Origin of the sequence: Psychrobacter sp. DAB_AL62B (assembly GCF_028895345.1) — a bacterium.
Classification (GTDB): domain Bacteria; phylum Pseudomonadota; class Gammaproteobacteria; order Pseudomonadales; family Moraxellaceae; genus Psychrobacter.
This window is the reverse complement of the sequence record NZ_SAXC01000001.1, coordinates 461373-692058: the sequence shown is the minus strand read 5'-3', so window position 1 is coordinate 692058 and position 230686 is coordinate 461373. Positions and strand designations below refer to the sequence as shown.

The 230686-nt window shown below is 42.0% G+C and carries 188 protein-coding genes and 1 other RNA gene (2 of these 189 only partly in view); 111 read left to right on the top strand and 78 right to left on the bottom strand.

Features of this window, described 5'->3' with window-relative positions:
• On the top strand, nt 1-534 hold the end of the coding sequence (locus EPB74_RS02765; protein WP_274902618.1) for an aldehyde dehydrogenase family protein. 951 nt of this gene lie to the left of the window's left edge; the window shows 534 of its 1485 coding nt (coding positions 952-1485); its start codon lies off the left edge, out of view; its stop codon occupies nt 532-534.
• 628 nt (nt 535-1162) lie between these two features.
• Here EPB74_RS02765 and EPB74_RS02760 read toward each other — a convergent pair.
• The gene (locus tag EPB74_RS02760) at nt 1163-1393 is read right to left on the bottom strand and encodes a hypothetical protein (protein WP_274902617.1); all 231 of its coding nucleotides are present in this window, start codon (nt 1391-1393) and stop codon (nt 1163-1165) included.
• Between the two features lie 290 nt (nt 1394-1683).
• On the opposite strand from EPB74_RS02760, the gene EPB74_RS02755 reads away from it, so the two are divergent.
• The 3 genes from EPB74_RS02755 (at nt 1684) to EPB74_RS02745 (ending at nt 4751) form a co-directional block, all read left to right on the top strand.
• Nucleotides 1684-2937: an NnrS family protein gene (locus EPB74_RS02755; RefSeq protein WP_274902616.1), complete on the top strand. Its 1254-nt coding sequence runs from the start codon at nt 1684-1686 to the stop codon at nt 2935-2937.
• Between the two features lie 122 nt (nt 2938-3059).
• Entirely contained in the window at nt 3060-3644 is a 585-nt protein-coding gene (locus EPB74_RS02750; RefSeq protein WP_274902615.1) for an Rrf2 family transcriptional regulator, read from the top strand.
• Nucleotides 3645-3959: 315 nt separating this feature from the next.
• Complete coding sequence (locus EPB74_RS02745; protein ID WP_274902614.1) at nt 3960-4751, top strand: ankyrin repeat domain-containing protein; 792 nt, start codon at nt 3960-3962, stop codon at nt 4749-4751.
• 99 nt (nt 4752-4850) lie between these two features.
• Here the strand turns inward: EPB74_RS02745 and EPB74_RS02740 are convergent, their stop codons facing one another.
• From EPB74_RS02740 to EPB74_RS02730, 3 genes are all read right to left on the bottom strand, one after another.
• Nucleotides 4851-5597, bottom strand: coding sequence for a hypothetical protein (locus EPB74_RS02740; protein WP_274902613.1), 747 nt, complete (start codon nt 5595-5597; stop codon nt 4851-4853).
• 92 nt (nt 5598-5689) lie between these two features.
• A complete protein-coding gene (locus EPB74_RS02735) occupies nt 5690-6436 on the bottom strand; it encodes a hypothetical protein (RefSeq protein ID WP_274902612.1) in 747 nt (248 codons plus the stop codon).
• Nucleotides 6437-6704: 268 nt separating this feature from the next.
• On the bottom strand, nt 6705-7634 hold the full coding sequence (locus EPB74_RS02730; protein ID WP_274902611.1) for a dienelactone hydrolase family protein: 930 nt from the start codon (nt 7632-7634) through the stop codon (nt 6705-6707).
• Between the two features lie 262 nt (nt 7635-7896).
• Here EPB74_RS02730 and EPB74_RS02725 point away from each other — a divergent pair, with 262 nt between their 5' ends.
• From EPB74_RS02725 to mmsB, 8 genes are all read left to right on the top strand, one after another.
• Nucleotides 7897-9306 carry an MFS transporter gene (locus tag EPB74_RS02725; protein ID WP_274902610.1) on the top strand — a complete coding sequence of 470 codons (1410 nt, stop codon included), beginning with the start codon at nt 7897-7899 and terminating at the stop codon, nt 9304-9306.
• Nucleotides 9307-9553: 247 nt separating this feature from the next.
• Nucleotides 9554-11224 (top strand): fatty acid--CoA ligase, encoded by a 1671-nt coding sequence (locus EPB74_RS02720; protein ID WP_274902609.1) that lies wholly within the window; start codon nt 9554-9556, stop codon nt 11222-11224.
• Nucleotides 11225-11470: 246 nt separating this feature from the next.
• The gene (locus EPB74_RS02715; protein WP_274902608.1) at nt 11471-13543 is read left to right on the top strand and encodes a propionate--CoA ligase; all 2073 of its coding nucleotides are present in this window, start codon (nt 11471-11473) and stop codon (nt 13541-13543) included.
• Nucleotides 13544-13840: 297 nt separating this feature from the next.
• A complete protein-coding gene (locus tag EPB74_RS02710; protein WP_274902606.1) occupies nt 13841-15325 on the top strand; it encodes a CoA-acylating methylmalonate-semialdehyde dehydrogenase in 1485 nt (494 codons plus the stop codon).
• A 202-nt stretch (nt 15326-15527) separates the two neighbouring features.
• Nucleotides 15528-16688: an acyl-CoA dehydrogenase family protein gene (locus tag EPB74_RS02705; protein ID WP_274902605.1), complete on the top strand. Its 1161-nt coding sequence runs from the start codon at nt 15528-15530 to the stop codon at nt 16686-16688.
• Between the two features lie 82 nt (nt 16689-16770).
• Nucleotides 16771-17553 carry an enoyl-CoA hydratase gene (locus EPB74_RS02700; RefSeq protein WP_274902603.1) on the top strand — a complete coding sequence of 261 codons (783 nt, stop codon included), beginning with the start codon at nt 16771-16773 and terminating at the stop codon, nt 17551-17553.
• A gap of 59 nt (nt 17554-17612) precedes the next feature.
• Complete coding sequence (locus EPB74_RS02695) at nt 17613-18851, top strand: enoyl-CoA hydratase/isomerase family protein (RefSeq protein ID WP_274902602.1); 1239 nt, start codon at nt 17613-17615, stop codon at nt 18849-18851.
• Between the two features lie 122 nt (nt 18852-18973).
• Nucleotides 18974-19951 carry a 3-hydroxyisobutyrate dehydrogenase gene (mmsB, locus tag EPB74_RS02690; RefSeq protein WP_274902601.1) on the top strand — a complete coding sequence of 326 codons (978 nt, stop codon included), beginning with the start codon at nt 18974-18976 and terminating at the stop codon, nt 19949-19951.
• Nucleotides 19952-20044: 93 nt separating this feature from the next.
• Here mmsB and EPB74_RS02685 read toward each other — a convergent pair whose 3' ends face one another.
• The gene (locus EPB74_RS02685) at nt 20045-20803 is read right to left on the bottom strand and encodes an IclR family transcriptional regulator (protein ID WP_089555413.1); all 759 of its coding nucleotides are present in this window, start codon (nt 20801-20803) and stop codon (nt 20045-20047) included.
• Between the two features lie 645 nt (nt 20804-21448).
• On the opposite strand from EPB74_RS02685, the gene EPB74_RS02680 reads away from it, so the two are divergent.
• Complete coding sequence (locus EPB74_RS02680) at nt 21449-22321, top strand: hypothetical protein (protein WP_274902600.1); 873 nt, start codon at nt 21449-21451, stop codon at nt 22319-22321.
• Nucleotides 22322-22452: 131 nt separating this feature from the next.
• On the opposite strand, the gene EPB74_RS02675 is transcribed toward EPB74_RS02680, so the two are convergent.
• Entirely contained in the window at nt 22453-23244 is a 792-nt protein-coding gene (locus tag EPB74_RS02675) for a 4'-phosphopantetheinyl transferase family protein (protein ID WP_274902599.1), read from the bottom strand.
• A 120-nt stretch (nt 23245-23364) separates the two neighbouring features.
• Nucleotides 23365-23883, bottom strand: coding sequence for a peptidoglycan-associated lipoprotein Pal (pal, locus tag EPB74_RS02670; RefSeq protein WP_089555415.1), 519 nt, complete (start codon nt 23881-23883; stop codon nt 23365-23367).
• A 575-nt stretch (nt 23884-24458) separates the two neighbouring features.
• On the opposite strand from pal, the gene pepN reads away from it, so the two are divergent.
• Nucleotides 24459-27047: an aminopeptidase N gene (gene pepN, locus EPB74_RS02665; protein WP_274902677.1), complete on the top strand. Its 2589-nt coding sequence runs from the start codon at nt 24459-24461 to the stop codon at nt 27045-27047.
• 134 nt (nt 27048-27181) lie between these two features.
• Here pepN and EPB74_RS02660 read toward each other — a convergent pair whose 3' ends face one another.
• Complete coding sequence (locus EPB74_RS02660; RefSeq protein ID WP_089555416.1) at nt 27182-28264, bottom strand: 3-deoxy-7-phosphoheptulonate synthase; 1083 nt, start codon at nt 28262-28264, stop codon at nt 27182-27184.
• Between the two features lie 420 nt (nt 28265-28684).
• On the opposite strand from EPB74_RS02660, the gene lpxB reads away from it, so the two are divergent.
• Together lpxB and EPB74_RS02650 are read left to right on the top strand one after the other, a co-directional pair.
• On the top strand, nt 28685-30007 hold the full coding sequence (gene lpxB, locus EPB74_RS02655; protein ID WP_274902598.1) for a lipid-A-disaccharide synthase: 1323 nt from the start codon (nt 28685-28687) through the stop codon (nt 30005-30007).
• A 57-nt stretch (nt 30008-30064) separates the two neighbouring features.
• Complete coding sequence (locus tag EPB74_RS02650; RefSeq protein WP_274902596.1) at nt 30065-30928, top strand: ribonuclease HII; 864 nt, start codon at nt 30065-30067, stop codon at nt 30926-30928.
• A gap of 159 nt (nt 30929-31087) precedes the next feature.
• Here EPB74_RS02650 and EPB74_RS02645 read toward each other — a convergent pair whose 3' ends face one another.
• The gene (locus EPB74_RS02645) at nt 31088-31753 is read right to left on the bottom strand and encodes a DUF924 family protein (protein ID WP_274902595.1); all 666 of its coding nucleotides are present in this window, start codon (nt 31751-31753) and stop codon (nt 31088-31090) included.
• 89 nt (nt 31754-31842) lie between these two features.
• Between EPB74_RS02645 and EPB74_RS02640 the strand changes: the two genes are divergently transcribed.
• From EPB74_RS02640 to EPB74_RS02610, 7 genes are all read left to right on the top strand, one after another.
• A complete protein-coding gene (locus EPB74_RS02640; protein ID WP_274902594.1) occupies nt 31843-33093 on the top strand; it encodes a carboxynorspermidine decarboxylase in 1251 nt (416 codons plus the stop codon).
• Between the two features lie 278 nt (nt 33094-33371).
• Entirely contained in the window at nt 33372-34643 is a 1272-nt protein-coding gene (locus tag EPB74_RS02635) for a saccharopine dehydrogenase family protein (RefSeq protein WP_274902676.1), read from the top strand.
• Between the two features lie 147 nt (nt 34644-34790).
• Entirely contained in the window at nt 34791-35414 is a 624-nt protein-coding gene (locus EPB74_RS02630; RefSeq protein WP_274902593.1) for a hypothetical protein, read from the top strand.
• 36 nt (nt 35415-35450) lie between these two features.
• On the top strand, nt 35451-36230 hold the full coding sequence (locus tag EPB74_RS02625; RefSeq protein ID WP_274902592.1) for a hypothetical protein: 780 nt from the start codon (nt 35451-35453) through the stop codon (nt 36228-36230).
• A gap of 132 nt (nt 36231-36362) precedes the next feature.
• A complete protein-coding gene (locus EPB74_RS02620) occupies nt 36363-37835 on the top strand; it encodes a hypothetical protein (RefSeq protein WP_274902591.1) in 1473 nt (490 codons plus the stop codon).
• A 259-nt stretch (nt 37836-38094) separates the two neighbouring features.
• Complete coding sequence (betT, locus tag EPB74_RS02615; protein ID WP_274902589.1) at nt 38095-40338, top strand: choline BCCT transporter BetT; 2244 nt, start codon at nt 38095-38097, stop codon at nt 40336-40338.
• A gap of 326 nt (nt 40339-40664) precedes the next feature.
• Entirely contained in the window at nt 40665-41096 is a 432-nt protein-coding gene (locus EPB74_RS02610) for a hypothetical protein (RefSeq protein ID WP_274902587.1), read from the top strand.
• A gap of 136 nt (nt 41097-41232) precedes the next feature.
• Here the strand turns inward: EPB74_RS02610 and EPB74_RS02605 are convergent, their stop codons facing one another.
• Both EPB74_RS02605 and EPB74_RS02600 read right to left on the bottom strand, forming a co-directional pair.
• Nucleotides 41233-41691: a DMT family transporter gene (locus EPB74_RS02605; protein WP_274902586.1), complete on the bottom strand. Its 459-nt coding sequence runs from the start codon at nt 41689-41691 to the stop codon at nt 41233-41235.
• 27 nt (nt 41692-41718) lie between these two features.
• On the bottom strand, nt 41719-42171 hold the full coding sequence (locus EPB74_RS02600) for a DMT family transporter (protein ID WP_274902585.1): 453 nt from the start codon (nt 42169-42171) through the stop codon (nt 41719-41721).
• Nucleotides 42172-42295: 124 nt separating this feature from the next.
• Here EPB74_RS02600 and EPB74_RS02595 point away from each other — a divergent pair, with 124 nt between their 5' ends.
• The 4 genes from EPB74_RS02595 to EPB74_RS02580 all read left to right on the top strand — a co-directional run bounded on the left by EPB74_RS02595 (nt 42296) and on the right by EPB74_RS02580 (nt 45057).
• Nucleotides 42296-42757: a methyltransferase family protein gene (locus tag EPB74_RS02595; RefSeq protein ID WP_274902584.1), complete on the top strand. Its 462-nt coding sequence runs from the start codon at nt 42296-42298 to the stop codon at nt 42755-42757.
• A 369-nt stretch (nt 42758-43126) separates the two neighbouring features.
• Nucleotides 43127-43825, top strand: a complete 699-nt coding sequence (locus EPB74_RS02590; RefSeq protein ID WP_274902583.1) for a hypothetical protein — start codon at nt 43127-43129, stop codon at nt 43823-43825.
• An 89-nt stretch (nt 43826-43914) separates the two neighbouring features.
• Nucleotides 43915-44718 (top strand): PhzF family phenazine biosynthesis protein, encoded by an 804-nt coding sequence (locus tag EPB74_RS02585; RefSeq protein ID WP_274902582.1) that lies wholly within the window; start codon nt 43915-43917, stop codon nt 44716-44718.
• Nucleotides 44719-44724: 6 nt separating this feature from the next.
• Nucleotides 44725-45057, top strand: a complete 333-nt coding sequence (locus EPB74_RS02580; RefSeq protein WP_079693050.1) for a YnfA family protein — start codon at nt 44725-44727, stop codon at nt 45055-45057.
• A gap of 90 nt (nt 45058-45147) precedes the next feature.
• Here EPB74_RS02580 and EPB74_RS02575 read toward each other — a convergent pair whose 3' ends face one another.
• Nucleotides 45148-45270, bottom strand: a complete 123-nt coding sequence (locus EPB74_RS02575) for a hypothetical protein (protein ID WP_264753840.1) — start codon at nt 45268-45270, stop codon at nt 45148-45150.
• 395 nt (nt 45271-45665) lie between these two features.
• Here EPB74_RS02575 and EPB74_RS02570 point away from each other — a divergent pair, with 395 nt between their 5' ends.
• From EPB74_RS02570 to radA, 11 genes are all read left to right on the top strand, one after another.
• Nucleotides 45666-46265 carry a 6-pyruvoyl trahydropterin synthase family protein gene (locus tag EPB74_RS02570; protein WP_274902581.1) on the top strand — a complete coding sequence of 200 codons (600 nt, stop codon included), beginning with the start codon at nt 45666-45668 and terminating at the stop codon, nt 46263-46265.
• 5 nt (nt 46266-46270) lie between these two features.
• On the top strand, nt 46271-46822 hold the full coding sequence (gene tsaE / locus EPB74_RS02565; protein ID WP_274902674.1) for a tRNA (adenosine(37)-N6)-threonylcarbamoyltransferase complex ATPase subunit type 1 TsaE: 552 nt from the start codon (nt 46271-46273) through the stop codon (nt 46820-46822).
• 74 nt (nt 46823-46896) lie between these two features.
• Nucleotides 46897-48687 (top strand): DNA mismatch repair endonuclease MutL, encoded by a 1791-nt coding sequence (mutL, locus tag EPB74_RS02560; RefSeq protein ID WP_274902579.1) that lies wholly within the window; start codon nt 46897-46899, stop codon nt 48685-48687.
• 91 nt (nt 48688-48778) lie between these two features.
• A complete protein-coding gene (miaA, locus tag EPB74_RS02555; protein WP_274902578.1) occupies nt 48779-49990 on the top strand; it encodes a tRNA (adenosine(37)-N6)-dimethylallyltransferase MiaA in 1212 nt (403 codons plus the stop codon).
• 468 nt (nt 49991-50458) lie between these two features.
• Nucleotides 50459-51010: an RNA chaperone Hfq gene (hfq, locus tag EPB74_RS02550; RefSeq protein WP_274902577.1), complete on the top strand. Its 552-nt coding sequence runs from the start codon at nt 50459-50461 to the stop codon at nt 51008-51010.
• Between the two features lie 270 nt (nt 51011-51280).
• Nucleotides 51281-52273 (top strand): KpsF/GutQ family sugar-phosphate isomerase, encoded by a 993-nt coding sequence (locus EPB74_RS02545; protein WP_089555432.1) that lies wholly within the window; start codon nt 51281-51283, stop codon nt 52271-52273.
• A 38-nt stretch (nt 52274-52311) separates the two neighbouring features.
• Nucleotides 52312-52878: a KdsC family phosphatase gene (locus EPB74_RS02540; protein WP_089555433.1), complete on the top strand. Its 567-nt coding sequence runs from the start codon at nt 52312-52314 to the stop codon at nt 52876-52878.
• A complete protein-coding gene (gene lptC / locus EPB74_RS02535) occupies nt 52875-53459 on the top strand; it encodes an LPS export ABC transporter periplasmic protein LptC (protein WP_079691637.1) in 585 nt (194 codons plus the stop codon). Before EPB74_RS02540 ends, lptC begins: the two co-directional genes overlap by 4 nt.
• A gap of 174 nt (nt 53460-53633) precedes the next feature.
• Nucleotides 53634-54203 carry a lipopolysaccharide transport periplasmic protein LptA gene (lptA, locus tag EPB74_RS02530; RefSeq protein WP_079691638.1) on the top strand — a complete coding sequence of 190 codons (570 nt, stop codon included), beginning with the start codon at nt 53634-53636 and terminating at the stop codon, nt 54201-54203.
• A gap of 115 nt (nt 54204-54318) precedes the next feature.
• Nucleotides 54319-55098, top strand: a complete 780-nt coding sequence (gene lptB, locus EPB74_RS02525; RefSeq protein ID WP_079691639.1) for an LPS export ABC transporter ATP-binding protein — start codon at nt 54319-54321, stop codon at nt 55096-55098.
• 248 nt (nt 55099-55346) lie between these two features.
• On the top strand, nt 55347-56792 hold the full coding sequence (gene radA, locus EPB74_RS02520) for a DNA repair protein RadA (RefSeq protein WP_274902575.1): 1446 nt from the start codon (nt 55347-55349) through the stop codon (nt 56790-56792).
• A 296-nt stretch (nt 56793-57088) separates the two neighbouring features.
• Here radA and EPB74_RS02515 read toward each other — a convergent pair whose 3' ends face one another.
• Both EPB74_RS02515 and rodA read right to left on the bottom strand, forming a co-directional pair.
• On the bottom strand, nt 57089-57709 hold the full coding sequence (locus EPB74_RS02515; protein ID WP_274902574.1) for a septal ring lytic transglycosylase RlpA family protein: 621 nt from the start codon (nt 57707-57709) through the stop codon (nt 57089-57091).
• A gap of 1019 nt (nt 57710-58728) precedes the next feature.
• Nucleotides 58729-59871 (bottom strand): rod shape-determining protein RodA, encoded by a 1143-nt coding sequence (gene rodA / locus EPB74_RS02510; RefSeq protein WP_274902573.1) that lies wholly within the window; start codon nt 59869-59871, stop codon nt 58729-58731.
• 260 nt (nt 59872-60131) lie between these two features.
• Between rodA and EPB74_RS02505 the strand changes: the two genes are divergently transcribed.
• Entirely contained in the window at nt 60132-61094 is a 963-nt protein-coding gene (locus EPB74_RS02505; RefSeq protein ID WP_079691643.1) for a D-Ala-D-Ala carboxypeptidase family metallohydrolase, read from the top strand.
• A gap of 94 nt (nt 61095-61188) precedes the next feature.
• Here the strand turns inward: EPB74_RS02505 and EPB74_RS02500 are convergent, their stop codons facing one another.
• The 3 genes from EPB74_RS02500 to EPB74_RS02490 form a co-directional block, all read right to left on the bottom strand.
• Nucleotides 61189-62763, bottom strand: coding sequence for a M16 family metallopeptidase (locus EPB74_RS02500; RefSeq protein ID WP_089555437.1), 1575 nt, complete (start codon nt 62761-62763; stop codon nt 61189-61191).
• A gap of 68 nt (nt 62764-62831) precedes the next feature.
• Entirely contained in the window at nt 62832-64382 is a 1551-nt protein-coding gene (locus tag EPB74_RS02495) for a M16 family metallopeptidase (protein ID WP_274902569.1), read from the bottom strand.
• Nucleotides 64383-64476: 94 nt separating this feature from the next.
• Complete coding sequence (locus tag EPB74_RS02490; protein WP_165767635.1) at nt 64477-64629, bottom strand: hypothetical protein; 153 nt, start codon at nt 64627-64629, stop codon at nt 64477-64479.
• Between the two features lie 634 nt (nt 64630-65263).
• Between EPB74_RS02490 and ftsY the strand changes: the two genes are divergently transcribed.
• Complete coding sequence (gene ftsY, locus EPB74_RS02485; protein ID WP_446740010.1) at nt 65264-66466, top strand: signal recognition particle-docking protein FtsY; 1203 nt, start codon at nt 65264-65266, stop codon at nt 66464-66466.
• Between the two features lie 65 nt (nt 66467-66531).
• Nucleotides 66532-67104: a methylated-DNA--[protein]-cysteine S-methyltransferase gene (locus EPB74_RS02480; RefSeq protein ID WP_079691646.1), complete on the top strand. Its 573-nt coding sequence runs from the start codon at nt 66532-66534 to the stop codon at nt 67102-67104.
• Between the two features lie 89 nt (nt 67105-67193).
• Here EPB74_RS02480 and EPB74_RS02475 read toward each other — a convergent pair whose 3' ends face one another.
• Nucleotides 67194-67943, bottom strand: coding sequence for a YebC/PmpR family DNA-binding transcriptional regulator (locus tag EPB74_RS02475; RefSeq protein ID WP_089555439.1), 750 nt, complete (start codon nt 67941-67943; stop codon nt 67194-67196).
• A 342-nt stretch (nt 67944-68285) separates the two neighbouring features.
• Here EPB74_RS02475 and EPB74_RS02470 point away from each other — a divergent pair, with 342 nt between their 5' ends.
• Complete coding sequence (locus tag EPB74_RS02470) at nt 68286-69116, top strand: ion transporter (RefSeq protein WP_079691648.1); 831 nt, start codon at nt 68286-68288, stop codon at nt 69114-69116.
• Between the two features lie 37 nt (nt 69117-69153).
• Here EPB74_RS02470 and EPB74_RS02465 read toward each other — a convergent pair whose 3' ends face one another.
• Complete coding sequence (locus EPB74_RS02465) at nt 69154-70455, bottom strand: ABC1 kinase family protein (protein ID WP_274902567.1); 1302 nt, start codon at nt 70453-70455, stop codon at nt 69154-69156.
• Nucleotides 70456-70607: 152 nt separating this feature from the next.
• Nucleotides 70608-71144 (bottom strand): type II 3-dehydroquinate dehydratase, encoded by a 537-nt coding sequence (gene aroQ / locus EPB74_RS02460; protein ID WP_274902565.1) that lies wholly within the window; start codon nt 71142-71144, stop codon nt 70608-70610.
• Nucleotides 71145-71683: 539 nt separating this feature from the next.
• Between aroQ and EPB74_RS02455 the strand changes: the two genes are divergently transcribed.
• The gene (locus EPB74_RS02455; protein WP_011513806.1) at nt 71684-71899 is read left to right on the top strand and encodes a cold-shock protein; all 216 of its coding nucleotides are present in this window, start codon (nt 71684-71686) and stop codon (nt 71897-71899) included.
• A 278-nt stretch (nt 71900-72177) separates the two neighbouring features.
• The gene (locus tag EPB74_RS02450) at nt 72178-73332 is read left to right on the top strand and encodes a DEAD/DEAH box helicase (protein ID WP_274902563.1); all 1155 of its coding nucleotides are present in this window, start codon (nt 72178-72180) and stop codon (nt 73330-73332) included.
• 98 nt (nt 73333-73430) lie between these two features.
• On the opposite strand, the gene EPB74_RS02445 is transcribed toward EPB74_RS02450, so the two are convergent.
• The 9 genes from EPB74_RS02445 to ilvA all read right to left on the bottom strand — a co-directional run bounded on the left by EPB74_RS02445 (nt 73431) and on the right by ilvA (nt 81090).
• Nucleotides 73431-74294, bottom strand: a complete 864-nt coding sequence (locus tag EPB74_RS02445) for a sulfite exporter TauE/SafE family protein (protein ID WP_274902562.1) — start codon at nt 74292-74294, stop codon at nt 73431-73433.
• Between the two features lie 99 nt (nt 74295-74393).
• The gene (ccoS, locus tag EPB74_RS02440) at nt 74394-74687 is read right to left on the bottom strand and encodes a cbb3-type cytochrome oxidase assembly protein CcoS (RefSeq protein ID WP_274902561.1); all 294 of its coding nucleotides are present in this window, start codon (nt 74685-74687) and stop codon (nt 74394-74396) included.
• 130 nt (nt 74688-74817) lie between these two features.
• The gene (locus tag EPB74_RS02435) at nt 74818-75591 is read right to left on the bottom strand and encodes a YdcF family protein (protein ID WP_274902560.1); all 774 of its coding nucleotides are present in this window, start codon (nt 75589-75591) and stop codon (nt 74818-74820) included.
• The gene (gene murB / locus EPB74_RS02430; RefSeq protein WP_254423153.1) at nt 75581-76621 is read right to left on the bottom strand and encodes a UDP-N-acetylmuramate dehydrogenase; all 1041 of its coding nucleotides are present in this window, start codon (nt 76619-76621) and stop codon (nt 75581-75583) included. The genes EPB74_RS02435 and murB overlap by 11 nt, the downstream gene beginning before the upstream one ends.
• A 228-nt stretch (nt 76622-76849) precedes the next feature.
• A complete protein-coding gene (locus tag EPB74_RS02425; protein ID WP_089555448.1) occupies nt 76850-77347 on the bottom strand; it encodes a low molecular weight protein-tyrosine-phosphatase in 498 nt (165 codons plus the stop codon).
• A gap of 313 nt (nt 77348-77660) precedes the next feature.
• Entirely contained in the window at nt 77661-78083 is a 423-nt protein-coding gene (locus EPB74_RS02420; protein WP_413771830.1) for an RNA-binding S4 domain-containing protein, read from the bottom strand.
• Nucleotides 78084-78352: 269 nt separating this feature from the next.
• Nucleotides 78353-78991 (bottom strand): FMN-binding negative transcriptional regulator, encoded by a 639-nt coding sequence (locus tag EPB74_RS02415; RefSeq protein WP_274902559.1) that lies wholly within the window; start codon nt 78989-78991, stop codon nt 78353-78355.
• A gap of 29 nt (nt 78992-79020) precedes the next feature.
• Nucleotides 79021-79395, bottom strand: a complete 375-nt coding sequence (locus EPB74_RS13430; protein ID WP_446740004.1) for an excalibur calcium-binding domain-containing protein — start codon at nt 79393-79395, stop codon at nt 79021-79023.
• Between the two features lie 141 nt (nt 79396-79536).
• Nucleotides 79537-81090: a threonine ammonia-lyase, biosynthetic gene (gene ilvA, locus EPB74_RS02405; RefSeq protein ID WP_274902558.1), complete on the bottom strand. Its 1554-nt coding sequence runs from the start codon at nt 81088-81090 to the stop codon at nt 79537-79539.
• A gap of 315 nt (nt 81091-81405) precedes the next feature.
• On the opposite strand from ilvA, the gene rpiA reads away from it, so the two are divergent.
• Nucleotides 81406-82065, top strand: coding sequence for a ribose-5-phosphate isomerase RpiA (gene rpiA, locus EPB74_RS02400; protein ID WP_274902557.1), 660 nt, complete (start codon nt 81406-81408; stop codon nt 82063-82065).
• A gap of 111 nt (nt 82066-82176) precedes the next feature.
• Here rpiA and argF read toward each other — a convergent pair whose 3' ends face one another.
• From argF to dnaB, 3 genes are all read right to left on the bottom strand, one after another.
• Nucleotides 82177-83100, bottom strand: coding sequence for an ornithine carbamoyltransferase (gene argF / locus EPB74_RS02395; protein WP_079691660.1), 924 nt, complete (start codon nt 83098-83100; stop codon nt 82177-82179).
• 210 nt (nt 83101-83310) lie between these two features.
• A complete protein-coding gene (alr, locus tag EPB74_RS02390; protein WP_274902556.1) occupies nt 83311-84411 on the bottom strand; it encodes an alanine racemase in 1101 nt (366 codons plus the stop codon).
• 113 nt (nt 84412-84524) lie between these two features.
• Complete coding sequence (gene dnaB, locus EPB74_RS02385; protein WP_079691662.1) at nt 84525-85928, bottom strand: replicative DNA helicase; 1404 nt, start codon at nt 85926-85928, stop codon at nt 84525-84527.
• Between the two features lie 336 nt (nt 85929-86264).
• Here dnaB and pdxA point away from each other — a divergent pair, with 336 nt between their 5' ends.
• Complete coding sequence (pdxA, locus tag EPB74_RS02380) at nt 86265-87374, top strand: 4-hydroxythreonine-4-phosphate dehydrogenase PdxA (RefSeq protein ID WP_446740009.1); 1110 nt, start codon at nt 86265-86267, stop codon at nt 87372-87374.
• Nucleotides 87375-87556: 182 nt separating this feature from the next.
• On the opposite strand, the gene EPB74_RS02375 is transcribed toward pdxA, so the two are convergent.
• A complete protein-coding gene (locus EPB74_RS02375; RefSeq protein ID WP_274902553.1) occupies nt 87557-87967 on the bottom strand; it encodes a hypothetical protein in 411 nt (136 codons plus the stop codon).
• Nucleotides 87968-88531: 564 nt separating this feature from the next.
• On the opposite strand from EPB74_RS02375, the gene EPB74_RS02370 reads away from it, so the two are divergent.
• Nucleotides 88532-88744, top strand: a complete 213-nt coding sequence (locus tag EPB74_RS02370) for a hypothetical protein (RefSeq protein ID WP_274902552.1) — start codon at nt 88532-88534, stop codon at nt 88742-88744.
• Between the two features lie 416 nt (nt 88745-89160).
• Here the strand turns inward: EPB74_RS02370 and EPB74_RS02365 are convergent.
• Nucleotides 89161-89912 (bottom strand): IS5 family transposase gene (locus tag EPB74_RS02365; protein ID WP_274902551.1). Its coding sequence is split into 2 segments (ribosomal slippage): nt 89161-89684 and nt 89684-89912, totalling 753 coding nucleotides; the frame shifts between segments, so codons are not numbered across the junction.
• A gap of 721 nt (nt 89913-90633) precedes the next feature.
• Between EPB74_RS02365 and rsmA the strand changes: the two genes are divergently transcribed.
• The gene (rsmA, locus tag EPB74_RS02360; RefSeq protein ID WP_274902550.1) at nt 90634-91497 is read left to right on the top strand and encodes a 16S rRNA (adenine(1518)-N(6)/adenine(1519)-N(6))-dimethyltransferase RsmA; all 864 of its coding nucleotides are present in this window, start codon (nt 90634-90636) and stop codon (nt 91495-91497) included.
• 121 nt (nt 91498-91618) lie between these two features.
• Nucleotides 91619-92461: a symmetrical bis(5'-nucleosyl)-tetraphosphatase gene (locus EPB74_RS02355; RefSeq protein ID WP_274902549.1), complete on the top strand. Its 843-nt coding sequence runs from the start codon at nt 91619-91621 to the stop codon at nt 92459-92461.
• Nucleotides 92462-92542: 81 nt separating this feature from the next.
• Here EPB74_RS02355 and EPB74_RS02350 read toward each other — a convergent pair whose 3' ends face one another.
• The 8 genes from EPB74_RS02350 to EPB74_RS02315 form a co-directional block, all read right to left on the bottom strand.
• Nucleotides 92543-95023 carry a site-specific recombinase gene (locus EPB74_RS02350; RefSeq protein ID WP_274902548.1) on the bottom strand — a complete coding sequence of 827 codons (2481 nt, stop codon included), beginning with the start codon at nt 95021-95023 and terminating at the stop codon, nt 92543-92545.
• 413 nt (nt 95024-95436) lie between these two features.
• Nucleotides 95437-97221, bottom strand: a complete 1785-nt coding sequence (locus EPB74_RS02345) for an acyl-CoA dehydrogenase C-terminal domain-containing protein (protein ID WP_274902547.1) — start codon at nt 97219-97221, stop codon at nt 95437-95439.
• A gap of 454 nt (nt 97222-97675) precedes the next feature.
• Nucleotides 97676-99469 carry an acyl-CoA dehydrogenase C-terminal domain-containing protein gene (locus tag EPB74_RS02340; RefSeq protein ID WP_089555461.1) on the bottom strand — a complete coding sequence of 598 codons (1794 nt, stop codon included), beginning with the start codon at nt 99467-99469 and terminating at the stop codon, nt 97676-97678.
• Between the two features lie 352 nt (nt 99470-99821).
• Nucleotides 99822-101546 carry a putative bifunctional diguanylate cyclase/phosphodiesterase gene (locus EPB74_RS02335; protein WP_274902546.1) on the bottom strand — a complete coding sequence of 575 codons (1725 nt, stop codon included), beginning with the start codon at nt 101544-101546 and terminating at the stop codon, nt 99822-99824.
• Between the two features lie 93 nt (nt 101547-101639).
• Nucleotides 101640-102536, bottom strand: a complete 897-nt coding sequence (locus tag EPB74_RS02330; protein WP_274902544.1) for a 16S rRNA (uracil(1498)-N(3))-methyltransferase — start codon at nt 102534-102536, stop codon at nt 101640-101642.
• Nucleotides 102537-102938: 402 nt separating this feature from the next.
• Nucleotides 102939-103787: a methylenetetrahydrofolate reductase [NAD(P)H] gene (gene metF / locus EPB74_RS02325; RefSeq protein WP_274902543.1), complete on the bottom strand. Its 849-nt coding sequence runs from the start codon at nt 103785-103787 to the stop codon at nt 102939-102941.
• Nucleotides 103788-103800: 13 nt separating this feature from the next.
• Nucleotides 103801-105225 carry an adenosylhomocysteinase gene (gene ahcY / locus EPB74_RS02320; RefSeq protein ID WP_274902542.1) on the bottom strand — a complete coding sequence of 475 codons (1425 nt, stop codon included), beginning with the start codon at nt 105223-105225 and terminating at the stop codon, nt 103801-103803.
• 363 nt (nt 105226-105588) lie between these two features.
• Nucleotides 105589-107499: a TonB-dependent receptor plug domain-containing protein gene (locus tag EPB74_RS02315; RefSeq protein WP_274902541.1), complete on the bottom strand. Its 1911-nt coding sequence runs from the start codon at nt 107497-107499 to the stop codon at nt 105589-105591.
• A 411-nt stretch (nt 107500-107910) separates the two neighbouring features.
• Between EPB74_RS02315 and EPB74_RS02310 the strand changes: the two genes are divergently transcribed.
• Nucleotides 107911-109878 (top strand): mechanosensitive ion channel family protein, encoded by a 1968-nt coding sequence (locus EPB74_RS02310; RefSeq protein ID WP_274902540.1) that lies wholly within the window; start codon nt 107911-107913, stop codon nt 109876-109878.
• Between the two features lie 4 nt (nt 109879-109882).
• Here the strand turns inward: EPB74_RS02310 and EPB74_RS02305 are convergent, their stop codons facing one another.
• The 5 genes from EPB74_RS02305 to EPB74_RS02285 all read right to left on the bottom strand — a co-directional run bounded on the left by EPB74_RS02305 (nt 109883) and on the right by EPB74_RS02285 (nt 114500).
• Nucleotides 109883-110500 (bottom strand): DNA-3-methyladenine glycosylase family protein, encoded by a 618-nt coding sequence (locus EPB74_RS02305; RefSeq protein ID WP_274902670.1) that lies wholly within the window; start codon nt 110498-110500, stop codon nt 109883-109885.
• A gap of 258 nt (nt 110501-110758) precedes the next feature.
• Nucleotides 110759-111490: a Smr/MutS family protein gene (locus EPB74_RS02300; protein ID WP_274902539.1), complete on the bottom strand. Its 732-nt coding sequence runs from the start codon at nt 111488-111490 to the stop codon at nt 110759-110761.
• A 141-nt stretch (nt 111491-111631) separates the two neighbouring features.
• Nucleotides 111632-112519, bottom strand: coding sequence for an indole-3-glycerol phosphate synthase TrpC (gene trpC / locus EPB74_RS02295; protein WP_274902538.1), 888 nt, complete (start codon nt 112517-112519; stop codon nt 111632-111634).
• A 94-nt stretch (nt 112520-112613) separates the two neighbouring features.
• Entirely contained in the window at nt 112614-113750 is a 1137-nt protein-coding gene (trpD, locus tag EPB74_RS02290) for an anthranilate phosphoribosyltransferase (protein WP_274902537.1), read from the bottom strand.
• Nucleotides 113751-113876: 126 nt separating this feature from the next.
• On the bottom strand, nt 113877-114500 hold the full coding sequence (locus EPB74_RS02285; RefSeq protein WP_274902536.1) for an anthranilate synthase component II: 624 nt from the start codon (nt 114498-114500) through the stop codon (nt 113877-113879).
• An 827-nt stretch (nt 114501-115327) separates the two neighbouring features.
• On the opposite strand from EPB74_RS02285, the gene glnA reads away from it, so the two are divergent.
• The 3 genes from glnA to EPB74_RS02270 all read left to right on the top strand — a co-directional run bounded on the left by glnA (nt 115328) and on the right by EPB74_RS02270 (nt 118461).
• Entirely contained in the window at nt 115328-116737 is a 1410-nt protein-coding gene (gene glnA / locus EPB74_RS02280; RefSeq protein WP_274902535.1) for a type I glutamate--ammonia ligase, read from the top strand.
• A gap of 185 nt (nt 116738-116922) precedes the next feature.
• A complete protein-coding gene (locus EPB74_RS02275) occupies nt 116923-117549 on the top strand; it encodes a LysE family translocator (RefSeq protein ID WP_274902533.1) in 627 nt (208 codons plus the stop codon).
• A 153-nt stretch (nt 117550-117702) separates the two neighbouring features.
• Complete coding sequence (locus tag EPB74_RS02270; RefSeq protein WP_274902532.1) at nt 117703-118461, top strand: DUF4124 domain-containing protein; 759 nt, start codon at nt 117703-117705, stop codon at nt 118459-118461.
• A gap of 155 nt (nt 118462-118616) precedes the next feature.
• Here EPB74_RS02270 and EPB74_RS02265 read toward each other — a convergent pair whose 3' ends face one another.
• The gene (locus tag EPB74_RS02265) at nt 118617-119333 is read right to left on the bottom strand and encodes an SIMPL domain-containing protein (RefSeq protein WP_089554656.1); all 717 of its coding nucleotides are present in this window, start codon (nt 119331-119333) and stop codon (nt 118617-118619) included.
• Between the two features lie 332 nt (nt 119334-119665).
• Here EPB74_RS02265 and ffs point away from each other — a divergent pair.
• The 12 genes from ffs to msrA all read left to right on the top strand — a co-directional run bounded on the left by ffs (nt 119666) and on the right by msrA (nt 135804).
• Nucleotides 119666-119762, top strand: an RNA gene (gene ffs / locus EPB74_RS02260) — signal recognition particle sRNA small type.
• Nucleotides 119763-119976: 214 nt separating this feature from the next.
• Nucleotides 119977-120573: a LemA family protein gene (locus EPB74_RS02255; protein ID WP_274902531.1), complete on the top strand. Its 597-nt coding sequence runs from the start codon at nt 119977-119979 to the stop codon at nt 120571-120573.
• A 58-nt stretch (nt 120574-120631) separates the two neighbouring features.
• On the top strand, nt 120632-123607 hold the full coding sequence (locus EPB74_RS02250) for a M48 family metalloprotease (RefSeq protein WP_274902530.1): 2976 nt from the start codon (nt 120632-120634) through the stop codon (nt 123605-123607).
• A gap of 157 nt (nt 123608-123764) precedes the next feature.
• Entirely contained in the window at nt 123765-124655 is an 891-nt protein-coding gene (locus EPB74_RS02245) for a hypothetical protein (protein WP_274902529.1), read from the top strand.
• A gap of 167 nt (nt 124656-124822) precedes the next feature.
• Complete coding sequence (gene serC / locus EPB74_RS02240) at nt 124823-125932, top strand: 3-phosphoserine/phosphohydroxythreonine transaminase (protein WP_274902528.1); 1110 nt, start codon at nt 124823-124825, stop codon at nt 125930-125932.
• A gap of 286 nt (nt 125933-126218) precedes the next feature.
• Nucleotides 126219-128051: an extracellular solute-binding protein gene (locus EPB74_RS02235; RefSeq protein ID WP_274902527.1), complete on the top strand. Its 1833-nt coding sequence runs from the start codon at nt 126219-126221 to the stop codon at nt 128049-128051.
• Nucleotides 128052-128123: 72 nt separating this feature from the next.
• On the top strand, nt 128124-128903 hold the full coding sequence (gloB, locus tag EPB74_RS02230; RefSeq protein ID WP_274902526.1) for a hydroxyacylglutathione hydrolase: 780 nt from the start codon (nt 128124-128126) through the stop codon (nt 128901-128903).
• Between the two features lie 100 nt (nt 128904-129003).
• Nucleotides 129004-130074: a microcin C ABC transporter permease YejB gene (gene yejB, locus EPB74_RS02225; protein ID WP_274902525.1), complete on the top strand. Its 1071-nt coding sequence runs from the start codon at nt 129004-129006 to the stop codon at nt 130072-130074.
• Nucleotides 130074-131147 (top strand): ABC transporter permease, encoded by a 1074-nt coding sequence (locus tag EPB74_RS02220; RefSeq protein ID WP_274902524.1) that lies wholly within the window; start codon nt 130074-130076, stop codon nt 131145-131147. Before yejB ends, EPB74_RS02220 begins: the two co-directional genes overlap by 1 nt.
• Before the next feature lie 16 nt (nt 131148-131163).
• Nucleotides 131164-132849 carry an ABC transporter ATP-binding protein gene (locus EPB74_RS02215; protein WP_446740008.1) on the top strand — a complete coding sequence of 562 codons (1686 nt, stop codon included), beginning with the start codon at nt 131164-131166 and terminating at the stop codon, nt 132847-132849.
• A 217-nt stretch (nt 132850-133066) separates the two neighbouring features.
• Nucleotides 133067-134377: an iron-containing alcohol dehydrogenase gene (locus EPB74_RS02210; RefSeq protein WP_274902522.1), complete on the top strand. Its 1311-nt coding sequence runs from the start codon at nt 133067-133069 to the stop codon at nt 134375-134377.
• 179 nt (nt 134378-134556) lie between these two features.
• Nucleotides 134557-135804: a peptide-methionine (S)-S-oxide reductase MsrA gene (msrA, locus tag EPB74_RS02205; RefSeq protein WP_274902521.1), complete on the top strand. Its 1248-nt coding sequence runs from the start codon at nt 134557-134559 to the stop codon at nt 135802-135804.
• Nucleotides 135805-135933: 129 nt separating this feature from the next.
• Here msrA and folE read toward each other — a convergent pair whose 3' ends face one another.
• Complete coding sequence (gene folE, locus EPB74_RS02200; RefSeq protein WP_254423092.1) at nt 135934-136530, bottom strand: GTP cyclohydrolase I FolE; 597 nt, start codon at nt 136528-136530, stop codon at nt 135934-135936.
• Nucleotides 136531-136905: 375 nt separating this feature from the next.
• On the opposite strand from folE, the gene EPB74_RS02195 reads away from it, so the two are divergent.
• Together EPB74_RS02195 and EPB74_RS02190 are read left to right on the top strand one after the other, a co-directional pair.
• Nucleotides 136906-137712, top strand: a complete 807-nt coding sequence (locus tag EPB74_RS02195) for an enoyl-ACP reductase FabI (RefSeq protein WP_079691696.1) — start codon at nt 136906-136908, stop codon at nt 137710-137712.
• A 111-nt stretch (nt 137713-137823) separates the two neighbouring features.
• Nucleotides 137824-138522, top strand: coding sequence for a YoaK family protein (locus EPB74_RS02190; RefSeq protein ID WP_274902520.1), 699 nt, complete (start codon nt 137824-137826; stop codon nt 138520-138522).
• Between the two features lie 53 nt (nt 138523-138575).
• On the opposite strand, the gene EPB74_RS02185 is transcribed toward EPB74_RS02190, so the two are convergent.
• The gene (locus EPB74_RS02185) at nt 138576-138737 is read right to left on the bottom strand and encodes a hypothetical protein (protein ID WP_165767613.1); all 162 of its coding nucleotides are present in this window, start codon (nt 138735-138737) and stop codon (nt 138576-138578) included.
• A gap of 382 nt (nt 138738-139119) precedes the next feature.
• Here EPB74_RS02185 and EPB74_RS02180 point away from each other — a divergent pair, with 382 nt between their 5' ends.
• The 5 genes from EPB74_RS02180 (at nt 139120) to EPB74_RS02160 (ending at nt 147672) form a co-directional block, all read left to right on the top strand.
• The gene (locus EPB74_RS02180; RefSeq protein WP_274902519.1) at nt 139120-140541 is read left to right on the top strand and encodes an SLC13 family permease; all 1422 of its coding nucleotides are present in this window, start codon (nt 139120-139122) and stop codon (nt 140539-140541) included.
• A gap of 196 nt (nt 140542-140737) precedes the next feature.
• On the top strand, nt 140738-141775 hold the full coding sequence (locus EPB74_RS02175) for an alpha/beta fold hydrolase (RefSeq protein ID WP_274902518.1): 1038 nt from the start codon (nt 140738-140740) through the stop codon (nt 141773-141775).
• A 47-nt stretch (nt 141776-141822) separates the two neighbouring features.
• Nucleotides 141823-142419, top strand: a complete 597-nt coding sequence (locus EPB74_RS02170; RefSeq protein ID WP_274902517.1) for a DUF1543 domain-containing protein — start codon at nt 141823-141825, stop codon at nt 142417-142419.
• A 207-nt stretch (nt 142420-142626) separates the two neighbouring features.
• Nucleotides 142627-146922, top strand: a complete 4296-nt coding sequence (gene hrpA / locus EPB74_RS02165) for an ATP-dependent RNA helicase HrpA (RefSeq protein ID WP_274902516.1) — start codon at nt 142627-142629, stop codon at nt 146920-146922.
• Nucleotides 146923-147183: 261 nt separating this feature from the next.
• A complete protein-coding gene (locus EPB74_RS02160) occupies nt 147184-147672 on the top strand; it encodes a GlcG/HbpS family heme-binding protein (protein WP_274902515.1) in 489 nt (162 codons plus the stop codon).
• Between the two features lie 236 nt (nt 147673-147908).
• Here the strand turns inward: EPB74_RS02160 and EPB74_RS02155 are convergent, their stop codons facing one another.
• Together EPB74_RS02155 and EPB74_RS02150 are read right to left on the bottom strand one after the other, a co-directional pair.
• Nucleotides 147909-149321 carry an aspartate ammonia-lyase gene (locus tag EPB74_RS02155; RefSeq protein WP_274902514.1) on the bottom strand — a complete coding sequence of 471 codons (1413 nt, stop codon included), beginning with the start codon at nt 149319-149321 and terminating at the stop codon, nt 147909-147911.
• 352 nt (nt 149322-149673) lie between these two features.
• Nucleotides 149674-150009: a hypothetical protein gene (locus tag EPB74_RS02150; protein ID WP_274902513.1), complete on the bottom strand. Its 336-nt coding sequence runs from the start codon at nt 150007-150009 to the stop codon at nt 149674-149676.
• A gap of 282 nt (nt 150010-150291) precedes the next feature.
• Here EPB74_RS02150 and EPB74_RS02145 point away from each other — a divergent pair, with 282 nt between their 5' ends.
• Complete coding sequence (locus EPB74_RS02145) at nt 150292-150894, top strand: class I SAM-dependent methyltransferase (RefSeq protein ID WP_274902512.1); 603 nt, start codon at nt 150292-150294, stop codon at nt 150892-150894.
• A gap of 5 nt (nt 150895-150899) precedes the next feature.
• On the opposite strand, the gene EPB74_RS02140 is transcribed toward EPB74_RS02145, so the two are convergent.
• A complete protein-coding gene (locus tag EPB74_RS02140; protein WP_274902511.1) occupies nt 150900-151688 on the bottom strand; it encodes a DUF2071 domain-containing protein in 789 nt (262 codons plus the stop codon).
• Nucleotides 151689-152084: 396 nt separating this feature from the next.
• Here EPB74_RS02140 and EPB74_RS02135 point away from each other — a divergent pair, with 396 nt between their 5' ends.
• The 3 genes from EPB74_RS02135 (at nt 152085) to EPB74_RS02125 (ending at nt 155661) form a co-directional block, all read left to right on the top strand.
• Complete coding sequence (locus EPB74_RS02135) at nt 152085-152702, top strand: hypothetical protein (protein ID WP_227516756.1); 618 nt, start codon at nt 152085-152087, stop codon at nt 152700-152702.
• Nucleotides 152703-152846: 144 nt separating this feature from the next.
• Complete coding sequence (locus EPB74_RS02130; protein WP_274902509.1) at nt 152847-154460, top strand: Dyp-type peroxidase; 1614 nt, start codon at nt 152847-152849, stop codon at nt 154458-154460.
• Nucleotides 154461-154512: 52 nt separating this feature from the next.
• On the top strand, nt 154513-155661 hold the full coding sequence (locus EPB74_RS02125; RefSeq protein ID WP_274902508.1) for a catalase family protein: 1149 nt from the start codon (nt 154513-154515) through the stop codon (nt 155659-155661).
• Nucleotides 155662-155736: 75 nt separating this feature from the next.
• Here EPB74_RS02125 and EPB74_RS02120 read toward each other — a convergent pair whose 3' ends face one another.
• Nucleotides 155737-156642 carry a DMT family transporter gene (locus EPB74_RS02120; RefSeq protein WP_274902506.1) on the bottom strand — a complete coding sequence of 302 codons (906 nt, stop codon included), beginning with the start codon at nt 156640-156642 and terminating at the stop codon, nt 155737-155739.
• A 188-nt stretch (nt 156643-156830) separates the two neighbouring features.
• Between EPB74_RS02120 and EPB74_RS02115 the strand changes: the two genes are divergently transcribed.
• Nucleotides 156831-157514 carry a DUF421 domain-containing protein gene (locus tag EPB74_RS02115; protein WP_274902504.1) on the top strand — a complete coding sequence of 228 codons (684 nt, stop codon included), beginning with the start codon at nt 156831-156833 and terminating at the stop codon, nt 157512-157514.
• Nucleotides 157515-157561: 47 nt separating this feature from the next.
• On the opposite strand, the gene EPB74_RS02110 is transcribed toward EPB74_RS02115, so the two are convergent.
• Together EPB74_RS02110 and pnuC are read right to left on the bottom strand one after the other, a co-directional pair.
• Nucleotides 157562-158158: an ATP-binding protein gene (locus EPB74_RS02110; protein ID WP_274902503.1), complete on the bottom strand. Its 597-nt coding sequence runs from the start codon at nt 158156-158158 to the stop codon at nt 157562-157564.
• On the bottom strand, nt 158109-158861 hold the full coding sequence (pnuC, locus tag EPB74_RS02105; RefSeq protein WP_274902502.1) for a nicotinamide riboside transporter PnuC: 753 nt from the start codon (nt 158859-158861) through the stop codon (nt 158109-158111). The genes EPB74_RS02110 and pnuC overlap by 50 nt, the downstream gene beginning before the upstream one ends.
• A 285-nt stretch (nt 158862-159146) precedes the next feature.
• Between pnuC and EPB74_RS02100 the strand changes: the two genes are divergently transcribed.
• The 7 genes from EPB74_RS02100 (at nt 159147) to EPB74_RS02070 (ending at nt 168664) form a co-directional block, all read left to right on the top strand.
• Nucleotides 159147-160292 carry a beta-ketoacyl-ACP synthase III gene (locus tag EPB74_RS02100; RefSeq protein ID WP_079691711.1) on the top strand — a complete coding sequence of 382 codons (1146 nt, stop codon included), beginning with the start codon at nt 159147-159149 and terminating at the stop codon, nt 160290-160292.
• A 252-nt stretch (nt 160293-160544) separates the two neighbouring features.
• Nucleotides 160545-161633, top strand: coding sequence for a peptide chain release factor 1 (gene prfA, locus EPB74_RS02095; RefSeq protein ID WP_079691713.1), 1089 nt, complete (start codon nt 160545-160547; stop codon nt 161631-161633).
• 45 nt (nt 161634-161678) lie between these two features.
• On the top strand, nt 161679-162146 hold the full coding sequence (locus EPB74_RS02090) for a hypothetical protein (RefSeq protein WP_274902500.1): 468 nt from the start codon (nt 161679-161681) through the stop codon (nt 162144-162146).
• 133 nt (nt 162147-162279) lie between these two features.
• Nucleotides 162280-163824 (top strand): lysine--tRNA ligase, encoded by a 1545-nt coding sequence (gene lysS, locus EPB74_RS02085; RefSeq protein ID WP_274902499.1) that lies wholly within the window; start codon nt 162280-162282, stop codon nt 163822-163824.
• A 116-nt stretch (nt 163825-163940) separates the two neighbouring features.
• A complete protein-coding gene (locus tag EPB74_RS02080; RefSeq protein ID WP_274902497.1) occupies nt 163941-165236 on the top strand; it encodes a hypothetical protein in 1296 nt (431 codons plus the stop codon).
• A gap of 137 nt (nt 165237-165373) precedes the next feature.
• Nucleotides 165374-167530, top strand: a complete 2157-nt coding sequence (dnaX, locus tag EPB74_RS02075; protein WP_274902495.1) for a DNA polymerase III subunit gamma/tau — start codon at nt 165374-165376, stop codon at nt 167528-167530.
• Nucleotides 167531-167764: 234 nt separating this feature from the next.
• Nucleotides 167765-168664 carry a LysR family transcriptional regulator gene (locus tag EPB74_RS02070; protein WP_079691717.1) on the top strand — a complete coding sequence of 300 codons (900 nt, stop codon included), beginning with the start codon at nt 167765-167767 and terminating at the stop codon, nt 168662-168664.
• A gap of 137 nt (nt 168665-168801) precedes the next feature.
• Here EPB74_RS02070 and EPB74_RS02065 read toward each other — a convergent pair whose 3' ends face one another.
• Together EPB74_RS02065 and EPB74_RS02060 are read right to left on the bottom strand one after the other, a co-directional pair.
• On the bottom strand, nt 168802-169983 hold the full coding sequence (locus EPB74_RS02065; protein WP_274902494.1) for an aspartate aminotransferase family protein: 1182 nt from the start codon (nt 169981-169983) through the stop codon (nt 168802-168804).
• Nucleotides 169984-170024: 41 nt separating this feature from the next.
• Nucleotides 170025-170222 (bottom strand): DNA gyrase inhibitor YacG, encoded by a 198-nt coding sequence (locus EPB74_RS02060; RefSeq protein WP_274902492.1) that lies wholly within the window; start codon nt 170220-170222, stop codon nt 170025-170027.
• A 249-nt stretch (nt 170223-170471) separates the two neighbouring features.
• On the opposite strand from EPB74_RS02060, the gene EPB74_RS02055 reads away from it, so the two are divergent.
• Nucleotides 170472-171146: a DUF938 domain-containing protein gene (locus EPB74_RS02055; protein ID WP_274902491.1), complete on the top strand. Its 675-nt coding sequence runs from the start codon at nt 170472-170474 to the stop codon at nt 171144-171146.
• 157 nt (nt 171147-171303) lie between these two features.
• Here EPB74_RS02055 and EPB74_RS02050 read toward each other — a convergent pair whose 3' ends face one another.
• Entirely contained in the window at nt 171304-172713 is a 1410-nt protein-coding gene (locus tag EPB74_RS02050) for an ABC1 kinase family protein (RefSeq protein ID WP_274902490.1), read from the bottom strand.
• A 589-nt stretch (nt 172714-173302) separates the two neighbouring features.
• Entirely contained in the window at nt 173303-174652 is a 1350-nt protein-coding gene (gene purD / locus EPB74_RS02045; protein ID WP_274902669.1) for a phosphoribosylamine--glycine ligase, read from the bottom strand.
• A 434-nt stretch (nt 174653-175086) separates the two neighbouring features.
• Between purD and EPB74_RS02040 the strand changes: the two genes are divergently transcribed.
• Nucleotides 175087-179931 carry an NAD-glutamate dehydrogenase gene (locus tag EPB74_RS02040; RefSeq protein ID WP_274902488.1) on the top strand — a complete coding sequence of 1615 codons (4845 nt, stop codon included), beginning with the start codon at nt 175087-175089 and terminating at the stop codon, nt 179929-179931.
• Between the two features lie 94 nt (nt 179932-180025).
• Here the strand turns inward: EPB74_RS02040 and EPB74_RS02035 are convergent, their stop codons facing one another.
• The 3 genes from EPB74_RS02035 to EPB74_RS02025 all read right to left on the bottom strand — a co-directional run bounded on the left by EPB74_RS02035 (nt 180026) and on the right by EPB74_RS02025 (nt 186889).
• Nucleotides 180026-181288 (bottom strand): WG repeat-containing protein, encoded by a 1263-nt coding sequence (locus EPB74_RS02035; RefSeq protein WP_274902487.1) that lies wholly within the window; start codon nt 181286-181288, stop codon nt 180026-180028.
• A 23-nt stretch (nt 181289-181311) separates the two neighbouring features.
• Nucleotides 181312-185223, bottom strand: coding sequence for an AAA family ATPase (locus tag EPB74_RS02030; RefSeq protein WP_274902486.1), 3912 nt, complete (start codon nt 185221-185223; stop codon nt 181312-181314).
• A gap of 88 nt (nt 185224-185311) precedes the next feature.
• A complete protein-coding gene (locus EPB74_RS02025) occupies nt 185312-186889 on the bottom strand; it encodes an exonuclease SbcCD subunit D C-terminal domain-containing protein (protein WP_274902485.1) in 1578 nt (525 codons plus the stop codon).
• Between the two features lie 274 nt (nt 186890-187163).
• Between EPB74_RS02025 and EPB74_RS02020 the strand changes: the two genes are divergently transcribed.
• Nucleotides 187164-187826, top strand: a complete 663-nt coding sequence (locus tag EPB74_RS02020; protein WP_079691725.1) for a DUF4377 domain-containing protein — start codon at nt 187164-187166, stop codon at nt 187824-187826.
• 69 nt (nt 187827-187895) lie between these two features.
• Here the strand turns inward: EPB74_RS02020 and cobA are convergent, their stop codons facing one another.
• From cobA to EPB74_RS02000, 4 genes are all read right to left on the bottom strand, one after another.
• The gene (gene cobA, locus EPB74_RS02015; RefSeq protein WP_274902483.1) at nt 187896-189602 is read right to left on the bottom strand and encodes a uroporphyrinogen-III C-methyltransferase; all 1707 of its coding nucleotides are present in this window, start codon (nt 189600-189602) and stop codon (nt 187896-187898) included.
• A 385-nt stretch (nt 189603-189987) separates the two neighbouring features.
• A complete protein-coding gene (locus EPB74_RS02010) occupies nt 189988-190626 on the bottom strand; it encodes a phosphoadenosine phosphosulfate reductase domain-containing protein (protein WP_274902482.1) in 639 nt (212 codons plus the stop codon).
• An 82-nt stretch (nt 190627-190708) separates the two neighbouring features.
• The gene (locus EPB74_RS02005; protein ID WP_274902480.1) at nt 190709-191305 is read right to left on the bottom strand and encodes a DUF934 domain-containing protein; all 597 of its coding nucleotides are present in this window, start codon (nt 191303-191305) and stop codon (nt 190709-190711) included.
• Nucleotides 191298-192983, bottom strand: a complete 1686-nt coding sequence (locus tag EPB74_RS02000; RefSeq protein WP_274902478.1) for a nitrite/sulfite reductase — start codon at nt 192981-192983, stop codon at nt 191298-191300. Before EPB74_RS02000 ends, EPB74_RS02005 begins: the two co-directional genes overlap by 8 nt.
• Before the next feature lie 323 nt (nt 192984-193306).
• Here EPB74_RS02000 and sat point away from each other — a divergent pair, with 323 nt between their 5' ends.
• Nucleotides 193307-194560, top strand: coding sequence for a sulfate adenylyltransferase (gene sat / locus EPB74_RS01995; RefSeq protein ID WP_274902477.1), 1254 nt, complete (start codon nt 193307-193309; stop codon nt 194558-194560).
• A gap of 89 nt (nt 194561-194649) precedes the next feature.
• Here sat and EPB74_RS01990 read toward each other — a convergent pair whose 3' ends face one another.
• Complete coding sequence (locus EPB74_RS01990; RefSeq protein ID WP_274902476.1) at nt 194650-195189, bottom strand: hypothetical protein; 540 nt, start codon at nt 195187-195189, stop codon at nt 194650-194652.
• Between the two features lie 507 nt (nt 195190-195696).
• Between EPB74_RS01990 and EPB74_RS01985 the strand changes: the two genes are divergently transcribed.
• The 5 genes from EPB74_RS01985 to EPB74_RS01965 all read left to right on the top strand — a co-directional run bounded on the left by EPB74_RS01985 (nt 195697) and on the right by EPB74_RS01965 (nt 200998).
• The gene (locus tag EPB74_RS01985) at nt 195697-196770 is read left to right on the top strand and encodes a sulfate ABC transporter substrate-binding protein (protein WP_274902474.1); all 1074 of its coding nucleotides are present in this window, start codon (nt 195697-195699) and stop codon (nt 196768-196770) included.
• A 245-nt stretch (nt 196771-197015) separates the two neighbouring features.
• Entirely contained in the window at nt 197016-198110 is a 1095-nt protein-coding gene (locus tag EPB74_RS01980; protein WP_274902472.1) for a sulfate ABC transporter substrate-binding protein, read from the top strand.
• 241 nt (nt 198111-198351) lie between these two features.
• On the top strand, nt 198352-199236 hold the full coding sequence (gene cysT / locus EPB74_RS01975; RefSeq protein WP_079691734.1) for a sulfate ABC transporter permease subunit CysT: 885 nt from the start codon (nt 198352-198354) through the stop codon (nt 199234-199236).
• Nucleotide 199237: 1 nt separating this feature from the next.
• The gene (cysW, locus tag EPB74_RS01970) at nt 199238-200185 is read left to right on the top strand and encodes a sulfate ABC transporter permease subunit CysW (RefSeq protein WP_274902471.1); all 948 of its coding nucleotides are present in this window, start codon (nt 199238-199240) and stop codon (nt 200183-200185) included.
• A gap of 90 nt (nt 200186-200275) precedes the next feature.
• Nucleotides 200276-200998, top strand: coding sequence for a sulfate/molybdate ABC transporter ATP-binding protein (locus EPB74_RS01965; protein ID WP_274902470.1), 723 nt, complete (start codon nt 200276-200278; stop codon nt 200996-200998).
• Nucleotides 200999-201119: 121 nt separating this feature from the next.
• On the opposite strand, the gene EPB74_RS01960 is transcribed toward EPB74_RS01965, so the two are convergent.
• Nucleotides 201120-201452 carry an ArsR/SmtB family transcription factor gene (locus EPB74_RS01960; RefSeq protein WP_079691737.1) on the bottom strand — a complete coding sequence of 111 codons (333 nt, stop codon included), beginning with the start codon at nt 201450-201452 and terminating at the stop codon, nt 201120-201122.
• Between the two features lie 287 nt (nt 201453-201739).
• Between EPB74_RS01960 and EPB74_RS01955 the strand changes: the two genes are divergently transcribed.
• The 3 genes from EPB74_RS01955 (at nt 201740) to bfr (EPB74_RS01945) (ending at nt 203399) form a co-directional block, all read left to right on the top strand.
• The gene (locus EPB74_RS01955; protein ID WP_079691738.1) at nt 201740-201931 is read left to right on the top strand and encodes a (2Fe-2S)-binding protein; all 192 of its coding nucleotides are present in this window, start codon (nt 201740-201742) and stop codon (nt 201929-201931) included.
• Nucleotides 201932-202364: 433 nt separating this feature from the next.
• Nucleotides 202365-202853, top strand: coding sequence for a bacterioferritin (bfr, locus tag EPB74_RS01950; RefSeq protein WP_274902467.1), 489 nt, complete (start codon nt 202365-202367; stop codon nt 202851-202853).
• 63 nt (nt 202854-202916) lie between these two features.
• The gene (bfr, locus tag EPB74_RS01945) at nt 202917-203399 is read left to right on the top strand and encodes a bacterioferritin (RefSeq protein ID WP_274902465.1); all 483 of its coding nucleotides are present in this window, start codon (nt 202917-202919) and stop codon (nt 203397-203399) included.
• Between the two features lie 169 nt (nt 203400-203568).
• Here the strand turns inward: bfr (EPB74_RS01945) and EPB74_RS01940 are convergent, their stop codons facing one another.
• The 4 genes from EPB74_RS01940 to EPB74_RS01925 form a co-directional block, all read right to left on the bottom strand.
• On the bottom strand, nt 203569-204972 hold the full coding sequence (locus tag EPB74_RS01940) for a DHA2 family efflux MFS transporter permease subunit (protein ID WP_274902463.1): 1404 nt from the start codon (nt 204970-204972) through the stop codon (nt 203569-203571).
• The gene (locus EPB74_RS01935; RefSeq protein ID WP_079691742.1) at nt 204965-205780 is read right to left on the bottom strand and encodes an alpha/beta fold hydrolase; all 816 of its coding nucleotides are present in this window, start codon (nt 205778-205780) and stop codon (nt 204965-204967) included. Before EPB74_RS01935 ends, EPB74_RS01940 begins: the two co-directional genes overlap by 8 nt.
• Before the next feature lie 100 nt (nt 205781-205880).
• Nucleotides 205881-206324, bottom strand: coding sequence for an MAPEG family protein (locus EPB74_RS01930; protein ID WP_079691743.1), 444 nt, complete (start codon nt 206322-206324; stop codon nt 205881-205883).
• Between the two features lie 67 nt (nt 206325-206391).
• Nucleotides 206392-207021, bottom strand: coding sequence for a Crp/Fnr family transcriptional regulator (locus tag EPB74_RS01925; RefSeq protein ID WP_079691744.1), 630 nt, complete (start codon nt 207019-207021; stop codon nt 206392-206394).
• A 183-nt stretch (nt 207022-207204) separates the two neighbouring features.
• Here EPB74_RS01925 and yghU point away from each other — a divergent pair, with 183 nt between their 5' ends.
• The 7 genes from yghU (at nt 207205) to EPB74_RS01890 (ending at nt 217960) form a co-directional block, all read left to right on the top strand.
• Entirely contained in the window at nt 207205-208038 is an 834-nt protein-coding gene (gene yghU / locus EPB74_RS01920) for a glutathione-dependent disulfide-bond oxidoreductase (protein ID WP_079691745.1), read from the top strand.
• 453 nt (nt 208039-208491) lie between these two features.
• The gene (locus EPB74_RS01915) at nt 208492-209568 is read left to right on the top strand and encodes a DUF1176 domain-containing protein (RefSeq protein WP_274902459.1); all 1077 of its coding nucleotides are present in this window, start codon (nt 208492-208494) and stop codon (nt 209566-209568) included.
• 560 nt (nt 209569-210128) lie between these two features.
• The gene (locus EPB74_RS01910; protein WP_079691747.1) at nt 210129-211802 is read left to right on the top strand and encodes a DEAD/DEAH box helicase; all 1674 of its coding nucleotides are present in this window, start codon (nt 210129-210131) and stop codon (nt 211800-211802) included.
• Between the two features lie 296 nt (nt 211803-212098).
• Entirely contained in the window at nt 212099-213343 is a 1245-nt protein-coding gene (locus tag EPB74_RS01905; RefSeq protein ID WP_274902457.1) for a DUF819 family protein, read from the top strand.
• A gap of 297 nt (nt 213344-213640) precedes the next feature.
• A complete protein-coding gene (gene uvrA, locus EPB74_RS01900; protein WP_274902456.1) occupies nt 213641-216202 on the top strand; it encodes an excinuclease ABC subunit UvrA in 2562 nt (853 codons plus the stop codon).
• An 85-nt stretch (nt 216203-216287) separates the two neighbouring features.
• The gene (gene rhuM, locus EPB74_RS01895) at nt 216288-217289 is read left to right on the top strand and encodes a virulence protein RhuM/Fic/DOC family protein (protein ID WP_274902455.1); all 1002 of its coding nucleotides are present in this window, start codon (nt 216288-216290) and stop codon (nt 217287-217289) included.
• Nucleotides 217290-217393: 104 nt separating this feature from the next.
• The gene (locus EPB74_RS01890; RefSeq protein ID WP_274902453.1) at nt 217394-217960 is read left to right on the top strand and encodes a GDSL-type esterase/lipase family protein; all 567 of its coding nucleotides are present in this window, start codon (nt 217394-217396) and stop codon (nt 217958-217960) included.
• Between the two features lie 150 nt (nt 217961-218110).
• On the opposite strand, the gene EPB74_RS01885 is transcribed toward EPB74_RS01890, so the two are convergent.
• Nucleotides 218111-219193 carry a DUF2855 family protein gene (locus tag EPB74_RS01885; RefSeq protein ID WP_274902451.1) on the bottom strand — a complete coding sequence of 361 codons (1083 nt, stop codon included), beginning with the start codon at nt 219191-219193 and terminating at the stop codon, nt 218111-218113.
• Nucleotides 219194-219297: 104 nt separating this feature from the next.
• Here EPB74_RS01885 and EPB74_RS01880 point away from each other — a divergent pair, with 104 nt between their 5' ends.
• Together EPB74_RS01880 and EPB74_RS01875 are read left to right on the top strand one after the other, a co-directional pair.
• Complete coding sequence (locus EPB74_RS01880; protein ID WP_274902450.1) at nt 219298-220041, top strand: M90 family metallopeptidase; 744 nt, start codon at nt 219298-219300, stop codon at nt 220039-220041.
• 57 nt (nt 220042-220098) lie between these two features.
• The gene (locus EPB74_RS01875) at nt 220099-220551 is read left to right on the top strand and encodes a hypothetical protein (RefSeq protein ID WP_274902449.1); all 453 of its coding nucleotides are present in this window, start codon (nt 220099-220101) and stop codon (nt 220549-220551) included.
• A gap of 155 nt (nt 220552-220706) precedes the next feature.
• Here EPB74_RS01875 and EPB74_RS01870 read toward each other — a convergent pair whose 3' ends face one another.
• Nucleotides 220707-221372 carry a hypothetical protein gene (locus EPB74_RS01870; RefSeq protein WP_274902447.1) on the bottom strand — a complete coding sequence of 222 codons (666 nt, stop codon included), beginning with the start codon at nt 221370-221372 and terminating at the stop codon, nt 220707-220709.
• Between the two features lie 146 nt (nt 221373-221518).
• On the opposite strand from EPB74_RS01870, the gene EPB74_RS01865 reads away from it, so the two are divergent.
• Complete coding sequence (locus EPB74_RS01865) at nt 221519-222004, top strand: hypothetical protein (protein ID WP_274902445.1); 486 nt, start codon at nt 221519-221521, stop codon at nt 222002-222004.
• A 433-nt stretch (nt 222005-222437) separates the two neighbouring features.
• On the opposite strand, the gene EPB74_RS01860 is transcribed toward EPB74_RS01865, so the two are convergent.
• From EPB74_RS01860 to EPB74_RS01850, 3 genes are all read right to left on the bottom strand, one after another.
• A complete protein-coding gene (locus EPB74_RS01860) occupies nt 222438-222863 on the bottom strand; it encodes a hypothetical protein (RefSeq protein ID WP_274902444.1) in 426 nt (141 codons plus the stop codon).
• Between the two features lie 582 nt (nt 222864-223445).
• On the bottom strand, nt 223446-223754 hold the full coding sequence (locus EPB74_RS01855) for a hypothetical protein (protein WP_274902443.1): 309 nt from the start codon (nt 223752-223754) through the stop codon (nt 223446-223448).
• 368 nt (nt 223755-224122) lie between these two features.
• The gene (locus EPB74_RS01850) at nt 224123-225082 is read right to left on the bottom strand and encodes a hypothetical protein (RefSeq protein WP_274902441.1); all 960 of its coding nucleotides are present in this window, start codon (nt 225080-225082) and stop codon (nt 224123-224125) included.
• A 228-nt stretch (nt 225083-225310) separates the two neighbouring features.
• Between EPB74_RS01850 and EPB74_RS01845 the strand changes: the two genes are divergently transcribed.
• From EPB74_RS01845 to EPB74_RS01825, 5 genes are all read left to right on the top strand, one after another.
• Nucleotides 225311-226336, top strand: coding sequence for a LysR family transcriptional regulator (locus EPB74_RS01845; protein ID WP_274902439.1), 1026 nt, complete (start codon nt 225311-225313; stop codon nt 226334-226336).
• A 307-nt stretch (nt 226337-226643) separates the two neighbouring features.
• Nucleotides 226644-227930 (top strand): NRAMP family divalent metal transporter, encoded by a 1287-nt coding sequence (locus tag EPB74_RS01840; RefSeq protein ID WP_079691761.1) that lies wholly within the window; start codon nt 226644-226646, stop codon nt 227928-227930.
• A 389-nt stretch (nt 227931-228319) separates the two neighbouring features.
• Nucleotides 228320-229210, top strand: a complete 891-nt coding sequence (gene prpB / locus EPB74_RS01835; protein ID WP_079691762.1) for a methylisocitrate lyase — start codon at nt 228320-228322, stop codon at nt 229208-229210.
• Nucleotides 229211-229287: 77 nt separating this feature from the next.
• Nucleotides 229288-230415 carry a bifunctional 2-methylcitrate synthase/citrate synthase gene (prpC, locus tag EPB74_RS01830; protein WP_274902438.1) on the top strand — a complete coding sequence of 376 codons (1128 nt, stop codon included), beginning with the start codon at nt 229288-229290 and terminating at the stop codon, nt 230413-230415.
• Nucleotides 230416-230564: 149 nt separating this feature from the next.
• Nucleotides 230565-230686 carry the 5' portion of a hypothetical protein gene (locus tag EPB74_RS01825; RefSeq protein WP_274902437.1) on the top strand. Its footprint extends 457 nt past the window's final position, so 122 of the gene's 579 nt are visible here — the first part of the coding sequence; it begins with the start codon at nt 230565-230567; the stop codon falls past the right edge of the window.

The window sequence follows — 230686 nt, the reverse complement described above, 5'->3', positions numbered from 1 at the left end:
GCTCATGTTAAGACCTTAAACGTTGGCGATCCTAGCAAAGAAGATACTGCTGTTGGTCCTATTATCAATGATAAGCAAGTGCAGTCATTGAAAGAAAAAATCGCTAAAGCGCAGAAAGAAGGCGCGAAGATGATATTAAGCGGTGAGATAAAAGGTCAACTCGTGCCACCGCATATCTTTACTGAAGTGACGCGTGAGATGGAATTATCATGTGATGAAGTGTTCGGACCCTTGGTTGGTATTATTCGTGCTAAAGATGAATACGATGCGTTATCGATTGCCAATGATTCAATGTATGGCTTATCGAGTGCGGTATTTACCAAAGATATGGCCAAAGGCTTACGCTTTGCTCGCGGTATCAAAGCTGGCATGACTCATATCAATGATATTTCAGCCAATGATGATAGTAATGCGCCATTTGGTGGTGAGAAAAACTCTGGGATCGGACGTTTTAATGGCGAGTGGATACTGGAAGAGTTCACCACTTTGCATTGGATTTCGGTTCAGCATACGCCACGTGATTATCCGTTTTAAAAGCAGCCGTTTTAAAAGCAGACATTTTAAATAATTCGCTTTAAATAATTCGCTTTAAATATTGTGGCTTGAGTTTTTAATATAAAAAAGGCCGCCTAGATGGCGGTCTTTTGGTTCTATACGCTCATTAGCCAAGCTCGCTATGCAACAAGCCCACTAGCACAATAGTGGTAATAATCAATAACGTGACAATAACCAACGCAATTTTCATAATACTGTCTTTATTCATAAACGGCTTGCCTAGCTCTACTAATACCTAGATATATTAATCTAGTATCTTGAGGTAGTCATTAAATGACCTTACTTACCCTCAAAAGCGTTGCTACTATTATTAATATTGCACATACGGTCATTAAGCTCCATGTTGTTTTACCCCAATCTGGCATCATCTTATCACTCTATTGTCTATTATATTCGGTATAAAGAATATAATAGACAATAATATAAATATGTCAAACTCTTTAGAACATAATGGAGATTTCAATATACTGCAGCCAGTGTTAGGAATGATAAATCATAACTCTCAATATAAGCCAAGTTAGGATGATATAAACACTGGTATGTCAAAAAATATATAAATTAAAAAACCGCCATAATAGCGGTCTTTTTTGGATATTTTAGAGCATAATTATTTAAGATGAAAGCCTAACAAACCCTGTATCTCTTCAATAGTCATATGCCTAACGAGCGTCTGTTCTTCTACAGATAGGCGGTTGGTATGCTCTTTTATCATAGTGTGGATACTACGCGCGATCTCAGACGTCGTGGCATAGTACATTTGTGGCTGTTCTTGGGTAAGTTTTATCAAAAATTTATCAATGATTTTATGTTTTTGAGTGGCAGCGTGTTCTACAGTCATGACATTCTCCTAGGTATAAACCATTTAAGCAGTCAGCTTCACGATAGTCAATGCTGATAGTGATGATTATGATGGTAATAATAATGGCAAATATCAAGGTATATGATACTTTAGAGTTTCACATAATATTCGCTTAAGCAGTTTATAGCTTTAGATAAACGATGACTTTAGTATGAATAAGTACTTTAATGAATGATAGCAGTCAAATAGTTTAGGTTGTATTATGTATAACATTCATCTAAAATGAATCTTTATGATAAATCTTCTAACTTTATAATAAGAAGTCTGCTATGCAATCTATCAATTTACCCAGCAAGCCACCGAGTGCTCCACATCCTATACTAAATTTGAGCTTTCGGATATTTTTTAGTGCAGCAGCAATTTTTGCCATTATAACGATGGTATTGTGGGCGTTTGTATTCACAGGACATACGGATATAGAGGCACAAACGTTAAATCCGCTATATTGGCACGGTCACGAAATGATTTATGGCTATGCATTGGCAGTGGTGGCGGGATTTTTATTAACGGCGGTGAAGACGTGGACAGGCGTCATGATGCCGCATGGCTATAAGCTGTTAGGTATTTTTGTTTATTGGTTGCTGGCACGTTTGGGCTGGATAGCCTTTGGTTTGGGCGTAACGGTAGCTGGCAGTAGCGCATGGCTACTATATGCCGCTGCGGTGTTTGATTTGTTGTTTGTAGGCACAATGGCTTTTGTGATTTTTCGAGCAGTGTTACAAGTTAAGCAATATAAGCAAATGGGTATATTAGCGAAGCTTGCGCTACTGACACTGGGTAACGGCTTGTGCTATTGGGGTATTATCAGCGCCAATATGAATATGACTAAAATAGGCGTCTATTTAGGTTTTTATCTTATCATTGGCTTGGTATTGACTATTGGTCGCCGCGTCGTGCCTTTCTTTATTGAGCGTGGTCTCAGTATACCTAACGCTAAAGGCGTGGCAGAAACGGTGACGGTACGCAATAGTAAAGTGCAAGATATCGCAAGTTTACTATTTTTCTTTGCTTTTTTTATTACTGATTTATTTTATCCCGATAAGTATTTGCTGACCATCAGTGCCCTTGGCGTCGCAGTGGTCAATATCGTCCGCTTGATGGGTTGGTATCATCGCGGTATATGGCAAAAACCGCTATTATGGTCGTTATATGTCGCGTTTTTGGGTATGTGTGTGAGCTTTATATTGTACGCACTCCAGCCGTGGCTCGGTTATAACCACAGTATTGCGGTACATGGCTTGTCGATTGCAGGGGTAGGTATGATGACGGTAGCTATGATGGCGCGCGTATCGCTCGGTCATACTGGGCGTAGTATTCATACCCCTCCTAAAACCGTTAATATCATGTTTGGTCTGATGGTATTAGTCTTTGTAAGTCGTGTGTTTTTACCCTTGTTTGACATGGGTCATTATCTGTTATGGATAATGATAGCGCAAGGTGCTTGGATAGCCTGCTTTGTTATATTCTGCATCAGTTATTTGCCGATGCTAGCACGTCAGAGACCAGATGGTTTATTTGGTTAATGAGATTTAGTTAGATAGAAATAGTAACTCAAGCAACCTTAATTATTTATGTAATAGCTAAGGTTGCTTTGATGATAAATAAGGGTATTTAAAATCCACCTCAAAAATTGGAGCGCTTAACCATGCGACTGACCAACTATAGTGATTATGCGCTACGTTCGTTGATTTATTTAGCGATTAAGCCTGAGCCGCATTTATTGGCTAATATTAGTGATATTGCGATCAGCTACAATATCTCTAGAAGTCATCTAACCAAGATTATTCATCAGCTGGGACAACTTGGCTACATCGATAGTGTCCGCGGTAAAAATGGCGGGATTCGGTTAGCACTTGCCCCAAAGGATATTAACTTGGGTGTCTTGATTAAAAAAATTGAACCAGACTTTAACTTGGTTGAGTGCTTTTCTACGGATTTATTGATTACTCCAAAGCCTGTCAATAGTAAAAACGCCGTGAACACTAACAGTAGTTATGAGGAAGCCAGCGCTAAAGATTTGTCGTTGACGCTGATTGATGAGACAGCAAACAATGTGAAATCAGGCTGTGTCATTAGTCCTGTCTGTCAGCTAAAACAGGTATTTTTTGAAGCATTGACCGCTTTTATCAGCGTACTTGAGCGTTATACGTTGGCGGATATTATTAGCAATGAGTCGGAGTTAGCTGAGTTGTTGTTTTATAGGAATACTGTCGCTCAGATTTTAAAGTAATAGATTGCGTTTAAAGTAGGATAGTAAATAGTAATAAGAAAGGCTCGCTATATTAGCAGGCTTTTTTTATAACTTTTTTATGCTTCTTATTACCGCTGTTAAAGAGCATTGAGGATTATTAGGCTTAAGGAGTGCATAGCTAGGCTTAAGTGATTAGGCTTAAAAAGCTCATATGTAAAACCAGCTAGAAAATAATAGGATAATCACTAAATTCATTGTTTAATATTTTTAATTTGTCTGCTTGTTATTGTTAAGTTATGATTAACTTTCTACTGTGCCAGTGAATATTATTTAAATTATTTCTAGGATTATGTTATGAAATTCGTTTGCAAAATGAGCGCGTCAGCTGTCATGGCTACTATGTTATTAACAGGTTGCTCAAGTTTAAATATGGATAGTAATACAACCAAAGATAGTGTCGTACAAACAACTCAAGTTGCTCCTATGCCGCAGACAGGCTTTCGCTTCAGTGATGCTGAGAACTTCGATATTGCTAATAAAGACAAGCTTTCTTATCGTAATTTTTATGAAAAACCCTCCACAGGCGCAGATGCTAAATGGTTTGATGTAGTAAAGCATGGCGACTTAGCAACTGTTAAATATATGGTTAATAATGGCCAAAATTTAGAAGTGAAAGATACGGGTAATCTTGATCAAACGGCTCTAGGTTGGGCGGCATTTATTGGTTACGAAGATATCGTCGATTATTTGATTGCTCAAGGTGCAAGCTTACAAGCGACTGACAAAGGGGATGTATATAACGTCCTAAAATCTGCCGCACTGGGTAAAAACACCAATGTTGTAAAAAAGGTTTATAACTTATTAAATGCTCAAAAGCCAGTAAATCTAAACGATCAAACTCGCGAGAGTGATGGAGAGACCTTGATTATGGTTGCGGCGAGTAATAACCGCATCGAAACGGTAAAATACTTACTGTCGAAAGGTGCCAATCCAAATCTTGTGGCGACTACCAAAGATAAGAAGATGGGCTCTTACAATCAAGGCGCATACTCATATGCTTGTACGCGTGGTCATGTAGAAATGCAAAAATTGCTTAAGGAAAATGGTGCTATTAATCATCGCACTGGCAAAGCAAGTTGTGAATAACGATAGTAATGAAGCGACATTAATGAGGCATAGAAAAAGGCTACCATTTAGGTAGCCTTTTTTTGTCTATAAAATATGCCTTTCAAAATGCATCATAAGTTAAGCGTTTTCAAGCTTTGGGCGCGCTTTGTTAATAGCCTTTAATAACGCTTTTTCAAATTCACCGTCTTTAAATTTGACCAAATATGAATGCGCTGCGCAAAAATTACGCACATCGCGCCATTCATGTGCCAGATTTGTTGCCCAGTCGCAATATTGCTTACCAGCATTTGGCTCATTTTTTAAGGCTTTCTTGGTTGTGGGGTGCAGCATGAGCTCAGGCAATACTGCCTCAAGCAATTTCATTGGCGGGCTCATAAAAGTATCATCGACGTGTAAGCTTTTACTGGCAGGATGGAATACCAGCAATGAGCCTGCATGAATCATCTCATTGGGCGAGATATAATGAATGCCTTGTGACAGGGAAAATTTAAGATCAGGATAGCGCTCGGCGACCGCGTCACTTTCGACCAAGTCATCCGCCCATTGTACTTCAGGTATTTTTTTATGATGACGACTACTGCCATAAAATATCGCTTGCGGAAAATCCTTCGCCATCTGTGCACAGTGTACTGTGTGGAATGGATGCACGTTCAGCACGGCTTCGACATCTTGACCGTTATTGGTTAATGCCATGACTTCGTCACGCACTTCACCCGTTAAAGCGTAACTGTCCAAAAATACAAAACGTCCTGAGGCTAGTTTTACAAGTGAGCATTGAGTGCCAATGTTTATGACACCGCCAATGCGAAATGTCCCGCGAATATTCCAAAATCCTGCGCCTAAATCATGTATTTTATCGGTCATTATTATTATCCTTATGTTTTTTTAAAAGTGGGTTGAGAGTGCGAATGCTATTTATTAATATAATAAATGCTTTTAAATAAGTGTTTAAATAGTTATGAATTTTCAAGCTCAGCACGAGCGCCATCAATGATAGACACTAGCGCGGACTCAAATTCACCTTCGCTAAACTCAACCAAACCAGAGTGTGCACCACAAAAATATCGTACATCACGCCACTTATGTGCCAAATTACTCGCCCAATCGCAATATTGCTGACCTGCATTTGGCTCATCTTTCAGTGCCTGCTTAGTCGTCGGATGCAAACCCAAAGTAGGCTGTACCGCATTTAATAGTTTAGAAGGGGGAATCTCAAAAGTATCATCAACATAAATGCTTTGACTGGCAGGATGATAAACCAATAACGAGCCTGCATGGACAGCGTCATCGGGCGCGATGTAATAGATTCCTTTGGGAAGAGAGAATTCAAGTTCAGTATAGCGTGCAGCAACGGCATCGCTCTCGACCAAATCCTCTGCCCAATTAATTTCTGGTACTTGCTCAAGGTGGCGGCGGCTGCCATAAAATGTAGCTTGCGGGAAGTCTTTTGCCATTTGCGCACAGTGTACTGTATGAAATGGATGGACATTTAGCACCGCTTCGACATCCTGACCATTATTAGTCAAGCTCATTACTTGCTGACGAACTTCACCTGTTAACGTATAGCTGTCTAAAAATACAAATCGTCCAGATGTCAGCTTTATTAGAGCAGATTGCCCACCGATATCGATTATGCTGTTTTTAATAAATGAGCCCCGTATACTCCAAAAACCCGCTCCTAAATCATAAATTTTATCAGTCATTGGAATTATTCCTTAATATTTTTTTATTTATAGGTTTTAACACTTTTAACGTCTTAGATTGTTGAATGATGAATACTGTTTATCAATGAATGATATCTCTCATCAATAAATAACACTTTAAGATTATGGTTTTTTGAGCACACAAAGTCTGTACTAAAACAGATAGAAACCATGTAGATGTGTAAAAATGAAGAAATGACTAGGGAGATGTTTTAGATTGCAATGCTGTATTACAGCAGCTAAATAACGCGACTATTAAACAACGCGACTATACGCAATCCTTATAATCATAGCCCGATATACGAGGGCTATTACCATAGTTTTCCTTGTTACATAAGAACTTATCAAAACGGGTGTCATCATTGATATAACGATGCATAAAGGCAATACCGGGCTTACTAAGTAATATCTCATTGAAGCGATAGCTTGGACAAAAGTGGCTACCGTTTTTTATCTCAATCTTCATTTTAGGTCCGGACGCATTGTTATAAAAGACATTGCCATGTTTCTTGTTAAATGCGATGCGGTCGTTCTGACAACTAATAAACAAAGCTGGCGTGTCCATGTTGCCATAGTTTTTATCGTGATAGGCCGTTTGCGGAATAATTGCACGAACGGTATGACGTTCTGTCGCTAACCGAAGCGTACCGCCGCCGCCCATTGACCAACCAATAGCGCCCAAACGATTGCTATCTATCTGAGCGCCAACTGTAGTGTCATTGATAATATGATCAAGGGCTGCGCTCAATTGCGACGCACGGCTATCTGGATCATCATAAATAGAGTTGGTATTGATCGTAATAACGACAAATCCCCAAGAGGCCAGACGTGGTCCCCACCACTTAATGGACGATTCATAAGACACATAACCGGGTATAACCGCGATACCGCCTAACAGGCCACAACCGCCAGCATTGGTTGGATAATGAATCGTTCCGCCACCAAAGCCGTTTGATAGCTGGCGAGGTACGTGCTTGCTAGCCACAGAAAAAGGACCGTTATCACGAGTGTCTGAAAGCTCAGCAGCAGTGATTTGACTATCAGCGATACAGTTTGGTTTTTTTGATGCTGATGCTAGCGATGTTGGCAATACTTGCGTTGATAGTAATTTTTCTGATGTAACTGCTGCCACATTTATAGAAAAAATTAATGCGCCCGTAGCGGTAAGTAGCTGTGGAAAAAAATTGTTATTTAACATGATAAACAGTCTGTTATATGAGAGTTGTTTTTTCTGTAGGTTATACTATGTAATAGCTAATTTATCTATTACAAATAATGTATCGTAGAGCGCAATAATAGTAGACAGTAATCCATTAGCTGTCAAAAATAACAGTCACCTCTACAGTGTTAAAAATAATTAGCATTGCTTATTTGTGAATGTTTAACACACCTTGATTCTATATAAATAAGACAATAGTAATAACACACCGAAACCTGGGTTTGTTATTTGATGTGATAACATGATGTGTCACTCGTTTTATTATGAGCCACTATTTTTTCGTGGTCATCGGCTCATATATCATCGCCTCATTTCTATCAACTACGCCTACCTAGCTTCAGCTAAAAAGGCCTCCAATATAGTCAGTACTACTTTGAATAATACGATTAATAACGACACCAATAATGATGCTAATAACAATGTCAAAGATAACACACAAACAAACCGGGATATTCAAGCGCTTAAAACACAGCCGCCATTTTATTCACCTTCATGGGTATTAAAGCTCACCATTGGCTTGATTGGGATGTTTGCTTTTTTGCAGGTATATTCTATTCAAGCAATTTTGCCCGTATTGATGATGGACTTTTCAGCCACTGAGGTGCAGGCAGGAATGATTGTTGGCGCAACGGTGATGGCGATTGCCATCATGTCGCCGTTTTTAGGGATGCTGTCTGATGCCGTCGGGCGCAAGTCATTTATCGTTGGGGCATTGTTATTTTTAGCGATACCCACTGCTTTAATTGCCCAAAGTCCGGATATTGGCTGGATGGGCATGTGGCGGTTTATGCAAGGGTTGTCCGTACCAGGCATTACGGTAGTGACAATCGCTTATATTGGTGAGGAGTTTGAGGGACGGGCTGTGACTGAGCTGATGTCGTTCTATGTCTCAGGTTCGGTACTTGGCGGCTTTATGGGTCGGTTTTTACTTGGGCATTTACATGAGCTCATCGGCTGGCGTGCAGGTTATTATGTGATGGCAGTTATGACACTTATCGGTGCATTATGGGTTGGCAAGATGCTGCCATCGTCACGGCACTTTGTGGCCAATCCAAATTTTCGCTCAGCGATGCAAACGCTCGGTGAGCATTTGACCAATCGCTATGTGGTGACAGCCTGCCTGCTTGGTGCCTGTGTGCTGTTTTCGCTAGTAGGCTGTTTTACCTTTATTAACCTCCATCTTGCTGGCACGCCATATGAATTAGGCACGGGCGCGCTTGCTAATATTTTTGCAGTGTATTTAATCGGGGTAATTATCACGCCATTATCGACCACATTACTACGTCGATTTGGTGCTGCGAGAACGGTTCGAGTCGCAGTTGTGGTGTCGATGATAGGTGTGCTGTTAACGCTCGTGACGCCGTTATGGGGCATTATTGTTGGGCTTGCCATTATGTCATCAGGCGTATTTATTACCCAAGCCGCGACCATCAGTTATATCGCGGTGAATGTTAAAAAAGGGCGCTCCTTGGCCTCTGGTTTATATTATATGGGTTACTACGCTGGCGGCACCATGGGGGCATGGTTATGCGGTATCGTTTATGCGCGCGGACAATGGTCGCTTACCGTTTGGTTATTATTGTTTGTACAAATATTGGCATTGTTAGTGGCAAGCGTTGGGATGGTCAAAACACGTGTACGTGCGAATTAATATACACTTGTCATAACATAATGAAACGAATATTCAAATGATAGTTATCGAATCTTTAGTCGTATGATACTTACGCAAGAAGGCTTTACATAGTCTGGGTTTTTTCCTACTATCAAAAGAGGCTTTATTCCAAGTAATGATAACAATGCTAAGTAACAATACTAAATAATAACGCTAAATGATAATAAAGTGATGCGCTATAAAAGCCATTGAAATGAACTAAAAAAACTACAAGGACGTCATGTTTATGTCAAATATCTACCACAGCGCACCCTCTGCCTACGATTATCCATTATTGGTCAAACAGCTGCTAAACCGTGCCAAAACGGTATCGCTTGACCAAGAAATTGTTTATGCGGATAAAAAACGCTTCACTTATAAAGAGCTATTTAACCGTATCAATCGCTTAGCCAATGTTTTAGACAGCTTGAACCTTGATGCTGGTGACGTGGTCGCAGTCATGGATTGGGATAGCCATCGCTACTTAGAGTCGTATTTTGCGATACCGATGTCGCAGTACATTTTGCAAACCGTTAACATCCGCCTGTCACCAGAAAAAGTTCTCTATACCATTAATCATGCGAAACCAAAAGTACTGATGCTCAACTCTGAATTTGCGCCATTGGTCAAAGATTATCAGTTTGAAAACTCAAGCATTGAGCACATTATTTGGCTTGATGATAATGGGGTGACGTCCGAAGGTGTTTTTGGCGGTAATCAAAACCGTGTTATTGGTGAATATGAAGGACTGCTAGAAGCTGCCAATAGTGAGTTTGATTTTCCAGATTTTGATGAAAACACCATCGCAACGACCTTTTATACCTCGGGTACGACAGGTGATCCGAAAGGCGTATTCTTTAGCCATCGTCAATTAGTTCTACATACTCTCACAGAAGCGGCGACGTTCGGCATGCTACCGAACAAGCAAGGCGTTAGCTATGGCGATGTCTATATGCCGATGACGCCGATGTTCCACGTACATGCGTGGGGTTTCCCGTTTACGGCGACGATGGTTGGTCTCAAGCAAGTCTATCCGGGACGCTATGCACCGGATCTGTTAATGGATTTGATTATTAATGAAAAGGTTAGTATCACTCATTGCGTACCAACGATTCTGCAGATGGTACTCAAAGAAGCGCAAGATCGTGATGCTAGCTTTAATGGTCTAAAAATGATTATCGGTGGTTCGAGATTGACCGAAGGTTTAGCTAAAGCCGCAATGGCACAGGATATTGAAGTGTATACCGGCTATGGTATGTCAGAGACAGCGCCGCTCATTAGCTTGACAGAATTTAGTATAGATGAGCCTGAAATGACTGAAGATGAAGACATTGCTCGTCGCTGTATGACAGGTAAGCCTGTGCTCATGGTTGATGCTCAAGTGTGGAATACAAGCAATGAGTCGGTTGGTAAAGGTAAAGATAATACTGGCGAGCTGGTGCTACGAGCACCTTGGTTGACCCAAAGCTATCTGAAAAATGACGATGCCGGTAAAGAGCTGTGGGAAAATGGCTATATGCATACCCAAGACATCGCTTATATACGCCCTGATGGTTATATTCAAATTACAGATCGTTTAAAAGATGTTATTAAATCAGGTGGTGAGTGGATATCTTCATTAGAGATTGAAACGATTTTATCATTGCATCCATCGGTGGCTGATGTGTCAGTGATTGGTGTCCGTGATAAACAGTGGGGCGAGCGTCCTTTAGCATTAGTCGTACTCAAGCCTGCCTGCCAAGACACCAAAGCGGAAGACATAAAAGCGATTGCTGAGCAGGCAGTGGAGCGCGGTATTATCCCTAAATATGGGGTGCCTAGTCAGTTTAAGTTTGTCGATGAGCTCCCAAAAACCTCGGTCGGTAAACATGACAAAAAAGTGATGCGTGAGATGTATGACAATCAGACCGAAGTATAATAGGATTGGATTATTAGCTTATAAGTCGCTTGAACCTGTCAAAATATCGAGCAGATGACACGCTTAATAGTTGACCTTTATGGTTAGCTCTGCTACATTTTAAATCGATATCCATTAAACCGATACATAATGTATCGGTTTTTTCGATCTAGTAAGGACAGCTGGCAAGGAAAGCTAGTCTTGTATTATGATATTATTTAATAAAATCGTATCGCATCATCCATCATTACGCTAAGGACAGCTATTATGAGCGAGCAAGCTATTAATCAAAGCAGCAATCAAGCTGTTAATAAAAATACTAATCAAGTTTCTGCCGAAACCTCCCAAGCATCATCTGATACTACTCAAACCTTTGCTGATATCTATCAGTCCTCTATTGATAATCGTGAGCAGTTTTGGGCGGAACAAGCAAAACGTATCTACTGGCATAAAGAACCTGAGCAAATCCTTGATGACAGTAATCTGCCTTTTGCTCAGTGGTTCGTCGGCGGTGAGACCAATCTTTGTTATAACTGTGTCGATCGACATCTTGAAGAACGCGCAGAGCAGGATGCTTTTATCTGGTTATCCTCAGAGATCAATCAAGAGTTAATAGAAACCTATCCAGCCGTGGTAGATGCCTTCAAAGATTTGGGCAATAACGTTGAGTTTTATACCGACTATACCAAACGCCGCCTGACTTATAACGATCTGTATAAAGAAGTGAATTATTTTGCTGATGTGCTGCAGAGGCAGGGCGTCGAGCAAGGCGATCGTGTGATTATTTACATGCCGATGATTTTAGAGGCCGCTTATGCGATGTTGGCCTGCGCGCGTATCGGCGCTATCCATTCAGTCGTGTTTGGTGGTTTTGCGGCGCATAACTTAGCCATTCGTATGGATGATGCCGAAGCAAAAATGGTCATTACGGTAGATGCTGGCTTACGTGGTGGTAAGGTAGTTAATTATAAAAGCCTCGTCAACCAAGGTGTTGAGCAAGCAACCATTAAGCCTGAGCATGTACTGGTCGTTGATCGCGGTATCTTACCTTTTAAAGCGCAGAGTATCGACGTCGATTATGCGACTGAGCGCCGTATCAGTTGCGAGGCCAATGCTATCGTCGAGCCGGTGTGGTTAGAATCTAACACCCCGTCATACTTGCTTTATACCTCAGGTACTACCGGTACGCCAAAAGGCGTGCAGCGTGATACCGGTGGTCATGCTGTGGCACTGACGACTTCGATGGATTATATCTACGATGGTCAGGCGGGCGAGACTTTTTGGGCGATATCGGATATCGGCTGGGCAGTCGGACACTCTTATACTATCTATGCGCCATTGCTGGCAGGCATGACCAGTGTCATGTATGAAGGGCTACCGCATCGACCAAACCCGGGTATCTGGTGGCGAATTGTGGAAGCTAACAAGGTCAATATCCTATTCACCGCGCCGACCGGCGTGCGTATGCTCAAAAAGCAAGACGAGACTTGGATGACGCGCTATGATGTGTCAAGCGTTAAGTCATTCTTTTTAGCAGGTGAGCCGCTAGATGAGTCAACTGCCAATTGGCTAACTAAGCATTTAGGCGTACCCATTTTAGACCACTATTGGCAAACTGAGTCAGGCTGGCCGATTTTGAGTAATACGCCCAAATTCAATCATAAACCGCATAAACAAGGCTCGCCCGGCTATCCCATGTATGGCTATGATGCACATGTTATCAATGAAGAAACTGGCGAGCCATGTAAAGCTGGCGAAAAAGGTTTGCTTGCGATTCGCGCACCCTTACCACCGGGCTGTTTAACAACGGTTTGGCGTAATGATAAGCGCTTTATTGACAGTTACTTTAGCTTAGCGGATAGCAATCAATATTCGACTTCAGACTATGCGGTTGTTGATGAAGATGGCTATTTCCATATTCTCGGTCGTACTGATGATGTTATTAACGTCGCTGGTCACCGATTGGGAACCCAAGAAATCGAAGAAGCTATTAGTACCCATCCAGAAGTAGCAGAATGTGCTGTCGTGGGTATCCATGACGAACTTAAAGGTGAATTACCCATTGCTTTTTGCGTGCTAAGAGACCAAGAACAAGTAGCTACTACTGAAAACCGTTTCCGTCTTGAGCAGCAGATTATTGGCGCAGTGGTCAAGTCACTTGGCGGTATAGCGCGCCCAGCGGCGGTTTATTTTCCACTAGCACTACCAAAGACCCGCTCTGGAAAAATCTTACGCCGTGCTATTCGTGCATTGGCAGAAGGTAAACCAACGGGTGATATGTCGACCCTTGATAACCCAACGGCGATTGATGCGGTCAAACAGTCTATGAAGGATTATTAGTAAGGTTATTAGAAAGAGCAATTCGTATTGTCTAAATGCCTATTTTCACTACCATGTATCGCCACTGTTTTTGACTTAAGCCCATGAATCATCATGGGCTTTTTTGTAGGCTTGAAACTTAAGCAAGGTTGAAGTCTAATAAAACTTCAATAAAGGGCTTGACCGCAAAATCACATTATTGCTATAGTCAATAACGATACGAATTAAATCATTTTAAATAAGGCCGCTGCTACGCTTAATTCGGTTATGACCATTAAGTAAATAGCGATAGTCTTGCAAACAAGATAAGGATATCTTATGCATCACGTCCAACAGCTCATCAATGGTCAATTTACCAAATCAACTACTAACGAATGGATTGATATCACCGATCCAGCCACTCAAGAAGTCATTGCTAAAGTCCCGCAAACGACAGACGATGAAATCAATCAAGCAGTTGCCGCTGCCAAAGCTGCATTTCAAACCTGGCGCAAAACGCCTATTACCACACGTGCCCGTATATTTTTAAAGTATCAGGCACTGATTCGTGAGCACATGGACGAGCTGGCAGAGATCTTGACTGCTGAGCAAGGTAAAACGATTGCTGATGCACGTGGTGATGTGTTTCGTGGTTTAGAAGTGGTCGAGCACGCGGCCGGTATTGCCAACTTACAAATCGGCGACTATGTCGAAAATGTCGCATCTGGTGTCGATACTTATAGTATCTGGCAGCCGCTAGGTGTTTGCGCTGGTATCACACCGTTTAACTTTCCAGCGATGATTCCGCTATGGATGTTTCCAATGGCGATTGCCACGGGCAATACTTTTATCCTAAAACCATCTGAACAAGATCCAATGGTCACGATGCGTTTGGTTGAGCTAGCAATAGAAGCTGGCGTCCCTGAAGGGGTTCTAAACGTTGTCCATGGTGGCAAAGCAACGGTTGATGCTATTTGCGATCATCCAGATATTAAAGCGGTATCTTTTGTTGGTTCTACCGCCGTTGGTAAGCATGTCTATGAGCGTGCCAGTCAGACAGGTAAACGTGCCCAGTGTATGATGGGCGCTAAAAACCATGGCGTTATCTTACCTGATGCCAATAAAGAGCAAACCCTTAATCAGCTAGCCGGTGCAGCGTTTGGTGCTGCTGGTCAACGATGTATGGCGCTGTCAGTGGTGGTGTTAGTCGGTGCCGCAGGTGAGTGGATTGATGATATCAAAGCCAAAGCAGAAGGCTTAATCGTCTCAGCTGGTAAACATGATAAAGACTTAGGTCCACTGATTTCTCCTGCGGCAAAAGCCCGCGTCGAGCATTTGATTGGCACAGGGGTAGAAGAAGGGGCGAGCTTGATTCTTGATGGTCGTGGTATTACCGTTGAAGGCTTTGAGAAGGGTAACTTCGTTGGACCGACTATCTTTGATAACGTCACTGCTGATATGCAAATCTATCAGCAAGAAATATTTGGTCCTGTACTTTGTATCATGCGCGCCGATAGTTTGGATGAGGCGATTGAGCTGCTAAATGCCAATCCACATGGTAATGGTACGGCAATCTTTACTCAGTCAGGGGCCGCCGCCCATAAATTTCAGCAAGATATCGAGGTTGGTCAAATCGGTATTAACTTGCCGATTCCTGTGCCACTACCGATGTTCTCTTTCTCAGGTTCACGTGCCAGTAAGCTTGGTGATCTCGGTCCTTATGGTAAGCAAGCGGTACAGTTTTATACCCAGACTAAAACTGTTACTGCGCGCTGGTTTGATGATGAAGCGAGCCGAGGGGTCAATACGACTATTTCAATTTAATAGTTAATCACCTATATTTGCGGTATAGCGTTCATATTACTTAAGGTATTTATAGTATTATTAAAACGCAATCTTATGATCGCTATATCGCTATATCGCTATATCGCTAGATTATTTGAAATAATGATTGTAATAACGTTATTAAGCTAACTGTTTATCAATTTTAACACCATATTTGCTCTGCAAGCCCAAGGATGATCTTATGGATTTCTCATTAACCGATGACCAAACTGCCTTTCGCCAAACTGCCAGACAGTTTGCGCAAAAAGAGCTAAGGCCGAATGCTGCTGAATGGGATCGTACCTCACATTTCCCAATTGATGTGATCAAAAAATCAGGCGAACTTGGATTTTTGGGGTTGTATACCAACCCAGAGTATGATGGTTTAGGGTTACCGCGTTTAGATTCTGCCATGGTTTTTGAGGAGCTGGCATGGGGTGATACGGCTGTTGCTGCTTATATGAGTATTCATAATATGGCTGGCTGGATGATTGGTGAATATGGCAGCGATGCTTTGTGCAAAAAATATTTGCCCAATATGGTCAGCGGCGAATGGCTTGGCAGTTATTGCTTAACCGAACCCAATGCTGGATCTGATGCCGCTTCACTGCGCACCAAAGCCGATAAGCAAGGCGACCATTATCTGCTTACTGGTGAAAAAACCTTTATCTCAGGGGCAGGCTCAACCGATGTATTAGTGGTTATGGCGCGTACAGGCGGTGCAGGACCCAAAGGCATTTCAGCCTTTGTCGTGGATGCCGATAGCGCTGGTATTGAATATGGCAAAAACGAGCATAAAATGGGTTGGAAAGCGCAGCCAACGCGCACCATTAGCTTTAAAGATGTCAAAGTACCAGCAGAAAACCTCATCGGCGAGGAAGGTAAAGGCTTTCGTATCGCAATGAAAGGTCTTGATGGTGGTCGAATTAATATTGGGATTTGCGCCGTTGGTACCGCACAGTCAGCGCTCGAGACCGCAACCAATTATGTGCAAGAGCGCAGCCAATTCGGTAGCCCGATTGCCAGCTTACAGTCAGTACAGTTTAAGCTCGCCGATATGCTGACCCAAACGATTACTGCTCGGCAAATGCTTTATCTAGCAGCCAACAAAGTCGATAATAATGATGCGCAAGCCTCTACTTACTGTGCGATGGCAAAACGATTATCTACTGACCTTTGTTTTGATGTGGCTAATGAAGCCCTGCAATTACATGGTGGTTACGGCTATTTAAACGAGTATCCACTCGAGCGCCATGTGCGTGATTTGCGCGTACATCAGATTTTGGAAGGTACCAATGAGATTATGCGGGTGATTGTCTCGCGTCAGCTGCTACAAGACGATACGTTAAGCCAGTTACGCTAATCAGTTGCTATGAATAAATAATTCACCTATTCAGCTTTTTGAATTAAGTGACTTTATAAAAAGTTTATAACAAGGATGTTCTATGACGGATTACACCAACTTAAACCTATCGATTGATGGTCATACCGCCACACTCACACTCAATAATCCACCTGCACATACGTGGACGATGGACAGTCTAAAGGCGCTTAAGCAGCTGGTTACTGACCTTAATGCCAATGATGATATCTACGCTTTAATTATCCATGGTGATGGCGAAAAATTCTTTTCAGCAGGCGCAGATCTCAATAATTTTGCCGATGGTGATAAAGGTCATGCGATCAGTATGGCGATAGCGTTTGGCGAAGCTTTTGAAGCGTTGTCAGCCTATCGTGGCGTCAGTATCGCTGTTATCAACGGCTATGCGATGGGCGGCGGGCTTGAGTGTGCGCTGGCTTGTGATATCCGTATCGCTGAAGCGCATGCCCAAATGGCATTACCTGAGACGGGCGTTGGATTATTGCCGTGCGCTGGTGGCACGCAAAATCTAACGGCTCTAGTCGGTGAAGGCTGGGCAAAGCGCATGATATTGTGCGGTGAGCGCGTCGATGCAGAGACAGCATTGCGTATTGGTTTGGTCGAAGAAGTCACTGCAAAAGGTGGGGGTTTATTAGCAGCACAAGCACTAGCACAAAAAGTCGCTAAGCAATCCCCCGTTGCCGCCAGTTATTCTAAAGCACTGATTCAAGCGGCAAGAAATACACCGCCTGCGCAAAACCTCATTTATGAGCGCGAAGCATTTGTGAAGTTGTTCGACACCATGGATCAGCGTGAAGGTGTACAAGCCTTCTTAGAGAAGCGTAAACCCAATTGGCAAAATAAATAAACGCTATTGAATCAAACTTAATGATAGTATTTTTCTTTTAATTTTCGTAGGTCACTTTTATGACAGCAGCTATAGAAGACACAGCACTAGAAGCGCCGGTATTATTCAGCACCGAGCCGACAGATTGTGGTCACCTTATTGGGATAATGACGTTAAATACCCCTAAATCTCTTAATGCCTTGAGCGTTGAGATGTGTCAATTACTATCACAACAGTTAGAACAATGGCAACGTGATGATCGGGTAGTGGCCTTGGTGCTAAGAGGCGCAGGCGATAAGGCATTTTGTGCCGGCGGAGATATCCGTAAGCTGTATGACAGTATGTCGGAAACCGCGCCGCTACCGAATCCTTATGCGACGGAGTTTTTTAGTCATGAATACCGTCTCTATCGGCAAATGCATTTTTACTCCAAGCCGTTAATACTCTGGGGTGATGGCATTATCATGGGTGGCGGTATGGGACTGATGGCTGGTTGCAGTCACCGTTTGGTCACCGAGCGCACACGCTTTGCTATGCCTGAGATTACTATTGGACTATTCCCTGATGCGTCTGGCAGTTGGTTTTTGCAGCGTATGCCCGCCAAAACTGGCTTGTTTTTAGGGCTGACTGGTGCGCAGTGTAACGGCAACGATGCCTTATTGGTCAATCTTGCCGAATATGCGGTGGCTAGCAGTGACTATGACGCCATCATCCAGCGCTTAAAGCAGAGTGATTGGCAAGCGGTTGCTGACTCTGATAGTACCGATAAGTTTCATAACAATAGCGCTTATAGTATCGTCAGCCGTGCACTAGCTGCGCAGCCAATAGCCGAGTTGCCTACTAGCAAATTAGCAAGTTATTGGCATCCTATCCAACAGCTGATGAATAGCGGTAGTTTGGGTGATATTGATGCAGTATTACAAAGTGATGAGGCGCTAGCACAACTAGATAAAGGTTTTGCTGAGGATAGCTGGACGCAGCGGGCAGTGGCAACGTATCGGCATGGTTGCCCAGTGACTGCTGCTTTGACCTATGGTCTTTATCATAAAGCCACTGATTTATCGCTAGAGCAGGTTTTATATTTAGAAACCAATGTGGCGGTACATTGTGCGGCCAATCCTGACTTTAAAGAAGGTGTGCGTGCGCTGCTGATTGATAAAGATCGCAATCCACAATGGTCGCGCTCATTAGCAGATTGTCTTAGCGCAGAAGGACAGCAGTACATTCATCAGCACTTTGTAAATCCTTATCCTAAAGGTGAGCATCCTTTGGGTGATTGGCTGAGCGATGACGCATTAGGCAGTCAGTTTGTACGTTAATTTTGTGCGTTAATCACGTAACTTGCTGACCACTATAACGATTAGATATAAATCAAACTTAAAAAACAATGCAAGACCATATTTAATACTGTCTATATAATTAATCATCAAGGAGCGATGAGATGGGTCAAAAGGATATAAGTACGACTGCTAATAACAGTGACAGTGATAACAATACTGTTAAAGCAAATATCGCCTTCATTGGGCTTGGTAATATGGGCGCACCAATGGCGGAAAATTTGTTAAAGGCAGGTTATGCGCTATCTGTATATGACTTATCTGCAGACGCAACCCAGCGCTTACAGCAAGCAGGTGCGCGCGTTGCAGATAGCCCAAAAGACGCGGCAAGCGATGCTCAAGTCGTTATAAGCATGTTGCCTGCTGGCAAGCATGTCCATGCGGTTTATTTAGGTGATACAGAAGATGGTAAAGTAGCCAATGGTTTACTGGCAGAGTTACCGAAAGGCACCTTGGTGATTGACAGTAGTACTATCGCTGCAGCTGATGCAAGATTAGTGGCAGAGGCAGCAAACAAGCTGGGTATCGACTTCTTAGATGCGCCAGTCTCTGGTGGTACGGGCGGCGCTATTGCTGGTAGTCTTACCTTTATCGTTGGTGGTAGCGCTGATGCATTTGCTAAAGCCGAACCGATACTGGCAGTCATGGGCAAAAACATCTTTCATGCTGGCGAGCAGGGTGCCGGACAAGTCGCAAAAATCTGTAATAATATGCTGTTAGGTATTCTAATGGCGGGAACGGCAGAAGCGATTAACTTAGGCGTCAAAAATGGCTTAGACCCGAAAGTGCTGTCAGATATTATGCTACAAAGCTCCGGTCGTAACTGGACACTTGAGGTCTATAACCCTTATCCGCAGGTAATGGAAAACGTACCGTCAAGTAATCAATACCAAGGCGGCTTTATGAGTAAATTGATGCAAAAAGATCTTAACCTAGCGATGCAAACGGCGCAGGATGCCAATGTCGATACGCCAATGGGTGCCAAAGCCACAGAGCTTTATGGAGCGCATACCGTAGAAAATGGAGATAAGGATTTTTCTAGTATTATGGCTCGCTACGATAGCACCGTGCTGTCTTCGTAGTATCTATTTATTTATCATATAGTCGATTCATTTTAAAAAAGGTCTGCACTATTATAATAGTGCAGACCTTTTTTTATATTTTTAATAGGCAGTTTAGCTTTGCAGATCATAGACGAGCGTTTGAATATCTTGTGCCGCTATTTGCAGTCGTGGTACATGAGTCAATAGCTCATCCAGCGAGACTCGTATGGTTGGGGCATGAATATATAATGAGGCCAGATAGCGAGATTTTTTATCCAATACGGGAACCGATACGGCGACCATCTCAGAGATAAACTCTTCATTATCAATACCGATGCCAGTTTCAGCGATACGATCAAGCTCGGCGTTTAGCGCATCAATATCCGTGATTGTATTCTTAGTAAATTTATCTAATGAAAGACCTTGCAGTATCTTATCGCGACTGGCGATGGATAGCTGACTCAAATATAGCTTGCCGGTTGCGGTACACCACATCGGTGATTTTGCGCCCACTGGTAGATAAATCTGTAATGGTAAGCTCGTTTGTGCACGGTTGGTATAGATCATATTCATATGATAAGGAACGCCAATACCGCACGTTTCCTTAAGTTCATTGACCAGATTTTGCAAAATTATTTGTCGCTCATTGAAGAACAGTCGCTGTTGCCAAAGCTCGACGCTTAAATTACGTACCCGCTTGCCAGGAACAATACCACCGCCAATATCGACAGTCACAAACCCTTCGTCAACCAGATTTTGAATCAATCGATGGATGGTCGGCTTTGGAATATCAAGCTTCTGCGACAGCTCAAGTGGCGAGAGTGGCTTAGAGGCGTAGGATACCGCCTCGATAATCTCTAGCACACGGGTAATCGACGATACTTTAGGCATATGAATGGCTCAGTAATAATGAAAAGAATACAGCAGAGAACATCACGACGTTTTAAGCAATGAGACTGAAGAAATAACACGAAACAAGAATAAATATAAAGACACACGGCAACGGTATTACTCATCTAATCTAGCATAATATCGCGCTTAGACAAGCCTATATAGTATTATATATAAATGCATTTAGGTTGCGTGCCATTATCTATAAAATATTGCTAAATTATTTAAAAACTATCTATAAGTTATCTATGCGCTTAAGTAATATTAGATACGTTAACTCACAAACCACAACAAACTGTAGTAATAAACTCTATAACTGTCATTGAGTTAATTTATAAGGTAGTTCATCATACAGACATATTTTGTAATACCTTTACATGAGCGTTAAGCGTATCAATATTCATGTTTAGGCTACGCAGTGGCTTTAAGAGTATTGTGTAACAAGAAAGCGAAGTTTTGCGCGTTGGTGTAGCAATTATTACAATATCTATGCAATCTTTACATAATGGTAAATAAAAAGTGCGTCTTTAGGGGTGACTTTTTGAGTTAAAATTGTTTTAATCTGCACATCAAAATGATTGTTCAAAAAGAGCTGGGATATCATTTTTTTACGGGCGAATTATTTTATACTTTAGGAGAGTAATTATGAAACTTATTAAATTAACGGCAATCTCTGCTGCAATCTTAGCGTCAACTGCTGCACTAGCTGCTGATCCAATTATCGTTGTTGACGGTAATGACGCAGTGGTATATGAAGCTGAGCCAGTGGCTGTTGCTTACCAAGCTGAACCTAGCTATGCATATGATGCTGACGCTGGTGTAGTACGTAACACTACAGGCGCTATTGTTGGTGGTACTACAGGTTTCTTCAAACAAGCAGTCAACCCAGCTGCTATAAGTGCTGAAATTGGTACACTAGGTTATGGTGCTAACATTGCTTGGGGTGTTAACGACAAAACTGAGCTACAAGCTGGTTGGTCTGGCATGAACTTTGACGGCGATAGAGACCTAAATGCTAATGATTCTTGGATCAACTGGGACAAAGCATTAGGTGATGGTTATGGTAACTATCAAGGTACAATGGATTATGATGTAGACTTCAGCAATCCATACATTGGCGTTCAAATGCGTCCGTTTGCTAATAACTTCACAGTTGCTGCCGGTACGATGGTCCCGCGTAACAAGATTGAAGCTTCAATTGCTGCTGACGCTGCTTCATTAGGCGATGCAACTGTTTCTATCGATGATGTTGAATATCAAGTTGATAGTGCAACTATTAGAGCTGAAAACAAAAACAAATTAGCACCTTATGCTACTATTGGTTACCGTCCAAACATTAACCAAAATTGGGGCGTGTTCGGTGAGTTAGGCGCAGCATATATGGGTAAGATGGATGCTGAAGTAACTAATGTTTCTGGATCGGATACAGTCGGATTTAAAGAAGCAGCAGAAAAAGAAATCAAAGATAAAAACGTTTGGTACCCAATCGTTAAAGCCGGTGTAACTTACCGCTTCTAATTTAATAACAGTTTAATGACTGTTATTAAAAGAAGAATAAGCGCATAAAAAAACGATCCTGAAAAGGGTCGTTTTTTTATGCCTAAAATAAAGAATAAGGGTTATTTAGCGTCACTATATTTAGGCGTTATTTAATAGACAATGACGATCTGCTGAGAGGGAATAAGAGCAATATGATAATTTGCTTCAGAATCAGTAATGACTACCAAAGGTATATCGTCTTTAATACCATTGATTAACTCTGAAATAAGAAAGGAGTAATCCATTCCTAAACCCTGCGCAAGTTTATATTGATAGATCTTGATAAAGCTTTCTTTTATCTGCCACAGTAATTTGACGATATTGTCACGCTGGATCACTGGCAATGTTCGCAAGATCGTAATTTCATTACGATGGTAAAAACGCTGTGCTATATACCATGCAACATCATTGACTTCTATATCGATACCCACCGCACGATAGCGACTAATAATCACCGCCACTTTATCGTCAAAATATTTTTCATTGTTGGGTTTAATGTTTGTACTTTTACTATTAGCAGCAGTATGGCTGAAACATACAAAATATTGGCTAGTATTGAGTCGATAAGGAAAGCTAGAGTCATCTAAATTATCACTAACATTTAGCTTGTTGAGTAATGATTGTAGTAATAGCCGCACTCCTGCACGTTGCTGCTGGCGCTGTTTATAAGCCATTTCGCGTACGGATAGAAGCGTTGTTTGAGAAGTTTGATGGTACCATTTAAAGTTATGGAGCTTGATTTCGTGAGTGTTTACTCGATTTGATATAAATGACGGCGACAATTTGCCTGATTGGTTTAGATTATTTATAGGGAGAGGTGCACTCACTTGTGCAGTCGCGCACCATGTCATTGGGTCGAGCTGAGTATATTGGATATGGTCTAGGCTGGAGTCTTGCATCATATATTTATTGTAGAAGCTGATCACTTATATTTATATCCATCTTAGCGCAACAGAACGCAAAAAGCCCAACAATATAATTGCTGGGCTTTTTTTATACGAATGACGTCTTGTTAAACGATATTAATAAGACAATTCAGCACGGCGGTTTTGTGCATAAGCATCTTCGCTCTGACCGGCAGCAGCAGGACGCTCTTCACCATAACTGATCACACGGATGTTATTTACTGCAACGCCTTGTGCAGCAAGATAATCACGTGCTGCTTGGGCACGGCGCTCACCTAGTGCGATGTTATATTCACGGCTACCGCGCTCATCGGTATGACCTGCGATAACAACGCCAGCTGCTGGGTTTGATTTTAATAAACCGGCGTGTTGGTTTAATACGCCAGCCGATTGTGAGGTAATCTCACTGCTATCAAATGCAAAGTACACAACGGCTTGTAGGTTCTCAGCACCGGTAATAACGGCATTTGAGTTATCTACAATAACAGCGCCATTATAACCAGCTTGACCACCTGGGATACCTAGTGGGGCAACGACAACTTCAGAAGTAGCACGTTTGTTAGCACAACCTGATGCGAAGACAACGGCGCTTGATAATACAGCGAGTGCAGCGATTTTTGAAAAACTGGTTGACATAAAGAGCTCCTAAAATTTTAATTAAATTTGTTTTTTTAAACTGCTTAGGATAAAACTTAGGCAATTACTATCTATAATATACTAAATGTTACTTTATGTAAGTACTATTACTGTAAATAATTCTAGAATTTACAAATAGATATGACGCCCATTGCCAAAAGTGTTTGACTAAATTTATTGATTGTCATCAATTTCCTTATGCCATTATTTTAACCATAATTATCTCACGATTAAGCTGTGTTAGTGATGAGAGGCGTATTTAGTAATCAATGAATCAAAATTTTAGTTATTAGTCATATGCTAACACTAGATGATAAGCTCGATTTTATTCATAATCGCCCTTGAAATTTGGTCGTTTAGGTCAATGTAGCTAAACACCGTTATAAATCTAATCATTATAAAGCTTGTGCTAACTATTGAAGAGCCTTAACGTGACTAATCATACGTTTTAATCATCATATTTTAACGTCGCATTTTAATATCATGTCGCTTTTAATATCATATTGTCATCATAAAAAATAATAGGAATCCATATGTCTACCGCTGAAACCGATGCGCAAATTATCAATCCTGAAATGCCTGATGTACCGTTACATGAGCCTAGTAAAATCAACTTAACAGATTATAAACAACCAAGCTTCGATGTCGAAACCGTCAATTTAGATATTAAATTGTTTGAGGATCATGCGCAGGTAGATAGCGTTCTAAAGATGGTACGTCAAACCGCAGGAGATATCGTTCTATTTGGTGAAGATTTAGAGTTGCTGGCCATTACGATGAATGGGGAGCAGTTGACAGCTGAGCGTTATCAGCAAGCAGCCAGTAAGTTGATGATTACTGATGCGCCTGATGAGGTAACGTTAGAGATTCAGGTTCGCATCTGCCCGCAGACCAATACGGCGCTTGAAGGCTTTTATATGGCGGGTAGTGGCGACGATACCATGTTTGTCACACAGTGTGAGCCAGAGGGCTTTCGTAAGATTACTTTTTATCCAGATCGCCCTGATGTACTAGCGATATTTACCACCCGTCTTGAGGCTGATAAGCGTTATCCAACGCTATTGGCCAATGGTAATTTGATCGAAGCGGGCGAGGTTGAGGGTGCACCAGACCGTCATTATGCGATTTGGCATGATCCGACCAATAAGCCAAGCTATCTGTTTGCTTGTGTGGTTGCTGATTTAGATGTGTTGACAGATTCTTATACTACCAGTGAAGGTCGAAACGTCTTGCTTGAAGTATACGCAAAGTCTGCCGATATTGATAAATGCGATGTTGCTATGCAAGCGCTAAAAGATTCGATGAAATGGGATGAGGACAATTATGGCCGTGCCTATGACTTAGATCGCTATATGATCGTTGCGGTCAGTCAATTCAATATGGGTGCGATGGAAAATAAAGGCCTAAATATTTTTAATACCGCTTGTGTGTTATCAAGCCCTGAGACCACAACGGATAGCCGTAGTTTTAGTGTGAAAGCCATCATCGCCCATGAGTATTTCCATAACTGGACGGGCAATCGTATCACTTGCCGCGATTGGTTCCAGCTGTGCTTGAAAGAAGGCTTTACAGTCTATCGTGATCAATCGTTTTCAGCTGATCAACAGTCGAGTGCAGTACAGCGTATTGATGATGTCGCCACCTTACGCGCCCATCAGTTTGCAGAGGATGCAGGACCACTGGCGCATCCTGTGCGTCCTGAGAGTTTCGTTGAGATTAATAACTTTTACACCACCACTGTCTATGAGAAAGGTGCTGAAATTGTCCGTATGATTGCTAATATTCTCGGACCAGATGACTTTCGTAAAGGGACGGATGAGTATTTCCGTCGTTATGATGGGCAAGCGGTCACGGTTGAGGACTTTTTATCTGCACTTAGTATTACTAATGACAAAATCGAAGACTTTATAGATTGGTATCGCCAGCCGGGTACGCCAGTTGTCTCTGGTCATCAATACTACGACAGCGCGGCACAAACATTAACCATTACGTTGAGTCAGCAAACCCGTCACGTGAGTGGTTTTGATGCGCCAAAACCATTGCCTATTCCGGTCGCGACGGCGTTATTTGATAAAAATTCTGGTGATATCATCGCTGAGCGTATGTTGCTATTAGACCAAGCAACCCAAATCTTTGAGTTTGAAGGAGTGACTAGTGAGCCTGTAGTATCTTTACTACGTGATTTTAGTGCGCCAGTGCAGCTTAATTATGATTACCAAGATGAAGATTTGGCATTTTTACTCAAACATGAAACCAACGGTTTTAACCGCTGGCAAGTGACGCAAATGCTGGTCAACCGTATTTTGCTGCAGAGTAATGATACAGAGGTATATCTGCAAGCATTGGCTCAGACATTGCCTGACCTAGCTGCCGACGATGCGATGTTGGCTGCGCGCTTGCTTGATATCCCATCGGCACAAGAGCTGGCTGCTGCCGTTCATAAAGATTATGATCCAGAGTTGATTAAAGCGCAGCGTGAAGGCTTGTATCAGCAGCTGGCAGTTGCTCTAAAAGATCAGTGGGCAGCGCTTTATGAGCAGTTACCAATGCAATCTTATAAAGATAGCCCTGAAGCGCTTGGAGCACGTGCGCTGCGTAATGTGGTGTTAGACATGGCATTGACGGCCAACGTCACAGGTGCAGCCGAGTGGGCGCAGCAGCAGTATGACAATGCCAGCTGTATGACGGAGCGCTTTGGTGCGTTAAAAGTTATGGTCAATCATCAAGTGGCAAATGCTGATGCTTATTTAGCAGATTTTTATCAGCGTTTTCAAGCAGACGATTTGGTCATTGATTTGTGGTTTAGCGTGCAAGCCTCTGCCGATAATGTCAGTACCGATACTATTGCATCATTATTAGCGCATACAGATTTTGATTGGAATACGCCCAATCGTGTGCGCTCAGTGATTAGCGCCTTTACCTCGCAGCCAACGGTGTTATGGACACCAGAAGGTTTAGATATCTATACGGCTGTCATTAAAAAGCTGGATGATTCTAATCCAATGATAGCGTCGCGCTTATTACAAGTACTGGCACGCTGGTATACTTTAGCTGAGCCACGTCGTCAAATGGCACATGAGCATTTGCTTGATTTACAGCAACATGTGTCATCTAAACACGTGCATGAGAGCTTAACCAGTGTATTAGGTGCAGCAAGTGAGTAGTATCAAGTAAACTATTTTATAAGTTACAGAGTATAAAAAAGCCCGTCTGACATTCTACTGTCAAACGGGATTTTTTATGAATTGCTTAATGCTTTCTAAATTGCTTAATAACCATTAATTATAGCTCATTGCTATTAGCGGTTAGGCAATACATCTTTTACCATATCGCGTAAATCGTGTAGCGCTTTGACCGTACTATCCCAATCTAGGCAACCGTCAGTAATAGACATACCGTATTCGAGTGCATCTAAATCAGCGGTCAACTCTTGACGACCACCCTTTAAGTGACTCTCAATCATCATACCAATAATAGATTTATTACCGTTTTTAATTTGCTCTGCGACGTTTTGGATAACCATTGGTTGTAAGTAAGGGTCTTTACCTGAGTTGGCATGACTTGAGTCAATCATAATCTTGCTACTGGTTTTGCCTTTAGCTAGCGCATCTTCTACTTGCGCAACGGCAGTTTCATCATAGTTAGGCTTGCCGTTACCACCGCGTAATACCACGTGGGCGTAAGGGTTGCCTTTAGATTTAATGATAGAAACTTTACCATCTGATGAAAGACCTAAGAAGCTATGTCCGGCTTTTACGGCTTGCATGGCGTTGACAGCAACGGTCATGCCACCATCCGTACCATTCTTAAAGCCAACTGGGCATGATAATCCTGAGCTCATCTCACGATGCGTTTGGCTCTCAGTAGTACGCGCACCAATCGCTGACCAGCTGATCAAGTCCTGCATGTACTGCGGCGTGTTCGGATCAAGTGCTTCTGTTGCACAAGGTAGACCTTTCTCATTTAAATCAAGCAGTAGCTTACGAGCAGTACGCAGACCTTTTTCGATATCGAAGCTGTCATTCATATCAGGGTCGTTGATCATGCCTTTCCAGCCGACGGTCGTTCGTGGCTTTTCAAAATAGACACGCATCACAACGAATACGCTATCTTCGATCTCTTTTGCCAATATGGCTAAACGATCGGCATATTCGTGGGCGGCTTTGATATCGTGAATAGAGCAAGGACCAATCACAACGAATAAGCGCTTGTCTTTACCATCTAAGATATCTTGGATAGTATGGCGACCTTTTAGCACTGTGTGATAGGCTTGTTCTGATAAAGGCAGCTCAGTTTTGAGCTCATTAGGTGTGATTAAAGGAATAAATTTTTCAATATTCACGTCGTCAATATCTGCATTATGGGTAGCTGGTGTTGTCATGGTTATATATCGTCTAGCTAATGTATGGGGATATTCATTATGCGGACAAAAACGCCAGTTGACAAGGGTAGTCGAGCAGTTAATTGACTGCTAACTGGAATGCTGAGGCTAAAACTTCGTTATACCTAGTTAACAGTCAAGTATTAAATTAAACGCTTAAGTGCTTTTATAAACGCTGGTTTTTACCTCATGAAATGGTTTGAATGGATTTATTTATAGGCAATCAGCACTGGATTTTATGGGGTAATTTCGCTATTTTTAGTATCGTCACGTATGATGACTTGATAAACAACTTAATTCGAGCATAAAAAATGATGTTAATGTGCATTTCGATTGGCATCTTATAACTCATTTCATGGGCTATCTTTTATAATATCCCTATTTTTGTCTATTGTATTACTTTACTATTGAGAACTTGTCATGACAGATTCTGCTACGCCTCACCAATACCCTGATTTAACGGCCCAGCTTGACACTTATCATGAGGGGGCTGACGTAACGGCCACGCCACTAGTGATAGGGATTGTCGCCGGTGAAGTATCAGGTGATAGTCTGGGCGCAGATTTTATGCAGCAGATGAATAACTTACGTGATGATATCATTTGGGTCGGCGTTGGCGGTACAAAAATGCAAGCGCAAGGGCTACAAAGTATTTTTCCATTGTCCCGTTTGGCGGTGATGGGTTTGGTGGAAGTGATCGCCCAATTGCCTGACTTACTTAAGGCGCGCCGCGAACTTTTGGCTGCTTTTAAAACAGCGGATATCGATTGGTTTATCGGTATTGATGCGCCTGATTTTAATCTGAGAGTTGCCAAAAAGTTAAAGCCTCAAGGCGTGTTCTGCGTGCAGTATGTCAGTCCTTCCATTTGGGCATGGCGCGAATCGCGTATCCATAATATTAAGGCGGCGACCAATTTAGTGCTGTGTCTGTTTCCGTTTGAGCTGCCAGTATATGAGCGTTATAACCATCCGGCGATATGCGTCGGTCATCCGCTAATGCGCACCATTGATCAAACCTTATTAGAGAAGCCCATCAATCAGCGGCGTAGTGAGCTGGTCTGGCACAACGACGGTTTGCAGCAGTTCTTTATTGATCGCTTTGATGAGGTCAGCCAGCTTATTTGTGTGATGCCAGGCTCTCGACGTGGTGAGATAACAGCTATTTTGCCACTGATGCTTGATGGCATTCAAAAGCTGATTTTATTAGACCCAAAGTTGTGCTTTATCATTCCAACTGTTGATCAAAACCATCAATATATCGTCCAAGATGTCATTGATCGGCGCTCAGAACAGCTGCGAGCGGCTATTGTGGTGGTCTATGATGATAGCCAACCCGCTTTTAGTCAGCAAGCGATGGCAGCCTCGGATATTGTGATGCTGGCATCGGGTACAGCAACCCTTGAAGCGATGCTCCTTGAGCGCCCGATGGTTATTATTTACCAATTAAACCAGCTGACTTATCAGATTGCTAAACGTCTGGTCAAAGTGCCTTATGTGGGTTTGCCGAATATTTTAGCGGATACTGAGATTGTACCTGAGCTGATACAAGAGCAGGCGAGTGGCGATAATATCTGTCGTACCGTGATGCGTCTATTGCAACCACGCGCTTATGCTGAGCAATTAAAAGCGCTCGTTGATGCCAAGCATTTGTTACAGCAGCAGAGCAATCATGACCCCGCTAATAGCGTGATTGAGCAATGGTTTATTCAGAACAACCCTCAAAAAATCCACTCGTCTCAATGACTAAACGCATATTATCCAGCGCAATCAATCAATAAAAAATTATAAGTGACCAATAGCATGTACCGCACAGAAAACCATATTGTTCAGATTGAAAGTACTATTGAAAAAATTGATATTAAAGGTCAATACATCCAACTGGCTGAACCGATCCGTTTGTCTGGTCAACTTAATATCGCTGAGTTACTCACTCAATATCCGATAAATACAACGCAGGACTTGCAACAATCAGCGTTACAGATTGGCGTTGATGAAGCAGGGCGTGGACCACTATTGGGTAGCGTTAATGTCGCTGCTGCGATATTACCACGCGCTTGGTCAGGACTGATTGAGATGCAACCGTTAAAAGGTACACCCTTATCGATACTGACGGACTCCAAGCAACTGAGCGAAAAGAAGCGTGATATGCTTTATCCGTTGGTTCAGCAGCATGCAATTGGTTATGTCATCGCTGATATCCCAGCAGCAGTCATCGATCAGGTGAATATCTTACAAGCCACCATGCTTGGTATGCATGTATGTACTGAGATGCTCTTAGAAACGCTTGCTCGTCACCTAAGTGATATGGCAAAAGGCACGCCTTATCAGCTGCACGCCGAGGTCTTATTCGATGGTAATCGCTGTCCTGATTTAAACTATGCAAGCCTTAATCAGTTAGGCATAGCAGAATCAGCGGTTGACTGCCAAGCTTGGGTAAAAGGGGATGCCCGTCATACTAGTATCGCGGCGGCAAGTATCTTGGCAAAAGTCAGCCGTGATAAAGTCATGTATGCGCTTGATGCTGAACATCCTGAATATGGCATTGCTAAACATAAAGGCTATCCAACGCGCGCCCACATGGAAGCGATTGAAAATTACGGGGTGTTATCAGCGCATAGACGTAGTTTTGCACCAGTCAGAAAAGCACTTGAGAACCAGCGTTAATAAACTAACGTAAAATTAATAACGGCTCTTATGATAAATAGCCTAAGTAATAAAAATATTGTCATTCAAAGATGATAAAACCGCCTACTCGTTATAAAAGTACACGGTTTTTATTTAAAATTTCAATAATTAGAAAATTTTTAGAATTTTAAATAATGCTTAAAATGATGAGTTCGGCTGCTGCAAGAAAGCTTCTTCTTCGTCAGTTGACTCGCGGTCTAGTGCGTCATTGCGATGCGGATAACGACCAAACTGATCGATAATGTTTTTATGGCTATGTTCGATGTCTAAGGTGATGGCATCGTTCAACTGTTCAAATAGTGGCAGATAGCGCTCATGTATCATTGCCGATTCAGAATGCATAAACGGCATGATGGTAAATGTGCGCCACTCCATAGGTAAGGTATTAAAATGCGGTTGCTGAATGGCTTCTTGTGCCAATACCATTGCCATTCCGTCTTGTGCAAAAGCACATACCCGCCCGCGGCACAGATTGCGTGAAAATTGATCTAAGACAATAATTTCTGCCACTCGTCCAGCTAAAGCCGTGATTGAGCTGTTGCAATCCGTTGAGGATTCTGCCATTCGCCAAGTCACACATTCACCTTGTTTTGCTATCTGCCAAATCTTGCCAAATTTCTCATTTATTTGCTGATCAAATTTCTCATTTTCTGCAAACCAATATTGCTCATTGTCTTTGTCAAACCAAAACTCTAAAACATCACGGGCATCAGGATTAAGATGAGTCAAGTCAATCTTATTTGGCGTAAGAGAGGTTAAGTTGGTTTGGCTCTTTGAGGTAGAATAATCGGTTGAGAGTGACATAAGATATTCTAATTATGATGGATTTAGTCTACTATAGCGCAAATATTGATGTCTGTCATGATGCCAACAGAAGCTATTAGGTAACCCTTATGAACGCAAAAAATCCGGTGCCAACCACCAACTTATCTTTACCGCCAACGCCATATTACTTACTTGATGAAGCGGCGATTGTCGCCAATATGCAGATTATAGCCCGTTTATGTGAGCTATCTGGCGCAAAGGCGTTACTAGCGCTGAAATGTTTTGCCACCTGGGGCGTATTCGATATTATGCAGCCGTATTTGCATGGTACGACTTCATCGTCACTTAATGAAGTACGGCTAGGATATGAGACTTTTGGCAAGGGTAGGGATAGTGAGAATAAAAAAGAAACCCATGCTTATAGCGTGGCGTATAGCGCGGATGAAATCCCTGAAGTGCTAGAGTATGCCGATAAAATTATCTTTAATTCTATCTCACAATTAAATGCTTTTAAGGGTCAAGCTGCTGCGCAAAACATTCCAGTAGGGCTGCGATTAAACCCTAAAACCAGCAATTCATCGTTTATTATTGCTGATCCTGCGCGTCCGTTTAGCCGACTTGGCGAACACGATAAAGACAGCATTGCTGCGGTTCTAAAAGACATTACTGGCGTCATGATTCATAACAACTGTGAAAACGACAGCTTTGACGCTTTTAGCGATAGCTTGGCGGATATCGAAGTTAAGTTTGGCGATATTTTACAACAGCTAGAATGGGTAAGCTTGGGCGGTGGTATTCATTTTATTGCGCCTGATTATCCGCTTGAACAGCTTGCCCAGCGTCTAAAAACCTTTAGCAAAAAATATGGTGTACAAGTCTATCTTGAGCCGGGTGAAGCAAGTATTCACGGTGCTGGCAGCTTAGTAACTACCGTTTTAGATGTTTTACACAATGAAAAAAATCTAGCCGTCGTAGACTCGTCTATTGAAGCGCACATGCTTGATTTGCTGATTTACCGTGAGTCAGCACCGATAGTGGCTGTTAATAGTGATGCAATTAATATTGCGCCTCTTGATATTGACCCTACTAATATTGCACCAATAAGCGAAAACGCTAAATCAGCAGACCATACGATTATCTACGGTCGTTCTTGCTTAGCAGGTGATATCTTTGGTGAATATGCGTTGCCAAATAACGCACAAACCAAATTACAGATAGGTGATACCGTTACCTTTGGTAATGCAGCTGGTTATACCATGGTCAAAAAGAACTGGTTTAACGGCGTCAACATGCCAGCGATTGTCATTCGTCGCCTTGATGGCAGTATCGATGTGCAGCGCGAGTTTGACTATCAAGATTATAAGGCAAGTTTGTCTTAATACTTGCTGTTAATACTTTGGTGTTTCTTTAATAAGTAAATAAAGTAATGGATGAATAAAGTAGTGGATAACTCAAGGTGCTACTTATCTACTAATACTTCCCGAAAGTGTGGTAAAAATTGTTATAATCGCCTTGGGCGAGAATAGTTGTTTTTACCCGTCGGGTGCGTGGGTTTTCCTCGGTCTTCCTTTTTAATTCACGCATATCATTCACTTGTTTCTGTTTTGAATAGTCATTACTAATGGCACTGACAGGGACACAAAGGAGGATTGTGGCATTGACTACACAACAAAATACATCAGCTAAAAAAGACGTACTCATCATCGGTGCCGGCGGCGTTGCTCAAGTCGTTGCGCATAAATGCGCGATGCATAACGACGTACTTGGCGAAATTCATATTGCTTCACGCACAAAAGATAAATGTGATGCTATTGCTCAAAGTGTCGTTGAAAAAGGTAGCTTTAAGCAGCCTGCTACTTTGCATACGCACCAAATCGACGCGCTAGATATTCAAGCACTTATCGCGCTCATCAAAGAAACGGGCATCCAAATCGTCATTAATGTCGGTTCACCTTTTCTTAATATGAGCGTACTAGAAGCGTGTATTGAGACAGGCGTTGCTTATATCGATACCGCGATTCATGAAGATCCGCGTAAAATTTGTGAGACCCCACCATGGTATGAAAACTATGAGTGGAAGCGTAAACAGCGCTGTGCCGACAATAATATCACTGCTATCTTAGGTGCAGGCTTTGATCCCGGTATGGTTAATGCGTATGCCAGACTCGGCTATGACATGATGGATAAGGGCTCGGTCACGGACATTGATATCATCGATATTAATGCGGGTAGCCATGGTAAATACTTCGCGACCAACTTCGATCCTGAGATTAACTTCCGTGAATTTACCGGTACGGTCTATTCATGGCAAGACAGCAAGTGGCAGTCGAATAAGATGTTTGAAGTAAAGCGTACCGATGACTTACCGGTTGTCGGCATGCAAAACAGCTATCTAAGTGGTCATGACGAGATTCATTCGTTGTCAGCCAATTTAGACGTACCAAATATCCGTTTTTGGATGGGTTTTGGCGAGCATTATATTAACGTCTTTACCGTATTACAGAGCTTAGGCTTATTGTCAGAGCAACCAGTGATGACCGCCGAAGGGCAAGAAGTTATCCCGCTAAAAGTGGTCAAAGCAGTGCTACCAGATCCAAGCTCGCTTGCGCCAAACTATACCGGCAAAACTTGTATTGGTGATAAGGTTAAAGGTAAAAAAGACGGTGTTGATACAGAGGTGTTTATCTATAATATCTCTGACCATAAAGAGGCTTATGAAGCCATGGGCAGTCAAGGCATTTCTTATACCGCAGGCGTACCGCCAGTTGCTGCTGCGATGCTAGTCGCTACTGGCGAGTGGGATGCAGGCAAGATGGTCAACGTTGAAGAGCTCGATGCCAAGCCGTTTATTAATCTATTGAATAAGATTGGTCTACCGACACGTATTCAAGATAGCGAAGGTGATAGGCTATTGTCGTTTGATATTTAGATCATTTTGCCAATCGCTCGTTATTAGGTAAATAAAAAAGCACTCTATTGAATCAGATTCGATAGGGTGCTTTTTTACATAGCTGCTTCTATAATAAAAACGATTATCATAAAACTAATAATTACAAATGATATAAGGAAAATCGCTGTGTCTTTAGAACAGTATAAAGTATTCAACTTGATCGAAGATGTGACAGAATTAAAGGTATTACTAATTTTAGAATCGCCGCATATTAATGAATACATTCATCAGCATCCAGCAGCAGGTGAATCGGCGCTTGAGCTGACTCAGGTTCTTATGTCGCAAGGTTATCTAAGGAGCTTTGACGCGCAATTGGCATTAGGTTGTAATATTAAATCGCTGCACTATAAACCACTTGGTATTCTAAACTGTTCTACTTTACCAATGAATAAAGCATTTTATCCTTGTGTTTTATCTAGCGATGATTTATCGCAAGTGCATCATTTAACGAGTATTAAGCAAAGTTTAGACCAGCGTAATCACCGAGAAGTATATGTGGATTTTTCAGAAAGTGAAACCTTCAAAGACTTTGTGAGTCGCTTAACTCAAGTACTTGAGCAAGCAGCATCTGATATTATTATTGTGCCTTGTGGCGATACGGCAATTGGGTTTATGGAGGCTTTTAAAGCAGTCTCTCAGAAGCCGTTGATGGTCTTAGGTGGTTTGCCGCATCCAACTGAGCCTGAGTGGGCTGAGAAAATAGCCAACATTAATTTGGCTGACCGAATTACGCCCAAGCTATTGCCTTAGTTGTGATGACAGTTTATATAAAGGACGACCGTATCGATGAGCATTGATGATAAGAAACCTGCAGATACGTCAAAGGTTACTGTAGATGCTGTTAGAGAATGGCTGATTCAAACCACGCGGCTTTTTGCCAAGTTCGCTATTATACTTCTCATTCTAGGTGGCGCCTTACTATTAAGTTTTGCGCTGCATTTACCGATTTATGTGTCTTATAGTCTTGTTCTGTTAATCGCGGCTGTTTTATTTATCATGCTCATTATGGTGTCGATTAAAAATATCGTTTATCTCTACCTAAAGACCAGCATCTGGGGGCAAATCGTTCTGTATTTACTGGTCGCCTTAATCAGTGCGCACGCCTATCTTTATGCAATTGGTGAGGTTAATCGCATATTCTTGGTTGACCCCAGTAATTTAGCGCTTACTACTAGCGTGTTGACGGGTATTGTTTTCTTTAAATACGCCATCATGGCATTACTCGGCAGCTACCTGATTGCTATCGGCTTATATTTTTATATCAAGCAGACAGATAAATCAGCAGTAAATAACCGTCAGCCTTTGGGTAAAAAAATGCTTACAGGCATCGCTTTTGTATTTATTACGAGCATAAGCTTAGTCACTGCTGGTCATATCTCAAAATATAGCGATGCGCTGATTAAAGCATTTGCGTTAAAAATAGATTTCTATAGTCATTATACTTGTACAGGCGATGATTTTAGAGATGTTGAAGGTGTGCTGTTTTTATCAGCCAGTGATATTTTAGTCGCAAAAAAGGTCGACTCAATGGAGTGGAAGTTTAAAAACGTGAAGTGTGAGCCGTGATAGTTTGCTCTTACGCTTTTAACTATACTTTGATATGGTCAATTTACCTATTTGACTGTCAGTAGCTTATATCAATTGAGTACCTTACTGGCATTGTCTGCAACTGCTCTAGGCTTGCTAAAGGATATTATTATGATAAATCGAGCCTTATTCTTGATACCTATAATGATGTTGGCAGCTTGCAGCTCTGATACTGTAAACTCTGCTGACAATACTGCTAATCCATTAAGCAGTCCACAAGATAATACCAATGCTCATCAGAGTTTAGAGCCAGAGGGCAAATATAGTAAAGTCTCTAATAGCGATAGGGAAGCGACTACTAATGATAATGACACTTACTATAAAAGTAAGGCGAACGTTGTTCATATCCCAGGCTCTAAGCAAGTTAAAATCAATATTGATGACTCATTAATTATTATCAAACTTATAAATGATGATAGGTCGTATTTAGACTTTAAAAAAGGCAATAATTATCTTAATAAATTTGCTGAAATTAGTTTTAATTACACCTATGGTATAGAACTTGAAAATGCTGTACAGCAAATAAAGGTGTTTAAAAGCACTGATTCAAAGCAAGGACTATTAGTACTTCCTGCTACTACTGAAGAGTACCCAGCCTATTCAATATTACCTTTTGACGCTACAGGTATTAAGCAATCCTATTCTATCGGAATAAATTCTTTTGATTGCGCCAACTTCGATACGGTTAGTTTAGACGCTAACGCTACAGTTTTAAACCAGAGCGCTGCAACTCTAAACGCTAACGCTGCTCAATCAATTTCAGTAAGCCAAAAAGGCAAACCTTGCAAAGCAGAAATCTATGAGAGCAAATCAATAGAAAATATTACAGCAGCTACTAAGCCAGAAACTAATGCTAGTAAGGATAAACAACATCAACAATTTACCTCTAATGAGCTTGCAAAGACTTATAACAGAGCTTTATATCAATTTTATGATTTTGATGTGAATGCCGATGGTATTAAAGACAAAATTATTACTCATAAGAATGATAAAAATAATGTTCACCAAGGTGACGTTTTATTTATTTACTTAGGAACTTCAGATAGCAAGTATAAGCTAAGTTTAGAGACTAATAACTTCACTGACGAAGCTGGATGGTTTCTAAGTGACATTACTCCTCGCTCTGATTATTCAGGGTTTATATTGACGACCTATTTTGCTAGCCGTGGACACTCTGAGCAGTCATTTTATTTTGGACTACAAAACGATAAGTGGTTAATGACAAAGTATGTATCAGCAGGCACGCTTATTACAGGAGTGCCCTATTACTGTATAGAAAATCATAGCTCTGATATATCAGATTTCAGCTATGGCGAATCAAGTGGGTATTCTGAAGCAGAATTTGAAAAAAAGTGCCCGCCACTAGCGAGTAGTTATAAAGCAACTGCAAATAAAGCTGAGATACTCGACCAAGATTTCAATCCGCAAATACCCTCTAATTATTATGTAAAAGGCGATGTCATTGAGGCAGTTGCTCAAAATGAGGATTGGATAAAAGTAAGCTATAAACAAGACAGTAAATATGGCTGGGTGGATAAACGCGACCTTAAAGCATTAAAGCATTACGCTAGCCAGTCAAACTAGCCGTATACAAACGCTGTCTAAAAGCTTCAATTTACTAGCCGAATTTTTTAATTTAGCGCATCGCAAACCTTTAACTGCCAAAATTTATTACTCATTTATCAATAGCTTCTGAAGCTTTCAGCCCAAGCACATCTAACGGCTGCCTAAAATTCTGCAAAGCAAATTATGTTACTATTCGGCTAACCTATTTCTCAAAATGTAAAACCATCTAAAAACAGATGTACTCATTCGTTACCAGTAGCACGCAAGGAATACAACCATGACCATCGACCCATCAGACGACAAACTCTCTGAAGTGTCTAAGCCAAGTAATCCAAACCAGCCAAACGAGCAGAGTCAAAAAGCGCAAACGCCATTCGAGCGCAGTCAATTTGGTGGCTCGCAGCGTCAGCCGAAGCATCATCTCGATGATGATGCGCCTATATCGCGCAGTGACCTGAAAAAAGGGGCACAAGAGCTATCGAAAAATGCGGTCGCTCATATTAACTGGAGCGTGTTAATTATCTCATCATTGGTGATTGCGGCCTTTTCAATATGGGCAATCGTGATGCCAGTGGGTGCCAGCACAACCATGAAAATGGTCGTTGATTGGATTGCGACAAACCTTGGTTGGTATTACGTCATTACCATGGTAATGGTTATTGGCTTTGTACTATGGGTGGCACTCTCTAAAGCTGGTAGCATACGCCTTGGACCTGATGATTCACGCCCGCAATATAAGCTTGGAACGTGGGTTGCGATGTTATTTGCCGCAGGGGTCGGTATTGATTTACTATTCTTCTCAGTGACTGGCCCTGTCGTACAGTATTTGACTCCGCCATCAGGTGATGGTGCGACTGCCGATGCGATGCAAAATGCCGTTGTTTGGACGATGTTTCATTACGGTATTGCTGGCTGGGCGGTATATGCGTTACTGGGTATGGCGATGGGTTACTTTGCCTATCGCTGGGATATGCCGTTGTCGATTAGGGCAGCGCTCTATCCATTGTTCGGCAAACGCGTCAATGGTCCTATCGGTCATGGTATCAGTATTTTAGCCTTGGTTGGTACGGTGTTTGGTGTTGCTACCACCATGGGCATCGGTGTGGTATTGCTAAACGTTGGTTTTTCCAAGATATTTGGGTTAGAAGAAGGTCTTACGCTACAAATTGCATTGGTCATCGGTGCTGTTGTCTTAACGATAGCAGCCACCACCTCAGGCGTTGACCGTGGTATTCGTTGGATATCCGAGCTTAATCTATGGAGCGCGGTCGCGATGATGGCGTTTATTCTCATCGCGGGCGAGACTGCATTTTTATTAAATGCATTAGTCGAAAATTTAGGTCAATTCTTTGTCACATTACCTTCCCGTATGTTTAAGACTTTTGCTTATGTACCGGGCAGTAGCGAATGGATGGGCGGTTGGACGCTGTTTTTCTGGGCATTTTGGCTGGCGTGGGGACCGTTCGTTGGCGTATTCCTTGCGCGTATTTCGCGTGGACGCACGTTACGTGAATTCGTTATCGCAGCGATTACTGTACCGGTATTATGTGACTTTATTATCGTCTCATTCTTTGGTAACTCAGCCCTGTATGAAGTCTTACAAGGCAACACCGCCTTTGCCGAATTGGCAGTTCAAAGTCCAGAGCGCGGTTGGTACGCACTTTTAGAAATGTTCCCCGGCGCATCTTACTTAATTATATTAGCGACGTTCTCAGGCTTGCTCTTTTATATTACCAGTGCCAACTCAGGTGCTATGGTGATGTCGAATTTCTCTGCTTCTATTCCAGATCCTTCAAAAGATGGTCCTAAATGGCTACGTATATTTTGGGCGGTATTGACGGCAGTATTGACTATATCGATGCTGATAGCTGGCGGTGTGATAACGATGGAGTATGCGACGCTTATCTTTGCGTTGCCAGTGACCATTATCGTTTATCTGGTGATGTTCTCGTTTTATAAAGCCTTAAAGATAGAGCAGGCCGAGCGCGAAGGCAAGGTACTGCGTCGTCCATCTATCGCACCAAGTGGTGGTCATATACCAGAGCGTTCATGGACTCAGCGGCTTGGGCAAATGCTGACCTATCCATCCAAACGTGAGTCTGTCAGATTCCTTGAGCGTGTAGTACGTCCAGCGCTTGATGATGTCGCCAATGAGTTTCGCCGCCAAGGTTATGACGTTGAGCGTATCAATGCTGATCATGAAAGCAATGCGGCTGATGCGACTAATTTTGTTGGCAATACCAACATTATCGCTGCATCGGGGCCGTTACTACGAGTATCGACGGCTGCTATGGATGATTTTTACTATCAGGTATCTATGGTCGAAACGCCAGCGCCTACCTTTAGCGGTAAAATGGCGGCTGATACCGACGTCTATTATCGACTTGAGGTAGCAACACAAACAGGTTCAGGTGGTTATGATTTGATGGGGCTGACTAAGCAGCAAGTGATTGATGATGTGCTTGAGCAATATCAAGCCTATCTGACTTTTTTGACGGCTCCTGCAGAAACCGATGAATGATTAACTCTAGCGACTCCGATAGCGGGTAAGGATTAATAAAATCACATGGATAATGAGAAGCCAATCCAGCCAACCGCTATTATCTGCCATACTTGCTATGGCTGCGGCTATAAGCGGGACAGGTTGCTGCTGCCGTGTACCGTGACATCTTGAATTGTCTGGCCTTTACAACATAATAATGAAGGGATAATGGCTACTGTTGGAAATGAATATTCGTACTGTGATGAAAATTTTTTATATCTTAAATTTTTTTACCATATATTATTTACTCTTTTTGCACACCCAAGTTACGCTTTCTAGCTTAGATTTTATAAGGTCACAATATTATGGATATAGATAGAGTCATGGATGAAATACAAGCTGATTCATTAGGTTTAAATTTAGAAGTCTATCGTGCTAATAAAGCATTACGCTTAAAAATTTTAGAAAAATCAGATCAGTACATTGAAACTCCTTTTTCAGAATGGCCTGTTATCTATTTCAATTGGGATTTATCTAAACAAGGTCAACGTTTTTCTCTAGATGGTGAAAAAGAAGCAGGTTTCAAAATAAGGTATCCAGAAGGTTTTTTATTAGGCACTGTCGCGCTTACAAGTTTCGATGAAAAACTATGTTATTTTAGTCGTAGAAATGAGGGAGAACTTTGGAGTGTGGGAAGTAAAAATGATTTAGCATATCTAATTGTATATTTGTCTGAAAAAAGACCTATATCGCCACCATTGGTAAAACCTCATATGATGGGTGAAGTCATGCTGTAAGGTGGGCATCATCGATATGCGATAGCAAAAGAAATAGGGGAAATATCTATTCCTATTTATATAGAGCCGCATAATAAAAAGGAAATAGATAACCTTATTGAAGTTAATTGGTGTAGCTTGGGTGGTGAAAGTTAGCTTACTTAATGATCCGCCGCACATTACTCAAATAAATCAAATACAACGCGCCAGCGAGTAGGGCGATAGCTGCCATGCGCTTATAATCGAGCACTATCTGCGTATTGCCAAACCAGCCCAAATGGTCTACCAACAGCCCCATGATGATTTGTCCGGCGATGATAGCAACGATGGTTGCCGCCGTCCCAATACGCGGTACAGCAATCACGATAGCCACCATCGAGAAGTTACCGAACAGCGCGCCTGCTAATTGCCATGTTGGCACGTTAAACATAGTCGCTACCTGTGGCGGCTCAAAAAACACTACCAAAAGCAATAAAATAACGGAAGCGACGACGTTGGTCAGCCATGCCGTCGTCACGACGTCGGTACGTACGCTGAGTGTGCCATTAATGGAAGACTGCGCGGCAATGGCCATGCCGCCTAGCAATAATAAAGGAAATGCGAGAGTTAATAGCATGGCTCTATCCTTAACATAACAATATCCTTAATAAATCAGCCAAAGGGCAATCAGAATTAGCACCAATGCTCCAATTCGATAACTATCAATGGCGCGGCGCTCGCTACCCAAAATACCAAAATGATCAATGGCAAGACTGGCAGTAATTTGCCCACATAATATCCCTACCATCGTCGTACCAACGCCCACTAACGGCGTGGTAATCGTTAATACAATGGTATAGATAAAACCCACGAGACCGCCAGTCAATAGCCAGCGTGGTTGCTTAGGTAATGTGGCCAGCGTGGATAAATAGTTGCGTCTACCTGCGACCATCAGCACAATCATCGCTAAGCTAAAGACGATAACCCCAATCAAAAATATGGATAAGGATGCTGACAAGCGACCAATACTTTCTCCCAATGGTCCTAAAAATGCCGCCTCCAATGCTAATGCCATGCCGCCCAATACAACGAATAACAACATGCCGAGTTGCTTCATAGCCTACCTTTTTACATTTTTGTCTGATTTGATGAGATAAAAGCCCATATTGTATGGCTATAGGTTAGCGGATACAATGAAGGAAGCTAAAAGCATACCTTCAATGAAACTTTACGGTGATCTTATGAGTTTTCTAGAGCTAAAAATACCACCTGTCGCGCAAGTCATCATTACCGCTGCCGCGATGGTTGGCGTGTCTAAAACCATGCCAAGTTTGAAGTTTTCACTTAATGGCTCAACTGGGTTAGCCGTTGGTTTGGGAGTCATAGGATTGAGTAGTGGCATTATGGGCGTGACTCAATTTAGAAAAGCTCAGACCACCCCTAATCCACAAGCACTTGAAAAAGTCTCTAGTTTAGTGACCAGCGGTATCTATCAATATAGTCGCAATCCTATGTATTTAGGCTTGGTGCTTATCTTATTAGGCTGGGCGCTATATCTGTCTCATTTTTTGGCATTTATTTTAATACCAATATTTATGATATATATGACACGCTTTCAAATTCAGCCAGAAGAAAGAGTGATGACGCAGAAATTTGGTGATAAGTATCGAGCTTATCTAAATAAGGTACGTCGTTGGATTTGAAATCAAACAGCTGGCTTACCTTGAAACAATAATGTCTGCAAAAAGGAACGTTCATATGAGCTAAGAAAGATTCAATATTTTACTTAAGCCATTAATCAAGCCTGCTTTAATGCTGGTGCCTTAAGCTGATCGTTCTACAGTAGGCGCGAGTTGCGAGAGCAGGTTTGGAGGTTTTCCTTATGCGGCGACTGGAGACACTGGGCACTCTTGCCCTAGCTGCAAAAATTTTATACCAGTAGCACTGTATCGGTTTTAAGGTGAATCAACTATACATGAAAGACGTTACCCGAACCAATTATACGGTCTTAAGCGTCAGGAAATTAGAAAGCTTTTGTGAGTTTTATAAGGAAGAAACACAAGGAAAGAGCAATGACCAATCAAGCGAAGCGACCGAAAGAAGGCGTGCTAAAAGAAGAAGCTGGGACAACGGATCGCGAAGGTTTCATATCTCCAACCATTGGAGAACTTGAACATGTGTTATATTTCACTACCGTACCTTCGCTGACTAAGAAAGTTAAAGAGGTTTTGGCTGCGGGGCGATTATTAACGCCTGGAGCAGTCATTGTTTGGGATGAAACGATTGGGCGTCGTAAAGGTTCTAAAGCGGTTGCTAAATCATGGTGGGCTGGAGATGGGTCATTAACGGCCGCATTTGTGTTAGATCACTTGCAAGGTGTAAAGACAGAAGGCTATATTGATCAGGGTTATACTGAACAAGATTACCTTAACCATTTAGCTGCCGCAGCAATTCGTACTATCGACTCTCTATCACCAAAAATACCCGCTGTATTTATACCGCCAAATAATTTATATATGAATAACCTTAGGGTAGGCGCACTATCTTACGAACGGCATGATCTGGCCGATATACTTATCATTCGACTAAACTGTACAACCAATTTTGACAAAGCCCCTAAAGAAATTATAAACACAGCAATCAATATCGTTGAATATATTGATATTAAGCAGTTACCATTAAAGACTTCGGGTACACTGACAAACACGTTATTAACTCGTCTAATGGATGAAATACCAATAGCATTTAGTAATATCTCAGCACCATTATAAAATCATAGACTTGCTAACCATTCATTCGTTGTGATCTAAAAAAATCGCATATTTCAAATATTGAATCTTGAAAATTATTGGATACAAACATGCAACTCGAAATAAATGTAATCGATGCTTTTACTGATACGGTTTTTAGAGGCAATTCTGCAGCCGTTATTATCACCGATAGCTGGCTTGACGCAACATTAATGCAGTCTATTGCTTTTGAGAATAATTTATCTGAGACTGCCTTTATCGTTTCTGATGATAAGGGTGTTTATCATATTCGCTGGTTTTCACCGCTTACTGAGATTGATTTTTGCGGTCATGCGACCTTAGCCTCTGCCTTTGTATTGTTTAAGAAAAACCCTACTTTAAAAACCATTAAATTTTCAGCCAAAGCCGTTGGGATTTTGACCATTGTGCAAATGGATAATGGCAAAATACAAATGGACTTCCCAAATAGGATGCCTGAAAAGGTCAGTAATATTCCTGACAGCTTATTAGCTGGTCTTTCCATCACACCTGTTGAGGTTTATCAAAATGCGCAAGCATATTTTGTGATTTATGACTCTGAGTCTGACGTATTAAATGTGCTTCGAGACAATGAGGCGCTAAAGCAACTTGCTCCTTTGGACGTCGTTGTTACTTGTCAGTCTGAATCAGATAAGTACGATTTTATTTCAAGATACTTTTGGCCTGCTAATGGCGGTGACGAGGACCCCGTAACGGGCTCAGCTCACACTGGATTAGCGCCGTTATGGGCAGAGCGTTTAGGCAACAGTGAATTGCTCGCGTATCAAGCATCAAAACGTGGCGGGGTTTTGGATTGTATGGTTAAATCAGATAGAGTGCTTATTTCTGGTAATGCGGTACAGTATTTAACTGGATTTATCACGGTAAAGGAGTAAGTGATTTTGTCTGAATTAAAAACAGTAGGGCTTTTTGCTATTACGGCGTTGGCTGAAATCGCGGGTTGTTATCTGCCTTATCTGTGGTTGCGAGAAGGCAAGTCAATTTGGCTGCTTATCCCTGGGGTGTTAAGCTTAGTCGCTTTTGTCTGGTTACTGTCCTTACATCCAACTGCTGCCGGTCGAGTCTATGCAGCCTATGGTGGTGTCTATATCACCATGGCTATTTTATGGCTATGGACGGTAAATGGCATACGCCCAACCACTTGGGATATATTGGGTTCTGCTGTGGCATTGCTAGGAATGGCGATTATTATGTTTGCACCGCGCAGTACCTAGTATAAAGACAGCGCCTAGCATAAAAAATGCCAATCAAACCATAAGGTTCGATTGGCATAGCTTTAGTCAGACCAGTGATGGGCTTAATAATTAATGCTTACCTAAGATACTGCCATTGTCTTCTTTCTTGGCTTGTTTAGCCGCTTTCTTCTCTTTTGCCGTTAACAGCGGCTTCTTTTTTACATTCTTCTTACTATCTTGACCTTTACTCATGTCTTTTTCCTTTTTAGGTAACATATACAACATGTTAAGCCAGATTATACTGACCTAATGACTGTATTGATACATTTGACGCAAGACGCTGCGTACTGAAATGAGTATAGCTCTAAGCCTAAGTAATAGATAGCGCAAGCACAATTCACCTACGATTAGACTCAGTCATACTTTTCTTAATATTAATTTTTAAAATTTTATTTAATAACTGGGGCTTATAAGTAGGTGTTGTATACCGTAGATTTATTTAGTCAATATTGCTATTAATAAGTGCTTACTTACGGATGGATGGCTATTTGCTATAATGGGCAATAAGCTGATAAATAACAGCAGCAAACTTTTATAATATTAATATTTAGCACAATGATGCTTACTATTTTGGTTGATTAATTATTATGCGTATCCGTAAACTTTTTAAATTTGAAAACGCTCATATTGTGCGTAACTGTAGCTCTGAGCGCTGCAAACATTCGATTCATGGTCACAGCTATCAGATTGAATTGATTCTTGAGGCTAAGCGTTTAGACCACGGGCAGATGGTTTACGATTTTGGTTTATTAAAATCCTCTATTAAGGACATTATCGACAGCTTCGATCACGCTATTTGTTTTTGGAGTAAAGACGATCCTGAATATATCGCTGCCTGTAAGAAGTTCAGTGCACGTTGGATAAGCTTGCCAGTATCTCCATCGGCAGAGCAGTTCTCACGCGTCATATTCTTTTGGGCGCAAGAGATTCTACAACAAACTCAGATGCAAAATGGTGAAGCTGATGTCAGCGTTTATTCAGTGATTGCTCACGAAACCGCAACGGGCTACGCGCAGTGCTTTGTTGATGATGTAGCCAATGAGCAAATGGGTAAGCTGGTTTTAGAGGATTTTGAATTTAGCGAACAAGTTCGAGCTGAATGGGATGACTCTGAGCTGTATGCAAAGTTAATACGCGGTGAGAGTTTTATTAATCCAGCAGTAACCATGCAAGTACAGGCAGATTGAGAGTGATGCATAATGAGAACTCTATAACAGGTGATAAATCTGTGCAAACGATAACACTGCGCTCTGAAAAAGATACCCAGCGTTTGGCTGAGCAATTGGCAGCTTTGCCACTGACAGGTAGCGTGTGGCTGGCGGGTGATTTGGGTGCAGGTAAAACCACCCTGACTCGCTATTGGTTACAGGCGCTAGGGCACAAGGGAGCGGTAAAGAGTCCGACTTATACCTTGGTTGAACCTTATAGTATTCAGCAAGATGACGGCACCACTAAACCTGTCTATCATGCTGATTTATATCGTCTACAAGATCCAGAAGAGCTGTCTTTTATAGGCTTTGATGAGTATTTAGATGAGCCTAACGCGCTGGTTATCATTGAATGGGCAAGTCGGGCGGACAGCTATCTTCCGCCACCGACATTGTTTATTGATATAAAACAAGGGTTTATTGATATCACTCAAAGCAATAATGATAATAATGCTAAAGAATGCCGTCAAGTTGAGCTGCGATTATCGAAAGCACGACAAGCGCAAGGACTGGATTTGTCAGCAATAAAAATCTAGGTTAAGCCAAATGTAAGCCTCTCATACTCTGAAAGCATGCTATTCATCAACGTAAGATAACCATAACTATAATCATGCCCGATAACCATTCTAATACCCGCATCAAAAAACTATCGCCGCTGCTTATCAATCAATTGGCAGCGGGTGAGGTTGTGACACGTCCAGCCGCTGTGGTCAAAGAGCTGCTTGAAAATGCGATTGATGCTAGTGCCAGCGATATTGAGATACATATTACTCAAGGTGGTATGGGGCTGATAGAGGTTATTGATAATGGTATCGGCATTCACCCCGATGATATGGTGATGGCGATTACTCGTCACGCAACCAGTAAAGTCGCCGATGTGGCTAACTTGCATGGTATTACGACGTTAGGGTTTCGTGGTGAAGCATTGGCAGCAACGGCTGCAGTATCGCGTTTAGCCTTAACCAGTAGTCATGATAACAGCGGGATTGGGCGCCAGTTGCAGGTCGCTGGTGTATTAGACGATACGCCAAAGCTGATACCGGTCGTACATCATCGTGGTACGACAATTACGGTAAAAGATTTATATTTTAATGTGCCAGCGCGCCGCGGTAACTTGAAGTCTATCGCGACCGAGTTTACGCATATTGAAACAATTGTCCGTGAGGTGGCATTGGCGCGAGCCGATGTGGCATTGACGCTCTTTCATGATAATAAAAAGCGGCTGTCATTATCCATAAATGCTATAAGTGGTAATGATAATGCGAGTCGTCTGCCACTGTCACGTCTTGAGCAAGCGACTGGTATTTCGCTGACAGAGCAGTCCATTGAGGTGGCGGTTGATCTATCGAGCCTGATGCAGCAGTCCAAAGGTTCTCTTTATAACAACAATGTTCATAATGGATACGCCAATAATGAAAGTGCCGATACACAGCCTAGTATTAGTGGTTGGTTATGGCCTAGCAGTGATTCGCAGCATAACTTACCAAAATTAATCTACGTGAATGGTAGATTGGTAAAAGAGGCTTTGATTAGCAATCAACTCCGCCAACTCACTCAAAGTGCACAGTTGGCAGGTATTGGTTATGCGCTTTATTTTGAGTTGCCCACCCAATGGCTTAATATCAATGTCCATCCATCCAAACAGCGCATTAAAATTAGCCCACTTAATAACATCATGGCGCATTTAAACCATGCTATTCACTCAAAGTTAAAAGCAGTTAGTGCAAAAAAAATTGCTAGTCAGCAATGTGAAAAAGTGGCTAACAATAAAGTGCCGAACAGTAATATTTCTACAAGCAAATCATTCGATACGTTATTTGATACATCATTGCACCAGACATCGTCTACCAGTCACTTAACGCAAAATAGACAAGTACAAGCTCCTAAACAGTCATATCAATTGCCTGATAAGCCAGCAGAATCTTATATTGATGAGTCTGTAGGTCATCGTATTAATACTTTAAATAGCCCGTTTAAAGAGACTAAACCTTTACCAATTTGCTTAGATATTATTACCAGTTTGAATGGTCTAGCAGCAGAATCTTCTGTCATCAAAGATATTGAAGGTGTTAAGGGTAAGACACTACCTTGGCTATTATTTTATAATCAAGGTAAGTTCTTATTGATTAATGCAGAGGATTGGCAGTCAAAGATGAGCTTGTTGTTTGAGTCATATTTATTTAGTGGCACTGTCTTTAGTAACCCTGTATTTAAGAAGAATAACATAGCAAATAGCGCTACCCATATTAATCAGCAACTGGCGACTGTCAGTGCGCAAATGTCAGCACAAGATTTGCTAGCATTTATAGCAGATATTGAAGAATTGCTGACTAAATATGCCGTCAAGGCCATAGACAATAATCAATTAGTGGGATTGATGCTATCATCTTCAGCCGAATAAACTGATGCTGAACACATAGCTAATGGCTGCTCTAATCACTCAAAGCGTAACTATTAACATTATTAACACTATAATAATTAAAGGCAACTATATGCGACTTTCGTCTGATAGCCTATCTTCTAGCTTAAGTCCCGATTTAGCGGATAATAGCGTGGTGTGCTTGATGGCACCAACCGCGAGTGGTAAGACAGCCTTGGCTTATGAGCTTTATGATACCGGGCGTTATGAGCTAATTTCAGTAGATTCAGCGCTGATTTATCGTGACATGAATATCGGTACGGCGAAACCAACGGCCACTGAGCTGGCGCGTTATCCGCATTATTTAGTCGATATCATTAATCCTATGCAAAGTTATAGTGTCGCTGAATTTGTTAGCGATGTGGCACGTCTGATTGATCGTTGTCATCAAAATGGCAAGATACCACTGCTCGTAGGCGGTACCATGATGTATTACATGGCGCTACTTGATGGGTTGTCTCCTGTACCTGATAGCGATAATAGCGTTCGCGCGCGCGTAGAGCAGTGGCGACAAGATGAAGGCATCGAGGCTTTATATGATTATCTAGGTAAAGTTGATTCTGTTAGCCACCAACGCCTAAATGCCACTGATACTCAGCGTATTACTCGCGCTGTCGAAGTCTATCTACAAACAGCCATCCCACTCAGTGATTGGCAGCGTCAGCCCAAGCAAGCATTGGCACATAATCCAAAACAGCAATGGCATGCATTGGCAGTTATGCCTGAGCGTCCATGGCTGCATGAACGTATCGAGCAGCGTTTAGATATTATGTGGGCTGAAGGGTTGGTTAATGAGGTGATTGGTTTACTGGAGCGTTATCCTTTGACACCCAACTTACCATCGATGCGCTGCGTTGGCTATCGGCAAGTATTGGAATATTTGGTACATATTAAGCACCCAATACTCGAGCAACCACATTTGGATAAAGCCCAGTTCTATGAGGCTTTTGGTGAATGTGAAGCACTAATTACTGATAAATCAAAACAACACATAACGACTCAACGGAACATGACTCAGCCACAATGCCAGTCGCATTTACTAATAGCTAATAGTCAAACTGAGGCGCTTGCTTGTCAGCAAATGCAAAATAAGGCATTATATGCGACAAGACAGCTAGCAAAGCGCCAGTACACTTGGCTGCGCAAGTTGGTGCAACTGTCTGATAATTCAACAGCGTCACTAACGAACACCGCTTTATCTAGTGATATGAATGACTTTAAAAATAATAAGATAATGCTCCATTCGTTCACCACAATGGAACAGGCGAGAGAGTATTTATTTTAGTTAGTTACTTCAAGGGCTTATATGAATAATTTAAGTCAATTGCGCTGTGAATCATCGAAATAAGCATCATACTATTAATTATCGTACAGATAATGTTGTACAAATATATGCAAGTAGGATCATGCGCAAATTCTAAGCTAATGACAATTAGTTTCAAAGTATAATGTATATAACTGTTATAATTCTACTTAATCAGAGTAGTAGGTTTTATAAATGACAGCTGCTTTTTGAATCATTATCAACTAACATTTGATTATCAAGACAGATCCTGCAACAACTGGTTACTTAATTTATTACAATAACAACGTATTCACGATAAAGTAGAATTACTTAACAAGAATTAGTACTTATTTAGATACGTTTTATAAATAAAACTTACTACTGTATCTGTCTTTAGCCATTATAATTAAAGCAACACTTAAAATAATTGGCATTAACAATAATTATATAATATTTAGGAGAGATTTCATGTCAAAAGGACAAACTTTACAAGATCCGTTCTTGAATTCGCTGCGCAAAGATCGTATACCAGTTTCTATTTTTTTAGTTAATGGCATCAAATTACAGGGTCAAATAGAATCATTCGACCAATATGTGGTACTGCTTAAAAATACAGTGAGTCAAATGGTATATAAACACGCCATTTCGACAGTCGTACCAGCTCGTAACCCTCGAAGTAGCACAACGCCAGCTACTGGTACTCAAAGCCAAAGTGCTGCACCTGTGGGTTATCAAGGTAGTGGTATGAGCAGTGGCAGTGGTTTTGAGCGCGGTGGCAATCCTACCCCTGCTAGTGGCGGTGGTTTTGAAGAGCGCGGCTTTGCCAATCGTAGCGGCTTTAACCGTGGTGGCTTTAGCCAAGGTCAAGATCGTGGTTTTGAGCGTGGTAGCTTTGGTCAAAGTCAGGAGCGTGGTTTTGAGCGTGGTGGTTTTGGTCAAGATCGTGGTTTCGAAGCACCTGCAGAGAATGCGGATTTCGACAATAAACCAAATGATGAATCTGATGATAGTAGCCAATAAATAGCGATGCTTAACAGCTGATCTATTAGTGAACATGTTATTAAAATATGAGATGTTGGATGAAGACCTACTACTATAGTGGGTTTTTTTTGTATAGATAAACGTCTCATAATTTATTGATGATACAGTTATAGGCATAGTTTGAGATAGTGTTATAAATATTGAGTACGGTTACTAATATTGAGTATGGTTATTAATATTGACCATAGTATAGTAAAATACTTATTTGATTTATTGTAAATATACAGCCACTAAATGTAGAGCCACTGTATGAATAATCCCGAACGCAATCTAACCCATGAGCAATTCATTAGTACCGCTATTGACGCTATTAAGACCGAACAGGCGGCACTAGCATTACTGATAGAGCAGATCGATGATAGATTTGCACAGGCTTGTGATATTATTTTAGCCTGTCAGGGTCGAGTGGTCGTCACAGGTATGGGTAAGTCGGGGCTGATTGGGCGTAAGATAGCCGCAACGTTTGCTTCTACTGGTACGCCATCGTTTTTTATGCATCCCGGTGAAGCGGGGCATGGCGACCTAGGTATGTTGGTAAAAGGCGATGTTCTACTTGCCATCTCCAACTCTGGGGAGTCGGATGAGATTAAAATGCTACTGCCAGTGGTCAAACACTTAAACATCCCGCTGATTAGTATCAGTCGAGATAAGCGCGGTATGCTGCCTCATGCAGCGGATATCATACTGACGCTTGGCAAATCGCAGGAGGCTTGTCCACTTAACCTTGCACCGACCTCAAGTACCACGGCTACCTTAGCATTAGGCGATGCCTTGGCAGTTGCCTTGGTACATGCGCGTAATTTCACCTCAGAAGATTTTGCTTTATCGCATCCTGCTGGTGCATTAGGGCGTCAGCTACTGACGCGAGTAGAAGATTTGATGCATACCAAGTCAGAAAACTTACCGCTTATCAATCAGCAAGCGCCATTACAAGAAGCCCTTTTTATTATGTCTGCTGGGCGTTTAGGCATGACGGTTGTCACTGATGATGATAAAAAGGTTGTCGGTATCTTTACAGATGGTGACTTAAGGCGAGGTCTAGAAAAAGGCATTGATTTACAGACACCGATGCGCGAGCTCATGGTGAGTAATCCACGCCGCATCAGTAGAACGATGCGTGCCTCAGATGCGCTGAGTGTGATGAATGAAAATGCTATTAGTCAGCTGCTGATTATTGACGATGAGCAGCATCTAGAAGCCGTTATTACGGTACATGATTTATTACAAGCCGGTGTAAAGTAAGTGTTATATTAAAAAAAGCCTTTAATAAGAGATAACTGATGCAAGACTTAATAAAAAAAGCCGGACAAGTAAAGTTATTAGTCATGGATGTTGATGGTATTTTGTCAAACGGTCAAATTATTTATGATGCCAATGGTATTGAGACAAAAGCTTTTTCAGTACATGATGGCGTGGGTGTTAAATCGTTAGCACGTTATGGTATTTTGACGGCAATTATTACGGGTCGTAGCAGTCCGATGGTAGACAAGCGCGCCGCTGAGATGGGTGTGAACTATATTGTACAAGGTCGTGATGATAAGCTAGTCGCATTCAATGAGCTGTTAGCAAGCATTGATCCTACGCTCAATATCACTGCTGCCGATTGCGCTTATATGGGTGATGACTTGCCTGATATTAAAGCGATGCAAACGGTAGGATTTGCTGCCACAGTGCCTAATGCCCATGCGGAGGTCATCAATCGTAGTGATATGGTCACGACTCGCGCCGGTGGTACGGGCGCAGTACGTGAAGTATGTGATCTCATTCTAAAGGGTCATGGACATTATCAAAACTTTATCGCCCACTATACGCTTGATGAAGCAAAAACTCAGGATAACTTGTCGTGAATACTCGTGTTTTAATAGTCATTGCGTTGATTATCGCTGGTATTGCGGGCTGGTTTTTTCAGCAGCAAGGAGAAATAACGCCACCGGTAAATCTTGAAACGTCTGATGTCGATTATGAAGCGACAGATATTAAGGCGGTACAGACGAACGAGAAAGGTGAAACGGAGTACGAGCTCAGTGCTGAATCGTTGACGCATAATCCGGTAACCAACAAGGATGAGATGAAAGGCATCACTATGAATTGGGAGCCTTCAGATGAGCAGCGCTATCGTATCGAAGCAGGTAGTGCTGCTATCAGTCAGCAGACAGGAGAGCTTAGCTTATCGGGTGGTTTTTCTTTAGTCAGCGAAGATAAGGCAGGCAAATCTGATATTGAACCGATTAAAGTAACCGGAGCCACATTGAAGGGTAATACTAAGTCGGGTCAAGTCTATAGTGATGAAGCGGTCAAAGTTGAACAAGGTATGAACCGGTTTGAGGCATCAAGTATGAAAGCCAATCTTGAGACAGGGGAATATGAGTTTGGTCAAGTGGCAGTCTCTTTTACGCCCGCTGAACGTCAAGACAAAGCCTTGTTTTAACCAGCGCATTATTTGAATTATTGCACTATATTAATAACTACTATATTAATAACTACCGTGTTAATAATTACATTGCTTTAAGCATCATTATACTGAGGTATAAACATATATTTAGCACAGCATCTAGCAGGAAGTTTGCAAACTCTACTACCCATTATAAAACGAGTAATTTTCATGAAATCTAATTTTTTGCCTACTTTACGCTTGCTATCGACTCGCTCTATTCACCTATCGCCTAGCCTGCGTACGCTGCCGATGGTGATGCTTTTAGCGCTGCCATTATATAGCCATGCATTACCATCAGATGCCAACCAGCCAATCAAACTATTAGCGGATAAAGCGACTTATAGTGAGCGTAGTGGTATTACCAGTTACTCCGGCAGCGTGGTTATTACTCAAGGTACGTTTAAGATGACGGCCGACAATATTACCGTCAATCTATCACAGGGTCGTAGTATCAACTCGGCAGTAGCGACTGGACGTCCAGCAACTATGCAGCAAGTTGTCACGCAAGAAAAAGGTGTGGCAAAAGGTCAGGCAAATAAAATTGACTATAACGCGGTTACAGGTATCGTCACGCTAACTGGTAATGCAAAATTGGTGCAAAATGGCGCAAGTTTTGCAGGTAATGTCATTCGTTATAGCCTAAAAGCCGGTGATGTGGAAGCAACTGCCGGTGGCAATCAACGAGTAGAGCTGGTCTTTCCACCCAATAACAGCAACAGCCAAAGCGGCATACGCTAAGCCATATAACGAGTTAAGCAACTAAATAAAAAACGACTAAACATCTAAGTGGTTAGTATCAGTGCTTATATGCTTCCATATGATAAGTAAGTTATGAATAAGTTATGAGTAAGTTATGAATGATAATAAAAATAATGACCCGATAGCGTCAACCAGTACTTCTGAACCTGTCGCCCGTTTATCGATGCAAAACCTAGGTAAACGCTATGGCAAACGCTGGGTTGTTAAAGATGTCTCATTCTCTGTTGAGCAAGGGCAGGTCGTAGGATTATTGGGTCCAAACGGTGCCGGTAAAACAACCAGCTTTTATATGGTAGTAGGGCTGGTCAATATGGATAAGGGCCGTGTGACCTTGGGGAAAATGGACTTATCTAAATATGCGATGCATGAGCGTGCTCGTGCGGGTATTGGCTATTTGCCGCAAGAGGCGTCTATTTTCCGTAAATTGTCTATTGAAGACAATATTTTAGCCATCTTGCAAACTCGTAAAGAGTTGAGTGCTAGCGAGCAACGGCAAGAGCTTGAAAAATTAATCGGCGATTTCCATTTAGAACATGTGCGGAAATCTTTGGGCATGAGTGTATCAGGTGGTGAGCGTCGCCGCTGTGAAATTGCCCGTGCTTTGGCTGCTGACCCCAAATTTATCTTATTAGATGAGCCTTTTGCCGGTGTAGATCCCATCTCTGTTGGCGATATCAAAGAGGTTATTTTAGCGTTAAAAAAGCGCGGTATTGGGGTGTTAATCACTGACCATAATGTGCGTGATACTTTGGCCATTTGTGAAAAAGCATATATTGTCTCAGAGGGTGCTATCATTGCTGAGGGCACAGCACGTGAAGTCTTAGACAATGAATTGGTTAAGTCTGTCTATCTAGGCAAAGATTTTCAAGTATAAATCAATCTGTTAAATATTTTTTCACTGACGCTGGCATAAGATTTTTAAGTTCGCGCTCTTAGCCAGCTACTGCTATTTATCTTATATTTAGAATACTTTTACTTTTAGCATTATCCCTTCTATAAAACACCGTCTGCCATAGCAGCGGCTTGTTTATCTTAAAATTCTTCTAAAATTAACGCTCATAAAAGCGTCATTATATTCTATTTATCATTCTTGCTTGAATATCTGAACAAGGCTCATACGTTATGGCAAAAAATAAATCCAGTTATGTCTGTCAAGCTTGCGGCGCTCATTTTGGTAAGTGGGCAGGGCAATGTAGCGATTGCAGCGAATGGAACACTTTAATTGAAGCGCCAAATGTCAGTATGCCGCACCATAATAAAAATACAGCAAAGCCTAATGTCGGTCGTGCAACGCCTCGCAATACAGGTGGCGCTGGTGCACCTGCTGGAAACTATTCAGGGACGCATAGTGGGGTCATGCCGCTCAATGCAGTGAGTGTGGGTTTAGATACACGTTTGCCAACAGGCATCAGTGAGTTTGATCGCGTATTGGGTGGTGGACTGGTTGCCGGTTCAGTCGTATTAATAGGGGGTGATCCTGGTATTGGTAAGTCTACCATTCTGTTGCAAACAGCTACTAATATGGCAAAAGTTGATTCACTGGCAGGAAGTGCGCTGTATGTGACCGGTGAAGAATCATTGGCACAGGTAGCCATGCGTGCGAAGCGCTTAGATTTGCCTGCTGATAGATTGCGTGTGCTCGCTGAAACCAATGTTGAGACTATCTGTGCAGCATTAACGCAAGAGCAGCCGGCGATTGCTATTATTGACTCTATTCAGACCATTTATACTGATGCCATCAATTCTGCACCAGGCGGGGTCAGTCAGATTAGAGAGTCTGCTGCGATTTTGACTCGCTATGCTAAACAAACAGGTACCGCGCTATTTTTAGTAGGGCATGTGACCAAAGAAGGCACGCTAGCAGGCCCGCGCGTGCTTGAGCATATGGTAGATACGGTTTTATATTTTGAAGGTCAGTCTGATTCACGCTTTCGAATGATACGTGCGGTAAAAAATCGATTTGGCGCAGTTAATGAGTTAGGGATTTTTGGCATGACGGATATGGGGCTGAAAGAAGTTGCCAATCCATCAGCGATATTTTTGAGCCGTTATGACAAACCTGTTGCTGGTTCTGTAGTTATGGTTAGCCGTGAAGGCACTAGACCGTTACTAGTGGAAGTGCAAGCATTAGTGGATGACTCTCAAGGCTCACCAAGACGTATGGCATTGGGCTTAGACTTTCAACGTTTATCCATGCTGCTGGCAGTGATGCACCGCCATGGTGGCATCCATACCAGTGGGCAAGATGTCTATGTCAACGTAGTGGGCGGTGTCAAAGTGATAGAGACAGGTTCAGATTTGGCGGTGCTACTCGCTTGTGCATCAAGTATTAGAGAAAAAGCATTACCATCGTCATTGGCAGTGTTTGGTGAAGTAGGTCTGTCTGGTGAAATTCGCCCTGTGCCCAATGGGCAAGAACGTTTAAAAGAAGCCATGAAGCATGGCTTTAAGCACGCCATTATTCCTAAAGGCAATGCACCTGCCAAAGACTCTGCTCAGTTTAAAGGTATTAATATCATTGCGGTAGAACGTCTCGATGATGCTATTGAAAGCGCATTTGAGCTGTAGTTTATTGAGCTATAGTCTATAGTCAGTTCAAAATAAAAGCGATACGATTGTAATAACGTGCTATTGCTTGCTGTGCGCAGGCGTGACAGAGGCTGCAAAAAATTTATAGTCAATAGCACTGTATCGTTTCTAAAATCAATCTACTATATAAAAACAAGCTTTGTAAAATTAAGCCATAAAAAAGCGCCTAACTCATTATTCGTTAGGCGCTTTTTTTAAATCTAATTTTAAATCTAAAAACCTTGATACAAAACCGTTAAAGGTTTAAACCGCGAATGGTCTAAAACGTTAATGGTTTAAGAAGATGGTCCTGCAACACGCTCAATAGCGACGTTACCCACACCTTTAGCAGTAATACCAAGCTTTTTGGCAGCACCGTAGGATAAATCCATCACACGGTTGCCATGAAATGGACCACGATCGTTCACTTTTACGACGACGCTTTTACCGTTTGTCTTATTGGTTACTTTAACATAGCAGTTTAATGGCAGTGAGCGATGAGCAGCAGTTAAGCCGTTCATATCAAAAGTCTCGCCACTGGCTGTTTTGCGACCATGAAACTGGCGACCGTACCAAGAAGCTAAACCCGTTTGTTTAAACTTGCTCACAGAATTGGATGCTACTGCCGTTAGACGCTCTAAAACGTCTTCGTCATTACTGACTTGTGCAGTATCACTGGCTAACAGTGAGCTGCTGAGCGCTAATGAAGTAGGCTGGCGTGCCGATTTAACTAAGCTTGATGCGCCGTCATGTTGACGACTAAGTTCACCGAGTACACGGTCGATATGGGAGGCGTTATCTTGCGAAACCATGGAAAGGGAGGTTTTTGATTCTACAGCATTTGCATTAGAAGCGATTGCAGAGCCAGCAAATAGTACGGCTGACATGGTAAGTAAACCAGATAAACGCTTATTCATAAATACCTCTATAACTTATACCTTAGAACCTAACTCTAAAAAATCTTAGAGGGAGCGAGATAGTGTTAGACCAACCTAACAGTACCGCAAACTCTAAAACCGATATCAATCATCTTTCTCATAATAATTGATGTTATAGCTCGGTTTTTATAAGTTCTAACGTATGGTAATTTTTAATTCATCATCATAAATGGGTATAGGGTTTTGATAACCCAGTTATGACACGCTCAAATGATGGTTAACAATCTTACTTAAAACATGCATCAACAACTAAAATCAGATACTAATATTCAATAAACAGCCTTTTTAACATTGCTAAGTTAATAAAGGGTTTCGAGAGTCTTACGTATAAGTTTGTTATTAAACCGTTAATTAAGTAGTGACTTTGAAAGTCTAAAATCTACAAGTTGCTAACTATACGGATGAGCTACAACGACAATATAATTAAATGCTAACTTTCTTAGTAGCTCTGTACGGGTTATGTATAAATGACACTAAGACGAGATTAACGCAATTAATTGTAAAAAACAAGGAATAAAACCTATTGGTATTGAGTGCTAAATGCTAAATATTTAACATGGTTCATAAGAGTAGTTTGTGTGTATATTATCAATAAAATCATGTATTTATATATTAATGCAGAGAGAGTAAACAGTGCTTTTTATCACAGTTTATGTAGAACTGATTACAAATAAGATTGGTGCGAACGGACTTATTTACTAGGATTTTTGCTCATTCTATCTTTACGTATAGTTACTTAATAAATAGATTTTAAGCCGAGTACGTACGGTTATTTGTTAATCTACTCATTTTTGAAACTTGCTAGGTTGTGTTTTACTTAGGTATTTAGCGATGGCGTTACTATAGCTATTTTCACTATTTTAGATGCTAAAGTAAGTTGTCAAATACTGAATTTCTTAAAAGCTAAAACTATCTTGGTATGGCTTTTAAAGGGTATAAAAAAAGAGACCATGCAATGTAAACATAGGGTCTCTTAAGTTATAAAAAATTGGAAAATGTTAGCCAGATTTATGAGTATGAATGGACATGAGTAAGCCAAAACCCGCCATTAAAGTGACGACGGCGGTACCACCATAGCTAATGAAGGGTAAAGGGACACCAACCACAGGGAGAATACCGCCAACCATACCAACATTGACGAATACATAGACAAAGAAGGACATGGCGATAGCGCCTGCCAATAATCGGCTGTAAGTATCAGGATGGGCGAAAGCGATATATAAAGCTCGTGTCAGTATGCAAGCATAAATGAACATTAACAATATGACGCCTAGCAAACCAAACTCTTCAGAAAAAGCGGCGATAATAAAGTCGGTATGACCTTCTGGTAAAAAGTGTAAATGAGATTGCGTACCTTCCAAATAGCCTTTACCGGTCAGACCACCGGCACCGATGGCCGTTTTGGACTGAATAATATTCCAACCTGCGCCTTGTACATCAGCCTCAGGATTGAATAGAGTGAGTACGCGCGTACGTTGATAGTCGTGTAATAAAAAGTTCCAAGCGACAGCAATAACTGGAATCGATAAAGCCACAGCGCTTGCAATGAGTCGCCACGATAGTCCTGCCAAAAACAACACAAAGATACCGCTGGCGGCGACCAGTAATGAAGTACCAAGGTCAGGCTCTTTCGCAATTAATAATACCGGCACTACGATTAACGCTAAAGTAATGGCGATACTTGATAATGAGGGCGGTAAATCGCGCTTGGATAGGAACCACGCACACATCATGGGCATACCAAGCTTCATAAATTCTGACGGCTGTACACTGCCAAACCCTGGTAAATTAATCCAGCGCTGTGCGCCCATGCGCACCTCGCCAATGATGTCAACCAACACCAGTAGTATCAGGCCCAATACATAAAAGATAGGCGTAAAGGTACGATAAATACTAGGCGGTATTTGTGCCATGACAGCCATGACCGTAAATCCAACACCGTAGCTGACCATTTGTCGTATAACCATATCAGTATCTTGACCTGCCGCACTGTATAAAATCGTCAAACCAATGCAGCAAACGGTCAGTAACAGTAGGGTCAACCACGGATCGATATGAATACGCTGCCAGATTGTCGGTGTATGACCTTGACCTAAATGGTGGCTTTGACGAGAAAAACGGTATTGCGGGTTAGAAGACATAGGCAAAGTGTGACTGGCAATTGGCGTGGAAGAGAAGTGATTTTCGATAAATAAACGAGTAATCAGCGATTATAAAGCGTTTATTCGACCAGATAATAACGAATAAAGTAACTTACGGGTAATAAAGTAACGTTAATATAAAAATGTTGAGGATAAGTGTTAATAACGAATAGGTCACTGCTGATTAGTGACGATAGTTTAGCTTGCTTGCTTAAAATTTGATAGTATCGATAAAACGTTTTTAGCGGTAGTTTCTTGTAATGATCAATATCAAAAAACAAGCTTATGGAAAAATTCATCAGCCTATTATTGCACTATTTATTTGTGCCAGCAGTATCAGTGCTCATGCCGCCATTATCAGTGACAATAGCGAGCGCCGTATTCAAATACGTCATGGCAATAGCGCTACTAACAGCAGCACGAATGCCTACATCACGCCGTCTTCTCGAGAGGCAGGCCATAGTGGTGGCGTTACTATACTAAGCGGCGGGGAAAGTGGATCAAATAGGCTAAGTGGCGATAGTATGCAAGGGCTGATCCAACAAAAACAGCGTGAGTTTGAATTTGATGCCAGCTTATCGATAGAAGAGAACAAACGTGTCAATACCAATAAACGTACGCCGAGCTATAACACCACCTATAGCACCGGTAGTAATAACTATAATGATTTTACCAGTATGGATTTTAATACTTGGTTAAATAGTAACAGCTATCGCGCTGGGCAAGTGGCAAATTATCAACGCTACCTGAACTCACGAGTAGGCGCTCGAAATGTACCACCTTTATCGCAATTGCTTACGACTGCTCGTAGTTGGGATAAATGTGGTTATGAGCCTTATCAGCTACCACCGCAAGAGCTATGGTCAAACATTGTACCGACATTACAGTTATATGGTCAGCTAAAAAACCAAGGTATTTTGCCTGCCAGCACTGAGATACGCTCGGTATATCGCAGCCCTGGATTAAATGACTGTGCTGGCGGAGCTAGTAGTAGTAAGCATATGACTGCGGGCGCGATCGATATCTGGGTACCTCAATACGAGGGTAACTCATGGCAGCTGAGCAGTATGCAAGATAGCTTATGCGAGTTTTGGCAATATCAGGGTCAGTCTCATAACTTTGGGCTAGGATTGTATTCCACCGGTGCTATTCATTTGGATACCGATGGCTATCGTAAATGGGGCTTTAATCATGCCAGTAGCGGCTCTCCTTGCCGTTATTAATTGTTATAAGCTAGATGTAAAATAAAAAATAAGCTCAGCCAGTAATATTTACTGACTGAGCTTATTTTTTGTACCGTATTAAAGGTAAAAGATACTATTTAGTAGCTTTCTTACTAGCCGCCTTCTTATCCCAAGGGTTAACCTCGCCAACGGTGACGATTAAGAAATCATCAGGCTTTAAGGTATCACGCATGGTTTTATTGACTTCTGATAATGTTACTTGTTCAATACGATTGACATAATTACTGAGGTAGCTTGTGGGTAGCTGATAAAAATTCATCATGCCGAGTAAACCATTAATCCCTGCATTACTGGCAAAACCCATCGGGAAACTGTTTTTTAGATTATCCGTTGTTAATTTCATCTCATCACTGGTGATGCCGTTTTTTAATGTATCGTCAATGACTGCTAAACTGGCATCAATGGCTGCACGCGCCTTGTCATTGCGAGTCGAAAAACCAATTTGATAAGGTCCACGTGCCAGCATTGGGTTCATAGAGCCTGAAATACCATAAGTATAGCCAAGGTTTTGTCTGATTTCCGTCATCAGTCTTGCATTAAAATCGCCCCCTGCCAACACTTCGTTCCCTACGGCAAAGTTGGTTTGCTTTTGCTGTGCTTGGGTATCAGTCGCACGCTTCTCGCCCAATTGTCCCATTAGCACAGTGGTTTGAGTGCTGGGAAACGGAATATGAATATGCTGAGCTTTTGTCAGTGGTTTTGGCTCGGGGAGGGTGGGTGCCGCTTGTCCCACGGGTAAATTGACGGTGATATCTTCAGCCAGCTTTTTGGCTTGCGCTAAAGTTAGGTTGCCTGTCATAGCAAGGGAGGCATTAGCAGCGACTAAATAACGATTTTTAAAATCTATAAGATGCTTTTTTTCTATATTAGGAACCGTGTCAAGTGTCCCAACCGATGGGTGAGCGTAAGGATGGCTGCCATATAATGCTTTGCTAAAAGCAATGCTAGCAAGACTATTAGGGTCTTGTTTTTGCTGCTGCAAACCAACCAATAGCCGTGCTTTGTTACGCGCTAAAATTTGCTCATCAAAGCTCGGTTCGGTGAGCATTTGGGTCATTAAATCGATGGCAGGTAGTAAGTGCTTATCGTCAGATAAACTGCGTAAAGAGACAGTAAACATATCTTTGTAGGCGCTGCTGCCTAGATTAATGCCCAAGGTTTCAACCGCGCGGGTGAACTCGTTTTCATCTAAACGCTTAGAGCCTTGCTCAAGCATCGTTGCCGTCATATTGGCGATACCAAAGCCTGTGCTGTTTATGCTGCCATCACGAGCGCTACCCGCATTAAAACGCAAATCGATATCGACAATGGGTAATGCGGTCGTAGGTACAAAAAGTACTGGCACACCGGCTTTGGTCTTAAACTGCTGAATCTTTGGTACCGTGACTTTCAAAGGTTTGGCATCATCAAGACTGGTCAACTTAGACAAAGCAGCAATTGGCGCACTGGTATCGACGGTAGATGGCTGAGTGCGGTAGTCTTCGCCAGCAGTCGTCTCTGCCTGAGCTGTCATGGTTAATGTCGTCAGCCCTAAAAATAAACCCATACTAAAACAGGGCAGTTGCTTAAATGTTGGTTTTATTAACGACAGCAAAGCGGTCTTCTTTTTGGTATTCTTGTTAGTGCTGAGAATAGTATTCTGAGTCATGTCTTTCTTCTTATTAATAGCGTTTTTAACAGTAATTTTCGTTGAGGTAATCTAATAATACCTCGCCTTTATTTGCCTTTGGCTTCTTTTTTAGCTGGCGCTTTAACTTGCTTTTTAGTTTGGTCTTTAGGCGGAACGATATGCATCACCGTTAAATTATCTTTTACTAAATACTTTTTGCTAGCCGCTTGAATATCTGCAATCGTCACGCTATCGAGCTTGGTTGGCAGTTTGGCAAGCAACCTATCATCAAGACCGATAGATTGTAATGAGCCAATCATGCGCGCCTGACCTTCCATACTGTCTTGCGCGTACACAAGACCCGTGACCGTATTGGTTTTGGCACGATCGATTTCATCTGCGGCAATTGGATCAGTTTTAAGCTTTTCTATTTCAGAGATTATAGCTTGCTGTGCTTGCTCTAAGCTTACGCCTTCACGCGGAGTCGCTTGTATCAAAAACAGTCCATCGCCGCGATCCAGTAGATCATAAGATGTACCCACTGTGGTGAGCAGACCTTGCTCGCGTATTAGTCTGCTCTCAAGGCGTGCAGATAGGCCACCATCTAAGACGTCTTGCGCAAGCGAGAGCGCATAAGCCTGCTTTTCATTGCTTGTGCCTGCTGTTACAAGGCTCGGTACGTTATAACCCATTAATAAGACAGGCACTTGTACGGCTTGCTCGGATGCTACTTGCTGATAACCACGAAAGCCTTTTTGGCTGACAGCAGGACGCTTAGGTAGCTTACTTGGTGTCAGCTCGCCAAAGTAACGCTTCACTTGAGTTAAAACTTCGCTCGGCTCAACATCGCCGACGATGACTAAGGTTGCATTATTTGGCGCATACCATATTTTATACCAGTCTTTTAAGTCGGAAAGCGTAATCGATTCAAGCTCATTCATGGGTCCGATGACCGACTCCCCTTTAGGGCTATTCGGCAAGGCAAGCAAGCGAAATGATTCATAAGCCTTGGCAAGTGGATTGTCATCGGTACGCTGACGGCGCTCTTCCATGACGACTTGATGCTCTTTGACAAATTCTTTCTCATCAAATACCAAGTTTTTCATACGATCCGCTTCAAGCTCTAACGCTAAAGGAAAGCGGTTGGCAGGGAACAGCTCGTAATAACCGGTATAATCGTAGCTCGTAAAGGCATTATTGACGCCACCGAATTTGGCAATCAAACGCTCATAATCAGCACTTGAAACGTCGGCAGTTCCTTTAAACATCATATGCTCGAGCACATGAGAGATACCCCCTTTATCAAGCGGTTCATCGGCTGACCCTACGCGATACCAAATCTGAGTCATGACCACGGGCGCACGGTGGTCTTCTTTAACTACTATTTTTAGACCGTTTTCTAACTGATACTCATGGCGACCGGACATATCCATTGTCAGCGCTGATGATTGCTCAGTCTCTTTAGGGGCTTTATCCTGATCTGCTTTATTTTGACTCAAAGTATTTTGAGACACTGAACTTTGAGACACTGGACTTTTAACAGCAGACACTGGATTAGAATCAATGACATTGGTTTGGCAAGCCGCAAGCGTGGTTGCCATGGCTAAGGTAACGGCGAGGCGTAGAGAGAGAGCAGTTAGCGATAAAGGTGAGGACATGGTATGTTCTACTTATATAAAAGGGAAACTTTTAAACGGGCAGCTTGTAAGTTGATGCGTGAGTATATCAATTTTCTTCATAGTGCTTAAGCCATTATAAAGACTTATGCGCCCCAACCATTACACTCGCGGTTGGTTTGAACTCTTGTGTCGTACTGCAACCTGTCGCTGATAGCGCCATCGTCGTTAGTAATACAGCAGCGCTAATATGGGTGATTTTTTTATAATAAATGGATAGAGATAGCATTAGATATTCCTAATATAAAGTGGTCGGATAAGGCTGATAGAATGTTAAAAACTAAGTCCCGCTAAGGGTAGGCGAAGTTTGGCATCTCAAAGGTCAGATTTTTGTGTCTAAACCTTAAGCGAAACTTACTCAAAAATCGTGTTATATATGGGGTTTTCTATCGAATAGTTTTTATATTGTCTGTTATATCGCCTTCTACATTACTTAAAGGTTTTTGCCATTTGCCTGCGATCTACGATGCTAAAGGCTGAGCTCAACTTGAATTATGCTAAACTAGGCTAAAAACAATTTTCCAGTTAAGTCATAGAAAACTGACAATAGACAGATCAAATTTTAGAATAAACAAATTACTGATAATGATAACTTTTAGGGCAAGCTTATGAATAACCCCAATAATAGCAATCGTGTGGTCATCAATCTTGACGGTGGTCTTGATGACTTAGATGACGATGATATTACCTTACCCAGTCTGCCGGTGCAATCTGTGCCCATCATCGATGAGCCTGAAGATATTGCTCCAACTAAGGCTGATATTGGTGAAAATGCTATAGATAGCCAAATAACGCCTGCCATAAATCAAAAAGTCTCAAGCACCGATACGGCAGAAAGCATTGCTTTAGGCGCACCCATTATCATGACAGAAAAGCACAGCGCCGCTGAGAGTACCTCAGAAAGCTTTTCAAATACCAATAAAACAGAATCGACGCCGCAGGCGGTTTCTGCACCAAAAATCCCCACCATGCCCTTACAAGACCAGTTAGGGGATCGTCCAAGCGTTACTGCTGCTAATACCAACACCAGTACCAACACAAACATAGGCAACGAGCCATCTGCCATTCAGCAAACAACGGCAGTAGAATCGCAAGAAACTAAAGAGTCGCAAGAGGATCAGGAAAACACGAAAAAAGGCAGCTGGTTTAACCGGATGAAAACGGGTCTGAGTAAGTCACGTAAAAACTTAGCCGAAGGTATGGTGAGCATCCTTATTGGTGGCAAAGAAATTGATGACGAGCTGCTAGAAGAAGTTGAAGACCAGCTGCTAGTAGCGGATATCGGTGTTAATGCTACCAATCGCATTATCAAGAGCTTAACTGAACAAACAGCCCGTGGTGATTTAATCTATGCGCATTCACTGTATAAGGCATTGCAAACCGAACTGGTTGATATCTTAACGCCAAAGGTTGCGCCGCTCGTCATTGATACCAGCAAAAAGCCATTCGTTATCCTAGTAGTAGGTGTTAATGGCGTGGGTAAGACCACGACTATCGGTAAACTTGCTAAACGTCTACAAGGTGAGGGTAAATCAGTGATGCTGGCTGCCGGTGATACTTTCCGCGCCGCTGCCACTGAACAGCTGCAAATATGGGGTGATCGCAATAACATTCCAGTCGTGGCGCAAGGTCATGGCTCTGATAGTGCCTCCGTCATCTTTGATGCTATGCAATCTGCTAAAGCAAAAAATATCGATGTATTGATTGCCGATACGGCTGGGCGTTTGCAAAATAAAACTCATCTAATGGCAGAGCTTGAAAAGGTAGTGCGGGTGATGCGTAAAGCCGATCCAAGTGCACCGCATGAAGGGATGATTGTACTTGATGCTGGCACAGGTCAAAATGCGATTAACCAAGTTGAGTTATTCAATAAAGTAGTGCCATTAACCGGTATTACGATTACCAAACTAGATGGTACTGCTAAAGGCGGTGTGGTCTTTAATATTGCTGAAACCACGGATGTGCCTATCCGTTATATTGGCGTTGGCGAGTCGATTGATGATTTACGTGCCTTTAGTCCAAAACAATTTGTCGCCGCACTTTTCGAGACTGATGATAAAGAATAGCGCTCAACAGTTCGTTTTAGCCAATAAACGAGTTTTGAGAATATAACGATTTGAGAGGAAAAGTCATGATAGTCACCACAGCAGCTTTTGGATCGCACCAGTTAACATTAATTGCTAGTGTCAATGAGCATAGCAGTCCTAAGCTGGTTGAAGTCAATTGGCTGCTGGCAGGTAACTCTTGGCACAGCTCAAAATCTATTCCCAAACTTAAAAAACACTATGGCCTTGTCGATCAGAGCTTCACATTCATAGATAAAGACAGCCTAAGCAAAAGCGAACCAGCTCAAGCTTTACTAATAGATGCTATAGCACAATTAGAGGGGTATTTTAAGGGTGAACGTCAGGGGTTCGATTTACCAATAGATGCAAGCTTGGGAACCAAGTTCCAGCAACGAGTTTGGCAGGCACTACAAGATATTGGTTATGGCGAGACCATCAGCTATGCAACGCTAGCAAAAAATGTAGATAATCCCAAAGGGTTTCGTGCGGTGGCCAATGCCAATGGTAAAAACCCCTTTAGCATTATCGTCCCTTGTCATCGAGTAATAGCTAGCGATGGTAAGCTTGGTGGTTATACAGGCGGCTTAGATAAGAAAGAGTATTTATTGGCCTTGGAAGGGGTGAGATGTAAATCATAATAAAGCCATATAAAACTGTGTTCTCATCAATTGAAAAAAGCCAAACGTTTTTAGCGTTTGGCTTTTTTGTGCTTAGTAATCAATGAAAATTATTGCTCAAGCTGCGCCATAACGTCGTCTGAGAAGTTCACATTGCTATAAACCTCTTGTACGTCATCGATATCTTCTAACATATCAATCATTTTCATTACTTTTAAGGCGTCATCAATATTGTCAATCTCGGCACTGGTGGCTGGTGCCATGGTGACTTCAGCATTGTCAGATTCTAAGCCTGCCGCATTTAAGGCATCTTTAACTTGACCAAAATTTTCCCATTCAGTGATGACAAGAAGGCTTTCACCATCATTTTCAATATCAAGCGCGCCAGCATCTAACGCCGCCAGCATGACTTCTTCCTCTAAGCTGATATCGTTAAAAGTGATTTCACCGCGCTTGGTAAATAGATATGCCACTGAGCCTGAGGTACCAAGATTGCCCTCATTTTTAGTAAAAGCATGGCGCACTTCGCTGACCGTTCGGTTGAGGTTGTCAGTCAAGGTTTCGACTAATACTGCAACGCCACCGATACCATAGCCTTCATAGCTCACTTCATCCATATTGTCATTGTCATCGCCGCCTGTGCCGCGAGCCACTGCCCGATTGATGGTATCTCGAGTCATATTGACTGATAGGGCTTTTTCAATAACGGCACGCAAGCGTGGATTTTTATCAGGGTCAGGGTCACCTTGCTTGGCAGCAGAAACAATTTCACGAATAATTTTGGTAAATACTTTGCCTTTTACCGCATCCTGACGGGCTTTACGGTGTTTAATATTTGCCCATTTTGAATGGCCTGCCATATGACATCCTTAAGTGTTACGAGTTATGTATTATACGGATAAAAAAGTTATTGGTAAAATTTTTTGTACTTGTTGAGATGTTTTTATTTATGATTGCGCTGTTAATCTAAGGTAATCAATCTGTCAGTAAGTTGACGATTTGTATGTCGTTAATAGCGCTTTTTTGCTACACTGCTACTTTCTATCTACTGACCAACTATCGATTATCACTGTAGCGGTCAATAGCAATAATACTTCCAATATTATAAACCACTTTAGCGCATTTTGACCAACCTTGGCTTATTCATGCCATCCTAAATCGTTCGGTTTTATGCCCATTAATCTTGTGACTTTATTGACCCTATGAAGCAACCAAATACCGAAGCCATTACTCATTTACGTAACCGCATTCATATCATTATCGAAGGCACAGATACTCGTTTGGGTAAGCTGTTTGATATCATATTGCTGATTGCTATTTTAGCCAGTGTAGCCGTAGTGATGCTCGATAGTGTACTCTACATGCGCTTGCAATACGGCACATTGTTTTTTTATGCGGAATGGTTTTTTACTATTTTGTTTACAATCGAGTATAGCCTTAGGTTGTTTTCAGCGCCCAATCGATTCCGTTATGCGTTTAGCTTTTTTGGGGTAGTGGATTTATTGTCGGTACTACCAAGCTACTTAAGCCTACTATTTGGCGGTGTGCAGTATCTATTGGTTATTCGTATACTACGCATCTTACGTGTATTTCGCGTGCTCAAACTCGAAGTATACATGCAACAAGCAGGTTTTTTGGCTTCTGCGCTTAGAACCAGCCAGCAAAAAATTACGGTTTTTTTCTTATCATTGGTCTTATTGGTGACCATTTTTGGCTCGATTATCTACGTCGTAGAAGGGCCGGAGAACGGATTTACCAGTATTCCAGTGTCTATTTATTGGGCAGTTGTAACGGTAACCACAACCGGCTATGGCGATATGTCACCTAAGACGCCAATCGGGCAAGCGATTGCATCTATGGTGATGATAGCGGGTTACTCTATTATTGCTGTACCGACGGGTATTTTTACGGCTGAGCTAGCCCGTAATATGCGTCCGCAGCTGAACCCTATAGCTTGTCCAAACTGTGGCAAATTCGGTCATGCAGTCGGCGCAGATTTTTGTGATCGTTGTGGGCATGCGCTACACGTATAGCAAGCATTAAAATTTATTCTTCAGAGCCTATAATCACCTAGAATTCTATATATTCTTTAACCAGCGGCGATAAATCTATCACAACGCCTAGGTTGACTAAATTCCAATATTGACCCGAAATCGTACGATCTAGCATCATCGTGGTCGCTGATGGCTGGAACTGACCAAAATATTTCAGCGATGTGCGCATTTGTGCGATGGCTTCATGATGGGTTTGACTACTAGCAAAATCAAAAGCACCGTCTTGATACGGTTTGATAGACATGGGTTTAAGTCCAATCTCTAGCCACTTCTCATAAAACTCGCCAGGCACGATTTTATCATCATCACGGCGAATATCTAAAGCAATTAAGTCCTGCTCAAGTGCGGTCACATCACCTTTTAGGGCATGCTTGGCAAACCGGCGGAATAACTTCACTTCACTGTCACTATAGCTGCGAATACCACCGAAATCGTATGCCACAACACTACCATCAGCCCGAAAAGCAAAATTACCTGGGTGTGGATCACAGTGCATTCGGTATAAGCCAAACAGCTGTCCTGCACTAAAATGGAACAGCCGCGCTGCGATTTTTTGTTTAATATCATTATCCCATGTCGCTGCCACTGTCAGCGTTTCGCCCATCTCCTCGGTCAAGGTCAAAATCCGTTTGGAAGAATGACTGCTAATGACTTTAGGGATAATTAAGCCTTTATCTTCTACATGAAAGGCGCCAAATACTCGTAGGTTATGCGCCTCTTTAATATAGTCAAGCTCATCATGTAAGCTTTGGCGAATCTCATTAAACAGCTGTTCTTGCAATTGCTTACTCATATTCAGCACACCAGCGATTTTGAGCGCCATGCGTACTTGTTTAAGATCGCTATCACAGTTTTCATCGACATCAGGGTACTGTACTTTTACCACAACTCTTTGCCCAGATGGCAAAACCGCTCGATGGACTTGTCCGATAGAGGCGGCGGCAAATGGTGTTTCTTCAAACTCAGTAAACAACTCGTTAACAGGCGCTTTAAGCTCACGTTCAACTTGTGCACGTATCTGCGCATAAGGCATCGGCGGGGCGTCTTTTTGTAGCTTTTCTAAAGCGTTTGCGACTTCAGGCGGAAACACGTCTTTATACTGTGAGGCAATTTGCCCTACCTTCATGACCGCGCCTTTCATTTCACCAAGAGTTTCGGCGATTTGAATACCGACGTCTTGCATCAATTCTGAGCGCGCTTGTAGACGTTTTTCTTCGTCACTTGAGAGATGCCTTAATGAGTTTTTAGCTGCTTTGCCGGCGATACTTGCTGTCATACCAGCAAGTTTCATAAAGCGTTTTCCGGACGATTTTGCCATTCATATCACCATATAGTGGATTGTTTGCTCAGCCATAATTCTATTATTTTAATCAGCCAATTGCTGTTTAACTACTGTGCTAAAGGCCACGTTTTTTTGCTTGAGTTATTATATTTTTTATCGTTAATATCGATACAAGTAACCATAAAATATTAATCATTGAGTGTTATGGAATAAGTATTGGTTAGCCAATAATCTAATGCCATCTGATAACCTAAATGCCCTAGGCCACAAATAACGCCGACGGCCACATCACTGAAATAAGAATGTTGACGAAACGATTCACGGGCATGTACGTTAGATAAGTGAACTTCTATAAATGGTTTTTGTGTCGCCAAGAGCGCATCGCGTATTGCGACAGAGGTATGAGTAAAGGCGGCAGGGTTGATAATGATCGCGTCGACTTGAGCGCTGGCATCTGCTAGTAGTCCATGATGCTGAATCTCATCGACAAGTTTGCCTTCATGATTGGACTGACTGCAAACCAGTTCCACACCATATGCTGCGGCGCGCTCGATTAAGGAGTTTTCAATATCCGCAAGGGTGGTATGACCGTAAATCTCAGGCTCACGTTTACCCAATAAATTCAGATTAACGCCATTAATTAACAGTAACTTATGCGTCAAGGCTATATCGTTTTTTTTATGAAAAGGTTTTGCCGTTTTTATTGATTGAGGAGGGGTGGTCATAATAATCTCTATGGCTATCAAGGGGCGAATAAATAATACAGGGTTTTTATAAGTGCTGGATAAATAGAATGGTTGTAGAATAGAAAATTCGACTGTCGCCTAACAAGGGTCTACAAATAATAACCTAAGCTGAGTATTCTAGTCTTTAGCCCTTTATGATAACAGCTTGCCAGTCATGTTATAAAAAAACTACATCAAAAGCTAACCTAAGTGGCAAAAATCATGTTAAAAGTCTTTGTGTTGCTAAAAACCCGTGTTATGATATTTTTTACGCAATAAATATTACATGTTTGTTGCTCATTCTAGTTTGGTTGATTATTAACGCTTTTTTACTAAAGTGGTTTTAGTTTTTTTGCCAAAGGCTAGAAGTAGGGGATTTACTATACGCTAAATAATAAAAGGTATTATAAAACTTTTATTTTTCGCTAATAGTATGTGAAGTAGGACTCTTAAATTTTGATTTCATAATCTTAGTACCCGTTTATATGCAATGTTGCAAAGGAATTTGGGACTAAGTAAACTTTTTAGGAAGTAATATTATGTCAGCTCGTGAGCAAGGTATCGTTAAGTGGTTTAATGACTCAAAAGGCTTTGGTTTCATTCAACGTGATAGCGGAGAAGATATTTTTGTGCATTTCCGCGCGATCCAAGGTGATGGTTATCGCTCTCTAAAAGATGGCGAAAAGGTTGAGTTCAGCGTTGTAGAAGGCGATAAAGGCCTACAAGCTGAAGAAGTCAGAAAAGTAGAAGAGTAATCGCTACAGTCATTATCGCAGTTTAGCTATAATGACTGTACAAACTACTGATATACTACTGAGTCAAGCCAGTCTTGTCTTACTTATGTTGAGTGTAATGCAGCATATTTTGTAAGACTATAAATGGGCTTGGCTTTTTTATGCTTATAAGTTTTACAGAGTTTTGCCTGACGGTCGCTATTGGTTAATGGTTATCGTTTAGTAGAGGCAGTTAAGCCTTATAATAAGCCATTTATTTATTGATGATATACAAGCGAATTATATAAAAGGATATTTTTTTGAGTAACTTTACGACGTTTACGGATTTGCCACTTTCAGCAGCTACTTTACGCGCGGTAGGCGATTTGGGTTTTACTAAACTGACACCCATTCAAGCACAAATACTGCCGCATACCCTAGCAAATCAAGATGCTATTGGGCAAGCACAAACAGGTACTGGCAAGACGGCAACGTTTTTACTGACCATAATGGAGGCGTTACTTAAGCGTCCTTTTGCAACGGATGAAGAGCGTTATTTAGGTGAGCCACGTGCAGTCGTTATGGCACCAACCCGTGAGCTTGCTCAGCAAATATTTGACGATTGTATCGCCTTGACCAAATACACCTCCTTACATAGCGTCTGCATTATGGGTGGTACCAATTATGAAACCCAGCAGCATGAGCTGGAGCGTCAATATGTCGATATTTTGGTTGCAACGCCTGGGCGTCTGATTGATTTAATGAATAAAGGCATGGTATATCTTGATCGTGTCGAAGTGCTGGTATTAGATGAAGCAGATCGCATGCTGGATATGGGTTTTATCCCCGATATCAAGCGCTTAGTCGGTCGTATGCCGCCCAATACCGATCGTCAAAGCTTATTATTTTCTGCCACCTTTAACCAAGATGTGATGAATTTGGCTTATCGCTGGTTACATGAGCCAGAGTTTGTCGAAATTGAGCCTGAGCATAAGACCAGTGAGCTGGTAGACCAGCATTTTTACTTGTTAACAGAAGATCAAAAACTAGAAGCTTTAGAGCGTATCATCACTGATACCGCAGTAGAGAAGGTGATTGTTTTTGCCAATCGTAAGGATCAAGTAAAACGTCTGTACCATAAGCTACGCCAAGGTCATAAAATCGTCATGCTATCGGGCGATGTGATTCAACAGAAACGCGAAAAGTATTTACAGCGCTTCAAAGACGGTCATGCATCTATTTTGGTAGCGACCGATGTAGCAGGACGCGGTATTCATGTCGATGATGTTAGCCATGTGATTAACTATACGTTGCCGGATCAGCCAGATGATTATGTACACCGCATTGGTCGTACAGGGCGTGCTGGGCAAACAGGTATTAGCATTAGCTTTGTGAGTGAAGATGATGCTTTTAATATACCTGCACTAGAGAAGCATTTAGATACTAAGTTTAGTCTTGAGCAGTGGCAGCAGTAGCAACTCTTTAACTGCTGAGCATTAAAAAAGCCCTCAACAAATTGTTGAGGGCTTTTCTGTGTTGATATTTTTTTTGCTATGATGATAATAACACTTAACTACTGAGTGTCTTCCATAGTCGTTGAGTCATCATTCATATTATGCATACTGTGGTCCATTTGGCTCATATCATGACGAGTGGAGTCATCTGGGTCAGATATCATCGTAGCAGGACTGCCGTGCTGCATTGCCGCATGATTACCAGCACCATTAGCGCCATTAGCACCACTACCCATATCATGACCACCATGCATATTCATCATTATCATAGGGACAAAAGCGATGGCTAAGCCAGATAATACCATAATAGCGCCATTAAGCTGTCTTAAGCGAAAACGTCCAATCTTGTCACGCATCCAGCCGACCGTTTCGTGAGTGGCAACCAGCATCGGTACTGTCCCTAAACCAAAGACAAACATCAGCGCCGCGCCACTTAATGGGTTGTGAGCGACTACTGCGATAAGTAGGGCGCCATATACCAATCCACAAGGCAAAAATCCCCATAGAAGACCTGCAGATAATGCCCGCGGAAAGGTGTTTAGCGGAAACACTTTTTGGCGTACAGGACTAAGATACTGCCAAAAGCGCATACCAAAACGCTCAAGTTTACTTAAAAATGGTGCGCCAAGCATGGTCACGCCGACAAATACCAGTACCAAGCCCAATAAAATACGCGGTAGACTGTTACCCTTCATTAAAGGCTCTAATAAGGTTGTGCCAATAAGTCCTGCGACTAAGCCCAAAAATGCATAGCTGGTTAGACGACCTAAATGATACGTCGCAACCAATGCACGGCGCTTAGCTGGGCTGACGTCTTTCATAGACAGACCAAATGCGGTTACTAGCCCGCCACACATACCTAAGCAATGTGGTGAACCAAAAAAACCCATTAACAATGCAGCAACCAGTAAAGCTGTAGTCATGGGAAGATTCTCCTAAAAGTAGTAAAGGACGCACCGACTTATCTCTATCGTATCTAGCGACAAAACAAGCAGGTAACGCATCTGTAAAATAGCCCGAGGCTATATTTTTGGATTGCTATCTGTATCAGAAGGATGGACTGATTCTATGCCAGCATTATTTATTTTATCATCAACTTTGTCAGTTGCAGCTGTATGCGTGTCTTGCTGAAGAGGCTCTGTGCGCTCATGAGCTTGTATGGTTTGCCGACGCTCTTGACGATCATCCAAGATAATACGCTGTGATGCGTTGTCTAAATCTTCGAATTGGTTAGATTTTACGGCATAGCGCACTGCCCAAATCGCCACCACAAACAGCATGAGACTTAATGGAATTAATAAAAATATACTGAGCATGGCAAATCTCTTTAGTAGCAGTTTCTTTTATTATTATACACTTAATGCAAGTGTGGTGGAGAACCTGTAACGATAAAAGTAGGCGGGCAGATACTTATGAGATGATATTTTTCTCAACTAATAGCAAGCTCTATTCATCAGGTGCTTTTGCTACCTTACCTCTTGGTGTCATGAGCTGCTGTGAAGTCACATCTTTGGATTGGCGACAGTTGGCTTGTGGACGTATCACATCACGTAGGTAAGCGGCAACTTCATAAACCGCGCGCCGTGAATGGCTTAAGTTTTGCGCCGGTTCCATCCAGTCACGTCTAACTGGCAAAGGGGCATTAATCGGAGTGCTGTTGATGCCGTTTAACGCAAACTGTCTGCGAGCACGAGCCATATGGTAGCGATCGGTAATAAGATAAACATGATAGAGGGGAATGCGCTTGGCGGTAAAGCGTGCATTTTCGCAGGTATTCATACTGGCATTTTCGCTGATTAAGCCATCAATACCATGTTCGATCAGCCACTGACCAAGCCAAGGCGCTTCAGCACCGCTTAGTACGATGGGCAGGGGTAGATCGTGATAGGCAGTCGCAGCGGTACGCGCACGATTGAGACTATAGCTATTTAGAATAATTTGATTATTATTGTCATTGGTCAGACCGCCACCTAACACAACATAGGCAGTCGGCGGCGAGCTCATGGCGGCAGATGGCATATTTGGTAAGGGTAAATGGGCTAAGATGTAAACAACGGCTTGTGAAAATAGTGGGGTAAACAAACTAATAAGTACTAAAATAACCGTCGTTGAGCCCAGCAAAAAGGTAGCATTGATAATCCGAAACAGCTTGATCATACGTTCAGCTGAACGCAAATAATGTCGCCATAGACGATTAGACCATGACTGTTTAGACCACATGCTCGTCATACCCGATGGAGCCATTAGCATTTACCCACACCGGCTCGCGCGATAATGGTATCGCAAATTTTTCATACACGACATCGGCGATATATCGCTGAGCTACTGCCACATCGTCTTGGTTTGATTGATAAGGGGCGTGATTGGTCAGCACTAAGGCTTGCTGCTGATGGGTAATAATAGGCGCTATACCGCCGCCTTTTAGACTCGCTTGCTCAATAAGCCAGCCAGCAGCGACTTTTACCATCGCCTCAGGCATGGCATAGCCAACGATAGCCGGATAAGAGGATTGCAGCGCGGTAAATTGGGCTTGAGGGATAATAGGGTTTTGAAAAAAACTGCCACAGTTTGGCAACTGTTTAGGGTCAGGCAGCTTCTGCTGACGGATATCGATAATGGCGTGCATGACGTCAGCTGGCGCAGGCTGCTTGCGACCTTGCTGCTCGGCATAACTTTGCGCGACGGTTTTTACATCGCCATAGCTGGCCAACACTTTTGTCGCATCTGTGTGCAAACGAAAACCCACGCGACTGATTAACCACGTATTGGGATGACGTTTAAAGAGGCTGTCGCGATAGCCAAACTTGCAGTCTGCCGCTGTTAGATGATGCCAAGTTTGGGTTGTTAAATGATAGGCGCGCACATACTGTAAGCTATCTTCTAGCTGGACACCATACGCACCGATATTTTGTACAGGAGCGGCACCAGTGAGACCAGGTATTAGCGCAAGATTTTCAAGTCCATACCAGCCTTGAGTCACAGTATGCACAACCAAGTCATGCCAATTTTCACCTGCCATGACTTCTATATCAACATGGCTATCTGTTTGCGCCGTCACATGGATACCGCGCATCTGTGGTTGCAATACGATAGCATTTAGCTGCGCGGGTAATAACACATTGCTACCGCCAGACAGTACGAATAATGGCTGCTTATGCTCTGCATCTTCTACATAGTTTGCCATAAAAGCATCAAGCTGTGCTTCATCCGTCAATGTCACGACAGCATCGGCAGTACACGCTAAAGCCATAGTATTGCTATGGGACAAATCCAATGTTGGACGGCATGATAAACTTGCTACGTCATCAGTTGGCAGCTCATACTGAGCATGTTTAGCACTGTAATTAAGGCGTGAAGCTGAGGTCATAACATAGCCTATGGGGCAAATAAACAAAAAATCATGCGGTGTTTATTATAAAGGATGCTGGGTATAAAAGTAGCAGAAATATCACGCTTTATAACTAATATCTCTTCATAACTAGGATATCTTCCAGCTTTCGATCCACCCTTGTGCACTTGATTCAATGCGTTCAATCACGTCTTCAAACGCATCCGCATCGCCTGTATAAGGATCTGGCACATCGTCGCCGCCATAGGTAGGGTCTTCTTCACTGAATAAGGCCAGCTTAGCTAAATTATTCTCTGTGTTTGCTATACCGTCTTTGATTGATTGCAGATCCGCTAAATTTTGCGCATCCATCGCTAAGATTAAATCAAAATCGCGAAAATCATCAATGCTGACTTGGCGCGCAACCAATTTATTGATGTTATAACCATGAGCTTTGGCATGGCGCTGTGCTCGTTCATCGGGCGCATGACCGATATGCCAATCACCCGTACCCGCTGAATCGACCTTCATTGACAGTCCTGCAATCGCTGCTTGCTGACGAAAAATCTCTTCGGCAGTTGGTGAGCGGCAAATATTCCCCAAGCAAACCAATAGGACAGATGAGGGAGTAGAGGCTTTGATTGGCATATGATGACCTTTTATAACAATAAATTATAACAACAAAAAAACATGCTATCAAAACCAGCATTGGTAGTGTGGTTTATGAGCATGCTATCGAGTGAATTAATTGGCTATAGCGTAACGGTTAATGCCTTGAATGGCAAGGGCAGAGACTAAACAATAGGGTCATTCAGTGTGCTAAATAATAGATAGCTGCTGACCCTATTATTTTTGCAATGAGTGAGGGCGGTTACTGTTAATGCTATAGTAGATTCACTTTAAAAATGATAGCAATAGCACGTTATTACAATCGTATCGCTTTTATTTTGAACTGACTATATTAGTCTTGACTGCTTTTAAAGCGTTGTAAATCACGACGCTCTTTTTTATTAGGTTTGTTATCAGGACGGGCAAGATTGGCAAGTTTGCGCTGCTCGGCATAATAGGCACGGCGCTCTTCACTTTCCTTAGTCTCTGAATATAGCACTTCGGCAGCAGTAGCATTACCACGTTGCGCGGTTAGCGCTTCGACAAGCACGGTTTTTTCAGTCATCGCGGTCGCTGAACCTTGGCGGATAGTTAATTCATCGCCGACCGAAATCTCTTTACTGGTCTTCACACGGCTACCGCCATAGTGTACTCGTCCGCTTTCGATAGCTTGTTTGGCAAGCGTGCGTGTCCGATAAAAACGCGCCGCCCACAGCCATTTATCAAGACGGATTTTGGCTAAGCCTTGATTTTTAGCATCCATATTATTTTTCATAATAGCTACTCTGCATTAATGTCTGTATTGATTTAAAATAAGATAGTATCAATGAGATTAGGGCATATTTGATATTTGCAAACAGTTTTTTACGGTTAGTCGTATAGTAAGTTCAAAATAAAATACGTACGACTATCACAACACTCTGCTGGTATAAATTTTTCTCGCTTGCTGTGTACTTCGCCAGACAGAGGCTTCAAAAAATTCATACCAGCAATACTATATTCTCTTTAAAGTGAATCGACTATAGTAAGCGTGATAGAGTCAAATTAACGATGATTGCACTCGGCAACTTTTATAGCCATCGCTGCGGCATCGTTTGTATTTAACTTCTCTAAATCAGTAATCACACCTGCGATGTTTTCTGCTGTTTTGTTTTGGCTTAATTTAAATTGGGCTTGGATGGAATCTATAGGAAATTTAAAGCCGATAATGCCTCGACACATGGCATCGATATAAGCAGCGGGTGCATCCTCTAATGACCAAGGGTTGTCTGAAACAATCTCTTGCTGAGCGGTCATGGTTTTCAGTAACCACTTAAGCTTGTCTGTATCTTCGATCAATTCTATCTTAGATTGAATATGTATACTTTGATAGTTCCAAGTGGGCACTTCTTTATGAGTTTTTGCTTTGCTGGGATACCAATTGGGACTGATATAATGCCCTGTATCTTGAAAAATAATTAACCACGAGGTATCTGGTAAGGCGTCTTGATAAATAGAGTTTTTCCGACCGAAATGACCATAAAGGCAGCCGTATTGTGAATGATCATCATGCCAAAACAAAGGAATATGACAGGCTTCAATGCCTTTGCTGGTTTGCGCAATCAAGGAGGCTAATGGCTTAGCTGCTATAAAATTAAGGATGTTTTCAAGATTTTCCTCGGCAAAAATTGAAGGGGTATGCATGATATTCTCAGTTTATATTTTATATAAAATCAGTTACACCACTGTTTTTCACAAGGTATACCATCATTATTACCGTCCATTTTTGTATTGGAACAATGCTGTATAAAATAAGTCGCTTCTGCGCACGAAGTCATCTGAGAGCAATGCTTTCTGCTATCACATGAAAAGCTGGGCGCTGCTGGTTGTGAATCTAATGTTGGTTCTACTGCCGAAACTGATGTTGAAGTTGGATCTGAACCTGAATCAACATACGTCGGAGGTATGTCTATATCATCAAAGTCAGTAGAGGTAAATGCAACCTCAGTTGAAGTGTCAGTCGTAACATCAGTGGTAGAGTTGCTTGTAGAGTTCTTAGGTTGGAGGATTTTATAACCCACAAGTGCTAAGGTTAGTAACACTACCATCATTAATATCTTTTTTATCACTACTCAGTACTCATCAATAATTGCTATAAACGAATAATCGCTATTAAATCATTAGTGCAGTTTTTTAATGACTTAGATTAAAAAACCGCACTGATAGGTGATAACTTACAGCTATTGTATCTACTTTAAAAACAACTGATAACCAATATTGTCATTGAGCATGGTGCAGTCATAACCAATATCAAGAAGGGCATCTTGCAGCTGGCGAGAGTTACCCTCAGAAGCTTGTAGGCCTACCAATACACGACCTTCGGCAGCACCATGATTGCGATAATGGAAAAGGGTGATATTAAAATCGTCGCCAAGTTTTTCTAAGAAAGTCAGCAAAGCGCCTGGGCGTTCTGGGAAAGTTACTTTTAATAATTGCTCATTTTCAACATGGGCATGACCACCAATCAAATGACGGATATGCGATTTCGCGATATCATCATCAGTTAAGTCATGTGCTGCATAACCATCAGCGGCCAATTGATCACTAATGGTTTGACGCTCTTTATCACCTTCTTTTAAGGCAATACCCACAAAGATTGCTGCAGGATCCATAGAGTCTGGTGATTTTTTGCTATCTGCACGGTAGTTAAACTCAGTAATATTACGTCCGTGTAGGCTACGACAGAAGTTTAAGAACGCCCCAGTCTGCTCAGGGATAGTTACACCAAAGATGGCTTCCTTTTTCTCACCAATCTCAGTACGCTCAGCGATATAGCGTAGGCGGTCAAAGTTCATATTGGCACCGCAGATAATGGCCACGCAATTTTTGCCTTGTATATTATTGACTTCTATATATTTTTTCATGCCAGCGACTGGTAACGCACCAGCGGGTTCAACAATACTGCGATTCTCTTCAAAGATGTCTTTGACGGCAGCACATACTTCATCATTGCTACAAGTCACGACTTCAGGTTCGACGACAGGCCCTGATTTATCGCTCTTCTGCATACGAACGATATCAAAAGGCAATTCGCCAATCTGTGCAACTGCCACACCATCGACGAACAGTCCGACTTGTTCAAGCTTAACGCGCTCATTTGCTTCAAGCGCGGCTTTTAGACAGGCTGATTGTTCAGCTTCTATAGCGATAACTTTGACATGCGGGGCAACTTCACCTAAAAACGCCGCGACGCCAGAAATCAGACCACCGCCACCAACGGCAACGAAAACATAGTCCATATTACGCCACTGCTGGGTCAGCTCAAGTCCGATAGTACCTTGTCCGGCAATTACCAGCTCATCATCATAGGGTGGAATAAAGGTCAAACCTTCGGTCTCAGCGCGATTGATCGCATAACGGTTGGCTTCATCGAAGCTGTCACCATACAAATCGACATTACCGCCAAGCGCTCTAACCGCATCTACTTTGATGTCAGGTGTGGTGGTCGGCATCACAATAATATTGTTTAGTGATAATTTTCTTGCAGAGTAGGCAACGCCTTGCGCATGGTTGCCTGCTGAGGCACAAATAACGCCACGCGCTTTTTGCTCATCGCTCAATTGGCTGATACGGTTATAAGCACCGCGCAACTTAAAGGATTTAACCGGCTGTAAATCTTCACGTTTAAAACGAATATCATTAGCAAAACGTTGGGTCAGCTTGGGTGCCGCTTCAAGTGGCGTTTGAATGGCAACGTCATAGACGGTGGCTTGCAAGATGGCTCGTACCCAGTGTGACAGCATAACGGTTCCTAATCTAGATGATAAATAAAGAGGTGATATATGAAGATAAAAATGAAATAGATTAGCCTATGCTGATTTTTAGCATCTTGCAAGGCGCAATTGCAATTTTCATGCGTATTTTTATAAGGCTATAGCAATTGACATAGCCTTATAAGGATTGAGTGGCACTTATAAAAAACATCAACAAAAATAAAGGGTAAATTAAAGTGGTTAGCAGGCCGACTCCGTTATAGCCATTGGTTATCGCTATCAGTTATAATGGCCGCGCATTTTACCTCTTTTACATTGATAAATTAATCTTGCCAAGGATTTATGATGAGTGATCAGCACGCACAAAAGCAAGCTGCTGCTAAGGCCGCGTTACGCTATATTGAAGACGATATGATACTCGGCGTGGGGACGGGCAGCACGGTTAATTGTCTGATTGAGTTGCTACCTAAGTTCAGGCTTGCCGGTGCAGTGGCCAGCTCGCAAGTTACAGAAGATAGACTTCGCGCACTTGGCATTGAAATCGTTGATTTAAACTTCGCTGGTACGCTTGATGTTTATATCGATGGTGCAGATGAAGTAAACGCGCATTTGCAATTGATTAAAGGTGGTGGCGGCGCGCTTACACGTGAAAAAATCGTTGCTGCAGCATCCAATAAATTTGTCTGCATGGTTGATGAGAGTAAAGTGGTTGAGTTCCTTGGACGCGAGTTCCCTGTACCGATAGAAGTGTTACCGCAAGCGCGTTCTTATGTCGCCAGACAGTTAGCGAGAATGGGCGGTGATCCAGTATATCGTGAAGATTTTGTCACCGATTATGGCAACGTTATTTTAGATACCTATGATTTGGACGTCAGCAATCCAGTAGCGCTTGAGCAGCAATTAAATAATATCGTTGGCGTGGTGTGTAACGGTATTTTTGCCGCCAATCAAGCAGATGTTTTGTTAAAGGCGGGTAGTGATGGGGTGCAAACCATAACGCGCTAATTGTTGTTTAATATTGATAGCTCAAAATATTTGAACCATAAAAAAGGCAGATTACTTAGCGTAATCTGCCTTTTTTGTGCGCCGCTTTCTTTTATCTAAATAAGATTTTGATTATGCAGGCAGCTTAATCTTATCTTTTAATAAAAATTCCATCAGTGCTTTCTGGGCATGTAAGCGATTTTCAGCTTCGTCCCACACCACTGAACGTGGATCATCGAGCATATCATGAGAAATTTCTTCGCCACGATGGGCAGGCAAGCAATGCATAAACACCACGTCAGGGTCAGCCTTGTCTAATAGCGATGGCGTGACTTGATAAGAGGCAAAACGGCGTGCGCGCGTGTTTTGCTCAGATTCCTGTCCCATACTTGCCCATACATCAGTGACGATTAAGTTCGAATCTTTGGCCGCTTCTTGCACATTTTCGACAATACTAACGCAATGCGAAAAGCGTTTCATTAGCTCAGGATCTGGCTCAAAACCATAGGGGGCAGCCACACGCAGCTCAAAGCCAAACTGATTAGCGGCTTGCATATAGGAGGCGCACATGTTATTGCCGTCCCCAACCCAAGTCACGATTTTATTTTCGATACTACCGCGGTGTTCGTAATAGGTCTGCATATCTGCCAGTAACTGGCAGGGATGGTATTCGTCAGTTAGCGCATTGATAATCGGCACGCTAGAATATTCAGCAAAGGTTTCAACCTTTTCATGTCCAAAGGTACGAATCATAATGATATCGACCATGCTCGATATCACACGCGCTGAGTCTTCAAGCGGCTCACCGCGACCAAGCTGGGTATCATTTGGCGATAAGAAAATAGCACTACCACCGAACTGACCCATACCCGTTTCAAACGAGATGCGCGTACGGGTTGAAGACTTCTCAAAGATCATACCTAGCGTACGACCGACAAAAGGCTGATAAATCTCACCAGCATGTTGCATCTTACGCAACTCGCTGGCACGTTTGATGAGATTCTCTAGCTCTTGTTTGGTTAAATCAGATAAGGTTAAAAAATGGCGCAAGCTCATAGCAATCCTAGCAGTCGAACACAGTCAATGAAAAATGATACGTTATCAGCCGTCAATAGCATCGCGTTAGTAGCGATACCGTGGTGACAACAAACTTTTAGTATAGCGTAATTACTTTCAATGTAAACGTCCAATTTGCCGTGATTAATCGGTCATTCAAACTAGCAGCCAATTAGTTGTGTTCTAGTGCGATGATTATAATGAATAGACTTATATACGATTTGGGCGCGCGCTCAGGCGACACAGTAATTCATAGCTAATTGTACCAGCATGCATGGCGACTTCATCGACGTGTGGCGCGTCACCCCACAGTGTTACCTTACTATTTAGAGCAATGCTTTCTGGTACGTTGCTGACATCGATGACAATCATATCCATTGCTACCCGTCCAATTACAGTACATGGATAGCGTTGATGATTTATGGCGTCAATGACGGAAACATAAGTATCATCACCAATCACACGTGGATAGCCATCTCCATAGCCGACACTGACCAAAGCGGTTTTAGTGTCTTGTTGCGCCGACCAGCGACTACCATAGCCGATAGTATCACCTGCGTTGATCGTTTGTAGAGCGATGATTTGTGCGCTAAAATCCATGGCTGGTTGTAAGCCTAACTCACGCGCACTTTGATCAATGACAGGCGCACTTCCATATAACATAATACCTGGACGTACCCAATCGTGATGATGCTCTGAGAAATTAACGATACCAGCAGAATTACATAACGAACCTTTAACATCAGGGCTAATGATTTCTCGCAAAGTGCTAAGCATGTCATTGAAACGCTGGATTTGAATAGCATTTAATGGATGATTTTGATTATCGGCATTGGCAAAGTGAGTGGTCAAAATCAGCTGATATCCTGCTTCATGCAGCAATTTTGCCGCTGGAATAATGGTTTGGTCATTAAAGCCTAAGCGGTTCATACCGGTGTTGTATTTTATCCAAACCACTCGAGTAGCGCTATTAGCGGCTGGTATATGCTCTAATGCCCACGCTAATTGCGGCGCATGATGAATCACACAGCTGATATCATATTCAATTGCTTGTCGCCATTCATCGCTAGTAAACGCACCTTCGATAAGACCAATGGTTTTGTCCCAGCCCAACTGCCTTGCTTCTAGCGCCTCTATCAAAGTTGCTACCCCGACACCATCGGCTTGTTGCAACGCTGGCAGGACAGCAGCCACGCCATGTCCATAGGCATTGGCTTTTACCATCGCCAATACTTTAGATTTTGGCGCAAGTTTTTTAACCTGATTAAGATTATGAATAATGGCTGCTGGTTTAATAGTAATAGTGCGCATAATCGGCTTCTTTTTAGCAAAGTTATAAAATAATAAAGTTATAAAGCCAGTGAGTCATCAATCTAGCTGATGAATCACTGGCTATTTTTATTAATTATTATCTGTCAATTTTATTACTCATCATTCTCGAAACTGGCATTTTGATAATATTCTGGAGTTAAATTGATGAAGCGAGTAAATTGTCCTTCAAAACCCAAACGTATGGTGCCGATAGGGCCGTTACGCTGTTTACCAATGATGATTTCAGCCACACCTTTGTGATCTGTATTCTCATTATAAACCTCATCACGATAGATAAACATAATCAAATCCGCATCCTGCTCAATCGCACCAGATTCACGCAAATCCGACATAATAGGTCGCTTATTAGGGCGATTTTCTAGACTACGGTTAAGCTGCGATAAAGCGATGACGGGACATTCAAGCTCACGTGCCAGCGCTTTAAGGCTACGAGAGATCTCAGATATTTCTCCAACACGGTTGGTATCAAGACCAGGAACTTTCATTAATTGTAGATAATCGACAATGATAGCGCCTAACTTTCCGTCATGGTTCTTGGCGATACGGCGACAACGCGAGCGCAGCTCTGAAGGCGGTAGAGCTGTACTGTCATCAATATAAAGATGCTTTGACTGCAAATGCTGAATGGCATTCATCATTTTTGCCCATTCATCTTCATTCATTTGCCCAGAACGCAGGTGCGTTTGGTTGATTGCACCCCACGATGACAGCAGACGCATCACGATAGATTCTGCTGGCATCTCCATCGAAAATACAACCACTGGCAGATCTTCATTAAATAAAATCCCTTCCGCCAAGTTCATCGCAAAGGTCGTTTTACCCATCGATGGACGGGCAGCCACAATAACTAAATCGCCTGCTTGTAAACCTTGGGTCTTATTATTTAGTTCTACAAATGGTGTTTGTAGCCCAATCATGCCATCGGGGTTTGATTTAAGCTCTTGTATTTTATCAATGACATTGGTCAATACTGAGGTAATACCAACGGGTCCGCGCTGCTCAGCACGTTTATTATGCTGCTCATTAATACTAAATATTTTTGCTTCAACGTTGTCTAGAATGTCGCTGACAGTTTGATCCTTTGGGTTATAAGCAAGGGTTAGCATGTCATTGCCAGTAGTAATTAGCTGACGTAGCGTAGATAACTCACGTACGCGCTGAGCATAAGCAGTCAGGTTAAATAGTGTGGCAGGGCTTTGGCTCAAGATATCCGCTAAATAGCTGTCACCACCGGCGCTTTTAAGTAGTTTTTGTGCCTCCAACCAGTCATGTACCATGACCGTATCATAAGGCTCGTTGACCGCTGCTAAATGGGCAATAGCATCAAAAATATACTGGTGTCGCCCAGCATAAAAGTCGTCCTTGGTGACGATATCTGCAATTTTGTCATATGCCTCTTCGATACTCATCAAAGATGCAAGCAAGGCCTTTTCAATATCGATATTGTGCGGCGGTGTTTGATTGAGTAAGTCGTCGGTTTTTTCGGTATCTGCCATGAGTGCCTAATATTTCAAAAGTCGGTATAAAAGTCGGTATAAAATAGGGTATAAACGCTTATTTGTTATAAGAATTTATTTGGATGATAAGTCAGCAAATAAAAAGCGGCGCATGTCTATGATCGAAGTACCAAAACATGGTCTCAACGCCTGCCAGTAAATGCTACAATCAAAAGCGAAAGTCTACCACATTATTCCCTTTCTTAGGTTTCTAATGACTATTTTATGTTTATTCATCAGTTGCTTGACTTGACAGTTAATAACTTTAGCAGCCTTAATAGTAATAATAAAAAATATAATAGAATCTTATACTTATAGCGTTAATAAGGATGAATTATAATGAAAAAACTACCGTTATTGATTACTACTGGAGAGCCTGCTGGTATTGGTATGGACGTGGTATTGCTATTAGCACAAGAAGGTAAGCTACAGGATTTTGCGCGACCCATCTGGGTAACTGCTGAAGCTGAAGCTATGCAAGCACGAGCTGATAAATTGGTCGCTGCTGGCGTGTTAACCACTTGTCCATCGTGGCAAATAATCACGGCACAAGTGAATGCTGATGATTTTGTAGAGCAAATTGCACAGCAGACAGATGCTTCTAATAATGATAATAAATATACGTTTGTTCTACTCGATATTCCTTGTGGTGCCCCTGTAGTCGCAGGTCATATTGATATTAATAATGCTCTAATGGTCGCTCAGCAATTAGAGATTGCTCACCAGATGGCGTCAAATAATACTGTTGCCGCTATCGTAACGGGTCCACTACAAAAATCTGCGCTGATCGATGCAGGCATTAAACTGCTAGATGGCACCATGTTTAGCGGTCATACTGAATTTTTTATGCAGCAAAGTGGCTGTGATAAAGTCGTCATGATGCTCGCCAATCAGGCAATGAAAGTGGCACTCGTTACGACACACTTGGCGTTAAAAGATGTGCCTGCCGCTATTACCGCCGATAATGTGCGCCAAACGGTACAAATTGTTATCGATGATATGCGAGAGAAGTTTGGTTTAACGCAGCCACGTATATTAGTTTGCGGTCTTAATCCGCATGCAGGCGAGGGTGGGCATTTAGGTACGGAAGAAATCGATATTATTAATCCAGTATTACAAGAGTTTATCAATGCTGGCGTAGATATCTCTGAGGCGATGCCTGCTGATACGCTATTCACACCAAGGCATTTGGCGAATTGTGATGCAGTTATTGCCATGTATCATGACCAAGGTTTGCCAGTACTTAAATCCCATGGTTTTGGTGATACCGTCAATCTAACTTTGGGACTGCCATACATTCGTACCTCTGTCGATCACGGGACTGCACTTGATTTGGCAGGGCGGGGCGGGGCAAGTGCCACCAGCTTGTATCAAGCATTAACCATGGCAAATGAGATGGTGGGTAAATCGCTTATTAATAGACCTTTGTATAAGTCAGTGCCTTAGCGAGATTTGTAATGCAGTATTGGGTAATTTTAGGGTGAGCAATACCTATTTATGAATCGTCAAATATGCCCTGATATAAGTGGCTATATTATAGTGGTCTATTAATTGATTAATGACCTTAATTAGGTGGTTCCGTTGGGGTATACCCTATTATTAAGTGTGACTACTACCATCTTTATTACTTACAAAGAAGATATATTAAACCTATATTCTTCAGGTAAATCAGATGGGTAAGTATCAGCATTAGTACCCCAAGGACTTATTTCTAAATAAAAATTATCTATATTCCAAATGCATAATTTGCACATAAAGACAATTTCCTTTAAATGATTATTTACCTCAACATCATTCTTAGATTCATTTATTACTATCTTCATATCTTCAATAAGCTCTAACATATCTGAAACTGTCATCAAAATAGAAGGATCGCAATCATCCACATACCTCAATACCTTAAATTTTTCCCCATCATTTTCCCTTTCTAAAAAACCACTATTTCTCAAATGTTCAGAACGATATATAACTCTATTATGCTTATCTACCGCACCCAGATCGTTCGGAGATGTTTTTCTGTAAATACTAATAAATTGCATGGCTTACTCACTTTACAACCTAATGAAGCTAACTAAGATCATCTCACATACCAAGAGCAACTTATCCTAATAATGTTTTGATATTAGTATTCCGATATAGACTTATATTAGTGGGAATAGTTCAAAGTTGTTAATAATATTATTCAAATTAGAATAACTGGCATTAAAAAGATGGTAAGCACGAGCATACAGTTCGATGCCTGTATAGCGCACCGATCACGATTTAAGGAAGTAAACGCTAGTCACTCAGTCTGCTAAAAAACAGCTCACCCACAAATTGTTGCTAGACAGCTAAAGCCATATATCGGAAACAACCCCACGTAAGAAAATAGCAAGTTTTGATTAGATACGCACCGATCACTACCTATTGCAAATTAGTGTGAGCGTCACAGAATTCTCAACAGATATCGAGAGGTTATAAAAAACTACTTTGTGTGCCCTTTTTATATAGACAAATTCACGCATATATATAAAATAGCAAGCTGTAATCTACAACTAATTAAACACTAAGGGCGGATAACCTTGATAGATAACGAATTGAGAGGCAGTGACCTAACACGCGCAATGCTAGAGCGTGGGGAAGAGAAGGTGTGGTGTGCCGTAAACAATGATAGTGATGAGCACGCTATGACCAATATTGATAATGCTGACTATAGTTTTTTAAAATATATTATCGCGTTTAATAATAGCCACTTTCTTTGTAAAAACGGAACATCATGGAAACATGCAGTGCCCGTTAAAAAAGTCGAAGTCACACAACAGGAAGTAGGGTTCTAACCTACTTCTTTTATAAAAACTGCAAGAAGAATTAAAGTTTTCTATTCGCTCTGATGTAGTAAATAAAACTGTTTATATGTTAATTTTATTGCATACTGTATGTTATATATAATATATTCGATTATATGAATATAAAACCTAGGAACGGATGAAAACGTGAAATGGATAACGAATTGAGAGGCAGTGACCTAACGCGCGCAATGCTAGAGCGTGGGGACGAGAAGGTGTGGTGTGCTCTTGCTGATGAAAGCGACGAACAAGCAATGACAGCTCATGATAGTAATGCCTTTACAGCTCATATAGTAGCTTTTAAGGATGGTAGCTTTTATTGCACTGGTGGTATGCGATGGCTATATGCTGTTCCAATTAGGATAAAAGAGATCCTTCAACATGACACAATGTATTAGGGCGTGTCCCTAATTCAGTTTGCAATGAATCATAGTACAAGCCAAATACAGCATAGACTTATAATTTCGAGCTAGTTTTTCGTAGCGAGTCGCAATACTACGAAAGTGTTTTAGCCTTGCAAACGTGTTTTCAACTAAGTGTCGTAGCTTGTATAAATAGTGATCAAACGCTAGGTCAGGTTGCTTAGCGTTTTTTCTTTTAGGGATGACAGGGCTTATGTTGTCTTGCTTTAGCCTAGTTCTAATGGTTTCAGAATCATAAGCTTTATCAGCAATAAAGTAGGTCGCATCCGTTAACATCGCTATGATATCGTTTGTAGCTTGGCTGTCGTGGACGTCACCCCCAGTGATTTTAAAATCAATCGGGTTTCCATGCGAATCGACGGCGAGATGAATTTTGGTGGTAGTTCCACCTCGTGACTTTCCGGTAGCTCGAAGCTCTCCTCGTCTGGCGCCGCTTGAATGCTGGTGACAGCGGATGTAGCTTCCATCTGCGAATACCCACTCTTCATCAATACTTGCTCGTAGGTCAAAAAAAATTGCTCCCACAACCCCTTTTTTGACAACCTATTAAAGCGATTGTAGGCAGTTTTCCATGGACATAGCTCACTCGGTATATCACGCCACGGGGCGCCTGTACGAAGTTTCCACAGTATGGCTTCCATGACTTGTCTGTCGTTTTTCCAAGTATGACAGCCATGAGCTTTCATGGTACTTTGGAGTTGTTCCCATGTATTATCAGTGAGCACTGTTCTTGCCATAATGTAGAGAGCCATGTTTGAAATAGTCTCTATATTTTAAGGCTTTTGAACCCCCTTTTCCAGATTAGGGACACGCCCTAATAAACCTGCTAATTACGGCGGGTTTTTTATGTCTGAAAATTCTGTTTTAGTAAGTTTAAAAACACATTGTTGGTATTGAGAATAAATAAATTCAAGAAATGAGGTAAACACTAGACGTACAGCCGACAGTTTGTGTTCTAATATAGGAGCCACACTCACTACAACATATCAAAAAACTTAATCACTAGCATGGCTGTTAATAAAAAAATAAGAATAGCTGCCACTATCGCCTGTAAGAAAAACTTTTTATTATCCATAATCAATCTTAATATATTCTTTTAAGTGAATATACATGTTAATTACCTTCTGCGGTGGAAAATATCCTCGAATTATCTACTTTAAGCACACCACGATGTACACTATCGACACCAATATACATTTAATACCTTTAATATCAATGTCTTACCTATAAGATTCAAGTCCTCACTAGGGAATCGTATATATAACCAATATTATGGCAAATGGCTTAAAAATAAAAAAAGCACTGTGTCGGTTGCGCTAAGGTAGGGGCGATTTACTAATAAAGTGTCTCGAAAATACAGCCTAATTATGAGCTGTGTTATAATTTGCCATTATAAAGCCAGTATATCGCTGGCATTGCCTTATCGACCATTTCTTTTTTATCTATTAAGAATTTTTTATGTCCAAAATTTCGTTTGATGCTCAATCTATTTCTAACAGCCTACGCGCTGCCAAACACCAACCGCGCAAACGCTTTGGTCAAAACTTCTTACATGACCGTAGTGTTATCCGTGAGATTGTTGAGAGCATTCGTCTAGAGCGCGACGATAATCTCATTGAGATTGGACCAGGGATGGGTGCTTTGACTGAGCCATTATTGGCAGAAGTGGATGCGATGACCGTGGTAGAGCTGGATCGTGATTTGGCAGATAGCCTGCGTATTCGTATCGGTGCCAACAGCCATCCAAACTTTACGATTATCAAAGACAATGCTATGCATGTCGATTATCGTGAGCTATACAGCGATGAGCGCGGTAAGCTACGTGTAGTTGGTAATCTGCCATATAACATCTCTACGCCTATCTTATTTCATCTGCTCAGCTATGCCGATGTGATTCAAGACATGCACTTTATGCTGCAAAAAGAGGTGGTCGAGCGGATTACTGCTGATGTCGGTAGTAAGACCTATGGCCGCTTGTCTGTCATCATGCAATATCACTGCGATACAGATTATTTGCTGACCGTACCCCGCGGCGCATTCAATCCGCCACCGAAAGTGACCAGTGCTGTTTTTCGACTAACGCCGCATATTAATAAGCCAGTTGTGGCAGAAGATGAAGAGTATTTTGCGCTTGTTGTGCGCGAAACCTTTAATCATCGCCGTAAGACGTTACGCGCTATCTTTAAGAAGTCGACCTTGTTACCGACGTTGAGCGAAGAGGATTTTGCGGCTTGCGCTATCGACCCACAAGCCCGCCCTGAAACATTAAGTGTGAAAGATTTTGTTAATTTGAGCAATCAAGCACGTAAAGTAGAGGTTTGACTCATCAAGACATAAAGGTCATTGATGTCTTTAGCTGATATTGTCTAAATATAATAATTGCTAATTTCTATCATAAAAAATGACCATACAAAAACCATCACATAAAAATCATCGAGGTATTATGAGTTTTCGCCAGCAGTATGTCATCGGTGATTTGCAAGGCTGCTATGCTGCGTATCTTCAGCTACTTGAAATATTAGATTTTGATCCTACCCAAGATAAATTATGGTTTGCCGGTGATTTGGTAGCACGTGGTGAAGATTCGTTAAATACTTTGCGTCATGTCAAATCATTATGTGAGCAAGGCGCAGCAGCAACGGTGCTTGGCAATCATGATATTAATTTGCTCGCAGTATGGCGCGGGGTGACGAAAATTAAGAAAAAAGATAAGACGGCACCGATTTTTGCCGCCGATGACTGTGATGAATTACTTGATTGGTTACGCCATCAGCCCATATTGGCTTATCCTGATGAGCATACGGTATTGGTACATGCCGGTATTCCACCGCACTGGAGTATTGAGGAAGCTGCAAACTATGCACAGCATTTGGAATCACAGCTACGCGGCAGTTTAAAGCAGCTCGATAAATTATTACCACATTTATATAGCAAGACGGCCGATGATTGGCATGCAGGCATTAATGGTTTTACCAAAATGCGAGCGATTGCCAATTATTTTACTCGTATGCGCTTATGTAAGCAGGATGGGTCGCTTGAATTCAGTTTTGCGGCAGGTTTAGATGAGTCCATGCCAAAAGATTTTTTACCTTGGTTTGAATGGCACGCACCGCGTAGCCGTAAGATACTATTTGGTCATTGGGCCGCGCTTAAAGGTGAGATTGATTTGCCGTATGCGCGTGCGCTTGACGGTGGCTGCGTTTGGGGCAACTATTTATTGGCGTATCGTTTGAGTGATGGCAAAGCCATAACGTCAAGTGCGCATTGCTTGCTGCCATCATCCTAGCATCTTAATCTTACTGCCATCATTTTAGTGCTGTAATTTTGCTGCTATCATTGTAAATCTAGAAGCCATCAAATCGCCCCATTAACTGGGTAGATTTGGTGGTTTTTTTGGTTTAGGCAGCGGCGTTTTGGCATCGCCAGCGGCTTTATTATCAGGATTGCTATCACTACTTTCATCATCAGCTATCGTCTGATTACCCTCATTGAACGCTGTATGAGCTTTATCATACTGAATATCCTGAGTATAAGGGATGCTGTTCAGTTCCTCATCTATCAGACCATCATCAAGATCAATAATATTTTTAGTGCTTACTTGATTAGTCGTGGTATGTGCTGCACGGCTTTTTAATGCTGGGTCAACGTTATCATTCGATGTCTGATTGCTATAATCTATGTCTGTTACCGCTTGCTCATTTTGCATGCTTTTCTGTTTAGATTTAGGCAATATTTTCACATCAGATAAGCGGCGCACCACATAGTTATTGGGTATGGGGTGTCCGCTTTGATTAGAAGTTGTATCGTCAAAAATCATATGTCCTTGGCTATCGATACGCGCGTACTTCATTGGCTTATCACGTGGCCAGAAAAAATCGGATGGATGGGTCAAGATGTGACTAAAAAGCTGCTTGGTCAGACGACTCCAATCGACAAACTTCACCTCTTTTGATCTTAATGCTACGAATAGTGCCAATGAGAAACTGACCATTAAGTTGACCATACCGATAAGCCCAACGCCAAGGACAGAAAGTAGCACAATCTGCCAATCCAACTGATTGGCAGATATATTAAATAAACCATGAGCCAAATTGGCTGAGGCAAAGGCAATATGGCGAATATCAATTGGTAAACCAAATAAGAAGCCGATCGTTGCGGTGCTACCTAAGAATACCCCGAATATAAAATTGCCCATAATAGCGCCCAGATTGGACTCTACAAAGCCGCCTAGACGCTGAAGCCATGCTTTAGGTAGTAAGTATTTTAGAAGTCTATGGCGCTGAATGCGGGCACCGATTTGGTTGTAGACAGCTAAATTGTCATAGTAGCCTGCAATCAGACCGGATAAAAATAAATAGACGCCAGCAATAGCAGCGTGAGGTAGGGCTAGTGAGCGAAAGGGGTCTAAGTCATGTAGTAGATGCGCCGCCTTATCAGTATTGATCATCGGCGTACCCGTATACTGTAGCCACGCAAAAGAGATAATAAGGGCGACCGGTATTGCTACCATAATATTACCCATAATCGCGACAAACTGGGTACGCAAAATATCAACCACCAATTCTGATAGCTTGTTAAGTTGGTGTGATTTTTTCCCAGAGGCATCCGATATGGTAGAGGCGATGGCAGCAGCAGTCATGGCTGGCTGCTTGGTGGCGACCGTACCATGGACGATATGAATAAAAACAAAACCCAAGCCATAAATCATGCTATTTATAAAGGCACGCCCCATCGGGGCAAGTGCTAGGTGGTACGTCAATATCTTAGTAGTAGCCATAAAAGCAATGATAAAACCGCCAATAGAGGCTTTTTTAAACATCTTTCGGTAGCCGGCTTTATCGGTACTAATATAATGCTCGCCGACACGGCCGGCATTTTCGGTGACTTTGCGCGATAGCAGCTTGGTATTGTTGTCAATCAAATAACCGATGCTATAACGGCGGCTAGCAGTGGTGATTAGTGCTTGGATCAGCTCTATCACTGCCTGATCACGCTTATCGTGGTTGTCTGAAACCAGTTCAGTTAAAATACGCATACGCTGTAAACTTTGATCTAAGCGTAACATCATGTTGGTCAAACGGATGGAGATACCGGTTTTATAAATGCGCTTACGTATGGTGGCGACGATGTCTTCACATTGTTCAATCATGACCAATAAAGGCGCTGGATCGACGGCTTTTTCTGGAATGATATCCGTTAAGTTATCAAGCTCATGCGCCTCCCGATATTGATTGACGTATAATACGGCTTCTTGATTTTGTGCGACGAATGCGGCTGAATAGTTCAGCATTTGCGGATAAGATTCCATTAAATCTGGATGCAAACCAATGCCGCTAATACGATAAGACAAAATGATGATGGCGTTTAAAATGCTATTTTTTGCGGTAGCGACTAAGTCTAAATGCTCATCATTGACTTTGAGTAAATCAACCAGCGCATCCCATTTCTCTGTATCGATATTGCTCAGCCAGCGCTCATCAGTGCGTTTATCAAACAAATACCCAACCAGTTCGACCACAGAGTCTTCTTGCGGTAATAGCGGCAAAAAACGATGACCCATTAAACGGCGTAAGCTAATAAAAAATCCCTGATCTGACATGATGCCAGTATCAGTGTAGAGGGCAATTTGGCGATATTGAATAATGAGTTTTAGAACGAAGCTTGACAGTCCATCTCCATACTCTGGATGCTGACGTAGAACCTCAATCAGATGCTGCATATTTTGATTGGCTAAAGAGGGCTCTTTATCACTGACCCGAAGCTCATCGATTAAACGTTTTAGTACTGCAGGATCAGGTACATCACTCAGTGCAGTAATCTGTTGTAAAATGTGTTTTATTTCTGACACATCGCATCCTTCATTGTGGTTAATTCAATCATTGTTATTATTCAGTATTTGCAATGCTATAGGGGCTTATAGTAGTTTTTTACTGCAGTAAATGGCGCTATCAATATTGCAATAACATTACAATAAGTTTGCAATAAATGTCACTATTACTTTATGAGTTGAAAATTTTATAAGTGGTTCAGTTAAGCTAAAGCGGCTTCAGCTTTGCGTTATTTTAATCGCAAGCACGCCTATAAGGTTAATTATTTTGTTAGCAGTTATTTTTTAGACAGTTTTTAGACAGTTTTTTAAGTAATGTTTAATATCGTTTTTAATTTTTTTACACTGTTTGGGCAAAAAAAGGGACAGTATGCACTGTCCCTTTAATAAGTATTTTATAAATTATTTATGACAATCACTTATGTAAGAGCCACTTAGCTGATAGCAATATTAAAGTAGTCAAGATCAAAACTCATAATCGGATCACTACCTGCTTTGACCATTTGCGCATGGGCATCGATGCGTGGTAAAACACGACCAACGAAGTAGTCAGCAAGTTTGGCTTTATTGGTGTAAAATTCACCTTCTTTGCCGTCAGCGGCTTCTATCATCATAGCAAACATATATGAGTAGCATAAGTAACCGACCGCATGTAGATAATCTACCGCACAACCATTAATCTCACTCTTACGCGTACTAATATTAGCAAGCACCGTTTTGGTTAGCTCTTCAACGGTATCAGCGGCGTCTAATGTGGCTTGTTTGATACCATGGTCAGCTTGCATGCTGCTGATATAATCACGAATCTCACCTAAGAAATGGGTGATATATTTACCTTCATTGCGTGCAACTTTACGACCTAATAAATCAAGGGCTTGAATACCGTTTGCGCCTTCATAAATCTGGGCAATACGCGTATCACGAACGATTTGTTCCATGCCCCATTCGCGCACATAACCATGACCACCAAATACTTGCTGGCAATCAACCGTTGCTTCGAGCGCTTTATCGGTTAAGAATGCTTTAGCCACTGGTGTCAATAATGCCACACGAGCCGCCGCCGCTTGCGCCGCTTCAGGATCAGTACTGAATTTTTCCGTATCGAGTTGTTTGGCAACGTACATCGCAAAACAGCGTGATGCTTCAGAGTTTACTTTAGCATTCAATAACATGCGACGTACATCGGCATGGTGAATGATAGCGTCAGCTGGTTTTTCTGGGCTTTGGATTTGTGTGTCGCTACGACCTTGACCACGATCAAGTGCATATAGGGCAGCATTTTGATAAGCAAGCTCAGTACCACCAAGACCTTGCAGACCCATTGTCACGCGCTCATAGTTCATCATGATAAACATGGATGACAAACCAGTATTTTCTGGACCAACCATCCAGCCTTTGGCATTATCAAAGTTCATCACACAAGTCGCAGAGGCTTTGATACCCATTTTGTGCTCAATAGAGCCGGCTGCTAGCGTATTGCGCTCGCCTAAGCTACCATCTTCGTTGACCAAGAATTTTGGCACAACAAATAGCGAGATACCTTTTGAGCCAGCAGGTGCGTCTGGGGTTTTTGCCAATACCAAATGAATGATATTGTCGGTTAAGTCATGCTCACCGCCAGTGATAAAGATTTTGGTGCCTGAGATATTGAAGCTACCATCGTCATTAGGTACGGCTTTGGTTTTGATGATACCCAAGTCTGTACCTGCATGCGGTTCAGTTAAGCACATCGTACCTGACCATTCGCCAGAATACATTTTTTCTAGGTAAGTTTGTTTTTGCTCATCACTACCAGCAGCATTCAAACATAGTGTCGCACCAACGGTCAGGTTAGGATAAAGGGCAAACGATTGGTTGGCAGTAAAAACCATTTCTTCCGCTAGCATGGTTACCATTTTTGGAAAACCTTGACCGCCGTATTCAGGGTTGCCGCCAAGACCAACCCAACCAGACTCCGCATATTGCTTATAAGCTTCTTTAAAACCTGCCGGAGTCTTCACAACGCCATCGCCTTCGTACGTAGCGCCTTCTTCATCACCGCTGCGGTTAATAGGCAGCAGAATATTTTTGGAGATTTTTGCCATTTCTTCTAAAACCATGTCGACCGTTTCCATGTCAACATGAGATAAGCTTTCGTTGTTTTGCCAAAATTCATGAGCTTTAAATACGTCATTTAGGATAAAGCGCATGTCGTTAAGAGGGGCGTTATAAACAGCCATAAACATTCCTTTGGTTCAAATGAATAAAAGTGAGTTGGACGAAGATTTTCAATTGTTCTTTTGAGTTAAAATTAACTATTAGTAGTAGCTAAATTTTAGCAAATTAGCGTATAAACGGGTGTATTTCTTCGTGAATTGTGCGTACACCAAAAGTATTCTTAAATGATAGCATTTATAAAAATAAGATTGGTTTTTTTAAAAGTGTTTAATTTACTAAGCGTATTAGTCACTATCGTTGAAACGGTCGTTGTTATGCTAAAAGTGATTTATTGAAAAATAATTTAGCGAGAATTGACTTGTTAAGAAAATATTCTGGATACAGCAGCCATATCTTTCTATTGAGCGACTTATTCTGTCCGCGCTAATAAAATCGGCAACACACCTTGGTATGTTGCCGACAGGATAGGCACTATGAAGATAAACAAAACATCTAATCAGAAATTTAACGCATCAATTAAAACGCAAATTGATCAACATCCATGCTCATATACGGCTCAACGCCAGTAGCAATGCGCTGTACGTGGGTGGTCGTACGTGGCAATAATTTAGCAAAGTAAAACTGTGCTGTTTTCACTTTGGCATCATAGAATGCCTGTTCGCTACTACCGTTTGCGATTTCGGTTTGTGCGATTAGGGCCATACGTGCCCATAAGTAAGCTAAAGTTACGTAGCCACTGAAATATAAGTAATCAACAGCAGCGCCACCAACGGCATCTGGATTTTCAGTAGCTTGCATACTAATACGCGCTGTCAAATCACCCCATTCTTTTAGATGTTTGGCAAGTGGACGAATGAATTGACCCATATCATCATTGTCTTTATTTTCTTCACAGAATGTTTGGATGATTTGGACGAAGTTTGCCAGTAGCTTACCTTGTGAGCCTAAAACTTTACGACCTAATAAATCTAGCGCTTGGATTTCAGTGGTACCTTCGTACAAGCAAGCAATACGCGTATCACGGACGTTCTGTTCCATACCCCATTCGCTGATAAAGCCGTGACCACCATAAACTTGCACGCCATGGTTAGCCGCTTCCAAACCAGTTTCAGTCAAGAAAGCTTTAGCAATTGGGGTCAATAGTGACAACATTTGATCGGCAAACTTAAGCTCATCGCCTTCACCTTTTGCCACAGTATCAGCAAAATGTGAGAGGTAATAAACCAGTGCACGACCGCCTTCAGCAAAGGCTTTTTCGGTCAATAGCATGTTGCGCACTGCTGGATGCACGATGATAGGATCAGCAACTTTGTCTGGCGCTTTGACACCTGATAATGAACGCATTGCTAGGCGGTCTTTGGCATAGGTTAATGAGCCTTGGAAAGCATACTCAGCGGCCGTTAAGCCTTGTACAGCCGTACCGATACGAGCAACGTTCATGAAGGTAAACATGCACTGTAGACCACGGTTTTCAGGGCCAATCAAGTAACCTGTTGCGCCGTCGAAGTTCATGACACAAGTGGCTGATGCTTTGATACCCATTTTGTGCTCGATAGAACCGCAAACAACTTGATTGTTTTCGCCTAGGCTGTTGTCTTCGTTGATCATCACTTTAGGTACGATAAACAATGAGATGCCTTTAGTACCGGCAGGCGCGCCTGGTAGACGAGCCAAACAGATATGAATGATATTATCAGTTAAGTCGTGCTCACCGGCTGAGATGAAGATTTTTTGACCAGTGATGCTATAAGTACCATCTTCTTTAGGCTCGGCCTTAGTACGAATGATACCCAAATCAGAACCGGCATGGGCTTCAGTCAAGCACATGGTACCTGACCATTCACCAGTGACCATTTTTTCTAGATAGGTTTGCTTTTGCGCTTCAGTACCATGATGCTCGATGGTTTGGATGGCGCCATGTGATAGACCAGGGTACATAGAGAATGACCAGTTAGCCGTACCAACCATCTCATTAATGACAGTCGATAATGAAAACGGCATGTTTTGACCACCGAATTCTTCTTCTGCAGACAATGCTGGGAAGCCAAGCTCACAGTAAGCTTTATAAGCTTCTTTAAAACCTTTTGGTGTGGTCACTTTACCATTGTCAAACTGACAGCCTTCAGCATCACCGCTTTGGTTTAACGGCGATAGCTCATTTTCGGCAAAGCTTGCTGCCATCTCAAACAGGCTGTCCATCAACTCACGATCGGCTTCTTGAAAAGCAGGCAAGGTTTTGTAGTGGCTTTCGCTATCAAGTAACTCATGCATGACAAATTGGATATCACGTAGGGGCGCTTTATATTGCATAACTTCCTGTCCTTTTTTTTAGTGTATGACCAACAGCGCTGCTGCGACTAAGCGATAGTAGGACTATATAGTCAAGTCTTAGTTGCTAGTGTTTGGCATCGGGTTTGTCGACATTATCAACAAGCAATAATGCCGGTCATATGAGATAACATTGAGAAGAGTAAAAAGAATTATCACTGTGTTCGTAAATTCTTGGTAAAAGATAGGCGTTCACTGGCAAATATACAAGTTTAGTGACAATACTGATAAGTCATCAACCTGTCTTGCATCCTATGTACAATATAGCTTAAACGCCAAAAAACTTAATAATACCTGTAGGAAAACTCAATCTATCCACTTCTATATCGTCCCTCTAACAATCTTTATTTTTAGACAAATGTTGTTGCATTAACATATCGGTCGCAACTTCAGCAGGCATAGGTTTACCAAACCAATAACCTTGACCATATTGGCAACCCATGGTTAACAGTAAATCACGTTGTTGCTCATTTTCGATGCCTTCTGCGATGACCTGCATATCCAGTGCCTGTGCTAATTGCAAAATAGCTTTTACAATAGCGTGTTGGGTTCGATCGCCTGTAATTTTAGAGATAAAACTCTTATCAATCTTAATAAAATCAAAGGGATATTCTTGTAGATAGCTTAAGGAGGCGTAGCCAGTACCAAAGTCATCTAACGCAAGACAAATTCCCAACTCTTTAAGCAAATTAAGCTGTTTCTTCACATTGGAATGGCGTTTTATTAAAGAGGATTCTGTCACTTCAATATGTAATTGATGCGCGGCAATCTTATACTGTACAAGTAAATTGCTGACCAAATCGAAAAAATCAGGATGACTGAATTCAGCTGCATCCGCATTGATACAGATATGTTGATTGAAGCCAAGTGTTTGCCAAACTGACAACTGCTCAGCGATTTGTATCGCCATTTGAGAAAATAGCTCAAGCGATAGTTTATGAGCGATAACTGCATCAATAAAATCAATGGGTTGTAGTAATCCGCGAGTGGGATGTTGCCAGCGTACCAATGCTTCAAAACCTGTAATCTCGCCCGTATCCAATGCAAATTTAGGTTGAAAGTAGGGTATGAACTGACCTTCGCTGGTGGCCGTTCTAAGCTCAGATTCTAGCTGTATATGGTGCGCGTTAAACTCATTAATAGATTTTTGATACCAACAAACATCATCGCCACCGTGCTGCTTGACATAATTTAAGGCTTTCTCCGCTTTGGTCAATAATCCTATAAATTCATTATCGTTTTTAGGAAAATAGCTGACCCCAACAGAGATATGGCAATAAACCTCTGATCCTTTTGTAGCATTGTTATTTAAAAAGAAAGGACGCTCACACATTTGCATTAAGCTGTCTAACTGATGGCGTACCATATTGGCATCTTTACATTCAAATAGTAAAGCAAAGTCATCACCACCAAAATGAGAAAAACAGCGTAAATGATCAAGCTCCAGCGCTTTAATTCGCAGAACAAAGTTTTCTACTAAGGTATTGATGCAATCAGGTCCTAGTAAAATAGCAAGATTACGATAACTGTCAATGTTTAAGCGGACAATGATAACTTCTTGATAGCTGTCTAACAGTAACTCACTTGTCTGACTTAAAAATACCTTGCGGTTTGGCAATCCAGTAAGTTGATCATAATTAAGCAGATGTACCAGCTTCTTCTTGTTTTTAACAACAATGGACATATTTCGAATTTTACCGATGTAGTATGCTGTGTCATCCAGGTAAATTCTTCGGTAGGTAATATGACAATCAAGGGTTTGTCCGTAGCGATTTGCCATTGAAAAATCGCTTTCATAAAACCCTGTGCTATCTAAGCTGTTGGTCAAATTTTTTAATACCGCTTGTTCTTCTTCTGATAAAAAGTCAGCAGCGTATACACCAAGTGGACGTCCAAGCAAAAAAGCTTCCGTATAACCAAGCATCAGCTCATAGGTGGCATTAACCGACAAATAACGTAAATTTTTATCTAAGATGAATATGGCATCTTCAAATTGCTCGCATAATTCGACCAATAATTGATGTTTGTCTTCCAGTGGTATAGGGGTAAAAGCGGTCATAACTGGACTCATAAAATGATTTTAAAATCGATAAAAAGAGCTTGTGGCTGGCTAATTAAAAACTTGTTTAAGTATAAGCGTTTTACGCTGTTGTTAAGGAGCAATAAGAGGCAAAAGTGCATGCAACGTTGCCAGCGCCACCACAGGCGCAGTTTCAGTGCGTAACACTCTTACCCCAATTTGCCAAGGCTCAAAGCCGACGTTTTGTGCTTGCAGACATTCGTCATCACTTAATCCGCCTTCAGGACCAATTAATAATTCAATATAAGGGTTTTTTTTCTGTAATGCAGTCGATAGTGACTCAGGCATAGCGGGCTGTCCTGCCGCTGGTACGCTCAGTTGTAAGCGTAAATCTGCTGGCTGTTGTAATAATTGATAATAGGAGTCTTGACTGAGCATAGCGACGATAGAGCTGACTGACATGACGTCATTTAAAGGCGTTATAGTCGATGCAATCGTTGCGGATTTGAGCCAATCATTGATAGAAATGGGGGCAAGGATAAGGGGCGGGCGATTAAGACCACATTGCTCACAGGCGGCAATAGCGACTTGCTGCCAATGGGCTAGCTTTTTTTCTACTTGTGCAGGTTTTAGATTAACCTCACCATGATGACTGCTTAACAATTGAATGGCAGTCACACCAAGTTCAGTCGATTTTTGAATCGCATAATCCATACGCTCGCCACGGCTCATCACGAGACCTATTTTAGTAAGCATCGGTGTACTGCGATCATCGTTTGTATGAGCAAGTAAAGTCACAGTAGCGTGCTTTTTACTGATAGTTTGTAGTTGTACGTGGTATTCACCACCAAAACCATCAAATAAAACCCCTTGGTCACCAATGTTTGCTCGCAATACACGGCACCAATGATGGACGATGCTCTCTGTTAATTCAGCACTGCCTCCAATAGGCAAGGTGCTAAGCTGAGGGTAACTGGTATCTGTTCCATTACTGATGTCATTGCTGGTAGCATAAAAAAAACGTCGCACGGTCGCTTAGTCCTATAATGTAAATACTGATACTTTTAAATATCTTAGCAGAATATCGTTTGAGAGGGTAAAGGTATATTCGGGATTACAACTGTTCTAGTGCTTATCTTCTAATACTCATTTTTTAATACGTATGGTACAACATTGATTACTATCATTTTTAAGGTTATAACAAATGGCTGTCTTAATAAAAGGCGTAAGCTATAGTCAGTCCTAAATAAAAAAGTACAAATATTATAACGCGCTACTGATATAAATTTTCCTTGCTTGCTGTGCCTGCGCAGACAGAGGAAGCGCAAAATTTATCCCAGTAGCACTGTTTTTTTATAGTGAATCGGCTATACAACAAAAAACTGGCGCTCCTAAGAACGCCAGTCATTAAATGATGAATTGAGCAATTGTTTACGCAGAAAGTCCCAATGCTTCAACCAAACGTTTATTTGGCTCAACCTTATTCATGCTATAAAAATGCATGGCGGGCACGCCCTCAGCGATTAAGCGCTCACATAAGCGATAGACGACCTCAAAGCCAAATTCGCGAATGGCCTTGCTATCATCACCAAAATCTGCCAACTGCTTACGCACGTAACGCGGAATATCAGCGCCACAGCTATCAGCAAAGCGAACCAGATTGCTAGAGTTGGTAATCGGCATAATACCGGCAACCAATGGCTGCGCGATGGTATCGATACCGCGCTTCTCTAACGTATCACGCAAATACAGATAGCTATCGGCGTTATAGAAAAACTGCGTAATCGACGTATTGGCGCCAGCTTGGTACTTATTAACCAAGTTATCGATATCAGAGTCAAAGCTACGCGCTTGGGGATGCATCTCAGGATAGGCGGCCACTTCGATATGAAAATGATCGCCTGAATGTTCACGGATAAACTTCACCAAGTCTACCGCAAACGGCAGCTCGCCCATACCAACTTGACCTGACGGCAAGTCACCACGAAGCGCAACAAGGCGCTTGATACCTAAGCTTTTATAATGCTCAAGCAATTCAGCGATTTCCGCTTTATCATCACCGATACAAGACATGTGCGGCGCAATATCAGTGTCACCACGTGCGCACAAGGCTTGGACAATATCCAAGGTGCGGCTACGCGTTGAGCCACCAGCCCCATAAGTTACCGAAAAATAAGCAGGTGATAGCTTATTTAACTCATCATAAGTACTGAGGAGCTTTTCGTGTCCTTGCTCGGTTTTAGCTGGGAAAAACTCAAAGGAGAAAGCAGGCTTAGTCACAGTCTGGCTCCTTTTAATATTTATAAGCGTCAGGCTTAAATGGACCTTCTACAGGTACACCCAAATACTCAGCTTGTTTTTCAGTCAGCTTGGTCAAGGTACCGTTAAAACCAGCAACCATCGCAGCAGCCACTTCTTCGTCAAGTTTCTTCGGCAATACTTTGACGTACAAGTTTTCGGTACGTGTATCAGCTGGTAGCTCTGCGAATTTTTCTTCAAACAGATACATCTGTGCTAATACTTGGTTAGCAAATGAGCCGTCCATCACACGTGATGGGTGACCAGTCGCATTACCTAGGTTTACTAAGCGACCTTCAGCAAGCAAAATCAAATAGTCGTTTTCATCGTCTGAGCGGAAGATTTGATGGACTTGTGGCTTAATCTCAACCCAGCGCCAGTTATCACGCATAAACTGAGTGTCGATTTCGGTATCAAAGTGACCGATGTTACAAACGACCGCACCAGGTTTAAGCGCCGCAAGCATATGTTTATCACAAACATGGTAGTTGCCAGTAGTCGTGACAATCATATCCGTATCTTCGAGCAAGCGAGTATTGATGTTTTCTGCGCCGCCAGTGTTATCGCCATTGATATACGGTGATAATACTTCAAAACCGTCCATACAAGCCTGCATAGCGCAGATAGGATCAACTTCTGAAACACGGACAATCATGCCTTCTTGACGTAAGCTTTGCGTAGAGCCTTTACCAACATCACCATAACCGATAACTAAAGCGCGGCGACCAGCAAGGAACATGTCAGTAGCACGTTTGATAGCGTCATTTAAGCTATGACGGCAGCCGTATTTGTTGTCGTTTTTAGACTTGGTAACTGCATCGTTGACGTTGATCGCTGGTACTTTTAGCGTACCTTTATTTAGCATCTCAACCAAGCGATGGACACCAGTGGTCGTTTCTTCTGAGATACCATGGATATTATCAAGTAGCTCTGCATAATCATTATGAATCAAAGCAGTCAAATCACCGCCGTCATCCAAGATTAAATTGGCATCCCAAAGCTGACCTGATGCTTCACCGCCAACGTGGATTTGTTGACGTAAGCACCATTCGTATTCTTCTTCGGTTTCGCCTTTCCAAGCATAAACAGAGATACCAGCAGCAGCAATCGCAGCAGCAGCGTGGTCTTGGGTTGAGAAGATGTTACATGAGGTCCAACGTACTTCAGCACCTAGCGCAATTAGCGTTTCGATAAGGACGGCAGTCTGGATGGTCATGTGGATACAACCAGCGATTTTCGCGCCTTTAAGCGGCTGATCCGCTTCGTAGCGACGACGCAAACCCATTAGGGCAGGCATTTCAGCTTCAGCAAGGGTGATTTCACGGCGGCCGTAATCAGCTAAGCTGATGTCAGCGACTTTATAGTCAGTGAAAGCGGGGTTGATCGTATGGGCAGATGGGGTGTTAGACACTGCGTCCATAATATGCTCCTATCAGTGGTTAATTTATGATAAAAAGAATAATAACGCAGGTGCCGTTGTTATGCTGTCAAAGACTGAAATAACCAGTATCAAACAGTTTACCGAGCCTAACATGACGAATATATCAGCTTATTTTGCTTATGAAGCGCAAACATAACAATCAATTCATATGGTGCAACACCTCTCGGAGGTCGTTATTGTAATTGATGACAGTTAATTTGTCACCTATTGGCTGTGGAAAATAGTAAGCGTTCATGATACATATGGCACATAAAGCCAGCTTGTAGGATTGACAGCTATAAAAAAAGGCCATCGATGGATGACCTTGATTGTTAATTTGAGCTTTGTTCGATTTAACTGAAATTAGAACCAGTTATAGGTTAATGAGGTAAAGAAGTTAATACCGTCAGTATTATAGTCTGGCACCGTAATGTATTTCTCATTGGTGATATTATTTAAACGAGCAGTCATAGTGAGGTCATCTGTCAGTTGGTAATTACCACTGATATTCAACAGCCCATAATTATCGATAGGTTGGGTTTCACCGTTATCATTATAATAATCGCCTACATATTCATATTCAGCACGAATATCTAAGCTTGGTAGACGATAGCCAGCATAGATCAAGCCTTTATGTTCAGGACGAATTTTTAGGAATTTTCCGTCATTGCTGCCGCCAGTATCGTTTTTAGCCTGCTGATAATCATAGCTACCACCGAACAGATAGTTATCGACTATCCAATCTGATGTTAAGGTAATGCCTTCAATTTTTGCCTTATCGACGTTTTCACTGCCACCTGCCCAAGGGTTATTGGCCGTTGGTTTTGCGACATAACTGATTAAATCATCGACTTTATTGTGATAGCCAGTCAAACGCGTCGACTGAAGGTTGTTATCATATTCAATAAAAGCTTCATAGTTGTCGCTGTTTTCGGGCTTTAAATCAGTGTTCCCTGAGCCGGGGTAGTAAAGGTCGTTAAATGAAGGAGCGCGAAACCCTTTTGCGTAGCTTACACCAAGACGAAGATTGGGGTTGATGTGATAAGCACCACCTAAATTATAAGTGGTTTGGTCACCATACTGAGAGTTGTCATCAAAGCGTAAGTTAGCTTGTGCATCGAATTGGTTATTGGTCATTACATAGCCCAAAAATGCACTGGTAACGTCACGGTCATCGATTTCATAAGCCGTTGTATCGATACTTTGGTTTAAATATTCCACGCCATAGACACCTTTACCGACAGGCAAAGTATGTTGTCCAACCAAGCTTATTTGATCTTGCTTAGTGTCGTAGCGGCTACTATAGGCACTATGGTCATCAATTTTATCGATAGAATGACCGTATTGTAATTTAACTGAAGAGTCTGTGAGATAACGCCAGTCAATAAAAACTTGGGCAGCGCCATTTTCTTGATTAGAATAGACATTAGCCAAATCGGTACTGTCGTACTCAGTGGTTGATTTGCTATATAGCGCACTTGCTCCAGCTGACCACTGCTCATTGATACGTTGGGTTAAAGCAGCGCTAAAGTTGTCGCTCTCAAAACCATCGTCATCACTATTGTAGTTATAGATATTTGAAGGTAGGGCGGCATTGAAGCCGTCTGTTTCATTGTGACTGGCTGAAAGGCTCAATGCCGTGCCATTGTCATTGGTAAACTGAGCACTAGCACCGTACAGATATTGATTATGAGAGCCGACGCCAGCAGTCACTGAAAGATTGGTTTTTTTAACATTTGAACCTTTAGTAAAGACTTGAATGACACCGCCCATCGCATCGGCACCGTAAATACTGGAACCTGAGGCGCCATACAATATTTCGATACGGTCAATTTGATCAGCAGGAAGTAGTTGCAGCGAAGCGCCTCCATCACTTACAGAGCTATAACGTATGCCATCGATAAGCACCAATATTTGCTTATTGTCATAACCGCGCATATAGAAGTTTGAAACCTTGCCAACACCGCCATTGCTGTAATGACTAAAACCTGGTTGACGCTTTAATACATCAAGGGCACTTTGGCCTTGATAACGTTGCAATTCTTCGTTATCGATTACACGAGTTTGGGCGATAACGTTGCTCGTCTTAGTGGGCGTACGCGTCGCTGTTACGACGATTTTATCAAGCTCAACTTCTGGTAGCTCGCTATCATTCATGGCGCTGACGACATTTAGTTCACTAGTGGCAGCTGTTGCATTCATGGCAAATACGCTAAGCGTGCTTAAAATACATAACCGAAGATAGGTAGTCGAAGATGTACGTGATAAAGCCATATTTAATTCCAAATTGGTCAAATAAAGAAGTTACAGAAGAGAGAGCCAAGAAGTGCAAAATTACAAAAAGTAATAAATAAACTACACGTCGCCATTATCTATAAAAGTGCTCGACTTATAAACCACTTTAACCTAATTTTTATTCATCATAAGGTGAATATCTCTCAAGGTTAACTGGTCTTTATTGGTTTAACTGCTATCAGCGACTTTTACAAGGTTATTAGATAATGTTGTTGACGAGTGATGATGATTTTTATCATCAAAATTGCTATGTCGTTTATAAAAAGTGAAAGCGTCGTAGGCATAACACGTTTCGCCATAAAAACACGCAATCAAAAGCATTGCTGTCATAAATAATTGCTATTATAGTGGCAGATTTTATCTGTTTTTCGTTATGCCATTCATAAAGCCATGAGGTTTGTTTTGTCTATTAAGCGTAATCTGAGTACTAGTTCCTCGCAATCTCCATCTTCATTAATATTATTAACTAAGACACCGCTAATGGTGATCGCATTTCTTATCGTCATGATATTAAGTGTCATCACGCCACATAGTGCGCTGGCCGCTGAAGCGAGCATACTGGGTGTGGGTGGCACAAAAACGGAAGAAGGAGCTGATACATCGATACCGGATTCATTTGGACGTGATACGCCGCGTCATACTGTACAAGGGTTTCTCAATGCGCTGGGAGAAAACGATTATCTGCTGGCGAGTAATTATTTAAATTTATCTAAGTCTGATAATCCGACTACAATCGTGCGGCAGTTTAAACAAGCGCTTGATGCGGGTGGCCGTTTTCAGCCTGATTTGCAAATTAATAATACGCCTGAAGGCAATTTAACCGATCAGCTACCGCCAAGCCAAGAAAATGTGGGTGTCATCAACGTCAGTGATAAAAGTGTACCGCTGGTACTTGAAAGAGTGGTTTCTAAGCAGGGGGAACAATACTGGCAGTTTTCTACTGATACGCTCAGCTCAATACCAGAAGTCATAGAAAATTCTGAACCCACTTTAGTCTCTCGCTATACCATTGATTCTTTAGAAGGTAAAAAGCTATTCGGCTATCAGTTGGCTGACTTGGTAGCCGCTTTGGCGATGACTATCAGCAGTTTTTTATTCACTTATATTGCCGTATGGCTACTGTATCATTTGTTAAAACTCACTTATCCTCGTGTCCGTGGGGTACCACTGCCATTGCCAGATAGAGTCATATTGCCGTTGGCTGTGGTGATTATGGCACTGATTTTATCTGAGGTGATGGTTTACGCTGGCGTGTCAGTGACCTTGCGCGAGCCGGTCAACCGCTTCGCTGAGATTGCTTCGTGGGTAGCGATAACGTGGTTGTTATTACGCATTATCGACGCCTTATTTACCCGTGCAGTGAATTTAAGCTATAAGAAAAACTATACTGAACGGGTCTCAATTTTGGGACTGCTACGCAAAATCGTCAAAGCGCTGCTGTTGATATTTGCAGTCATCGTCACCTTCGGCAATTTGGGCTTTGATTTAACGACTGGTATTGCCGCATTAGGGGTAGGTGGTTTAGCGTTAGCATTAGGTGCGCAAAAGACCATCGAAAACTTAGTAGGCAGTGTCGTGGTGGTGGCCGATTCGCCCGTACGCATCGGCGACTATTGTAAATTTGGTACTTATGAGGGTACTGTCATCGATATTGGTATTCGTTCATCGCGCGTGCGTACCTTGACCCGTACTATCGTCACCGTACCTAACGGTGATTTTTCATCGATGCAAATTGAAAACTTTACCTCGCGTGATATGTTCCGCTTTTTACATCAGCTATATATCAAACGTACGGCTGATATCGACGTTGTTTTCCAAATGGTTAAGCACTTGGATAAGTTTTTGGATGAGCACGAGTTGACCAACCAAGAATGGAATCAAGTCAATATTTTAGAGTTACGTCAAGATTGCTATATTATTCAATTACAAGCCTACGTCAATGCTAGCGGTATTATTGAATTCTACGACAAGCAAAACGTGTTATTCGTTGATCTGTTAATGCAAGTTAGAAAATATGATGTAGAGCATGCTTTGCCAACACAGCAGCTTATTGTCAAGCAACCAGAACTTCTGGCTCAATTAGAAAATGAAGGCGAAAGTGAGGCAGCTGACAAGAAAGTTGATCAAAAAAATGCTGCTGCTGATAAGCCGCAAGCGGTTAACTTAAGCAAAGATGTGGATACTATTGATAATGAGCAGATAATAGAAAAGCCCAAAGATACCTTAAAAAAGCACATGGTGGATAATAGATACAAGCATATTAATAAGAATCGTAGTTATGCTTTAGCGAGATTAAAGTTCAAACAGGTAAAAAAGAGCTTTCGATTTCCTAAAGTCAAAAACCATGTAGTGAAATAGCCTATTATACTGGCAGAGCTTTTCTATTATTCAGCCAGCCATAATGTGACCATAGGAGTAAACTAGCAGCACTGCGATGTGGCGACCACTCTTTAGTTGCTGTCTCTAATTGCTTTGGTGTTGGGCGTTCTGCTAAGCCTAATAAATGCATCGCAGCGACTTTAATCGCTAAATCATCGACAGCGAGTACATCAGATCGTCCTAAAGAGAATAATAAATACATCTCGGCAGTCCAACGGCCAATGCCAACGACGGCAGTGAGTGTTTTAAGCACCTCGTTATCACTCATTGTGGTTAATGCTTCAAAATCGATATCATGCTCAACCAATGAGCGCGCATAACGAATTTTTTGTTTAGATAGACCTTGTGCTCGCAATATATCGTCTTCTACCTGAATAATCGTTTGCGGTGAGGTGAGGTTAGCGTCAAGCAGTTTTTTCCAAATGCTTGAAGCCGCCGCTACGGAGAGTTGTTGACCCACCATCGCTCTTAGTAGCTGCTCAAAACCACCGGTATTACGTCGTAAGTCTGGTACGCCCACTTGCTCGTAGATAGGAGCAAATCTTGGCTCAATAGCGATCAGTGCGTTGATGTGAAGTTTTAGCTGTTCAGTCGTTTCCATTATTTCAACGGCGTCGATGTTTTCAGCGCTTTCGATAGTCTCAATGATTTGTAAGCTCATGACAGACTTATCCTATATGGTTAAAGCTATTCAACATGAATGAAGCTATTTATAGTCGATTAACCATAAAATTCATACCAGCAGAATGTTATGGCAATCGTACGTATTTTATTTTGAATTACTAGAGTATAAATTCAGTATCACTATAAAAAAAGGACTGCATTAGCGCAGTCCTTTTTTGTTCCTAAACCGAAAAGCCTATTCGCTATCTGTTTTAGATTTTTTTAATAATACCAATACTGCGCCATTGCCACCGTCTTTTGGTGGGGCTGAGCAAAATGCCAATACTTCTGGCAATTGACGTAACCAACCATTGACGCAGGTTTTGAGAATCGCTTCACTACCTTTACCATGGACAATTTTTACCATAGTTTCGTTATTTTGCTTAGCTTGGCTGAGCAGTTGAGTCATTGCAACTCGCGCTTCTTCAATCGTACAGCCATGAATATCAACCGCATCATACCAACGTAATTTACCCTGTTTTAATTGGGTAAATACTTTGGTTTGTAGCGTTGGATTCTTATAAGATAAGTAGGCTTCACCAGCGACAGGATTAAGGAGCGCTTGCATGTCCGATAAGCCAGCACCTAAGTCTGCACCTTCACTACCTTGAGCTGCTGCACGCTTTGATAGCGTCGCTGCGTCAGGTTTTTTGGCTTTTGCTGCATTGGCCGGTGAGCGCACGTTTTTATCATCGAGCTGATTCACGCCATGCATCGCTTGCATAAACAATACTTTATCATCATCGATATGCTCAGAGTCTAACTGTTTAACAGTTTTTTTGACTTGTTTTTGCGTGAGCAAGGAGACAGGCTCAGTTGGTTTTCCATTGTCGCCATCAGGTGAGGTGGTATCACGACCTTTGCTTAGTTGACCTTTAAGTTCTTTAAGTTGGTCTTGCATTTCTTTTGAAAACAGAGAGTTTGACATAATAATTAATGTATCGTTGGTTAGTGAGTGAATGTACTAATGATTGACCAAGTAATAAAGCCAATTAATAGAGTGATCAGTATCATGCTGGCTTTGTTTAAACCACCTAAGCTATTTGACTTTAAGCTGTTTTAACTTACTTTACGCCTGTGTTGCGACGCTCGCAAGTAAGGATTGTAATGCTCGTCCGGGATGATCAGTCTTCATGAACTGCTCACCAATTAAAAAGTGCTGAATATTATGGCTCAGCATTAAGCGAATATCGTCTGCACTATGGATGCCACTTTCGGTGACGATAAGTGGTCGCTGTAAGTTATCATTTGGATTAGCAGCCAGAGCATCATTACTAGCTAGCTCTCGTAATAGTGTATTCTTTAAATCAAGCGTGGTTTGTAAGTCTACCGTAAAGGTATTCAAATCGCGATTATTGATACCATAGATATTGTGCTCTGAACGTGGCAATTGTAAAGCACGTTCAAGCTCGCCTGCTGTATGTATCTCTATCAATACGTCCATACCAAGCTCAATACTCAGCGCATGTAATTCTTTTACTTGCGTATCATCAAGGCACGCCATAATCAGTAATATACAATCGGCACCTAGCAAATAAGACTGATAAATCTGATAGACATCGACCATAAAGTCTTTACGTAATATCGGCAGCTCACAAGATTGGCGTGCTTGAGTTAAGTAGCTATCGTCACCTTGGAAATAATCGCGATCGGTCAACACTGACAGACAGCTAGCACCTGCTTGTTCATATTGCTTAGCAAATTCGGCCGGCGCAAAATTGTGATTAATAACACCTTTAGATGGCGAGGCTTTTTTTATTTCGGCAATGATGCCAATATCAGCGGCTCGTAAAGCATTGGCAAAACCGCGACGAGGCTGTCTATTAGCAGCAACTTGTGATTTTAATTCCTCAAGCGATAACTCATTACGAGCAGTGGCAACCTCGTCGTGTTTGGTGGCGACGATACGCTGTAACACCGAAGGAATATCTGAGCGGGAGGTCGTATTAGTAATCATGGCGGTATCCAAATATGGTTAAATATAAATAAACAATCATAGCGTGAACTGTGTACTGATACATTTAAATTATCATCATAAAAAATAATAGTCGTTAATTTGCCGCTGCTAGTTGCTGCGTATAATTAGCCAACGCTTCAAGCTTAATTAACGCATCACCATTTTGGATAACTTTCTGTGCTCGGCTTACACCATTTGAATAGTTGCTGGCAAGCCCTGCAGTATATATCGCCGCGCCTGCATTTAACGCAATCATATCACGCGCTTTGAGCACGGCGCGATCATTGGTATCTGACCCTGATAAAGCGGCACGAATCAGCTCTAGGCTTTGCTCTGGAGAATCGACATCCAAGCCGATTAAGGTTTGTGATTCAACACCGGCATCTTCTGGCATCATCTCATAGACGGATATTTCTCCATCTTTTAGCTCAGCCACTGTGGTCGATGTTGCAAGACTGATTTCATCTAAACCATCTTTTGCGCCGACGACCATCACATGGCGTGCGCCTAGGTTTTTCATGACTTTCGCTAAGGGCTCACACAGTTGCGCGGTAAAGACGCCAATGACCAAGTTGGGCGTGCCAGCAGGGTTGGTGAGCGGGCCTAAAATATTAAAAATCGTCCGCGCTTTTAGCTCGCGGCGCACTGGATTGGCGTAACGCATCGCACTATGATGATTGGGCGCAAACAAAAAGCCAATACCTTGATTTTCGATACACTCTTGTGCTTGCTCAGGTGTCAAAGACAAGCTGATACCAGCCTGCTCAAGTAAATCTGAGCTACCAGACTTGCTAGAAACGCCGCGGTTACCATGCTTGGCCACTTGCGCACCTGCTGCAGCTGCAACCAAAGCCGCCGCTGTAGACACGTTAAATAAATTGGCACCATCACCGCCTGTACCAACGATATCGACCAAATAATGACAGTTTTTCGGTGCGATATTGGCTGCTAGAGCACGCATCGCACTAGCCGAGGCAGTAATCTCATCGATTGACTCACCTTTCATACGCAGACCGGTCAAAATAGCGCCCATCATGGCATCGCTGCATCTACCTTGCATAATGATGAGCATCACTTGATACATCTCATCAAAAGTCAAATCAATATGCTGAAAAATTCTACCTAAGGCGCGAGTCAGTAGCTGATGAATACTCTCATCAGACAGATGACTGATATCTTCGGGATTCTGATTCAGAGTAGAAGAAACATCCTGCATAATAGCAGTGGTCATAATATTCTCACTTATTATTATCTTTTATATTTTTGGTTTAAATAAATTGGTTAAACTAAACGTAGCAGCTCTTGCTATATCATTGGTTATAGACCGCTTGCTGATAAAAAGATTATTGGTACATAGCTAGCCTACTTGTGGCAACTCATCTGCGTTTACTACTGCTAAGTCATGCGCTTGCAAAAAGTTATTGAGCAACTGATAGCCCGCTTCGCTTAAAATAGACTCAGGATGGAACTGAACGCCTTCAATAGCAAATTTGTGATGGCGAATGCCCATAATTTCTTCAATACTACCATCGTCATGCTGTGTCCAAGCGGTGACTTCAAAGCAATCGGGTAAGCTTGACTTATCCACCACCAGCGAGTGATAGCGGGTGAATTGTGCAGGGTTAGGTAAGTTGGTAAAAGCACCTGTACCATTATGATAGACCGCAGATAAACGTCCATGCATAACTTCGCCAGCTTTGACGACCTTTCCTCCGAACGCCTGTCCGATAGCCTGATGACCCAAGCAAATACCTAATATTGGGATGATGCCTTTAAAGGTCTCGATGACCTCTAGTGAGATACCTGCATGGTCAGGATCGCAGGGTCCAGGACCGATGACAATGATATCAGGTGCAAGGGCTTTGATCTCTTTGATACTGATCTGATCGTTACGCCAAACGGTGATGTCCTGCTGCAATTCGCCGAAGTACTGTACAATATTGTACGTAAAGCTGTCGTAATTATCGATCATCAGAATCATTATGGCTTCAACTCATTGATTTGGTTTTGCTTTTAAGTACTGTGCAGTGCTTGGCTTATCTCTGTTGCTTTTCACTTATCTTAATTTATCAGGTTAACTGACTTTTATTACAGCAAATGCTCTTTTAGACGTCGTTATCTTACCACTATTTTGCAGTCTATCAAATGTAGCGCATCTGTATGCTGACGAGCGATAAATAAAAAGTATTTTTAATTATTAATTAGAGGTAGCAGTGCATAATCAAACGGGTTAAACGAAAATGTATTTTCTAAACACACCAAATTAATGCGCTATAAGGGTGCACAGGTAGTCAGTAAAAGCATTTATGTCGCACTTTTATAGTGCGTTTATTAGAATGTTAAATGCTTGATAGTTATCGATAGGCACAACCATAATATGACTATATTAATCTAAAATATTACTATATTTTCTATAAGTTATTATATTTATTGATAATAAATATAATGTTTAATGGTAGGTGGTCTCGGTATCTCGATAGATTGGCATAGCAGTTGCAGTTTTATTGTATAGCAATATATTATGTTGCTCAGCGGCAGAGGATTTTTACTAATAAGCATTTGAAGAGTTCAGCATTATGAGTCAGATGTTGTTAAAATAGCAGCTGCATTTATTTGGCCAATAAATATTCGCCGCTACTCATCAAGAAAAACACTGGTTCATAGCGCTAATAACAAGTATAAAGCTCAAAATATTATTGGATTTAACAATACTGTTTTTTAGAAACAGGTTTTACATTTTCTATCTATAACCGCTTTAAATATTAACCTTTAATCTCAGTACCATGATAACCACAAGGGAAACTATCTATGTCAAATAAACTACTAGACCTTATCAAATCATCTAATGCCAAATGGGTGGACTTTCGTTTCACCGATACTCGCGGTAAAGAGCATCATATGAGCTTCCCAGCTCATAGCGTTGACGAAGAATCGATGGAAGATGGCAAAATGTTTGACGGCTCATCTATTGCTGGCTGGAAGGGTATTGAAGCCTCAGATATGATTTTGCGTCCTGATCCTGAGACCGCATTTATCGACCCATTCTTCGATGCAGTTACCGTTGTCGTAACTTGTGACATCATTGAGCCGTCAACCTTACAAGGCTATGACCGCGATCCACGCTCTATCGCGCGCCGTGCCGAAGAGTATTTAAAATCAACGGGTATCGGTGATACAGCTTATTTCGGTCCTGAGCCTGAATTCTTCGTATTTGACGAAGTAAAATGGTCGATTGACATGTCTGGTGTGAGCCATGAGATTGTCGCTGAAGAAGCAGCATGGTCAACTAATAAAGACTACGAATGGGGCAACATGGGTCATCGTCCACGTGTCAAGGGTGCTTACGTACCAGTGCCTCCCGTTGATAGCTCACAAGATATGCGTACCGTGATGTGTGAGCGTATCGAAGATATGATTGGTGAAGGTTGCATCGAAGTACATCATCATGAAGTTGCCCCTTGTCAGTTAGAAATTGGTGTGGCATTCAATACCTTAGTACGGAAGGCTGATGAAGTGCAACAGCTAAAGTATGCGGTACATAATGTCGCGCATCAATTCGGTAAAACAGCCACCTTTATGCCAAAGCCAGTCGTTGGTGATAATGGTTCAGGTATGCACGTGCATATCTCTATCTCAAAAGACGGCGTCAACACTTTCTCAGGCGATGAATATGCGGGTCTGTCTGAGTCTGCGTTATATTTCATCGGTGGTATCATTAAGCATGCTCGTGCGTTAAATGCGATTACCAACCCATCGACTAACAGCTATAAACGTTTAGTTCCGCATTATGAAGCGCCAATTAAGCTTGCGTACTCTGCATCTAACCGCTCAGCATCTATCCGTATTCCACACGTCAGTAGCCCAAAAGCGGTACGTGTTGAAGCGCGATTCCCTGATCCAGCAGCCAACCCATATTTAGCCTTTGCTGCTCTATTGATGGCAGGTCTTGACGGTATTCAAAACAAAATGCATCCAGGTGAAGCCGCTGATAAAAACTTATATGACTTACCACCAGAAGAAGAAGCGCTCATCCCAACAGTTGCTGAGAACTTAGAAGTGGCACTACAAGCACTAAAAGAAGATCACGAGTTCTTATTAAAAGGTGATGTGTTCACCAAAGAGATGTTGGAAGCCTATATAGCGCTTAAACAAGAAGAAGTACAGCGCGTCAATATCACGGTACATCCCGTTGAGTTTGACTTGTACTATAGCTGCTAATTTGTGGTTAAAACGCTAGATTATTGATAAAAAAACCAGTTAAGTTACTCTTAGCTGGTTTTTTTAATGTCTATGAAATATAAGTCTAATCATGTAGATTATGCGTCTTTTATATAAATCATAATGACGGTAAATATTTTAGCGGTGATAAAGTCGTTAATAATAAGAAATAAGGTGAAAAGTCCGTGGTGAATTATTCTTTATTGACAGCATATTTATTGGCTATTGTATTATTTTTAGGAACGCCAGGCCCAGTAACTATACTGGTGATTAGCGCCAGTGTCAAAAGTGGCTTTCGTGCAGGACTGGCTACAATTGCTGGAACTAATATTGCCTCACTGATTTTGATAGCGCTCTCGTTTATTATCATCCAAGGAGTGTTTGCCGTTAGTGAAACTGCAATGTTGTGGTTGACATTTTTTGGTACGCTATACCTTTTTTACTTCTCTATCAGTATCATTAGAGATAAGATAGACCTTCAGCAAACGCTACAACAAAACAGTAAGCGTGTGAGCAAAAATCATTTCAAAGATGGTTTTTTAATTGGTATCTCTAATCCTAAAGATATTTTGTTTTTTATTGCTTTTTTCCCTATATTTTTAGCCGTTACCTCTGATACTTATGTATCTATGATAACGCTTACTTTGGTATGGATTGTTTTAGATTATAGTATTTTATCTATTTATGCTTTTATCTTTTCAAAAGTCAGTAATAACCGAGCAGCAAATATTATCAGTAAGTTATCTGGTATTATCTTATTATTGATTACGATTTATGTTTTTTATGAGACCAGTAAGAGATTGTTTTTCTAAGATATAGGGTAGAATAGACATTACTTAGATATTTTTTTCTATTAGATTTTAATAGTTAATCTATTTTCACAGGCGCTACCAGATGGCCCATAAAAACATTATGCAATATCAGTTATGATACTTATAAAAATTCGATGATTAGGCCAACTGACTATGTACTCAGTATTTGAATATAAAAAGAATAACCGCCGCTTATTAACTGGCTTGCTAATTTGCACAGCCAGTCTTTATGCGCCGATGGTAAATGCTGCCGCTATTTATAAAGTCGTCGATGAAAAGACGGGTCAAGTCACTTTTACCGATCGTCCGCAGAACTACGAGCAGACAGCCGGTAAGCAGATTACTGAAACCCATATTACTACTGATTCCAAGAGTAGCTCTAGTAATGTGTCTACAGCAGCGAATCAAACGACCAGTACAGCACCACCGACGACAGTCGCTACTAAAGCGCCGCGTGTAAATTATCAGTTAACCATGATTGAGCCTAGCGAAGAGCGTGCGTATCGTCGCCCTGCACAAAGTATCATCGTCAATCTACAGCTAAAACCTGCATTGCAAGCAGGCGATAGTGTGAGTATTACGCTTGATGGTAATGAAGTCGCTCAAGGTTTGAGTACATCGATTTCAACTGTTGATATTCTGCCAGGTTCTCATGTTATCAATGCTGTGATTAAAAACGCGAAAGGGCAGACGCTAAAACAAATCTCACGTACTGTTTATGTGATTCAAAATACGCAGACATTGCAAAACAATAAGAAAATTGCCCAGCAGCTTTTGGCTTATCAGCGTCTACCTTGGCATCAAAAAGTGCTATTAAAACTGCGTCAAGATGGCAAACAACCCAATATGCAATCGTTTACCAAACCAATCGCTGATAAACCCATGACTCTTGAGCAGCCAGTGATAAAATAACTCGCAGTAAATAATGCTAAATATTGACTGATATCAGATAGATTTAAATCATCAGGTTAAAGCTATCTATATAAAATAAGGACAGTCACTGGATTCAGTGACTGTCCTTATTTTTAGAAACTATTAATGATATTAATGATATCTATCTTTTTAACTTATTTGGTTAACTCAATCGTGCCATTAGCAGTCACTGAAATCGTACTATTACCAGATTCAAAGTTTTGGCTTGGTACTGACGCATCGGCCGATTCAGCTTTCATGCTCATCGCGTTATACATAGGACGTGGATAGTTGCTGCCAGTGTTTAGGTTAACGTTGACGACACGATAGCTGCGCGCATCCCATGCCCGAGTCATATTTTTAGCTTGTTGCTGAAAGGCGCGTGAAGCATCAGTCATTAGTTTTTGCTCTAACGCATTCTTTTTGATATCTGAAACCCCGAAGCTGAGGTTCTCCATCACTAATGTCTCTTGCAAGTCTGCAATCAGCTGGCTAGTCGCGGTAAAGTCGGTACTTTTTAAATCTATATTTGCCTGTCCTGTCCAACCGATGATTTTGTTATTTTTATCATAGCGTGGATAGGTACGCTGTTGTCCCGTACTAACGGTGACAGTCGGGTAGCGCTTGGCGATTTTTAAGGCATTGTTAATTGATGTGTTTAGTGTGGTTGCCAATGCTTTGGCATCGGTTGCCTGTGCTTTTTTGTATAAGCTGGCAGTGACCTCATCGTTTTGAATCTCTTCTTTGACTTCTGCTTGGAAAGTAAGCTGGTCATAGCCCGTTGGTTCTGCATGAGCACTGCCCATCATGACGGTTAGTAGACAAGCAGTGCCAGTGGCGAGAGCGGCTTTATTGATTAGAGTGGTTTTCATGGTAATCTCCGAAATAAAATTGATATTAATATTGATTATGTTCAACTAAAAATTATTTTCTGTATTAAAAGCGATGGTACTAGAGCTTATAGACGCGCATTTTATTTATTAGAAGACGTTTAGTGCTTTTAGCTTCATTAGCTAAAATAGCAAAATTCAGATGAGTTGCTGTGAGAATTTTGTCACTTACGGTTACGGGCTGTGTGTTACGGAGTAGGTTGCTGGCTAGATTGCTAGCTAGATTACGAGGTTCTTTATCATATAAACCAATCTGTTTGACGAATGGGGTTGTAATAATAAAAAATTCTTGTATAATCTGCAACTGGTGGCTCCATTGGTAGCCTCGCAACATTGTTCTATGAATCCCGCCAGGACCGGAAGGTAGCAACGGTAATAGTTATAATGTGTGCCGAGGATGTGCTTTTGGAGTCGCTTTTTTTTGCCTAAAATTTGATGATGGCATTAAAAAAGCGTTTGAAATGTTTTATTCTGACAATAAGCCCTTCATTGTAAAGGGCTTTTTTTTCGCCTGTATTCCATCCGATTTTAAACTTTGAGTTATAAATATGGGTTAAAATACAATGTAGTAACCTTTAATAACAATAACTTCCGTTATCAATGCGAAACGTTTTGGGGTTTTATGATGAAAATGTTTGTTTGGCTGTTCATTGCAGTAGTGATATTGATCGTGGTCTTTGGGGTATCAATCTTTAATAAATTGGTACGCGCTCGTAATCAGGCAAAAAATGGCTTTGCTCAAATAGATGTACAGCTTAAACGTCGTCATGATTTAATTCCAAACTTAGTTGAAACCGCCAAGCGTTATTTAACGCACGAAGAAGAAACGCTGACTCGTGTTATTAGTGCGCGTAACCATGCTCAAAGTCTACAAGACTCTACTCAGCATCAGCCCGATTCGCTTGAGCATATGGCGTTATTTGCTAAAGCAGAGAGCATGTTATCTAAAGCTTTAGGTCAATTTTCTGCCGTGGTAGAAGCATATCCTGAGTTAAAGGCAGATAGTATGATTAAAGAGCTGATGGATGAGCTGACCAATACTGAAAACCGCATTGGTTTTGCGCGTCAGCATTATAATGATAGCGTGATGTTTTACAACAATGATCGCGAAGTATTTCCAAATAATTTGATTAGCACGACCTTTGGATTTCGTCCATTAAGTCAATTGGTGTTTGAAGATAGAAAGGCGATTGCTCAAGCACCGGTTGTTAATATGAGCTAGTGTTCTACTACATTCATAGGCTCAAATGTATTTAGCATTCTTTAGGTCAGGCAAATAGATGGATTTTTTTGGTGAACAGCGTACACGCACTCAGCGCAGTCTATTACTTTACGGGCTATTTTTTCTTATTATATTTGCCCATATGGCTGTGGCACTCGGTGTCATGGCGCTGTTGCTCACGCTATTTACTGGTGGCATTTATTATTGGGCATTGATACTGGTTATTGTATGGACGATAGGCAGCTTCGTCATTGGTAGTTTTTTGGAGTATGGACGCTTAGCAGCAGGTGGTCGTGCGATTGCTCAGCGAGTTGGCGCAGTTCGGTTGTTTGTTGACCATAGCCAAGATGCTTGGGAGCATAGTCGCGGGGTCAGCCATCAGCATGAGCCGGTACAAAAGGTTCGCTTTAGCACGCGTCATATCGCGGTACGTGATGAGCGTGATTTTCCGCCTGTTTACCGCCGGTATTATGAAATTGCCCAGCAGCTGGCCATTGCTTCAGGTTTGAGTATGCCAATTCTATATGTGCTGCCTGATGAGCAAGGGATTAATGGTTTCGTCGCGGGTCGTTATAGCCAAGATATGGTGCTAGTGGTGACCCAAGGGGCGCTTGATAAGCTATCTGATGAGGCACTATACGGGCTCATTGGACATGAATATGGTCATATATTGCATGGTGACGCTACGTTCAATCTACAGCTAATGGTGGTGTTGGCAGGATTACAGCTGTTATATGATTGGAGTGATTCTGTTAATAATATTGGCTCTAGCCGTCACAATAATCATCACAATTATTTCGATAATGCTGTTAATCAAAATAAACCTTTACCACAAAGAGCCATTGATAGTCATGCTCGCAGCACTGAGGTACAAACGGCAAGTTTTACGACTCATAGTGAGTGGGTAACCTACTGGAAAAAGCAATCCCAAAGCCAGCAGTCATCAGTTAAAAGTCAGGCAATGTGGTTACAAAATAGACGAGACACTGATCGGCAAGCACCTCGTAACATTTGGACATTGCTGATACACGGATTGAGCTTCTCGAGTATGGCCAGTGCTCAGCTGATTAAACACAGCTTTAACCGTGAGCGTGAATTACTCGCCGATGCCACCAGTGTGCAGCTCACGCGTTCGCCGGCGATTATGGAAACCTTACAAGCCATTCATAAAGATTCGCTAGGCTCACGCTTAACAGGTATCGCTGATATCAATGGACTCAGTCATTTCTTCTTTGCCAGTAGTGGCGCAGATTTAGGTGACTTGTCGTGGTTTGCTACGCATCCAAGCTTAGCTGAACGTATGAGTGCTATTAATGCCAATGTTTACCAAAAATTTGCTGTACAAGTCGCCAAGGAAAAGCGCGTAAATCAAAACAAAATCAAAGAGATATATGAGCAGCGCCGCTTGGGTGATTGGGGAGTAATAACAGCAAATAGCCTAAGTAAAATTACGCAAGGAAAAACTCTGCTTAAATCTCAATTATTATCTAATAGCAATAAAATAGTTAATACAGCTGATAATGAAATTATCGATTACCCTAATAGTATTATTAATGAAAAAATCTCTACTTTCAATCAAAGCGAACTTAGCAATAAGTTAGAAACTGATGAGGGACTTGAGTTTGTCGTAGAGGCAGATATCATTATCGATGGACGCTTGCAGGTAAAGGCGCGTGAGATTGGCACTTATAAGCTGCTAAAGCCGTGGCAAGCAAAACCTAACAGCGATTTGCCGATTGCAACTTTAATCAGTATTGATGATATACAAAAAGTCTCGTTACCCCAGTATATTCTCAATCACATTCATCATCCGCTAGGGGCACTCGCACTTATCGAAACGGTAATGCTATGCCATCAAGGTCGCATACTCTCGACGACTGCAACTTATGATTTGGCTGATATTTGGATTGGTATTCCTAGTGATAAAATATATGCTACGACCGATGATGATATTAAATCTAAAACTGGCATTGCTAGCGATGAGAAAAATTTACCGCATACAATAGATCATAAGTTATTAGAGATGGTTGCCAGTATCGACCGCCGCTTAGATAATGCTTTAATTATGCTAGCGATAAAACAACTGTCTCAACATGATTTATCTGAAAATGCTATCAATGAATTACGTTTAAAGAGTGAAAGCAGCCATAGCAACCAAAGTTACCAGAATTATATTCAGCAAGAAAAATGTCGTAAGATGCTTAGTCGCTATCAAAAGGGTATTCTTGAGTTATTTGAAATTCAGCTAACAGCCAATTTAAGCAAAAATTTTGCTGATAATTTAATGAATGAAGGAGATGATATTGGTAAGTTTAAACCAGTATTCACTCATTCAAATAATACCAAATCACGAACACCATCGATTTTAGCATTATGGCAGGCGCTGCATTTACAGCAGCTTCTACCCGTATTGACTACAATGCTAAATGATGAATATTCAAATGAATACTTTTCTTGGCAGCAAAAAATGCAAGCTGGCAGGAATGATATAGTTGCCCAACTTGATCCTTCGGGTCAAATTTTTAAGAATATTGGAGTTGCTGAGCGTTCGATACTTACTTTATTGGCTTATCGCTTATCAAACGATGCTAAAGGTCAGATGACGCCAGCGCTCGACGTTAATAATACCAGTGTTGCTCATTATGCCGTGGACTTACGACGTCAAGCGCGCTTGATTGATATTGATTTAGCAGCTGTTAGCGAGGCAAACTTACAATGGTTGCTGCTTACTGCACAGAATTTAAATAGTGTTCAACTACTGGCGTTGCTAGAAGCTGTGCCTATCTTTGAGTCCTCTACCGCAGATCTTAAGCATGACGATAACATTCAAGAAAACCAACAAGAGCGGCAACAGCGCAGCGGTCAAATAGATTATAATGCGACTATCAATAAGTGTTACGCTTATAATGATTACCGGCAATGGCTGAGTACATTGCATACGGCAATGTTACACGATACGATAGTCAGTCAGGATGAATATGATTGTTTAACCTTACTATCAGAACACTGGTTAAAGGTTCGACAGCTTTTTTGATAGCTTTTATTAATTGGGTTCGTTTAAGAGCTGCTGAGCTGATATTTAGCAGACAACAAACTGGATGCCATAATTCATTATTTAACAGTGTTTTTAGTATGGTTTTTGAGATTAAAATTTGTAAACCCATTTAAGATAAATAGGATAGTAGAGTTGTATGAGTGATATCCAAGACCCGCTGGTTGTATTGCAGCATCGTATGCAGCAGCGTCAGATTTTAGCGATGATGGGTATCAATCAGTGGGTACAGCCGAATTCTGAAACGATGAATATCGCAGATATCTCTGCGCCTACTATTCTTGATCCGACCACACATGATACTGGTACTGCACCTATTTCTTCTGCTACAACTATTAAACAGCCAAACGTTGCATCTTCCAATATTGATGCTATCAACGTTGAGATGTCACATATAATATCTGCGGATGCTCCATCAAGCATGATAGATGATGAGTCTACTAATCATTATTATGACAATGTTAATGTTGATGCTAATGAGAAAAGTTTAAGCTATCCTGACCAACAAAGCCCTGTTACCTATAGTTTTGACACTACTGTCCCTGATATCTCTAATACAGCCGTTACGCCCCTCATAGATACTGTCGTCCAGCAAGCCGCTATTTCTAACATCAATAACACTGATAGCTTTAAAGATGATGGTTTTAAAGAGGAGATCTTTAAAAAAGTAGCACCGTTTGACTTGCAAGGTGGTCGCTACGGTAGCTGGGTGATATTGGTTGATATCCAAGCCCTTAATAATGACAGTCAAAAACTATGGCAAAATATCACGCAAGCGCTATCAATTACCTGTGAGACGACATCATTTCCTATCTGTGAAGGTATGGATACGGCTGAGCTTGCCAATGCCAGCCTTGCTGGATATGTCTTTAAAATTGGTCGCAGTGAAGAGATACGAGTGGCGGCATTAACGCCGTTGCCTGAAGAGCTTGAACATCCCAATCTTACCACTGTACCCACATTGGATGAAATGCTTGCTGATAGTTGCTTAAAACGTCAGTTTTGGGAGCAGTTGTCAAGTCAGGGTTAAAGACTGGCATGTTGCTGTTATAGATATTGAAAATAGTAATGAAAAAATAGAGATAAGATTTATATTAATGGGATTTTAAAGCTGCAGGTTTTAAAATTGGGTTTTTAAAACTTATATAATAACACTGATATAACAACGATGATTTCATCATATTTAGGATAATGATTATGACGACTAAAGCTGCTCCTAACCGTGTACCTAACTTTTCAGCGGGTCCTGCCACCATACCAACTGCCGTACTATCACGTGCTCAAGAAGAATTACTTGATTGGCAAGGTCGCGGTATGTCAGTGATGGAAGTGAGTCACCGTAGTAAAGAGTACATTGCCATTACCGAAAAAGCTGAAACCAAATTACGCTCGTTGATGGACATTCCAGATAACTATAAAGTGCTGTTTTTACAAGGCGGTGCCAGCTTACAGTTTTCAGCGATTCCATTGAATCTGTTAAATGGTGGACGCGCAGATTATCTAACGACGGGTACTTGGTCAGGTAAAGCCATCAAAGAAGCACAGCGCTATGCAAAGCTTGGTCTTGGTGACGTGAATTTAGTAGCAACCGGTAAAGATGGTAATTTTACTGACGTGCCAGCCCAAAGCGATTGGACGATTAGCGACGATGCGGCGTATTTCCACTACTGCGCCAATGAAACGATTCATGGTTTACAGATATTTGAACCACCACAAGTTGATGCGCCCATTATCGTTGATATGTCTTCTTGTATCTTGTCACAGCCAATCGACGTCTCTAAATTTGGCATGATTTACGCGGGTGCACAAAAGAATATTGGCCCTGCAGGTCTAGTGATTGTCATCATCCGTGAAGATTTATTAGGGCAGGCAAGTGAGTGGTGCCCGCTACTGATGAACTATGAACATCAAGCTGAGAAAGAGTCGATGTCAAACACACCAGCGACCTATTCTTGGTATTTAGCAGGTTTGGTTTTTGACTGGTTAGAAGAGCAGGGCGGCGTCGCGGCTATCGGTAAAATCAACCAGAAAAAAGCGGATTTACTTTACAAGACGATTGATGATAGTAGCTTTTATAGTAATCCAGTGGCCCCTAAGTATCGCTCTATCATGAACGTGCCGTTTACCTTAGCTGATAGCGACCTTGATAAAGTGTTTTTAGAAGAGTCAGAAGCAGCAGGCTTACTGCATCTAAAAGGTCACCGCGATGTGGGCGGTATGCGTGCCAGTATTTACAATGCCGTATCACTAGAATGGGTACAGCAATTGGTCGACTTTATGATAGCGTTTGAAAAGAAACACGCTTAAATACTGCTAAGGTTTTAATTATTGCTAAGTTTTAGAAAAAGACGCAACTTTTATAAGCTGCGTCTTTTTTATGAGGAATGAATATGCTTCTTGGTTGAATAATACGTCAAGCAGCCTACTTAATCCTGTAAAGCATTAGGTTAAAAAACCTAAGTTTGTTATGATGAAATTTTGCGGTATTTATCACTTTTAGTGATTTCTTATTTAAGCTGTCATTAGCTTGCCGTTATTAGGTAATTTTTCAATATAGTCATTGGTTGCATACAGGGTTGGTGATAACTTCATTATGATAAAAAATGCCACACTAAAAACCATTTTATTAGTTGCAGTTGTGAGCTGCATGCCTGTCAGTTACGCTGTGCCAATTACCACTACTGCGCTTGGGCATAATAGTCCTACTGAATATATTGACGCGCCCTTTATGCCCTATGCCAATCCAAATGCACCCAAGGGTGGCACATTATCGCTTGATGCACGTGGTACTTTTAATGCAGCCAATAAATGGATGACTACTGGGGTGGCGATGGTTGGCACCGATTATCTATATGACACCTTGATGACTGGCTCATTGAATGAAGCATTTACTATGTATCCGCAGCTGGCAAGTAAGGTAACTTATGACCCTGATGATACCAGTTGGATTATTTACCATATCAATCCTGCTGCGCGCTTTTGGGATGGAATGCCGGTTACCAGTAGTGATGTTAAAGCAACTTATGATGCAGTATTAAATAAAGGACCGATGTATATTCGCAGCTATTTGAGTGACATTAAAGACATTCAAATTATTGATAAGCAACGCGTGAAATTTGTCTTTGCCTCTGATGACAATAAAGAGATTTTATTAACGGTTGGACAGTTTCCTATCTTTGCCAAATCCTCTATCGATACTGATTTTGAGAAAATCACTCTGACGCCATTGATGGGCAGTGGGCCTTATAAGCTTGGACGCGTCGACGCCGGTCGTTCGATTAGTTACGTGCGTGATCCCAATTATTGGGGTCGTGATTTGATGGTTAATCGCGGTCGTTATAATTTCGATATGATTAAATTTGTGTATTATCAAAGTGATGAGATTGCCTTTGAGGGTTTTAAATCTGGTCAATATCGTTTTCGCCCTGAAAACAAAGCCTCTAATTGGGCAACGGGCTACAATTTCCCTGCCGTCAAAGCAGGCCTGGTTAATAAAGAAACGATAAGCAGTGAAAACCCAGTGCCGATGCAAGGACTGGTGATGAATATGCGCCGGCCAATTTTTCAAGATATTCGCGTTCGTCAAGCACTGAGCAAGGCTTATGATTTTGAGTGGATGAATAAGACTTTATTTCATGGACAGTATGAACGCTTACAAAGCTTCTTTCATGGCTCAGAGCTTGCTGCAACAGGCAAACCATCTGCTGAAGAAATGAAAGTACTCACCCCTTTATTATCCAAGCTTGAACCGATTCAGCGGCAAGCCGTATTGACTGAATGGCAATTACCAACCAGTGACGGTAGTGGTTTTAACCGTGAAGGATTATTAGAAGCGCGGCAGTTATTACTCGATGCTGGGTTTTACTATAACGATATGAAGTTATATCAGCCCAATGGCATGCTCGCTCAGATTGAGATTCTGATGACGGGCGAAACCATGGGTCGAGTACTGCTACCTTATATTCGCAATTTAAAGCGTCTAGGGTTTGATGTGACGCTACGTCAAGTCGATGGACCACAATATTACGAACGCGTGCGCCGTTTTGACTACGATATGGTAACAGATGTATTTGCGCAGAGTTTATCCCCGGGTGCAGAACAAGCAGCATTTTGGGGCAGTGCAGCCGCTGACCAAGTTGGTAATAGGAATACGATTGGCATTAAAAACCCAGCCATTGATCAGGTAACAGCAGCACTTGCGAATGCTGAAAGCCGCGACGAGATTATTTTATATACTCACGTACTTGATCGTCTGCTCCGTGCGGGTCACTATTTAGTGCCGTTATATGGTAAATCTGCAACCAACGTTGCCTACTGGAATCAATATCGTCATACTGAGAAACTACCGTCCAATGCTATCGGTATCGACTACTGGTGGACAGATAAAGCGGCAGAAGCTCGCATTAATCAATATTTAAAACAATAAGCGACAGTGATTTTCGATTTGAAAAACTCAATAGAAATTAGCAATAAAAACAACGACTGGTAAGGATTTAACATGAGTATTTGTATTCACCCCATTAAAGCATTTAATGATAATTATATTTGGACACTAATTAATGACAGTAACAAACAGGCGATTGTCATTGATCCGGGTCAAGCTGAGCCAGTAGTCGATTATCTGGAAAAAAATGAGTTGGAGCTGACTTCAATTTGGACCACCCATCATCACCATGATCATATCGGCGGCGTCGCAGAGCTACAAGAGTCCTATCCGATGACGCATCTGGTAGCGCATGCTGAACATAACGTCGATGAAGATCAGACCATAAAAGATGGCAGTACGGTGAGCGCATGGGGCAACGCAGCGCAAGTATGGGACGTATCTGGTCACACTGCCAGTCATATGGCTTATATTTTAGATATCGAAGGTCGTAAGCATTGTTTTTGCGGTGATACACTATTTAGTGCTGGTTGTGGGCGTGTTTTTACTGGAACTATTGAGCAATTACATGAGAGCTTTAAGCGTCTAGACGGGCTGCCAACCGATACCTTGTTATACCCTGCGCACGAATATACCGCTAGCAACTTACGTTTTGGCTTGTCGATTGAACCTGATAATGCCGCAATGCAGAGAGCATTGACGCAAGCAGAAGAAAAAACGACACAAGGCATCCCAACATTACCGGTGACTTTAGAGCATGAGCGTGCGGTAAATGTGTTTTTACGTACGCAAGAGCCGAGTGTGATAGCAGGGGTGAAGGCTAAAGTAAATATCGATGATGAAAAATCTTTGACCGTATTTGCCGCTTTACGTGAGCTTAAAAACAACTTCTAGTTTCTAAGCCCTAATTTAGGTTTCAATCACCGCTCCATTGATAAATGTTAGCTACTCACTTCTCTATTGTCATATTTATCTATTTTAGGAAGCTGTCATTATGGGTCGTTATATCTTAAAAAGATTATTGCTGATATTACCGACGCTTTTTTTGATACTGCTGGCGAACTTTGTCATTGTACAAGCCGCCCCCGGTGGACCTGTAGAGCAGCAGCTTGCGCTTATCGAGCAAGGCGCAAAAGACAACGCGCTGGGTGCTAATATTGGTGCGGGCAGTGCAGGCGGCAATAACAGTACCTATCAAGGGACACGCGGTTTGTCAGAGGAGATGGTAGCAGCCATTAATGCGCAATACGGCTTTGATAAATCTGCGCCTGAGCGCTTTTGGCTGATGCTCAAGAACTATGTAAAGCTAGATTTTGGTGAGTCGTTTTTTAAAGGTCAATCAGTAACGGATTTGATTATCGAGAAGCTGCCAGTCTCAATCTCACTCGGGCTCTGGAGTACGCTGCTGATTTATATGATAGCGATTCCGCTTGGTATTTATAAAGCCATGCATCATGGCTCGGGAATTGATAAAGCAACGGCTATGCTGCTTGCCATTGGGCATGCGATACCCGTCTTTGTATTTGCGGTGATTTTATTGGTGTTTTTTGCTGGCGGCAGCTACTGGAATATTTTTCCACTGCAAGGATTAACCTCAGAGAATTTTGATCAATTAAGCACACTTGGTAAAGTTAAAGATTACTTTTGGCATCTGGCTTTGCCGCTGCTGGCAAGCACGGTTGGTGGCTTTGCGGGTTTGACTTATTTGACCAAGTTTAGCTTTTTAGAAGAGCTTGGTAAGCAGTATGTACTTACCGCCCGTGCCAAAGGCTTAGGCGAGCGGCAAGTCTTATATGGTCATGTCTTTCGTAATGCCATGCTGATTATTATCGCCGGTATCCCAGCGGCTATCGTTGGGATTTTCTTTGCCGGTAACTTTCTTATTGAGATTATCTTTAAGCTTGATGGTTTGGGATTGTTAGGTTTCGAAGCCATTCAGCAGCGCGACTATCCAGTGATATTTGGTACGCTATTTATCTTCACCTTGGTCGGACTGTTATTACAGTTAATCAGCGATTTAAGTTATCACTTAATCGATCCGCGTATTGATTTTGAGGGGCGCTAATGTCAAATCATCCGCTACCCTCAGCCGCATCTTCTGTCCCTGTAAAAACAAAACCGCGCTTAAATCCTATTTGGCAAGCGAGACTCAATCGTTTTCACCGTAATCGCCTTGGTGTCATATCACTATTTATTTTTGCGGTGATATTCGTTATTTGTATGGCAGCCAATGTGATTGCCAATGACAAGCCTTTGCTGGTGCAGTATCAAGGCGACTACTACTTTCCAGTATTAAAGGCGTATCCTGAAACAACTTTTGGCGGTGTGTTTGAGACTGAAACCAATTACAAAGACCCAGCAGTGCAAGCGCTGATTGATGAGCAGGGTTTTTATATCATGCCGCCCATTCCATTTGCCGATCAAACACCAAACGTTGAGCTGGGCACTCCCTATCCAGCAGCGCCCAATAGTCAGAATTGGTTAGGTACGGATGATTTGGGTCGCGATGTGCTGGCGCGCATACTTTACGGCATGCGGGTGTCATTATTGTTCGGTCTCGCCTTGACGCTTGCGGGCGCTTTGATTGGTATTGTCGTCGGTGCGATACAAGGCTATTACGGTGGTTGGGTAGATTTGGCAGGGCAACGTTTTATGGAAGTGTGGGGCGGGATGCCGCAGCTGTTCATGATTATTATTTTGGTCAGCTTATTTAGCCCCAGTATCACGATGCTATTTGCCATGATGTTGTTATTTGGCTGGATGGGCTTGGTTGGTTTGGTACGAGCAGAGTTTTTGCGCGCCCGTAACTTTGACTATGTGCGTGCGGCGCGTAATTTGGGTGTTTCGGACAGTCAAATCATGCTCAGACATATTATGCCCAATGCCTTAGCTTCGAGCTTGTCACAGCTGCCTTTTATCTTAACCGCTAATATTATCGCTCTGACGGCATTAGATTTCTTGGGTTATGGTTTGCCGCCTGGGTCGCCGTCATTGGGTGAGTTGATGGTACAAGGAAAAAATAACCTCGATGCACCATGGCTTGCGCTATCAGGATTTTTTAGCTTAACCTTTATTTTATCATTGCTAATATTCGTTGGCGAAGCGCTGCGTGATGCGTTTGATCCGAGGCGTTCCTGATATGACAACTGATAGTATGATAACAACTAATACGACAACTGCTACTGATAAAAATAATCTTTTAGGAGAAAATCATAGCATTGTGCAAAATAAGCTAATGCTAGTAGTAGATAAACTTAGTATTGTTACTGATGCAAGTATTGTTCTGGTCGATAAACTATCGTATAAGCTGAGACAAGGACAAACCTTGGCTATCGTTGGGGAGTCAGGCTCTGGTAAATCGATTGCCAGTCTGGCGCTATTAGGGCTGTTACCCGATAATTTAATTATTAGTGGTAAGGTACAGCTTGCAAATTCAACAGGTATGACGGCGCTACCAATAGCCAGTGAAAAAGGGCGTAATGCTGCGCTGCGCTCTATTCGCGGACAGCGTATCGGCATGGTGTTTCAAGAGCCGATGACCGCATTAAACCCGCTCCATACCGTTGCCAAGCAAATCGCGGAGTCCCTTCGTCTAAGCGGTGTACCCAAGAAACAATGGCGCGAAAAAAGTATCGCCTTATTAAATGACGTTAATATCACTGACCCGACTGATAAACTCAATCGCTATCCGCACGAGTTATCAGGCGGTCAACGTCAACGGGTCATGATTGCCATGGCATTAGCGCAGCAGCCTGATATTTTAATCGCTGATGAACCAACTACCGCGCTAGATGTGACTCTGCAGCATGAAATACTCGAGCTATTGGATGATCTTAAGCGTCAGCATAATATGGCGATGGTGCTTATAAGTCATGACTTAAATTTAGTCAGGCGCTACAGTGATGAGGTCATCGTCATGCGTCAAGGGCAGACGATTGAGCAAGGGCAAACAGCAGCAGTGTTTAGCAGTCCTGAAGCGGATTATACCCGCTCGCTGATTCAGCAAGATTTTGGGCAAGCGCTAAACTTCTCTGATGACGAGCAAAGTCAGCAATCGACTGTATTGCAAGTAAATAACCTACAAGTACAGTTTGCCATTGAAAAAAGTCTCTTTGGTGGTACTAAGCGCTGGTTTGATGCGGTCAAAGACTTAGATATGACACTACAGAAAGGGCAAGCGCTGGGTATCGTTGGTGAGTCAGGCTCTGGCAAGACGACGATTGCTCTTGCCTTAAGTCAGTTGCTTAGTAACCAAGCGCGTGTCAATGGACAGATAATGGTCAATGGGCAAGAGATTACGACCTTGTTAAAACGTGAGCTTCGCACTTTTCGCTCGCAGATTCAGATGGTCTTTCAAGATCCATTTGCCAGTATCAATCCTCGTATGACAGTCATGCAAATCGTTGAAGAAGGATTGCTAGTACAAGGTATCGATAAAATAGTACGCCAGCAGGCGGTGATGGATAGTCTTGCTACCGTACATCTGCCAGCTGAGTTTGCACAGCGTTATCCGCATGAGCTATCGGGTGGCCAGCGTCAACGCGTGGCATTGGCGCGCGCACTCATTATGCAGCCCAGTTTATTGATATTAGATGAACCTACTTCTGCGCTTGATAGTACCACGCAGGTGACCGTCGTTAATTTACTGCGTGAAATTCAAGAAAAATTGCAGATCAGTTATGTGTTTATCAGTCATGACTTAAAAGTAGTGCGCGCCTTATGCCAGCATATTATGGTACTTAAAGATGGCATGTGCGTTGAGTCAGGACGTACTGAAGATGTTTTTAATAACCCACAGCATCTGTACGCTAAGCAGCTATTGCAGGCGAGTGTACTTTAGCCTAAGTAACTGCTGTTAAATAATCAGAACATAGCAGTTCATACTAATAGCCACATACTAAAAACGGCAGTGGTACAATAAGTTTAAACAGTAGTCTGCTCTACCTAGACACGATCGTTTTAGGTATATTTACCTATTCTGATATTGGTTAATAGTTAACTGACTAAAACTGTCGTTATTGCTATTAAAAGCATCATTAAAAAGGATTTTTGTGCCCATGAAAAAACAAAATAGTATTTCCAAATTAGTCAGTAATAATCCGTTGCAACATGCCGGTTATTTGGCGGTTGCTAAGACTCGCGCCAAAGTGCTCAAAGCCTTCGCTTATGTAGTACCTATAAGAAGACCGATGTTATTCGTCGGCGAAACTGCTTGTGATGAGTTATGCGATATGCTCATTAATGAAGGTAGCACCAATGTTTTTATCGTGACTGATGCGGTGCTAAATAAGCTTGGTATACCAGCCAAAGTCACTGATTATCTAGACGCAAAAAATATTAGCTATAAAGTCTATGATGGTATTACGCCAGATCCTACTTTTAAAGTAATTGAAGAAGGGTTGCGCCAATCGGTAGGCGCTAAGTGCGATTCAATAATAGCCATCGGTGGTGGTTCAGTAATTGACGCGGCTAAGATGATCGCTATGTCGCAAGGGAATAACTGCAAGCCTAAACAGCTTATCGGCATTCTTAAAGCAAGAAAGCCTTCTGTACCGTTATATTGCGTGCCTACGACTGCGGGTACTGGCTCAGAGGCGACACTTGGTGCGGTTGTATCCGATGATAAAACTCATCAAAAAGAACTGTCTATTGACCCAAGAATGGTGCCACTGGCAGCGGCTATTGATCCTGTTATTATGAAAGGTATGCCAGCTCATATCACAGCGGATACGGGTATCGATGTATTGACCCATGCGTTAGAAGCATGGATGAGTGTAAATGCTAGCGTAGAGACGGATTATTATGCGGCCTCTGCAGCCAAAGCTGTTATGCAATATCTACCGATAGTCTATAAAGATGGTGGCAATCTTAAAGCAAGAGAAGAGATGGGTATAGCCGCTCATTACGGTGGTATCGCCTTTAACAAAGCCGGTCTGGGTTATGTCCATGCTATCGCTCACCAACTAGGGGCGTATTATAGTATTCCTCATGGTCGCGCCAATGCCATCGTGCTGCCTTATATACTTGACGTCAACCGTAAAGCAAGCCAAAAAAGATTGGCGGAGCTTGCTAGAAAAACGGGTATGGTACAAGCAGGTCAAGCGAGCAGTAGTGATAGCGATATTGCCGATCATCTAATCGCTCAAGTACGCGACTTGATTGCAACCTTAAACATCGAGCCAACAGTCAAAGGTATGAAAACCAGCGATTTTGATAGTATGGCTAAAGCCGCTGCAAAGGAAGTCAGTGACACCTATGCGGTACCGATGTACATGCCTGCATCTGGTATCAAAGATATCTTAACGAAAATTAAGCAGGCTAGTGATGAGCGGGCAGATAAAGATAAGAGTAGCGATAAAGTAGCATAAGTTTTTTTATCGAATTGATCCTCTAGCAATAGCGTAAAACAAAGCCTATTACCCTCTTGGGAATAGGCTTTGTTTTTGAATAATAGTTCAGGGCATTGTAAATATATAACAATTTAGGAATGTTTCAGTGATACCTGAGGGTTACGATGGTTACATGATATAACTCTTAGGAGCTTTTTATGAGCCGCCAATTATTAATGAATTACAAATTACAGTCTAAAGTCGTTGGTATGGCCATAGTAGCAACTAGTGCTTTTTACGTTGGTTGTGCTGCCACTGAAAACACTCCTGCTGTGAACAATACTCCCATCGATAATCCCTATGCACCTACAGATTCAAATTTAGCGGTGGCGACAGTGGCCGGTGGTTGTTTCTGGTGTGTGGAAGCTGGTTATGAAAAGATTCCTGGCGTAGTAGAGGTGGTGTCGGGTTATACTGGTGGTCAGACTGACACCCCTACTTATAGCACGGTATCAGCTGGTGGCACAGGGCATACTGAAGCGGCTCAAGTTTATTATGATCCAACGAAGATTACCTACAATGGTATCGTTCAAGCGCTATGGCGAATCGCCGATCCTACCGATGATAAAGGTCAGTTCGTAGACCGTGGTACACAGTATCGTCCCGCTATTTTTTACAACAACGATCAAGAAAAGCAGATAGCCGAAGCTGCTAAGCAATCGCTGCAAGCCTCTGATGTTTATAAAAAACCAGTAGTGATCGAAATTGTTCCTGCTAGTACATTTTACCCAGCGGAAGAGTATCATCAGGATTATTATAAAAAGAACCCGCTACGTTATAAGGCTTATACATTTAACTCTGGTCGATATCAATTTATCGAAAGTGTCTATGGAAAAGCCTATGAGCTGGATTTTAGCCAATTCAAACCGACTGCAACCAATACAAAGCAGGTAACGTCGAATAAGACGGCGACAGTCACGGCAGCTGCAGTTAAAGAAACCTCGGGCTTTGACCCAGATACGTTTGTGAAGCCGGCACAAGCTGAGCTTAAAAAATCACTAAGCGACATTCAATACAAAGTCTCTCAGGAAGATGGTACTGAGCGCGCTTTTGATAACGCTTATTGGGATAACAAAGCGCCTGGGCTGTATGTCGATGTGGTGTCAGGTGAACCGTTATACTCGTCTCGTGATCAATACAAGTCTGGTACAGGCTGGCCCAGCTTTACCCGTCCACTGAATACTAGTTTGGTCGTTGAAAAGGACGATCGGGGAATATTTGGAACTCGTACTGAAATTCGTAGTCGCTATGCAGACTCACATGTAGGTCATGTCTTTGATGATGGTCCAGCACCGACGGGTAAACGCTATTGTATGAACTCAGCGGCGATGCGCTTTATTCCACTTGCACAGATGGATTCAGCTGGTTATGGCAATTGGATTGATGAAGTAAAATCAGCTAGTTAGACCTTTTTTGACGACAGTCAATGAATCTTCATCACTGTTCAATGACTAAAAATCGTGAGTAGTTCGCATTAAAAAAGGATACCTAGGTATCCTGTTTTGTTCTTTATTATTTGCTGTTTCTTACTAGTATTAAAACGCCGGTTGACGTCTAGGTATCGCACTTAAAAACTCATTACGCGCTTGATTGTCGTGTACATATTCACCTAACATCGACATGGTGCGTGTAGTAGAGTGTTGCTTGTTGACACCGCGCATCATCATACACATGTGAGCGGCATCCATGACTACAGCCACACCGCGGCAACCCGTCACATCCATAATCGTTTGCGCTATTTGTTCGCTTAAGTTTTCTTGAACTTGCAATCGACGAGCAAACATATCGACGATACGAGCAAATTTTGATAAGCCTAATACGTGCCCATTTGGTAAATAGCCGATGTGCGCGATACCATGAAAGGGCAACATATGGTGTTCACATAATGAATAAAATTCAATATTTTGTACCAATACCAGCTCACGGTTGGTCGATGGAAATAAGGCGTCATTAACGACCTCATCTAGGCTTTGATGGTAGCCTTTGGTCAAATGTGCAAAGGCTTTGGCGGCTCGTATTGGGGTGTCTTCAAGTCCTGGACGATGCAAGTCTTCACCCGTTGAGGCGATGAGCTGACGATAGGACTCGGTACTTTCTTCATAATTTGATGTTATTGTTGGGGTATTGCTCATAAGTTTGGCAGCCATCCAAAATGTGGGTGTAGCTTAACGCTAAATCCTTGTTTACAAATAACGGTTGTAAAGGATTTTTATAAAAATTGTGCAAGCTTGGAAGGGTTGTGATTATACTTGAAATGAGCTCAATTTCCTACCGTTAAGGACAATACCTCTCATCTATATAATATAAGGCTGTCTGAAGTATTATATGTCAAGAACATAAATAGTTGGTTTAAGCAATTCGCTAAGACAGTTATAGTTTACGACTGTTTACTTAAATTGATTCGTGTATAATAAAGCGACTTTTATATTTTAATTGCTACTATTTTAACTGCTACTTTTTATAAAAAACTATCTTAACGAATTTTAATCGTTTAACAAGGAAATATCATGCTACTACAAGGACAGCGTTTTGTCGTCACCGGCATTGCTAGCAAACTTTCTATTGCCTGGGCAATTGCTGAGGCGCTACATCGTGAAGGCGCCTCGTTAATTCTTACTTATCCCAATGATAAAATTAAAAAACGTGTGGATATGGCGGCTGAAAAATTTGAGGCCGATCTAGTACTTGAATGTGATGTGGCGTCTGATGAGTCTATTGCGGCTTGTTTTGAGCAAGTCACTGCGCATTGGGGTGATGGTATTAATGGTGTGGTACATGCGATTGGCTTTGCACCAATGGATCAGCTTGATGGCGATTTTGTCAATGCGACCACTCGTGAAGGCAGCCAAATTGCTCATGATATTTCAAGCTACAGCTTTGTGGCATTGGCAAAGGCTTCACGTGAGTTGCTTGCCATGCGCCATGGCTCAATGTTGACGTTAACGTATGAAGGTAGTATTTCAGTATTGCCAAATTACAACGTCATGGGCATGGCAAAGGCCAGTCTTGAAGCGAGTGTTCGCTATCTTGCCACCTCTATGGGCGGTGAAGGTATTCGCGTTAATGCCATCTCAGCTGGTCCTATTCGTACGCTTGCGGCCAGTGGTATCAAATCATTCCGTAAAATGCTCGATATCAGTGAAAAGATTGCGCCGCTACAGCGCAATATTACTCAAGCCGAAGTCGGCAATGCCGCGTTATTCTTATTATCACCGTGGGCATCAGGTATCACTGGCGAGATCATGTTCGTTGATGCAGGTTTCAATACCGTTGCTATTAGCGAGCAGTTGATGATGCTCGATGAAGCAAAATAATTGTATTTAGTGATGAGTTATAAGGTTTGAGAAATACGCAAGGCAGCCAATTGGCTGCCTTTTTTGGTTATACTATGGACTTTTTCAGTGATAAGCCATTAGGCGACGAATATGATAACCAGACTACCAAAGTGGATATTGTGGGGCGGGGCAGTACTGGCATTTAGTGCAGGCTGTGTCAACACTGCAGCATTGATGGGTTTTACCAATTTGTCGGTCTCTCATGTCACAGGCAACGTGAGCTTGTTTGCAGCGGCTATTGCTTATTTAGACGCACGCAGTATCTTATATATCGGTGCACTACTGTTATCTTTTTTGGCAGGGGCAGTTTTGAGCGGCTTTGTCATCGGTCAGACATCATTGAAACTGGGTAGACGTTATGGCACTGCGCTATACATTGAAGCGGCATTATTGTTAATAAGCTATTGGTTATACCAGCAGCACGATTATCTAGGACAATTGGCAGCTGCCATGGCCTGCGGATTACAAAATGCGATGGTAGCTACCTATAGCGGAGCGGTTATTAGGACAACACACTTAACTGGCCTGACCTCAGACATGGGCGCTGCTATCGGTAATTGGTTAGCAGGTCGGCGCATCAGTAAACCAACATTAGGATTTCAAGCGATCATCTGGTACTGCTTCTGCGGTGGTAGTGCTGTAGGGGCTTTTTTATATGCCAGAGTAGGCTACGGTGCTTTGTTCTTACCCATTGCCATTGTGTTGACTGCCGCCTTTGTCTACAACTATGTATCGGACAATCTGCCAGAAAAAAGACAGCCCAGAGCAAAAAAGCGCCCATCGGTTTGATGAGCGCTTTTTTTGTTTGAGTTTTTGTGTTCAAATAAATGTAAAACCGTATTTTATTTATCGTCTTCTTTATGGTCTTCGTGCTCGTGCATGCCCTGCATCATATCGAGAGCTGAGTCATCGGTACGCTGTTGGTCTTTTTTAGCAAGGCCATCTTGATTGATATCTTGTCTTGCCATCTTAGTCGTTGAGTCAGTCTTATTGTCATCTGCCATGAGAGGCTCCTATTTGATTTTATTAACGTTCTTCACCAACTAAGTATGTGATACTGCTTATGAGTTGTACAGGGCAGATGTGGGCATGTTTAGTGACGGTGTGTAACTTTGTATCAGCCCGACTCATAGTTCTCTTGAACAGATTTAAAAGTATATTTCTACAGCCAATTGGTTTTGGATAAATGAGATGAAAACTATATTTCTAATATGGTTTTTATAATGCCTATATTGAAAATATTTTGGTGGATAATGTTTCTGCTATGATGGCGGCGTATTTTGGTAAGCACAGTTATAAAGCTATTATTCACTGTTGAAATACGTCTTTATATTTATAATTTTTAACACCGTCTTTGGGCACAATAAGGACATTAAAGGACATTATATGTCAGAGAAAAAACTAGACAGCCATCTACCTGATGATGGCAATGAATATTTATTTACTGATACCTTTCCAAAGGGTACAGGTAAAGGATTGATAGTTGTCGCCATTGCCGCCGTTATCAGTCTGCTTATCTATAATGTATTGCCGTACGATATTAGTGCCAATAAAGGCCTTGCCATGTTGTTCTTTATCGGCGTGTTATGGTTGACTGAAGCGGTACATGTCACCATTACAGCGATATTGGTCGTTGTCATAGGCGCACTTATTGGTTTACCGGACTTCGATGCTGCCATCGGTTTACAAAGCTTTGCCAACCCCATTATTTATTTGTTCTTTGGTGGTTTTGCGCTAGCGGCTGCGTTGCATGTGCAGCAATTAGATAGAAAAATTGCGCTCAAGATTCTATCAATGTCAGGCGGCAATCTTAGAAACGCGGTATTCCTAATCTTTGGGGTCACTGCATTTTTATCGATGTGGATATCAAACACTGCTACTGCAGCGATGATGCTACCATTGGCGCTTGGTATTCTAACGCAGGTTGATCGTGAAAAAGACCGTGGCACTTTTGTATTCGTCCTATTAGGTATTGCTTATTCTGCCAGCCTTGGTGGTTTGGGTACGATTGTTGGTTCGCCGCCCAATGCTATTGCTGCCAAAGCGCTTGATATCGCTTTTGTCGATTGGATGAAGTTTGGTATTCCAATGATGTTAGTACTGCTGCCATTATTGCTTGGTGCGATGTATTTGTTCCTCAAGCCTAACTTGAATCGTCAGGTAACGCTTAACGAAGACGCGCCTATTGAATGGAACAAGCCACGTGTGCTGACGATTATCGTCTTTATCGTAACCGCATTGAGCTGGATACTCTCAAAACAAATCGGTGCAGCACTGAATGTCGATGATATTGATTCCATTGTCGCGTTATTAGCGGCATCAGCAGTGGTTAGCTTAGGTTTGGTGTCATGGAAGCAAGTGTCTGACAATACTGACTGGGGCGTACTCATGTTGTTCGGTGGTGGTATTGCACTATCAACCGTTCTAAAAGTATCAGGAGCATCTTTGGTTCTTGGTCAAACCGTTGCTAATGGACTGGCCTCTGCACCGCTTATCATAGTCGTACTTGCAGTCTCTGCGTTCATTATCTTCTTAACGGAGTTTGCTTCTAATACCGCTTCTGCAGCCTTGTTAGTACCTGTGTTTGCTGCCATTGCTGAGCAAATGGGTCTGCCGCCTGCAGTACTAGTAATGATTATCGGTATCGGTGCTTCTTGTGCCTTTATGCTGCCGGTTGCTACTCCGCCAAACGCTATTGTGTTTGGTACCGGTCTCATTAAGCAAACAGAGATGATACGTGTTGGTGTCATACTTAATATTATTGCTACGTTCGTAGTTGGTTTGTGGGCGTATTTTTTCTTACTATAGCTTAGCAATCAAGATTGTTATAACCATAAAGACCCAATGTTTAAGTGACTCTTGAACATTGGGTTTTTCATTTACTCGTAGCAATAATGTCTGTATAAAATACTTATCGTTTGTTCTATTGTAGGCATAAGCAAAAGCATTCGAATCGTTTTTATAAATAGTAAATAATGTCATCTCATTAAATGGAATTGATAACATGGCACAACGGTTAGTAAAAATCATCATTTATCTGCTTCTTGCTATCATTGCTCTACTAGCTGCGCTCATAGCCTTTTATTGGGCGCCTGATCGTAGCGTGGCTGAGCTTAAGCAATGGCAATTACCTAACAGTGAGTTTATAGCTATTCAAGGGTTGCAGGCTCATGTGCTGCAATCAGATAAGTGTGATGTTTATCGCAGTAAAGCGTCCATTGATCAAGCGATTAGCACTGGAAAGTCGCTACCCGAAGCTGTCGTTTTATTGCATGGAACATCCGCAAGTTTGCACACATGGCAAGGCTGGACGAAAGCGTTAAGTGATGAATATTGTGTCGTTAGTATGGATTTACCGGGTTTTGGTTTAACCGGTCCATATACGGATGAGATGATAAAGTACAATAGCGCCAATTACGCTAAATTCGTCGTGCAAGTGCTCGATCGCTTAAATCTAGATCAAGTGACAAAAGTGACATTGGCAGGTAACTCTCTAGGGGGCAAAATCGCGTGGCGTACAGCGGCTCTTTATCCTGACCGTATTGATAAGCTTATCTTAGTTGATGCCGTTGGCTATCCAGCGACGCCAAAGCATGTGCCCATTGGTTTTAAGTTGGCAAAGTATTCGGCGTTGACGCCTATATTAAGTCGTGTATTGCCGCGAGATGTGGTTAAAAAAAGCGTGCTTAGTGTTTATGCTGATGACACTAAGGTCGATGAAGCATTAATCAATCGATATTATGATTTGACGCTACGACAAGGTAACCGGCAAGCATTAAATCGTCGCCTACAAGAGACTGATAGTAATAGTGACCAAGCACAAATTAAACAATTAGATTTGCCGACTTTAATTATTTGGGGCGCACAAGATGACCTCATTCCCGTCGAGAATGCTGCGCTTTTTCATAAGGATATTGCACATAGCCAGCTCAAAATATTTGATGATTTAGGGCATGTGCCACATGAAGAAGATCCTATAACAACTGTTAAAGTGGTCAGAGATTTTTTGAAGCAGCCATTCAAAGTCTATCGAGCTGATTAGTCACTGACTACTAACTGAATATGTTTATCTAATAAGGAAGGCTTCATATGCTAACACTATATATGGTTCAATTAGGCGGTCGTCCCAAAGGGCGGCTGATTGAGCAACACGATATATTTTTTGGTGTGGCCAATCAGGTGAATGAGTTAATAACAGATATCAATAGTCATTGGCCTGAAGTAAAAAATAAGTGGCACATTGATTCGTATCGAGCGATTACTAAGGTTAATGATTATGCTATTAAATTGGTTGAATCAAGCAACCAAGTAGAACACAACCATGATTTAAAGCTATTCTTTATTAATTTAGGCGGTTATCAGCAGGGCAGCTTTGAAGAGTTTCATTACAAACTACTCATCGTTGCTGCCACTCAAGCGGAGGCGATCAAACAAGCAAAGCAGAGCGAATTTTATAAGCAGTTTACTTTTAATGATAAAGAATCACCTTTTAATGCTGCCTCACATATTGATGATAAGTTTGAGGTAGACATAGATGACATATATAACGTAAGCGACCTTATCTCAAATGTTGAGATTGTCATTGAGCCTATTGCTTGCGCGCTCGATGGAAGTCTAAATGCTGTAGAAGATAAAGAATACGTAGGATATTTAAGTATTAAAAATCTTAAAAAATTAGCACTGTAATAATATTGATTGTTACTTATATATTTGTATGTTTTCAGCTATATAGCTTAATCACTTTATGTATTTGAGAGACTTATGATGGCTTTATTAATTTAAGACAGTCGTTTAGCACCAATACAAGCCTAAACCATACACGAGCAACTTGAATCACAGCCCAATTATCCCCATAATCTAACCACTTCCAAATAATAAATAGCCTAAGTAAATATGCCTGATACTCCAAAAGATAATCAAGAAAACAGCCAACATGCGAAAACTGAAAATCTGAACGCTGATGCAAACGATAAGCCACAGAAAAAAACAGAAACTCAAAACACTGTTTCTGTTGCTAATTTACCTGTACTCGCAAAAGATGAGTATTATCTAAGCCGTCTTGAGCGTGAGCTAGCACGTGCAAAATCGTCTAAAAAGCCTGCTGCCAATAAAAATTCTAATGCAGATGCCAAACACGACGCTAAAAATAGCAATGATTTAGAGAAAAAACGTGCGCAATTTGAAAAGTTAAAAACTCGCTCTCAACAAGCGGTGCAAGCGCGTATAGATAGTATTCCAGATGAGCTAGCAACCAAATTAAATCTTGATCTGCCGGTCAGCCAACGTGCAGATGATTTGATACAGGCGATTATTGATAATCAAGTGATTATCGTTGCTGGTGAAACAGGCTCAGGTAAAACGACGCAGCTACCTAAATTAGCGATGCTGGCAGGTCGCGGTATACGTGGGCAGATAGGGCATACACAACCAAGACGGCTTGCAGCGAGAAGTGTAGCGAACCGGATTGCCGAAGAGTTAGGTGAGCAATTAGGTAATACCGTCAGCTTTAAGATTCGCTTTAACGAGCAGGGTACGGCGCAATCAGTCGTTAAGCTGATGACGGATGGTATCTTATTGGCTGAGCTTGGTCATGATCGCTTTTTGAGTAAATACGACACCATTATTATTGATGAAGCGCATGAGCGTAGCCTTAATATTGACTTTATCATGGGCTATCTTAAAAAACTGCTACCTAAGCGTCCAGACTTAAAAGTCATTATTACCTCGGCAACACTAGATACTAAGCGCTTTAGTGAATACTTTAGTCATTACGACGCCAAGCTTAAACGCCAAGTACCAGCGCCTATCTTTAATGTAGAAGGGCGCAGTTTCCCAGTTGAAGTACGTTATCGTCCGCTAACTGATGAGCCAGTGACCAGCTCTGACGATGATAGCTACGATGATTTTGAAGAGAATCTACCGCGTGCGGTGGTTGCCGCTGTAGAGGAGTGCTTTAGCGATGCGCAAAATAAAGGTCATGCTGATCAAGCTGATATCTTGATATTTGCGGCGACTGAGGCTGAGATACGTGAGTTACAAGATGTCCTTGAGCGGCACGGACCAAAGCATACCGAAGTGCTGCCATTATTTGCACGACAGACTTACGAAGAGCAGCAGCGCATCTTTCAGCCGTCCGGTCGCGGTCGCCGTATCGTCATTGCGACCAACGTTGCTGAGACTGCGTTGACCGTACCCGGTATTCGTTATGTCATTGACTTAGGGTTTGCGCGGATTTCGCGTTATTCGTATCGCTCTCGCGTTCAGCGTTTACCGATTGAAGCCATTGCCCAAGCTGCCGCCAATCAGCGTAAAGGTCGCTGTGGTCGCGTTGCGCCCGGGGTTTGTATTCGCTTATATAGCGAAGAAGACTTTAGTGGTCGTCCTGAATTTACAGAACCTGAAATTTTACGTACCAACTTAGCATCTGTTATTTTGCAAATGGCAAATCTGCGTCTAGGCAGTGTCGACGACTTTGAATTTATTGAGCCACCTGATAGTCGTCTAGTTACTGATGGACATAAACTGTTAAATGAGCTGGGTGCGATTACTGAAAAAGACGAGCAAGCAGCTAGTCATTCAAATGCTAAGGCGAATAGCACAGCAAGCAGTAAGCCAAAACGCCAACAAGGCCTCGATCATTTAAAGTTGACGCGTATCGGGCAACAGATGGCGCGTATGCCAATTGATCCAAGGCTGGCACGTATGCTGGTTGCCGGTTCTGACTTTGACTGTATCCGTGAAATGTTGATTGTGGTTGCCGCGCTTGCAGTCCAAGACCCGCGTGAGCGTCCGGCTAATAAGCGCACCCAAGCCGATCAAAAGCATGCAGAATTCCGCCAAGATGATTCAGACTTTTTGTTTTATCTAAGTTTATGGAAAGCACTGTTTGAAAAAGATGAAGACGGTAATAAGCTGTCTGGTAATCAGCGCAAACAGTTTACTAAAAAGAACTATTTAAGCTTTCCGCGGGTACGAGAATGGCATCAAACCCATCGTCAGTTGGTGCAAATGGTCACTGAGCTTAAGCTGACTGATGATGCCGACTCAAAACCTAATACTAAAAATGGTGAGTTAGTTAATAGTGATCCAACGGGTGTTGAAGATGAGGAACTTAAAGCGGTTAAATATGCCAATTTGCACCGTGCATTATTAACCGGATTGTTATCTATCATTGCTCATAAGACCGAAAGCCGCGGTGAGTATCTGGCAGCTCGTCAGCAAAAGACTAAGATATTCCCAGCCAGTACGGTATTTAAACAGATACCACCGTGGGTAATGGCGTTTGAGATGGTAGAGACCTCGCAAGTCTTTATGCGTACCGTTGCCAAAATTGAACCTGAATGGATTATCTCAGCAGCTGGCAACTTATTAAAATACCACTACTTTGAGCCGCATTGGTCGAAGAAGACTGGGCGCGTCAAAGCCTACGCGCAGATTAGTTTGTTTGGGCTAATTATTATTGGCAAGCAGCTGACCAATTATGAACAAGTCAATTTAATTGAAGCGCGTGAGATATTTATCCGTGATGGCTTAGTGACGGGTAATTTTGGTCGACAAGCGCCGTTTTTACAGCACAATATGGATAAAGTGGCGGATATTGAGCGGATTGAAGATAAGTTACGCCGCCGTGATTTATTGGTCGATGAAGAAACGCTATATCAGTTTTATGATAAAAAAATTCCTGAGCATATTGCCAGCCGTAAAGCCTTTGAAGATTGGCGTGCGGAAGTCGAAAAGACCGATAGCAAATATCTATTCTTTACTGATGATGACGTACTCAATAGCCAAGCGCCAACGACCGGCGATTTCCCAGAAGTTTGGAAACTGGGTGATTTAAAACTACCGTTGCGCTATATCTTCGATCCATCAAGTGATGATGATGGGGTCACTATTCGTGTGCCATTAGCTGCGCTACCACAGTTAGATGCGATTGAGTTGCTATGGGGTGTACCCGGTTGGCGCTTTGAGTTGGTGTTGCAATTACTGAAGTCATTACCAAAAGAAATCCGTCGGCAAATTGTACCCATTCCAAATACGGCTGATAGTTTGTTCGATGAGCTACAGCCTGCTGGTGGTCAGGGCCTGCTTAAACAGCTTTGCCAAGCGTTAAATCGCCGTGGCATTATGTCGGTGACACCCGATAATTTTAATCCGTCTACCATTGATCGTTATCTACAGCCGCAAATTTGTGTAGTTGATGATAAGAACCGTATTATCGAAAAAGGTCGCGATTTACAAACGCTACAGATTCGTCATGCAAGTGAGACCAGTCAAGCCGTCACTGAAAAGCAAGGCGCGCATACGAGCTTCCCTGAGCATTTTAAATTTAGTAAAAACCATCATAGCGCTGGCGTGGTGATGAAGCAGTTTGCCGCCTTGGTGACTGATGAGGCAGGCGCGGCAGTATCGATTCATCAATATACTGATGTGAATGCTGCATTGCAGGCGCATCGTATAGGTGTCTTAACGCTCATGAAAGGGCAGCTTGGCGCGAAAAAGAAGCAGCTGACCAGTCAAATTGATAGCATATTCAAATTGGCTTTTGCACCACTTGGCGATATGGAAAAGTTAAAAACTATCGTTATTGATGCTGCCTTAGATGCTGCCCTTGAAGAGCACTATATACTCTTCGATCATAGTGCAGACTTACCTGAAAGTGCCGATAGTATTGCGACTAATCTGGCAGAGGAGTTACCGTTCACCCTTGAGGAATACACTCAAACGTCAGAAGCAGTGCTCAGCAATTTCTTATTAATTGGTCAAGCAGTGATTAAGACACTTAAAAATGTCTATACCCGTTGGCAGCGTATTCGTCAGAGCTTACTAATGCTTGATCGCGAAATATTTGGTGAGTCTATTGATGACATCGAGGACCAGTTGGAAGATTTGCACTTAGCGAAGTTTGTTTATCGAATGGATTATAGTCATTGGCAGCAGTATCCACGCTATTTAGAAGCGCTCCAAATTCGCCTTGAACGCCTTGAACATAATATCGAAGCCGATCTAGAGGGCGTTTATGCGCTCGATTTACATATGGAACGCTTGTCAGGGCGTGCTGATAGTGAAGCAATTAGTGAATATCGCTGGCTAGTCGAGGAATATCGCATTCAATTATTTGCCCAGCCGATGAAAACGCGTATGGCTGTATCACCAAAACGTCTAAGTAAAATGTGGGATAAGGTCAGTTAGATTGATGATTATGCTTTTGTTATCTTTAATAGTAAGCGCCTACTTTTTAGACTTTTTATCACTACCAAATTTGCCTCTACAGGGTATGCCAAGGCGATAAACTTACCTCATACTTAAAGTTTCCTTAATAATTAAAGTTTCCTTAATAATTAAAGTACCCTAAATAATTAAAGTACCCTAAATACTTAAATACATAATTTGTTACTTCTTATTTGAGCGTCATAATGTTTTAATGGGTATCAAAGAAAATTAGGACTTAATATGGAAAGGATATCCAATCTTGAAGTGCTCGTGTCATCTAAAATAAACACTGCACATTCGGAACGTGAAGAAAAAGTCTCGTTATTAACGGGCGAGATGGCACAAAAGATAGTAAATGCTGCTTTTTTAGCAGCGCAAAAAGATAAGCTGATGGTGTCGATTACGATCGTTGATCGTTCAGGACAGACACTTGCCCTGTTAAGGGATCATCGAGCAGGCGTACATACTATTCGTTCTAGTTATAAAAAAGCTTATACTGCCAATTCGCAAAAGAGAGAAACCGCTGTTATTGCTAAAGGGATCAAAGACGGAACGATTCCTGAAGATATCAGATACTTAGATGAAAACTTTCTGATGATGCCTGGTGGTGTGCCTGTTTTTATCGATGGTATTGTAGTTGGAGCAATTGGTGTAGGCGGAGCACACGGTAATGAAGACGTTCAGATTGCAAAAGCAGGCTTAAAAGCTTTAGGCTTACAGAAGTTATAAAAGCTGTTGTCTATGATTGTAGCCAATCCCGCTATCCGCTTGTATCTGACTTGCCACTGGCGTGTGCTCTTTGCCGTTATTTACGTTCCTGCTTAGCGAGACCACGTCTAACGGAGAGCACATCGCCATCGTCTGTATCAGGATACCGCTACTATCGGGGCTAAACTGCACCACCAAATAAATAAAAGGGCTGGATTAGCAATTGCTAACCCAGCCTTTTTTTGACCTCATACTAACTAAATCAATAATTTAACCTTTGGGTAAACCATATTGGCAGGAGATAGGATATCATCCAATGTTGCTTTATCCATCAGTTTTTCTTCTAAGACGATGTCATAAACGCTGCCACCAGTTTCTTGCGCTTTTCTAGCAACATAAGAAGAAGAGTCATAACCTAGATGCGGATTAAGTGCAGTAACCAGTCCGATGTTATTAAACACTTCGATGTTACAAGCCTCGTTATTCATGATGAGACCATCGATGCAGCGAGTGGCAAACATCTCACAAATATTGGCAAGCATGCTCATACCCGTAAATAAATTAAAGGCAATAACCGGCTCAAAAACGTTCAACTGTAATTGACCATTCTCTGACGCCATAGCGATGGTGCTATCAATACCCATGATTTGGAAACAAGCTTGGTTCACCACTTCCGGGATAACTGGGTTTACTTTACCAGGCATGATTGAGCTACCAGGTTGCATTTCAGGTAGGCGATATTGCGCCAAACCGGCACGAGGACCAGATGACTGCAAACGTAAATCGTGTGCAATTTTTGATAGGCGTACTGCAAAAAGACGCAAGTTACCTGATAAGGCAACATAAGCACTGGTATCTTGCGTGGCTTCAATTAAGTCTTCAGCGATATAGTAAGGTCTATCAGTCAGCTCAGATAAGGTCTTGGCAACCTCTTCTGAATAGCCAGCCGGCGCATTCAGACCAGTACCAATCGCTGTGCCGCCCATATTAATCTCATGAAATAGAGCACGAGTCGCTTCGATGCGCTCCATTTCTTTTTTGATCATCGTTGCAAATGCATTAAACTCTTGACCTGCTGTCATAGGCACAGCGTCTTGCAAATGAGTGCGACCCATTTTTAACTTATCGGCCAGCTCAACACTTTTATTTTTAAAGCTGTTATACAAAATATCCATTTTAGCGAGCAAGCGCACGCAGTAATCATCTAACGCAATTTTTAGCGCAGTAGGATAAGCGTCGTTGGTCGACTGTGAAAGGTTAACATCATTATTTGGATGCACATGCTGATATTCGCCTTTCTTATAACCTAAAATCTCTATTGCTCGATTGGCAATCACTTCGTTGGCATTCATATTGGTTGAAGTGCCAGCACCGCCTTGGAACATATCGACAATAAATTGGTCGTGATATTTATTAGCGATTAAATCATCGCACGCTGCCACAATGGCGTCTTTGGTTATTTCATTTAATACACCCACTTTATTATTGGCAATGGCCGCAGTTTTTTTGACGGTCGCCAAAGCACGAATAAAAGTAGAAAACTGATGTAAACGTACACCACTGACAGTGAAGTTTTCAAAAGCGCGTAAGGTCTGAATACCATAGTAAGCATCAGCAGGGACATCACGATAGCCGAGTAGATCGTGTTCTTGGCGAGTAGCAGTAGTCATTCAATAAAATTCCTTTAATAAAAAGCCCTGACTAATATGATGCCTCGACCCTAATTTTTATTAAAATAAGGGTCGAGGCATCATATTAGTCAATCAATTGGTTCAACCCTATAGGATAAGCTTTTTACACGGTGATTAATAATGAATTTTTATTGCATGATGCATAATAAAACAAAATTTTTTATATATTAAAGTTTTGTAGCAGCAGAACGTTGCCATAGTTGTGTTTATTTCAACTTAACTATAGGAGCGGTTATGCTTATAACATTAAAAAAGCAAAGACAATGATCGTTTGTTTTTGCTTTTTTAATGCTAATATTTGTTTTAAGGGTCAGCTCGTCTAACCTCAGCTTTAGGGTTTCGCCCGAATATTTTCTGTCATCACGCCCATGGCATAAAAGAATAGGGCAAACAGCGTCAATGCTACGATAAAGGGTGTAAAGATCCAAATAACGATATTAATTAATAATGAAGATAATAAGCCATTAAATATGATGGTATGGGGTGCGATAAAGTCAGTAACGACATCGACTGCACGCTTAGCAATCGGAAAGAGTAGTGTACTAACCCCTAAGATATAGATATATTTGGCAAAGTCAGGGTTGCTTGTTAGGACAATAGCGTAAAATCCTACGTAAAAGAAAACACCTAATGCCCAACATTTGAGAGTGTAGCTTAAACGAATCATGTCCCATCCTCCCGAAGTCTGCTGCTATTTTATAAAGAATTCAAAGTTTGACTGAAAGTTAAAATCTTGATTGAGAATTAAAATCGTTCTAATAAATGCAAAATATTGAATATAATATATATGTTATATTATGAATATATAAGTCAAGTCAACTGTTTTCTATAATTATCTTCATTTTACTAATCACTCACTGGGTGTTAGCTTTATACATAAGCGTTTATCAGTTAATAATAAATAGCCTAAGCTAAAGTTAATATTTAAGAACTAAAAAAGGAAAACAAAATGTGGAACGAACGCTATAACGAAGCAGAGTACATCTTTGGCACAGAACCCAATGATTTTCTAAAAGAAAATTTTCAGAAAATAGCAGCAGGTGGCAAGGTTTTATGTTTGGCTGAAGGCGAAGGCAGGAATGCGGTATTTTTAGCAGAGCAAGGCTACCAAGTCACCGCCATGGATATGTCTGAAGTGGGTTTGAATAAAGCGTTAAAGCTGGCGCAAGATAGAGGCGTGGCGATTACCACGCAGGTTGCTGACTTAGCCGCCTATGATTTTGGAGAAGAGAAGTGGGATAGTATCGTCTCTATTTGGGCGCATTTACCAGACGCTGTCCGTCGACACGTTCATGCTCAAATTGTACCGGCATTAAAGCCAGATGGCGTCTTTATTTTAGAGGCTTATACTGAGCAGCAGCTAACTATGGATGCAATCGGTGGTCCACCTGCCACGCAAAAAGAGCGCTTTGGGTCATTGACAATCTTGCGTGCAGAGCTCACAGACCTAGACGAAATAACCGGTATCGAAAAACAGCGTATAATTTCAGAAGGTAAGCGCCATCAAGGTCTGAGCGCAGTTGTACAGTATGTAGGTAGGAAAAATAAATAAGACAATTAGCTAATGATCTTTGGTGGTAAGTAGATGGTAAACGTATTTAAAGGTTCGATAAGCACACTATAAGGGTTGTTCTGTTCTGACGTAGTGACAATACCTAAGTCTGATAACAGTTTGAAATTGGCAGAAATCAAAGAGGCTGGCCGTACCTCAAGTCTTTTATGCCAGACGCGATACGTACCAAGCTTGCCATCACGGCGGTGATAAAATCCTGCTAGCGGATGGGTTAAGTAGATAAGTGCAGATTCGGTATCAGGAAAACCTGGGAATGAAAAGCTATCCTCTGCCTGTTGTGTCAGCGACACTGACGCCGCTGCCCATTCTGACTCGGCATTTACCAAATATTTAGAATACATACCAGTCTCTTCATCAAAATGGCAATCAAATGTCATCTTAGCGCTATGCCATGGCAAGCTCCATAAATATCTCGGCACCGCTAATGTCCAAGAGTCTAGAGTGGTACCCAAAAACCACACACTGCGCTCGCCAGTTTTGGTATCTATGATGTAAATGCGATAATTGGTCTGCCCCATAGTGAATGCCGGAAAAGGGTAAACAGCTGAGGTGAAATCGACATCTATAAATGGTACAACAGAAATCAGTCCTTTTTCCTCACCGTCGATCATCACCGTATCTAGCTTAAATCTATCAGGAAATATACCGTCAAACCTTTCTGCTGGCACAGCATAAGTGATAATAGAAAAATGCTTTAAACCACAAACAACGTCGATACCTGTTGGCTTAGGTCTGTCATGTAAATAATCCTTAAAGCGTCGCAAATCTTGCACAATATTTCCTCATATAACCATAACTTTAAATAATGGTAAAATAGTTGATCTATATCTGCTATAAATATAAATGATGAGGCAGTCACTAAAGCTTCTATATTTAAACACTATTCTAGGTTAAATACATGCTTCTGCGTGCTTAAAATATTGCCTCAAACCACTAAAAAAGAAACAGCATTCGCTTAAGAAATATTTTGAAACTTTGTCGGCTTCCTGTGAAGAAAAAAGGGTTTGCGTTAATCAGGTGTTCTGTTTTGTTGAGTTAAATTGCTCCGTTTTGATTTGAAATTTATTTTTGCTATGGTAACTGGAAATAAGTCTACGGGCGTATGAAAGACTTATTTTTTAATTATGAAAAATAATTAAGAACACCAATCAACTATAAGGGCAGAAACTATGACTAATAGTGCTAAAGATAAAAGAAAACATATCATCGATAATTCCGAAGACCTAAAAGATAAAATTACCGAATCTATTGATGCTTTTAAGCTACGGGCTGAGCTGTTGGTCGCTAATTTAAAAGAAGGCGGTGATGATGGTTATGATCATTCGACGACCACTGCCGGCGAAAAAGGGCTGAAATCAGGTAAGGTTTCAGAGCTAACCGTCATTGCGCCTCTAAAAGAGGGCGGCGCTGCACGTCTAAGAAAGGTTTTAGAAATTGCTGGTGGTAATTTAGAAGGGGCAACGCGAGTTGGTACGCTACATGACTTACGCTTTGTATTTTTAGATGATGACACTAGAGTGCTATTTTGTACCGCTTATGACGGCGATTGGGACCCTTATATCGACGACTTTGCGACCAAAATCCCTGAGTTAATGGACATCTTGTTTGGTAGTGTCAAAGGCTGGCCTGGTATTAAAGATCCCAGTGTTAAGCAATTTATTTTGGATCATCAAATTACAGCAGCGGGTTGGTATGTTGGTGTACCGCATCTGACCATTCAAGATATTCGCCGCCAAGATCGTATTGTCAAAGGTATTAATAAAGCTTTGGACGAAGCACAGTCTTAACGTCTGCTGTAAACCAATAAGCTGTTATTAATAGGCAGCTATTAATAAGATGCTAGCAATCTATATCACCTTTTTAAAATGGGCTGGGTGATATAGAGAATAAGGGCAACATAAATCAATATAACTATAAAAATAGGTTCAATAATGAGTACAAATACTCCTGATAATGATAAGAAAAATGACAGCACTCAAAGCAATGACCACCAAAATAACCCTAAGCAAGAAAATAAAGCTAGCAATAGCTTGGGGGATAAACTGCATGACTTAAAAGATGAGTTTGGCAATCGTATCGAGGACAGTAAGTTTGAATCTTGGTTACAAGATATCAAAAAAGAAGTCGGTGATAGTATTGAAATATTGACTCATAAAGCACGCGGTGTATTCAATCCTAATTTAGTAAGTATGGAGTTAGAAGATATCCAATCCATTATTTTACGTGATCGTCCGACGCCTTACTTTGGTACGGTCGTTGCACTTAAAATTAATAATGCTGAAGTTGGTCGACAAATGCTTGCGCAAGTCTTGCCAGATGTCACTGGTAGTAAAGAATGGCATAAAAATATGGAGGCCACGCTATCTGTGGTCATGACTTATGCCGGTCTAGAGGCGTTGGGTGTCCCGCAATCATCGTTAGATAGCTTTCCAGATTCTTTTAAAGTAGGTATGGCAGGACGGGCTGATAAATTGCGTGATAATGGCGTGAACGCGCCACAAAATTGGGCAGCACCGTTTGGTGAACAGGGCGATGTTCATGTTTGCGCGGCCATCATCGCGGATAGCAAAGAAAAATGGCAAGTAAAGCTTAGCGAGCTAAAAAATAATATCAAGTCGCATATTAATAAAGACGACCCTGAAAGTGGCGATATTGAAATTTTAATGGAGCATGATTTTGGCTCTGATAATAATGTCAAAAACGTCTTTGGTTATCGTGATGGTATTAGTAACCCAGAAATCAAAGGCAGCGGTATTCAGACACCACCAAGCAACACGGATGACGCCATCGCAGCGGGCGAGTTTGTACTAGGTTATAAAGGTGAAGCGGGTACGATACCGCCTATGCCGCAGCCTGAGGTTTTAGGTAAAAATGGCTCGTTTATGGTATTAAGGGCCTATAACAGTCATGTCGCCGCTTTTAATAAATTTTTAAAAGACAATAGCGAAAGTGATGAAGAAGCTGAGTTACTGGGCGCTAAGATGTGGGGGCGTTGGCGTTCAGGAGCGCCTTTAGTATTGTCACCTGATCATGATGATGAAGTGCTAGGTGATGACCCAAGCCGGAATAACGACTTTGGTTATAAAGATGACCCACATGGTAAAAAGTGCCCGTTTGGTGCGCATACTAGACGCATGAATCCAAGAGACAGCAAAGACTTTATTTTATCTGATGTGCGCATCCACCGTATTGTCAGACGTAGCGTTGGCTTCGGTGAGGTGTTACCAGCTGATGTTACCGAAGATGATGGCAAAGAGCGTGGTTTGTTCTTTATCGGGATCAATGCTCATGCCATGGAAACCATTGAATTTTTGCAATCCCAATGGATTAATGATGGTAACTTTATGAGTTTGGGGGAGGAAAAAGACCCTATGCTTGGCGTCCATCAGGGCGATAAAGACGCTGCTGCCGATACTTTTACCGTCCCTGCCGACCCAATTCGACAACGTTATCATGGTATCGAAACCTTTAATACCTTGTACGGTGGTGAATATTTATTTATCCCAAGTTTGTCGGCGTTGAAATGGATTAGTGAATTATCCTAAAAAAATAAATAATAAAAATGTATATCAACTTATCAAAAAAGGGCTAAAAACCATGTTAAAGAAACTATTTAAACCTAAATATGTGCCATACGATCATAAGTATATTGAGTTATCAGAGCAGGATGAGCGTAATATTCGCACCATTACTGACGATATTAAAAACTATATCGCCCGAAGTGATAAAGCCAGTAACGTTGATTATCATACACGCGATGCCCATGCTAAAGGTTACTGCGCGCTGAAAGCTAAGTTTGAGATTTTGGATAATCTGCCTGCCGAGTATGCGCAAGGTTTCTATGCCAAATCAGGTATCCATGATGCCGTTATTCGCTTCTCTAATGGTGCCTCTCGCGTATCAGCCGATCGTAAACTGGGTCTAGCACAAGGCCTAGCCATTAAAGTGTTCGACGTACCGGGAGAGAAATTGGCTCCTGGTGAAGAGAATAGCCCTAACTTTGATTTTAACTTAATCAATCATCCGGTATTCTTTTGCAATAGAATCGAAGACTACGCTTATATCTCTAAGCTGTTTTTAGAGATACCTGAATACGCTAAACAAGGCGCAGTCGGCAAAGCAAAATTGGCGTTTAACTGGTTGACCAACTATGGCTCAACGCTGCCAAGCAAAGAGTCATTAAAAACCTTTAAAGCATTGGGCGGATTTACCACAATTGAGCCAAAAAATACTTTGCTTTATGATTTCTATTCGCAAGGCGTGGTGCGTCACGGCGACTATATGGCCAAAATAAGAGTGACACCGACAAAGGCGTCGGCTAAGAAAATCACCCGTCGCGAAGTAGATATCGCTGCCAAGGAAGAAGCGATTCGTCCGCTGATTATCGATGAGATACGTGAGCATGATTATCAGTTTGACGTGCAGATTCAACTGTGTCGTAACCTAAAAAAGCAACCGATTGAAGAGATAACGACAGAATGGAAAGCATCTGATGCGCCATTCGTGACGGTAGCAACGCTCACGATTCCTTGCCAAGATGTGCCTGATGACGGTAATTTTGAGGTTATGGAAAATTTATCGTTTACGCCATTTCGCTGTTTAGAAGAAAATCGCCCGATTGGTAATTTGCAACAGTCGCGTCTAAAAGCTTATCAAATAGCCTCAGAGACGCGCCATGAACTCAATAACGTCAAACGTCAAGAGCCCAAGAATCTAAAAGAAACCTTTGATAAATCTTTCTTTTAGATAGATGTTCAGTCTTTTGTATTGACTATGATGTCTCAACTCTCCAGATGTTACCCATAAAAAAAGAGCCAGTAATTAACTTAATGGCTCTTTTTTATTCAAAACAAAGATCAATACAGCACCCAAAATTACGACACTTGCGATGATGAATCGTAGGGTCAATTGTTCAGACAGAAATAGCACACCTGCGATAGCTGCCAGTATGGGTACGCAGAACTGCACAACTGCCGCTTGGGTGCTTTTTAGCAGTGGCATGGCCACATACCAAAGACTGTAGCCAACCCCAGAGGTGATTGCCCCTGACACGCCAGCTAATAGAATACCTTCCATACTCATCTCTGCAAAGTAGTTCATTCCTGCGAGAAATAATAGGGGAATAGCGACAAGGCTTCTAATAAAGTTAAAGCCCGTGGCTCGAACCGATGATATACAAGACTTACCACGTATACTATAAACGCCCCATGAAATGCCACTTAATGCCATAATCACTGCCCCAAATAGTGATGGTACTGCCGCTGAAGGTAGCATTAAGTAGACAAAACCCGCAAATGCGATTAAGAGTGCCGCCCATTGCACCTTGCTTAAGCGCTCTTTTTGATAGATACCCCAACCAATCATAGTGAACTGGACTGCGGCAAATAAAATAAGCGCACCAGTGCCCGTCTCAAGCTCCACATAGGCGAGCGAAAAGCAAAGCGCATAAACCACCAAGCTAACACTACTGATCCAACTGCCCTTATCTTTTAAAATCGCGTCTTTTGAAACAGCGTTAACATTGGTATTTTCGTTAAGCACACTTTGTCGTTGTAAGCGCTGTTGATGAACGGTCATAATAATAGCAAGACAGACCGCGCCACCCAACAGGCGGATAACGGTAAAATTCCAAGGATCGATATAACCTTCTGCTAATGCCATTCTACAAAGAAGAGAGTTGGCGGCAAACGCAATTAACGCGATAATCGTGTATAACGTAACTTTCAAAAATAATTCCTACAATCATTAATATGGTCTTTGAATAAAATACAGGTAGCTTCGGTGCCATATACTGATGGCTAGTATAGGGCAATGTCGAAACATCTGATCTACAAGTTGTCGCTTAAATGCTTATCGTAATAAAAATAATAGCGTTAAAAATAGTACTGTTAAAAATAATAAAAAGGAAAAAACACGTGGATTTGGCAAGTATCTTTATTTATGACACAACATGGGCATTTGCCGCTGAAATATTAATACGCGTCACTGTGATGTTCTCGCTTATTATTTTGTTTCTACGCTTCACCGGCAAGCGTGGCGTTCGGCAGTTATCCATTTTTGAGCTGACGATTATTTTATCATTAGGGTCTATTGCAGGTGACCCGATGTTTACCGAGGATTTACCCATTATTCAAGCGGTACTGATTATGAGTACCGTTATATTACTTTATCGGCTGTGTACGTGGACTATGATGAAGTATCAGCCTTTTGAAGATCTTTTGGAAGGCAGGGCGCGTTATATCGTTGAAGATGGTTTGCTCGTGCTCGATAAGATTAAACAGGGAGAAATGTCACACGATGAGTTTTTTGCAGAAATGCGTCAGCAAGGAGTTGAACATTTAGGTCAAGTGCGTACGGGTTTACTAGAAACAGACGGCGAATTTAGTCTGTTATTATATCCACCCGATAAAATAGACTATGGCTTACCACTTTTCCCCAAGCAATATCAAGCAGTCGACCAGATAGAGCATGGGATTTATTATGCTTGTATGTATTGTGGTTATGTCGACTATCTCTCAAATCCCAATCAATTATGCCAGCGCTGTGAGAATGACGGTAAAAAATGGGCGAAAGCCTTAAATAGCAAAATTGTGAGATGATGATTGGTAAATAGCGGACAAGTAGGAGATTATTAAAACGATTAGCCTCATACGTCTATCTGTTCAAGCCATTTAACTACCTGCCGAATTCGATCATCTCTGTCACCGCCAATCTGTCGAAATGGTATTTGATGAGTATTTAGCTGACTTGTAAAATAAGCGCTTATCTCTTCACGCTGGTGCGGGCTATCACGCAAATCATCAGCGACCCACGGAATATCAACCTCGGTCAATAATATCAAATCATAATGATGCGCCAATGCTGCTTTGGTGAGTGCTTCAGGACAATCGCCATAATACCAATTGGCATAAACCATCAGCTCAAATAAACTGGTATCACAGAATAAATAGTGGGCGTTATCTGGAGTTTGAGCGGCTTGTCCGGCAAGCTTATTCTCTAACTCAATCTGACCTTGCGCAATCGGCAGTAAATCATCCCACGTACAGGTAAGTTGTTCCTTATCCCATTTTTCTTGCAGGTAAGTACGCATATATTCTGGCACCCAAAGTGAGCCAAAATGTGCGGCCAAGTCACGGCATAGCGTGGTCTTGCCGGTACTTTCTGCACCTAGTATTGCGACGCTAATGACGGATTTAGGCGTATGCTGCGTTAGATTGTACGCGGTAGCGTCGTTGCCATTCATAATATGCCCAGATTGCAATGAAGGTAAATACTACGTACTGTAGTGCGGTAAAGGTGAGACCTTTATAAAAGTATAGCGGTACTGAGATAGCATCAGCGATTATCCATAGTAGCCAATGTTCGATTTTACGCCGTGCCATGAGCCACATCGCCATCAAAAACAGCGCCGTGGTCAGCATATCGGTATAGTCAACCCAAGTAAATAAGTGCACACCGAGCACTGCACCATCAAAGCTAAATTGATTGTTGATGACCGGTCTAAAATAATAAACCAAAGCGACAAAAGCCACGGTAGCAGTCGCTAGCAATGCCAGTATGGGTATATCTTTTTTACTTAAATGCTCTACTTGAATTGTACTTTGGTCGTCAGTATTTTTTAACCGCTCATTTTTTTGCTGGCTAGTGGGATTAATATGATCTTGATGCTTTGAATCTTCTTTATTTTTTGACCAATTGAGCCATCCGTAAATACTCATAACGGTATAATAAGCATTGATGAACATATCGCCAAATAATTGCCATTTCCATAGTAGATAGACAAAGATAGCCGTGCTTATCAGACCAATAGGAAAGACTAAGATATTGGTTTTGCTGGCGAGTAAAACACTGGCCACCCCAAAGATAACGGCGATCAATTCTAGCGCAATAAATAAGGTTGGATAATCGGCATACTGCCCAAATAACCCATTCAAAAGTTCCACCATGAGCATTCCCAAATATGAGCGTTTATTATGATTGGTTGATTGTTATGTTGTCAGGCTTTTCAAATAGCGTCAATTATAGCCTAGCTGCCATAAAATACAGGCCGTCTTTGTCTATTTTTGATGACAAATAGGTTATTTGTAACAAAGTATTAGAAAAATAATAATATTCAGGCATAATAAAGGCACTGATTTTAAGTTTACAGTTATTCACTGAAATCAAACGACTGTTTTTTTACCTTTACGCTTATCGCAAGCCCTATATAGTAGCAGACAAGGAAGCTTATCATGACGACTTGTATCACAGGCACAGGCCTGTATATCCCTCCGTTTAGCATTAGTAATGAAGAGTTGGTAGAGTCATTTAACCAGTATGTTGAGAATTATAATGCAAAGCACGCTGCTGATATTGAAGCAGGAACGACCACTGCACTTGAGCCTTCATCGGCCGCCTTCATCGAAAAAGTATCGGGCATCAAATCACGCTATGTGATGGAAAAAGCCGGTATTTTAAACCCTGACATCATGGCTCCTGTCATTGCTTATCGTAATTTAGGCGAAGAGCTATCTATCATGGCAGAAATGGGTGTAGCCGCGTTAAATGATGCCTTGGCTGATGCTGGGCTTGAAGCTAATGACTTAGATGGTATCATCCTTGCCTGCTCCAACTTCCAGCGTACTTATCCGGCGGTTTCTATCGAGATTCAAAATGCGATCGGTATGGTTGGCGGCTTTGCGTATGATATGAACGTTGCTTGTAGTGCGGCAACTTTTGGTCTATCACAAGCACACGGCTCTATCGTTTCTGGCCTTGCCAAACGCGTCGCTGTGGTTAACGTTGAGATTACCTCAGCGCATCTTAACTGGCGTAACCGTGACAGTCATTTTATCTTTGGTGATGTCGCGACTGCTTGTATCGTAGAAGATCTCGATACGCCAAAAGGCTATGAGATTCTAAATTCTAAGCTATTTACGCAGTTTTCGACCAACATCAAAAACGAATATGGCTTTATGGATCGCTCAGAATTCCTAGCGGCGCAGACCGAGATGTATCCGGATCTTAAAGAGCCTGTGACTGATAAGCTGTTTTTGCAGAATGGTCGTAAAGTATTCCGTGAAGTCTGTCCAAAGGTTTCAGAGATTATCACCGAGCATTTGCAAGAAAATAATATACCAACGTCTGACGTTAAGATGATGTGGCTACACCAGGCCAATGCCAATATGTTAGATTTAATCTTACGTACCGTTATTGGTAAAGAGGCAGATAAAGCAATCGTTCCAAGTGTCATTGCAGAATTTGCCAATACCAGCTCAGCCAGCCCGATGATTGTATTCCATCGTTATAAAGACGAGCTGCAGTCAGGTGATTTGGGTGTCATTTGCTCATTTGGCGCCGGTTACTCGATTGGGTCGGTAATCGTTCGTAAGGTGTAGTTTTTAACCTTAAACCTCAATTGTCATCAAAATAGCCAAGAATACTCTTGGCTATTTTTTTCACTTAAATTTCAAGTAAAGCTCATTGTGTAAGCCAAATTATAATAAAAAGCGTCGATATTATGGGAACAGCAGGAAAGTTTGCCCATATTTTGTCTATATAAAGGCAAGATTGCTGAGAGGTTTTAATTTCATGGTAAAAATTTGCTATAATCACGGTCTTATTTCAATTATTCAATTAAAAGTCCTTTTATGAAAGAATCCTTACGCCTGCGTTTAGACCAGATGGTAGACCGTTATGAAGAGGTTACCGCCTTATTATCGGACCCGAGTGTCATCAGTGATAATAATAAGTTCCGTGAATTGTCCGTCGAGCACAGTGATTTGATGGACATAACGACATTATGGCAGAACTATGTGCGTGCAGAAACGGATCAAGCTGATGCAGAAGCGATGCTAGCCGACGCGACAGATCCTGACATGAAAGAGATGATGCAAGAAGAAATTGACAGTGCCCGTGATACCATCGTCGAGATGGAAGAAGCACTGAACGTCATGATGTTGCCAAAAGATCCGAATGATAAAGTGCCAGCATTCCTTGAGATTCGAGCTGGTACTGGTGGTGATGAAGCAGCAATTTTCTCTGGTGATTTGTTCCGAATGTACCAAAAATACGCACAAACTCAAGGCTGGACGGTAGAGATTCTATCAGCCAATGAGGGTGAGCACGGTGGTTACAAAGAAATCATTACCCGTGTATCTGGTAATAGTGTTTACGGTCGTTTAAAGTTTGAGTCAGGCGTGCATCGTGTCCAGCGTGTTCCTGATACGGAAAGCCAAGGTCGCGTGCATACCTCAGCTTGTACCGTTGCTGTTATGCCTGAAGTTGAGATTGATGATACGGTTGATTTAAATCCAGCTGATATCCGTTTTGATACGTTCCGCTCAAGCGGTGCTGGTGGTCAGCATGTGAATACCACTGACTCTGCCGTACGCTTGACACACATCCCAACGGGTACCGTGGTAGAGTGTCAACAGGAACGCAGCCAGCATAAAAACCGGGCACAAGCGATGAAAATGCTGATTTCTAAAATTCAGCAAGTCAAAGTTCAGGCACAGGTAGATGCAGCTGATACGATACGTCGCGATTTGGTCGGTAGCGGTGATCGCTCAGAGCGTATCCGTACTTATAATTTCCCACAAGGGCGTATGACCGACCATCGTATTAACCTTACCTTGTATAAGCTTGATGCCATTATGGAAGGTGACTTGGATGAAATCCTTGATGCGTTGTTACGTGAGCACCAAGCGGACTTGATGGCCAGTATCGGCGGTGCTTAATAAGAGATTAACAAGCCCATAAAATAAGAGGCGTACCCAATGCATATGACAACTAACTCATCGCTAATATTACCGTTTAACAAAATCGCGATGACTATTGTCGCGATGTTGATGGCATTTTGGCTAGCTGCTTGTAGCGTCACGCCCTCATCAACGCCAGCAATGGAGCCAGAGCAGACTAGTAGCACTGTAGCAAATAATGAAAGTGACCCGCTTTCTTATCAAGCGTGCGTTTATCCTCCTGATGAAATGGTACAAGCTTGCACTAAAAAGGGTGGGGCTTTTTCGCAGCAAGGCATGCTTGGCTGTTATCAATGTGTGTTGTCTTATACGGATGCAGGAAAAACTTGCCAAGACAGTGCTGACTGCCAAGGAAAGTGTAAAAATACGGGTGAATTTATTGAGAATGGCGCCAAAAATCAGTCAGGGCAATGCGCTAGTGACAGCAGCCCGTTTGGCTGTTATCAAACCATTGAAAAAGGCGTGGCACAACCTGCCATTTGTGTCGATTAATTTGATTGTTGTTTGTCGTGTGAAAAATAGATAAGTGTTATTCAGTTTTATTTAAATGTGTTATTTGAACTTTTTATTTTAAATTCATCATTTCCGTTTATTCCTTTAATTATCTAATAATTTTGAGAGTGTTATGTCAAAGCCTAATAATCAAAATCAGCAAAGTAATCAAGAGCAAGTTCCAGAAGATGCCAACGAGCTGATTGCTCAACTGCAAGCCAAGCTAGATGAGATCACTGCTTCAGGTAAGCAACCTTATCCTAATACCTTTAAGCGTACGGATTATGCTCAAGACTTACAAACGGCTTTTGATGGTATATCGAAACAAGAAATTGCTGATAATGATGCTAAAGGTGAAAAAACACAGGTCAATGTCGCCGGTCGCGTCATGCTGAATCGTGGTGCATTTATTGTTATCCAAGATATGACAGGTCGCATCCAATTATATGTGGCACGTAAAGAGTTAGATGAAGAGACACTGGCAAGCATTAAATCGTTAGATTTGGGTGATATCGTTGGCGTATCAGGTTATATCGGTCGCTCGGGCAAAGGCGATTTGTACGTACATATTGAAAAGTTTGAATTATTAACCAAGGCTCTACGCCCTATGCCAAATAAGTTTCATGGCTTAGCGGATGTAGAAGCCCGTTATCGCAACCGTCATCTTGATTTGATGACCAACGAAACGACTCGTGATACTTTTATGGTTCGCAGTCAGGTAGTCAGTGGTATTCGCAAGTTTATGTTGAATGAGCGTTTTATGGAAGTTGAAACGCCAATGATGCATCCTATTCCAGGTGGTGCGGTTGCGCGTCCGTTTGTGACCCATCATAATGCGCTCGATATGCCGTTATATTTGCGTATCGCGCCTGAGCTTTATTTAAAACGCTTAGTCGTCGGTGGCTTTGAGAAAGTATTTGAGATTAACCGCAGCTTCCGTAATGAAGGTGTCTCAACCCGTCATAACCCTGAATTTACCATGATTGAGTTTTATCAAGCCTATGCAGATTATCATGATTTGATGGATTTGACTGAGCGCTTATTTAACGAATTGGCGACAGATATCTTGGGAACGACTGAGATTACTTATCAAGAAGAAGCCATCAGTCTAAAAGCGCCTTTTGAACGCCTATCTATGTCTGATGCGATTGCCAAATATGCAGAAAACTTTGACATGACACGTATTAACGATCGTGAGTATCTCGCAGAGTACGCATCGACAACGCTTAAGCAGCAAGTAAAAGACGTCTTCGGTGTGGGTAAGTTGCAGACGATTATTTTTGAAGAAACCGCTGAGCATCAATTACGTCAGCCAACATTTATCACTGAATATCCTGCTGAAACCTCACCACTAGCACGCCGCAGTGATGACAATCCTGAGATTACTGATCGCTTTGAGCTATTTGTCGGTGGTCGTGAATTGGCGAATGGCTTTAGTGAGTTGAATGATCCAGCTGATCAGGCTGAACGCTTTCATGGTCAGGTCGCTGAAAAAGACGCTGGCGATGATGAAGCGATGCACTTCGATGCAGAATATATCGAAGCGCTGTCTTATGGTTTACCGCCGACAGCTGGTGAAGGTATCGGTATCGATCGCTTAGTGATGCTATTGACAGACTCTGCGAGCATTCGTGATGTGATTTTATTTCCACATATGCGCCGTAAGCTTGAGGGTTAGAGATAGTTTGCTTGCCATAAGTCCATGCTGGTATTAAACTGAACATAAGAAGGCTATTTCTGCTTTTAGTAGAATAGCCTCATATGTTTTTTGAGTACTTAATTGATAGGGACGTTATGAATACTATGGACACTCAGCAAGTACCGCCCTCGATTTGGCAACAGATGATTCAGCAGAATTTTTTATCTTTGTATGATTTGCCAGAAGACAGGATAACTGACCCTGAATATTTTCAGGGTTATGATTTTGTCTTTGAATTTTCTAATGCGACGGTCTATCTTATTGTCAATGATGTCGTTATGCAGGCAAGGAAGCAAGACATTGATAGTACTCAAGTTCGTACATGGAGAAAAGAGGTTGTCAATCAGCTTATCAAGCAACATGCTCAGCTTTACCTTAAAAACGATAAAGCCATCGTTAATAAAAGTGAAGCAGCATCTAATGAACCCGTTTATTTTATCGGTTTAACCTCACTTTCAGTACAACATCAAGACAGTTCTCAAATTGATCAGCAAAACAAGTATTCAGAAACGCCATCCCATGCGGTTGGTTATGAGTATGGCAGTCAGTTTTTCGCTGAAGATTGTGTATTAGATTTGGACGACGAAGAAAGCGTTTTACAAGTGTTTAGCTATCAAAATTTTTCTGAGATATTAAAGCAATTAGTAACGCCAAGTGACTTGACTGCATTTTTAGATTTTCATCGCCGTCAGCTGACTGGGTTTGAGATATTTGAAGATGAATCGACTTTGCTTACTCAATTTCTACAAGCGCCAGATTTTCATCAAAGGGCGATTGAGGTGCAAGAGCAGCTGGTTAATTATGAATTGATAGAGCAGATTGAACCGCGTTTGCTAAGAGCGGCAGAGCCTGAGCAAACTGAGTTTGCTGCAGCACTGATGGCAGAGATTCAAAAGAATACTCGGATGTGGTACAAGCTTTTTAATAGTTTAATCAAAAGTTGTTATGAAGCGGGTACGCCATTACCAAAAGAGCAAGTTGATATTTTGGTAGATGAATCCATGTACACTTATGCGTGTTTAATAGAAAAAATATTGGCGCATAGAACGATTGCTCAAGAATCACGCTGGACAGGTTATGTGCGCCACGAGCACTCTTATAACGTATTTGGTCGCCATTATTTAATAGTATTTTATGCGCAAGATGAAAAAAACTCATTAAGTGCAGACAAGGTTCGTGCTGCTCACCAAGATTTACTATTTGAGCTCAATGCCCAAATGCAGCAGCCCGTTATGCAAGAGCTGTTTTTAATTGGTGTGGATGTTAGGCCTTGTGAAGACAGCGTGAATACCGAAGTACATCTTGATGCCTTCCATCAGCATGGATCGCTTATAGATGCGAATACGCAGCGTTTATACCAACAACTGGCTCAGTTGAGAGCTCAATCATAACCTAGCTTTGAGACTTAATTTTGATGGCTAGTTTCGATACTTAATCTCGATACCTAGTTTCTTTCGATACCTAGTTTTAGATAAATCGCTGATTTGATGCTTTACTTATATTTTTACGACTCACATTGGCATTCATTATGACGCAGCAATATCAAGTTTTAGCCCGCAAATACCGGCCCAAAAACTTTCACGAGTTGATAGGGCAATCACACGTCTCACAAGCATTGATTAATGCGATTGATTATAATCGTCTGCATCATGCCTATCTATTTACCGGTACGCGCGGTGTCGGTAAGACAACTATCGCCCGTATCTTATCTAAATGTCTAAACTGTGATACTGGTATTACCAGCACGCCGTGTGGCGTGTGTGATAATTGCGTGGCGATTGATCAAGGACGTTTTATTGATCTGATTGAGATTGATGCGGCTTCTCGTACCAAAGTTGAGGACACGCGCGAGCTACTTGATAACGTGCCGTATACGCCAAGCCAAGGTCGTTATAAAGTGTACCTGATTGATGAAGTGCATATGCTGTCGACACACAGTTTTAATGCCCTCCTTAAAACCTTGGAAGAGCCGCCTGAGCATGTCAAGTTCCTACTAGCAACTACGGATCCTCAAAAGCTGCCTATCACTATTATCTCTCGCTGTTTACAGTTCGTACTGCGTCCTTTATCGCAAAGCTTACTCAGTGAGCATCTAGCCAATGTTTTAACCCAAGAGCAAGTAGGCTATACGCAGCCTGCACTTTGGCAATTGGCCAGTGCGGCGAAAGGGTCGGTACGTGATGCCTTATCGTTGACCGATCAAGCAATTGCTTTTGGTCAAGGTGCGCTTGATGATGTGACCGTCAATGCGATGCTTGGCTTGATTGATGCGGCCGACTTAGTAAGCTTAATTACAGATATCTATCATCATGATAAACCTGCCGTCGCTGCCCATATTGAGCAGATGCGCGCGCAAATGGTCGATGCCAGCAGTATGTTTGATGGACTCGCTGAGCTATTACATCAGCTGGCATTGACCCAACTGCTACCTGAGGTTGCTCTCAACGTCAATGAAGTGCAAGCACAACATATCAATAAGCTTGCGCAGCATATGAGCCCTGATGTATTACAGCTTTATTATGAAATCGTGGTGCAAGCACGTGAAGGCGTCAAGCTTGCCAGTACGCCAATGCAAGCGCTTGAGATGTGTATTTTACGTCTTTTGGCTTTTCGCCCCTTACCGGTTGATGAAATCTTAACCAACATACCTGATAGCACTATACCGACTATAGAGACAGCATCTCCGACTGTTGCCTCCAATACAGAGTCGTTAACCGCTGTTGAGTACCCAGTATCAATACCATCACCGATATCAGAGTCAGTGCCGGTGCTACAAGAAGACGATATTGATTATCGTAGTGATGTTGATGCTACTGTTGATATCGAGCAACAAAGTTCAAATTATGATATTAGTGAAGTAAACGAATACGATAGTTACTACGATCATAATGAGCTGGAACTACTAAGTAATAACGTTAGCCCTGAGCCCATTGTTGAGCCTGAACCTGTTATTGAGCCTGAACCTGTTATTGAGCCTGAACCTGTTATTGAGCCTGAACCTGTTATTGAGCCTGAACCTGTTATTGAGCCTGAACCTGTTATTGAGCCTGAACCTGTTATTGAGCCTGAACCTGTTATTGAGCCTGAACCTGTTATTGAGCCTGAACCTGTTATTGAGCCTGAACCTGTTATTGAGCCTGAACCTGTTATTGAGCCTGAACCTGTTATTGAGCCTGAACCTGTTATTGAGCCTGAACCTGTTATTGAGCCTGATGCAAATGATTCTCAGTTATTAAGCCAGCCTGATGATCCGCGTACCCTGCTGCGTTGTTCACCGCAAGAATTGACCGGTGAGTGGACGCCAGAAAAATGGGACTATTGGCTACAAACCGCTCGTGAAGCCGGTAGTTTGGCTCAAGATGAATTGGCACTTGCGCGTCAAGGTATGATGACAGGGAGCTGTAATGAGAAGGCGGTCTTTGTCACTGCGGTTGATAGTAAGCATTTACAAGCGACCTTTGAGCAGCTAGCAGCAACATTGCACGCGCAGTTTACTCAAGCAGAAATCAGTTTGCAAATAGATGGCAGCATCATGCAAGCCGATGATAAAACGCCTGAGCGTCGCCAACAAAAACGCCTCATACAAGCAAAAACGGTGGCAGAGTCAAGATTGCTCAATACGCCAGTCATGCAGTATTTAACCGAGCGCGGCGAAGGGAAAATGGGCAAAGTTCAGTTATATTAAACAATCAGAAAATTAATTATTAATATTTTACAAAAACCAGACTATTAGTAAGCGCATTGCACATATTGAAATATCAAGGTGAAATTGCTTTATCACCTTGATATTTTTGGTTTTATTACATGATAAGTCGCTTTAGTTGACCATAATAGTTATATTTAAAAACTGTAAAATTCTTTGTAATCAGATATAATGGTTAAGTTATATTAACAATTATAAAGTAGCTTAGGTGAGAATATGTTAGATAATTTACGTGGTATGGCCGTGTTTGCCAGTGTGGTCGGACACGGCTCTTTTAGTGGTTCAGCTCGCGAACTGGGTATTACCACCAGTGCTGTCAGTCAGCAAATACGCTCTTTAGAAAACGAGCTCGGTGTGGTGTTATTACATCGCTCAACCCGTAAGCTAAGCTTAACAGAAGCGGGTGCAAGCTTTTATGAGGCGGCCAAAGACGTCGTTAGCGCAGCAGAGCAAGGTCGAATTAAAGTCAATCAACTACGTGATGAGCTGGCAGGTAGTTTGCGTATTGCAACGACACCTGAGCTGGGTGTACATCATATTTTGCCAGCTTTATCTACTTGGATGTCAGCGCATGACGACCTCAGTATCACTTATTTTGCAGACAATAATTATATTGATATGATTGATGAGCGTATCGATATTGCGGTACGTATGAGCCCCAATATCAACGACTCAACTTTGAGTAATCATCCCTTATCTGATGTGCGTCAAATGTTGGTCGCTTCACCACAATATTTACGTCAGCACAAAAAGATTGAAACCCCGAAAGATTTGGCAGACCATCAGCTGATCTGCATTGATATCATGAAAGATGCGAATCATGTTGAGCTTACTCAGACTGAGACTGGTAAAAAAACACGTATCAAAATGAACTCACGTATCCATACCAATAATGTCTTTATGGCAATGACCATCGCCAAAGAGGGTCATGGAATCCTTAGAATGATGGAAATGGATGTTAAAAAAGAGCTGGAATCTGGTAATTTGGTCGAAGTTTTGACCGGCTACCAAATGCCAAGCTTTGTGCTGTATGCTGTTACCTTAAACCGTGAGCAACAGCCTGCAAAAATCACTCGCTGCTTAGAGGTATTAAAGAAATACTTTCATGCAAACTAAAGCTTGATCTATTTAAGCGCCAATGCAGCTGACTGATTAGTAACAAGAAAAAATCCTATAGATAATGTATATCTATAGGATTTTTTTAGGCGTGTGTTTTAACGGCTGTTATTTGAATATCATTTTATAACAATGGTTTAGAACGATGGTTTTAATAAGTCAACAAGGCGCTCGACCACTTGTGAGCTTTCATCACGGCTAATATTGAGCGTTGGTAGCAAACGAATCACATGACCGCCAGTGACGTTGATGATGAGTTTCTGTTCATCACGGGCACGATCAACCAATTTGCTACAGTCCATATCCTTGGGTAGTACAATCCCAATCATCATCCCAGCACCGCGGCTACTGACCCCATATTCTCCAAAAGCATCAACCATACTCTCGCGGATAAATTGTCCTTCACTGACAGCATTGTTCATGATATCGCTGTTCGCTAATACTTCATATACGCTATGTACCACGCGGCTGGCTAATGGCGTGCCACCATAGGTTGAGCCATGACTACCAGCACCGAACAAGCCGTTAGCGCGACCACGTACCATACAAGCCCCTACTGGGAAACCATTACCTAAGCCTTTGGCCGTCGTCAATACATCAGGGCGAGCATTACTATGCTGATAAGCGAAATATTTACCAGTGCGTCCATTACCGGTTTGCACCTCATCCAGCATAAATAACCAATTATGGGTATCGCATATTGCTTGTAGCTGTTCAAGGTAAGTAAAGCCGTTAGCCGCCGTATTAAGACCGCCTTCACCTTGAATAGGCTCTACAAAGATAGCGCAAATATCTTCATGGTCATGAGCTGCCTGTTCAATCGCTGCAATATCACCAAAAGGAACACGAATAAAATCTTCATCTAAGGTATAAAAGCCTTCGCGCGCCTTAGGGTTGGCTGTGGCGGATAAGGTCAATAGCGTACGACCGTGGAAAGATTGCTCCATGACAATCACTTTCGGGCGCTTAAAACCCTGCTGATACGCGTATAGCCGTGCCAATTTTAGTGCTGCTTCGTTTGCTTCAGCGCCACTATTAGCAAAAAACACACTGTCCATTTGCGCCGCATTACATAAGGCTTCACCAGCACGCTCTTGCCAATCGATACCAAATAAATTACTGGTATGAACCAAAGTTGCCGCCTGCTGCTGGATAGCATCTGTGACTTGTGGATGACAATGGCCTAAGCCGCATACCGCGATACCAGTCAGTGCATCTAAATAGGGGGTATCATCTTTGGTATAAAGCCAACTTCCTGAACCTCGTGTAAAGCTGATTGGTTGACGATTATAAGTGGGCATCAGGTAAGTAGCAGACATGTACAACATCCTTGAAATAATAAAGTGGTTAAAGGTAGGGGTTATAGCTCATCAGAAAACGGCGTAGATTCGGCAGGTAAAGTATAATCTTCGTTTGCCCATGCGCCTAGATCAATAAGCTTACAGCGATGACTACAAAAAGGCTTATATTTATTGTCTTGCCATGCAGTCTGAGTGCCACAGCGCGGACAAGGATAGGTTTTGGGTGAAGTGTTGGTGCTGGGAGTAAGTTCAGTCATAATAAAAGTAAGTATATCCTTGGTATTATCAAAATAGGTTAGCAAAAAAGAAAGTATTTATAATTATAATAAGCGACAAATAAGAGTCAGTATTGTGTGTCTATTCTAAAATTATTGCTATAGCGAACAGCTTTGCAGTGCCATTTGTCGATGGATAATCACTGTCCTTGTATTACTATTGGACTGCATTGACTATATAATAGCATGTGGTCGAATAATGACAAATGACAAATACTTTAAGGGTAGTACATGACTGACAATCTCGAGCTTTCACATCAGCAAAAGCGTGCATTTCAACCACAAAGACTCTCAGCGCCACGCAATTTTACGCTGCCAGAAGGGTTGGATAAAAGTGAAGTGCCTTTAGTATTAGAGATTGGTGCAGGGAAGGGCAAGCATGCGCTTAGCTTTGTGCAGCAAAATCCTGATAAGCATCTTATTGCTATTGAGCGCACTCGCAATAAGTTTGACGCCTTTACTAAGTTGGCGGCGCAGCAAAAATCAAGCAATTTAGATGCTATTCATGCTGATGCTATTGCATGGATTGTACATGCGATTGCGCCCAACAGTATCGACAGCATTTTTATACTGTATCCCAATCCTGAGCAGCATAACCCCAATCAGCAATGGTTAAACATGCCTTTTTTTGAATTTTTGCTTTCTCGTTTGAAAGTAGGCGGGGAAGTAATATTGGCAACTAACATAGAAGCATATATGGATAACGCTGAACAGCAAGCGCACGAGGCTTGGTGTCTACCGAACATACGCCGTAAAGTCAAAAGTGACAGTCAACGTACCCATTTTGAAGTTAAATATTTAGCGCGCCAAGAAACCTGCTGGCAGCTTACCATGCGCAAGCCTAAAGGCTACCAAACCAGATTTGATAGCTGGACTATAGATAATCTAAAACCTATAGAGATATAGCCTAAGCAAAAATTAAAGAGCAATACTCAAAAGTAGATAAAGTTAAAAGCAAACTAATACACGCACCTAGAAAAAATAAAATAGCCTAAGCAATAAAAATGAATAGACAAAAAAACCGCCACAAAAGGGCGGTCCAAAAAGTAAGCAAATTTTTACATTACAAGAAAGGCTTTACTAATGTATTAGAGTCAGTATGCGCATCAAGTACCGTCAAAAAGGTATAGGCGCCAATAAATTTTCGACTGATAAACATAAACTCCTTTGGCGGAAGATTAAACTCAAAAGATTGCATAGCGCGTGAGGCATCATTTGAAAGGCGGGTATGTAATTTACTATTTGCCCAAATATAGCGCTGCTGTTCGTCCAAACAATCAGCAGGGATATCAGGGTTTAGTGCAGGATCACTAAAAGGTTCTGTAGCAAGCAAAAACAATGAGGCGATATCAGAGCGTACTTTATCGCTCATAGTATCGAAAAAATCATAACCTGTCATTGCCAACATCATTGCCTGATGGTCATGACGATACCCTGCTCGTAATAGACCATGAGCAATCGTTAGTAGATTATTATCAAACTGACGAATAGCACCAAAATCTAATAAGACCAGTTTATCTATCTCATTTTTATCATGACTGACACGAACGAGGTAGTTGCCAAAGTTTGGATCCGTCTGCATTTCGCCCCAAACAAAAATTTCTCGTATCATGATCTCGATGGCAGCCTGACCGATAGCATTACGGCTTTCATGAGGTAATAATTGTAACGCTTCAGAAACGACGCTAATACCGGGTTCATAAGACATACATAGCAAGCGTTTGGTTGAGTAATTACGATTAATTTTGGGAACGATATAGCGTGGATCATCAAGCAAACGTTCATAGAAACGCTCAGTAGTGGCCGCTTCTGCTTCGTAATCAACTTCATGATGGAGTAGGTCACGTATCTCTTCAAACCAAGCATCGAGTGAGCGTGTTTGAGGAACAATATTGCTGACCTTTAATAAACGCTTAAATAAAGCAAGATCAGAATTAATAGCATCAGCCACACCCGGATATTGAATTTTCAATACTACCTGTTCACCAGTTGCAAGCACTGTGGCACGATGAACTTGGGCGAGGGATGCTGTACCAATAGGAACGGGATCAACCTCAAGTTCATGCAATTTATTACCCAATAACTGGCGTAATGTCAGCTCAATTTTTGGCCATGCTAATGTAGCTGTATCATCATTGAGCGTTTGCAGCGCTCGCGTGATTTCAGGTGGCAAGATATGCTCACCATAAATCGCCAGCATTTGACCAATTTTCACCACTGAACCTTTTAGCTTACCCAGCTCTTCTGCCAAGTAATTCGCCTGTTCTTCCATAAAAATTTGGTTACGTGCCGTACGGGCTTCTTTATTTAAGAACATACCAGACACGCTATTACCTGCCCAACGACGACCAATATTCAATGAGGTTTTGGCAATCGACATCCGACGCTCAAATCCTGAAGTTTTTAGGTTATCGATTGATTGCTTGGTATTAGATTGCTTATTATTAAGAGGTCTAGAGGTATCATTTGCCATAATATAATCATTCATCCGGTTGGTATTGATTTGTGGGTTTAATACCTACAATACAAGGGAGATGCGACACACTGGTACAAAATTGTACCATATAAAAGGGAGGTAGGTTGATGAGGCTTAGTTGACCGCAGTTACTTACTTTGTCAATTCAAGTACGATTTCTCAAATAATCATTACTTACTGATCTTATCTAGTATAAATTATGCTCTACTAGAACTTATACTCCAATATAGTCAGTTCAATATAAAAAATATACGTTAAAAATAGCGTCATGCTGGGATAGATTTTCCTCGCTTGCTGTGCACTTCACACTCCAGAGGCTTCGCAAAATTTATCCCAGCAGCACTGTATTCTTTTTAAATTGAATCGAATATATGATGGCCTTTATTCTAATACGCAGTACTTTATCATTTTTAAACTGGTTGGCTGATATTAAAAGTGATAGATCAAAAAAAATACGACCTAGCATCACACTAGGTCGAATAATTAGACAAAAATTATGAGCATTTCAATATTAAGCGGAACCATGTTGTTCATAGTCATGTTGTTCATAGTATCGCTTATCACACAGTTTATAACGTGCTGAGTATTAAGTATTTTCGCGAGCAATGGCATGATGTCCAATATCACGGCGATACTGTGCACCATCAAAACTAATCGCAGCGGTTACAGCCAGTGCTGCTTGCTGCGCTCCTGAAATAGTATCTGCTAGCGCAGTGACACATAATACGCGTCCACCATCAGTAATAATTTCTTTTTTACTATGAGTCGTTACATCAGGATTAATATTGTCCAACTCAGCATGACTAAAGGCAGTACCTGCATGGAAAACTTTTACAGCATTAACGCCTTGGTTATCAAGTGCTGGTAAACCAGAAATGACATCACCTTTAGAAGACGTTTCAGGATAGCCTTTTGAGGCGATGACAATACCAAGAGCAGGGCGCGCGTCCCAGTTGGCTTCACCAGGTAGATTACCTGCCAGCCCTTGAGCGACCAAATCTACCATCGATGATTTTAAACGCATTAGAATTGGCTGGGTTTCAGGATCGCCAAAACGGCAGTTGAATTCAATCACATACGGATCACCAGCATCATCAATCATTAAGCCCGCATATAAAAATCCAGTATAAGGATGACCGGCAGCTTTCATCGCATCAACGACTGGCTGAATGACTTGTGCCATTACTTTATCATGCACCTCTTGAGTGACTACTGGGGCAGGCGAATAAGCACCCATGCCGCCAGTGTTAGGTCCGGTATCACCTTCAAACGCACGTTTATGATCTTGGCTGGTTGCCATAGGCAAGATGTGTTCACCATCTACCATACAAATAAAGCTGGCTTCTTCGCCTTGCAGAAACTGCTCAATGACCACGCGACTTCCGGCATCGCCAAACTTATTGTCCGCAAGCATATCGTCAATCGCTTCATACGCCTGTTCGATAGTCTCAGCTACGATGACACCTTTACCAGCAGCAAGTCCGTCAGCTTTAATAACAATGGGAGCGCCTTGCTCGTCAACGTATGCTTTCGCACTTTCTACATCAGTAAAACCTTGATAGGCAGCAGTTGGAATATGGTTTTGTTCCATAAACTCTTTAGCAAAGGTTTTTGAACCTTCTAACTGCGCACAATATGCGGTTGGACCCCATGCTTTGATGCCAGCTTCGCGGCAAGCATCAACAATACCCGTAACGAGTGGCGCTTCAGGACCAACGATAACCATATCAATAGCGTTATTTTGGCAAAATTCAATGACCGCACTATGCTCACTAGCATCCGCTGCAATTTCTAAAATGACGTTTTGACACTTAGGCTCAAGAGCAGTACCAGCGTTACCGGGAGCGACATAGACCTGTTGTACTTTGTCATCTTTCGCACACTGCCATGCCAATGCGTGTTCACGACCACCTGAGCCAATCACCAAAATATTCATCATACGTCTTGCCCTTAGCATTAATTATTAGTAGCGAGTCAATAAAGCACTGTTAAACATAATGTCGTATTCTAACAAAAAAGCTGCATCGATTGCCATGAGTATCAGCCTGCTAGTAAGTATTCTCAAACAATAATAGAAGAACGGGTCATCACCTGAAATATTGTCTCATTAGTAAAGGTTATCGACTTGGTGCTGATTCATAAAATGATTGTGCTATTGCTAGATGAGTAGGTGCGTTACACTTTAGCAGACAAGCGCTGTCACTATCATAAGCTGTCACTGTCATAAACAGTATCCTAATCAGTCGCTTGCCAGCATAAGAACATATAAAATCACGGAATAATAAAACGCGAGTCATATAGCACTAACCGTTAATACGATTATATAACCCTAAGTAAGAAACAAACTTATAAAAAAGGACAATAAAAGCTATGCCAAACTCCCTAAATATTACAGAAGAGCGCATTAGCCAAATAAGCGATATTGCCACCAGTTATGTGCAAAAGGATAAATCGCTGCTTGACCATTTCATTCATAGTTATTACCAATCGTTGCATAAAGAAATGGCTGATGCGATCAGCGATGCAGACCTAGCAGGGATGGCACTACATCATTTTACGCTACTTAAAGCCTATGATGGCAGTAGTCCACAGTTGGCTATTTTAAACCCAATTGCCGAGGAGCAACATTTTCATAGCTCGCATACGGTTATTCAAATGGTGGCATATGATCGCCCTTTTCTAGTAGATACACTGCTGATGACGCTTGAAACGCAGGGTATTGATGTACATCGTACTTATAACATCATCGTTAGCGTTCAACGCGATGATGACAATAGCATCACTCACATCGAAAGCGCTCACGAAAGCGCCACCTCTCATTTGTCTTTAATCCAGTGTGAAATTGCTTACCAAGATAATGATAAGTTAGCGGCATTACAGCAAGTGCTACTAGATAAAGTAGATACACTCGACACGGTGGTTGGTGACTGGGGAAAAATGCAGGAACGCCTCAGTGAAATTAAAGATGAATTATCAAAAAAACCACTGCCAGAAGTTTTTTATTCACGCCAAGAAATTCAAGCCTTTTTAGATTGGATGACCGATGAGCACTTTATTTTCTTAGGGTTTCGTGAATACCGTTTAGAAGTTAAAGAGAGCGAAAAAGAATCTGATTTAAAGCTGTTTTCGATTGGTAATAGCGGTCTTGGTCTGCTACGCGGTGGCGAACAAGATGCACTGTCAAAGAGTTTTGACGAGTTACCTAGCAATCTTAAGAAGCTATTAACTGAGCCGCGAGTATTAACGCTCTCTAAATCAAGCCGTGTATCACCCGTACATCATTCAGTATATATGGATTTTTTGGGTATTCATAAGTTTGATGACCATGGTAATTTGGTCGGTGAGTATCGATTTATTGGGTTGTTTACGCCCCAAGCGTATCAGCTAAGCGTACAGCAAATACCGTTACTGCGTGAAAAAGCCAATAAAATCATGGCGATGGCAGAATTACCACGCGATGGTCATGCCTATCATAAAATGATGCATGTGATTAATAGCTTACCGCGTGATGATTTATTTCAAGCCAGCGTCGAAGAGTTATATCCCATCGTCTCTGGTATTACTCAATTACAAGACAAAAAAAGCCTGCGTTTATTTAGCCGCATTGACCACTATCAACGCTTTGTTTCCTGCTTGGTTTATATTCCGCGCGATAAATTCAATACTGAGCTGCGTATCAAAGTACAAAATGTGCTTAAAGAGGCTTATGGCGGTACATCATCTGGCTTTACTACCGAATTCAATGAGTCCGAGCACGCCCGCGTCCATGTCCACGTAAGAACAGAGCCTGGTCATGTTAATGCGGTCGATAACAGCACTCTTGAAACCGAGCTATCAGCACTGATGCAATCATGGGGCGATAACTATCAAAAGATGCTGTTGGATAATGTGGGTGAGCAGCAAGCCAATGCCTTAATGCGCAAATTCTTAAGTTATATTCCCGCCGCCTATCAAGAGCGTTTTGATGCGAGAACGGCCGTCGAAGATACCAAGCGTTTGGCGAATTTGACCGATGAGCAGCCGATACTTTGGCATTTATACCAATCTACAGGAGACGCCAGTAATCAGTTGCATCTAAAGCTATATGGCCGTCAGCAGCCGGTTATTTTATCTAAAGTATTGCCAGTATTAGAAAATTTCGGCGTTTCGGTGGTTTCAGCACAAACCTATGAGTTTGATTTGCCTGAACAAGCCATTTGGATGCAAGAGTATGAACTGACTTTGGAGCATGTTGATACAATCGATATGCAAGTGGTACGCGGTCAGTTTGAAGACAGTCTTAAACAAATCTGGGCTGGTAATGTTGAGAGCGATAGCTTTAACGAGTTGATATTAACCACCAAACTTGATACTTATGAAGTCGTTGTACTACGCGCATTATCAAGTTATATGCGCCAAGCACGCGCGCCATTCTCGAATGTTTACATTCAACAGACGGTGGTAAAAAATAGCGACATTAGCGTGTTATTAGCGGATTTATTCGACACACGCATGAATCCTAAATATAGCGACCCTGACAGCAAAGAGCGTTCAGAAAAAACAGCGAAAATTAGAGAGCAAATAACGACTGCGTTAGCGGCTGTCGATAGCTTAGATGAAGACCGTATTTTACGCTGGTACTTGGACTTAATTAACGCCATGGTGCGTACTAACTTTTATCAAAGAGACGCGGATGGTCAGCGCAAAGACCGATTATCATTTAAGTTTTTAGCGGCAGATATCCCTAACTTGCCTAAACCCAAACCTATGTTTGAAATATTCGTTTACTCACCGCGTGTTGAAGCGGTGCATCTACGTGGTGGCAAAGTCGCTCGTGGTGGTCTGCGTTGGTCAGATCGTATGGAAGATTTCCGTACCGAAGTACTCGGACTGGTCAAAGCGCAAATGGTCAAAAACGCCGTGATTGTACCGGTTGGCTCAAAAGGTGGCTTTATTGTTAAGACCAAAACCATGGCTGATGGACGCGAAGCATTCCAAGCTGAGGGTATTGCTTGCTATCAAGCGTTCCTACGCGGCATGCTCGATGTGACTGATAACATCGTTGATGGTAATATTGTCCCGCCAGCCAATACCGTGCGTCATGATGAAGATGACCCATATTTAGTGGTTGCCGCCGATAAAGGTACGGCAAGTTTTTCTGATATTGCCAATGCCTTATCTGCTGAATATAACTTTTGGCTTGATGATGCCTTTGCATCAGGCGGCTCAGTCGGTTATGACCATAAAGCGATGGGTATTACGGCACGCGGTGGTTGGGAGTCGGTCAAACGCCATTTCCGGATGCGTGGCATGGATATCCAAGCAAGTGATGAATTCACAGTCGTTGGTATCGGTGATATGAGCGGTGACGTATTCGGTAATGGTATGCTACGCTCACGTCATACCAAGCTGGTTGCCGCCTTTAATCATTTGCATATATTTATTGATCCAAACCCTGACGCTGAGACTTCTTATATCGAGCGTGAGCGCTTATTTAATCTACCACGGTCAACATGGGATGACTATGAAAAGTCACTGATTAGCCAAGGCGGTGGTATATTTGCGCGGACGGAAAAAACCATCGCCATCAGTCCTGAGATGAAAGCGCTGTTTGATATCAGCGATGATAGCTTAGCGCCCAATGATTTTATCAGCGCCTTATTGCGTGCACCGGTTGATTTAATTTGGAATGGTGGTATCGGTACTTATGTGAAGAGCGCCAATGAAAGCCACGCTGATGTCGGCGACCGTGCCAATGATGCAGTGCGCGTTAACGGTGGTGAGCTACGTACGGCAGTGGTCGGTGAGGGCGGTAACTTGGGCTTTACCCAGCAAGGGCGTATTGAATACGCGCAAACGGGCGGCCGTATCTATACCGATGCTATTGATAACTCAGGCGGCGTTAACTGTTCAGATCATGAAGTTAATATCAAAATCCTACTTGGTAAAGTGGTCGAACAAGGTGATATGACCCTAAAACAGCGTAACGAGCTGTTAGAGAGTATGACCGATACCGTGGCAGAATTAGTATTACGTCAAAACTATCTGCAACCACAAGCGATTGAGCTGAGTCATATTCGCGCAGCGGCAAATTTAAGTGATCATCAGCGTTTTATTCAACTGTTAGAAAGCGAGCAACGTCTGGATCGCGCGATTGAATATCTACCATCAGATGAAGAAATTTCCAAACGTCAGAAAACAAATACTGGCTTGACCAATCCAGAGCTGGCCGTTGTCATGGCTTACGGCAAGATGTGGGTTTATGATAATTTGTTATTATCTGACGTACCCGATGCTCCTTACTTTATCAATGAGCTGCGTCAGTACTTCCCAGATGAATTGGCATCCCGCTTCTTTGAAGAGATGACTGAGCATCGTTTGCACCGCGAAATTATCAGCACTTATTTAACCAACAATGTCGTCAATCGCTTAGGTATCGAGGCGTTATTCCGTCTGACCGAGGAAACAGTGCAGTCGCTGGCGACTATCATTCGTGCCTATGCCATTGTGCGTGATGTCTTTAATGTCTCAAAAGCATGGGAGCTGCTTGAATCACTTGATAATAAAGTGGATGCGACGCTGCTGCTTAATCTTGAGCTGCGTCTGCGTGATGCGCTTGCACATGGCGTAGTCTGGTTTATCAACGCCTTTGGACAAGACTTGCAAGTCGCCGATATGATTAGCCGCTTTGGAGATAGTGTCGAGCAATTAACCAAGTCAGGCGGATTTATCGAGCAGCAGTTCGCCGGTTACTTACAAGAGGATAAGGTACGTTTAAGTAGCACTGGTCTGACGGATATCGATGCAGCGCTATTTGCCATGTTGCCTTATCATGTTGACGCCCTAGATGCAGCACTACTTTCTGAGCAATATGAGCGCCCTGTCGATGAGATTGCCACCCTATACTTTGAGGCCTATAAAGTCTTGCAGTTAGATTGGATGATGGAAAATATTGCCACATTGCCGCAGCAAGATCACTGGGATCGCCGCGCGCGTCATGCACTGGTGAATGAAGTCACTCGCAATCTGCGTTTACTAATGGATGCGCTATTATCACAGCCTGACTCTAAGCAAGCATTTAATGACTGGAAATCGCGTCATGAAGATCAGCTTGAATCGGTAACGGCTGAGATGGAAAAACTTGATAACAATCTTGATAACGATGATGAGAATACTATCAGCTTATCAACATTATCTGTCTTGATGAGTGAGCTTAGCGGATTAGTTACTAAATAATTACTAATTAAAAAATTAACTTTCTATAAACAAAAAACCACTCTTAATAACTTAAGGGTGGTTTTTTATTGGCTTACAATAATAAAAGTAACGCTTAATCTAACTCAATTAACGTATTTAAGCGCACCATCTCACCACTCTTTTCTACCCATACTTTATCACCCTCATCACGATAACTATCAAACTGTGGTTCTAATACAATATTGGCTTGGTCATCAATAAAGCCAAACTTACCATCTCGTTTGTAAGCGTAGAACTGATGATATAGCAATTTTACGATAGCAGCCTCAGAAGCTAGAATTAGCTTACCCTTGCTGTCAATAATTTGCGCACTGACGATATTATCTTCAATATCTTGGGTCAGGCCAGTTGCAATACTGCCTTTAATTAAGGTACTACTTAAAAATAGCAGCGAGTGATCCCCATTATTGGAAACCCAGTTATTAAAAAGCTCAATATTTTGATTGGGAGCAAAAGGAATAATAATATTAGCGTTTTGATCTAAGAGGGCAGTTTGTTGTTGTGTTTCTACTTTATCCAATGAAAGCGAACTTGTAGAAACCGCTTGCAAATATAACAGTTGACCAGCACAAGCATTTAGGGGTTGCAAATCCTCATATTGCTGCGCAATTACCCATTTACCTTGATCATTGAGTAAGCCAATTTTACCTATCGTGCTAGCATCACCTAAAGCGTTAATTAAAAAATAATCACGATCATCATCGCTATCGTAATGAGCATGACTGATAGCAGCGGCTGTAAGATTAAGTGGCGCATCGACTGCTTTGACACGTCGCTGTGTTGGTCTAGTATCGCTATAATCGCCATAGCCATTGTCAATTCTACGTTGCTGTTGTCTTTCATTATTTTTAATTGCTGGATAAACCCAATAGCCATCGCGATCAATAATGCCTTGGTTAGTAGCACCATCTGGCATAGTGACGTTAACAATAAAGCTCGTATAAATATCAGGCTCAGTCGCAATAGCATCGTAAGCAAAGGGTACAATTATCTCGCCAGCAGCATTCACTACACCTGTTTTTTTACCCTTTGCCGTATCTTTACTGGCGATCAAATATTTATTCATTAAGGCATAAGCATCCGTTAAACCAGCTAATAAAATGTTGCCATTTAAATCTTGCAGCTGTTGGCTGTTATCTTCTAAAGTGACTAGCTTGTCAGCGAATCGCTCGTTATTATTCTCAATACGCTCAAAATAACTATTCGGTAAATAACCGGCGCAGTTAATAGTGGCCTGCGCTGAGGTAGTCATTAGCGTGGCGGCAGCTACTGCTGAGAAAAACATACTACTAGATAAAAAGTTAGTATAAGCCGCCTTAATAGTTTTTTTAATCATAAAGCTCACTTCAACCCCTTTATTTAACTGGTAATCTTTTGACAGCCTTGACCACTGATTTGGCTAAAGCCGCCAGATAGCTTTTCAACTTTAATTTGGGTGAGGATACGTTCCTTTAATGCCTGCACATGGGAGATAATACCGATAAGCTTACCTTCTTGTTGTAAGCTGGTTAAGGTATCGAGCGCGATATCAAGCGACTCTTCATCAAGTGTACCAAAGCCTTCATCCAAAAACAGTGAATCCACGCGAATATTGTGACTGGCCATCTGCGACAATCCAAGCGCGAGTGCCAAGCTAATGATAAAACCTTCACCGCCGGAAAGATTCTTAGTGCTGCGAATATCGCCGCCTTGATAATTATCAATGACATTGAGCTCAAGTGGATTGCTATCATCATGGATGAGCAAGTAACGGTCACTCATCTTTTGTAGTTGATCGTTGGCATGATTAATCATGACTTCAAAGGTTAACCCTTGAGCAAAGGTACGATATTTTTTACCATCAGCTGAGCCAATTAATGTATGCAGCTGCTGCCAAACTTGCAGCTTTTGTTTTTGCTCATTGATGGCAATAAGCTGTGCCGCTTGTTCGCCTTTTTGGCTGGCATTGTCTTTGAGCTTTTGATCGATAGCGCCGATCTGCTGACTTAGCTGATCAATGTCCGTTTGGATTTGATGGTATTGGCTGGCAAGCATTTCTCGGCTTGCATCTGTCATAGGTATCGCAAGTTTTTGATCTAACGATTGCTGGGTGCTATCTAATTGCAATTTAGCCTGTTGCAGCGCGTTATCAATAGCCAGTTTACGTATATGTAGTGCCTCACGTTCTTCCTTTGGTAGGCGTGCATTGACAAAGGCAGCTTCATCTACAAACTGTGACTCTGCTAATAAGTCAGTAAACTTAGTTTGCTGTATATCTAACGCCGTAGTAGCAGATTGCAATTCTGTCGCTAGCTGTTGTTGCCTAATTTGTAACTGTTCTAACGCTTGCTGAGCATTATCTAACTGTCTTTGTGCATTTGCTTGCTGAGCTTTTGCTTCATCAATTGTTCGGCGCAATTGATGTTCTTCATTATCTGGGTTCTTATCTTCAAACAGTAACTGTCTCTCTGCTTTTAGCTGCGCCATAGCGTTGGTTTTATCGTTAACCAGACGTTCCAAGTCTTTGAGCGCGGTTTCATCATGGGTAAGCTGCGATTGTTTGGTGTCAATCTGTGCGGTCAAACTACTTAAGCTATTCAATAGTTGTTGTTGGCTGCTGCTTTGCTCATTGTAGTGTTGCTTTAACTGCTTCAAGACACGGCTTTGGGCGCGCAATTTTTCAATATGACATTCATAATCATCGACACTCTCGAGCAATTTTTGCTTATTGATGCTATGAGACAGTTGCTCAAGTGCTACTTTAACCTCTGTGCCTGCCAGCTCGATAGTGACATGGTTTTTGTATTTATCAACTGGGTATTTACTCACCAAAGCTACAATAGCCGTCATCATAGGCGTAAGTTCGGAGAAGTTAGCAGCAATCTTATCATCGATGCCCTCGATTTTTTGAGCAGTCAGCTTGAGGTCAGTTGTCAGGCTACTTGTGGCACTAACAAGTGCTTGTTGCCGCTTATCTTCAACCTCGATAGCGCTACTTAGTTTGGAGATACTATCCGTCAAATCATCATATTGAAGCAGATTGGCTTTGAGGGATTGTTTTTGGTCAATAAGACTGTGTTTGGCACTGCTCAATAAAGATAAGAATGAGTCAATATCAGTGATAGTTGTATTGATATTGATATTTTCACTAATCTGAGTAAGCGGATTAATCGTTGCTATAAGAGGTTCAGAGTAATCGTTTTTAGCATCAAGCAGTGAGGATAGATAAGTCTGCATATCACTGTATACAGTTTTAGATTGTTGTTGTAGCGGCGTCAATAGTGCTTGTTGATTATTAAGCGCCTCTTTCTTTGTGGCATGGTCAATATGATATTGCGATAACGTTTGCTCGAGGCTTTCAATTAACGTCGCAAGCTCAGTTACCTGCTGCTGAGTTTTTTGCGTCTGAGAGGGTTGATTTTTATCATCAACATTACTTTCTAATAGCGGATGGTTTTTACCATAAGGATGTTCATGCGCACCGCATAGCGGGCAGGGCGACCCATCTTTGAGTTCTACTATATAATCTTCAAGCTTAGCCACTTTTTGCAGTAGATTTAAGTGTTCTTGTTTGTCTTGTTTTTTAAGCTTGGTATTTTGAATATCTAATTTATGACTAGCAATCAAATCTTCTAAAGTGACTAATTCTTGATTCAGCGTCGGTAGCAATAGGTTGATGTTTTTAATTTGGCTGGCAAGCTCAGACAGCTGCCGCAGCTTAAAGTTGGCTTGCTCAATTTGAGTGTTGATTTGATCGATGTGCTCTTGCTCACTGCGCATACCAGCAATTGACTGAGTTTGAATGAGTGTTGCTTGCTGCTGTTGTAGACCAGTAATTTCTTTACGTTGCTGCTGCACTCGTGATTTATCTAGAGTTTGTTGGGCACTTAGTTTATCAAAATCAGCCTGTAGTTGTTTAGCTTGATCATCATGAGCAAGCTTATCAATGGCTAAGCTTACGTTATCCTGTAGCAGTGCCTTTAATCGGCTACAGCTACTATCAAAGATTGCCATATCTGTGTCAAGGTCACTAAGCTCTTTGTAGTCGCTAAAATACTTTTCTATGCTGGTAAGCTGACTTTTATTCTCATGCTCTATTTGTCCGTGGCTCTGGATTTCTTGATATAATCTCTGCACATTAGTGACTAATTCGTCCTTGCGCTTATTATCTTCCGCTAAAGAATGTGATTGCTGTTTTATATCGGCATCTAACACGCGTGTGTTTGCAATGATAGGCAGGGTAATTTGAAGATTATCCATGGCTTGTTTTTCAAGCTTTTCAACGTCATTGAGATTGGTAGTTGCATGCTCAAGCGCTACTTTTTTATTTGGAATCTTATTAAGCAAATCTTGCTGTTCAACATCCAGCCGCTTGACCATGTTTCGGCTATAGCTCAGCTCAAGAAACTGACTGTCCATTTCCAAGGCTTTGTTAGCGATTTCTAAACGCTGCGCCTCTGGAATAAAGGCTTGCTGCACTTGCTGCGCTGATGCAAATTCACTTTGATAGACTGATAGGTTTTGCTGTAATTGTTTAACACTATCCAGCCATTGTAGCTGCTCGCCCAGTGTTTTAAAGGTTTGCCGCTGTTTACCCTGCTGTTGATTAAGCGCTTTGAGCTCTGTGGCCAGCAGTTTTTCCTCATCAAGGCTTAATAAAGATAAGCTATTAACGCCTGCCTGTAGCTTTCCAAGCACTTCTTCCTCAAAGCGTTTTTTTTCATGGACGTTGAGTGAGATTTTGGCATAAATAGCAGTGCCCGTTATCTTCTCTAAAATTGCCGCTCTATCGCCAATGTCAGAATTTAAGAATGCTGCAAAGCTGCCCTGTGCTAGCATAATGGAGCGGGTGAATTGATTGAAATCCATGCCTATCAACTCTTGGATATAGACGGAAGTTTTAGATTTTTTCTCTTCTAAAATATTGCCGGTTTCGACTTCACTGATCTCATGCTTAATCGGTAATAAATTACCTTTGGACTTCTTGTGGGCACGATGTTGGTACCAAGAGCATTGATAGCGCTTGGAATCGATCTCGATGATGACTTCTGCTGAGCATTCACCCGTACCTTGGGTCATAATTTCATTCGTTGAACCAGTAATATCTCCAAGTCTTGGCGTTTGGCTATATAGTGCCAAACAAATCGCATCCAATATGGTGGTCTTGCCAGCGCCCGTTTGCCCAGTAATAGCAAAGATACCTTCATTAAGAAAAGCAGCATCACTAAAATCAATGTGCCATTCGCCTTTTAAGGAGTTGAGGTTTTTAAGTCTTAGTTCAATTAGGCGCATGGCAGGGTCTTATTTTTATCAGTGTTAGTCATAACAAAAGTAATGATGAAAGTATTGAGTAGCTGGCAGTTGTTAAGCTGAGTTTATATTATTCTGCTTGAGTATCTTCATGACGCAGGTTGTACACGATTTGCTCATAAGCATCACGTAAGGTTGATTTTTGCTCATCAGGAACGTTATGAGCGATTAAGCAACGCTCAAACACTTCTTGCTCATTTAAATCCTGTAGCGTCTCAGAGGTCTGCTGCTGATTTAAAACCTTGTTATAGATGCGCGTGTTTTTAATTTTCAATACCTCACAAGGTAAGCCCTCTACCATCGCTTGGATATGCTCACGTAATTCACTGACTATATCATCACCCGTATAAATGACTTCCAGCCAGACAAATTCTGTATTAGTTAGGGAGGCAATCGTTTTATCGATAGTTTGATTAATAGTTTCCAGATCACCCGATACTTGTGCCAATTTTTGAAATTTTGGAATAGGCAGGGAGATTACCTGCATCTGACGTGCCACATCATGATGTAGTAGCTTGGATGTTAAGTTAGATGTTGAATTGAAAGTAGCTAGATCGACAGGCGTTTGATTCATTTTTTGGTCATAATTATCGATAGTGTTTTCTTTAGTATCAGTCTCTACCGACTCTTCATAGCCAAACAAATCATCCATAAAGGTAGCAGCTCGACTCGCCACTTTTTTAGTAACTTTTTCTACAGATTTTTCAAACGTGTCAGTTGTAGTCTTAATTTTTAGGACAGTAGCCTCAGGAGTGATTTCAGACGCTTCGTCTTTATTTTTAAACTTATCTACCGCTGCGCCAAACTGTACCAGTAAGACTTGTTTTTGTTGGCGAGCCTCACCAAAACCCATAGCAATAGGCGAGCCTGAATAGCGGATACTCTCACGCCCACCTACGCGCTGTGGCACATGCAAATGGCCAAGCGCGACATAATCAAAGCAGTCATCGAACATATCGGCAGAGACCTTCCCGAGCGAACCGACATAAAGCTCACGTACACCATCATCGTCGGTAGTGGTGCCGCCAGCAGCAAATAGATGCCCTGTAGCAATGATAGGAATATGCCGCTTGTGCGCCTTGGCTAATTCAGCTTGTTTGGCTGTGGCAATGTCTGCGACCTTATCATAGTGCGCGCAGATACCAGCGATAACGTTTGCATCTTTGCTTTGAGCTGACTCGCCAGCGCCACTACTGCGTACGTCTCGGTCACGCAAATAAGGGACAGCCGCGATAATACAATGCGGATTGCCGTCTGCATCGTCTAAAACCATCACTTCATCATTCAAATCCTCGCAAGCCGTACCTATGACATGCACGTTTAAAAACTTAAGTACTTTGCTTGGTGCGTCCAAAAATGTCGGTGAGTCATGGTTGCCAGCGACGATGACCACATGTTGACAGCATAACGTTGAAACCTTGCCTAAAAACTCATAATACAGCGCTTGGGCTTTATTACTCGGGGTCATGGTATCGAAGATATCGCCAGCGACAATTAATACATCCACTTGCTGCGCGCTAATAGTGTCTTGTAGCCAGCTTAAAAAGGCTTCAAATTCCTCATAACGCATGCGCCCATAAAGTCGTCGTCCCAAGTGCCAGTCAGAGGTGTGCAGGATGGTGAGAGGGCTAGCAGCAGATACAGACATAATTGTACTTAGTGATGAATGAAAGACAGCGATTATTCTAGCAAGAATTGGCGGGCTTTGCTGTGGTTATAAACTTATCAGCAAAGCAAAGTAGAAAAGCATGAATGGCGATATTTAGTAGTAAATTAAACGATGGTAATTTGTTAAAAAAGAATGACTATTTAAAAAGGCTGATTATTAAGGCGCTTTATTAATAGCGCTAAGTAACAAATGAATGACACTAGAAAAGGTCAATATTTAGTAACATCCAAGCCGTCATTAATAAGGATATGTTATGCCGTTTATCAGATTATGCACATTGGTTTTGATTACCACCTCTTTGGCTGCTTGCAGTAGTTACGAGCCGTCCAACATGAATAATAAAACGACTGTGAGTCAAATCAAAGACAGCAACTCGTTTATCCATTCGATTAAACCGAGTCGTTCTGAAGCAATCATTGGCCAAGTGACTGGTATCATTTCGCAAGACAGAGAGCAGCAAAAAGTTACTATCGTGGATCAGGACGGACACGCTTATACAGCGTTCGTTAGCAAATCTAATTTTGGTCAGAACAATGCGAATCAAATGCAGAAATTGGCTATAGGCGATTATATAGAAGTGATGGGAGAGCAATCGACTTCACAATCAGGGGTAGATAATAAGCGCCAAATTACTGTCCGTGCGATGCCTTATGTTTTACGTAAAATTCTAATCGCTGACCATCAAGTAGACTGTGTCGGTGTTGCGCCACAATCATGCTTACTGACTAAGCTTGCTGAACAAGCCAACTCAGACTGGGAGTATCGATATAGTGCTATAGAAGGTTTTGATTATGAGCCTCATTATGAATACACATTGCTTATTAAGAATACGCCCGTTAGCAATCCACCTGCAGATGCATCGTCAGTTCATAGCAAACTTATAAAAGTACTTGAGAAGAAAAAAACTAAAACATAAGAGCTAAAAGAAGCCCTACCAATTTACTGCTAGGGCTTTTTAATACTGTTTGGAAGTTTAAAAATAAATTTAGCCAATAACTAACTGCTCCAAACTTTCATTCTCTTTTTGCTCGGCAAGATTAGCCACCATAGATAGTGCATGTGCTTGTTGGTGAGTGGAGTTATTAGATGTTAAGTCATCGTTAGGGGTAGCGGCCGTGCCACCGCGTAACCAGTTATTAGCCGTATCGCTAACGTTTTGATTGTGCTGCTGATTATGTAGATTATACCAAGCCAAGTCATGATGTAGCGCGACTACATCACCCATAATGAGTAATGCTGGCGTGGGAAGCTGGTTTTTCTCTTGTAATTCAACAATATCGGCAAGTGTACCTGTTAATACTTGCTGATTGGGCATACTGGCATTAGAGACGATAGCGATAGGCGTATCGGCAGAGCGTCCCGCTTCAATTAAACCTTCCGTTAAACGTGCTAGCGAATGCAATCCCATATAGAAGACGACAGTCTCATCGGTATCCAAAAAGTTTTTAAAGTTATTGTTGGGTGCGCCTGCCTTTAAAAACCCAGTGACAAAACGTACTGATTGCGAATGGTCACGGTGGGTAAGCGGAATACCGGCATAGCTAGCAGCGGCATTGGCTGCGGTAATGCCCGGCACCACTTGGTAAGGAATGCCATGTGCGCGCAAGCTTTCAATCTCTTCTCCGCCACGCCCGAAAATAAACGGATCACCACCTTTTAGCCTTACCACACGGCGACCTTCTTTCGCACTATTAACCAGTAGCTCATTAATGCCTAACTGCGCCACAGCATGGTTGCTACGTTTTTTACCGACGAATACTTTGTCGGCATCGCGGCGGCATAAATCCAGCACTTGCGGTGAGACCAATGCATCATAAAATACAATATCGGCTTGTTGCATGAGCCTTAATGCTTTAAACGTCAACAGTTCTGGATCACCAGGCCCTGCGCCGACGATATAAACTTCGCCTACAGGCTTGGCTACTGTATTGCCATAATCATTATTGGTAGGAAGCTCACCTGTAAGTACAGGCACCGTTATTGATGAGGTTCGCAAGTCTGCTTTATCAGAGTTCGAGTTAATAGAGTTTTCTCTCACAATGTGTGCAGCAGTGCTGTCTAAGTCCGCTTGCAATTGCGCTGCTGCCTTAATCTCATTGCCTGCAAACATCAGCTCGCTAACTTGACCTTCAAAGGCGCGCTCCCAAAACTGACGACGGCCAGTTAAGGTTGGTATTTTGGCTTTGACTTCACCTCTAAACTCGCCAGCAAGTTTCGCCAGTTTGCCATAGCCTTGTGGGATCAACGTCTCTAGCCGTGCTCGTAATAAACGCGCCAACACCGGCGCTTTGCCGTTTGATGAGATACCAATCACAATGGGATTACGATCGACAATTGCAGGAAAGATAAAATCGCATAAATGCGGTGTATCGACGACGTTTACCGGAATATTGAGGTCGCTTGCATCGGCATGAATTTGATGGTTGAGTGTTTCATCATCAGTGGCGGCGATAATAACGCGCGAGCCTGACATATAGGTTTTATTATAGTTCTCAAAAATTAACTTATGCTGAATGTCTGTTTTTGTATTGGTCAGCAGCGCTTGTAGCTCAGCGCAGATGCTTGGCGCAAGGACAGTGATACACGCGCCCGCACGGCTGAGCAAATCAGCTTTACGTAGCGCGACATCGCCGCCACCAACGATTAACACTTTACGACCTTCTAATTTAAAAAATAGCGGAAAGGTATTCATAGTATTACCAGTGATTCAATTTAATATATGCAGCTATTATGAATTATCACGGGCGATGGCTCATCTAGTGAATTGGCATTAGCATAGTCGTTTTTGAGATATTGAAGGTGGTTTTTGCTGAGAAAGGGAATAGCAGTATAAAATCATATAGTCGATTCACTTTAAAAAGAAAACCGTATTGCTGGTATAAATTTATTGAAGCTTCTATATGGCTTTGCTGCTAGCAAGCGAGAAAAATTTATACCAGCAGAATTTAGTGACAATCTACGTATTTTATTTTGAACTTACTATAATGCACAAAAAGTCCCGCTTAACCGGTTTATATCGGGTTAAGCGGGACTTTTCAGTATCACTTTTTATTAAATGATAAAGCTGTATTTGCCTACTACAACTGCGTATGCAAACCACATTCGCGGTGCTCTTCTACCTTAGTAGGATCGAAGTAATCAAACTCATTTGGCAGGCTGTGTTCTTCAAGATAAACATCCAAATCGCTATCTGTCTTATCAAATAACGGTGCGACTTTTAACACACCATCTTTAGATAGGCTCAGCACATCAAGACCTTGGCGGAATTCGGTTTGATCTTTACGAATAGCGTTGAACCAAACGTCAGGCTTTAGCTCATCTAAGGCACGGCGGAACGGCTCAAGCTTAACTTGATCGGTGAACTCATCATGTAGTGGGTTATCAATACCAGGGATACCTTCCATCGTCACGTCACGATGGGCGGCAGTTTGCTTAGGAATATAGGTGATAACGTTTAAGTTTAAATCACGGATGACTTTATTGGCAAATTGGTAAGTCGCGTCAGTATTATAACCAGAATCTACCCACAATACCGTGATGTCAGGGCGTTGTTTCGCGACCAAATGCAAAATCGCTGATTCGTATGGGCGAAAGTTAGTGGTAATGATGGGGTTTTTCGCTTGGCTTAATGCCCATGCAACGATTTCTTCTGGTGATTTACCTTGTAAGTCTTGGTTGGCTTGGTCGATATCTAGATTTGGGTGTAATTGGCTCATAATGCGTTCCTTAATAAGTGTTAATGTGAAAATAAGTAGAATAAAAAGACATTAATATCAGTTCGTATGATTCATTATAAAATTAAGCACCTGCAAACATCGGCAATGCGCTAGCATCGCGACCGTCATAGCTACTGGCAAGCGCGTTAAATGCTTGACTGATGTCAGAAATAGATTGCATATCATGCTCGCTAATCACAAAACTATCAGCACCAGCGCGTAACAAATAAGCAATTTGATCACGGCCAAACTTGCCAGCCATGCGAATCTCGCCCTGATAGCCCATTTGGCGCAGGGTTTGCGCATAACTAAAGCCGCGCCCGTCGGTGAAGACGGGTACATGAATGACAATCAAATCTTGCTGTAATAAAAACTCTGACAAATTAACTAATGTATCAGTATCGTTATCTGATGTGATCCAAACACCGACACGGCTGGCATGTTCGGTTAACAGCTCATGCAACTGCTGTAATAGCCCGCCAGCGAGCTTGCCTTTAGCATCTAATAAATCAGTGAGCGGCAGTACGATATCGAATTTTTCTTGTTTATGCAGTAGCTCAAGTAGCGATATATGGGTAAGTGCAATGCCATCTGGTAGCTCATTGGTGCTAAGCGCCAACCATGTATCATTTTGACCGATATCAATGCCTTTGCTGTTTAACACATGATGATTACCCATAAACCTTCTCCTTAAAGGGTGCAATACCAACGCGATCGACCAAGTCACCAAAGCCTTCTACATCGTTCTCATTACTCACGCGCTGCTCTAGATAAACGTCCAATATCTTTTGTAGAGTAGTTGCCACGTCGTCAGCTGGCACGGCTTTACCCAATATTTTACCGATTTTGGCATTATCACTAGAGTTGCCGCCAAGGCTGATTTGATACCAGTGCTCACCCTTTTTATCGACACCAAGAATACCGATATCACCAGTATGATGATGCGCACAAGCGTTCATGCAACCAGACATATTGAGGCGAATGTCACCCAAATCATAAAGGTAGTCGAGATCATCAAACTGTTTTTCGATTTGCTCGGCAATATTATGTGTAGTGGCATTGGCAAGCGAGCAAAAGTCCCAGCCTGGGCAGACAATCATATCGGTTAAGGTATTGATATTAGCGCGGGCTAAATGTAGCTTAGCCAGCTGTTGCCATAGCTCGTATAACTGATTGCTTTGTACGTCTGCAAATACTAGATTTTGCTGATAAGTACCACGCAATTCACTAAAGCTATATTTATCAGCAAGATCAGCGAGGGCATCCATTTGCGTCTCGCTTACATCGCCTGATGGCACATAGATGCCGTCGACCAAACCAGCTTTTAGCGAAATCACCACGGCGCGATAGCCTGCGACTTTATGCGCCACGGTATTTTGGGTATACCAATTAGCAAAGTCTTTATCGGCGCTCAGTTGCTGTTGTAGCTCAGACTGCGCTTGTAGGGCATCAAAGGTAAGGTAATCAGGTTCCGTGAAAAAGCTACTGGCGGTTGCAAAGTTTGCATCGGTTAAAGTCAATGGGCCGTCTTTGATATGCGCTTCCCATTCAGCATCGACCAGTTTAGCAAAGGCAGGGCCACCCATACTCTCAACCAATATCTTGATACGGGCTTTAAACTTATTGTCGCGGCGACCGTGCAGGTTATAGACGCGCAAAATAGCATCTAAGTAGCTGAGCAGGTGGTGACGTGGTAAGAACTCATTAATAACCTTGCCAATGACAGGCGTACGTCCAAGTCCGCCACCAACGATGACTTCAAAACCAAGCTCGCCTGCGTCATTGGTCTTTAAATGCAGTCCCACATCATGTACTTGCGTGGCAGCGCGGTCGTTGGCCGTACCAATAACGGCAATCTTAAATTTACGCGGCAAAAAAGCAAACTCAGGGTGAAAGGTTGACCACTGGCGAATAATCTCGCAATAGGGGCGTGGATCGGCAATTTCTTCTTGATGAATACCAGCATAAGGGTCCGTGGTGGTATTACGAATACAGTTACCCGACGTTTGGATCGAGTGCATTTGTACTGATGCTAGCTCCGCCAAAATATCTGGTACTTCTTCAAGTTTTGGCCAGTTCAGCTGCATATTGGTACGGGTAGTAAAGTGCCCGTAACCTTTGTCATATTTGCGGGTAATCTCAGCCAATTTACGCAACTGATAGGTAGCAAGCAGCCCGTAAGGGATAGCGATACGTAGCATCGGTGCATAACGTTGAATATAAAGACCGTTTTGCAGTCGTAGCGGTAAAAACTGCTCTTCTGGGAGCTCGCCTGCCAAAAATCGTTCAGTTTGGTCACGAAATTGCGCAACCCGTTCTTCTACTAAGGTTTGGTCAGCGTAGTTATATTGATACATGACGTAATCTCAATGTTATTTTTAAACGTAAAAGCAGCGACTAATAAGTTTTATTGCCAATCGCAAGGTAAACAATTCAGTTTTACATCATATAAGGTTGGCTCTCTAAACATAAATTCCTTTAAGACATATCCATATCCAAACACAGCATAAATTTTCATAACGAAAGTTAGGTAGCCTATGTTTATCAAATTAAATTTTCAACTTTCAACTTTCAACTTTCATAAATCGCCAATAATTGGCTATCCATTAGCAACTAATCGTTTATCGTTAAACTATCGCTTGTTTATTTTCTTGACCATCCCTTGAGGTTTTAAAACACTATGACATCTATAACCGCTAATCAAAAACCATCAAAACTCGTTCCACCACATGGTAGTGCTGAGCTTAAGCCGCTTTTATTAAATGAGAGTGCGCGTAACCAAGCGTTAAAGTTTGCCAGCACCTTGCCAACCATCACATTGAGCTCACGTGAGCGCGGTGATTTGATTATGTTTGGTATTGGCGGCTTTACACCGTTAAATGGTTTTATGAATCAAGCGGATTGGCAGGGCGTGGTAGATAACATGCGTCTGCAAAGTGGTGACAATGCTGATTTGTTTTGGCCGATTCCTATTACTTTATCTGCGCCAAAAGTAACGGCTGACAGTTTGAGTAAAGGCGACAAAGTAGCTTTGGTGGCGCAAGACGGCGAGATTATGGGCATTTTGACGGTGGAAGAGACTTATACCATCGATAAAGCGCATGAATGCCAAAAGGTTTTTACCACCACAGATCCAGAGCATCCCGGCGTTCAACAAGTATTGGAGCAAGGCGAAGTCAATATCGCCGGTAGCGTCGAAGTCTTAAGTGAAGGCGAGTTCCCAACCTTATATCCAGAAATCTATAAAACACCAGCTGAAACCCGCGAGATTTTGGATGCTAAAGGCTGGAAAACGGTCGCTGCCTTCCAAACCCGTAATCCAATGCACCGCTCACACGAATATCTTGCCAAGATTGCTATTGAGATATGTGATGGCGTACTGATACACTCGTTATTGGGCGCACTAAAACCAGGCGATATCCCAGCAGACGTCCGTCAAGAAGCCATTAAAACTTTGATTGATAATTACTTTAGACAAGATACCGTTATTCAAGCTGGCTATCCATTAGATATGCGTTATGCCGGTCCACGTGAGGCATTACTGCATGCCGTATTCCGTCAAAACTATGGTTGTAGCCATCTGATTGTTGGTCGTGACCATGCGGGTGTTGGCGATTATTATGGTGCCTTTGATGCGCAGACTATTTTTGAACATGTTGGTAAAGACGATTTGATTACCCAACCATTAAGAATTGGCTGGACGTTTTGGTGTAATGCTTGTAACGCTATGGCATCGGACAAAACTTGCCCGCATGACGCCTCTGAGCATGTCAAAGTATCAGGGACTAAGCTGCGTAAAGCACTATCAGAGGACGAAGAAGTGCCAGACAACTTTAGCCGTCCAGAAGTGTTGCAGATTTTGCGTGATTATTATGCCGGTATCGCTCGTGAGGAACGTGCTGAGGTCAAATTGGTTGGGGCTTCTGCAGTATAAGAGTACATGTTCTGAAAATTAAATATCAAAAAAAGGGTCAGATATATCATCTGACCCTTTTTTATTTGAATATCTTAAAAATATCTTGCTTAGCTTAGCTCTAAATCACCTGCCAGTTTCTGATAGTCACCGACCAAGGTAGCACCGCCAGAACAAAAGGCATTCAATGCATATTTATCTTGGCTATCGATAGTCAGCATATCGTCTTTAAATTGCAGAAAGACCGCGCTGTTATCTACTTTGGTTTGAAAAATGATACCGTGCGCGTCATCTTGCCCCATAAAAGTCGCTTTACCATCAAATTGGCACGTCGGTTTCTTGATATCGCTGCGCGCTCGTACCTTGATATCAATTTGTCCCTCTTGTTCATCATCTGCTGCGCGCACCATGACGCCAACCCAATCATAGCTTTGTGTACGTTTAGCATAACCCTCAGAAGCGTAGCCCTTAGAAGCATAGTCTCCAACCACTGCTTGCACTGCAGGCGTAATAGTCGCTGTTGTTTGCTTTACAATGTTGCTGCCTGTACTGGTGGTCGTATTATTACAGCCGCTCAAGGCAAATAGAGCAGAAGTGGTTAATGAGAGTGCCGCAAAAAAATTAGAATAACGAGGTAGAGAAAGGGTCATTTAGGCGCCTTTTTTAAGTAAGTAATTGAGATGGTTAGTATGTCTGCAAAATAATAAAGTTTGATGGTTGTAAAATTAAGCCATTTAAACGGCATAGTTAAGGTATGTTGAATATTCAACGGATAATACAGCTTACATAAATACCAGTCTACTAAGTAAACAATACCGTAGCTTACTCAAAAGTGTCTGCTTATCACTATATCGCAAAAATACCCAATAAAAACAGCTGTTTTAGAATAACTAATAACATTACTTATGCCAAGTTAATCACTCGATAAGCGGATTCGTCACTAAGCATTTAACTTCTATGCTGCTAGCATATCTCTCATTATTCATAAAACCATATTCATCAAATCATGTTCAAGACATTATAGCCTTTAACTGGGCGATCAATATTTTGAAGCAACGATCCTATCAATATTATCGAGAGTATTTATGCAACCGACTCACAAGAGGTTTCACAAGCTTAGCTTGGCTAGTGTCCAATTACTTATTGAGCGTAAAAATATGAGAGCACACGTATCTAATGTCAGATTAAATATTGGTGGCGTACTGGCAGTTGTGATGTTAATGACTGGCTGTAGTCCCACTAAAGCTACTCAAAACGAGGCACAAAAAACAGCAGATGGGTCAAAAGATATCGAGATACTTAACGTCTCTTATGATGTATCACGCGATTTTTATAAAGACTACAACACCTTATTCGCTAAGGGTTATCAAAAAGAACATCCCGATAGCAAAGTTAGTATCAATCAGTCGCATGGTGGCTCAAGTAAGCAAGCATTGTCGGTCGCTAATGGTTTACAAGCGGATGTGGTGACCTTTAACCAAGAAAGTGATATGAATCTGCTGGTTGAAAAAGGCTTGGTTGCTGCTGATTGGCAACAAGCATTACCAAATAAGGCTGTCCCTTACACCAGTACCATGGTGCTATTGGTACGCAGTGGCAATCCAAAAGGTATTAAAGACTGGCAAGATTTGGCACGTAGTGACATCGGTGTGGTGATACCTAACCCAAAAACCAGTGGCACCGCGCGTTATGCTTTTTTAGGCGCCTATGGCTATGGTCTCCATCATTTTAAAGAAAATGTTAATGCTTCTACCAAAACAGATGGTTTTATCAAAAAGCTACTGGCGAACGTCGTCACTTATGATAATGGTGCACGTGCCGCAACGACTAGCTTTACCCAGCGCGGTCTAGGCGATGTGCTCATTACGACCGAAAACGAAGCGCATTTGGCCGCCAAGCAATTTGCCAAAGGAAAAGTCGACATCGTCTATCCAAGTTATTCAGTGTTGATTGCCAATCCTGTTGCTGTGGTGACTGCAGTGACTGATAAAGCAGGTAAAACAGAAGCAGCAAACACGTATCTAAAAAGCTTATGGGACAAGCCTGCACAGGAACTGATGGCACAGATGTATATGCGTCCTAGTAATGAGCAAGTGCTTACTGCCCACAAGGACACCTTGCTTGATATTGAGACGTTTGAGCCAGTAGCAGTATTTGGTCCTTGGACACAAATTATGGAGACATTCTTTGTTGATGGTAGTCGCTTTGATGCGTTGGCAAGTGCGAAATAAAAACAGGATGATCAATTACTGCCTTACTTTCGACTGACTATTGGCGAATGATGCAAGCAATCGGTCATTCGCTTATAAAAATATAAGGCTTATCAAACGCTCGTTATATTAAGTGCTTGATAAGCCTATATTTTTACATCTTATATTCCATTTTGGCAATAACATACGCATATTCGTCATTAAACATAATAAGCCTACGCTGTTAGCATACCTGCATTACTTAACTTATCTCATTTGAGGCAGCCATGACATCATATACAGCAGGTTATAAAAACAAAACGATTAGCGTCCTAAGTATCGCCGGCGTGGCGCTCACTTTGGGTATGACAGGCTGTAGCAATAGCGAAAAGACTGAGCCAACTGCCAAAGTAGAGGGCGAGCCAGCTGCTGCCGCTGAAAATATTGAGCTATTAAACGTTTCTTACGATGTGGCACGCGATTTTTACAAAGGCTACAACCCTTTATTTATTGAACACTATAAAGCTGAAAACCCAAACAGTAATATCAGCGTTAATCAGTCGCATGGTGGCTCAAGCAAACAAGCATTATCGGTTGCTAATGGCTTACAAGCAGACGTAGCGACTATGAACCAAGGCTCAGATATTGAGCTTCTTCAGAAGAAAGGTTTGGTTGAAGCAGATTGGGAAAGTAAGTTCCCAGATAACGCCGTACCTTTTACCAGCACCATCGTATTTTTAGTGCGTAAAGACAATCCAAAAAACATCAAAGACTGGGAAGACTTAACCAAGGATGGCGTTGAGATTGTCATGGCAAACCCGAAAGTCACGGGTAATGGCCGTTATGCCTTTTTAGGCGCTTATGGTTACGGTCTGAATGCGTTTAATAAAGACGAAGCTAAAACCAAAAGCTACGTAAAAGACGTTCTTAAAAACGTCAAAGTTTATGAGAGTGGCGGACGCGCAGCAACGACGACCTTTGTTCAACGCGGTATCGGTGATGTGCTAGTTACTTTTGAGAATGAAGCAAATCTTGCGGCCACTGATTTTGGCGCTGGTAAAGTCGATATCGTTTATCCTAAATACTCTATCAAGTCTGAAAGTCCGGTGGCTATTGTAAAGACCGTGACTGACAAAAAAGGCACCACTTCTGCTGCAAAAGTCTATCTTGATTACCTATGGAGCGAGCCCGCTCAACAATTGGCCGCTGACTTGTACTTACGTCCAAGCGTGAAAAGTGTTCTTGATAAAAACGGTGATAAATTACCACCAATTGAGACTTTCCGTCCGAATGATACTTTTGGCTCATGGGATGAGATCATGGGTAATTTCTTCAGTGACGGCGGTGTGTTCGATCAGTTAGCCGTTAACGCGCCAAAGTAACTTTTAATAAAGCAATCCTTAAAACATTAGCTCTCAAAACATTGACTCTTAAAATATAATGAGTTTAGAGCTACCTTTAACTTAGAAAGATAATCAACAGTATCGTTCAATAAGTAGAGTAAACAATATAAAGGACATGGCCACTCGTGCTATGTCCTTTATACCATAAGCATACTAATAACAAACTTGAAATAAATGGTCTTAACGATAAGCACCATTAGATAGGCAATAGGACATTATTATGAGTGCAACAACCTCTTCTGCCAATAAACCTAGTCACAAGAAGGGCTGGCTGACACGCTTGCGCCAACGTAATGTGCTACCAGGTTTTGGGCTAAGTATGGGAATCACCGTCTTTAGCTTATCGTTATTGGTGGTGTTGCCGTTTGCGATGATGGCTTATACCACCACCCAAATGGGCTGGACAGGATTTTGGACAACCATTAGTCAGCCTCAGGTCGCAGCCGCCATCAAGTTGACGTTATGGATGTCGTTCTTAGCCATGTTGACCAATATGGTGTTTGGTACCTTGGTCGCTTGGGTGTTGGTACGTTATGAGTTTTGGGGAAAATCCCTCATTAATGCCTTGGTTGATTTGCCATTTGCGCTACCGACAGCCGTGACTGGTATCTCGCTTGCTACCCTTTATGCGCCTAACGGCTTAATAGGGCAGTGGTTTGAGAAAATTGGGATTCAAGTAGCATTTACCCCGATAGGTATTTGGCTGGCGTTAGTTGTCGTGAGTTTTCCGTTTATTGTGCGTGCGGTGCAGCCCGTATTAGCAGAGTTATCGGTTGAATTTGAAGAGGCAGCTGCGGTACTGGGAGCCAATCGATTTACTACCTTTCGCAAAGTCATTTTACCAGAGCTACTACCTGCACTACTTATGGGCGCTGGCATGATGTTTGCTCGTGCCACTGGTGAGTATGGTTCTGTTATTTTTATCGCCGGTAATATACCAATGGAATCTGAGATTCTACCCATTATTATTATCAGTAAACTTGAGCAATTTGATATCCAAGGTGCATCGGCAGTGGCGTTATTTATGCTGCTGATTTCATTTGTGATTTTATTAACGATTAATATAGTGCAGTGGAAACTGTCACGCCGCGTAGGAGCTCGCTAAGATGCAAATAGCCAATAGCTACGACTATCAAAGCAATCCTGCGACCAGAGATAAGCCATGGATCAGACGCATATTTATTACTATTGCCGTCTTATTTATGATTATTATGTTGGTATTTCCACTACTTGCCGTATTTTACGAAGCGCTTAAAAATGGTTGGGAATTGTATATTGCTTCTCTTATTGAGCCTGAAGCGCTACAAGCGATTAAGCTGACTCTGATTACTGCTGCTATTGTCGTACCGATTAATATGGTGATGGGTATAGCCATTGCATGGCTGGTGACACGTTATCAATTTAAAGGCAAACAGCTGGTCACCACTTTACTTGATTTACCATTTTCGGTATCACCGGTGGTTGCAGGCTTGATGTTTATCCTGTTATTTGGTCTTAACTCGCCTATCGGTGGCTGGCTTGAGAGTATGGGGATACAGATTATTTTTGCAGTTCCTGGTATTATTTTAGCCACCTTATTTGTGACTTTTCCCTTTGTTGCCCGTGAGCTGATACCCTTGATGCAAACTCAAGGTGACTCTGAGGAGCAAGCAGCGTTGACACTTGGCGCTAGCGGTTGGCAAACGTTTTGGCATATTACCTTACCCAATATAAAGTGGGCATTGCTATATGGTTTGATTTTGACCAATGCGCGGGCGATGGGTGAGTTTGGCGCAGTCAGTGTGGTCTCTGGTCATATTCGCGGCGAAACCAACACCATGCCACTATTGGTCGAGATTGCCTATAACGATTATAACTTTACGGCCGCTTTTGCCTTATCTAGCCTACTTGCTGCCTTAGCTATGGTGACCTTGCTCGTGCAACAAGTGATGACTAAGCTGCAAGATCGTAAGTTTGCTAAGTCTGAGCGGCTGGTAAGCGCCCCTGAATTGCCCGTTAGTGCCAATGCGACGGTTAAGAAGCCTATTAGTAACGATAGAGACGCTGATAAATAAGTTATTACAGACGTTGTTAAAACTGCTGACAAAGAAAATTATGCACCATTAGATAAAGCCATAATAAGAAACATTATAAGAGATACTGCTATGAGCATCGAGATTAGGAACGTTAATAAAAAATTTGGTGATTTTACTGCCCTAAACGACATTAATATCACTGTCCCGACAGGTAAGCTAACTACCTTACTTGGGCCTTCAGGCTGTGGTAAAACCACCTTACTACGGATTATTGCTGGTCTTGAGTATGCAGACTCAGGACAGATATTATTCGATGAGTTAGATGTCACCAATACGCCAGTACAAAAACGCCATATTGGCTTTATGTTTCAGCACTATGCGCTGTTTCGCCATAAAAACATCGCCGACAATATTGCGTTCGGGCTTACTTTATTACCAAAGGCGGAGCGCCCAAGTAAAGCGGATATTAATAAGCGGGTTGCCGAGTTATTAGAATTAGTACAACTGCCACAATTGGCCAACGCTTATCCGCACCAATTATCAGGCGGTCAACGTCAGCGGATTGCGCTAGCACGCGCTTTAGCTGTGAAGCCAAAGTTATTGTTATTGGATGAGCCGTTTGGTGCGCTAGATGCTAAGGTACGTAAAGAGCTGCGCACGTGGCTAAAAAACATCCATCATGAGCTTGGTATCACCAGCATCATGGTCACCCATGACCAAGAAGAGGCGCGGGCAGTATCTGATGAGATTGTGGTCATGAACCATGGTCGCGTCGAGCAGGTAGGGACGTCAGAGGAGCTGATTCACCAGCCAGCCAATGCGTTTGTCAGTGATTTTTTGGACTTGGTATAGTCATTTTAAGATAAAAGACAGTTAACCCATAAAAAAGACCTAATCAGATTGGGTCTTTTTTTATGGTCGAATTAACCAAGGTTTTTCTTGATAGAGTCTGTCTAATCAAGGTTTCTAATGCCTACGACATGGAAGTAGGTTTTTGCACATTAATATCTTTGGTTGATATCTGCTGATAAGTAATATCTAAGATATCTTGGCACCACTCTGGCAAATCATCTGCCACTTCATACCACATCCACGTTCCATCACGAACACAGCTTAAAATACCCAATTTTTTCAAGTGATTAAGATGGCGCGATATGGTCGGCTGTGGTTGATCAAGTATTTCTACCAGCTCACCAACGCAGCGCGATTCTTTATTAAATAAGATTTGAAAAATCTTTAAGCGCGTTGGGTCAGATAATACTTTAAACAACTCAAGTGGTTGTATCATAGAATTATTATTAGACATAGAACAATTCCAATATATGTTTAGTTGATAGGGGGACAATATAACAGCAGTTAGCTACAAAATCGATTAAAAAATGACCATATTTACAGTTCGTCGCCATTTTACTACCTTTGATACTTTATAGTTACAGTTAGCAGTATATTCAGTTACGTGGATTAAATAAGCGCAATATAAGATGACGGTCATAACTAACATGACTGACAAATATTTTAAATACTATTGTAAATGGTAATAATTATCGTTATTATAACGAATAACAAGTTAGTCATTCACGTAGGAGCCCGCATATGTACGTATGTATCTGTAACGATGTCAAAGAAAAGCAAATCAAAGCCGCCATTGCTTCGGGCATTGATACGTTAGATGGTCTAAAAGATACTCTAGATGTGGCAACTTGCTGCGGCTGCTGTGAGCCTATGGTAAATGACTATCTTGATGCACACCATGCCAAACTCGATGTATTGGCTTACGCAGTTTAAGCCGTATCTACTAAGATATTCCCTACTATAATAGTTATGTCTAATAACTATATCTATGCACCTCGATGTAACAGCAATGTATTCAATATTTTGCACATATCTTTTGTTTATTATACCTAAAGGGTAGATTGCCAGCGTCCATATAACTTCACTTATACACCTGCATTCATGCTATCGATTGATCCATATTGAGTCTTATTATTGATTACTGTCGGCCAATGGCAACAGTCGTTCATTATGATTCTCAATTCGCATCTTATTCTCAGTTCATATCATTACAAGCTATACGCGTCCGTATGTTACTATATCTATCTGTCTTTGTAAGACGTTTTGTTGAATTAATCTTTACTGATTGGTTTACCGATAGTGCTTTCTATATATGTAATATTATGAATTTAATCTGCAGATAACTATAAATACAGGAGTATATGTGATGATAGGCAGCCCGAAAGTGATTGACTATTTAAACTTTTTGTTAGGTGGTGAGCTTGCGGCTCGTGATCAGTATTTCATTCATTCTGAGATGTATGCGGAATGGCATTACGGCAAATTATACGATCGTATCAGCCATGAAATGCAAGACGAAACCATGCATGCACAAGCTATCATCCGCCGTATCTTGATGCTGAGCGGCACACCAAAGATGAAAGTCAATGACATTCATATTGGTAGTACGGTTCCAGAAATGCTGCAGCTCGACCTTAACCTTGAATATGAAGTACAACAACATCTTAAAGATGGTATTGCTATCTGCGAAGCAGAGCATGACTATGTGACGCGTGAGATGTTGGTCGAGCAGCTCAAAGATACAGAAGAAGATCATGCACATTGGCTTGAGCAACAGTTGCGATTGATTGATATGATTGGTCTGCAAAATTATTTACAAAGTCAGATGGCTGAAGTGTCTCCCAATCTTATTTAATATCATAATGGATATGAATAGCCACAAGGTTTAGCTTAAACAAAATAAGGAAGGAGAGAGGTCATGAAAGGGAATAAAGAGGTTATCCGTGCACTAAATAAAGTGCTTGGACAGTCATTAATAGCGATCAATCAGTATTTTTTGCATGCTCGTATCGCTAGACACTGGGGCTTAGAGTCGCTAAATAAAAGTTTCTATAAACAGTCTATTGCGGAGATGAAATGGTCTGATGATCTGATTGCACGGATTTTATTGCTAGGTGGTTTACCAAATTTGCAAGATTATGGCAAGATGTTCATCGCTGAAGATGTACCTGAAATGATTGACTGCAATTTACGCTTAGAGAAACAAAAATTCGCCATCATTACTGATGCGATTACCTTGTGTGAGACGCTGCAAGATTATGTATCGCGTCAGCTACTTGTTATTCTAAAAGATGGCAATGAAGAGTATCAAGACTGGTTAGAGACACAAGAAGACTTAATGAAAGACGTTGGTATTGAAAACTATATCCAATCTCAAATGGATGAGGATAAAGCGCCTTAGATTATTCATGTTGGTGTCATTAACCATCATTTAATCGCCAAAAGCCAGCGTGTATCTTGGTCTTCAACCAATGACACGCTGGCTTTTTTAGGTCTGAATGTTAACGAATGTTGCTGTATAGTCAGCTTAAGATAAAAGAGATGCTCTCGAAATAGCGCCCTGCAATACATCAATATAAGCCGCGACCATCCTCAGGTTTTAGGCGTAAAAAGTATAATCCGGACAGGATAGTCAAAATACCCAGTATCCAATACGTGGTTTGAAAGGCAGCCAACGTATCAAGCTGCAGGCGCTCACGCAATAGGTTAAGCAGCGCCGCCCCAAAGGCAATACCGAAGCTGATGGCCAGTTGTTGATTAACGGCCATCAAACTATTGCCACTACTGGTTTGCGTGCCTTCTAAGTCACCGATGGTAATCGTATTCATTGCGCTAAACTGCATGGAATTACAAGCGCCCATCACCGTCAAAATTGGGATAAACCAAATCCATTGTGACGAATCGCTAAATTGCGCCAATACAATAATGAGCACGCCCATCAAAAAGGTATTGTAGACAAGAACCGTGCGATAGCTATAACGCTGGATAATCTTGCTGACCCACGGTTTAATACCTATTGCCCCCACAGCGATGGGCGCAAGCAGCCATCCTGCTCGTGAGGGGGAGTACTCAAACACCACTTGTAATAATAATGGCAATAAAAATGGCACCGCGCTGATGCCAAGGCGGGTAAATAGGTTGCCTGTAATGCCAATGCGAAAGGTACGGATACTGAATAGACTCAACGGAAACAACGGTGCAGAGCGACGTTTGGCATGCCACACATACACGCCTATCAATAGACTTGCCAGCAATCCAAGCATGAGCCCATAAAATCCGCGACCTGTCTGCGAACCAAACTCTACAGCGAGGGTAAAACCACACGCAGCGGCAGCAAATAACAAAAAACCTGTCCAATCTAGACGTTTGGTATCCTCAAATAAAGCAGGTACCAGCTTTTCACCCATGATAAAGCCAAAAATACCCATTGGAATGTTGATTAAAAATATCCAATGCCAACTGGTGTACTGAACGATATAACCACCCAATACCGGTCCGACCAATGGCGCAACCAATGCGGGTATCACTGCAAAGTTCATGACGGTTAAGAGCTTATTGCGCGGATAAGATTTGACCAATATCAACCGCGCAACGGGTGTCATCATTGCGCCGCCGATACCTTGTACAATACGTGAGCCAATCAAAAGGTTTAAGGTAGGAGAAGCAGCACAAAATAGTGAGCCAATACAAAAGATAATGATCGCGGACAAAAACACTCGCCGTGTGCCATATTTATCCGCTAAAAACCCACTAATGGGAATAAAAATAGCCAAGGTAAGCGCATAACTGATGACAGCCCACTGCATTTTGAGCGGTGATTCGCCCAGTGCTTGCGCCATTTGTGGCAGCGAGGTATTAAGGATGGTGGCATCCAAAATCTGCATAAACAGAGCGACGGCTAGCACGTAGGGCAAGTATTTCGCTTGAACAGGAGAGAGGAGTGAAGTGGGAGTAGTAGCAGTTGGATTAGTCACGTTTTCTTAGTTGCTCATCAAGGTGTTGGACGATAATATCAGGATCTTTAATCCACGCTCCATGTGGATTGCCTTTTATATGTTCGGGTAGTTTGACAGAAATCAAGGTCGAGTCGGCACACAGTTTGGCAAGGTTTTGCGTAGATTTGTAAGGGGCATAGTCATCGCCCTCGATATAGAAGTAGATACCACGGCCACTACCCGCGTTTTTGCTTGCCTGCAAATCCGCCTGAATAAAGTCGTAGCGGCCAGTTAATGCGGTATGGCACCAGTCATTCATCACGCCTTTAGGTTCGCGATCACCAAAGCTAATCTTATAGCCTGGAAAATAGCCATAGATAGCGAGCATAGGTTTAAAGAGAGCCACAGCGCGTAGGATATTTAACTTGCCAGCAGCCCCTTGCCAGTTTTTATAATGCAGATTGCCCGTAGCGACCCCAATCACTGGCACGTCATGCAGCGCACTATAAATCGTCGCCATATGGCCCCCTAAGCTATGACCAAACAAGTAGGTGTCTTTATGCTCTGAGAGCTCAAGCAACTGGGGGATAAAGTTGTCGATAATATCTTGATAGTTATAGTCGACGCTTCGATCAACTTGCGGGGTGTTTTCACCACAACAAGGGTAGTCAGCCGCGATGACGGTATAGCCTTTAGCGACTAATTCCATAAACAACTTACTGTATTTACGTAGAGGTACGCCAATAGCGGTCAGAAATACTAAGGTAGTGTGTTGGTCATCTGCCGGTGCGGGCGTATGAGTGTGCACGTTTACCGTATATTGCCCTTTAAATTTAAAAGTCGTCATTGTGCTTATCCTCTATGATTATAGTAGTCATTCTTATAGATGTTATCGTCGTCATTATTTTAGTTGTATTAGGGCATGTACTAGCTTTATTAAATAGCTACTAAAAAACAATCGTAGCCATCTTGATAGCCATTATCCATAGCGTTGCACAAGAGAGTATATAGACAATAAAGCGGTGCATAACTTGGTTATAACTGCACTGAATTACACTATGAACCGCCCGCAAAATCACAAACGCCCATGCCGCCTGATAGAGCCAGTTTGTTAGCGTCATGTCTTGAATTCTCAGCAACTCGGCTGATAGACAGATGACATAAAATAATACCGGCATCTCAAATAGGTTCTGCAAGTTATAAGCGGGTAAGTTGACGGATTCAGGCAATAGAGCCGTCAGCTTAGCAGGGGTGCGAATCGACTGAGGGTCGATACCTTCTGTTTGCAAATACCGCAAGCGTTTAATATACATCCAGCCCCACACACCAGCGGTCACCCCCATCATTCCTACTATAGGTTGAATAAAGCTGGGTTGTATGAAATTTGCCATGATAATCCCTTACCTTAAAGTTGTCCTGCAGTATAAAAACTTATGGTCCACTTCGCATTGATATATATCAAGAGGAGGGTTTTTGATGGCGAACTCGGCTTAAGGTTTCGGGGGTAATACCAAGGTAAGAAGCCACTTGCATACTGGGCATATCATCGACAATCTTGCTCGGCATAGTGTTCTTAAAGCACTGATAACGCTGAGCAGCTGTTTTTAATTGAATCATCCGCAGTCGCTCCTCAATAGATTTGTAGTGCCGTAGAGCAATCTCAAGCTGAATAATTTGTCCCCAGTTTACTTTTAGTGATTGTAATTGAAGACTGGCTGGATGATTGGGCTGGCTAGCCATTAGATAGGAGAGCGGCAGCCAGTAACCCTCACACCCTGTTATACATTGAGCCGTTTCCGTTGCTATACAGTCTTTACCAAATCGCCAATGGTCAATAGCCGCGTAGAAAGGTAAGATGATTGACGCATCGCATAAGAAACGTAGATTAACCTCATGATGTGATTGGATATCGAAGACCCTTACCAACCCTGAGCTTAAGACCAATATTTTATGCACATGTTGGCCGCTATGGTAGATATTGTCTCCCTTAGCAAATTGCACAGGCACTAAGTTAGTTAGGTCTGCCAATAAATCGCTAAGTTGTGCTGGTGGATACTGTGGTAACAACGTGGCTAATAAGTCGAGCATTCGTTTCTCCGCAATGGGCTAATAGATGAAGTAACTTTTATTATTTTATGGTCATAACTTTACTTTCATTTAAATATTGTACACCTCGTAAAATCACTAATTGATGACTTTGAATCGCTAGCTTATTATAAAAACACCTCTAAACCTCTAAATAAACACATTTAAGCCTAAAAGGATTTCTCTATGAGCCATACAACTGATAACAATAATGACAACAACGAATCATATACGCCACCAAAAGTTTGGATCCAAGATAAAGAGAACGGTGGTAAGTTCTCTAGTATCAATCGTCCCACCGCCGGCGCGCGCCATAACAAAGAGCTGCCAGTAGGCGATGCACCGTTACAACTGTATTCACTGAATACCCCAAACGGAGTTAAAGCAAACATTCTATTAGAAGAGTTGGCTGAGCTTGGTATCAAAGAAGCCGCTTATGATGCCTATAAAATTGATATCTCGGAAGGCGATCAATTTGGCTCAGGCTTCGTCGCCATAAACCCTAACTCAAAGATTCCTGCGCTAGTCGATTATTCTGGGGAGACGCCTATCAAGTTATTTGAGTCGGGCGCTATTTTGATGTACTTGGCAGAGAAGTTTGAAAAGTTTATTCCTATTGAATCAGGTCAGCCTCGTGCCAATTGTCTTTCTTGGGTGATGTGGCAGATGGGTAGTGCGCCATATTTAGGCGGCGGTTTTGGTCATTTTTACGCTTACGCTCCTGAACCAATGGAATATCCTATTAATCGATTTACCATGGAGGTTAAACGCCAGCTTGACGTCCTTGACCGCCACCTAAAAGACAATGAATACCTGTGTGGTAATAACGAGTCTGATTATAATATTGCCGATATCATTATTTGGGCATGGTATGGCCAACTGGTACTTGGCAAGCTCTATGATGCTGCTGAATTCTTACAAGTTGATGACTATAAAAACGTGCAGCGTTGGGCGGAAAAAATAGCCGAACGTCCAGCAGTCAAACGCGCAGTAGACTTAGTGCTTGAGCCAATTGTCTAGTCTAATCCATACTGTCTATAGAATAGTATTAGCTCAGTATGATAGCCAAGCAATATCGTAAACAGCTGAACGATAGAAGCATAAGATTGAAAATAAAAAAGGTTAATAAGGAATTCTCTTATTAATCTTTTTTGTATTTAACGTATTCATAATTCCATATACATATATGGATATATTCAAATAGAGCTGTACTTCAATATTTACATAATGGTACATTAGTACAACAGATAGAAACATTGATACGTTAAGATAGCAGTCACCGCCTTAATAGGCCGGTGTTTATATTTCTTCTATTAATGAGTAAAAATTATGAAGAATAATAATAAGCTTAAGGGTCGACCATTACTGTTGTTGAGTAAGATTGGTCAGAGCGATATTAAAAAAACTCAATATTCAAACAATACTTCTTATTTTAAAAGAAATGCTATAAAAACTAAAAAGACATCAGTATTCATGCCAAAGAAAATTTTATTACCCATATTTGCAGCAATCAGCACCGCTTTATTTAGCGCTACGAGTATTGCTGGCACGCCCGTTGATTTTAGCAGCCAAGATTGGCAAGTCGCTTGTGATAATACCCGTACTTGCCGGCTGGCAGGCTATCAAGCAGATAGCAATAGCGAGCTGCCTGTCTCCTTATTATTAGTGCGCCGTGCAGGTGCCAATGCGACGATCGATGGTCAGGTTAAACTTGGCGGTGCTAAAGAAAGCTCTGCCAAGGCATTGATGCAATTGGGCAATCGCCACCGGATATCGTTGTTTATTAATAATGTAGATCACGGAGAAACCAGACCTTTTTCAGCTGCAGCAGGTTATGCAGAGCTTACCTCGGCGCAAGTAACGGCGCTGTTAGAAGCACTGACCAAATCGAGCAAGATTGAATTGGTCATTCGCAATACGCGCTGGCAGTTATCTGATAAGGGTGCAAATGCAGTCATGCTCAAAGCGGATGAAGCACAGGGTCGAGTAGGTACGCCAAGCGCCTTTATTCGTGACAGCATCACCAAGTCTAATAGCAGCGTCTTGGTACCCAAAGCCATACCGTCGATACAGCTGGTCACACCTAACCCCAAAGCTACTTCTAGTAGTAAGAAAAAATTCGCAATGCGCGCTTCTGAGTTATCAAAGATAATGAAAAACACCATGAGCGACGTAGATACTGACTGCCCAAACTTATCTGATAAGTCACCATGGCGCGTCAGTCGCTTAAATAGCAGACAATTACTCGCACAACATGACTGCTGGACAGGCGCTTATAATATCGGCATAGGTGTCTGGGTGCTCAATGACAGTAAACCTTACAAGCCCACATTAGTGACGACTGGCGCAACAGATTATAATAGCGGCAAAATAACTTCAGTACAAAAGGGTCGTGGTATTGGTGACTGCCTGTCCAAAACCGAGTGGTTATGGACCGGAAAAAACTTTGAAAAAAGCCATGAAAGCACTACTGGGCTATGCCGCATGATTGCAGCGGGCGGTGCGTGGCAACTGCCAACTCATGTTACTGAAGTTAAAATATCGCGTTAATGCTAAATTTGTTTAATAAATCAAATTTAGTGTCCGTTATTAGTCATATAAGGCTTTCTACACCTTGTTTTATGACTTATTTTAATAAAAACAGCAAAATAGCTACTGATTGCAGTTTTGTTGTGCTATACTGCGTCGCCACGTTAGCTTAGACTAATGTGAATTATGAGATTGATAACATCGCCTGCGATTTTGGGTCTAGGATGACCGAAAGTAATTGTTGCCGATGATTTTGTGTACTTAAATAATCCTATTATTTTTGACTCATATCTTATCTACGGACCCTTGTAGGGGCTAGATTGGTTGTTATTTACCTTTATCTGCTTTGGACAAAGCATTGATATTGAGTTTTTAGCAGACAAAGATGAGACACTCGGCACTACCACCAAAATACGTCAGACAGCACGAACGCCTTTATACTATTGACAAGCCTTATGGGTTTGGCATGCAATTATCATCATTTTGATAATAAGTGTATATCGGCAGCGTGATGAACGGTTATCAGTGGTATGCATCAAGTCTGCTGAATTTACAGCAGCTTATACTTACCAAGGATCTTCATGACTGACATCTTATCTGCAATCGCTGCTGAAAACGGCATCATCGAAACTACTAACACCCCAAATACTAATAATGAAGCGGCTACAACTGACGCTACCGATGAAAATCAAGTTACTTTTACTGACTTAAACATTGCCAAGCCGATTCTTACCGCGCTTGAGCGTAGTGGCTATACCAATCCAACTCCTATTCAAGCACAAGCGATCCCTTTTGCATTAGAAGGCCGTGACCTTTTATTGTCTGCGCAAACGGGTAGTGGTAAAACTGCTGCTTTCGTCATCCCAGTACTTGATCGCCTAAGCCGTGCGACTAGCTTCGACAAATTGACCAAAGCCCTTATCCTAACGCCAACGCGTGAACTTGCTCAGCAAGTACATGATAGCGTACGTACCTATTCTAAAGATATGCGCGGTCTATTTTGTGTACCATTAGTTGGCGGCGCACCATACAACGGTCAGATTACTGCTTTGAAAAAAGGCGTACAAGTTATCGTTGCAACACCTGGTCGTCTACTTGACCATATCAATGCGGGTCGCGTTGACTTATCAAGCCTTGAAATACTAGTTCTTGATGAAGCTGACCGTATGCTAGACATGGGTTTTGCTGACGATATCAGTGATATCCTACGTGCAGCACCGACTGATCGTCAAACCATTATGTGTTCAGCAACTTGGGATGGCCCAGTAGGCAAAATCGCTGCCAGCTTCACGAAAAACCCTGAGCGTGTATCTATTAAAGTTGAATCAGCACACATTGAAGAAAAAGTATATTACTGTGATGATTTTGATCACAAAAACCGTTTACTTGATAAAATCGTTTGCCACAAAGACATGGAACAAATCATTATCTTTGCTGCCACCAAACGTAGCACTGAAAAACTAGCAAAACAGTTACAAGAAGACGGTCATAAAGCAAGCTTCCTACATGGTGACTTACCACAAAGCAAGCGTAACCGCATTGTTCAAGACTTACGTAATGGTAAATGCAAAATCTTAGTTGCAACTGACGTTGCTGCTCGTGGTCTAGACGTGCCAGCACTATCGCATGTCATCAACTATGACTTACCACGTCAAACGGAAGATTACGTTCACCGTATCGGTCGTTGTGGCCGTGCCGGTCGTACTGGTGTTGCTATCAGCCTATGTAGCATGGATGATCGTCCACAGCTTAACGCCATTAACCGTTATTTAGATCGCAAAATGGAAGTATCTGTTATCGAAGGCATGGAGCCTAAGAAAACGTACGTTCCTAGCGAAAATAAAGGTAGTCCTCGCGGTCGTGGCCGTGGTCGCTCTAATGGCGGCGGTAATGGTCAAGGTCGTGGTCGTTCAGCAGGTGGTTATGCTGGTGCTGGCAAACCTAGTGGTCAAGGTCGTGGTCGCCCATCAGGTGATAGCAGTACTGGCACTGGTCAACGCGCAAGCAATGACAGCGGTTATCAAGGTAAGCCACGTGATTCATCTGGCAAGCCAAATGAGCGTTCAGGTGGCAAGCCGTATCAAGGCAAGCGCACTGGTGCTCCTAGCCGTGGTGATGGCGCAAGCGCTCCACGTGGTGATCGCGCAGCAACGGGTCGTGGTCGTCCAAGTGGCAGCCAAGGCCGTCCAGCTGGTCGTTCTGACAGTCGTGGTCAAGGTCGTCCAAACGGCGGCAACCGTGGTAACAACTCGTAATAGTCTTATATTTAACGATTAGCAGGTGTTTTAATAAATATATTGGTTTAATCGTATAAATAAAAGATAATGCATTAAAAAGCCAGATACTCGTTATCTGGCTTTTTTGTGTTTAATGGTTTGATATTGATTGCCAGGTAGAGATGTGACTGAGGTGTATGCAAGCACTTAAGATAATCTGAATTATTTAAACGAGGTAAATAAACTTAGCTTTGTACTCGATAGTTGCTTGCGCGTCTTTTTTGCCTTGTCTATACTGACAAGCTTTTATTCATCGTGTGCTGCGGAGCCAGTTGATGCCCGATATTTCTCATTTAGCAATTGATAGTTTGCCCTTAGCGTTTGGCATCATTATGGCGATTATCGGTTTGGTGTTTTATACCCAAGCATTGCCCGGTAGATTTTGGCAACGTTTTTATGCAGTTCTACCGGGTATCGTGCTGTGCTGCTTTATACCTGCGACGCTAAACAGCTTAGGTGTCTTCGCTGATGGTATCGGTTCGCAGATTTATGGTTTTACCGCGACTTATCTGCTGCCAGCAAGTTTGTTATTGATGACCTTGTCTATGGACGTCCCTAAGATACTGGGCTTGGGCTGGAAAGCGATTGCGATGTTCTTTGCTGCTAGTGTTGCCATTGTCATTAGCGGGCCTATTAGCTTGGGCATTGCTAAATGGGTATCGCCTGAGATGTTTATTGATGACACGCTATGGCGCGGTTTTTCAGCAGTAGCGGGTAGTTGGATTGGTGGCGCGGCAAACCAAGCGGCAATGAAAGAGCTGTTTGGCGTCAGTGATGACTTGTTTGGTATGATGATCTTGGTCGATACCACCAATGCTTCATTATGGTTACTGGCTATCTTAGTTATGGCAAAACACAGTGATAAGATTGACAAGTTTTTACGAGCTGATAGCAGTAGTATTGATAAAGTAATTGCAGCGGTTGAAAGCTATGAGCGTGATAATGCGCGTCCAGCCACGCTTAATGATTTGATGGTGATGTTTGGTTTGTGCTTTGCGATGGTCGGGGTAGCACATTTCGTCGGCGGGCAGATTGCTGGGTTCTTTGCGCCTTATAGCTGGGCAGTACAGTATAGCTTTGCAAGCTCGTTCTTTTGGATGGTGGTGATTATCACCTTAATAGGCGTTATCTTCTCTTTTACTAAAATACGCAGACTCGATCATGTCGGTGCTTCCAAAATCGGTACGGTGTTTATCTTTGTATTGATTGCGGCTATTGGTATGCAAATTAATCTGTCTGGCATCGTCTCACAATGGCGGCTACTGCTGATTGGTCTGTTATGGATGAGCATCCATGTGGTGATAATATTTATTGTCGCTAGAATCATTCGTGCGCCGTTCTTCTTTTTAGCAGTCGGCTCTAATGCCAATACGGGCGGTGCGTCATCTGCGCCTATCGTCGCGACAGCCTTTCATCCATCGCTTGCACCCGTTGGCGTGTTTTTAGGTATCTTAGGTTATGCGGTAGGAACGTTTGGCGGTTATATCAGCACTCAGTTGATGCGCTTGGTGGTGTCTTAGTTTAGTAACACTTTAGACAGCAAGACAAATACTGTTCACTATTTTAAGCGCTTGAAATCATATTCTTTTTACGTCAAAACCCGCACTGATAATAAGCAGTTGCGGGTTTTTTGTTCTTCTAACTTGATATCTAGTAGTTAATACTACGCTTTAAAAAAACTTTGAAATTAAGTTTTAATGTTAAGTATCGTTTTGTCTAACTCTGCTAGTAATAGGTAAACCTAGCCTAGGTATTTAACCCTGATATGTTAACCTTTTTAAGACTTCATAATAAAAATTAATAGGAATAGTAATTTTATGACCAATAATGAAAAGACTCCTAACCATTTTAATAATAACTTTAACAACAGCGCTATTAATAATACCTCTCACAGCCACATTCAGGTAAGGGGTGCACGCGTTCATAATCTCAAAAATGTGGATGTTGATTTACCGCGCGATGCGTTGGTAGTATTCACGGGTATATCTGGCTCAGGAAAATCATCGTTAGCATTTGGTACGTTATTTGCTGAATCACAACGGCGTTATCTTGACTCCGTATCGCCATATGCCAGACGACTCATTGACCAAGTCGATGAGCCGGATGTTGACGCGATAGAAGGTTTACCGCCAGCAGTCGCCTTACAGCAGCAGCGCGGTACACCTTCAGTGCGCTCATCCGTTGGTAGTGTCACGACCATCTCAAACGGTCTACGCATGCTGTACTCACGAGCGGGAGAGTATCCAGTAGGCCAAGAGATGCTATATGCCGATGCGTTTTCTCCCAATACGCCAGAAGGCGCTTGTCCTACTTGTTCAGGTATCGGCCGCGTGTTTGAAGTAACCGAAAAACTAATGGTTCCTGATGATACTAAGACTATTCGCGAGCGTGCTATCGCCTCTTGGCCGCCAGCGTGGCAGGGTCAAAACCTAAGCCGTATCTTAACGACACTTGGTTATGATATCGATAAACCTTGGCATAGCTTACCTAAGAAAACCCGCGACTGGATTCTGTTTACCGATGATACGCCAACGGTGCCTGTCTATCCTGAGTACAATCTTGAGCAAACCCGTCAAGCGATTGAAAAAGGTGAAAAACCAAACTATATGGGCACCTTTACCAGCGCCAAAAACTTCGTTTTACATTCTTTTGCCAATACCCAAAGCCCTCGCACCAAAAAGCGCGTCTCGCAGTTTATGCAAATATCGGAGTGTCCAGAATGCCATGGCAAGAAACTTAAGAAAGAATCGCTGTCAGTCAAATTTGCCGGATTGGATATCGGCGAGTTATCACAATTAACCCTCACCGAACTGGCACTTAAGTTAGAGGATGCTGCCAATAGAATCCCGACTGATGACATACCAAACCGTGAAAAAGCCATCGTTGCTCAGCGTATTGCCAGTGATATTCTTGCCCGCGTCGAAGCACTGACAAGATTGGGGCTAGGATACCTATCACTTGGACGCACGACACCAACTTTATCTCCTGGTGAGTTACAGCGTTTGCGATTGGCAACGCAGATTCGCTCGCAGCTCTTTGGTGTGGTATATGTCTTGGATGAGCCGTCCGCAGGTCTACATCCTGCCGACACTCAAGCATTGCTGGGTGCTTTAGATGAGCTAATAGCGGCGGGTAACTCGGTATTTGTTGTCGAGCATGATGTAAGTGTGATTAGGCATGCGGACTGGGTGGTAGATGTCGGTCCAAAGGCTGGCACGCATGGTGGTGAGATTGTTTATAGTGGGCCGGTAGAGGGCTTACGTGACGTTGCTGAGTCGCATACCGGTCAGTATCTTTTTAACGATACGACCATGGTTAAAGAAAAATCAGAGATAAGAAAACCAACGGCTTGGCTTAAGCTTGAGAATGTCGAACGAAACAATGTCAAAGGGTTAGACGTTGAGTTTCCATTAGGCGTGATGACCAGTGTGACTGGAGTTTCCGGCTCAGGTAAATCAAGTTTGGTCAGTCAAGCTTTGGTCGAGCTAGTAAATGAGCAGTTGGGACAAAAAGTCATCAATGAGGCGCCAACGGATGAAGTGGGTTTATTGGAACAAGAGTTTGACACAGTAACAGGTGGCGAAATTGTTGCTGGCATGGACAAGGTCAGTCGCCTGATTAATATTAATCAAAAAGCCATTGGCCGTACACCACGCTCAAACCTTGCAACTTATACAGGTCTGTTCGATGATGTTCGTAAATTATTTGCGTCAACTAAACAAGCAAAAGCGCATGGCTATGATGCTGGTCGCTTTTCATTTAACACGATAAAGGGACGTTGCCCAAACTGTGAGGGATTAGGGTTTGTCAGTGTTGAGCTGTTATTTTTACCCAGTGTCTATGCACCGTGTCAAGTTTGTCATGGTCAACGCTATGATGATGACACGCTCGCCATCCATTATCGAGATAAAAACATCGCTGAAGTACTGAATTTAACGGTTGAGATGGCTTATGAATTCTTTGTGGACGAGGCGTCAATCTTGCGCTCCTTAGACGCTTTATTGCAAGTTGGTCTAGGCTATTTACGTCTTGGTCAACCCGCTACTGAGCTATCAGGCGGTGAAGCGCAGCGCATTAAACTTGCGACCGAACTTCAGCGTATCCAGCGAGGCGATACCCTTTATATATTGGACGAGCCTACCACCGGACTACATCCTGCTGATGTCTCCATGCTGATGACACAATTAAATGGACTCGTCGATTCGGGTAACACGGTGATCATGGTCGAGCATGACATGCAAGTGGCCAGTAATAGCGATTGGATTATTGATATTGGGCCAGGGGCTGGCGAGGAGGGCGGGCTGATTGTTGCTGAAGGTACACCTGATGATGTCGCAAAATCGAAGATTAGCCGAACGGCACAGTTTCTATTGGTGTAGGGTTATTTGCTAAAGTATCATAATGGTTGGTAAGTGATAGACTTAATAGAAACATCACATTGTCATATAGATAAAGGACGCCCAAATGAAAGTTACTGGGAACTCTGGAAATGCTGAAAATTTAAAAATAGAGATCTATCAAAGTGCCGATGGTCAAGCACAAGTAGATGTACGTTTTGAACAAGAGACGGTCTGGCTATCTCAAGCACAAATGACTGAAATATTTGGTCGCGACCAGTCTGTAATTTCACGTCATATTGCGAATGCCATAAACGATGAAGAAGTGTCTGAAAAAAGCAATATGCAAAAAATGCATATTGCAAATTCTGATCGACCCGTCGTCTTATATGACTTAGATGTGGTCATTTCAGTGGGTTACCGCATCAAGTCAGCTCAAGGCGTGCAGTTTAGACGCTGGGCAACTCAGCGCTTACGTGAATATTTGGTGCAAGGTTATACGCTCAACCAAGAGCGCTTTGATAAAAACTCTGCCGAATTACAACAAGCCTTAAACTTAATCAAAAAAACCGCGCAAAGTCCTGAGCTAAAAACTGACGAAGGGCGCGGCTTGATTGAGATTATCAGTCGTTATACGCAAACCTTTTTATGGTTACAACGTTATGATGAAGGATTATTAGACGATCCAGCGGGGCAGGACGGTGGCGTATTATCCAGTCCGACTGAGGCCATGGCAGCATTGAATGATTTAAAATCACAGCTTATGACAAGGGGCGAGGCGACGGAACTGTTTGCCAAGCCTCGTGGTGACGGTTTGGCTAGTGTGCTCGGAAATTTAGAGCAAACAGTCTTTGGTGAGCCTGCTTATCCGACTATCGAGAGCAAGGCGGCACATTTATTATACTTTATGGTAAAAAACCATCCCTTTACGGATGGTAATAAACGCAGCGGTGCTTTTTTGTTTGTAGATTTTTTACATCGTAATGGTCGATTGCTCAATGACCAAGGTGACATGGTCATTAATAATACCGGCCTTGCAGCATTAACCTTATTGGTAGCTGAGTCCGATCCGAACCAAAAAGAGACCTTGATTAAACTTATCATGAACATGCTGTCATTAGAGGTTTAACGATAAAGGCTCAGCTATATAGGCTTAAAAAATGATATTTAGCAAAAATAGACTTAGCTTGTATTCTTTAGTCCTAGCCGTTACGGTTGCGACGACCGGTTGTAGTGACGAGCCAAACCAAAACGTCTTGCCAGCGGACAACACTGTTATTGCACTGGGCGATTCGCTTACTCATGGTTATGGGGCAAAGCCCTGAGACCGCTTATCCGGCTGTATTAGCTGAAATGACGCGATGGAGTATTGCCAATGAGGGTGTCAATGGTAATACCTCAGCTGATGTGCTGGCAAGTACTGATCAAGTAATTAGTAGAAACCCTAATTTGGTATTGCTGGGGGTAGGTGGTAACGACGTGTTACGTCGAGTTCAGCCTAAAACGACTCGTGCTAATATCACCGCGACTATTAATAAGCTTAAATCAGCAGATATTCCTGTCGTACTTATCGCGCAACCACACTTTAGCGCGAGCTCGATTTTTGGTAAAGCTAGTGACAATCCTATTTATAAAGACATCGCCAAGAGTGAAGATGTACCGCTTTATGCGAGTGGCTGGTCAAAAGTGTTGTCTGATGAAAGTCTTAAGTCTGACCAAATTCATGCGAACAGCGCAGGCTATCGAAATTTTGCTGAGGGCTTGTATAGCTATTTACAGGAAGAGGGTGTGGCGAGATGATGGAAGCTCTATGCAATACTCTCAACAAAAATATTAACCAAGCTCTTATAAAGGTGTTATTGATAAGTAAAAAATAGAGAGCCTGTTAGCCAAGCTCTCCATTCTCTCCATTATTGTTGATAGTTACTGCTTTAACTCATTAAGTTAGAACTACATTACTACTACCAAACCTTCATCTGGGCCAATCTTGCCATCACATATATCTTGGTAAACATCTTCTAGGCTATTGAGGCCATCCAGCTCTTTGATCTTAAGCCAAGGAGTAGTTTTTGCAGCGCTTTTCATTATATAGCCCATAGAGCGTTTGTTAAATTCTTCTTGACCCCATTCCTTCATGCGCTGCTGCATATGGCTGGGTGCAAAAAATTGATGGCTACGCTCTTTAATAATGCCATCGGCGCCTCGTGGCTCATCCCAGTGGGTTAAGCCTACATTGCTGGTGTAGCGCATGTTATCACCTAAATGCATATGCAGTTGACTGAGTAAGTCAGCATTGGCCGACATATCTACAATGACAGTCGGCTTGCTTGCATCAATCTGCTCCAAGTTGTCATAGCTTAAAGCGCTATCATAGGCACCAATTGAATTGACAAAATCCAGATGGTGATCTGATGTGAGACCAATGATATGTGGTGCGTCTTTATCGTCAGCTAAACCATAGGCCAAGCCCGTACTGGTCTTACTAGAAGCACTGATAATCACCACTTGTTCAGCACCAAACCAATCATTACTCTTTAGTAGATCATATAAACAAAAGGACGCCATATGTAATGGAAACAACAGCATGCGTTGATTATCATTGGCGCGATCATAACCCGGTTCATGCTTTACTCGTTGATACATATTATAGGTAGGGGGCAGCTGTGCACGATGAGCACTGCCGTCCGTCAAGCTCGCTGGTGTCACCCTCATCGGCTTTATCACCAACTCATTGGCTGGCGGGAAATAGCCAAACAGCCGTTCGCCGACTCGCAGCTCGGTATTATTTGATTCAATCACATCAGCAAAACCCCATACTGGAATAATGCCCCATTTTTGAGCATTTTCGCCATGTGGCGGGAAAAATTGCCAATATTGTAATTGATCGCCCATTGCTGCATAGGTAATGTTGTTGGCGGTAAAAGCGAAGCGGTCGACCTTAACTAAGACTTCGCCATCGTTAACCGTATTGATTGGTGCTTGTATTAAACGACTTTGAGTTATATCTTCTTTATTAGTTTGAAATTCTTGCATCGTTATCTCCTCAAAATTTGGCTATTAGAAAGATAAATTAGCAAAGTTAATGATAGTGCTGTGTAATATGATGTTATGGTTTAATGATATTAAAGGGAGATAAAATGTTCAACATAATAAAGGACTGGCGTGAGAAACGCATATTGGACAACAGCGAATTTACCAATGGCGATTGGATGCAAGCTGCCGAACGTATTGTGATACTTGATAGGCTGAACAAGGAAGAGATGAGTCGTTTATTCGAGCTGGCGACGTTGTTTTTACATGATAAAACGATTACTGGTGCGCAAGGCTTTGAAATCACAAACGCTGTCAGGCAGTCGATTGCCTTGCAAGCTTGTTTACCTATCTTAAACTTAAGCCTTGAATGGTACGCTGGCTGGTCATCAATTATTATCTATCCTGGTTCTTACACTAGCGAAAGCACGACCGTAGATGAGTTCGGTATCGTCCATGAGGGTCACCAACATCGTAGCGGCGAAGCCTGGCTGCGTGGACCTGTTATTTTGTCATGGAAAGATGCCAAGCATTCAGGCGAGCGTGATGGTCACAATGTCGTCATCCATGAGTTTGTCCATAAGCTTGATATGCTTAACGGTAGCGCCAACGGTTTTCCGCCGCTACAACCCGATATGGACCCTAATAGATGGACTGAGATTATGACGCGGGATTTTGAAGATTTTCAAACCCATCGTAAATCAGGACTGGATCGCTATGGTACTACCAATCCGGCTGAGTTTTTTGCCGTGCTCAGTGAAGTTTTTTTTGAGACACCGCAAAAACTAGTAGATGCTTATCCTGATATTTACGACATTATGGTTAAGTTTTTTCGTCAGACGCCGATGTGAATAAAAAGTATCTTTGTAGAATTTATTAGAAAAACCAATTATAAGAATATAACTATCATGAAAAAATCGCTTATCTTAATTTGTGCTTTGCTAATCACGCATACGGTACAAGCAAGCTTTCCCTCTGAAATTCAAACTCAAAAAGATTCTATCAATGCACCCTTACAATATCCTAAAGAGTTGCAAGAGCTAGGATTGTATATCGATTCAACCCTAGATGCTGTGAAAAATATCTCTGATAAGGAAGACTTTTGTTCGAATCAGACAGTTTTTGCCTTTAATATTATGGAAATAAGACAAAAAGGGGTGGATTATAGCGATATTTATCATTTAATGAATATGAATAACAAAGCAGATTTGACGACAAAAGGAATGGCTAAATTAGATAGTTATAGGGGTGTTTTTGAAGAAGCATATGATTATCCAATATATAACAGCAAAGAGGATAAGGGGACTGCCACCACCTTTTACATGACTTATAAAAACCATCAATGTTTACTCAGTTTATAAGTCATCTTAGTCGCTACTTTCTAAAATTTTTAATAGCTTAAAACATTGAATACGAAGTAATAAAAAAGGGCAGTGCATCACATACGATGTACCGCCCTTTTTTTAATAAATAATAACTATTAAATCATGTGTTTAATTTATATTTTTGCTTATAGCTATACTGTCCATCGGTCATTAATGATACCTACTAGATAGCGCTTACCTTGATACTCCTCAAATACCAAACGCATACCACGCCAGTCTATACCATCATATTTGTCACTACCTTTGTAATAAAAGTCAACCACATCTGCTTTTGGATAAGCTTCATTAACGTTGTTGATCATATTACCTCTAGATTCAAAGGTATTGACCGTTATACGAGCGTTATTGTATTTTTTACCATCAATCCAAGTATCTAAATACTCTGGCAACGGCACTATCAATGCCTCGCCAGTACCATCCAAATCACCCCAAGTGAATTTAACTTTTGATTGATTTAAATATTGAGCGAATTGCTCGCGGCTAAAGACTTTATCCTTGTCTAAATGTACATAAGCATACATTGAGAATCGTACGCCACGGGTTGGGTGAATATCGTCTGTGATTCTAGCAAAGTCATTATTAGCGAGTGCACGTTGGATACGCAGTGCTTGTTGCTTGAGGGTTTGTTGGCTTATATCAGCGCCGACAGGCACTGATGAGCTGCCAGTTGATTGATTAGGAGTGTTTGCACTGGATTCAGCAGTATATTGACAGCCAGTTGCTGCCAGTACGAACACCAAAACGCCGCTAGTCGCTAATTTAAAAGAATGCGCTGTAAAAGTAGATAGTATGGTCATAAAGTATCCTCATCGCAGTGATTACCGTAATAAATAGCACCAAGAAGCATCTAAACCTGAATGATACGATAATACAGCAGAGTCATGATATGGGTATGATGTAATAGCTCATAACGCTTATATGATGAAATACTGTAGAGAAAACGATGCCAACACCTAAATTACTGATACTGCTAGCAATGGGAGTAATCGCTATCAGCAACGCCACAGCGGATGTCACAGAGCCGCCTCAGACATATGCGGCTATGAAGGTTGCAACCATAACCAAAATGTACGAACAAGACATCAGTAATCGAGGAATGGATAATCCGGTGGTATTGCAGCAATATGCTAATTCAGAGTTACAAGCGGCTATGCAACTTGACCAAGATTATTTCGATAAAGAGCAAATGTCCTGTCATATTGGTTATGACGTACTGTGGGATTCGCAAGATCCAGATTACGAGCAAGAAAAGGAGTTTTCAATCACCGAACAAGGATTGGTCAAGATCAGTTTGGCGCAAGGTAGCAATGTTTATTATGATTTGTCCTGTGATGGTATGAATAAAGAAATAAAATGCCAAGTGGCAGATGTAATAATGGATGAGGATGGCGCATCTTTACGAGAGTATTTATTAGAGACATGTCGTTAGCCGACGATAATTATTATTCTCATAGATATTCAAATAATAATTTGAATATTAATAAGTCCTAGATTAAAAAATTACTGAAAAATAAATCAGACTTATTATGAATGATGTATGAATCATTAGAGATATAATTATTGAGGAACTCACTTCTAAGACCGTTGGTTTGTTTTCGCATAATGTATATTATGTTAAATGAAGTTTATATAGAGATAATGGCGCCCAATAACTATGTTTGTCTGTTAATCACCTCAATGACTTGTTCATAGTATTTTGCTATTGTATTTTTATACCTTAGCTACTTTATTTTAATAAATGATCAACGTGCTAGCCCTGCGTTATAGCCATTCATTATCATAACAAAGCAAAAAAGTGAGCAGCCTAATACAGAGCTACTCACCTTTAGGTATTCTTTATTATTATGATTGTTTTGATTTTATTAGCTGGCAAGTTGAAGTTTGTTTACGCTGTCCATAAGTGCGCTAAGCTTTTGCTCAAGCTTACTTTTTTCTGACTTATTTTTAGCAACAGCTTTAGTACTATCATCTGCCAACTGCTTGTTACCTTCTGCCACTGCCTGCTTTAATGCTAGCTTCTCACGCATAATAGCGACTCTCAAAGGCTCAATCTTATTGATAATGTAATTAATAGATTTATGCAGGTCTGATTTTCTATAGCGCTCTTTAACCTTAGACGATTTATATAAGACACTATTTTTATCATTTTTTGCGCTAGCGAGCTTTTCTATATACTCAACAGCTATCCTGTCTGCATAGTCATCTTGAACACCAATCTCTAAGACCTCCTCTTCTAAAATCACACCTAATTCTTCTAATTTGTTGTTTTTGATGGTATTTTCTGACATTGTAAACATTCCTTTGTATATATTGGGATTGCGGATGTATTAAATTATTGATGTATTAATTGGTTATAGAGACGCCACTATCATCAATTACTTTCGATAATAAGTCGTAGTAATAGCAATAACTGTGATTGTAATTGGCATGTGGATTCGTTGTTTACATACCCTTAGCGGTTACTGTGACAACCATGCCGATTAGTTCGTAATAAATATGACTAACGCATACTTGGTTAGCCAAAAATCACGGCTCATCTTAACCTAAGAGTACAACTGTACACAATAGATATTTAACCTCTTTAATATAAAGGGTATAAATTAGGAATTCATTCATAAAATTTAGATAGTATGAGTTGATATATTCAGCAATAACGATAGGTTCTTCTCAAAGCAATGATGAAGCTGAAATATATTCTCTACCGAAGGGTACATTTGCTTAGATGAAGAACGGTTATTGAGTATAAAATACAACTACTAAGCCCTACAGATACTTTAGACAAAAAAAGAGGCTCACAAATAATTGTGAACCTCTTTTGAATATGCCTTATATTACTAGTTACGGCTCTAGATTGCTCATTTGGAGGATTATTAATCCTCTTCACGATATAAAGTTTTTTTAGCTTCTACTCTAAAGCCCTCATCACTGATAGCTGCATTCATTCCCACAGCTTGATAGTTTAGGTTTGTCCGTGGTATTTCTAGAGAGCGTATTTTACTTTCTTCTGAATCACGGAATACCATGTTCTGCGCTTCTTGTCTAAAGTCACTTTCACTCATAGCGGATCTAATTTTCACGGCATTAACTGCTGTGTCATCCTGTGTTTCCAAGCGCTTGGCGTTAGTTGCTACTGTCTTCTCGATTTGAGCGTTAGGCGTGCCATCATTAACAACGGACACAGTGTTATTGACCATTGCTACTTGAGAGTTCATTGAGAAAAAATAATCGAATATAAATACGCTTGCCAAAAATAAAGCACAAAAAATACTGAGCACGCTGAGGAACTTTACGTTATTCAGCGACCTACCCTTCGATGATTTCACGCTTTCAGTTGCTGAGGTCATAGTTCAATACCGAATCAATATATGTTAACAACGGCATATAACCGCCTTCTTTATATGATGATACGAATCTTTTGAGGCTATGCAACCGTTTTTGGTATGAGCGATAGAATTGATAGATAAACGGTAGCAAAGCACCGTTTTATCGTTGCTTATTGCTGCTAAAGATAAAAAAACTTGTCTATGTGCTACCTATATATTCAGCACTAATCGTTGGTCTCACGATATAAGGTGTTTTGTGATTCTTCTCTAAAATCATCGTATGTAATGGTAGGCTCAGTATTCACGTCGCTAACGGTGGCTTCTACAGCTGGCTTGTTTGTGTCATCTACAGTATTAGCAGCATTCTTGTTAGCATCGTTTACTACCGCTGTTTGAGGTTCTGACGTTGATGTGTTGGATGTATTGGCAACAGTGGAATCAGATGGTTTATCTCCATCTATCGCGGCCCCTTGTTGAGTGCTGGTAACAGGCGTAGTATTCTCTGATAGCGCTGGGGTTGCGCTATCAGAGCCTGCAGGAGCGGTTGCAGTCGACAAGACACCGGTAAAGATAAGCGTGAATACGATAGCAGCAATCAATAACGAACCAAAAATCATCCCAATTAAGAGTGGCTTCTTACTACTTGCCAGCTTATCTTTTGGTTTTACGGTTTTTTTGTTTACAGGCTCTTTAATTGCTGATTCTGTGGTTAGGTGCTCAGAATCAGCGCTGTCAGCTATATAAACAGTCTTCTGAATTAAAGTATTGTCACTATCGGTTTTTATTACGTGATTTGTAGCCACCTCATCTTCTGCCTCAGACAAATCCAAGCTGACTGCTGTGCTTGTAAAGTCCGATGTCTGTAAATTCGCCTTATTCTGAGAGCTGTCTTGATCTTGAATGGCAAATAACTCAAGTTCTGCTGCACTTAAAGGCTCATATGAGGACAATTTATTGGCATTTTTTAAAGGTTTTAATGCAGACGGCTTAGCAGGTTTGTCCGCTATGCTCCCTTTAAGACTGTCATCATCGTCGGCACTGTCAATGATGTCGGCGCTTTCAACACGCGTGATAAAACGCTCATAAATATTATCTTTACGATTACGCCTTTGTGGCTTAGTATTAGCAATTTTAGCTAAATTTGCCTCTAAATCAGCGTTATGGTTATTTTTTTTATCGCTCATGAAGTAATACCAAACCAGTTTATGCCACGAAAAGCAGATGACTGCTAGAATTAAGGGTAAAGGCTTATTGTTTGCTAAAGTGTAACACTATCGTTAACAAACAATATAGTGGGCCGCCTCTTTAGCTTCAAGCATAGTTTTATGCTCGAGCCTATTATTTGTATAAAATAGCCAAAACATCATCCTAAATAAGCGTCCATGACATTATAGATAAATGAGCATAAAAATATGGATTTAAAACAGCTCAATGCTTTTATCGCTGTTGCTGAGCTAAGAAGTTTTAGTGCAGCAACAGCCAAAACTGGATTGTCACAGCCTAGCCTGAGTCGATTGCTCAAACAGCTCGAGACGGAGATGGGCGTGATGTTGGTCGACCGTTATCATAGACCGCTACATCTAACAGAAGCTGGTACGTTCTTTTACGATAAAATTAGCACCATACTGACAGAGATGGATACTGTCATCAGTATGACCCAGCGGCTATCGACGCCCAGTAGTGTGTTAAATATTGGCTTTGTGCCATCCATACTGTATGGGTTGCTACCCGAAATCATCGCAATGCTCAAGCAGTCCAATCCTAATATTGAGGTCAACCTAAAAGACATCAGCTCCTATCAGCAAATAGATGCGCTCAAATCTGGTGACATTGATATTGGTTTTGGGCGCTTTGCCCATCAAGATCCATGGATACAGCAAATACTATTGCGTCATGAGCGTTATGTCGTGGCATTACCCAAGTCGCATCCGTTAGCCAATGTACGTGAGCAACGCTTGATAGACTTAGCAAATAACCGCTTGATCTTATATCACCAAACCCACCTGCCTATCTCGACAACGGCGATGCCTATCGCTAACAAGACTATTGATAATAAGGCTATTCATAACAATAAGACTAGCAGGCTACGCAACCAGCCGCTATCGACTGAGCCTGTCACCGAGCCGTTACTGTATTTATTTGCACAATATGGCATCTCTCCTTTTATGACCACGACAGTCAGCGATTTACAAGTGGCGCTAGGCTTGGTTGCTGCTGGTGAAGGCATTACCTTAGTACCTGCCAGCCTAAAAACGGTGCGTACAGAGCAAATCAGCTATCAGCGTCTCATTCATGAAAACGTTACCTCCCCTATTTATCTGCACACACTCAAAGATTTTGTTCATCCCCAGATTCCTGACTTACTGAGCGCCATTTATCAAGTATATGAGCAGCGTGGTATTACGTACCGGCGGCAAAAATTTGTGTCACAGCTTTAAATTATCAGATATTGGATGAGTATTATGTTATAAAGAACCCGCAAAAAATACTCAATCCTAACTCTTGATATTAATAGTTGATTATGCTAACTATCAAGAATGGGCATGCAAACTAATAGTAATAATAATTAGAATAATCATTCTCCTAAATAGCATCGGTGTGCTAAAGTCGATACAAGATGAATCGTTTTATACTTAGCATTATTAGCATTAAAAAATAAGTGTCTTATAAAACATTCTCTAACGATCATTGGCAAGCTGACACAGGTAAGTGATAATTTGCCGTTTAAACCATTTCGAGGTATTCATGACCACACAACCACTCAATAACCCAAGTACCACTGACGATACCGTTGCTCCGCAGCAAGAAGGCTTTAGCTGGCGAATTTTTGGTCCCGGGATTTTAATGGCAACCGCTGCTATTGGCGGCTCGCATCTAATCTCGTCGACGCAAGCTGGCGCGTTATATGGCTGGCAGTTAGCCATCATGATTATATTAGCGAACGTCTTTAAATATCCCTTCTTTCGCTTTGGTACTGATTACGTCTACGACACTGGCGAGAGTTTAATTGCCGGCTATGCTAAGCGCTCTAAAGCCTATCTATGGATTTACTTCATCCTATCCATCTTATCAGCAGTGATTAGTACGGGTGCAGTATCTCTAATTGCCGCAGTGATATTGGGTTTTATGCTGCCCGCCTCTATTGGACTATCAACCATTACACTGGCATTGATAGTGACTGGGATATGTTGGGTGTTTTTAATAGCCGGTCATTACAAGCTGCTCGACGGGGTGACCAAGTGGATTATGATTGCGCTGACTACGGCGACCGTTGCTGCGGTCATCATTGCTGCTGGCAAGCCGACAGTCATGGCAGTAGACTTTGTCGCAGCTTCTCCTTGGAACTTAGCGACCTTAGGTTTCATCGTAGCACTGATGGGCTGGATGCCAGCGCCACTTGAGTTTGCCGCCATTACTTCTATGTGGACCTCAGCAAAAAGAAAGGCGGACAATACGACCAAGCGTCAAGGGTTACTGGACTTTAACGTTGGTTACTCAATCTCTGCTATTTTGGCATTATTTTTCCTAGCGCTAGGTGTCTTCGTCCAATACGGCTCAGGCCAAGAAATCCAGATTGCTGGCGGTGCTTATATTGATCAGCTCATTAGCATGTATACCAACACTATCGGTGAGTGGTCAAGATTGCTGGTCGCTTTCGTCGCCTTTATGTGTATGTTTGGTACTACCATTACTTGTGCTGATGGCTACGGGCGTGCCAATGCTGAATGCTGGCGCTTACTCAAAGGTGAAGATGAGATCAACAAAAAGCAGATCGCCTTTTGGACCACTTATGCAATCGGTGGCGGATTGGTGATTATTAGTTTCTTTGCGGGGCAGTTAGGCGCTATGCTGAAGTTTGCCATGGTATCAGCGTTCGTTTCCGCGCCTATTTTTGGTTGGTTAAACTACTCGTTAGTGAAAAGCCATCAAAAACTTTCTGCAGGCATGAATGCTTTATCAATTGCAGGCTTAATATTCTTAGGCGGCTTTGCATTGTTATTCTTAGCCAGTCTTGCTGGCATCATTGGTTAAAAACAATCATGCATTAGATTATTAGACTTATATATCAATAGCATTTATAGAGTAAAAGCCCTAATAGCTAAGCTATCAGGGCTTTTTTATGGATAATTTTAACCTTCTAACCAAAGATATTGTAACTAAATGTAAATACTTAACTGATAATGACTTGGGTGCTCATGTGATATGAATACTAATCTTAGTAAATCTCTAAATAATGGATAGTACTATTCATTTAATAGATTAATTTAATAATTATTAATTGTTATTTAAGTAATTATTATTAATAATGCTAAAACACCGCTTTGCAGACATGGATAATTGGGTATAATCAAGCACAACGATCTAATCAAGCATAACATTTGTGACATCGATAAGATTACCCTCTACGTAAGGATTACGACATGACCCCATCAGCTGGCGCTCGCTTTCGCAGTGCAATGAAACAAAAAAACGATAACAACCAACCACTACAGATAGCTGGCGCGATTAACGCCTACACCGCGATGATGGCAACCCAAGTGGGTCACCAAGCGTTGTATCTGTCTGGCGCTGGCGTGGCAAATGCCTCATTTGGTTTGCCTGACTTAGGCATGACTAGCCTTGACAATGTCTTAGAAGATGCGCGCCGCATTACCGATGCGGTTGATACACCATTATTGGTTGATATCGACACTGGCTTTGGTGGTGCATTTAATATCGCTCAAACCATTAGAAAAATGGAAAAAGCCGGCGTGGCAGCGGTACATATCGAAGACCAAGTCGCACAAAAGCGCTGTGGTCACCGTCCTAATAAAGAAATCGTTAGCATTTCAGAGATGGTTGATCGTCTAAAAGCCGCCCTTGATGCCAAAACCGATAAAGACTTTGTGATCATGGCGCGTACTGATGCCTTGTCTGTTGAAGGTCTTGATGCAGCTGTTGAACGCGCGGTTGCCTTTCAAGAAGCTGGTGCGGATATGATTTTTGCTGAAGCATTGACCGATATTGAGATGTACCGCAAGTTTACGGATGTGCTCGATATTCCAGTCCTCGCCAACATGACTGAGTTCGGTCAAACTGACCTTTACACTACCGAGCAGCTACATGGTGTCGGTGTCGATATGGTGCTCTATCCTTTATCAGCCTTCCGCGCAATGAACAAAGCCGCATTAAACGTCTATCAGCATCTATTAGATGATGGTACGCAAGAAAAAGTCGTCGATACCATGCAGACACGTATGGAACTCTATGATTTCTTAAATTACCATGAGTTTGAGCAGACTTTAGATAAGCTGTTTGCTAATAATAAGTAAAATATCACTAATCACTATCTCAGTTAGCTTTTAATGATTAACCGTTACCATCACGCTACCAACAAAAGGAATTTATCATGGCAGCACAAAAAGAACTTTCAGGCGCAGGTCTACGCGGTCAAGTCGCTGGCAAGACCGCTCTATCTACCGTTGGCAAATCAGGCTCAGGTCTGACTTACCGTGGTTATGATGTCTCAGAGCTTGCGGACAAATGCATCTTTGAAGAAGTGGCTTATATGTTGCTATACGGCAATTTGCCTACCCAAAGCGAGCTTGATGCTTATCAAACTAAATTGAAAGGCTTACGCGGTTTACCACAGCCGCTAAAAGAAGTGCTTGAGCGCATCCCAGCGGAAGCGCATCCAATGGATGTACTGCGTACTGGTTGTTCTATGCTGGGTAACCTTGAGACCGAAATGAGTTTTGATGAAGAAAATGACCAAGCAGACCGTATGCTTGCGGCATTCCCATCAATCATTAACTATTGGTATCGCTTCACCCATGACAATGTACGTATCGAAACCGAGACTGATGATGAGACCATTGGTGGTCACTTCTTGCATCTGCTGAAAGGCGAAAAGCCAAACGAGCTCCATACCAAGGTTATGAACGTATCACTTATTCTTTATGCTGAGCATGAGTTTAACGCCTCAACCTTTACTGCGCGTGTTTGTGCTTCTACGCTATCTGATATCCATTCTTGTATTACTGGTGCGATTGGCTCACTACGTGGTCACTTGCATGGCGGTGCTAATGAAGCCGCAATGGATATGATTGAAGGTTTCAGTTCACCGGATGAAGCTGAAAAAGAGATGATGGCGATGCTGGCGCGTAAAGATAAAATCATGGGCTTTGGTCATGCCATCTATAGCGAATCTGATCCACGTAACGTGGTGATCAAAGGCTGGGCTGAGAAGCTAGCAGCGGATGTTGGTGACGAAGTGCTTTACCCAGTATCAGTACGCTGTGAAGAAGTCATGTGGCGTGAGAAGAAACTTTTCTGTAATGCTGATTTCTTCCATGCCTCTGCCTATCACTTTATGGGTATTCCAACCAAGCTGTTTACGCCAATCTTTGTATGCTCACGCTTAACAGGTTGGGCTGCTCACGTATTCGAGCAACGTGCTAACAACCGTATCATTCGTCCAAGTGCCGAATATACTGGTGAAGAGTTGCGCCCAGTACCAGAGATGAGTGCGCGTTAATATATCAAGTTTCATACTTGCTTGAATAAGAAAATTTGTAGGGTGTGCTTTGCGCACTGATTGTTGGATATAACCTATTCACTGGTGCGAACAGCACACCCTACACCTACTAAAAAACCTCATTAAATGACTGTCATTAAAGGGCTGTTATGCTGAATATAAAAAATCTATCGTTTGTGCTGCTTAGTGCGGGATTCCTATCAATATCTCTAGGCTCAACTCACGCCAGCGCTGCTACAGATGTCACACAGTTATTTAGTGTTTATGAAGA

What these genes read in the sequence shown, in the direction of transcription:
- EPB74_RS02760 (WP_274902617.1), bottom strand. Translation starts at nt 1,393, where the DNA reads ATGACTGTAGAACACGCTGCCACTCAAAAACATAAAATCATTGATAAA.
- EPB74_RS02755 (WP_274902616.1), top strand. Translation starts at nt 1,684, where the DNA reads ATGCAATCTATCAATTTACCCAGCAAGCCACCGAGTGCTCCACATCCT.
- EPB74_RS02750 (WP_274902615.1), top strand. Translation starts at nt 3,060, where the DNA reads ATGCGACTGACCAACTATAGTGATTATGCGCTACGTTCGTTGATTTAT.
- EPB74_RS02745 (WP_274902614.1), top strand. Translation starts at nt 3,960, where the DNA reads ATGAAATTCGTTTGCAAAATGAGCGCGTCAGCTGTCATGGCTACTATG.
- EPB74_RS02740 (WP_274902613.1), bottom strand. Translation starts at nt 5,597, where the DNA reads ATGACCGATAAAATACATGATTTAGGCGCAGGATTTTGGAATATTCGC.
- EPB74_RS02735 (WP_274902612.1), bottom strand. Translation starts at nt 6,436, where the DNA reads ATGACTGATAAAATTTATGATTTAGGAGCGGGTTTTTGGAGTATACGG.
- EPB74_RS02730 (WP_274902611.1), bottom strand. Translation starts at nt 7,634, where the DNA reads ATGTTAAATAACAATTTTTTTCCACAGCTACTTACCGCTACGGGCGCA.
- EPB74_RS02725 (WP_274902610.1), top strand. Translation starts at nt 7,897, where the DNA reads ATGATGTGTCACTCGTTTTATTATGAGCCACTATTTTTTCGTGGTCAT.
- EPB74_RS02720 (WP_274902609.1), top strand. Translation starts at nt 9,554, where the DNA reads ATGTCAAATATCTACCACAGCGCACCCTCTGCCTACGATTATCCATTA.
- EPB74_RS02715 (WP_274902608.1), top strand. Translation starts at nt 11,471, where the DNA reads ATGAGCGAGCAAGCTATTAATCAAAGCAGCAATCAAGCTGTTAATAAA.
- EPB74_RS02710 (WP_274902606.1), top strand. Translation starts at nt 13,841, where the DNA reads ATGCATCACGTCCAACAGCTCATCAATGGTCAATTTACCAAATCAACT.
- EPB74_RS02705 (WP_274902605.1), top strand. Translation starts at nt 15,528, where the DNA reads ATGGATTTCTCATTAACCGATGACCAAACTGCCTTTCGCCAAACTGCC.
- EPB74_RS02700 (WP_274902603.1), top strand. Translation starts at nt 16,771, where the DNA reads ATGACGGATTACACCAACTTAAACCTATCGATTGATGGTCATACCGCC.
- EPB74_RS02695 (WP_274902602.1), top strand. Translation starts at nt 17,613, where the DNA reads ATGACAGCAGCTATAGAAGACACAGCACTAGAAGCGCCGGTATTATTC.
- mmsB (WP_274902601.1), top strand. Translation starts at nt 18,974, where the DNA reads ATGGGTCAAAAGGATATAAGTACGACTGCTAATAACAGTGACAGTGAT.
- EPB74_RS02685 (WP_089555413.1), bottom strand. Translation starts at nt 20,803, where the DNA reads ATGCCTAAAGTATCGTCGATTACCCGTGTGCTAGAGATTATCGAGGCG.
- EPB74_RS02680 (WP_274902600.1), top strand. Translation starts at nt 21,449, where the DNA reads ATGAAACTTATTAAATTAACGGCAATCTCTGCTGCAATCTTAGCGTCA.
- EPB74_RS02675 (WP_274902599.1), bottom strand. Translation starts at nt 23,244, where the DNA reads ATGATGCAAGACTCCAGCCTAGACCATATCCAATATACTCAGCTCGAC.
- pal (WP_089555415.1), bottom strand. Translation starts at nt 23,883, where the DNA reads ATGTCAACCAGTTTTTCAAAAATCGCTGCACTCGCTGTATTATCAAGC.
- pepN (WP_274902677.1), top strand. Translation starts at nt 24,459, where the DNA reads ATGCCTGATGTACCGTTACATGAGCCTAGTAAAATCAACTTAACAGAT.
- EPB74_RS02660 (WP_089555416.1), bottom strand. Translation starts at nt 28,264, where the DNA reads ATGACAACACCAGCTACCCATAATGCAGATATTGACGACGTGAATATT.
- lpxB (WP_274902598.1), top strand. Translation starts at nt 28,685, where the DNA reads ATGACAGATTCTGCTACGCCTCACCAATACCCTGATTTAACGGCCCAG.
- EPB74_RS02650 (WP_274902596.1), top strand. Translation starts at nt 30,065, where the DNA reads ATGTACCGCACAGAAAACCATATTGTTCAGATTGAAAGTACTATTGAA.
- EPB74_RS02645 (WP_274902595.1), bottom strand. Translation starts at nt 31,753, where the DNA reads ATGTCACTCTCAACCGATTATTCTACCTCAAAGAGCCAAACCAACTTA.
- EPB74_RS02640 (WP_274902594.1), top strand. Translation starts at nt 31,843, where the DNA reads ATGAACGCAAAAAATCCGGTGCCAACCACCAACTTATCTTTACCGCCA.
- EPB74_RS02625 (WP_274902592.1), top strand. Translation starts at nt 35,451, where the DNA reads ATGAGCATTGATGATAAGAAACCTGCAGATACGTCAAAGGTTACTGTA.
- EPB74_RS02620 (WP_274902591.1), top strand. Translation starts at nt 36,363, where the DNA reads ATGATAAATCGAGCCTTATTCTTGATACCTATAATGATGTTGGCAGCT.
- betT (WP_274902589.1), top strand. Translation starts at nt 38,095, where the DNA reads ATGACCATCGACCCATCAGACGACAAACTCTCTGAAGTGTCTAAGCCA.
- EPB74_RS02610 (WP_274902587.1), top strand. Translation starts at nt 40,665, where the DNA reads ATGGATATAGATAGAGTCATGGATGAAATACAAGCTGATTCATTAGGT.
- EPB74_RS02605 (WP_274902586.1), bottom strand. Translation starts at nt 41,691, where the DNA reads ATGCTATTAACTCTCGCATTTCCTTTATTATTGCTAGGCGGCATGGCC.
- EPB74_RS02600 (WP_274902585.1), bottom strand. Translation starts at nt 42,171, where the DNA reads ATGAAGCAACTCGGCATGTTGTTATTCGTTGTATTGGGCGGCATGGCA.
- EPB74_RS02595 (WP_274902584.1), top strand. Translation starts at nt 42,296, where the DNA reads ATGAGTTTTCTAGAGCTAAAAATACCACCTGTCGCGCAAGTCATCATT.
- EPB74_RS02590 (WP_274902583.1), top strand. Translation starts at nt 43,127, where the DNA reads ATGACCAATCAAGCGAAGCGACCGAAAGAAGGCGTGCTAAAAGAAGAA.
- EPB74_RS02585 (WP_274902582.1), top strand. Translation starts at nt 43,915, where the DNA reads ATGCAACTCGAAATAAATGTAATCGATGCTTTTACTGATACGGTTTTT.
- EPB74_RS02575 (WP_264753840.1), bottom strand. Translation starts at nt 45,270, where the DNA reads ATGAGTAAAGGTCAAGATAGTAAGAAGAATGTAAAAAAGAAGCCGCTG.
- EPB74_RS02570 (WP_274902581.1), top strand. Translation starts at nt 45,666, where the DNA reads ATGCGTATCCGTAAACTTTTTAAATTTGAAAACGCTCATATTGTGCGT.
- tsaE (WP_274902674.1), top strand. Translation starts at nt 46,271, where the DNA reads ATGCATAATGAGAACTCTATAACAGGTGATAAATCTGTGCAAACGATA.
- mutL (WP_274902579.1), top strand. Translation starts at nt 46,897, where the DNA reads ATGCCCGATAACCATTCTAATACCCGCATCAAAAAACTATCGCCGCTG.
- miaA (WP_274902578.1), top strand. Translation starts at nt 48,779, where the DNA reads ATGCGACTTTCGTCTGATAGCCTATCTTCTAGCTTAAGTCCCGATTTA.
- hfq (WP_274902577.1), top strand. Translation starts at nt 50,459, where the DNA reads ATGTCAAAAGGACAAACTTTACAAGATCCGTTCTTGAATTCGCTGCGC.
- EPB74_RS02545 (WP_089555432.1), top strand. Translation starts at nt 51,281, where the DNA reads ATGAATAATCCCGAACGCAATCTAACCCATGAGCAATTCATTAGTACC.
- EPB74_RS02540 (WP_089555433.1), top strand. Translation starts at nt 52,312, where the DNA reads ATGCAAGACTTAATAAAAAAAGCCGGACAAGTAAAGTTATTAGTCATG.
- lptA (WP_079691638.1), top strand. Translation starts at nt 53,634, where the DNA reads ATGAAATCTAATTTTTTGCCTACTTTACGCTTGCTATCGACTCGCTCT.
- lptB (WP_079691639.1), top strand. Translation starts at nt 54,319, where the DNA reads ATGAATGATAATAAAAATAATGACCCGATAGCGTCAACCAGTACTTCT.
- radA (WP_274902575.1), top strand. Translation starts at nt 55,347, where the DNA reads ATGGCAAAAAATAAATCCAGTTATGTCTGTCAAGCTTGCGGCGCTCAT.
- EPB74_RS02515 (WP_274902574.1), bottom strand. Translation starts at nt 57,709, where the DNA reads ATGAATAAGCGTTTATCTGGTTTACTTACCATGTCAGCCGTACTATTT.
- rodA (WP_274902573.1), bottom strand. Translation starts at nt 59,871, where the DNA reads ATGTCTTCTAACCCGCAATACCGTTTTTCTCGTCAAAGCCACCATTTA.
- EPB74_RS02505 (WP_079691643.1), top strand. Translation starts at nt 60,132, where the DNA reads ATGATCAATATCAAAAAACAAGCTTATGGAAAAATTCATCAGCCTATT.
- EPB74_RS02500 (WP_089555437.1), bottom strand. Translation starts at nt 62,763, where the DNA reads ATGACTCAGAATACTATTCTCAGCACTAACAAGAATACCAAAAAGAAG.
- EPB74_RS02495 (WP_274902569.1), bottom strand. Translation starts at nt 64,382, where the DNA reads ATGTCCTCACCTTTATCGCTAACTGCTCTCTCTCTACGCCTCGCCGTT.
- EPB74_RS02490 (WP_165767635.1), bottom strand. Translation starts at nt 64,629, where the DNA reads ATGCTATCTCTATCCATTTATTATAAAAAAATCACCCATATTAGCGCT.
- ftsY (WP_446740010.1), top strand. Translation starts at nt 65,264, where the DNA reads ATGACAGAAAAGCACAGCGCCGCTGAGAGTACCTCAGAAAGCTTTTCA.
- EPB74_RS02480 (WP_079691646.1), top strand. Translation starts at nt 66,532, where the DNA reads ATGATAGTCACCACAGCAGCTTTTGGATCGCACCAGTTAACATTAATT.
- EPB74_RS02475 (WP_089555439.1), bottom strand. Translation starts at nt 67,943, where the DNA reads ATGGCAGGCCATTCAAAATGGGCAAATATTAAACACCGTAAAGCCCGT.
- EPB74_RS02470 (WP_079691648.1), top strand. Translation starts at nt 68,286, where the DNA reads ATGAAGCAACCAAATACCGAAGCCATTACTCATTTACGTAACCGCATT.
- EPB74_RS02465 (WP_274902567.1), bottom strand. Translation starts at nt 70,455, where the DNA reads ATGGCAAAATCGTCCGGAAAACGCTTTATGAAACTTGCTGGTATGACA.
- aroQ (WP_274902565.1), bottom strand. Translation starts at nt 71,144, where the DNA reads ATGACCACCCCTCCTCAATCAATAAAAACGGCAAAACCTTTTCATAAA.
- EPB74_RS02455 (WP_011513806.1), top strand. Translation starts at nt 71,684, where the DNA reads ATGTCAGCTCGTGAGCAAGGTATCGTTAAGTGGTTTAATGACTCAAAA.
- EPB74_RS02445 (WP_274902562.1), bottom strand. Translation starts at nt 74,294, where the DNA reads ATGACTACAGCTTTACTGGTTGCTGCATTGTTAATGGGTTTTTTTGGT.
- ccoS (WP_274902561.1), bottom strand. Translation starts at nt 74,687, where the DNA reads ATGCTCAGTATATTTTTATTAATTCCATTAAGTCTCATGCTGTTTGTG.
- EPB74_RS02435 (WP_274902560.1), bottom strand. Translation starts at nt 75,591, where the DNA reads ATGTGGTCTAAACAGTCATGGTCTAATCGTCTATGGCGACATTATTTG.
- murB (WP_254423153.1), bottom strand. Translation starts at nt 76,621, where the DNA reads ATGGCTTTAGCGTGTACTGCCGATGCTGTCGTGACATTGACGGATGAA.
- EPB74_RS02425 (WP_089555448.1), bottom strand. Translation starts at nt 77,347, where the DNA reads ATGCCAATCAAAGCCTCTACTCCCTCATCTGTCCTATTGGTTTGCTTG.
- EPB74_RS02420 (WP_413771830.1), bottom strand. Translation starts at nt 78,083, where the DNA reads ATGAAAAATAATATGGATGCTAAAAATCAAGGCTTAGCCAAAATCCGT.
- EPB74_RS02415 (WP_274902559.1), bottom strand. Translation starts at nt 78,991, where the DNA reads ATGCATACCCCTTCAATTTTTGCCGAGGAAAATCTTGAAAACATCCTT.
- EPB74_RS13430 (WP_446740004.1), bottom strand. Translation starts at nt 79,395, where the DNA reads ATGGTAGTGTTACTAACCTTAGCACTTGTGGGTTATAAAATCCTCCAA.
- ilvA (WP_274902558.1), bottom strand. Translation starts at nt 81,090, where the DNA reads ATGCTGTCACACTGGGTACGAGCCATCTTGCAAGCCACCGTCTATGAC.
- rpiA (WP_274902557.1), top strand. Translation starts at nt 81,406, where the DNA reads ATGAGTGATCAGCACGCACAAAAGCAAGCTGCTGCTAAGGCCGCGTTA.
- argF (WP_079691660.1), bottom strand. Translation starts at nt 83,100, where the DNA reads ATGAGCTTGCGCCATTTTTTAACCTTATCTGATTTAACCAAACAAGAG.
- alr (WP_274902556.1), bottom strand. Translation starts at nt 84,411, where the DNA reads ATGCGCACTATTACTATTAAACCAGCAGCCATTATTCATAATCTTAAT.
- dnaB (WP_079691662.1), bottom strand. Translation starts at nt 85,928, where the DNA reads ATGGCAGATACCGAAAAAACCGACGACTTACTCAATCAAACACCGCCG.
- EPB74_RS02375 (WP_274902553.1), bottom strand. Translation starts at nt 87,967, where the DNA reads ATGCAATTTATTAGTATTTACAGAAAAACATCTCCGAACGATCTGGGT.
- EPB74_RS02370 (WP_274902552.1), top strand. Translation starts at nt 88,532, where the DNA reads ATGCTAGAGCGTGGGGAAGAGAAGGTGTGGTGTGCCGTAAACAATGAT.
- rsmA (WP_274902550.1), top strand. Translation starts at nt 90,634, where the DNA reads ATGTCCAAAATTTCGTTTGATGCTCAATCTATTTCTAACAGCCTACGC.
- EPB74_RS02355 (WP_274902549.1), top strand. Translation starts at nt 91,619, where the DNA reads ATGAGTTTTCGCCAGCAGTATGTCATCGGTGATTTGCAAGGCTGCTAT.
- EPB74_RS02345 (WP_274902547.1), bottom strand. Translation starts at nt 97,221, where the DNA reads ATGGCTGTTTATAACGCCCCTCTTAACGACATGCGCTTTATCCTAAAT.
- EPB74_RS02340 (WP_089555461.1), bottom strand. Translation starts at nt 99,469, where the DNA reads ATGCAATATAAAGCGCCCCTACGTGATATCCAATTTGTCATGCATGAG.
- EPB74_RS02335 (WP_274902546.1), bottom strand. Translation starts at nt 101,546, where the DNA reads ATGACCGCTTTTACCCCTATACCACTGGAAGACAAACATCAATTATTG.
- ahcY (WP_274902542.1), bottom strand. Translation starts at nt 105,225, where the DNA reads ATGGACGCAGTGTCTAACACCCCATCTGCCCATACGATCAACCCCGCT.
- EPB74_RS02315 (WP_274902541.1), bottom strand. Translation starts at nt 107,499, where the DNA reads ATGGCTTTATCACGTACATCTTCGACTACCTATCTTCGGTTATGTATT.
- EPB74_RS02310 (WP_274902540.1), top strand. Translation starts at nt 107,911, where the DNA reads ATGAGGTTTGTTTTGTCTATTAAGCGTAATCTGAGTACTAGTTCCTCG.
- EPB74_RS02305 (WP_274902670.1), bottom strand. Translation starts at nt 110,500, where the DNA reads ATGGAAACGACTGAACAGCTAAAACTTCACATCAACGCACTGATCGCT.
- EPB74_RS02300 (WP_274902539.1), bottom strand. Translation starts at nt 111,490, where the DNA reads ATGTCAAACTCTCTGTTTTCAAAAGAAATGCAAGACCAACTTAAAGAA.
- trpC (WP_274902538.1), bottom strand. Translation starts at nt 112,519, where the DNA reads ATGATTACTAATACGACCTCCCGCTCAGATATTCCTTCGGTGTTACAG.
- trpD (WP_274902537.1), bottom strand. Translation starts at nt 113,750, where the DNA reads ATGACCACTGCTATTATGCAGGATGTTTCTTCTACTCTGAATCAGAAT.
- EPB74_RS02285 (WP_274902536.1), bottom strand. Translation starts at nt 114,500, where the DNA reads ATGATTCTGATGATCGATAATTACGACAGCTTTACGTACAATATTGTA.
- glnA (WP_274902535.1), top strand. Translation starts at nt 115,328, where the DNA reads ATGTCAAATAAACTACTAGACCTTATCAAATCATCTAATGCCAAATGG.
- EPB74_RS02270 (WP_274902532.1), top strand. Translation starts at nt 117,703, where the DNA reads ATGTACTCAGTATTTGAATATAAAAAGAATAACCGCCGCTTATTAACT.
- EPB74_RS02265 (WP_089554656.1), bottom strand. Translation starts at nt 119,333, where the DNA reads ATGAAAACCACTCTAATCAATAAAGCCGCTCTCGCCACTGGCACTGCT.
- EPB74_RS02255 (WP_274902531.1), top strand. Translation starts at nt 119,977, where the DNA reads ATGAAAATGTTTGTTTGGCTGTTCATTGCAGTAGTGATATTGATCGTG.
- EPB74_RS02250 (WP_274902530.1), top strand. Translation starts at nt 120,632, where the DNA reads ATGGATTTTTTTGGTGAACAGCGTACACGCACTCAGCGCAGTCTATTA.
- EPB74_RS02245 (WP_274902529.1), top strand. Translation starts at nt 123,765, where the DNA reads ATGAGTGATATCCAAGACCCGCTGGTTGTATTGCAGCATCGTATGCAG.
- serC (WP_274902528.1), top strand. Translation starts at nt 124,823, where the DNA reads ATGACGACTAAAGCTGCTCCTAACCGTGTACCTAACTTTTCAGCGGGT.
- EPB74_RS02235 (WP_274902527.1), top strand. Translation starts at nt 126,219, where the DNA reads ATGATAAAAAATGCCACACTAAAAACCATTTTATTAGTTGCAGTTGTG.
- gloB (WP_274902526.1), top strand. Translation starts at nt 128,124, where the DNA reads ATGAGTATTTGTATTCACCCCATTAAAGCATTTAATGATAATTATATT.
- yejB (WP_274902525.1), top strand. Translation starts at nt 129,004, where the DNA reads ATGGGTCGTTATATCTTAAAAAGATTATTGCTGATATTACCGACGCTT.
- EPB74_RS02220 (WP_274902524.1), top strand. Translation starts at nt 130,074, where the DNA reads ATGTCAAATCATCCGCTACCCTCAGCCGCATCTTCTGTCCCTGTAAAA.
- EPB74_RS02215 (WP_446740008.1), top strand. Translation starts at nt 131,164, where the DNA reads ATGATAACAACTAATACGACAACTGCTACTGATAAAAATAATCTTTTA.
- EPB74_RS02210 (WP_274902522.1), top strand. Translation starts at nt 133,067, where the DNA reads ATGAAAAAACAAAATAGTATTTCCAAATTAGTCAGTAATAATCCGTTG.
- msrA (WP_274902521.1), top strand. Translation starts at nt 134,557, where the DNA reads ATGAGCCGCCAATTATTAATGAATTACAAATTACAGTCTAAAGTCGTT.
- folE (WP_254423092.1), bottom strand. Translation starts at nt 136,530, where the DNA reads ATGAGCAATACCCCAACAATAACATCAAATTATGAAGAAAGTACCGAG.
- EPB74_RS02195 (WP_079691696.1), top strand. Translation starts at nt 136,906, where the DNA reads ATGCTACTACAAGGACAGCGTTTTGTCGTCACCGGCATTGCTAGCAAA.
- EPB74_RS02190 (WP_274902520.1), top strand. Translation starts at nt 137,824, where the DNA reads ATGATAACCAGACTACCAAAGTGGATATTGTGGGGCGGGGCAGTACTG.
- EPB74_RS02185 (WP_165767613.1), bottom strand. Translation starts at nt 138,737, where the DNA reads ATGGCAGATGACAATAAGACTGACTCAACGACTAAGATGGCAAGACAA.
- EPB74_RS02180 (WP_274902519.1), top strand. Translation starts at nt 139,120, where the DNA reads ATGTCAGAGAAAAAACTAGACAGCCATCTACCTGATGATGGCAATGAA.
- EPB74_RS02175 (WP_274902518.1), top strand. Translation starts at nt 140,738, where the DNA reads ATGGCACAACGGTTAGTAAAAATCATCATTTATCTGCTTCTTGCTATC.
- EPB74_RS02170 (WP_274902517.1), top strand. Translation starts at nt 141,823, where the DNA reads ATGCTAACACTATATATGGTTCAATTAGGCGGTCGTCCCAAAGGGCGG.
- hrpA (WP_274902516.1), top strand. Translation starts at nt 142,627, where the DNA reads ATGCCTGATACTCCAAAAGATAATCAAGAAAACAGCCAACATGCGAAA.
- EPB74_RS02160 (WP_274902515.1), top strand. Translation starts at nt 147,184, where the DNA reads ATGGAAAGGATATCCAATCTTGAAGTGCTCGTGTCATCTAAAATAAAC.
- EPB74_RS02155 (WP_274902514.1), bottom strand. Translation starts at nt 149,321, where the DNA reads ATGACTACTGCTACTCGCCAAGAACACGATCTACTCGGCTATCGTGAT.
- EPB74_RS02150 (WP_274902513.1), bottom strand. Translation starts at nt 150,009, where the DNA reads ATGATTCGTTTAAGCTACACTCTCAAATGTTGGGCATTAGGTGTTTTC.
- EPB74_RS02145 (WP_274902512.1), top strand. Translation starts at nt 150,292, where the DNA reads ATGTGGAACGAACGCTATAACGAAGCAGAGTACATCTTTGGCACAGAA.
- EPB74_RS02135 (WP_227516756.1), top strand. Translation starts at nt 152,085, where the DNA reads ATGACTAATAGTGCTAAAGATAAAAGAAAACATATCATCGATAATTCC.
- EPB74_RS02130 (WP_274902509.1), top strand. Translation starts at nt 152,847, where the DNA reads ATGAGTACAAATACTCCTGATAATGATAAGAAAAATGACAGCACTCAA.
- EPB74_RS02125 (WP_274902508.1), top strand. Translation starts at nt 154,513, where the DNA reads ATGTTAAAGAAACTATTTAAACCTAAATATGTGCCATACGATCATAAG.
- EPB74_RS02110 (WP_274902503.1), bottom strand. Translation starts at nt 158,158, where the DNA reads ATGAATGGCAACGACGCTACCGCGTACAATCTAACGCAGCATACGCCT.
- pnuC (WP_274902502.1), bottom strand. Translation starts at nt 158,861, where the DNA reads ATGGTGGAACTTTTGAATGGGTTATTTGGGCAGTATGCCGATTATCCA.
- EPB74_RS02100 (WP_079691711.1), top strand. Translation starts at nt 159,147, where the DNA reads ATGACGACTTGTATCACAGGCACAGGCCTGTATATCCCTCCGTTTAGC.
- prfA (WP_079691713.1), top strand. Translation starts at nt 160,545, where the DNA reads ATGAAAGAATCCTTACGCCTGCGTTTAGACCAGATGGTAGACCGTTAT.
- EPB74_RS02090 (WP_274902500.1), top strand. Translation starts at nt 161,679, where the DNA reads ATGACAACTAACTCATCGCTAATATTACCGTTTAACAAAATCGCGATG.
- lysS (WP_274902499.1), top strand. Translation starts at nt 162,280, where the DNA reads ATGTCAAAGCCTAATAATCAAAATCAGCAAAGTAATCAAGAGCAAGTT.
- EPB74_RS02080 (WP_274902497.1), top strand. Translation starts at nt 163,941, where the DNA reads ATGAATACTATGGACACTCAGCAAGTACCGCCCTCGATTTGGCAACAG.
- dnaX (WP_274902495.1), top strand. Translation starts at nt 165,374, where the DNA reads ATGACGCAGCAATATCAAGTTTTAGCCCGCAAATACCGGCCCAAAAAC.
- EPB74_RS02070 (WP_079691717.1), top strand. Translation starts at nt 167,765, where the DNA reads ATGTTAGATAATTTACGTGGTATGGCCGTGTTTGCCAGTGTGGTCGGA.
- EPB74_RS02065 (WP_274902494.1), bottom strand. Translation starts at nt 169,983, where the DNA reads ATGTCTGCTACTTACCTGATGCCCACTTATAATCGTCAACCAATCAGC.
- EPB74_RS02060 (WP_274902492.1), bottom strand. Translation starts at nt 170,222, where the DNA reads ATGACTGAACTTACTCCCAGCACCAACACTTCACCCAAAACCTATCCT.
- EPB74_RS02055 (WP_274902491.1), top strand. Translation starts at nt 170,472, where the DNA reads ATGACTGACAATCTCGAGCTTTCACATCAGCAAAAGCGTGCATTTCAA.
- EPB74_RS02050 (WP_274902490.1), bottom strand. Translation starts at nt 172,713, where the DNA reads ATGGCAAATGATACCTCTAGACCTCTTAATAATAAGCAATCTAATACC.
- purD (WP_274902669.1), bottom strand. Translation starts at nt 174,652, where the DNA reads ATGAATATTTTGGTGATTGGCTCAGGTGGTCGTGAACACGCATTGGCA.
- EPB74_RS02040 (WP_274902488.1), top strand. Translation starts at nt 175,087, where the DNA reads ATGCCAAACTCCCTAAATATTACAGAAGAGCGCATTAGCCAAATAAGC.
- EPB74_RS02035 (WP_274902487.1), bottom strand. Translation starts at nt 181,288, where the DNA reads ATGATTAAAAAAACTATTAAGGCGGCTTATACTAACTTTTTATCTAGT.
- EPB74_RS02030 (WP_274902486.1), bottom strand. Translation starts at nt 185,223, where the DNA reads ATGCGCCTAATTGAACTAAGACTTAAAAACCTCAACTCCTTAAAAGGC.
- EPB74_RS02025 (WP_274902485.1), bottom strand. Translation starts at nt 186,889, where the DNA reads ATGTCTGTATCTGCTGCTAGCCCTCTCACCATCCTGCACACCTCTGAC.
- EPB74_RS02020 (WP_079691725.1), top strand. Translation starts at nt 187,164, where the DNA reads ATGCCGTTTATCAGATTATGCACATTGGTTTTGATTACCACCTCTTTG.
- cobA (WP_274902483.1), bottom strand. Translation starts at nt 189,602, where the DNA reads ATGAATACCTTTCCGCTATTTTTTAAATTAGAAGGTCGTAAAGTGTTA.
- EPB74_RS02010 (WP_274902482.1), bottom strand. Translation starts at nt 190,626, where the DNA reads ATGAGCCAATTACACCCAAATCTAGATATCGACCAAGCCAACCAAGAC.
- EPB74_RS02005 (WP_274902480.1), bottom strand. Translation starts at nt 191,305, where the DNA reads ATGGGTAATCATCATGTGTTAAACAGCAAAGGCATTGATATCGGTCAA.
- EPB74_RS02000 (WP_274902478.1), bottom strand. Translation starts at nt 192,983, where the DNA reads ATGTATCAATATAACTACGCTGACCAAACCTTAGTAGAAGAACGGGTT.
- sat (WP_274902477.1), top strand. Translation starts at nt 193,307, where the DNA reads ATGACATCTATAACCGCTAATCAAAAACCATCAAAACTCGTTCCACCA.
- EPB74_RS01990 (WP_274902476.1), bottom strand. Translation starts at nt 195,189, where the DNA reads ATGACCCTTTCTCTACCTCGTTATTCTAATTTTTTTGCGGCACTCTCA.
- EPB74_RS01985 (WP_274902474.1), top strand. Translation starts at nt 195,697, where the DNA reads ATGAGAGCACACGTATCTAATGTCAGATTAAATATTGGTGGCGTACTG.
- EPB74_RS01980 (WP_274902472.1), top strand. Translation starts at nt 197,016, where the DNA reads ATGACATCATATACAGCAGGTTATAAAAACAAAACGATTAGCGTCCTA.
- cysT (WP_079691734.1), top strand. Translation starts at nt 198,352, where the DNA reads ATGAGTGCAACAACCTCTTCTGCCAATAAACCTAGTCACAAGAAGGGC.
- cysW (WP_274902471.1), top strand. Translation starts at nt 199,238, where the DNA reads ATGCAAATAGCCAATAGCTACGACTATCAAAGCAATCCTGCGACCAGA.
- EPB74_RS01965 (WP_274902470.1), top strand. Translation starts at nt 200,276, where the DNA reads ATGAGCATCGAGATTAGGAACGTTAATAAAAAATTTGGTGATTTTACT.
- EPB74_RS01960 (WP_079691737.1), bottom strand. Translation starts at nt 201,452, where the DNA reads ATGTCTAATAATAATTCTATGATACAACCACTTGAGTTGTTTAAAGTA.
- EPB74_RS01955 (WP_079691738.1), top strand. Translation starts at nt 201,740, where the DNA reads ATGTACGTATGTATCTGTAACGATGTCAAAGAAAAGCAAATCAAAGCC.
- bfr (WP_274902467.1), top strand. Translation starts at nt 202,365, where the DNA reads ATGATAGGCAGCCCGAAAGTGATTGACTATTTAAACTTTTTGTTAGGT.
- bfr (WP_274902465.1), top strand. Translation starts at nt 202,917, where the DNA reads ATGAAAGGGAATAAAGAGGTTATCCGTGCACTAAATAAAGTGCTTGGA.
- EPB74_RS01935 (WP_079691742.1), bottom strand. Translation starts at nt 205,780, where the DNA reads ATGACGACTTTTAAATTTAAAGGGCAATATACGGTAAACGTGCACACT.
- EPB74_RS01930 (WP_079691743.1), bottom strand. Translation starts at nt 206,324, where the DNA reads ATGGCAAATTTCATACAACCCAGCTTTATTCAACCTATAGTAGGAATG.
- EPB74_RS01925 (WP_079691744.1), bottom strand. Translation starts at nt 207,021, where the DNA reads ATGCTCGACTTATTAGCCACGTTGTTACCACAGTATCCACCAGCACAA.
- yghU (WP_079691745.1), top strand. Translation starts at nt 207,205, where the DNA reads ATGAGCCATACAACTGATAACAATAATGACAACAACGAATCATATACG.
- EPB74_RS01915 (WP_274902459.1), top strand. Translation starts at nt 208,492, where the DNA reads ATGCCAAAGAAAATTTTATTACCCATATTTGCAGCAATCAGCACCGCT.
- EPB74_RS01910 (WP_079691747.1), top strand. Translation starts at nt 210,129, where the DNA reads ATGACTGACATCTTATCTGCAATCGCTGCTGAAAACGGCATCATCGAA.
- EPB74_RS01905 (WP_274902457.1), top strand. Translation starts at nt 212,099, where the DNA reads ATGCCCGATATTTCTCATTTAGCAATTGATAGTTTGCCCTTAGCGTTT.
- uvrA (WP_274902456.1), top strand. Translation starts at nt 213,641, where the DNA reads ATGACCAATAATGAAAAGACTCCTAACCATTTTAATAATAACTTTAAC.
- rhuM (WP_274902455.1), top strand. Translation starts at nt 216,288, where the DNA reads ATGAAAGTTACTGGGAACTCTGGAAATGCTGAAAATTTAAAAATAGAG.
- EPB74_RS01885 (WP_274902451.1), bottom strand. Translation starts at nt 219,193, where the DNA reads ATGCAAGAATTTCAAACTAATAAAGAAGATATAACTCAAAGTCGTTTA.
- EPB74_RS01880 (WP_274902450.1), top strand. Translation starts at nt 219,298, where the DNA reads ATGTTCAACATAATAAAGGACTGGCGTGAGAAACGCATATTGGACAAC.
- EPB74_RS01875 (WP_274902449.1), top strand. Translation starts at nt 220,099, where the DNA reads ATGAAAAAATCGCTTATCTTAATTTGTGCTTTGCTAATCACGCATACG.
- EPB74_RS01870 (WP_274902447.1), bottom strand. Translation starts at nt 221,372, where the DNA reads ATGACCATACTATCTACTTTTACAGCGCATTCTTTTAAATTAGCGACT.
- EPB74_RS01865 (WP_274902445.1), top strand. Translation starts at nt 221,519, where the DNA reads ATGCCAACACCTAAATTACTGATACTGCTAGCAATGGGAGTAATCGCT.
- EPB74_RS01860 (WP_274902444.1), bottom strand. Translation starts at nt 222,863, where the DNA reads ATGTCAGAAAATACCATCAAAAACAACAAATTAGAAGAATTAGGTGTG.
- EPB74_RS01850 (WP_274902441.1), bottom strand. Translation starts at nt 225,082, where the DNA reads ATGAGCGATAAAAAAAATAACCATAACGCTGATTTAGAGGCAAATTTA.
- EPB74_RS01845 (WP_274902439.1), top strand. Translation starts at nt 225,311, where the DNA reads ATGGATTTAAAACAGCTCAATGCTTTTATCGCTGTTGCTGAGCTAAGA.
- EPB74_RS01840 (WP_079691761.1), top strand. Translation starts at nt 226,644, where the DNA reads ATGACCACACAACCACTCAATAACCCAAGTACCACTGACGATACCGTT.
- prpB (WP_079691762.1), top strand. Translation starts at nt 228,320, where the DNA reads ATGACCCCATCAGCTGGCGCTCGCTTTCGCAGTGCAATGAAACAAAAA.
- prpC (WP_274902438.1), top strand. Translation starts at nt 229,288, where the DNA reads ATGGCAGCACAAAAAGAACTTTCAGGCGCAGGTCTACGCGGTCAAGTC.